The organism is Bradyrhizobium betae, assembly GCF_004123905.1.
Classification (GTDB): Bacteria; Pseudomonadota; Alphaproteobacteria; order Rhizobiales; family Xanthobacteraceae; genus Bradyrhizobium; species Bradyrhizobium betae_A.
Genome location: NZ_MZXW01000016.1, coordinates 957833 through 1135000, shown reverse-complemented (window position 1 = coordinate 1135000; position 177168 = coordinate 957833). Strand labels below are relative to the sequence as shown.

Here is a 177168-nt window from a genome sequence, read left to right as displayed (position 1 = left end):
CTTATCAAGCGCGCGCTCTAACCAACTGAGCTACAAGCCCCTAACGCATATCCAGTTAAGGACCGGGATCCTGCAACCATGCAGGCCCAGCGCGTGTTCGTCCGCGAAGAAAGAGAAACGTAGACGGCGAAATCCCGCCAATGCAGCTCAACGATCCTGACGACCGTTGGCCACTGATGTTTCTAAAACGATCCGATAGTGAGCCGAAGCTCGCTGAAGGATCATCCTTAGAAAGGAGGTGATCCAGCCGCAGGTTCCCCTACGGCTACCTTGTTACGACTTCACCCCAGTCGCTGACCCTACCGTGGCCGGCTGCCTCCATTGCTGGTTAGCGCACCGTCTTCAGGTAAAACCAACTCCCATGGTGTGACGGGCGGTGTGTACAAGGCCCGGGAACGTATTCACCGTGGCGTGCTGATCCACGATTACTAGCGATTCCAACTTCATGGGCTCGAGTTGCAGAGCCCAATCCGAACTGAGACGGCTTTTTGAGATTTGCGAAGGGTTGCCCCTTAGCGTCCCATTGTCACCGCCATTGTAGCACGTGTGTAGCCCAGCCCGTAAGGGCCATGAGGACTTGACGTCATCCCCACCTTCCTCGCGGCTTATCACCGGCAGTCTCCTTAGAGTGCTCAACTAAATGGTAGCAACTAAGGACGGGGGTTGCGCTCGTTGCGGGACTTAACCCAACATCTCACGACACGAGCTGACGACAGCCATGCAGCACCTGTGTTCCAGGCTCCGAAGAGAAGGTCACATCTCTGCGACCGGTCCTGGACATGTCAAGGGCTGGTAAGGTTCTGCGCGTTGCGTCGAATTAAACCACATGCTCCACCGCTTGTGCGGGCCCCCGTCAATTCCTTTGAGTTTTAATCTTGCGACCGTACTCCCCAGGCGGAATGCTTAAAGCGTTAGCTGCGCCACTAGTGAGTAAACCCACTAACGGCTGGCATTCATCGTTTACGGCGTGGACTACCAGGGTATCTAATCCTGTTTGCTCCCCACGCTTTCGTGCCTCAGCGTCAGTATCGGGCCAGTGAGCCGCCTTCGCCACTGGTGTTCTTGCGAATATCTACGAATTTCACCTCTACACTCGCAGTTCCACTCACCTCTCCCGAACTCAAGATCTTCAGTATCAAAGGCAGTTCTGGAGTTGAGCTCCAGGATTTCACCCCTGACTTAAAGACCCGCCTACGCACCCTTTACGCCCAGTGATTCCGAGCAACGCTAGCCCCCTTCGTATTACCGCGGCTGCTGGCACGAAGTTAGCCGGGGCTTATTCTTGCGGTACCGTCATTATCTTCCCGCACAAAAGAGCTTTACAACCCTAGGGCCTTCATCACTCACGCGGCATGGCTGGATCAGGGTTGCCCCCATTGTCCAATATTCCCCACTGCTGCCTCCCGTAGGAGTTTGGGCCGTGTCTCAGTCCCAATGTGGCTGATCATCCTCTCAGACCAGCTACTGATCGTCGCCTTGGTAGGCCGTTACCCTACCAACTAGCTAATCAGACGCGGGCCAATCTCTCGGCGATAAATCTTTCCCCGTAAGGGCTTATCCGGTATTAGCACAAGTTTCCCTGTGTTGTTCCGAACCAAGAGGTATGTTCCCACGCGTTACTCACCCGTCTGCCGCTGACGTATTGCTACGCCCGCTCGACTTGCATGTGTTAAGCCTGCCGCCAGCGTTCGCTCTGAGCCAGGATCAAACTCTCAAGTTGGACTTGAACTTTGAACCGGCTGATCACAACGTTTGACGAGGTCCCACCATTTTTTCATCGACCGAAGCCGATGTGCTGCCCGCGATTCACATCGCTGGCAACGATGGTGTACCTTTGAAACGTGTACCGCCGAAGTCTTTCGTCCGGTCCCGATCCAAAAAGCCGAAGCTCTTCAAATGCGAGACCCGCAAGGACTCCGCCGTCCACGTTTCTCTTTCTTCATCTTCACTTGTCAAACAGCCCGGGACCTAGGAGGCCCCACCCTTCCTGAGAGGAAGGGTTCCGACACCCTTACCGACGACGAATGAACTCCAACCGATTTGTGTCGGCTGTTGTGCACTCAACGAAGTGAGGAGCATCAGTGGCGCGTTCGCTCGCCTTGGTCAGTGACCCGGCGGCGCCGCGCTCAGTGGTCGGGTTATAGGCCCCCGCACTCGGGATTGTCAACGCCCATCGTCAACAAATCGTCGCACAGTGGATCATCGTAAAAATTCCAGTGATTCCAGTCGATTAGAGGGGCGGCCAGCGAGCGGATCGGACCCGACCCGCAAAAAATCTCAAAAAAAGTTCGCGCTCCAGGGGGCTCGGGAGGCGGCTTTTGGGGCCCCTCCAGACGCCGTCCCCCTTGCCCTTCCAGACGCGCCCCCTGCACCCAGGCAGGCGGAGCTCCGTCCTAAGCCAGACCGGGACCCACCCCAGGCCAGACCGGCCTCGCCCAAGCAAGGCCGAGCTCCTCCCCCGGCCAGACGGCCCCGAGCGCCCGGCCATTCAGGAAACTTTTCCATATTAGGCGCCGTACTTGAGCCACAATCCCGCGGCGTTCTGATAAGAGACAAGCTTGAATCGCGGGGATGCCAGTGGGGGCTGCCGGCGATTTGCGTGGGGTCAGTGGAAGGCGATCATAGCGATGAAGCGGCCTTCTTCAGACGTTCGAGAGACATCGAGAGATCTTTTTCCGCTTAGCTGTTCGTAATTTCGGCCGGCCCGACATCCGGGCCTTCTGACCGCGGACGCCTGTGCGGCTTGCCGTTTCCTGCGATGCCCCTCGAAGAGGGCGACCAGGAAGGGGCTCGAAACCGGGCTGTCATGGGCCTGGCTGTTATGGGCCTCTTGGGTCGTTGATTGGGGGACTTGGGTTGAACCACAGGACATCACGCGGCGCTTACGGGCGTGAGACCGGGATCATCGATCTCGGCCACGAGCCGCCGCTGTCCGTCGATGGTTCGGAAGCTGCCGTCATCGATCGCCGTCGCGTCTCGGTGCAATGGTTCAGCGGGACGATTCTGACCGGACTCTGCGGCGCAGCCCTGATCGGCGGCGCCGTTTTCGCCTCTCTCGACGGTGAGATGACCTTCGCCAAGGTGCCGGAGCGGGTCGAAGGCGCGCTGCGCGGCGCATTCGGCGCGGCCGATCGCGCCGCCACGCTGCACAAGAGCGACCGCCTGCCGCCGCCGAACGAATCCTCCGCTTCGCGCAACATCGTACGCGTCTCGACGGTCGCCCGCGTCGGCAACCGCGACGTGATGCGGGTGCGCCCGTTCGTCCGGATCGCCGGCAACCTGTCGATGACGACCAGCGATCTATCGGCGAAGATCCCGCCGTTCAACGCCCAGCGCCTTCTCACCGACGTCGGCTCCGATCCGAAGGCCGCATCGGAGGACCCGAACAATCCGGAAGCCGTCGAGCCCGACGCCGAAGTCTCCTTCGTCACCAAGGACCTGTCGCCGGTGCTGCCGAAGGCCAAGATTTCCGCCGTGGTGGCGCTCGACGACATCCTGATGCGGGTGCGCGATGCCGCCAACTGGCGCGGCAATGGCGGGGTGCGCTATGCCTCGCTCGCCAACGCCGCCGCTGACGTCTCCGGCGCGACCGGCCCGTCCGACATCAGAAGCGCCTACGCCCCCGAAGTGTCGCCGTCCGATCCCTATGCCGGATTCGAGACGCGCGTGGTGCCTGAAAACGTGACGCTGCTGCCGAAGACCAAGGAGCAGATCACCGGCGGCAATCCCAACGGCGAACGCGTCCATCCGGTCAAGAAGGGCGACTCGGTCGGCTCCGTCCTGCGCGATCTCGGCGCGACGGCCGAGGAGATCAAGGCGATCACCGCAACGCTCGGGCCCCGCGGCCGCGACGGCGGCCTGAAGGAAGGCGAAAAACTTCGCATCCTGATGGCGCCGGCAAGCCCGGGCGCCAGACTCCAGCCCTATCGCGTCGTGATTGCAAACGACACCATGGTCGAGGCGATCGCAGCGCTGTCCGATCTCGGCAAATACGTCGCGGTCGACGTCTCCAGCATGAACACCGTCGCCGACGCCACGGCCAACGCCAACAGCGACGACGATGACGACGATGACGGCACTGGCGTGCGGCTCTACCAGAGCATCTACGAGACCGCGATACGCAACAAAGTGCCGATGCCTGTCATCGACGACATGATCAAGATCTACTCCTATGACGTCGATTTCCAGCGCAAGGTGGCGCCGGGCGATTCCTTCGACGTGTTCTACGCCGGCGAAGACGAGGGCGTGACGTCGAGCGAAAAGAACGACGTATTGTTCGCTTCGCTCACCGTCGGCGGCGAAACCAAGAAATATTATCGCTACCAGAGCCCCGACGACGGCGTCGTCGACTACTACGACGAGACCGGCAAGAGCGCGAAGAAATTCCTGGTGCGCAAGCCCGTCAACAACGCGATCATGCGCTCCGGCTTCGGCGGCCGCCGCCACCCGATCCTGGGCTATGTGAAGATGCACACCGGCGTCGACTGGGCCACCGCCTACGGCACGCCGATCTTCGCCTCCGGCAACGGCGCGATCGAAAAGATCGGCACCGAGGGCGGCTACGGCAAGTATATCCGCATCAAGCACAACAACGGCTACGAGACCGCCTACGGCCACATGTCTGCCTTCGCCAAGGGCATGGAAGCCGGCAAGAAGGTCCGCCAGGGCCAGGTGATCGGCTTCGTCGGCTCGACCGGCGCATCGACCGGCCCTCACGTCCACTACGAGATCCTGGTCAACGGCCGCTTCGTGGATCCGCTGCGCGTGAAATTGCCGCGCGGCCGTTCGCTGGAAGGCCCGATGCTCGCCGGCTTCGAGAAGGAGCGCGACCGGCTCGACGGCATGATGACCGGCCGGGGCGGTGCCATCGCGAGGATGTCGGATGCGACCGGCGGGCCGTTGCAGGTCACCAACCGCTGATTTTGTGACCGGCCGAAATCAACCGGACATTTCCAGAAAATTTGGTTTGAAACCGGCGTCGTAACGCGACGTCATTTCACTGCGCCACAATTTCAAGTTTCGTTTGCCAAAATCGCATGACGGGCGAATACTTTCCAAAAAACGGGAGGTCTCGCCATGAAGAACAGGCTCGCCTGCGCGGCCCTGATTGCTGCTGTTTTCTCCATCACAAGCGCATCGGCTGAGACATTACCGAGGACTTGGGAGGTCACGAGACTCGTCCCCGGCTCGGCGTTCCATGGCGTGCACGGGCTCGCCATCGACAAGGCAGGCCATCTGTTTGCCGGCAGCGTCGCGGGCGCAATGCTCTACGAGGTCGACATTTCAGGCGGTACCGCCAAGGTTGCAATCCCCGCTCCGATCGGAATGGCCGACGACATCGCATTCGCGCCCGACGGTACCATGGCCTGGACCGGGTTCCTGGCTGGCGATCTCTATGCGCGCAAGGGCGACGGCCCGATCAAGAAGCTCGCCACCGGCCTTCCCGGCATCAATTCCCTCGCCTTCCGCAAGGACGGCAGGCTCTATGCCACGACCGTTTTCCTCGGCGACACGCTCTATGAGATCGATGTCGAGGGCGACAAACCACCTCGCCAGATCATGGAGAAGATGGGCGGCCTCAACGGCTTCGAGTTCGGTCCCGACGACAAGCTCTACGGTCCGCTCTGGTTCAAGGGACAGGTCGCAAAAGTCGACGTCGACAAGGCCGAGCTGACCGTGGTCGCCGACGGCTTCAAGGTCCCGGCCGCGGTGAACTTCGATTCCAAGGGTAATCTGTTCGTGGTCGACACGGCGCTCGGCCAGCTCGTCCGGGTCGATCCCAGGTCCGGCGGTAAGGCCGTCGTCGCGCAGCTAAAACCGTCGCTGGACAATCTCGCCATCGACGACAAGGACCGGATCTACGTCTCCAACATGGCCGACAACGGCATCCAGGAGGTCGATCCCGCGACCGGCCAGGCCAAACAGATCATCATCGGCAAGCTTGCCCTGCCCGGCGGCATCGGCGTCACCTCGGAGAATGGCAAGGATACGATCCACGTCGCCGACGTGTTCGCCTATCGCACGGTGGACGGCGCGAGCGGCGAGGTCACCGAGAAAGCACGCATGCACGCTGACGGCGTCACGCTCGAATACCCGATGAGCGCGACGGCGAAGGGCAACGACGTGATCCTGTCGAGCTGGTTCACCGGCACGGTACAGGTGATCGACGGCAAGACCGGCACCACGCGCGAGATGCTGCACGGCTTCAAGGCGCCGCATGACGCCATCGTGCTCGCGGACGGCAGCATTTTGGTGGCCGAGCTCGGCACCAAATCGCTGGTCCGCGTCAGCGGCGAGCACGGCAAGGATCGCACCACGGTGGTCGGAGGTCTTGAGGGCCCGGTCGGGCTCGTCGGTGGCTCCAGCGACGAGGTCTACGTCACCGAAGCCTTCGCCGGCACCGTCTCAAGGGTCGACAAAAACGGCGAAAAGACCGTGATCGCCAGGGACCTGAAAATGCCCGAGGGCCTCGCACGCGCCAGCGACGGCAAGCTGGTCGTGGCGGAAGTGGGCGCGAAGCGGCTGATCGAGATCGCGCAGGAGGACGGCAAGATCACCGAGATCGCGGCCAATCTTCCGATCGGACTTGTCGGCGCACCTGGCGGCCTGCCGACCCACATCCCGACAGGCGTGGCGATCGGCGCAACGGGCGTCATCTACCTCTCCTCCGACATCGAGAACGCGATCTACAAGGTGGTCAAGAAGTAGCGGCCGCCAACAGATCCAGCGCTGTCCTCGCAAAACAATTGCCCCGGAGAGATGAATCTCTCCGGGGCGGCTTGTTGTTTCAGGCAGCGCCTACGCTCAGTTCAGCTTGCGCTTCGACACCGGCGCCTCGAACTGGGCGATTTCCGCGGTCTGCGGCGCCTTGCCGTTGAAGGTCAGCACGTTGCCTTCGGACGAGATCACGACCGTATCCCCGTCCCTGATGTCGCCGGCCAGGATCATCTCGGCGAGCGGATCCTGGACGTAGCGCTGGACCACCCGCTTCAGCGGCCGTGCGCCGTAGGCGGGATCCCAGCCCTTGGCGGCGAGCCAGTCGCGGCCGGCAGCGTCGAGCGTCAGCGTGATCTTGCGATCGGCCAGCAGCTTCTGGAGCCGCGCGAACTGGATCTCGACGATCCGGCCCATCTCGCTCCGCTGCAAGCGGTGGAACAGGATGATCTCGTCGACACGGTTGAGGAATTCGGGGCGGAAATGTCCCCGCACCATTCCCATCACCTGCTCACGCACGGCTGAGGTGTCTTCGCCTTCGGGTTGATTCACCAAATACTCCGAACCGAGGTTCGAGGTCATGATGATCAGCGTATTGCGGAAATCGACGGTGCGGCCCTGACCATCGGTCAGGCGACCGTCGTCGAGCACCTGCAACAGGACGTTGAAGACGTCCGGATGCGCTTTTTCGATCTCGTCGAACAGCACCACCTGATAGGGCCGGCGCCGCACCGCTTCGGTGAGCGCGCCACCCTCGTCATAGCCGACATAGCCCGGAGGCGCGCCGATCAGCCGCGAGACCGAATGCTTCTCCATGTATTCGGACATGTCGAGGCGGACCATTGCGGTCTCGTCGTTGAACAGATATTCCGCGAGGGCCTTGGTCAGCTCGGTCTTGCCGACGCCGGTCGGCCCCAGGAACATGAACGAGCCGGTCGGCCGGTGCGGGTCCTGCAGACCCGCGCGTGATCGGCGCACGGCGGTCGCGACCGCACGCACGGCCTCGGCCTGGCCGACGACGCGCTGTCCGAGCTGCTCCTCCATCTTGAGGAGCTTTTCCTTCTCGCCCTCCAGCATCTTGTCCACGGGCACGCCGGTCCAGCGCGAGACCACCTGCGCGATGTGGTTGGCGGTCACGGCCTCCTCCATCATCTCGCCGGAGTTCTCTCGTGCTTCGATGTCGGCGAGCTGCTTCTCGAGCTGCGGGATCCGGCCATAGGCGAGCTCACCGGCCTTCTGGAATTCGCCGCGCCGCTGCGCATCGGCGAGGTCGACGCGCAGCGCGTCGAGCTCGGACTTCAGCTTCTGGGCGTCGGAGAGCTTGTTCTTCTCCGCGCTCCAGCGTGCCGTCAGCGCCGCAGATTTCTCCTCAAGCTCGGCCAGCTCCTTCTGGAGCGTCTCGAGACGAGACTTGGAGCCGAGATCGCTTTCCTTCTTGAGCGCTTCCTGCTCGATCTTGAGCCTGATGATCTCGCGGTCGAGCGAATCCAGCTCCTCCGGCTTGGAATCGACCTGCATCTTCAGCCGCGCAGCCGCTTCGTCCATGAGGTCGATCGCCTTGTCGGGCAGGAAGCGGTCGGTGATGTAGCGGTTGGACAGCGTCGTGGCGGCGACCAGCGCGGAATCGGTGATCCGCACGCCGTGGTGCTGCTCGTACTTGTCCTTCAGGCCGCGCAGGATCGAGATGGTGTCCTCGACCGTGGGCTCGCTGACGAAGATCGGCTGGAAGCGCCGCGCCAGCGCCGCATCCTTCTCGACGTGCTTGCGGTATTCATCGAGCGTGGTCGCGCCGATGCAGTGCAGCTCGCCGCGTGCCAGCGCGGGCTTGAGCAAATTGGACGCGTCCATCGCGCCGTCGCCCTTGCCGGCGCCGATCAGCGTGTGCATCTCGTCGATGAACAGGATGAAATTACCGTCGCTCCCGGTCACTTCCTGGAGCACGGCCTTCAACCGCTCCTCGAACTCGCCGCGGTATTTCGCACCCGCAATTAACGAGCCGAGGTCGAGCGACAGCAGCTTCTTGTCCTTGAGGCTCTCGGGCACGTCACCGTTGACGATGCGCAGCGCGAGGCCTTCGGCGATGGCGGTCTTGCCGACGCCGGGCTCACCGATCAGGACGGGATTGTTCTTGGTCCGGCGCGACAGCACCTGGATGGTGCGGCGGATCTCCTCGTCGCGGCCGATCACCGGGTCGAGCTTGCCGTCGCGCGCAGCCTGGGTCAGGTCGCGGGCATATTTCTTCAGCGCGTCATAGGCGTTCTCGGCGGTCGCGGAGTCCGCGGTGCGGCCCTTGCGCAGCGCCTCGATCGCGGCGTTCAGATTTTGCGGGGTGACGCCGCCCTTGGCGAGGATCGCGCCAGCCTCGCTGGTCTTCTCCAGCGTGAGGCCAAGCAGCAGCCGCTCGACGGTGACAAAGCTGTCGCCAGCCTTCTCGCCGGCCTTTTCGGCGGCGTCGAAGGTGCGGGCGAGTTCGGGTGCGAGATAGATCTGGCCTGCGCCGCCGCCACTGACCTTCGGCACCTTGTTGAGGGCCTCTTCGGTCGCCTTCAGAATTGCGCGAGAATTGCCGCCAGCGCGGTCGATCAGGCCGGCAGCCAGCCCCTCATTGTCGTCCAGCAGCACCTTCAGGACGTGCAGGGTCGAAAACTGCTGGTGCCCCTCGCGCACCGCAAGCGACTGCGCGGACTGGACGAAGCCCCTGGAGCGTTCGGTATATTTGTCGATGTTCATGTCTTTTCTTTCCCTCGGCCTGCCCCTCGAGCCCTCTAAGGCACTCCAAACGGCATCTTCATTGGGTTTCCGCTGGCTGCGTTGACGTTCCTCAAGCAGCAGCGGTCGTTATCAGCCGGCGCTGGCGCCGGCCTGATCCAGATGTGGGAAGCGAGCCCCTGGATCGGAAGAGGCGCGTTCACAATTTCGTGCGCGGAATGGCCGGCTTGGCGCGGGCCGGTCGAATCCCCTAAGTAGCGGCCATGACAGCCAGCCAGACCGCCGAGATCACCGGCCTTTACCGCTACCCGATCAAGGGCCTGACGCCGGAGCACCTCGCCCGCGTCCCCTTGCGAACCGGCCAGACCCTCCCCGCTGACCGCCGCTACGCCATCGAGAACGGCCCGAGCGGGTTCGATCCTGATGCGCCCGAGTGGAAACCGAAAATCCAGTTCCTGATGCTGGCGCGCAATGAGCGGCTGGCGTCCCTCGACAGCCGGTTCGAGGACGCGACCAATCACCTGACCATCCGCAAGGACGGCCAGATCGTCGCCAGCGGCGACCTCGAGACCGCCGCCGGGCGCGCCGCCATCGAAGGCTATTTCAGCGAAAACTTTCAGCCCGAGCTGAAGGGCCCGCCAAAAGTGCTGTCCGGCCGGGACCACAGCTTTTCCGATGTCGCCCGCAAGGTCGTGTCCATCATCAATCTCGACAGCGTCCGCGCCATCGAGACCATGCTCGGTGGCACCGCCGTGCATCCCCTGCGCTTCCGCGGCAATCTCTACGTGAAGGGATGGCCGGCCTGGTCGGAGCTCGACCTCGTCGGCAAGATCCTCGCGATCGGGCAGGCCCGGCTGAAAGTGGTCAAGCGCATCGTCCGCTGCCCGGCCACAAATGTCGATCCGGTGACGGCCGTGCGCGATCTCGATATACCGCCGACGCTCTCGCGCAATCTCGGCCACATGGATTGCGGTATCTATGCCGAGGTCATCGCCGACGGCGAGATCGGCGTGGGGGATGCGGTTGTGGTGGAAGAGCCGAGATTGGTGTGAGCCGACGCCGGCTCAACACACTCCGTCATTGCGAGCGCAGCGAAGCAATCCAGGAATGCATCCTCGGAAACAGTCTGGATTGCTTCGTCGCACCAGCGCAAAATTGCTACGCAATTTTGTCGCGGGCTCCTTGCCATGACGGATGTTAATTCGGCATCACATACGCATAGATCCGGCCGCGCGAGACCGGCGCCTCGCGGACGCGGTTGCCGTTGTTGCCGGAGATCATGATCGGATTGCCCTGCGCGTCGACGCCGGTGATGATGCCGACATGGCCGCCGCCGCGGCCTCGCGACATCACCGCGATGGCGCCGACCTGCGGACCGGAGACGCGCGTGCCGTAGCGCGCGAACGAGCTCGCCATGTCCGATCCGGAGCCCTTATGGCCGGTATGCTCCAGCACCATGTTCATAAAGCGCGCGCACCACAGGCTGCCGCGACCGGTCGGATTGCCGCCGACGTAACGACGCGCTTCGGACACGAGGCCCGATCCGCCACCGAAGCCACCGCTCATGCTCGCGCCGCCGGCGTTGGCGTTGGCGTTGGCGTTCGGATCGTAGCTGGCCTGGGTGTCGGAAAAACCGTTCGCCTGCAACTGCGCCGCGCTGCGCTCGAAGCGCGAGCTGCGTGCATGGTGGCGATAATGATGATGTCTGGCATGGTGCACGTAAGCGTGCCGCTCTGCGCTATGACGATGATGCGGCCGCGCTGAGGCCGGAGAAACGAACACGGCAACCGCCGCGAAGAAAACCGCCAGCGCGACAACACAACGCGACAGGCGAGACGCAAACAACTCAAACATTCTTCATCCTTCGTTGACACCCCACTTCCCGATCGGCCCGTGCGCGGCCGACATCGATCAGGCCGTTAAGCCGCCGGATGTGGCGAGAAAAAGACGCCGCGTCCGCGAATAGCTGCGATGATTTTGCGCCGATGCTCGCCTGATGCCGCCGCATTGCGGACAACAACATTAACTGCAATTCTGCAAAGGCGGCTTGAAGAGAGGGAAACAGTTAATGCCCCACGCCACGACCAGGGACGACGTCCGCATCTATTTCGAGGAAGCGGGCCAGGGAACGCCGATAATTTTCCTGCACGAGTTCGCGGCCGACTTCACCAATTGGGAGCCGCAGATGCGCTACTTCTCGCGCGGGCACCGCTGCATCACTTATTCCGCGCGCGGCTACACGCCGTCGGATGTGCCTGATGGCGAGGTCTACACCTACAAGCATTTCTACGCCGATTCGCTCGCGGTGCTCGATCATCTCAGGATCGAACGCGCGCATCTCGTGGGTCTCTCGATGGGCGCTTACTCGTCGCTCCAGATCGGATTGAATGCACCGCAGCGTGCGCTGTCGATGACGCTGGCCGGCGTCGGATCGGGCTCGGAGATCGAGAACCTCGACGACTGGCGCAAGCAGTGCCGCGCCAATGCCGAGCAGTTCGAGACCCTCGGCGCGGCTGAAGTCGCAAAAGTCACGCGCGAGGCGCCGAGCCGGATTCCGTTCCTGGTGAAAGACCCGCGCGGCCACGCCGATTTCTACGCCGCACTGGCGCGGCATGATGCCAAGGGCTCGGCCAACACGATGCGCGGTTTTCAGGGCGGGCGGCCCTCGATCTACACGCTGACGGATGCGATCGCGAAGGTGGCAACACCGGCGCTGATCATCTGCGGCGATGAGGATGATCCATGTATCGGGGCGAGCCTGTTTTTGAAGAAGCACCTGCCGGCTGCAGGGCTCGCGATGTTTCCGAAGTCAGGCCACGTGCTCAACCTCGAGGAGCCCGCGCTGTTCAACGAGAGCGTAGAGCGGTTCGTGACGCTGGTGGAGGCGGGGCGATGGCCGGCGCGGGATCCGCGCTCGCTGTCGGGACATTAGAACAAAGGCGCCGCCACACACTCCGTCATTGCGAGCGCAGCGAAGCAATCCAGGCTGCCGCCGCGGAAACAGTCTGGATTGCTTCGTCGCAAGAGCTCCTCGCAATGACGAGGGGCTATTTCTTGCCGCCGCGCGTGAGCAAAAACACGCCCTGCTCGCCGAACATATTCCACACCCACCATGGCAAGCGGAGCCGCAGCGGACGGCCATAGAGGTCGAGCGCTTCGGCGCGCTCCATCTTGACGCCGATGGCGTCGCAGAGCTCGACGAAATCCTTGATGGTGCAGAAATGGATGTTGGCGGTGTCGTACCAGGTCGCCGGCAGATTGTCGGTGCGCGGCATGTGGCCGCCGATCAGGAGCTGGAGCCGCATCCGCCAGAAGCCGAAATTCGGGAACGAGACGATGGCACGGCGGCCAATGCGTAAAAGATTCTCCAGCACCACCTTCGGCTGCCGCGTCGCCTGCAGCGTCTGCGACAGGATCACGTAGTCGAAGGCGTCATCGGGATAGTTGACGAGGTCGGTGTCGGCATCACCCTGCACCACAGCAAGGCCCTTGGCGACGCAGCGGTTGACGCCCTCGCGCGACAGCTCGATGCCGCGGCCGTCGACGCCGCGCGTCTCCAGTAGCTGGAGCAGATCGCCGTCGCCGCAGCCGACGTCGAGCACTTTTGAGCCCGGCTTGACCATCTCGGCGACCAGCAGATGGTCGGCGCGAAACGGGCCGGGCTGCTCCGCAGTGAGGCCACCCAGCGGCAGCACTTCCTGTACGGACATCGCTAGCCCTCCTTGCCGGTGAGCCCGCGCGCCTTGCCGGCCGATTGCAGGAAGGCGCGGGAGATGTCGAGGAATTCGGGCACGTCGAGCAGGAAGGCGTCGTGGCCGCGATCGGTCTCGATCTCGGCAAACGACACCCGTGCGCTCGACGCATTCAGCGCATGCACCAGCGCGCGCGATTCCGAGGTCGGGAACAGCCAGTCGCTGGTGAAGGAGACCACGCAGAAGCGGGTCTCAATGTCCGCGAACGCTTTCGCGAGTACGCCGCCATGGTCGCCGGCGATGTCGAAATAGTCCATCGCGCGGGTCAGATAGAGATAGGAATTGGCGTCGAACCGCTCGACGAAGGAGGAGCCCTGATAACGCAGATAGGACTCGACCTGGAAATCGGCGTCGAACGAGAAGGTCGGCAACTCGCGGTCCTGCATGCGCCGGCCGAACTTGCGATGCAGCGCCGCGTCCGACAGATAGGTGATGTGCGCGGCCATGCGCGCGACTGCGAGGCCGCGATGCGGATGGATGCCCTGATCGGCATAGGCGCCATTGTGCCAGTCGGGATCGGCCATCACGGCCTGGCGGCCGAGCTCGTGGAAGGCGATGTTCTGCGCCGAGTGCCGCGTCGAGCAGGCGATTGCGAGGGCGGAGTACACGCGCTTGGGATAGGCCGCGGTCCATTGCAGCACCTGCATGCCGCCCATCGAGCCGCCGACGACCGCGAACAGCGTGTCGATGCCGAGCCGGTCGATCAGCATCGCCTGCGCGCGGACCATGTCGGGGATGGTGATGACGGGGAAATCCAGGCCCCACACCTTGCCGGTGGCGGGATTGATCGACGCGGGCCCGGTCGAGCCCATGCAGCCGCCGATCACGTTGGAGCAGATGACGAAGTAGTGCCGGGGATCAAGCGGCCGGCCGGGGCCGACGAGGGTGTCCCACCAGCCGGACTTGCCGGTGACGGGATGCTCATTGGCGACGTGCTGGTCGCCGGTCAGCGCATGGCAGATCAGGATGGCGTTGGAGCGATCGGCGTTGAGCTCGCCATAGGTCTGATAGGCGATCTGGAACGGGGAGAGATCGACGCCGCAATCGAGCCGTAGCGGCTGGTCCGCGCCGAACTGCGCGACCTGCGAACTCGGATGATCCACCTCATGCGACCGGTCGTCGGCACTGATCGCGGGACTCGGCACAGACTTGACGCCAACCATCTGACCATCGACCTCATTTGCGATCGGACTTCAGATCGCAGTGACATCAGGCCATAAAAAACCCGGCCTGAACGATAGGTTCGGCCGGGATCGAAAACGTCCCCGGCCTGTTTAGCGAGTTTTTTAACGTGGCTGCAAGCCGGCCGGCTCAAATGACCACGGAACAGGCAAAACTTTACTATCTTGGGCGGTTTTCGTCAAGTCGCGGCCCGGATGAGCCAAATTCGTCCCTGTAACCTCGGCCTAAAAGGCCGTCATTTCTCTTTGCTTTCACCGCCCTGACTGCCTAATCAGGACATTCCCCGCAGCCTCTCAACCGACCAAGTCAGATATGTCCCAACGACCGCCCGCGCCACCATCGCTCCAGGAATTGCGCAAGGAGATCGACGCGATCGACGAGGGCATGCATCGCCTGTTGATGCAGCGCGGCGACATCATCGACCGCCTGATCCAGGTGAAGCAGACCCAGGAGGTCGGCTCGGCGTTCCGCCCGGCGCGCGAGGCCTCGATGATGCGCGACATCGTGCAGCGCCATCGCGGCATCCTGCCGCTCGACACGGTCGAGAGCATCTGGCGCGTCATCATCTCGACCTTCACCTATGTCCAGGCGCCGTTCTCCGTGCATGCCGACATCTCGGTGAGCGAGCCGGCGATGCGCGATTCCGCGCGCTTCCATTTTGGTTTCACCGTGCCTTACGTCGCGCATTTCAGCGCGCAGGCGGCGGTCGAGGCGGTGGCGAAATCCAAGGGCGATCTGGCGCTGGTCTCGGCGACCTCGAGCCGCACGCCGTGGTGGCTGGAGCTGGAAGCCGCCGGCGCGCCGAAAATCATCGCGCGGCTGCCCTTCGTCGAGCGTGCCGACCATCCGGCCGCGCTGCCCGTGTTCGCGGTCTCGCGCGTCGCCGACAGCGCGCTGGTGACGGAGGTCGAGACCTTCAGCGTGCGCGTGTCCGGGTGGAATGCCGAGATCGCGCGGGCGCTATCGCCACTCGCCGAGATCGTGGCGGTGCCCGATACCGCCTTCGACGGCGCGGCGCTGCTGGTCTCGGTCACGAGCGCGAGCAGCATCGACAAAATCAAGGCTGCCCTGATCGAAGCGGGGGCCTCGGTGCGCTCCACGGCCCTCGTCGGCAGCCACGCAACGCGCTATACGGTGCCCCCGACCGGGCCGAAATCGTAGATCGCGAACCACCTTAGCCTATCCGGAGTTGAAGATGTCCCGCCCCGTGCCGAACCCCGGCATTCTCGATATTGCGCCCTACACGCCCGGCAAGAGCCCGGTCGCCGAGCCCGGCCGCAAGGTGTTCAAGCTCTCGGCCAACGAGACGCCGTTCGGGCCCTCGCCCAAGGCGATCGAGGCCTTCAAGAACGTGGCGACGCATCTGGAAGATTATCCGGAAGGAACCTCGCGCGTGCTGCGCGAAGCGATCGGCCGCTCTTTCGGGCTCGATCCCAACCGCATCATCTGCGGCGCCGGCTCGGACGAGATCCTCAATCTGCTCGCCCACACCTATCTCAGCCATGGTGACGAAGCGATCTCCACCACCCACGGCTTCCTGGTCTACCCGATCGCGACCATGGCGGTGGGCGCGAAGAACGTGGTTGCCGCCGAGAAGGACCTGACCGCGGATGTCGACGCCATCCTGAAGGCGGTGACGCCGCGCACAAAGCTGGTCTGGCTCGCCAACCCCAACAACCCGACCGGCACCTATGTGCCGTTCGACGAGGTCAAGCGCCTGCGCGCCGGCCTGCCCTCGCACGTGCTGCTGGTGCTCGACGCCGCCTATGCCGACTACGTTTCGCGTAACGACTATGAAATGGGAATAGAGCTGGTCGCCACCACCGAGAATACCGTGGTGACGCACACCTTCTCCAAGATCCACGGCCTCGCCGCGCTGCGCATCGGCTGGATGTTCGGCCCCGAGCACATCATCGACGCCGTCAACCGCATCCGCGGTCCGTTCAACGTGTCGACACCGGCGATGTATGCCGCGGTCGCCGCGATCGAGGACACCGCGCATCAGGCGATGTCGAAGCAGTTCACCGAAACCTGGCGCAACTGGCTGATCGAGGAGATCACCAAGCTCGGCCTCAAGGTCACGCCGAGCGTCGGCAATTTCGTGCTGATCCATTTCCCGACCGACAAGGGCAAGACCTCGGACGATGCCGACGCGTTCCTCACCAGGCGCGGCCTAGTGCTGCGCGGCTTGAAGAACTACGGCCTGCCGCATTCGCTGCGCATGACCATCGGCACCGAGGAGGCCAATCGCCTCGTCGTCGAGGGCTTGCGCGACTTCGTGGCCGGCAAATGAGCGTGAACCCGCACTTCCAGCGCGTCGCGCTGATCGGCTTCGGCCTGATCGGCGGCTCGATCGCGCGCGCCGCGAAGCTCCAGGGCCTGGCCTCCGAGATCGTCACGACTGCGCGCTCGGAGAAGACCCGCGCGCGGGTGATGGAGCTCGGCATCGTCGACCAGGTCGTGGCGACCAATGCGGAAGCGGTGAAGGATGCCGACCTCGTCATCCTCTGCATTCCCGTCGGCGCTTGCGGACCGGTGGCACAAGAGATCGCGCCGCACTTGAAGCCCGGTGCAATCGTCTCCGACGTCGGCTCGGTCAAGGGCGCGATCGTCAGGGACATGGCGCCGCATCTGCCGAAGAATGTTCATTTCGTGCCGGCGCATCCGGTCGCAGGCACCGAGCATTCGGGACCTGATTCCGGCTTCGCCGAGCTCTTCATCAATCGCTGGTCCATCCTGACGCCGCCGGAAGGCGTCGATGCGGCCGCCACCGATCGCTTGCGCGCCTTCTGGGCAGCGATGGGCGCCAAGGTCGAGGTGATGACGCCGGATCATCATGATCTCGTGCTCGCGATCACCAGCCATCTGCCGCATCTGATCGCCTACACCATCGTCGGCACCGCCGACGAGCTGCAACAGGTGACGGAGTCCGAGGTGATCAAATTCTCCGCCGGCGGCTTTCGCGATTTCACCCGCATCGCGGCGTCCGACCCGACGATGTGGCGCGACGTCTTCCTCGCCAACAAGGAGGCCGTGCTGGAGATGCTCGGCACCTTCACCGAGGATCTGGCAAAGCTCACCCGCGCGATCCGCCGCGGCGATGGCGAGGCGCTGTTCGACCATTTCACCCGCACCCGCGCCATCCGTCGCGGCATCGTCGAGATCGGGCAGGATTCGGCGGCCGCCGATTTCGGCCGTCAGCATGGGCAGCTCGGCAACAAGCCGTAAGCCGACGACGTAGCCCGGACTGGGTTTCGCTCCATCCGGGCTACGATCCTCTCGCGAGTTAGAATGGATAGTAACGGACCTGGGTCATGACGATGTTGTCGTCCGTCTTCGGCGCACCGCCGACGCCGTCGAAGGCGAGCCGCTGCGTGTAGGAATACTGCACGCCGGCTTTGAGCGTGCCGTATTTGCCCTGGTAGATCGTGTCGTAGATTCCGGCCGTGACTTGCCGGACCTCCTTGGTATTGCCGTTGCAGGTCGCCGCCGGTGAGTTCTCGGTGAAGCAGCCGGTGTTGTTGTAGAGCGGATTGCCGTAGCCGAAGGGCACCGTCCCGACATTGGCAAACGCCGCCTTGGCCCTTTCCAGGCCTGCATAGGAGTAGACATCGAGGCTCGGCGTCGCGTGCCAGATCAGGCCGACCGCCGCCGCCGTCATCGTCAACGGCAGGATCGTGCCATCCTGCGCCACCGTGGCGTCGGGGAAAGGCGAGGCCGTGAAACGGCCGAGCACGCCGCGCGCGCCATAGAGCTGAAGATCGAGCGTCTTCGGAATCAGCTCGGCAAAAATGTGCCCGCCAAAGCTTCCGGTGTCGTAGCTGTGGTTGGCGTTGTTGAAGCGATCGAACAGCTGGCGATAGAGGCCCCACGCTTCGACGTGCAGCTTGTATGGCCCGAGCCGCGGGTCCCACGCCGCCTTCACCGTGACGTCGGGCACCTGGTTCAGGCTGACATTGTTGAGGTTGTTGAAGAAGCTGCCGCCCGGCCCGGTCAGATTGACCTGGAGGTTCGGGTTCAACACGCCCTGCGGCCCGACAGCGGGCGTGCCGACCGTCGGCACGTTGCCGCCGAAAAACGAGGTCTGCGCGTTCTCGACCGATGCAGCGAGCTTGAACTCGGATCCGATGTCCTGCCAGACACGAAGGCCCGGCTGCCGCGCGGCGAGGAATCCGGGAACGAGCTCGAAATCGATCACGCCCGGCGCATCGATGCCGCGCGGATCGATTCCGGCCTTCATCGGCGTGTTGAGCGACCACGACTGACCCGCGAGGAAGTGAAGGCCGAGATCGGTCCGGTCCACCTCCAGGCTGAGCTGCCGCATGCGTGGATTGAACGAATTGGTCGTGACCGAATTCGCGGTCTGCGCCGCGCCTTCGAAATCGATCTCGCCATAGCCGGCGAGATGCGTGTCGGCATCGACATTGCCCTCGGCCAGTACCGAGAACCGGCTCTGGCGCGCGGAGAACCGCGTCTCCGGAAAATAGTAATTCCGGCTCTGCGGGTAGGGGATGAAGTTGTAGATTGATCCGGTATCGGAAGCGAGATTGCGCGAGCGGTAGATGCCGGTGAGATCGACCCAGCCGCCGAATGTCAGCGTGATGCCTTTGTAGCAGACCTTGCCGACCGCGCAGGGATCGACAGGAAGAGCCTTGTAGGTTGCGGGCATCGGAGCCGCCTTCGCCTGCGCTTCAACCTGCCGTGTCTTGCGCGCCTCCTGGTCCACGCGCTGCTGCAGCTCCTTCAGCTTCGCCTTCAGCGACTGGATTTCGGTTGTGACATTGTCGTCGGCACGCGCCTGCCCTGAACAGGCAGCGAGCATGCCCAGCATCAGTCCGTAATTGATGATCCGCACTTGAATCTCCCTCCACTCGGGAAGCAGGTTCGATTCGTCGCGCCGACCCCGGCGCTTGCATGCTTCCCTGGTGTGGAGTGATTTGAATGCGGCTGCGGTTATTCGCGGCGAGGTGCATCTTCTGCATCACGTTTTCCTGACGATCCTGTTCGGAATATCTTTGCGGCTTTGCCGATCCGCGGGCGCGATTGGCGCCCTTGTCCAAGGTCACGCCAAGGCAACGCGCATTGGGCCCGGCCGGGGCATGACCGGGCCCAACTCCGCGGGCGCGCAAGCGGTGGACGGCGGTTATTTGCTCTTGGTCGCGCGCAGCACCGTGGAACGCGGTGATTTCGGCGAGGGGACCAACGCCATCGTGTCCCGCGTTGCGGCGCTTGCGAAGCTGCGATCGCCATTCGGATACATCGAGGCGTAAGCGGCTGGCTCCTGCATTTGCCACTGCCACTGCGCGAGCGCCGGCGTCGCGAACGCCGCCGAGACGGCGACGGCGGCAACGAACAGTTTCAACCTGGTCATGTTAACTCTCCTGCCTGGGCGGACCGCATCATCGTGCGGCCGACATGGAGAGAGAGCGGAGATCGTAGCTCCGCATTCCCGGCGGGCAATCACGATCCGGCGAAGGGCGCGTGAGTTCAGCTCGTACCCGGCATGGAGCGAGCTAGGACAGCCGAGGGTGACAAACGGAGAGAGGTGGCTTTGAATTCGCCCTACTGTTTCGCGCTGCGACCAATTTTGTCCGGCTTGAACAGATCGAGGTCGATTGCCTGTCCCATCGCCAGATATCCGGTGCGGTTGGGGTGAAGCTTGTCGCCGGCGCCGCCGGTGGTGCTTTCGGGGATGAACTCCGGCTTAAGGCCACCTGAGGTCGGATCGAGCGTCGCGCGATCGAAATCGATCACACCGTCGAATGTCCCCGAGGTACGGATGAATGCGTTGAGCGCCTTGCGCTTGTCATCCTGTTCGGGGAAACCGTGTGCCGCGCTGGTGCTGCCCAATGCCGAAACGACGGTGGCGCCAATGATTCGGGCTTGCGGCCATTTCGCACGTAGCCTCGCAACGCCGTCCTTCATCGCGGCGATGACCTGGTCGGCCGTGAAATTGCCGTTCTTGCTGAAATCGTTGATGCCTTCCAGCCAGATCAGGCTCGATATGCCGGATAGCGACAGCACGTCGCGATCGAGCCGCTGGCCTGAAGCGGGGCCGCCCGCGTACGGTTTGTCGGGACCGTATTCGGCGGGGCCTGCGATTTGGTTGCCACCGATGCCGCCATTCACGACAGCGACCTTGTTGCCGTAGACCGCCTTCAGGCGACGCGACAACACGTTGGGCCAGCGATCGTCGCCATTCATGGTCGAGGCGGTCCCGTCGGTAATCGAGTCCCCAAACGCCATGATGGCGAAGGCGTCGGCAGGCGCAGTCATCTCGATCGCATCGAGGAAGAACCACGACGCGGTCGCATAGGGGAAGGAAGCCTCGTCTTCGAGGGCGCCCTTGGCGCCTGCGTCGGGCGCACCGACATAGGAGGTGGTCAGCGCTTTGGCGTGCCAGGTCATCGGACCGCTCTGGCCGGCGACATGAAAACTGACCGCAAGCCGGCGGCCGGCGAGGTCGTCAGGCCGCTTTGCAAACGGCAGCGCGATCGCATCGCTCCAGACCGAATTCCCCGGCGACACCGTAACGGAAGCCGTACCGGCGAACGTAACCGGGGTGTTGGAGCCGTGGATCAACGCGGCACTGCCTGATTGCAGGCCGACGTAAACGCCGTCAAACGTGACGGGTTTGGTGCCGAAGGCGTTGCTGAGCCGGATGCGGGCCCGACGGCCCCAGATATCCGGCCGCACGATCAGGCGAAAGGTCTGGTCCCGCGCACCGGTCGCAGGCTCGGGAAACGCGAATTTCTGTTCGGGCTGGGCAGACGGATTGCCGACGGGGTACGGGCCCTGGACCGCGCCCGTCCAGGACACCACCCAATGTTCGCCATCCTTTGCAGTTGCGGTCTGAAGCGATGCGACGAGCAGCGACGCTGCAACGAGACAATTCAACGCGTGCATTGTTTCCCCCGAACCCCCAATAATTTGGGTGGCACCTTAGACCCGTCAGTCGGTCTTCAATAGGGCGGCAGAGCGCGACCTGTCCAGACGCCCGCCGACGTACTCCTCGCCCGACGCCGGAGAGGAACCTCGCAGGTTGCGAAACTGGCGCCAACAAGATGCGCTTCCAGAAGCGATCTGTTCACGGCTTCGAACGCGTCAGGCGAACCAAACCGTCCGCCCATTGGTTTACGAATACACGACCTAGTACAACGGCGGAATCTGCCCGACCTTGACCGGGCCGAGCAGCACGGCGCCATCAACAAACTTCAGCGGGAAGCTGCGGGCCTTCTTGCCTTCCAGCGTGCTCTCGGTGCCGATCGAATTGATGCCGGCGGCAACGCCGGCATTGGCGTTCTGCTTGATGACCTTGCCGAGGCCGGGGACGGCGCGATCGAGCGCGCCGAACAGATTGTTGAGGTCCTGCGACTTCACGCCGGGTGCGACACGATCGAGCGTTGCCTGCGGCACGCCCTCCTCCAGCATCTTCTCGATGCCGAGCGCCGGGATCACGCGCTCGAGCCCCGTCACCGTCATCTGCAATTCGCCGTCCAATCGGCCATTGGCCGAGAGGCCGAGCGTACCGGCCGCGACCGCGATCATCTCGCCCTGCTGAATGCGCGACTGCACGATCTCGATGTGACCGCCGGCGGCCTGGATCTCGCGGAAGCGCTGCGGCCAGGGTTTTGGCGTGAGGTCGGAGAGGCCGGTGATCTTGGCGCGCGTATCGGCTTCGAACGGCTCGGCGAGCAAGGGATGAACGCCCTGGATGCTGCCCTGCGCGATGTGGGCCACAGTCTCGATCACGGGATGATCGGCCGGCGATCCATCGGCGAGGCGGCCATGCAGCTCGACCTGCTTGGCGCGCGCGAGCGGCACCTGCACGCTGCCATCGAGACGGTTGATGACGGGATCGTCGAACACGATGGAAGCCCGATCCGGCACGGCCGGCAGCCCGACCACGCTGCTGCGACCCTTGCTCCACTTCACCACAAAAGTGTTTTGGGTGACGCCATCGGTCAGCGTCGCGGGCGCGGAGAATTCGGCGATGACGAGCTTGGGATCATAGACCTGCGCGACGACCAGGATGTTGTCGAGCTTGGCCGTGAACGGCGTCTTGCTGGCATTCTGCGACACCAGGGCAACACTGGCGCCGGAGCACTGGACCTCGAAGCGGAACGGGAAGCCGGCAATCGAGCGCTTGGCACAGTCATAGATGCGGCCGGATTTGGCCTCCTGCGCGCGCCAGGCATCGGCGGCCACTTCGGCCTGCGAGGCGGCATAGAACCAGAAACAGCTCCACGCGACCGCGAGGATCAGGAGGAGAACGGGTGCGATGAAAAGGCCCCAACGGGAGCGCCGGCCTGCGGCAACGGTCATATCGGACATGCGGCGACCCTTTGACCCCAGATTTTGTCAAATGTAAGCGAGGTTCGGCCGCGCCGAAAGGCGGAGAATTCGCTTCGCTTGGGGGCCCGGTTCTGGTAGCCGTGCCCGAAATGTCCGAAATCACCCTTCCTTCCGTCACCACAGCCAAGGGCGACCTCTGGGTGTTCGGCTACGGCTCGCTGATGTGGCGGCCGGGCTTCGAATTCAGCGAACGCGTCCCGGCGCGGCTGGTCGGCGAGCATCGCGCGCTCTGCGTCTATTCCTTCGTCCATCGCGGCACGCCGGAGAAGCCGGGCCTGGTGCTCGGGCTCGATCGAGGCGGTGCCTGCCGCGGCATCGCCTTCCGCGTCGCCGAGAAGGACCGCGCCGACGTCGTCGCCTATTTGCGCGCGCGCGAGCAGGTCACCTCGGTCTATCGCGAGGTGATGCGTTCCGTGTGGCTGGAGAACGATGCGCGACAGCGCGTCTCCGCGCTCGCCTATGTCGTCGACCGCGGCCACGTGCAATATGCCGGCCGGCTGTCGCTCGCCGACCAGCACCGCCATGTGCTCCAGGGGCACGGCCAGTCGGGCGCCAACCGCGACTACGTGACGGCTACGGTGAAGGCGATCGAAGCCGAAGGCTTTCGCGATACGCAACTGCATCAACTCGCGACCATGCTTCATGGTGATGCGCACGCGCCGGCTCCCGAAGAAGATCAAGAGAACCGCTAGCTCTCCGACGGCGCGTAGCTCGGCGACGAGCCGATCAGCTGCTCCTGCTGTTTCCGGCCCGCTTCGACGAGGCGGCCGGTCGCGTCTTCGATGGCGGTTTGCACACGAGAGAGAAACTCGTCCTTCGGCAGCCCCGATGGCAGCGGATCGAGGAATTCCACCACCAGCGTACCGGGATAGCGCATGAAGGTGCGGCGTGGCCAGAACAGCCCGGAATTGAGCGCGATCGGCAAGCACTGCGCGCCGCAGGTCGAATAAATCTGCGCAAAGCCGGTCTTGTAGTCGGGCTCGGCGCCCGGCGCCCGGCGCGTGCCTTCCGGAAAGATCACAAGCTGCTTTCCGCTGCGCACCGCCTCGCGCGCCCGTCGCGTCATGTCCAAGAGCGCCTTCACGCCGGCATTGCGGTCGATTGCGATCATCCCGGTCTTGACCAGGAACTGGCCGAACACAGGGATCTGCATCAGCTGACGCTTCAGGATGAAGATCGGGCGATTGAAGAAACCCGGCAGCACGAAGGTCTCCCAGAACGACTGGTGCTTTGCCACGATCACCAGCGGCCCCTGCGGAATCTTCTCGACACCGCGGAATTCCACCTTGATGTTGCAGACCACGCGCATCAGGACCAGCGTCGCCTTCGCCCACCATTGCGCGACCGTCAGCATCGCGCGCGGCGGCAATGCGAAGGTCGGCAACGCCACGATCGCAAGGCACACCAGCACGGTGTAGAACAGCACGTTGAACACAAGCGAGCGCAGGAAAATCAAGAACATCGACGATCCGATCAATTGGCCTGTGCGGTGGCGGGCCGCTTCGGCGTCAGGCCTGCAGGCTGCTCCGACATCTCGGGCGAAAGGTCAATCCCGAAATCCTCCAGCCGCACCCTGAGCTCGGCCGCGATGTACTTGACATATTCAGACAACAGCAAGCGCAAGGTGGAGGCCGAGGTCCACCACGGCTCCTCACGCCATTTGTCCCCGACCACGGCAAACGGGATCAGCGTCGTCTCCGGCATTGCGTGCGAGAATTCCACCAGCGCGCGCGGCATGTGATAGTTCGAGGTGACCACGATCAGCGACTTGAAGCCGCGGCCCCCGGCCCAGCGCCGCGCCTCCGCCGCATTGCCACGGGTCGAGAGCGCGGTGCGATCGAGGTCGACGCAGCACGTCATGAAGGTCTGGTTTTCCGGCAGGGTCCGGGAGATGTCGCTCGCCGTCGAGGTCGGATGCACGCCTGAGATCAGGAGCCGCCTGCCGTAGCCGGCCGCCAAAAGCTCCATCGCGTCCGACACCCGCGAGGAACCTCCGGTCAGGACCACGATGCCATCAGCCTTGCGGCTAGGTGCGATCTCGGCGCCGCGCAATTGCGTGAGGAACGCGATGAAGCCGGCCGCCGCACCGACGAAGGCGAGCGCGATCGTCGACACCAATGCCGCACGCAGCCAGCCGCGCGGCAGTTTCGGCGATCGATCGGCGGTCGGCGAGGTCATGTGATGTCGGTGATCCCTTCCCCGGATGATTTTAGGACGTTTTGAGGCGAAGTGGAGTCTGGTTTATCGGACCTAGTCGACATCATTCAGCGTCGCGAACAGTGTCTGGCGCGAGGCCACCGCGGTGATGGCGCCGATCAGCACCGCCTGCACCGCGAGCACGATGTAGCCGGACGGCCGCAGCGAGAAGGTGCCGAGCAAGGCTGCGAACTGGTCACCGACGGGCGTGCCGGAAAACCAGTCGGCGATCGACTCGGAGAAGCCGAACACCAGCATGGCAGCGCCGCCGCCGATCACGCCGCCTTCGAGACCCAATCGCAGGAAATGCCGCAGAAAGCGGTTGGCGATATAGCGGTCACCGGCGCCGACGAAGTGCAGGACCTCGACGATCGGACGGTTCGCCGCCATGGCGCCGCGCGTCGCGAACGAGACCGAGATGATAGTCGCGATGATGACGAGCGCGAGGATGCCGAGACCGGCAAGCACCGTGGCGTTCGTCATCGAGCGCATGCGCTCGATCCATGCGCGGTGATCGTCGACGCTGGCACTCGGCGCCGCTTGCGTCACGCGGGCGCGCAGGGCGCCGAGGTCGAGCGCCGTACCCGGCTGGACGCGCGCGATGATCATGCGCGGCACCGGCAGATCGTCCATCGACAATCCAGTGCCGAGCCAGGGCTCGAGCAGCTTGCCGCTCTCATCCTTGCTGAACGGCTTGACCTCGACAATGCCGGCCTGCGCGCGCATCGCTTCGGTCACCGCCACGGTGTCGCGGTCGAGATCGCGGCCGGTTTGCGGGCGGACCTGGATCGTGATTTCGCTGGCGACGTCCGACTGCCATTCCGCGGCGGACGCGCTGACCAGCAGCACCGTGCCCGTCGTCATCGACGCCAGGAAGGTCATGATGGCGACGACGGCGACCAGCGCGCGGCCGTGAATCGAGGCGCGCGGCACGATCGGCGACATGTTGCGCGCCCGCGCGGGGAGCTGCGGACGCTCCTGTCCGAGGTCGACCAGCACCCCGCGCTCGTCGGTCCTATTCATAGACGTGCAACCGTCCCTGATGCAGCACCAGCCGCCGCGCCTCGTACTGGTCCATCAGGCCGATGTCGTGGGTGGCGATGATGACGGCGGTGCCGGATTTGTTGAGCTCGATGAAGAGCCGCAGCAGGCGGCGGCCGAGCGTCGGATCGACGCTGCCGGTCGGCTCGTCCGCGAGCAGAAGCTGCGGCCGCGAGATCACCGCGCGCGCGATCGCGGCGCGCTGCTTCTCCCCGCCCGACAGGATCGGCGGCAGCGCGTCCATACGCTCGCCGAGCCCCACCCAGCGCAGGAGATCGATGACCTCCTTGCGGTAGCTCGACTCGCTGCGACCCATGACGCGGAACGGCAGCGCGACGTTCTCGTAGGTTGTCATGTGGTCGAGCAGGCGGAAATCCTGGAGCACGATGCCGATGCGCTTGCGCAAATCGGCGATCTCGTCCTTGCCGAGTTGCGAGATGTCGTGGCCGAACAGATTGACCAGACCGCGCGTCGGCCGGTGCGACAAGAACAACAGGCGCAGCAAGGAGGTCTTGCCGGCGCCGGACGGGCCGGTGAGGAACTGGAACGAATGCGCCGGGATCTGGAAATTGAGATCGCGCAAGATCTCCGGCCCCAGACCGTAACGCAATCCGACATTTTCGAACCGAACCAAGTTCAGCTCCGTTCGAGAGGGGGCCGCGCCGCGGCACCCCGCCACACGCGATCATCGGTTTTTGCGACCGTTATGGTTTCCGGTTCGTTAACGGTCGCCTTGTAGCATTCTGGACGCCCGGTTCTGCAGGGCATCGTCACGACTCGCCCAAAAATCGTTCAAGACCTTCGTTCATGCATCAAGGCTCGCCCATGCATATCGTCTGCCCCCATTGTACGACATCCTACGCCATCAAGCTTGCAAGCCTGGGGGCGAACGGCCGGACGGTCCGCTGCTCGCGCTGCAAGGAGACCTGGGTCGCCCATGCCGAGGATGCCATCGAAGAGGCATCCGTCCCGGCCATGGCCGCGGCCAGCCGGGGCGACGACCAATCCGATCTCGCCGCGGAGTGGAACTCCTACGCCAAGGACGACGGCGACGCCGACACACCGGTGGTGGACAGCCCCTCGATTGCCAGCGACTGGCCGGCTGAGGACGCCAAGGAGATCGAGGACGAGTGGTCAGCCGCCGCCCGGGAGGCCGAAGAGGAGGTCGTCGGCGCGCAGCACCAGTCCTGGTTCCGTGGCCTGTTCGGCAGCCGCCGCGGGGCACGAGTGAGACGTCAGGTCCCCACCCTGGCGCCGCGAAAATCCTATTTCGGCCTGCCGACCGCCTGCGCTGCCATGGGCGCGCTGGTGCTGGCCCTTGTCGTCTGGCGCGGCGACATGGTGCGGCTGCTGCCGCAGACGGCGGCGTTCTACAAAATGGTCGGCTTTGACGTGAATTTGCGCGGGCTGGCCTTCAAGGACGTCAAGCTCTCCAGCGAGACCGTGGACGGTAAGCAGGTGCTGGTCATCGAGGGCGTGATCGTCGGACAGGGCAAGAAGCCGCTCGATATCCCGCGCTTGCGCTTTGCCGTGCGCGACGCGCAAGGAGCCGAGATCTACGCTTGGAATTCCGTGCTGGAACAAACCGTGCTGCAACCCGGCGAGCGCGCCTTCTTCCGCTCGCGCCTGGCCTCACCGCCGCCTGAGGGCCGCAATATCGACGTTCGCTTCTTCAACCGGCGCGACATCGCCGGCGGCAGCGTATAATCAGCTTGTAGGGTCCCGCACGGGAAGGTTCGTCCCAAGGTTGCTCTCATGCCCAAAGTTCTGATCGCCGACGACGAGGATTCGATGCGCCAACTCGTGGCGCGCGCCATCGCCATGGATGGCCACGAGACCGTCACCGCGCAGGACGGCGCCGAGGCGCTGGAGATCCTGACCCGCGCGGACGGCGCGTTCGATCTCCTGCTCACCGACATCCAGATGCCCGTGATGGACGGCATCGCGCTGGCACTCTCCGCCGCGCGCGATTTCCCTGACCTCACCATTTTGCTGATGACCGGATTTGCCGACCAGCGCGAGCGCGCCTCGAACCTCAACGCGCTGGTGCACGACGTCGTGACAAAACCGTTCTCGGTTGCCGACATCCGCACCGCGGTGGCGGACGCGCTGGCGGCGAAGAAGAGCTGACGGCAGGGCGAACCAGACACTCCGCTGTCATGCCCCGGCTTGACCGGGGCATCCAGTACGCCGCGGCCTCTCGGTTCAATCGCTACTGTCTCTGGAATACTGGATCGCCCGCTGCGCGGGCGATGACACCGAGAGCGGCCTCAAAAGTCCTTCAGCAGCCGCTCGATATAATCGAGCTCGATCTGCGGGCGCGAGGGATCGCCGAGGCGGCGGCGGAGCTCTTCGAGGATGCGGCGGACGCGCTGGGCGTCGATCTCGCCGGGGATCTTGACCGTGTAATCGTCACTGAACTCGCGGCCGTGAAGCGGACGACCGAGCGGATCGGTCTGGTTGCCGCCGCTCTGCTGGCGACCGGCCCGGTTGCCGGGACCATCGCCCTGCCCGTCGCCATCGCCCTGCTGCATCGCCTCGGCCATCTTCTGCGCACCCTTGCGCAAGGCGTCGAGCGCCTTGCCCTGCGAGTCCACGGCGCCGTCCGCGTTGCCCTCGCCGAGCTTCGAGCCGGCATCGCCCATGGCGCCGTCGGCGGAGTCCAGACTGCCGTCGTCATCACCGTCGTCGCCGTCCTGATCGCCATTCTGGCCGGGCTGTCCCTGCTCGCCTTGCTGGCCCTTCTGCCCCTGCTGCTTCTGGCCCTTTTGCCCCTTCTGCGTCAGGCCGCGCTTGGCGAGTTCGTCCTGCAGCTTCTTCAGGCGGTCGCGCAGCGCCTGCTGGTCCTGCTGCAGGTCCGACATCGACTGGTCGCCCTGCTGCTTGCCGCGCGAGCGGTCACGCCGGGAATCCTGCCCCTGCTTGAAAGTCTTGTCGCGCAATTGCTGCTGCTTGCGGATCATGTCGCTGAGCTCGTTCAGCGCCTGCTCCATCTCGCTGTCGCCGGATTGACCCGGCTGCGCCATCTGGAGGTTTTCCATGATCTGCGCGAGCTGCTCAAGCATGCGTTGGGCGGCCTCTTTGTTGCCTTCGCGCGCCGCCTTCTCGATCTGCTTGAGGAGCTCGTCGAGATCGCGCTGCGTGATGACGGAGCGATCGCGGCTGGAGGACTGGCTGCGTTCCGTCGCCCGCTTGTACTCCTCCAGCTTCTGAATGGCATCGGATTGATTGTTCAGGCTCTTGCCGGATTCCTTCTGCCTGAGGCTGTCGCCGGAATCCTGCATCGCCTTTTCGGCGCTATCGAGCAGGGCATCGACATCCTGATCCTGCTGGGCAGCAACTGGCGAGACGCCTCCCAGCAGGAAGGCGAGGCAGGCGATCGATATCGCCTTCAAGACTGGCACGCGTGCTAGCTTCCGCATTTACGGTCTCGCGTCGACTGGTTGGCCCCGTCGTTGCCCGCCTTCGCCCGATTGTTCGCCGACTTGCGATAGGCCTGAAGCTGCTCGCGCAATGCGTCCTGCTGCTTCGCGAGCTCTTCGAGCTGCTCGGGCGTGGCGTTCTGGGTCTTTTGTTTCAGCTCGACGGACTTGTCGAGGATGAGCTGGACCTCGGCGGGGAATGGCTGCCGGGGTCCAAGCGGATTTTGCTCGGCGCGCCGGGCGAGATCACGCACCTTGCCGGCCATGGCCTCGCGCAGCTTCTGCGTCAAAACCCTGATCTCGTCCTCGCTAGCACCGCGCTCGAGCGCCCGCTTCAGCGCGTCCTGCGCCCCGCGGAGCGCCGCGTTGACGCTGCCAGCGACACCGTCGTCCTCGATGGTGACCGAGAACGCCCACATGCTCGCCACCACGTCGCGTAGCGCGTCATCGGTGCGCGCCGCCTCGAGCTGGGACGCCAGGTTGCGCAGGCCGAGATAACAGCCGGCATCCGGCGTGAACAATTCGGGCGCGATCATCAGCGCGTCGAGCGCGGCGTAGACGTCGGAATTCTTGTTGGCGTCGAGCGCGAGGATGCGGCGCTGCTCGATCAACGCGCGCGCGAGCGAGTTCGTGAACAGCCGCTCGGGCAGGCGCATGTTGAAGGGTTCGCTTTTGGCCTCGTTGCCGGCCTCGTCCTTGGCGGTGAGCGTCAGCGTGACGTCGGCGCCGGCATAGGGGTCTTCGCTGAGGTCCTTCACCGTCTGGCCGACGCCGTTGCGGGTGCGCGCATTCGGCAGCACCAGCGGGAATTGCGGCGGCGGGAACAGCGGCCGTGCGGCAGCCTTGGTATCGCCGTCCTTCGCGTCCTTGCCAGCATCGGCGGCGCGCAGGCCGATTTGCGCCTCGGCGCCAGTGACGCCGTAATCGTCCTCGATCTTATAGGAGAGCTGCAGCCCGCCGCGGGCCTGGCGCTCCGGATCCTTGGCGAGCGCGATCGTCGGCGGTCGGTCCGGCGTCGCCGCGAACGCCCATTGCGGCTGGCCGGAGGGCGCGCGGACATGCGCGGTGCCGTTACCGGTGATGGTAAAATGCTTCTCGTTGGTGCCCTTGGGCGTGGCTTCTGTGGGGGCGACCTCCTTAAGGCCGCCGGAAACGACGACATCAAGGCTGCCGCCGGAGGAGCGCACGATCAGGGTCGAGCCGGCGGGCACGGCGAGCGGGCCAGAGGCCGGCAGTGCCGCAGCCTCCTTGTTCGCCGCCGACAGGATCACCGGCGGTTTGCCGGTGTAGAGCGGCGGGGTGACCCAGGCATCGACGCGGATATTGGTCGGCGCCAGAACGCCGTTCCAGTCGAAGGCGGCACCGAGCCGCATCGCGCGCTCGTCGCCGGCAGCGAAGAAGGTCGCAACCAGCATCACCATCACCAGCGCGCGCAGCGCCCAGGGATCGTGCAGAGCCAGCCGCGGCTGCGGCAGACCGGCACGGATGCGCTTGAGCGAGGCCTGCGTGCGCTCGCGCTGCGCCTGCCACAGCGCCTTTGCGATCGGGTCCTGCGAGGTCAGCGTGTCCGTGAGCGTGGTGGCCGGGCGGTGACGGATGCCGGACCCGCGGTCGAGCCGGCCGAGAGCTTCCTCGCGGCTCGGCCAGCGGAAGCGAATCAACGGGAACAGCGCGGCAATCGCAACGCCGGCGAAAACGACGAGGCCGATGGCGCGGGCCAGGAACGGCAAGGCAAGCCAGAGCCCGGCCCAGGACACCACCAGGAACAGGCCGACGACGGTCAGAAGACGCGCGAGATTTGGCCAGGCACGCTCCCACGCGATGGCATAGATGGCCCGATCGAGGGCCTGCGCCAGCTTCAGCCGCGACAGAGCGTCGCCATCGCGGATCGGGTCTGACGGGCCGGGGGTGACGCCGTTCAATCAGCTCTCCAGGTTGCCGGGTAGAGCCAAGCGTACCACAACGGCAGCACTGAGGCATCCGTTCCTGTACGGGAGACACCCCTTTTCCCGCATAACACGAGGACGTGACTGCCCGGCCGCAACCCCGTAATTTCCGCGCGCCATCCCCAAGGAAACGTAGGGGAAATAGAGGAAACGCCATGGACAAGAAGATGCACGACAAGGGCCTGGAAGTCCGCAAAGCGGTGCTGGGCGAGGCCTATGTCAACAACGCCCTGAAGAACGTCGACGATTTCAACCGCCCGTTCCAGGAGATGCTCAACGAATATTGCTGGGGCACGGTGTGGGGCCGCGAGGAGCTGCCGCGCAAGACCCGCAGCATGCTCAACATCGCCATGATCGCGATTCTCAACCGCCAGCACGAGTTTCGCGCGCATCTCAAGGGTGCATTGACCAATGGCGTCAGCCGCGACGAGATCCGCGAGATCCTGATGCAGGTTGCGATCTATGGCGGCATGCCGGCCGCCGTCGACAGTTTTCGCATCGCGCGCGAGGTGTTCGCGGAGATCGACGGCAAGGCGTGAGCCCAAACAAAACAACAACGTTCAACGCATTGCTTCGTCATTGCGAGCGCACCGAAGCAATCCAGTATCGCTCCGCGGAGACAGCCTGGATTGCTTCGTCGCTTCGCTCCTCGCAATGAAGGTGGGAAGGAAACAGGATTATGGACATCGGATTCATCGGCCTCGGAAACATGGGTTTCCCGATGGCGCGGCGGCTGATCGAGGCGGGACACAAGCTCGTCGTGTTCGACACGCGCAACGAGGTCGTCGATAGACTGGTGGCGCGCGGCGCGACTGCTGCGTCATCACCGAAGGACGTCGCCGACCAGGTCGAGACTGTGATGGCGAGCCTGCCTTCGCTCCAGGCATCGCTTGCGGTCGCAACCGGCGCAAACGGCGTGATCGAGGGGAGCCGCGCCAAACGCTTCATCGATCTCTCCACCGTCGGCTCGGCGATGGCCGCGAAGATTCATGGCCTTCTGGCCAAGCGTGACATCGTGCAGATCGACTGCCCCGTTTCGGGGGGCGTCGGCGGCGCCGAGAAGGGCACGCTGGCGGTGATGGTGTCCGGGCCGAAGACTGAGTTCGAGCTGCTGAAGCCGGCGCTCGATGTGATCGGAAAAGTGTTCTTCATCGGCGAGAAGCCGGGCGCGGCGCAGACCATGAAGCTCGCCAACAATTTCCTGTCGGCCACCGCAATGGTGGCGACGTCGGAAGCCGTGGTGATGGGCGTGAAAGCGGGCCTCGATCCCGCCGTGATGATTGATGTGATCAATTCAGGCTCGGGCATGAACACCGCCAGCCGCGACAAGTTTCCGCGCGCGGTGCTGCCGCGCAGTTTTGACTTCGGCTTCGCGACGGGGCTGATGGTGAAGGATGTGCGGCTGGCGCTCGACGAGATGAAGCAGCTCGGCCTGTCGATGGAGGTCGCCGACGCGGTCGGGCGGCTATGGGAGACCGTCATCAGCGCGGAAGGCCCAGAGTCCGATTTCACCGCGGCGATCAAGCCGATCGAGAAGAAGGCGGGAGTCGTAGTCGGCGGGAAGACCGGCGGATTGGCGGGGAAGTAGCCGCACTCCGGGCTACGTCCTCGCAACCGGCGCGCGAGATCGCGGATCATTTCGCGACGCGACGATTCATCCTTGAGTTGCATTCGTTGTGGGCTATCCTGTCCTCTCTACAAGCCTGCAAAAATCAGGGAGGACGGAATGAAGCGTCATCGACACTTACTTGTCGGTGCGACCATGGCCCTGTTTGCCTGTGTCGCAATCACCTCGCCCGCCATGGCGACGGCGTGCACCAATCTTCGATCCTTGCAACTGCAGCACACGGTGATCAATTCGGCGGACGACAACACGACCGGCACCTTCGTCCCGCCTGGCTCGAGCCCGATCACCGGCCTACCCGCTTTCTGCCGTGTCACCGCAACCCTGGTCCCCAGTTCTGACTCCAGCATCAGGATCGAGGTCTGGTTGCCTGAAAGCACGTGGAACGGCAGATTCCTCGGCACCGGCGGTGGCGGCTTCCAGGGCGTGATCACCTACAATGAGCTCGCCATCGGCATCCAGGCCGGCTTTGCCGCGACCAACAGCGACCTCGGCACCGGATCTTCGGGATGCAACCCACTGTTCTGCGGCTCGGCCGGCAACATGGGCAATCCGCTCGCGATTCAATTCGGCGATCCCGCGAGCCCCTCGACCGGACTGTTCGGGCATCCTGAGCGCATCAAGGATTTCGGCTATCGCGCGATCCATCTGATGACCGTGCGAGGCAAGGAAATCGCCAACGCGTTTTACGGGCAGCGGCCGCAGAGGGCCTATTTCGCCGGCTGCTCAACCGGCGGCCAGAACGCACTGATGGAAGCGCAGCGCTTCCCCAACGACTATGACGGCATCCTTGCCGGCGCTCCCGCGTTTAACCGTACTCACCTCCACATGGCAGGGCTCTATGGCTGGCAGAACGCGCATGCGAGCCCGGGCCGCTTCATCCAGGCGGGCCAGATGACGCTGATCAACCAGGCCGTGCTCAAGCAATGCGTCGGCCAGGATGGCGGCGCCAAGACCGATCAGTTCCTCACCGATCCGCGCGATTGTCGTTTCGATCCGAAGGTCCTGCTCTGCAAAGGTGGCAGCGTGCCACCCGCATGCCTGACCTCCGATCAGGTCACGACCATGCAGCGCTATTACGGCGGCACGATCGACCCGGTGAACGGGCAGATCATCAATCCGGGCTCCCAGCGCGGCAACGAGACCGACGACATCCTCGCTCTTGGCCTCGCGTTCCAGGAGCGACTGCCCGAGCCAGCCTTCGACGGCCTGTTCTACTGGGTGTTCGGCCCGAGCTTCGGCTACCCCGCAAGCGCAACCAACTTTGCCAATTTCGATTTTCACCACGACATCGCCAAGGTGGATGACCAGCTTGCGGCGGTGCTCAACGCAACGAGCACTGATCTCGGCGAATTCAGGGGGCATGGTGGCAAGCTGCTGATGTACCACGGCTGGGCCGACCCGCTGATCCCGTCACAGAGCAGCATCAACTATTTCCTCGCGCTGGTTGGGAATGAAGGCCCAGGATTCCCGCAAGGGTTCCAACCGGTCGGCTTCTTCGATCATGGCAACGGCAATCCGGCGCTGCGACGGACCCAGAGCTACACTCGCCTGTTCATGGTGCCCGGGATGTACCATTGCGCCGGCGGGCCCGGTCCCAACACGTTCGATGCGCTCACACCGCTGGTCAAATGGGTCGAGGCCGGCGTCGCGCCGGACACGATCCTCGCCACGAAGTTCGTGGCCGATACGCCGCCCGCGGTTCAGATGACCCGGCCGCTTTGCGTCTTCCCCAAGGTCGCGAAGTACAACGGCAACGGCGACACCAACAATGCGGCGAACTTCAGCTGCGTCACCGACGAGAACGATTTCAATCAGAAGCCGGCCCCCAAATACGGGCCGTGACGAACAAGAAACGCCGGCGAGCATAGGCTCGCCGGCGTCTTGTCAGGTCCCGTAGGCCCGGATGGAGCGAAGCGCAATCCGGGCTACGGTCAATCAATCACAGCCAAGGCGCGGGCGTATCCATCGCGATGAGTTGCTCGACCTCGATGCGCGGGCGCACCACAGCATACTGATCGCCCTTCACCAGCACCTCGGGCACCAGCGGCCTTGTGTTGTAAGTGCCAGCCTGCACCGCGCCATAAGCGCCTGCGGTCATAATCGCGATGAGATCGCCCGGCTTCGGCGTCGGCAGCGTGCGGTCCAATGCGAGATAGTCGCCGGTCTCACAGACCGGGCCGACGACGTCGGCCGAGATCATCGCAGCGCCCTTGGCCGGCTGCGTCACTGGCAGGATGTCGTGATGGGCCTCGTACAGCGTCGGGCGAATGAGGTCGTTCATCGCGGCGTCGATGATGACGAAATTCTTGCCGTCGCCGTGCTTCACATAGATGACCTTGGCGACGAGAATACCGGCATTGCCGACGATCATGCGGCCCGGCTCGAACATCAGCGTGCAGCCGAGATTGTGGCTGACGCGCTTGACCATGGCGGCATAGACGTCGGGCGCCGGCGGCGCCTCGCGGTCCATGTAATAGGGAATGCCGAGGCCGCCGCCGAAATCGACATGCGAGATGTTGTGACCGTCGGAGCGGAGCGTCTGCACGAACTCGGAGAGGATGCGGAACGCAATCTCCATCTTGGAAAGATCGGTGATCTGGCTGCCGATATGCACGTCGGTGCCTGTCACCTCGATGCCCGGAAGCTTCGCGGCGCGGGCATAGACCTCGCGGGCATAGGCGATCGGGATGCCGAACTTGTTCTCGGACTTGCCGGTCGAGATTTTTGCGTGCGTGCCGGCATCGACATCCGGATTGACGCGGATCGAGATGCGCGCGGTCTTGCCCATCTCGGTCGCAAGGCGCGACAGCAGCTCAAGCTCGGGCTCGGATTCGACGTTGAGACAGAGGATGTCGGCAGCGAGCGCGGCGCGCAGCTCGTCTTCCGTCTTGCCGACGCCGGAGAACAGGATCTTGCTCGCGGGAATGCCGGCGGCCAGCGCGCGCTTCAATTCGCCACCGGACACGACGTCAGCACCTGCGCCCAGCTTGGCCAGCGTGCGCAGCACCGACTGGTTGGAGTTCGCCTTCATGGCGTAGCAGACCAGGACCTTCTCGCCGGCAAAGGCGTCGGCGAAGACGCGGTAGTGCCGTTCGAGCGTCGCCGTCGAATAGCAATAGAACGGCGTGCCGACGGCTGCGGCCAACTCGGACAGGTTCACAGCCTCGGCGTGCAGCACGCCGTTGCGATAGTCGAAATGGTTCATGGCGTTGGCTCAGTTGCCCCAGCTTACTTGCTGGGTCTTTCGTCCAGGAGCGGGTCGAGAATAAACGATTTCTTCCTGCCCTTGGCCGCCGCGGGAGCGGCGTCCGCACCATAGGTGGGATTGAACACGCTCGGCGTTTTCTGGGCTTCGGTTTCGGTATCGGTCGGTGCGGCGATGTTGGCCGTGGACGCGCTGGAGGCGGTCGGCGGCAGATCCAGCGGGCCCTTGCGGCCACAACCGGCCAGCGCGAGCGCCGTCAGGCTCAAGACAATGATGGCCCACCCCGAGCCGGCCGGGCGAAACTTTGACGTCACGACGAAATCCCCACTACGCGGGCCGCACCATACAGAGATTGGCACGCTCTGGCGAGAGCCGGATGACCATGAAACATCAGCGAAATTTTGCCCCTCAGCCCAATTTTCGCTCTTTTTCCAGCCGCTTCACCCAAGCCTTGGCCTGAGCCGCCACGTTCTTCGGCGCGGTACCGCCAAAGCTGGTCCGGCTCTTCACCGACGATTCGACCGAGAGCACGCCGAGCACGTCCTTGGTGATCTTGGGCTCGATCGCCTGCATCTCCTTCAGCGGCAGCTCGTGCAGCGCCAGGCCGCCTTCAGCGGCCTTGGCGACGATGCGGCCGGTGACATGGTGGGCGTCGCGGAACGGCATCTTCAGCGTCCGCACCAGCCAGTCGGCGAGATCGGTCGCGGTGGAATAGCCCTCGCCCGCGGCAGCCTTCATCTTGGCTTCGTCAGGCTCGAGGTCGCGGACCATGCCGGTCATGGCGCGGATCGCCAGCGACAGCGCGGCAAAGCCTTCCATGGCGCCCTGCTTGTCCTCCTGCATGTCCTTTTGATAGGCGAGCGGCAGGCCCTTCATCACGATCAAGAGGCCGTTGAGCGCGCCGATGACACGGCCGGTCTTGGCGCGCACGAGCTCGGCGGCATCCGGGTTGCGCTTCTGCGGCATGATCGAGGATCCCGTGGTGAACTTGTCGCTGAGGCGGATCATGCCGACCAGCGGCGAGGTCCAGATCACGATCTCCTCGGCAAGGCGCGACATGTGCACGGCGCAGATCGAGGCGGCCGACAAGGTCTCCAGCACGAAGTCGCGATCGGAGACCGCATCGAGCGAGTTCGCCATCGGACGATCGAAGCCGAGCTCCTTTGCGGTGGCGTGGCGATCGATCGGGAACGAGGTACCGGCTAGCGCGGCGGCGCCGAGCGGCGACTCGTTGAGCCGCTTGCGCGCATCCTGGAAACGGCCGCGGTCGCGCGCGGCCATCTCGACATAGGCGAGCAGATGGTGGCCGAAGGTGACGGGCTGCGCGGTCTGGAGATGCGTGAAGCCCGGCATCACGGTTGCCGCATGTTCGAGCGCGCGATTGACCAACGCGGCCTGGAAAGCGGCGAGCGCGGCATCGGTCTCATCGAGAACGTCGCGGACATAGAGACGGAAATCGGTCGCGACCTGGTCGTTGCGGGAACGCGCGGTGTGCAGGCGGCCGGCGGCGGGGCCGATCAGCTCCGACAGGCGGCTCTCGACATTCATATGGATATCTTCGAGCGCGCGCTTGAACGTGAAGCCGCCCTTGCCGATCTCTGACAAAATCGTGTCTAGACCCTTGCCGATATTTTTCGCATCAGAGGCCGTGATGATGCCTTGGCTGGCCAGCATCGCGGCGTGAGCCTTGGACGCGGCAATGTCCTGGGCAAACAGGTGACGATCGACGTCGATGGAGACGTTGATCTCTTCCATGATCTCATCGGGACGTTCCGAGAACCGGCCGCCCCACATCTTGTTGCTCATGATCCCCTGCTCACGCCTTGCCTTGCCGCACATTTGCTGGCCGCAGCCAGCCGTATTAAGAGGCCTCTGATAGCCATATCTGCGACCGGATGACAAACGATATGCTCGACCAGAAGCCCTCCGCCACGCGCCGGATCCCCCTTGTCATCGCCACAGTGGTGGTCGGCGGGCTGGCGGGCTTCGCCGCGCTGTACGGGCTGGGCCTGAGCCGGGCTCCCTCAGGCGATCCGACCTGCAAGCCGGCGGTGGCGACGGCCTCGAGGATCGGCCCGCTCGCCCATGGCGAGATGGCGGCGCTGACCATGGCGAGCGCCCCGCTGAAGCTGCCGGACCTCACTTTCGAGGATTCCGACGGCAAGCCGAAAAAGCTGTCGGACTTCCGCGGCAAGACGCTGCTGGTGAACCTCTGGGCCACCTGGTGCGTGCCGTGCCGGAAGGAGATGCCGGCGCTGGACGAGCTCCAGGGCAAGCTGTCGGGCCCGAATTTCGAGGTGGTGGCGATCAATATCGACACCCGGGACCCCGAGAAGCCCAAGACCTTCCTGAAAGAGGCCAATCTGACCCGGCTCGGCTATTTCAACGATCAGAAAGCCAAGGTTTTCCAGGATCTTAAGGCCATAGGCCGGGCCCTTGGCATGCCGACCTCGGTGCTGGTCGACCCGCAAGGGTGCGAGATCGCGACGATCGCGGGGCCGGCTGAATGGGCGAGCGAGGATGCGCTCAAGCTGATCCGGGCCGCGACAGGCAAGGCCGCCGCGTCGTTTTAGGCTGAGATATTGAGGTTGCCGCCGACGCCCGCGCCGACATTGGCGAGCGAGGGCTGACCGGCGCCGAGCAGGGTCAGGACGGTGGATTTCTCCGCGTCCGCGTTCTGCTTCATCAGCGTCGCCGAGATATTCGACTGCAGCGCGCCTTGCTGAGCGGCCAGCATGGTGCTGACCATCGCCATCATGTCCATTACGCAAACCCTCTTACCGGTCGCAACCTAGGGCGGATGGGTTAACGCGACATGAATTGTCACAGTGCCGGGGGGCCTTGTCCGTGTCCCGGACGCGGCGCGGCACGAAGTGACGCACCGCAGAGCCGGGACCCATGCTTCAGCGTGCACGCTGCTTCTGGGCCCCGGCTCTGCAGCGCATCGCTGACGCGCTGCGCAGCGTCCGGGGCACGAGACTACCCTACCGCGTCGGAACCGGCTTGGCGCCGCGGTAGTCGTAGAAGCCGCGCTGGGTCTTGCGGCCGAGCCAGCCGGCTTCGACGTATTTCACCAGCAGCGGGCACGGGCGGTATTTGGAGTCGGCGAGCCCTTCGTGCAGCACCTGCATGATCGACAGGCAGGTATCGAGACCGATGAAATCGGCGAGCTCGAGCGGGCCCATCGGATGGTGCGCACCCAGCTTCATCGCAGCGTCAATCGCCTCGACGTTGCCGACGCCTTCGTACAGAGTGTAGATCGCCTCGTTGATCATCGGCAGCAGAATGCGGTTGACGATGAAGGCCGGGAAATCCTCGGAGACCGCGACCTGCTTGCCGAGCTTGGCGACGAATTCCTTGGAGGCCTCGAAGGTGGAATCGTCGGTGGCGATGCCGCGGATCAGCTCGACCAACTCCATCAGCGGCACCGGATTCATGAAGTGAATGCCGATAAAGCGCTCGGGCCGGTCGGTGGCGGCGGCAAGCCGCGTGATCGAGATCGAGGAGGTATCGGAGGCGACGATCGCCTCAGGCTTCAGGACTGCACAGAGCTCGTGGAAAATCTTGCGCTTGACCTCTTCCTTCTCGACCGCGGTCTCGATCACGAGATCGCAATCGGCGAGGCCCTCGAGCTTTTCGGCGAGCGTGATGCGCGCCATCGCCTTGGCCTTGTCGTCCTCGGTCACGCCCTTCTTGGAGACCTGGCGCGCCAGATTGCCGTTGATGGTGGCCATGCCCGACTTGAGGCGGTCGGCCGAGACGTCGTTGAGCACCACGTCGAAGCCGGCCAGCGCCGCGACATGCGCGATGCCGTTGCCCATCTGCCCCGCGCCGATCACGCCGACCTTCTTGATCACTGCCGCCATAATGTCATCCACCGGAACGGCGCGCATGTCGCGCCTGCCTAATCCCCCGAGCCGGGAGATCTGATTTAACCAGAACCTTGGCTCGAAACCTAGATTGGATCGCTTCGAAGGCGTGCCCCACGCCAAAGAAAACGCCTCAAAAAAGAAACACCGGCCGGAGTGTAGCACTCCGGCCGGTGTTTTTACCGCGTTTTTACTTGCCGAGCTTGGCGAGCGCGTCGGTGAGCTCCGGAACCGCCTGATAGAGGTCGGCGACCAGCCCGTAATCGGCGACCTGGAAGATCGGCGCGTCCTCGTCCTTGTTGATCGCGACGATCACCTTGGAGTCTTTCATGCCGGCCAAATGCTGGATCGCGCCGGAAATGCCCACCGCGACATAGAGCTCGGGGGCCACGACCTTGCCGGTCTGGCCGACCTGCCAGTCGTTCGGCGCATAGCCGGCGTCCACCGCCGCGCGCGAGGCACCGACGCCGGCGCCGAGCTTGTCGGCGAGCGGCTCGATATATTTGGCAAAATTCTCGCGGCTCTGCATGGCGCGGCCACCGGAGACGATGATCTTGGCCGAGGTCAGCTCGGGACGATCGCTCTTGGCGACTTCCTCGCCGACGAAGGTCGACAGGCCCGGATCGGCGGCCGCAGCGATGCCCTCGACCGGCGCACTGCCGCCCTCGCCGGCTGCGGCGAAGGTGGAGGTACGGACGGTGATGACCTTCTTGGCGTCCTTCGACTTCACCGTCTGGATGGCGTTGCCGGCATAGATCGGACGCTCATAGGTGTCGGGCGCGACAACCTTGGTGATCTCCGAGACCTGCATGACATCGAGCAGCGCCGCGACACGCGGCATCACGTTCTTGAAACGCGAGGTCGCGGGGGCGACGATCGCGTTATAGGACGGCGCCAGCGAGACGATCAGGGCGGCCAGCGGCTCGGCGAGATCGTGCGCATAGGCATCGCCATTGGCGAGCAGCACCTTCTTCACGCCGGCGAGCTTGGCGGCGGCGTCCGCCGCGGAGCTTGCGTTCTGGCCAGCCACCAGCACCTCGACATCAGCGCCAAGTGCGGCGGCCGCAGTCAGGGCCTTGTTGGTCGCATCCTTCAACGACGCATTGTCGTGTTCAGCAATCAGCAGCGTCGGCATCAGAGCACCCCGGCTTCGTTCTTGAGTTTCGACACCAGCTCGGCGACGTCCTTGACCTTGACGCCGGCCTTGCGGCCCGCCGGCTCAGTCGTCTTGAGAACTTCGAGGCGCGCGGTAACATCGACGCCGTAATCGGCGACGGTCTTGTCCGCGATCGGCTTCTTCTTCGCCTTCATGATGTTGGGCAGCGACGCGTAGCGCGGCTCGTTGAGACGCAGGTCCGTAGTGACGATCGCCGGTCCCTTCAGCTTCACGGTCTGCAAGCCGCCGTCGACTTCGCGGATGACCTTGAAGTCGGAGCCTTCGACTTCGAGCTTCGAGGCGAAGGTCGCCTGCGACCAGCCGAGCAGCGCGGCCAGCATCTGGCCGGTCTGGTTCGAGTCGTCGTCGATTGCCTGCTTGCCCAGAATGATCAGGCCGGGCTGCTCTTCATCGGCGATCTTCTTCAGGATCTTGGCGACAGCGAGCGGCTCGACGATGCCATCCACCTTCACCAGGATGCCGCGATCGGCGCCCATGGCCAGACCAGTGCGGATCGTCTCCGACGCCTGGGCCGGTCCGATGGACACGACCACGACCTCGGTGGCCTTGCCGGCTTCCTTCAGGCGCAGCGCTTCCTCGACCGCGATCTCATCGAAAGGGTTCATGGACATTTTGACGTTGGCGAGTTCAACGCCCGATCCATCGCCCTTGACGCGGACCTTGACGTTGTAATCGACCACCCGCTTTACCGGCACCAAGACCTTCATCGATCCTCTTTCACTCAATTTGGGAAGGGGTTATTCAACTGGCGCGGAACCTAAAGGCCTGATCCGGCCCGGTCAACGCGCGACAGGGCCAAATTTTAGACCTTAGAAATACCGACCTCAATGGGTCAGCGATTCTGGCCCGGAACCCAGAGCACGTCGCCGGCGCCGTTGTGGTTAGCCGCGCGGCTGGCCACGAACAGGAAGTCCGACAGGCGGTTCATATACTGGATGCCAGCGCTACCAACGGTCTCGTTGGGCCGGGCCGCCAGTTCCACCATCACGCGTTCCGCCCTGCGGCAAATCGTACGGGCAACGTGGAGGTAGGCGGCAGCCGGCGTGCCGCCGGGCAGCACGAAGGAGGTCAGCGGGGCGAGCTTGTCGTTGAGCGCGTCGATGTCGCGCTCGAGTCGCTCGACCTGGCTTGTCACCACGCGCAGCCGTTCCGCTTTTCCCTCGCGCTCGGGCACGGCGAGATCGGCGCCGAGATCGAACAGATCGTTCTGGATTCGGCCGAGCATCGCATCGAACTCGGGCATATCGTGGGTGTGAAGCCTAACCACGCCGATCGCGGCGTTGGTCTCGTCGACGGTGCCATAGGCCTCGATGCGCAGATCGTATTTCGGACGGCGCTCGCCGGAGCCCAGCGCTGTCGTGCCGTCGTCACCGGTCTTGGTATAAATGCGATTGAGTACGACCATGTTAGCGCCCCATCGCCCAGACCGCGATCATGGCAATGACGATCGCCACGAATTGCAGCAGCACGCGCCAGCGCATCAGCTTCTGCGAGGTGTTGGGCGAGCCGCCGCGCATCATGTTGATGAGGCCGAGCAGCAGCACCAGCGCCACGGCGCCGGCTGCCACCGGCAGGATGAAAGTGCTCAGGAGAGATGCCATCGGGGGGTGATAACACCGTGAGCGCCGGTCCGCTATCACCTTCCCGATCTGGCTTTTAAGCCAATAATATCAGAAGCTAGTTGGATGATTTCCGATTTGCGTCCATCACCGTCCTTCTTCGTCTCTCCCTGCTTGCGGGGCGAGAGAGCAATACAGGGCGAGCAGTGAAGGCAATCCGCGCCATCTATAACGTCGTAGAGGACGCGTTCTACACGTTCCTCGCCGATGACGGCTGGGCGATCGCCAGCCACATCGCGCTGTCGACGCTGATGGCGCTGTTCCCGTTCCTGATCGTGCTGACCTCGCTGGCCGGCTTCTTCGGCTCCAAGGAACTCGCCGACCAGGCGGCAAGTCTGTTGCTTCAGGTTTGGCCTACGCAAGTGGCGGACGCGCTCTCCGGCGAGATCCACGACGTGCTGACCACCACCCGCACCGGCGTGCTGACGATCGGCGCGGTGCTGTCGGTCTATTTCGCCTCTAACGGCGTCGAGGCGCTCCGCGTCGCGCTCAACCGCGCCTACGCAGTCGTCGAGATGCGGCGCTGGTACTGGCTGCGGCTGGAATCGATCGCCTACACGCTGGTCGCGGCCATCACCGCACTCGCGATGGCGTTCCTGATCGTGCTCGGCCCACTCTTCATCGAGGCGGCGCGGCGCCACATCCCGCTGTTCGTCGAGTCCAACGAGAGCATCCTCACCTGGCTGCGCTACGGCATCACGGTCGCCGCGCTAGTCGTGGCACTGCTGATCCTGCACGCCTGGCTGCCGGCGGGACGGCGCGGCTTCCTCCAGATCCTGCCCGGCATCGTCTTCACCATCGTAGCGTCGCTGATCTCGGGCATCGTGTTTGGCCAATATCTGGCGCGCTTCGCCAACAATTACGTGACGATGTATGCGGGGCTCGCCTCGGTCATCATCGCGCTGGTGTTTCTGTATTTCATCGCCGCGATCTTCGTTTACGGCGGCGAGCTCAACGCCGCGATCATCAAGTCGCGGCTACCTCACGGCGTTTCGCTTCAAGCAGCGCAGTCGCTAAAGCCCGCGGAGACACAGGCTTGACCAGGAACGCGTCGGCGCCGGCCTCGCGCGAGGCCGCTTCGTCCTCGCCGCGGCCGGACACGCCGATGATGGGGATCTGAGCCAGCGGCGCCGGCATGGTGCGGATCCGCCTGATCGCCTCGACGCCGTCGATGCCGGGCAGCACCATGTCCATCAGCACCGCGTCGAACGCGCCCCGCTCCAGCCGGTTCACCGCATCCTCGCCGCGCCCGACGAACTCGGCATGATGGCCGAGCTCGGTCAGAATCGTGTTGAGCACGACGCGGCCGAACGGATTGTCCTCGACGCTGAGCACGCGCAGCGCGGCCACCGCATCCGCCTCGGCTTGGCCCTTCGATTTGCGGGACCTGGCCGGTCCGGTCGCGTCCAGCGACACCGTCAGTGTGAAGGTGGCGCCGCCGCCGCGGCGCAGTGCGACCGAGATATCGCCACCCATCGCGCGCGCCAATTGCTTCACCGAGGACAGCCCGAGCCCGGCGCCGCCGAAGCGCGAGGCGATGGTGACATTGGCCTGGGTGAACGGGCGGAACAGCCGCTTGATCTCGGCCATGCTCAGGCCGATGCCGCTGTCGGAGATCGAGAAGGCGACGCCCACCCTGCTCTTCTCCCTTGCCTTGCCCTTCGCCTTGTCCTTGCCTTTGGCCGGGCGCCAGGGCGCGACCGCGAGTGCCACGCCGCCGTGCTCGGTGAATTTGACGGCATTGTCGATCAGGTTCTCGAGCGCCGCACGCAAGCGGACGGGATCGCCGACCACGAGCCCCGGCAGCTTGTCGGATATCTCGACCTGGGCCTGGAGGCCCTTGGCCGCGGCGCGCCCGGCCAGCGAATCGCCGGCGCTGCGGGCGAGCGTGCGCAGGTCGAACAAGTCCTGCCGCAGCGTGCTGCCGCCCGTCCCCTTGCCGGTTCGGGCCGCGTCCACGAACAGGGTGGCAAGGCTCGCCAGATGCTCGGCGCCGGCCTTGATGGTGTCGGCCCAGCGCCGCTCCCGCTCGCCGAGATCGGAGGTCGCGAGCAGGTCGCTGATGGCCAAAATGCCGGTCAGGGGGGTGCGGACCTCATGGGCAAAGGCGGCGAGCGCGGCCTGGACCACGTCCGGCGCGACCGCCTTGGTGCTCCGCTTGCGCGCCTTCGCGGCTGGCCCGGACCGCTTCCGAGCCACTCGTTTGGACGTCCGCGTAGTGCGCGCTGCGCGCGTTTTCGCCGCCATAACTCCCTTCGAAGTATCCCCTTCGAACCCCGGGCTCTCGGGGCAAGCATGGCACGGCGGAACACCCGGAGTCACGGCGGTGTTTTGCTAACCCCCAGAGAAACTTAGCCTAATCCCACCAACCGGCGGATACCGGCGGGCGAAATACCGGCGTTGCGCAACTCCCGCAGACCGGTCGAGCGGCTCGATTTCGACAGCTTCCGCCCCTCGCCATCACGAATCAGGGCGTGGTGGCGATAGACGGGGTGCGGCAGGCCGAGCAGGACCTGCAGCAGGCAGTGGACCGAGGTCGCGTGAAACAGGTCCTGCCCCCGCACCACCTCGCTGACGCCCTGAAGCGCGTCGTCGACGACGACGGACAAATGGTAGCTGGTCGGCGTCTCCTTGCGCGCCACGATGACGTCGCCCCAGGCCTCGGGCCGCGCCGGGACGAGGCCGTGCTCGCCATCGGGCCCTTCGCCCAACTCGTTCCAGGTCAGGCCGGCGACGCGCTGGCAGGCGGCCGCCATGTCGAGCCGCAGCGCGTAAGGCACGCCGGTGTCAATCAGGCGCGCCCGCTCGTCCGCGGGCAACGATTTGGCGTCACCGGGATAGAGCGGCGCGCCATCGGGATCGCGCGGCCACAGCCCATCGGCCTCGCGCGCGTCCACCAGCCTTGCGATCTCAGCGCGGCTTTCGAAGGCGGGATAGACGAGGCCGAGCGCGGAGAGCCTTTCCAGCGCGGCACGATAATCGGAAAGATGTTCCGACTGCCGCCGCACCGGCGTCTCCCAGGCGATCCCGAGCCAGGCGAGGTCTTCGTCAATCGCCGTCTCGAACTCCGGCCGGCAGCGGGTCGCGTCGATGTCCTCGATCCGCAGCAACAGCCGCCCGCCCGTCTCGCGGGCGCGGTCGAAGTTCAGCAGCGCCGAATAAGCGTGGCCGAGATGCAAGAGGCCATTCGGGCTGGGGGCAAATCGGAAAACGGGTGGCGCCATGCGAAGGATCTCGTCATGGCCGGGCTTGTCCCGGCCATCCACGTTCTTCGTTGCCACATACCAACGATGTCAAGATCGCAGGACGAGCAGATGCGACGGCCGCCACTCATGCTAACAATGATGCGCGGTTAGAAGGACGTGGATGGCCGGGACAAGCCCGGCCATGACGCCGGAGAGAGTCTGCCAGGCCATCATGACCATCCACCTCGAAACCCAGTCCGATCTCGAAGAAGCCGTCCATGCGCTGGTCAAGCGCGATCCGCGGCTCAAGCCTGTGCTCGAAATCGCGGGCATGCCCGCCTTGCGGCGGCGCGAGCCCGGCTTTACGGGGCTGGCGCACATCGTTTGCGGGCAGCAGCTTTCGACCGCGAGCGCCGCGGCGATCTGGGGGCGGCTGTCGGCCGCGTTCGATCCGTTCGACCATGACGCGGTGCGCCGCGCCCGCACCGACCGACTGGGGCGGCTCGGCCTGTCCGCTGCCAAGATCAAGACGCTGAAGCATCTCGCCCGTGAGATCAATGCGCAGCGGCTGAACCTCGACGTGCTCGCTGAGGAAGACGCCGAGGCCGCGCACCATACGCTGATTACGCTGCCCGGCATCGGCCCGTGGACGGCCGATGTCTATCTGCTGTTCTGCCTCGGGCATGGCGATGCCTGGCCGGCCGGCGATATCGCCGTGCAGGAGGGGATCAAGGTTGGCCTGGGGCTCCAGGCGCGGCCGACGGAAAAGCAGATGGCGCCTCTGGCCGAGCCATGGCGACCGCTGCGCGGCGCAGCCGCGCATCTGTGGTGGAGCTATTATCGCGTGATCAAGAAGCGCGAAGGCGTCATCGGCAACCAGCCCTAACCCCGCAGCCGTTCGCGATCGGCGCGGGCGCATTCCGCCACGAAGTCGACCACGGCGCGCACCGCGGACAGCTCGACCAGATCAGGATGGGCGAGCAGCCAGAGGTCGGCGACGCTGGCGAGTTTCTGCGGCGCGACGCGTACCAGGTCCGGATAGCTTTCCGCGACGAAACAGGACAGCGCTGAGATTCCGATCCCGGCGCGCACCGCCGCCAGCATGTCGCCCTGCGACGAGCAGCGCATCACCATGGTGCCCTGACGGGTGATCGTATCGCTCCAGCGCGCCAGCTGCGCGTTGGAATCCTGGTCGGCAAAGCCGATGACGCTGTGCCCCTTCCACTCGCCGCTCCGTTCCGGCAAGGACCGGCCGGCGGCATAGTCGCGCGAGGCATAGAAGCCGGTGCCGAGACGGCCGACCTTGCGGCCGACCAGGTTTTCCTCACCGCTGTCGACCGGGCGCAGCACAACATCGGCCTCGCGGCGACGCACGCTGGCCGGGAACGGATGCGTGATGATCTCGAGCCGGATGTGATCATGCGCGCCCAGGAAGGATCGCAGCCGCGGCATCAGCCAGTGCGAGGCCAGCGTCGCGCCGATCGATAGCTTGACCGTGCCGCGCGCCTTGCGCCCGCCAGCGGCAACGGCGGCCTCGGCCCTGAGTGCTGCGACCGCCATCGCCTCCGCATGCTCGCGGAGCGTACGCCCATCGGCGGTGAGCACGAATCCATCCGCGGCGCGCACCAGCAGTTTTGTGCCGAGCTGCGCCTCCAGCGCCGCGATCTTGCGGCTGACGGTCGGATGGCTGGCGTGCAGCCGTCGCGCCGCGGCCGTGAAGCTGCCGGTGTCGGCGACCGCGACAAAGGTCTTGCAGAGGTCCCAGTCCACCGCCAGCTCCGTTCAAACTTGAGTACGCGCATGTTCAATATTGAACGATCCCCTGCCCGGCGTCCAACCCTATAGTGGGGTCAAAGCGCTGGGCGGCGGATACCCCCGCCGGCGCGACAATCGACATGGAAGCGCTCACAATCGGCCGGCAGGCCGTCGACGCGCGTCGTCAGGAGGATCGGATGGCACTGCCCGCCCTGCTCAAGAACACACTGGAGCTGCCCGTCGTCGGCTCGCCCCTCTTCATCGTCTCCGGACCGGAGCTGGTGATTGCGCAGTGCAAGGCCGGAATCGTCGGCTCGTTTCCCGCGCTCAATGCCCGTCCGGTCGAGAAGCTCGACGAGTGGCTGAGCCGCATCGAGGACGAGCTCGGGGAATACAAGTCGCGCAATCCCGGCAAGAAGGTCGCGCCCTACGCCGTCAACCAGATCTGCCATGCCTCCAACGACCGGCTGATGAAAGACATGGAGACCTGTGTAAAGCACAAGGCGCCCATCATCATCACCTCGCTGCGACCGCCGGCGGAGCTTGTCGAGGCCGCGCATTCCTATGGCGGGCTGGTGTTCCACGACGTCATCAACGTCAAGCATGCGCGCAAGGCCGCCGAGCAGGGCGTCGACGGCCTGATTCTGGTCTGCGCCGGCGCTGGCGGGCATGCCGGGACGCTGTCGCCCTTCGCGCTGGTGCGCGAGGTCAAGCAATGGTTCGACGGCGCGATCCTGCTGTCGGGCGCGATCAGCGACGGTTTTGGCATCGCCTCCGCGCTGACGCTGGGCGCCGACCTCGCCTATATGGGCACGCGCTTCATCGCGACGCAGGAAGCCAACGCCGATGAAGCCTACAAGTCCGCGCTGACGCAGCACGCCGCGCACGACATCGTGTACACTAACCTGTTCACCGGCGTGCACGGCAACTATCTCGGACCCTCGATCGCCGCGGCCGGACTTGATCCGGACAATCTCCCGGTCGCCGACAAATCGAAGATGAATTTCGGTTCTGGCGGCAACATGAAATCCAAGGCGTGGCGCGACATCTGGGGATCGGGCCAGGGCATTGGGCAGATTACCGACGCGCCGCCGGTCGCTGAGCTGGTCGACCGGATGAAAGCGGAATTCGATCAGGCCCGGCAGGATTTCCTGATGCGGGCCAGCGCCTGACGTTTCGGACAAACAAGAACAACGGGAGGACATCATGAAGCTGGCAGCCGCACTGATCGGCATGTCGTTGCTGACGCTTGCCTCCGGGGGCGCCCATGCCGACGACAGCAACGAGATCCGCATCGGGCAGACCCTGCCCTATAGCGGTCCGGCCTCCGGCTTCGGCGCGATCGGGCGGACGCAGGAAGCGTTCTTCGAGAAGGTCAATGCCGAAGGCGGCATCAACGGGCGCAAGGTCAAGTTCATCACATTGGACGACGCCTACTCGCCGCCGAAAACGGTCGAGCAGACCCGCAAGCTGGTGGAGCAGGACGAGGTGCTGATGATGTTCGGCTCGCTCGGCACCGCCACCAACAGCGCCGTGCAGCGCTACCTCAACGCCAAAAAGGTGCCGCAGCTGTTCGTGCTCTCGGGCGCGACCAAATGGGCCGATCCGCAGAAGAACCCGTGGACGATGCCGGGCATGGCAGCCTACGAATCCGAGGGTGTCGTCTATGCCAAGTACATCTTGCAGTCCAAGCCCGACGCCAGGATCGCAATCCTGTCCCAGAACGATGATTTCGGCCGCGACTATGTCGCCGGCTTCAAGCGCGCGCTCGGAGCCAAGGCCGCCAGCATGATCATCGCGGAGGCGAGCTACGAGACCAGCGCGCCGACGATCAGCTCGCAGCTCTCGACCCTGAAGGCCTCCGGTGCCAACGTGCTGTACGGCGTCGTGCTCGGAAAATTCACCTCGCAGCTGGTCAAGGGCGTGGCGGAAATCGGCTGGAAGCCGGACTTGGTCTTTGTGCCGACCTCGGCGTCGTCGATCTCGTTCCTCGAGCCGGCCGGGCTCGACAACGCGGTCGGCCTGATCTCGTCGAGCAATCAGAAGGACACGATGGACCCGCAATGGGCCGAAGACCCCGGCGTGAAGGCGTATTTTGCGTTCATGAAGCAATACATGCCGACCGCGGACCTCTCCAACTCCAACTACGCGGCCGGCTACCATTACGCGACGCTGCTGATGACGGTGCTCAAGGCCTGCAAGGACGATGTCAGCCGCGACAACATTATGCGCCAGGCCGCCTCGCTGAAGGAGATCAAGTTACCGCTACTGCTGCCGGGCATGTCTGTTACGACCGGCCCCGACGACTATCTGCCGTTCCAGCAGCTTCAGCTCCGCCGTTTCAACGGCAAGAGCTGGGTCGGGTTTGGCGACGTACTGGATGATCGCTAGGCTCAAGCGAAATAAGGACACGCCATGATCATCAGCGGCGAACGCCGGATCGGCTATGACGAGATCCATGCCCGCATCAGGCGGGCCGCCAGCGGACTTCGCGGGCTCGGCCTTGCCGAGGGCGCTCCGGTGGCCATGATGCTGCGTAACGATTTTGCGCTGTTCGAGGTGGTCGCGGCTTCCGCCGCGTTGGGCAGTCCGGTGGTGCCGATCAACTGGCATCTCAAGGCCGAGGAGGTCCGCTACATCCTGACCGACAGCGGCGCGAAGATCCTGGTTTGCCACGCCGATCTGCTGCCGCAAATCCGCGCCGGCCTGCCGGCCGATGTCCGCCTCCTCGTCGTCGCAACGCCGCCCGAACTCGCGACGACCTTCGAGATTACCCCTGATATGATCGAGGTTCCGGCCGGACTAAGCGACTGGGACAGCTGGCGCGACGGCCATCCGGAAATGCAGGAGCCACCCCGCCGGGCAGCAGCGATGATCTACACCTCGGGAACCACGGGCATGCCGAAGGGCGTGCGGCGCAGGCCGATGCAACCCGAGCAGGCGGCCGCCTCCGAACGGATGGGTGCGATCGCCTATGGCATCAAGCCGAACGACAATCAGGTCGTGCTGATCAACGGGCCGATGTATCACTCCGCACCGCATTCCTACGGCATGCTGGCGTTCCGCAGCGGCTGCACTATCGTCCTCCAGGCGCGGTTCGACGCCGAGGAGCTGCTGGCGCTGATCGAGCGCCACCGCGTCACCCATGTCCACATGGTGCCGACCATGTTCGTCCGGCTGCTGCGGCTGCCCGATGTCGTGAGACAGCGCTATGACCTCTCCTCACTGCGTTTCGTCGTGCATGGCGCCGCGCCCTGCCCGCCCGAGATCAAGCGCGCCATGATCGATTGGTGGGGACTGGTCATCAACGAATATTTCGGCTCGACCGAGACCGGCATCCCGGTGTGGCATTCGGCCGAGGAGGCATTGAACAAGCCGGGCACGGTCGGCCGCGCCATCGAGGGCGGCATCGTCAAAATCTTCCGCGAGGACGGCAGCCTCTGCGGTGCCAACGAGATCGGCGAAATCTACATGCGCCAGACGGCCGTGCCCGATTTCGATTATCACGGCAAGGCGCAGGCGCGTGCCGAGGCCGGGCGCGATGGTCTCGTCAGCGTCGGCGACGTCGGCTATCTCGACGAAGACGGCTATCTGTTCCTGTGCGACCGCAAGCGCGACATGGTGATATCGGGCGGCGTCAACATCTATCCCGCCGAGATCGAGAACGTGCTGATCGCGATGCCCGGCGTGCGCGATTGCGCGGTGTTCGGCATCCCCGACGCGGAATATGGCGAGCGGCTGTGCGCCTGCATCGAACCGGAGACAGACGCGCAGCTCTCCCCCGCCGCGGTGCAGGCCTGGCTGCGCGAGCGATTGGCCAACTTCAAGGTGCCGAAAGTCGTCCAGTTCATGGACGCGCTGCCCCGCGAAGCGACCGGAAAGATCTTCAAACGCAGGCTGCGCGACCCCTATTGGGCAAACCAACCCTAGCGGGACGCGACAAACAGCGTTTAAAACTATGTTGCCGTTGCAAACGCCTTGCGCATGACCGATGAGATCCCGGCGCGGACCAGAGCCGGGATCGACACCATGACAGCCATCGACTTCATCGTTGCGCGAGACGATTTCGAGAATTGCAAGACGATCGCCACCGAGCTGCCGGCGGCGAACGCGCTGCCACAGGATGCTCTATTGGTGAAGGTTGACCGCTTCGCCCTGACCGCCAACAACATCACCTATGCCGTGCTCGGCGACGAGCTGAAATACTGGCAGCTCTTTCCTGCACCACACGGCTTCGGCAACATTCCGGTATGGGGCTTTGGCGAGGTGATCGCCTCGAAACATCCGAACGTCCCGACGGGTGAACGCCTGTTCGGCTATTTCCCGATGGCGACGCATCTCGTGATCGAGGCCTCCGACGTCAGCAAGCGCGGTTTGCGTGACGGTGCTGCGCATCGGCAAGTCGCCGCGCCGGTCTACAACGCCTATGCGCGCGTCGGCGGCGATCCCGCCTATGCCGGCAAGCAAGGTGACTACCAGGCGCTGCTACGGCCGCTGTTCATGCTGTCATTCCTGGTCGACGACTTCCTTGCCGAGAACGACGACTTTGGCACAAGCACGGTTTTGCTCTCCAGCGCCTCGAGCAAGACTGCGTTCGGCCTTGCGCATCTGCTGCATGCGCGCGGCCGCAACGTCGTCGGCCTGACCTCATCAGGCAATGCCGGCTTCGTCACCTCGCTCGGATGTTACGACGAGGTCGTCACCTATGATCGCGTGACGTCGCTGCCAACGGACGTGACGGTCGCCTTCGTCGACATGGCCGGCAACAGCGCGCTGCGAACCGCGCTGCACCGACATTTCGGCGACCAGATGAAATGCTCGGTGCGCGTCGGATTGACGCATCGCGCCACCGAGCCCGACGAAGGCGCGCTGCCCGGTGCAAAGCCGCGCTGGTTCTTCGCGCCCGACCAGATCCGCAAGCGCGCCAAGGAGTGGGGCCCCGGCGGCATCGAGCAGCGCTTTGGCGCAGCGTGGTCTGGCTTTTCGCCGATGCTGGAGACATGCCTGACCGTGGTCGAGAGCCACGGCCCCGAGGCGGTGCGGCAGGTCTATCTCGACACGCTGAAGGGCCGCATTCCGCCGGAGCAGGGCCACATGCTCTCGCTGCTCGGGTAAAGCGCTTTTGACGCCAGCTGATCCGGTATAGCGTCGACCTCCTATGATTGGAGCATGATCTCTTCGGAAAACCGCCGCACACTTTTCCGGATCATGCTCGAGGAAACGCCGCGAAGACGGCCACGAGGTCGCGCATGCTGGACAAGACGAAGGATATTTCCGTCGCCGCGCAAGCCTGGCTCGACGGGTTCGAGCGCTCGCTGGGTAAGCCTGATCCGGCCGAACTCGGCCATCTCTTCCTCGCCGACAGCTTTTGGCGCGATGTGCTGGCGCTGAGCTGGAACCTGCAAACGCTTGCCGGGCGTGATGCGATTGCGGAGGAGCTCACAACGCGCGTGCCCGAAGCAGCGCCGAGCAATTTCAAGATTGCGCCGAACCGCGCCCCCCCGCGCTGGGTGACGCGCGCCGGCACCAACAATATTGAGACCATCTTCAATTTCGAGACCGCGCTCGGCCGCGGCAGCGGTATCGTGCGGCTTGTTTCCGATCCCGCCGACGGCGACCGCCTGAAGGCATGGACTTTGCTCACCGCGCTTGACGAGCTCAAAGGGTTCGAAGAACAACTCGGCCTATCGCGGCCACGCGGCCAGGCCTATTCGCGCGATTTCCGCGGACCGAACTGGCTCGATTTACGCAACGCCTCGGGTGACTATGCCGATCGTGACCCGACCGTGCTGGTGGTCGGCGGCGGCCAGGCCGGGCTCGCGACCGCGGCGCGGTTGAAGCAGTTGAAGGTCGACACGCTGATCGTCGATCGCGAGACGCGGATCGGCGACAATTGGCGCAAGCGCTATCATGCGCTGACCCTGCACAACCAGGTGCAGGTCAATCACATGCCCTACATGCCGTTTCCGCCGAGCTGGCCGACCTATATCCCCAAGGACAAGCTCGCCAACTGGTTCGAAGCTTACGTCGATGCCATGGAGCTGAACTTCTGGACCGGCACCGAGTTCGAGGGCGGCTCTTACGACGAGGCGAAAGGCAGCTGGACGGTGACACTGCGGCGCGCCGACGGCAGCGGGCGCACCATGCATCCGCGCCATGTGATCATGGCAACTGGCGTCAGCGGCATCGCCAACGTGCCCGATATTCCGACGCTGGACAATTTCAAGGGGACGCTGCTGCATTCCAGCCGCTATGAGGACGGCGAAAACTGGACCGGCAAGCGCGCGATCGTCATCGGCACCGGCAACAGCGGTCACGACATCGCGCAGGATCTCTGCTCCAGCGGCGCCGAGGTGACGCTGGTGCAGCGCTCGCCGACGCTGGTCACCAATATCGAGCCCTCGGCGCAGCTCGCTTATGCGACCTACAACGAGGGCACGCTCGAGGACAACGATCTGATCGCGACCTCGATGCCAACGCCGCTGGCGAAAAAAAACCATGTGATGCTGACCGAGCAATCGAAGGAGCTCGACAAGGAGCTGCTCGACGGCCTCGCCCGCGTCGGCTTCAAGCTCGATTTCGGCGAGGCCGGCACCGGCTGGCAGTTCAAATACCTCACCCGCGGCGGCGGCTATTATTTCAACGTCGGCTGCTCCAACCTCATCGTCGAGGGCGCGATCAAACTCAAGCAGTTTGCCGATATCGAGAGCTTCACGGCCGACGGCGCGCGGATGAAGGACGGCTCGACCATTTCGGCCGACCTGATCGTGCTCTCGACCGGCTACAAGCCTCAGGAATATCTGGTGCGAAAGCTGTTCGGCGACGGCGTCGCCGACCGCGTCGGCCCGGTCTGGGGCTTTGGCGACGGCTTTGAGCTGCGCAACATGTATGCGCGCACTGGGCAGCCCGGCCTGTGGTTCATCGCCGGCAGCCTCGCGCAGTGCCGCATCAATTCGAAATACCTCGCGCTCCAGATCAAGGCGATCGAGGAGGGGATTTTGGAGCGTGAGGTGGGCGCAACTTGAGCCACACCGTCATTGCGAGCGAAGCGAAGCAATCCAGACTGCCCCCGTGGAAAGATTCTGGATTGCTTCGCTTCGCTCGCAATGACGACGCGGATACAAACGAGTACGATAGAGACAGCTAAAGGAAGGGACACATGCCAGCCATTCTCGGCACCGGCGAGCACCGCTACCGCGTCGTCGAAAATTTTGCGAAATTGCCGGACGGCTGGACGCTGACCGACGTTGCGTCCGTCGCGGTCGACAGCAAGGACCGCGTCTACGTCTTCAACCGCGGCGCCCATCCGATGGTGGTGCTGGACCGCGAGGGCAATTTCCTCCGGAGCTTTGGCGAAGGCCTGTTCTCCCGCGCCCATGGCCTGCACATTGATGCCGACGACAATCTCTATTGCACCGACGACGGCGACCACACCGTGCGTAAATGCACCACCGACGGCAAGGTGCTGCTGACGATCGGCATCCCTGAGAAGCCCTCGCCGTTCATGAGCGGCGAGCCGTTCCACCGCTGCACGCACACCGCGCTGTCGCCGAAGGGCGAGATCTACGTCTCCGACGGTTATGGCAATGCGCGCGTGCACAAGTACACGCCGGACGGCAAGCTGATCAAAAGCTGGGGCGAGCCCGGCACCGATCCCGGCCAGTTCAACATCGTGCACAATATCGCCACCGATGCCGACGGCTGGGTCTATGTCGCCGACCGCGAGAACCATCGCGTGCAGGTGTTCAACGGCGAGGGCAAATACGAGACGCAGTGGAACAATCTGCACCGCCCCTGCGCGCTGTGCTGCTGTGGCGGGGCCAAGAACCCGACCTTCGTAATCGGTGAGCTCGGTCCGGGCCTCGATATCAACCGCAATGTGCCCAATCTCGGCCCGCGGCTGTCGATCGTCGATGCGCAAGGCAAACGCGTTGCCCGGCTCGGCGGCGAAGAGGGTCCGGGCGTTGCCAGCGGCAAATTCCTGGCGCCGCACGGCATCGCACTGGATTCGAGGGGCAACATCTATGTCGGCGAGGTCGGCGTCACCAACTGGACAACAAGCTTTCCGAACGAGGAGATGCCGGCCGTCGTGCGCGCGACGCGGTGCCTGCAGAAGCTGGAGCGGGTGCGGGAATGAGGCACCGGCAACGGCGTCGGGCAGTTCCGGGCCAGCCAGCTTCGCATGGACCCCTCCCAAATCGCGGCGTTTTTGAGCGTTTGCCACCCCGCCGCCGCATTGCATGCGCCTGAATAAGTCGCTCAACGGGCTTCACAATCCCGTCACGCTGCATGTAGTATGTCAATACATGCTGCTTCGCAGCGTATATTGGAGGCCGGGAGCGTTACTTGAACGCACATGTCTCGCAAGGCAGTTGGCCGGTGCTGGTCCTGAACGCGGACTTCCGGCCGCTGAGTTACTACCCACTGTCTCTGTGGTCGTGGCAGGACGCGATCAAGGCGGTGTTTCTCGATCGCGTCAACATCGTCGCGCATTACGACCAGGCGGTTCACAGCCCCACGCTGCAAATGCAGCTGCCGAGCGTCGTCTCGCTCAAGTCCTTCGTCAAGCCGACCACCCATCCGGCCTTCACCCGGTTCAACGTCTTCCTGCGCGATCGCTTCGCCTGCCAATATTGCGGCTCGCCCGAAGACCTCACTTTCGATCACATCATCCCGCGCAGCAAAGGCGGCCAGACCACCTGGGAGAACGTGGTCGCGGCGTGCTCGCCGTGTAACCTGCGCAAGGGCAATCTCACCCCGGTGCAGGCCAAGATGTTTCCGCGCCAGCACGCCTTCGCGCCGACCGTGCACCAGCTCCACCGCAACGGCCGCCTGTTTCCGCCGAACTACCTGCACGACAGCTGGCTGGATTATCTCTACTGGGACACGGAGCTGGATCCGTAGGGTCGATGCAGCGTCCACCGCTGCACGCCCGGCCATTCATGCGATTTGCTCACCGCAAACAAAAGGCCCGCCGGCTTGCCGACGGGTCTTCGTTTTATCGAACATCAGGCATTCTGCGCGAGGGAGTGGGCCTCGATCCGTCGCCGCATATCGGGCTCGTTGAGCAACTCGAACGGCTCCATGAGCTGCAGGACGTCCGAGAACGCCCTCTGAACCACCGGATCGGCCACGACCGCGCGGAATAGGGCAGCCTCGAACTGGCGGCTTTCCTCGTAGTGCTCCGGCCGTTCGCCCCTCGTGGTCGGATAGGCGAAATCGGCGTTCACGCCCATGTTCCATGGTGCTTGAAGGAACGCGCCCACTTCGGACATGAACGCGGCCTGGAGGGCCTCAATCGGGTCCGCTTCCCCGGCAACGCGATCCAGGATGCCGCGCAGCAGCTTTGCTTCGCGTGCCGCAACCGTCATGCCCTGTCCGTAGACCGGATTGAACCGGCACAGCGAGTCCGCAACTGGAAGAATCCCGCGCGGCAGCCGTTCGAGCCGTTCGAAATGCCGCCAGCGGCTCTCGTCCAGGACGAAATGCCGGAGGCCACCGGGTGGCAACAGCTTGTAGATCGCGTTGTAGATCGCGGGTGTCTTCAGTTGGCGCGCAACGGCAAGAAACTCTTCCCAGGTCTTCGGGCGGTCCGGCGCGCCGTGATGGGAGATCGATGTAATCCAGCGCCCACCTTCGAGAGGGATGATCAACCCGGATGTCGCCGACGTCGCCGGATCGGGCAACGTGACCAGAATTTTCCAATCGGACGAGACATTCCCGGGTCGAAGAACTGCGGTCGTGTAGCTGATGTCGACACCGACGGCGGTCTCCTGCGGCTTCTCCCAGCCGAGCACATCGAGCAAGCCGAGCGTCGGCGCACCGCGGCCGGACGCATCGACCACGAGATCCGCTTCGATCGCGGCACCAACACCGGCGTCGTTCTCGAACTTGACCAGCGGCCGGCTCGCCGCGGGCACGATCTCCGTCACACGGCTTTGCGTCTGCAATTTGATATTGGCGATCGCCATCACCTTCCGGCGCAAGGTGTGCTCGATCAACGGCCGCGAGGCACACAGCAGCGTCGTGCCGCAATCGCGTCGCGGCAGGGCGCCGACATCCGGCCGCTCGTATTGAATGTCCTTGAAGGCATTCACGGGAACTGCACCGGCGTCGGCAAGGTCGCGCTCGTATCCCGGGAACAGGGAGTCGAGTGCCTGCAATCCTCCGGCCAGCAGAAGATGTGGGTGTCGGTCCTGGGGAACGCCGGCACGGGACATGACTGAAGCCGGTAGCGCCTCGCGCTCTAGAATGATGACCTCCCTGAACGCAGAGGCAAGCGCCCCGGCCGCGGATAATCCACCCATCCCCGCCCCGATGACGACTGCGCGCTGCCCGAATTGACGGCTCATGTTCATTCCTTTGGTGGTTAGCTTCACCGCCTTTCTGTGCGTGGGCCGCGCTACGGGAATGTTTCTGATCGTGGGATCTTTGTTTCGATTGCAACGGAGCGGCCGGGAATGTGCGAGTGTCCCTCAAGAAATGACGAGCGGCGCCCTCGCGCGGCGTCTGCCGCCAATGATGCATGGATAGAGCGTAGTCCGGTTAGGACTTAGCCTCACACCCCGATCGCGTTCCGTGCCACCACGTCGCGATAGAACGCCGCGCTCAGTTTCGGCACCCTTGCCTGCGTCTCGAAGTCGACCCGGTACAGCCCGAAGCGTTTGCCGTAGCCAAAAATCCACTCGAAATTGTCCATCAGGCTCCAGAGGAAATAGCCGCGGATCGGCACGCCGTCGGCCACCGCGCGCTGCATCTGGGTGAGATAGTTGCGAAGGAACATGATGCGGTCGAGATCGTAGACCTGGCCGTCGGCGGAAATCCTGTCCTCGGACGAGGTGCCGTTCTCGCTGATGTAGATATTGTCGATGTTCCAGATCTTTGCGGCGAGGCGCGGCGCCCAGTAGATCACTTCAGGACCGACGCGGAGCCATTCCGAATTCATGTGCGGGAACGAGGTCGGGAACGGCAACACATGGAAGCCGGGCGCACGGTCGGAGGCGATGACGTAATATTGCGGCGCGTAGATGTTGAGGCCGACGAAATCGTTCGGCGTGCCGATGATCTTCAATTCCTCGGCCGTGAATTTTGGCGCGTCCGCGCCGGCATAGGCGAGGAAGCCGTCGGTGTATTTGCCCTCCAGCACCACGCCGAGGAAGCCGGCATTGAGCTCGCGCGTCGCGATCTCGGCAGCGCGGATGTTGTCCGGCGTTGCGATCGCCGGCACGCAAGCCGCGATATTCTCGGCCGCACCGACGCGGGTACCGGCCCGCCCGGAGGCGCGGATCGCCTGCACGGCAAGTCCGTGCGCGAGCGCGACATGATGGCGGGCCTGGTTGAGTTGGGCCGCCGGCAGCTTGAGGCCGGGTGCGTCGATACCCCAGCCATAGCCGAAGTTCACGAAGCGCCCGACCTCGTTCACGGTAAAGATGTTTTTGACACGATCGGTCAGGCGCGCGGCGACGTATGACGCGTAATCCGCAAAGGCTTTCGACGTATCACTCGATGACCATCCGCCAACACGATCCTGAAGCGCTTGCGGCAGGTCCCAGTGATAGAGCGTGGCGTAGGGGTCGATGCCGTTCGCGAGCAACTCGTCGACGAGGCGGTTGTAGAAGTCGAGCCCTTTCGGATTGGGCTGGCCCGCTCCTTCGGGGAACACCCGCGGCCATGCGATCGAGAAGCGGTAGGCCTTGACGCCGATCGCCTTGATCAGCGCGACGTCCTCCTTGTAGCGGTGATAGTGCTCGTTGGCGCGATCGCCGGTGGATCCATCCTCGATCTTGCCGGGCGTGTGGCTGAAAATGTCCCAGATCGACTTGCCGCGGCCGTCCTCGTTGACGGCACCTTCGATCTGGTAGGACGAGGTCGCCGTGCCCCACAAAAAATCCTTCGGGAAGGGCGCGTGGCGATCGGCCGCCGGCGTTTCATTCCCCGCAGCCCTGGCGCCCGCCGCCGTGCCCAGCGCGGCGAGGCCGGCGAGCTTTGTAAAATCGCGCCGCGAGACGTCCGCTGGCATCGCTATCTCCGCGCCCGCTCTATATCGATCTGATAGGCGGAAATCCGGTCGATCTCGAAAGCGACGCTCGGTGGCGATTCCGCATCGACAGGACTGACACCCGGAAAGAATTTCGATCCGATCGCGAGATTGACGATCATGTACATGGGATCGTCGAAGCCGATGGGGACCTTGATGTCGGAGACCGGTTTGCGGTCGATGAAATAGATCAGACGATCCTCCTCCCACAGCACACCGTAATTGTGGAAGGCGTTCGAAGCATCGCCGACCGCGAAGTCGAAGCCGCAGGACTGGATCTTCTGGGTCGACGGAATCCGCCAATGCGTCGTCATCACGAGATCGCCAGGCCGCTCGCCGCGGCCTTCGAGCACGTCGACCTCCGGCGGCCAGCCGCCATCATCCGCCAGCATCCAGAACGCCGGCCAGACCGCATGACCGACCGGCACCTTGGCACGGATTTCGAAATAGCCGTGCTTCTGCGCGAACGTGCCCTGCGTCGTCAGGATTCCCGAGATGTACTCATTGTTGAACAGCACCGGCTTCAATTCCGGCGGCGTGCGGCTGGCGATGATCGAGAGCACGCCGTCCTTGACCGTGAAGGGATCGAGCCCAAGCGCCGCCCCGGCACGTCCCGCGTAGCGCGGATCGACATAGATCTGCTGCTCGCCATTGGCGCTGGTCTTGCGCTTGAAGTCGGAGCCGTCGCCGCCCCAGTAGCGCGCCTCCGGCCACGCCGCGCCACCGGCATAGTGCGGCACCCAGCGTCCGTGCGACAGCGGATGCTCGTCGAAATCATCGTTGAAAGTCCGCCGCAACGGCAGGAACACGAGCGAGGCGGGATTGACGCTCTCCAGCCTGCGGCACGCGATCATGGAAGGATCGGTGGTGACTTGCAGCGACAGGCTGCGAGGCGCGTCATGAAGCTCGTCCTGCGCAGCAACAGGCGGCGACACGGCAGACAGGCCGATCGCAACCAGAGCGGCCTTCGCCCAACGGTCGATCATCACCGCACATCGAACATCTGAGGAACCTCGCCGAGGTTAGCTCGCCTGTCCCCGAACGGGCAAGCGAGCCCGCCCGGCGGCCGCGGGCGATTTCGAAAAGATACTCCTATGTCGAGCGGCCGAAAGTCGAGTCATCCCGGCGCAAGACCGGCGACGAACCGGGCCTGATTCCCGCGCCTCCATTCCGCAAGGGAGGCGCCGCCGCCAAAATCCTTCCGGATTCGTTACCGTCCCTTAAGCCCCCCAATGGCAGTTTGGCAGGGACCTGCGGACCTGCCCGCCCGGCCCCCATCCGTCAGGTTCGAGGTCGCCGCCCCATGCTCGCCGAAACACTGGAACAGGTTCAGCTCTCGCCGTCGAAGCGGACGACCTATGTGAGTTTCGTGCTGGCAGCGCTGGCGGTGATGGTGGCTTTCAAGACCTTCTGGTTCGCCCGCTGGGGCGGCTGGGCGGATCGCGATCTCGCCGATTTCGACGCCTTCCACATCGTCGCGCAGCGCGTCTGGCGCGGCGACCTCGACCAAGTCTATCACTTCGAGGCGCTGCTCAAGATGCAGACGGAGGCAGCCGGCGGCATGACCAGATTCATGCCCTGGACCTATCCGCCACAATACGGTCTCCTGCTCGCGCCGTTCGCGTTCCTGCCGGTCGGCGTCGGCTATCTCCTGTTCACCACCGCAACACTCGCGCTCTATCTCGTAACCCTGCGCGCGATCTCGGGCGTGAATTTCGCGCAAGTGCTGGTGATCCTGCTTCCGGCGCTCGCGATCAACATCGGATGCGGGCAGAATGGCTTTCTCACCGGCGCACTGATCGCACTCGTCTGCCTCAACGTCGAACGGCGGCAGCTATTGGCCGGCCTCGCACTTGGCGCCATGGTGATCAAGCCGCATCTTGCGATTGCCGCCGGCGTCTATCTGCTCGTGACACGGCGCTGGATTGCGCTCGGAACGGCTGCGGCCGTCGTATTGGCGAGCTCCCTGCTTTGCACATTCCTGTTCGGCTGGCAGATCTGGTTCGCATGGTTGGGGGCGATCAGGGTATCGGCGAGCTATCTCGAGCAGGGTTTTTATCCGCTCTTCCGCATGATCTCGACCTATGCGGCGCTGTACAAGGCCGGCTTTCCCGCAAGCGCCGCCTTCTGGGGACAAACGGCCGTTGCGGGGCTGGCCTTGTTCGCCGTCCTTCTCGGAACGGTGCGCGGCGCTTCGTCCAAATTCGCCCTCGGCGTCACCGTGATGGTATCGGTGATGATCAGTCCCTACGCTTATGATTATGACCTGCCGATGCTCGGGATCGGTCTCGCTTTGATCCTGCCCGATCTTCCCAAAGTGGCGAGCCCGCGCGAGCGCAACATCATTTGCGGGCTGATCCTGCTCGCGGGAGCCTATGGTCTGCTGCAATCGGCGCGGCTTGCAGTGCAGTTCGGGCAGAAGGCCGATCTCGATCAGCATTTCGCACCCGCCCTCGGCGGCTTCGCACTGATGGCATTGCTGGTTCTCTTGCTGACACTGCTGTGGCGCCGGACGCAGGCTGCACCTGCCTTGCCGCGAGCTGCACCACAGCGTCTCTAGACCCGCTGCAACGCCTGCGTCACGCCGCCGAGCGTGAGCGCCATCGCTGCCCATTCGCGCAGCCGAGCACCGTCACGCCGAGGCAAGGGAAGCCGATCGTCCTGTCGCGCCGCGCTGAATCCATGCCCAGCGCCTAGCCGCCAGATGCAGCCTGCTCCACCTCGGCTGGCGCACGCGACCTATCGCGGATGATGGAACCGGAAACGTTGGCGCTCGTTCAGATGAGGGCGCTGGCGGCAGCGGTGCCGCAGCGCAAACAAGGGGAGACGCGCCATGCCCACAGCCGAGAAGGATCACGTCTACAAGATCCTCGAACTCGTCGGCTCGTCCGACACGTCGATCGAGGATGCGATCAAGAACGCCGTCAGCCGCGCCTCCAAGACCATTCGCGACATGAAGTGGTTCGAGGTCGTGCAGACACGCGGCCACATCGAAAACGGCGCCGTACGCCACTACCAGGTGACGCTGCGGGTGGGCTTCACGCTGGAGGGATGAGGCAGGCGACGCCAGGTAAACCGGCCGCTGGGCCAGCGTGGTTAGCGTCCCACGACGATAACCCGTTGAAATAGTGCGGATTCCTCCTTCCGAAGACAGGTTCGGCACAATCAGCGCGGATCATGAAATAGGCCGTTAAGGCGAAAGTGAGAGGTTTGCACCGAATTGGAGCAAGCCTGATGGTCACGGGCCGCGAACTCGGCAAAACGCGCCTTCCGCTCTGGGCGGCGGGATTCGTCGTGCTGATCTGCGTCGCCATTCTCGGCTTGAGCGTCTGGCGCGAGTGGGAAGCGCGCAATGCCGAGCTCAGGAACGCCGAAGTCGACGTGGCCAATGTCGCGCATTCGCTGATCCAGCACGCGGACGACACGTTCGAGCTCGCCGATACGATCCTGGTCGGGCTGGCCCACCGGCTCGATCTCGACGGAATGGGCCCGGACACGATCGCGAAGCTCCAGGCCTATCTGCCGACCCGCAAGTCATCGGACCGCATCCGCGGCATCTTCGTCTATGACGAGACCGGCCGTTGGCTTGCCACCACCGAGCAGATCGACTTCTCCAAGCTCAACAACAGCGACCGCGAATATTTCCAACGCCATCGCAACTCGCCGGATCGCAGCACGCTGATCGGACGGCCCGTCAGGAGCCGCGCCGGCGGCCAGTGGATCATCACTGCGTCGCGCCGCGTGAACCACCCCGACGGCAGCTTCGCCGGCGTCGCCCTGCTTACGATCGACGTCGACTATTTCGTCAAGTTCTTCGAGCGGTTCGACGTCGGGTCGAACGGCTCGGCGTCGCTGCTGAACAATGACGGCATCATGCTGGCGCGCAGCCGCGACGAGAGCGGCGCCTTCATCGGACGCGACCTGTCCAATGCACCGTTGTTCAGGCAATGGGAAAGCCGGCCGGCCGCGGCGGTCTACTATTTCAAGTCACCGCTCGATAACGTGCAGCGGTTGAGCTACTACCAGCGCAGCAGCCGCTACCCCCTGATGGTGCTCGCAAGCAAGTCGCAGGATGAGGTGCTGGCCCCCTGGCAACGTGCAGCGGCCGTGCGCGTGGCCGTCGTTCTCGGCCTCGTCCTGCTGATCGCGATGATCGGCTTCTACCTGGTCCGCCAGCTCTCGCAGCGGCAGCGCATGGCACAGGCCCTGGTCGCCAACGAAGCCCATTTCCGCCTGCTCGCCGAGCAGTCCAGTGATATGGTGACCCGGATCGGGCTGGATGACCGGCTACTCTACGTCTCTCCATCGTGTCTGCGCATGATCGGCTGGTCTCCTGACGAACTCGTGGGCAAGTCGGCCGTGGCCGGCATCCACACGGAGGACATCGAACGGGTCGAACAGGCCGTTGCCGCGCTGAAGAACGGCGAGGCCGAGGAGGCGAGGTTCGTCTACCGCCAGCGCCATCGCGAGAAGGGCGATATCTGGGTCGAGGCGGCCCTGCACGTGACGCGGGCGTCCGACAGCGGCGAGATTGACGGCGTCGTCGCGGTCGTGCGCGACATGACCGAGCAGAAGGACTTGCAGGACAAGCTCACCTCACTCGCGGCGGCCGACGGGCTCACCGGGCTCGCCAACCGGCGCGCATTCGACGAACGCCTCGCGGACGAATGGGCGCGGGCCCGACGCGATGGCACGCAGCTCTCGCTACTCCTGATCGACGTCGATCATTTCAAGACGTTCAACGACCATTACGGACATTTGGCGGGCGACGGCTGCCTGCGCGCGCTGGGCCGGATCCTGTCCGCCCACGCCAGGCGCCCAGCCGACCTTGCGGCGCGCTACGGCGGCGAGGAATTCGCCATGCTGTTGCCAAATACCGTCGCGGACGGCTGCGCCGAACTCGGCGAAGAGATTCGCGAGGCGCTGCGCGAGCTCGCCATGCTGCATGCGCAAAACCTGCCCTCACGGCTCGTCACGGTGAGCGTGGGTGCGGCGACGAGCCTTCCGTCGCAGACCACCACGGATTGCAGCGCGCTGGTTGCGGCCGCCGACCGCGCACTCTACGCCGCCAAGGATGGCGGCCGCGACCGGCTGGTGATGTCGGGACAGGTCGTTCCCTGGCCGGCGAAACGCGCCTGACGCCTCTGGTGGGCACGCTTCGCTTTGCCCACCCTACGGGTTCATCGCATCAGGCCAGATGACACGCCACGAAGTGGCCGCCCGCCCCTTCCTTCAGCTCCGGCGCGCTTTCGGCGCAGCGCGGCTGGGCGATCGGACAGCGGGTGTGGAAATGGCAGCCGGACGGCGGCTTCATCGGGCTCGGCACGTCGCCCTTGAGGCGGATGCGTTCGCGCTTGAGCTTTGGATTGGGCACCGGCACCGCCGACAACAGCGCCCGGGTGTAGGGATGCTGCGGGTTGCGGTAGAGGTCGCTCGCCTTCGCCAGCTCGACGATGCGACCGAGATACATCACCGCGACGCGGTCGGAGATATGCTCGACCACCGACAGGTCATGCGCGACGAAGAGATAGGTGAGGTTCAGCTCGGCCTGGAGATCTTCCAGCAGATTGATCACCTGCGCCTGGATCGAGACGTCGAGCGCGGAGACCGGCTCGTCGCAGACGATCAGCTTCGGTTCGACCGCGAGCGCACGCGCGATTACGATGCGCTGGCGCTGGCCGCCGGAGAATTCGTGCGGGTAGCGGCGCATGTGCTCGGCCTTGAGGCCGACCTTCACGAGCAGGCTGGCGACGCGCTCCTCGCGCTCCTTCGCCGACGATCCGAGATTATGGATGATCAGGGCCTCTCCGAGGATGGCGCCGACCGTCATACGCGGGTTGAGCGAGGCGAACGGGTCCTGGAACACGAGCTGCATGTTCCGCCGCATCGCGCGCAAATCAGTGCCGCCGAGCTTGCGCACGTCCTGGCCGTCGAAAGTGACCTCGCCGTCGGTCGGCTCGATCAGGCGCAGCACGCAGCGCCCCGTCGTCGACTTGCCGCAGCCGGATTCGCCGACGAGACCGAGCGTCTCGCCACGATTGACCGAGAACGAGACGCCGTCGACCGCATAGACGCTGCCGACCTGGCGCGACAGCAGGCCACCGAGCACGGGGAAATGTTTCTTCAGGCCGCTGACGCGGAGCAAAGGTTCGCTCATGACGCGGCTCCCAGATTCGTATCTCCCAGGTGACAGGCCATGCGGTGGCCGGGCGAGATCTCGCGGAGCAGCGGCTCCTTCTCGGTGCAGACGCTCATGGCATGACGGCAACGTGGAGCAAAACGGCAGCCGACCGGCGGATTAATCAGGATCGGCACCGAGCCGCCGATCGCCTCCAGCCGCGTCTTGTGCTCGCTGTCGAGATCGATGCGCGGGATCGAGCGGATCAGGCCTTGGGTATAGGGATGGCCTGGATTGCCGAACAGATCGTCGACATGCGCCTCCTCCACCACCTTGCCGGCATACATCACGACGACCCGCTGCGCGGTCTCGGCGACGACGCCCATGGCATGGGTGATCAGCATCACCGCCATACCGAAGCGTTCCTTCATGTCCTGCAAGAGGTCGAGGATCTGGGCCTGGATGGTGACGTCGAGCGCCGTGGTGGGCTCGTCGGCGATGATCAGCTTCGGCTTGCAGGCGAGCGCCATCGCGATCATCACGCGCTGGCGCATGCCGCCGGAGAACTGGTGCGGATAATTGTGCACGCGGCCTTCGGCGTTGGGGATCTGCACCAGCTTCAGCATCTCGATGGTGCGTTCCATCGCCTGCTTCCTGGTCACCGCCTCGTGGCGGCGCAGGCTCTCGGCGATCTGCTCGCCGACGGTGAGCACGGGATTGAGCGAGGTCATCGGCTCCTGGAAGATGAAGCCGATCTCCTTGGCGCGGATCTCGTCCAGCTGATTGCTGGTCAGCGGCACCAGATCGCGGCCTTCGAAGATGATCTGGCCGGCTGCGATGCGGCCGGGCGGCATCGCGATCAGCTTCAGGATCGACATCGCCGTCACGGTCTTGCCGCAGCCGGATTCGCCGACGACGCAGAGCGTCTCGCCCTTGTTGATGGAGATGTCGACGCCGTCGACGGCCTGCAAAATGCCGTCGTCGGTGGAGAAATGGGTTTTCAGCCCTTTGATTTCGAGCAGCGGCGCCATCAAATCACCCGTCGCGCATCGAGCGCGTCACGCAAGCCGTCGCCGATGAAGTTGATGGCGACCACCGCGATGAAGATCGCGCCGCCCGGAAACAGCGCCCAGTGCGGGCCGATGTCGAGAAAATCCTTGGCGTCGAACAGGAGCCGGCCCCAGGTCGGCGTATCCGGCGGGAAGCCGAGGCCGAGAAAGGACAGCGTGGACTCGGCGATGATCGCGGCCGCAACGTCGATGGTGCCGGCGATGATCACTGGCCCCAGTGCATTGGGCAGGATGTGCCGCACCACCTGCCGCACCGGGCTTGCGCCGAGCGCGCGGGCGGCCTCCACGAACTCCTTCTCGCGGATCGACAGGAATTGCGCGCGCACCAGGCGTGCCACCGGCATCCAGCGCAAGCCGCCGATGACGAGCACGATCAGAACGAAGATGCCGCCTTCTGGACCAAACGCCTGCTTCAGCCCGTCGCGGAACAGATAGATCAGCAACAGCAGCAGCGGCAGTTGCGGTAGCGACAGGAACAAATCAGTGAGCCACATCAGGCCGTGGCCGAGCGCGCCCCGCGACATCCCGGCAAGCGAGCCGATCAACGTACCGACGAACACCGAGACCAGCATCGCGGCAAGCCCGACCGCGAGCGAGATGCGCCCGCCATAGATCATGCGCGCCAGGATGTCCTGGCCGAGATCGTCGGTGCCGAAGGGATGGGCGAGCGAGGGCCCCTGCAGGCCCGCGACGATGTCGATCTCGTTGATCTTCACGCGCCACACGAAGGGGCCGACCACCACGGCCAGCACCAGGATCAGCAGCAGGAAGGCGCTGACCACGGCGAGCTTGTGGCGGCTGTAACGCCGCCATGTCTCGCGCCAGGGCGAGTAGGTGCGCCGCTCAGCGGAGGGAGATGCGAGGGTCAAGCCAGCCATACAGGACGTCCGCGATGAGATTGAACAGCACGACCAGGCACGCAAACACGAAGGTCACGGCCATCACGACCGGCGTGTCATTGGACAGGATCGAGGAGATCAGCAGCGAGCCGATCCCGGGGATACGGAAGATCTGCTCGGTGACGATGGCGCCGCCGAACACCGCCGGCATCTGCAACGCGATCAGCGTGACGACCGGGATCATCGCGTTGCGCATCACGTGCTTGACGATGACCGTGGCCTGCCCGAGGCCCTTGGCGCGCGCCGTGGTGACGTAGTCGAGCCGGATCACGTCCAGCATCGCCGAGCGCACGAAGCGCGTCATCGACGCCGCCTGGAACAGGCCGAGCACCGCCACCGGCATGATCGCCTGCCGGATCATCTCGAGCACCCAGCGGATGCCGGTGCCCTTGATATCGGTGGTATAGACGAAGGGCAGCCAGTCCAGCGTCACCGAGAAGATGAGGATGAACAGCAGGCCGGTGAAGAAGGTCGGCAGCGAGAAACCGATGAAGGCGAGCGTGTTCGCGACCTGGTCGAACAGCGAATAGGGCTTGGTGGCCGCATAGACGCCGACGGGAATCGCGATCAGCAGCGCCAGGATCTGCGCCGAGCCGATCACGTAGAGTGTCGCCGGCAGACGCTGAAGGATCAGCGTGTCGACGTTCATCCGGCTGACGAAGGAGAAACCCCAGTCACCGTGCAACATGGCGTTGAGCCAGTGCAGGTAACGGAGGTAGATCGGATCGTCGAGGCCGAACTTGGCCCGGAGGGCGGCCTGCACTTCGGGCGGGACGTTCGGGTTCGTCGCCAGTTCCGAGAACGGATCGCCTGGCGCAAGCGCCAGCACGACGAACAGCACGACCGAGATTCCGAGCAAACTCGGAATCGCGATCATCAGACGACGCAGGATATACTGACTCATAGGGAAAGACCCCGGCTAGAATTGGGGGATCATTCCTCGCGGTACCAGTCGAAGATGTTGTCGGTTTCGTTGGCCCAGCCCGAGATCACCGGACGTAGCGTGTTCGCGGCGGCCTCCACCTTCAGGCGATGCATCGCCGGGATGAAGACGGTCTCTTCCCACAGCAGGTCGTTGCATTTGATGTACAGGGCGGCGCGCTTGATCGGATCCATTTCCTTGTCCGCCGCATTGATCGCGGCGTCATAGTCCTTGTTGACCCAGCGCGGGAAGTTGGTGCCCTGCCACTTGTTCTCTTTGGTTGCGACGCTGGTCGAGAGGTAGCGACGCATGTGCTGCGACGGATCCGGCTGGCTCAGCGGGATCTGGAACATCTCGAGGTCGGCGTAGAACTTGGGATAAGTGTCGGGATTGGCGACGTCGGAGGAGAAGAACACCGAGGCCACGACCGACTTCAGCTCGACGTCGATGCCGGCCTTCTGGCACGCCTGCTTGACGATCGCCTGGGTCTTCTGACGCGGACCGTTGATCGAGGTCTGGTACAAGAGCTTCAGCCTCTTGCCGTCCTTCTCGCGGATACCGTCGGCGCCGGCCTTCCAGCCGGCGTCATCGAGCAGCTTCGAGGCCTTCTCGATGCTGAACTCCCAGGTGGTGTTCTTGGAGACGAACTTTTCCGGACCATTGAGGAAGTTGGCGGTGGTGCGGCCGGCGCGGCCGTAAATCGCCTTCTTGATGGACTCGCGGTCGACCAGCATCGACAGTGCTTTGCGCACCGCCGGATCGGAGAACAGCGGATGCTTGGTCTTCATCGAGGAGCGCTCGCCGTCGACCTCGACATTCGGATCGGTGAAGTTGAGCGCGATGAACTCGGTGTCGCCGCCCACGGCGTAAATGGTCTTGCCCTTGCCGCCCTTCTCCAGGCGCAGCAGCACATCGTCCTCGACCTGGATGTTCCATCCGAAGTCATATTCGCCGGTCTGGATCACCGCGCGCGCCGCCGAGACGGCGTCGCCGCCACCCTTCATCTCGATCGTATCGAAATAGGGACGGTTCGCCATGTGATAGTCGGGATTGATCACGCCGCGGATGAGATCGCCGGGCTTGAACTCGACGAACTTGTAGGGACCGGTGCCCACCGGCGCGAGGTTGGCCGGGGCTTCTCGGGATTTCGAGCCGATATACTCGGCGAACAGATGCTTCGGCAGGATCTGGCCAGCACCGGCGCCGACGAAGGCATCGGCCCAGAACGGCGTCGGCTGCGCGAAGGTGATCTTGACGGTGAGATCGTCGATTTTCTCAACCTTGAGGTCGCGATAGGTCGCGATCGTCACGGTCGCAGTGGCCGGATCCTTAACGTATTCCCAGGTAAAGACGACGTCGTCGGCCGAGAACGGATTGCCGTCGTGCCATTTCACGCCGGGCTTCAGCTTCCAGGTCACCGACGTTCCGTCAGCCGCGAGGAGTCCGTTCTGGACCGAGGGGATCTCGGCCGCCAGAACCAGCTTCATATTGCCGTCCGGATCCCAGCAGGCGAGCGGTTCATAGAACAGGCGCGAGCCGTCCTGGTCCTTGGTGCCGGTGGCGAAATGCGGATTGAGCAGGGTCGGGCCCTGCCACCACAGCAGCTTCAGCGCACCGCCGCCGCCGCGCTTGGTCGGCTTGTAGGTCTGGACACCTTCCGCCATGGCGACGCCGCCAAGCGCGAGGATCTGGTTGGCGAGGGGTGCGGTGAGACCGACGGCAGCCAGACGCTGGATGAAGGCACGGCGATCCATCCGCCCGCCCTTCACGTCACCGATCATCGAACGCAGTTCTTTATCCAGCATGGTTGTCCCCGTCTGGTTCCCGTATGGATGCAGGCGGCCGCGAGGCGGCCACCGGGTTTTGTTCGGCAGTAGATGGCACACTGAATAGGCCGCCCGTCAACTGCGACCGTGTGTATGCAAACGGTGTTCTGGCTGTCCGTTGGGCAAAACCGCGTTCCGCAGCCCAAGCGTTCGGCAATCCGGCGTCAAAATGCGCCGAAACCCACGTTGCACTGCGGAAAATTTGTTCGCCGGATCAGACGAAGTATCGAGACGGAATTCTACGCCACGGACATATTCAATGGCGGCGCGACGTGGTCCGGCAGCGGACAGACATACGGTGTCTTGGCCGTCCGTCGCGCGAGGTCCGCCTTCGCGGCCTTGATCAGCTCCGGATCCGTCAACGCCTTGATGCCGATACCGGCCATCGCCTTGGCTGCCTGCACCATCGCCTTGTGGGCGTGTGGGCTCTTGCCCTGCGCCACCACCTGCCAGGTGTGGAAGGGCGTGCCGATTGCAACCGTCGGTGCGTGAACCTGCACGGTCGGCACCACCCAGCTCACGTCACCGACGTCGGTCGAGCCGACCAGCGGGTTGCGCTTGGCATCGAGAGGCACCAGGAAGTCGGCCAGCGGCCGATCGGTCGGCTCCATGCCGATGGCATAGTAGATCGACGCGATGTCCTTATCGGTCAGGGTCGCGCGGATCTGGCTCGCGAAGCTCTTGTCAGCATCGTCGAAATGCGGCGGTCCGAGCTCTTCCATGACCCGATGCAGCGCCTGCTCCAGCGGCGTATTCGGCAGGATGTTGGAGACCGCCGAGATGATCTTCATCTCGACCTTGGTCTCGGTCATCAAGGCCGCGCCCTCTGCGATCTTGCTGACACGCCCGACCAGCTCGTTCATGCCGGGAAGGTCACGGGCGCGGATCGAATAGCGCACGCGCGCATGGGCCTGCACCACGTTGGGGGCGATGCCGCCGGTATCGAGCAGCGCGTAGTGCACGCGGGCATCGCTCGGCATGTGCTCGCGCATGTAGTTCACGCCGACATTCATCAACTCCACCGCATCCAGCGCGGAGCGGCCGAGATGCGGCGAGGCCGCGGCATGCGAAGTTCGGCCGGTGAAGATGAAGTCGGCGCGCGTATTGGCGAGCGATGGCGTCACCGCCACTTCCCAAAAACTGTGCGGATGCCAGGTGATGGCGATGTCGGTATCTTCGAATGCACCCGAGCGCACCATGAAGGCCTTTGCCGCGCCGCCTTCTTCCGCGGGGCAGCCGTAATAACGCACACGGCCCGGCACCTTGTTCTCGGCGAGCCAGTCCTTCATCGCGGTTGCGGCAAGCAGCGCGGCAGAGCCAAGCAGGTTGTGACCGCAGCCATGACCATGGCCGCCGGTCTCGACCGGCCGGTGCTCGGCGACGCCCGCCTCCTGGCTGAGGCCCGGCAGCGCGTCATATTCACCCATGAAGGCGATGACCGGTCCGCCCTCGCCCCATTCGCCCATCACAGCAGTCGGAATGCCCGCCACCTTCTCGGTGATGCGGAAACCCTGGTGGCGCAATTCGGCGAGATGCTCGGCGGCGGAGCGCGCCTCAGTGTAGCACACTTCGGGCATGCCCCAGACCTTGTCGCTGAGGTCGATGAAACGTGCCTTGATCGTGTCGACGCCACGCCAGATGTCGCTGCGGTTGTCCATGCTTCGGTCCGTGATCCCTTGGTCAAACGAAGCGGCAATGGTTAGCAGCTTCATTGCAGCCCGCCTAGCACCTCGCCGGACAGCAGCCATGCGGTGGGGCCCGCCGAATTCAGCGGCAGCTTGCCGCCTATGCAGGCGTTCCCATGCCTTTCCAGGATTTCACACGCCGCTCTCTGGAATAGTTGGGAACGAGGCTTTCAAGACGGCCTCCTACGGCCTAAATTATGCGTGCTTCGCGCGTCGTTCCGCTAGCCACGGCAGGGCGTTGCACTCAGCCAGGAGAACTCCATGCCCGCCTTGACCGAATGGAGAGTGCCGCCGGCCAATCAGCCGCGTGCGAGCGATTACGGTTTCGATCTCGACCGCGCGCTCGCATCCGTGGTCGGCCTGCACGCCATCATCCCGCCGGACGCCTTCAGCGCCGAGACGCTGGGCACCGAACGCGCCGGCAACGGCGTCGTGATCGACGACGGGCTGGTGCTCACCATCGGCTATCTCATCACCGAAGCGGAATCCGTATGGCTGCACCTCGCCGACGGGCGCGTCGTCGAGGGGCATGCCCTCGGCTTCGATTCCGTCACCGGTTTTGGCCTGGTGCAGGCGCTCGGTCATCTCGACGTCGAGCCCTTGCCGCTCGGCAATTCGGCGAACACCGGGATCGGCGACCGCGTCGTGGTCGGCGGTGCCGGCGGTCGCACGCGCTCGGTCGCGAGCCAGATCGTGGCCAAGCAGGAATTCGCCGGCTATTGGGAGTACCTGCTGGACGAGGCCGTCTTCACCTATCCCGCGCATCCGAACTGGGGCGGAACGGCGCTACTCAACGCGCGCGGCGAGCTGATCGGCATCGGCTCGCTCCAGCTGGAGCGCGAACGCGACGACAAGGCCGAGCACGTCAACATGATCGTGCCGATCGACCTGTTGAAGCCGATCCTCGACGATCTGCGCAAGTTCGGCCGCGTCAACAAGCCCTCCCGACCTTGGCTCGGGCTCTATTCGACGGAGATCGACAACCGCGTGGTGGTGATCGGGATCTCCGCCAACGGCCCGGCCGCCCGCGCCGAGCTCAAGACCGGTGACGTCATCCTCGCGGTCGACGGCGAGAAAGTCACGAGCCAGACCGGCTTCTACAAGAAGATGTGGGGGCTCGGCGCTGCCGGCGTCGACGTGCCGCTCACCGTGCATCATGAAGGCGTCACCTTCGACGTCACGGTGACCTCGACCGATCGCTTCAAGCTGCTCAAGGCGCCGAAGCTGCACTGACGCCACCGAACTGACGCTAAGGAAGCGGCGATGACCGAGGCCGTCGTTGACGACATCGTGACCGTGCTGCCGCCGTTGCTGAACGCGCTTGAAGCGCTCGGCTTCTTCGTCCGCCATCTGCATCCGCCGGCCTTCGCGTCGGTGATGAATACGATCGATGCGCCGGACGAGGCGCTGCAAGCGGCATACACAGCGATTGGACAGTGGCCGGAGCAGTTCGCGGGCCTACGCGAGCGGCTCGACCGCGCCTGCACTGAAACCCTCGCCGCCTTTGCCGGCATGCGCGAGGTCGAGCGCGGCAACGGCGATCTCGTCGCCGTCTTCCGCGCGCTGCGCCACGTACCGCGCGCGCAGGAGGCACTTTATCCGCTGGCGCTGCAGTTTCCGCCGGTGAGCAATTTCTTTCTCAACGCCGCCAATCGCGGGAATGACGATCTGCTGTCGCGGCTGGAGGTCGGCGCGAGCGAAAATACCGGCATCTTCCACGACCACAACGAGCCCGGCAGCCGCGGCGGCTTCTCGGTCTACGTCCCCGAATATTATTCGCCCGATCGGACTTGGCCGCTGGTGATGGCGCTGCATGGCGGCAGCGGCAACGGACGCGGCTTCCTGTGGAGCTGGCTGCGCGATGCCCGCAGCCTCGGCGCGATCCTGGTGGCGCCGACGGCGACCGGACCCACCTGGGCACTGATGGGCGATGACGCGGACACGCCGAACCTGATGCGCATCCTCGAGACCGTGCGCAGCCGCTGGACCATCGACGCCTCGCGCATGCTGCTGACGGGCATGAGCGATGGCGGCACCTTCAGCTACGTCTCCGGCCTCGATGGCGCCTCGCCCTTCACGCATCTCGCACCGGTGTCAGCGACCTTCCATCCACTGATGGCCGAGATGGCGGACGCCGCGCGCCTGCAGGACCTGCCCATCTTCATCACTCACGGCAAGCTCGACTGGATGTTTCCGGTGCAGACCGCGCGGCAGACGCAAGCTGCGCTCTCCGCCGCCGGCGCAAACGTCACCTATCGCGAGATCGACGATCTCAGCCACACCTATCCGCGCGAGATCAATGCGGAGCTGTTGCAATGGCTGAATGGAGAATGAACAAGCTCTCCTTAGATGCGCCGCATGGCCGCGGAACCATCGCTTCGGGCCGACGTTATCGCCCGTCACCGGAGGTTCGCCATGCAGACTTTTTTCGGAATGATTTTGGGTGCGCTGCTGCTCGGCTGCGGCGTCTATGTCTATGACTCCATGCAGACGTCGTCGGTCGCCAATGGCGAGGTCGCGGCCGCCAATCGCACCATCGTGAACTGGGATGTCGCGAAGGCCGACTGGAATGCGCTGCAAGATCGCGCGCACAAGGACTGGGTCCGGATTTCGTCGAAGTAATTTTCGACCGGCCAGACATGAACAAGGCGCCGTCGCGGGTCCGCGGCGGCGCCTTTGCGCTGGCTGTGATAGCGCAGCTGCGCGTCTCAGTTCATCTTGGCCTTGCGGGCGTCCGCGATGACCTGCTCGAATTCGGCCATGCTGAGAACGCCGGGCACGCGGTACTTGCCGACGATGAAGGACGGCGTGCCGCGGAAGCCGAAGGCTTCGGCCTGCTCGTTGTTGCGCTTGAGGACCGCGTCGATGTCCTTGGCATGGTCGGTGAGATCGCGCTTCAACCGGTCCATGTCGACGCCGGCAGCCGCGAGCAACTCGTCGATACGCGGCTCGGTCAGGCGCGAGCTTACGCCCATCATGGCGTCATGGGCCTTGTGGTACTTGTCCTGATATTTCGCCGCGAGGGCGATCCGGGCGGCGGTAACCGAAACCGGCCCGAGGACCGGCCAGTCCTTCATCACCAGCCGCACCTTGCCGTCATCCTGGATGACCTGGCGCAGCTCAGGCTCGAGCTTGCGGCAATAGGGACAATTGTAGTCGGACCATTCGATGATGCTGATGTTGCCGTCGGGATTGCCGGCGACGGGAACGTCGGGGTCTCGCAGCACCTTGGCTTCGGTCAGCACTTCGTCATCGTCGGTGGCGGCCCGCGCCAGGGTGATCCCGCCCGCGGCGAGGGCACCCGCCCCGATCAGCGTCAGTGCGGCGCGGCGCGTCGGCACAAGGCCCTTCTTCAGAAATGTAGCCATATCTCGTCCCGTTTCGGTCCCATCTCCCGCCAATACGGGTCGGGACCGCGAATTGTTACGGATCGTATAGAGCGTCGCAGCGGCAATGTCATCGCACCAGCAGCGTGACCGCCAGGGGGACCAGGAACGACGTCACCAAAGCATTCAGGCTCATGGCGATACCGGAAAAGACCCCGGCGATCTCGTCGACCTGGAACGCCCGGGCAGTGCCGATGCCGTGCGCGGCAAGGCCGGCCGCAAAGCCGCGCGCGCGGTAATCCGTGACGCCGGTCCGGTTCATCAGCGGCGTCACGATGATGGCGCCCATGATGCCGGTGAGGATGACCGCGACCGCCGCCAGCGAAGGATCGGCGTGCAGGGATTCGGCGATGCCCATGGCAACACCTGCCGTGACCGATTTCGGCGCCAGCGACAGCACCACGTCGCGCGGAAGCCCGGCGAGCTCGGCCAGCAGCACCACCGACACCACAGCAGTGACCGATCCGGCGACCAGCGCCACCAGCATGGGCACGACGGAGGCAACCACGCGCTTGCGATTCTCGTAGAGCGGCACGGCCAGCGCGACAGTGGCGGGCCCCAACAGGAAATGCACGAACTGCGCGCCGGCGAAATAGGTCGTGTAGGAGGTGCCGGTCAGAAGCAGGAACGCGCCGATGATCCACATCGCATGCAGCACGGGATTGGCGAATGGATGCCGCCGCGTCGCCAGCGACACCGCATCCGTGCCGGCATAGACCAGCAGCGTGACGGTCAGCCAGAGCAGCGGCGACTGCGAGAGATAGACCCAGAGCGAGAACGGGTTGTCCTTCATTACGCGTCCTGTTGCTTCAACAGGCGGCTGACGAGGCGGAAGGTGAGCACGGTCGCGAGCAGGGTGACGACCACCGAGAGCGCGAGCACCAGGATGATGGCAATGCCGTGGGATGCGAGCAGGTCGAGCTTCTGCACGACGCCGACGCCGGCCGGCACGAACAGCAGCGACAGATGCGCGAGCAGGCCCCTGCTCGCCGTCTCGACGCCGTCGTTGCACAAGGGGCCGCGCGCGAGCAGCGAAAAACGGTCGCGGGCAAGCAGCAGGATCAGGAGCAACAGCAGGCCGAGCACGGGACCCGGCAGCGGCAGGCCGAGACCGTGCACGACCACTTCGCCGATCAACTGGCAGAGCAGAATGAGACCGAGACTTGCAAGCATGACCGCCGCATCAAGGAATGCGACGGCAGGCTTGTCAATCGCCGCGCATCGCAGGGGACGTGCGCGGCGTCTGCGGTGCCCCGCGTGGCAGCATCGCCATCAACGTTCCGGTCATGGTGGCGATCAGCCTGGTCTTGCCCTCGTGCTCGGCAAAGGCCTTGGCCTCGCAGAAGGTCAGCGTACGGCCGGGCTTGACCACCTCGGCCTTGAAGACGAAGCGCTCGCCTTGGGCGGGTGCGAGCAGCGTGGTCTTGAACTCGACGGTGAGGATGTCAGCCTCGCGCGGCATCAGGGTGAAGGCGGCAACGCCGCAGGCATTGTCCAGCCCCGCAGTGATGATGCCGGCATGAACAAAACCGTTTTGCTGCGTGAAAGCTGGCGAATGCAGCATCGCCAGCTCGGCCTCGCCCGGCGCCAGGCGGACGATCACGACGCCGAGCGTGTGCATCGCCGGCTGTCCCTCGAACATGGCGATGGCCGACGCACGATAGCCCGGATTCTTCGGCTCGAACGCGGTCATGGCTCAGGCCTCGGCCGGCTCGGTGAGATACCTCAAAGCGGTTTGGCGGATTGCGTCCGCGAACGGCGCTGATTTCCGCAACTCGCGGTCCATGTGCACGCCGATGATCTCGCAAATCGCGGCCATCTCGCCGGTCTCGGCATTCGTCATGTCGTGGCGGAAGCGGATCGATTTGTCGCGGATCTCGAGCAGATGGCTACGGATCTCGACGATGTCGCCTGCGAGCAGCTCGCGCTTGTAGCTGATGTTCTGCTGCACGGCGGCCATGCCTCGGCCGGAGGAGCGCAGATAGCTCGGCGTCAGCCCGAGGCGGGCGAACAGATTCCAGTTGGCCTCATCGAACTTGCCGACATACCACATGATGTTCATGTGGCCGACGTGATCGCACTGCCACGGATACACCGTGCCGCGATAGGTCGCCTCCTGGTCCATCGCCGTTTCTCCCTGCCCTTTTTGCGTATTGATACGGTAGCGTATCAGGGCCTCGCCGCGCTAGCAATACGGCACCGTATCAAGAACCGGTGAGGCTTCCTTCATGAGCGACGGCAAGGGCGATGCCTGGGTCGAGGCGGGGTTTACCGAGCTTGCCCGCTCGGGGGTCGAAGGGGTGCGGGTCGAGGTGCTGGCCAAGAATCTCGGCGTCACCAAGGGCGGCTTCTACCGCCGCTTCGCCGACCGCGCCGCGCTGCTCGAGGCCATGCTGGAACGCTGGCGCGAGGGGCGCGCAGCGTCGATCGCGCAGCAGACGAGCCTCGACGGCGAGGCGCCCCGCGAGCGGCTGAAGGCTATGATCCAGCTCTATTCCGAGCGGCTCAATCCAGAGGGCATGGCGATCGAGCTCGCCATCCGGCAATGGGCCCGCTCGGACGAGAACGCGGCGGCGGCGGTGGCAAGCGTGGATGCGGCGCGGCTCAGGCACGTCGCCGAGCTCTATCGCGCGACCGGCCTCGAGGCCGAGGAGGCCGACGCGCAGGCCTTCCTGTTCTATTGCTTCATCTTCGGCCAGAGCCTGCTGTTCGTCGAGCGCGGTCCACGCAAGCGATCACAGCTCGTGGCGAAATCGGCCGAGAAGCTGCTGGGCTAAAGCAAGAGGCCGGAGCCTTGCTCCGGCCATCGCATCATGTCGAAGCTCAGGCGGCGCCCTTCAGCTTCTTGTTGCATTCGCTGTAGTAGCCGCCGCCCTTCTCGATCCACTTCATGCCGCCATTGCCGTTGGTGGTCTTGTTGGCGTTGTACTGGTCGACGCAGGTGTGGAGGCGGGCCTTGCCGGCGGTCTCCTTGGCGTATTTCGGATCGACCGCGTTCGGGAAGACCGCGTTGCCCATGGGCATGGTCGGCGCGGGCGCAGCCGCAGGGGCAGCCTCCTTCTTCGCAGCCGCCTTCGGCTCGGCGGGAGCGGCGGGCGCCGCCGGAGCGGCCGCGGTCGGCGCAGCAGCGGGCGTGGCATCCGCACCGCACTGGGCCTTACGGAAGTCATTCCACTTCGTGGTACCGAGCGAGCCGTCCTTCTTGGCGGCCTGATATTTCGCGCTGCACTCCTGCGAGGTCAAAGCCTGCGCCGGCGCGGCCGCCACCAGTGCGGCAAATCCCGACACCGCAACTGCACACAACAATTTTGATTGAATGGTCATCCTTGTCTCCTCCTTGGTCTTCCCCCGGGGGAAGGTGAACCGAGGACTGCTATCCTAGCGTGCCGGCGAGTTGCGACAAGGAAGCGATGGCACCCGCCTCCAAAATATAGTGATCCCCCCTGTTCAGATTATTCATGTCGCGTTCAGCAACACGAGCCGACGTTCCCAACCCTCCGCCATTCTCTCAAGAAGAGTGCAACACCATGACCTTCACCTCTCGCCTCGCCGCCGTCGCTCTCGCCTCCCTGCTCGCAACCGGCACCGCCTTCGCGCAGACCGCTGCGCCGGCGGCCAAGACCGACGCCAAGACCACGACAGCCGCCCCCACCGACAAGAAGGCGCCGAAGGAGCACTCGGCCGAGTCGCTCGAATGCTCCAAGCAAGCCGACGCCAAGGGCCTGCACGGCAAGGAGCGCAAGAAATTCCGCTCGGAGTGCATCAAGAGCGCGAAGGCCGGCACCGCCGCGCCGGCCGCCGCCGACAAGAAGTAAATCCGTCACACTACGGTTCGCGATAGTGAGGGGCGCGCGCATTGCGGCATGACGAGCCTGCAATTGTGCGCCTCTTGCTGATTTGCAATAAGGTGGTGTGAAGCAAATCACCGCCTCCCTGCCGTTCGAATTGCCAAGCCGTGCCAATATCTTGAGCACGGTGGAGACACTCGTCATCGGCACCGCGGGCGGCCTGGCATTTCTGCTTGCGGGCCTTCCCGGCGGGCTGATCTCGGGCTCGATGATCGCGGTCGGGATCGCCGCGATCGCCGGGCGCAAATTGATGTTGCCGCCGATCCTGACCCAGACCGTACTGGTGCTGCTCGGCATCTCGCTGGGCTCGGTCGTCTCGCGCCATCTGCTTCAACAGGTCAGCGCCTATCCCCTCACCATCGGGCTGCTCGCGCTCGCGACCTTCTGCTCGACCTTCGGCTCGAGCTACTACCTCCAGCGCATCCATGGCTGGGACCGCACCTCGGCTTTCCTTGCCGGCAGCCCCGGCGCGCTGTCGCAGATCACGATTTTGGCGGTCGAGCGCGGCGCCGACCTGCCGGGCATCGCCGTGGTGCAGACCATGCGCGTCATCATCCTCACTGCGGCACTGCCGATGGTGCTGGCCATCGCGGGCGTGGCGCCTTCCGTGGCACCGTCGTTGACAACAGCGATCGCCTCGCCGCTCGACCTCGTCGAGCTGGTTGCCGCCTCGCTCGCTGCGGCGCTCGTGCTGCGGCTCATAAAATTTCCGGCAAGCTGGATGTTCGGCGCGATGATCGGCTCCAGCGTGCTGCATGGGGCGGGCTGGGTCGATGGCGGCCTGCCGAACTGGGTGCGCGGCGTGGCACTGATCGGCATCGGCGCCCTGATCGGCAGCCGCTTTGCGCGGATGCGGATCAAGACGCTCGCGGGCCACATCAATGCGGCACTGGGCTCGTTTGCCGTGGCGATTGCCGTCTCGGCCATCTTCGTCGGCATCGTCGCGCTCACCACGCAGGTGAAGTTTTCAGACGTCGTCGTCGCCTTCGCGCCGGGCGCGATGGACGCGATGCTGGCCCTCGCGCTCACGCTGCACATCGACCCGATCTTCGTCGGCGCTCATCACCTGTCGCGCTTCGTGTTCGTGACGATCGCGACGCCGGGCATCGTGCACCTGTTCGGGCGCACGCAGGACGATGTGGACGATTGACCGTTAGCGCTTCGCCGTCGCCACAAATCCCCACGCGGCGATCGCGGCCATCAACAGCGAGATCAGCACGTTGTAGCCGGCGAGCGAAAGGCCGAGGAAGCGCCATTGCACCTCGTCGCAGCGCACCACCTTCACGGTATCGAGCTTCGATAGCAGATCAGCGGCGCTGCCGAGATTGATGACGGGGCCGGAGCAGTCGGTCGGTCCCTTCCAGAACCCCCATTCGACGCCGGAGTGATAAGTGCCGAGGCCGGCATTGGCGAGCGTCGCCAGCGCGAGGATCGCAAGGCCGGCGAGCAGCAGCGGCCGCGGCGCGCCGCTCTTGGCGGCAAGCGCGATAAGCAAGCCGAGCGGGATCGCGAGATAATAGGCGTAGCGCTGCTCGAGGCAGAGCGGACACGGCACGATCCCCAGCACGAGTTGGAAGAACCAGGCGCCCGCGATCGTGGCCACCGCAATCAGTGTGACGAGAAGCGCGGCGGTCAGAGCGGGGCTCGGGCTGGCCTGCTTGAACGCAGGTATTGCGGCACTCTGGGTGGTCACGGCAGCCTCGTCTGGATGGGTCGCGCTGTAAGGCTCTAACCCCCGCCCATGCGGCTGTCGAGAACGGCCGGGATCACTTTGGCGCGGGTTGACCTCGCTTTGTCCATGGCTATAGTCCGCCGGCTTCGCGAGGCCCCTGTTCTGGGACCGACCGAGGGCCCCTGTGGCGGAACTGGTAGACGCGCTCGACTCAAAATCGAGTTCCGCAAGGAGTGCTGGTTCGATTCCGGCCAGGGGCACCAGAACGAAAAGATAAACAATAACTTACGCAGCCGGCGTGGCGCCGAATTTTCAGGGAAACTTTCGCACCGCGCTGAAAACACACGCAAAAATTCACTGCAGCCGCTCAGTTTGTTGGCATTCTTGTTGGGATCGGGAGTTCGCTATTCCGAAAAACGGAATTGTGCAGATGGCCCGCCACAGCGATGACGCGTGCCCAACCCAACCTGATCAGGACCAACGTCGCCTGCCGCGCCGCTTGGTCGCCCATAGAGGCGATTCAGCGATGATCTTTTCAGACTGAAGGACCGACGTTTCGGCATGCGTTGAGCAGTCTCGCAGATAAAGCGAAGCCCTCAGAAACCGAAAGCGGTTCAAAAATTACCGGCGACCAAATCGTAAGAGCCCCTACTGCCGCGGACGTACACCTTGGCAGCGGCGGCGCATATCAAGTCGCGATTGCAATCGAACACGCGGAGAAAGCCCGTTTCATCGTAACCGGCATCTGGTTGAATTCGCTTCAGCGCATCTTCGTCGATGAAAAACGATGCCTCGATAGCGCTGTCGTGTCCCCAGAATCGTACGGCACGCCGCGTGCGGTCGTATGAACGGCTATGGTTTGGAAACTCGATCATATGGTCGGGGCCGATCAGTTGTCGGTGAAGGAGACTTCCTTGCCGACTTATTCGATTTTGCGCCGGTCGATGGCCGATGGCCGATCTGCATCGACGCTCGCAACGGCCAAGCATGGCGCGGGGGAAAGAGCGTTAAGGCGATTGCGCCAACCCCTAAGTGGCTACGTTGAAAGCGAACTACAACCCTGCTCGCCCCTGTCACAGCAAATAGTTCTGCTTGACCTCGTTATTCCGCGGATGGGCATTATATCTCGAATATCACCGCGAGTTCACGGCTGTTATCGGTGACTGAGAGCATCGTGCTCCCGCCGCGACCAAGAGGCGGTCAATATGTCGAACATCTCCAAATTCGGACTCCGCGAGTGGCTGGTACCGCCGGTCCTGCTGCCGATCTTCTTCGCGCTTGTGATCGCTGGTGCGGTGCTCATTCAGTGGTAGTTGCTCGCCTGCGCGGGCCCGCGCCGCCAGCGCCAAAAGTCTCTGCATGATGGACCATTTCAGCAGCACGAGGGATACCCCAGCGAGGCAGCCATCGGGGGACGAGATACCTAGTATCAACTCGCACCCGCATTGCGGAGAGTTACCGATGACGTTCGGTCCGTCACGCAGTCCAGCCATCGTTCTCGTCGTAGAAGACGAGATGGTGCTCCGCATGCGCGCAATTGGCATGGTGGAAGACGCCGGCTACACGCCGTTGGAAGCGCTGGATACCGACGAAGCCCTCGCAATCCTGAGCTCCAGATCCGACATCGCGCTCGTTTGCGCCGACATCCAGCTGCCGGGCAGCATGGACGGCATAGGCCTTGCGCATACCGTGCGTAGACGGTGGCCGGCAATCGACGTCATCCTGATGTCCGAGAAATTGAACCCGCCGAGCATCGATCTTCCCCCTTGCAGCGAGTTCTATGGTAAGCCGCTCCAGGCTTGGCAGATCAAAGCTGGTATTCGTAGGATGATGGGCCACGCCCGAGGCGTGAGAGGACCCACCATCGTCCGGCTCTCCCCGTCAAGCGGCCAGCGAGCGAGCCCCCACCTACTCGTCGATCGGCGATATCATGGCGATCTTCCTCGTCCGGCATGTCACAACATATCGGTACCGGCGTGCGGTCAGGCTGGGCCGACATCAATTGATGGCGCGCCCGCGCGACAGTTTCGACCAGCGACTGATTGATTTCTCGCTCGATGTGACGCCCGCGCCCTCGGAGGTGAGGTGGCTGCACGACGTCTTCGGGAATTGTGTTGCGCAGGTCGAGTTTGGCTGTGACCGCGACTACTTGCGATTCGAGTGTATCATCAAGGTCGACCACACGCCGGAGAATGCGCCCGACTTCAGAATTGAGGACCACGCGAAAGACCATCCATTTGCGTATCAGGATGATGAGGCGCCGGACTTGGCACCCTATGTTCAAAGATGGTTCTCGGACCCGGAAGATCATCTCGGTCGATGGCTGGACACGTTTCTCGTGCGCGGGACCAGACGCCGTACGGGCCAGGTCCTGATGACCCTCAATGAAGCAATCTCGGATGGCTTTGCATATGACCGCCGCACGGCGCCAGGAACGCAAAGTCCCTCCACGACACTTGAACGCAGGAAGGGCAGCTGTCGGGACTTTGCCGTCTTGATGATTGAAGCCGCGCGAAGCCTGGGTTTCGCCGCACGCTTTATCACCGGCTATATCTACGTACCGGATCGCGATGGTCCTGCCTGGCTGGGCGGGGGAGCCACTCATGCCTGGTGTCAGATTTACGTCCCCGGCTCCGGCTGGGTCGAGTTCGATCCGACCAATGGGATCGTCGGAAACCGAGATCTGATCCGCGTGGCGGTGGCCAGGGTCCCGAGCCAAGCTATTCCCCTGTTTGGTAGTTATTGGGGAACTCGCGAGGATGAGCTTGGGATGGACGTGGACGTGAACGTCAAAACGACGTCAGCTCTGTCTTAATGCTGCTCAATGAACTGACAGGAACACGCCGTCTGCCAACGCGTTGGAACTTTTCCAGCGCCGCGCTGTATCGACACTTGCGATCGAAGTAGCCGCCGCAGGTTGGTCGACTATGGAGGACGCCGAGTGAAGATCCGGGTTGGCTATGAGATGATCTACGACTTTCCGCAGCCGACACCCATGATCATGGTCCTGGGCGTTCATTTTTCCCGGGCATCGGACGTTATCGTCCCCGATTATCTGGCCACCACGCCCTCAGTTGCGATCGTCCCCTATCGTGACGGCTTCGGTAACTGGTGCAGCCGCATCGTTGCGCCAGCGGGTCGAATGCGCCTGGCGGCTGACGGGATCGTTCGCGACACCGGCTTGCCGGACGTCGTTGTGCCCTCGGCTTCCCAACACGCGATCGAGGACTTGCCGGCAGAGACGATCGTGTATCTGCTCGGCAGCCGCTATTGCGAAACCGACCAGCTGTCCGATGTCGCGTGGAAACTCTTCGAGAAGGTCTCGCCCGGATGGGCTCGTGTTCAGGCGATCTGTGATTTCGTTCACAATCACATTGAATTCGGCTATGAGCACGCGCACGCAACCAAGACGGCCCGGGACGTCTTCAACGAGCGCAAGGGCGTGTGCCGGGACTTCGCGCATCTGGCCGTCACGTTCTGTCGCTGCATGAACATTCCCGCCAGATACTGCACCGGCTATCTCGGCGACATTGGTATGCCTCCCCCTTATGCCCCAGGGGACTTCGCGGGATGGTTCGAAGCCTATATCGGCGGGCGTTGGTACACATTCGATCCACGCAACAACGTCCCCCGGATTGGACGTGTGCTGATTTCTCAAGGACGTGACGCTGCCGACGTGCCGATTACCCAGACGTTTGGCCCCAACACCTTGGTCAGCTTCAAAGTGTGGACCGACGAGATCCCTTCTTCCTGAGCACAGGATACAGCGAGTCTGAACCCTGAATCGCCTGGAGAAATGATCGCGGACTTGCGACGGGATTTGTCAGTACGAAACCGAGTTGGGCCTCTGCCGGAACGAATGTCGGTGGCGCAACTTGGTAAGCACGACCGGATGCAAACGCCCCCCAAAGCATCCGAGGAAATGACGGCCTCATTGCGCCCCCACGCTCTGGGGCCGTCGCTTGGGACGGTCCCTCTAGTCGCGCTCTCTCAGCACAGGCTTCTCGTGCAACACCGCACTCAACAACGAGTTGTGGACTTCGATGTGGCCGTTATAACTGATGAGCCCCAATCTTCGAAACTTGTTCATGAAATAGCTGACCCGCGATCGTGTCGTTCCGATCATTTCAGCCAATGTCTCCTGATTGATGCTCGCGCTGATCGGCTGCGGACTGCCTTCCTTGCCGAAATTGGCGAGGAGCAACAGCAGACGAGCAAGCCGCCGTTCGCTGGAATTGAATAGCTGGTCGATCAGGTCCTCCTCGATCCGGCTAGTTCGGGTCAAGAGATACGAAATGAACAGCTGGGAGAATTTCGGCTCGTCACGAATAGCCGACATCATCGATTCTCTGGTTATCGATGTGATGACGCAATCTTCCATCGCCGTTGTCGTCGATATCCGCAGAGGGTGACCATTCATGCACCCCTCGCCGAAGAACTGACCGGGCTCGAGAATGGCGACGACTGCTTCTTTGCCCTGCTCCGAAACGACCGTCAGCTTGACCTTGCCGCTTTGAATGTAGAACACTGAGTCAGCAGGGTCGCCTTGCTGAAACACAAGCTGGTTCTTGCGAAACGTCAGAATGGCTTTACCGGTGCCCACCTTGGCGAGAAATTTCTGGGGGTCGAACATGTCCTTGGTCGACTTCGCCACGCGTGGACTCCCTTGGATCGACGAGACTTGCCCGCTTCGATCGATTCCCAAGCGAACGACTTTCTCGACCAAGCGACGAACAGCCGCTTCTTGCCGGCTGGAACTTGCGGGAGCGGACCCGTTGGGCAGACTTTACTCCTTGATTGTTCGCAATTCTAGGGAAGAGCCACTTTCCAAGCGGCGCGGCTCACTGTGCGCCCATCAGCGGGCGTTTTCGGTCATCTCAGACGAGGAGGCGCTGGCCCTGTGCGCGGCACGATCTTAAGGTGGAGCATAGAAGCCCGGCGGCGCGACGCGCTGGTCAATATAGCTCACCATGGAGAGGTTGACGGGATTATTGTAGAAGGCAGCAGCGACACGACTCTTTACTGAGTCTGCTTTGCATCCCTCGTTATTCGACCCTCCCATACCCATATCCTATACTGTGTCTCTGATCGTGCCAGCCGGCAGGAGAGTGGCGCCAGCTGCAGATATGAACAGTGGTCGACAATAGGAGGATGCCATGTCACTTGCGCAACTTCGGATCGATGACGGACCGCACACCATGGACGGGCTCCGGCTCATTGCGCGGGACGGCAACAAACAGGTCGAGGCGTTCATGAGTCGGAAAGTGATGGACATCTGGGCGGAATCTGTCGAGCATCGCGGAGGACGCCAAAGTCTTTTCCGAGGTCAATACAACGCGCTCGGAAGACTGAACCTGCCCGCACTGCAACGGATTGTGCGCGCGAAATACGAGCGAGGTATCGCGTTCAACCGGCAACATCCCTTCGTCGAGGTTCTGTTCTCTGACATCGCCGAAAGTGGCGAGACTTTGAATCTAAGTGAACTGGTTCGAGAGACACTGCCGCCGGCATTTCACAGGCTGACCTAGGATCCTGAACGCTGTGACCGAAGCGTACGCTCCCGGCTGTCCTAGATGGGTTCAGGACAATTACTTGCAAGTTGAGCAATATTGACCAGCGGGGGCATCAAGCCAGGTTCCATTATGGCTTCCGTAGCTCTTCAGTGAAGGAGAGCCAGCACGCCGCCTATCCATGGTTGATGTCATGCGGTCACTTCTGCGCAAGCGAACAGACAAACAAATCGGCTACAGCATCTCGCAACTTGTTCAATTGCGCCATCAGATGCTCCGGTTTGCTCGGACGCTCCCGCCGGGACCTGACCGGAATCAGCGGCGGCAAATCGCATCTTCCTTGCGAAGCCTTGCCAGACGCAAGCGGTGAACCGGCTGTCTCCAGCCAGCAAAGTCAAACATTGCAAGGCAAGACACGTTCCTCATGGCCTTTCTGATCCCGGGAGCGCACCGGGGTATCCCGCTGAGAACTCGAACGTCCAAACAGGTCCGTTTCCCCTCTAGGGCTCGCAAACCGGATTGCGCCCCGGCAACTGCGGAAAGCTTGCAAGAATGATGCATGATTCAAAGGGGTCGGATGGCAAATGTAATCGAACGGAATAACGTCCAGGTTCGTGGCGCGGGCGACAGGGCGATGGTCTTCGCCCACGGCTTCGGGTGCGATCAGAACATGTGGCGGTTCGTGGCTCCGGCGTTCGAAAAGGACTTCATGACCGTTGTGTTCGACCACGTCGGCGCCGGCGGATCCGATCTGTCGGCCTACGAGAGGGCCAAGTATTCGACCTTGTCGGGTTACGCCGACGACGTGGTCGAAATCGGCACCGAACTTGGTTTGAAGGATTCCGTCTTCGTCGGACATTCCGTCAGCAGCATGATCGGCGTGCTGGCCGCGCGACAAGCGCCAGGCACGTTCGGCAAGCTCGTGCTCATCGGCCCTTCAGCCCGCTACATCGACGACGAAGGATATGTCGGCGGGTTCAGTGCCAAGCAGATCGATGAATTGCTCGAATTTCTCGAATCCAACCACATGGGTTGGTCGGCGCAGATGGCACCTATGATCATGGGCAATTCCGACCGGCCGGATCTCGGTCAGGAGCTCACGAATAGCTTCTGCCGCACGGATCCCGATATTGCCAAAGCGTTCGCCCGAGTGACTTTCACCTCCGACAACCGTAAGGATCTCGCGGAGGTCTCCGTTCCGACCCTCGTCCTCCAATGCAGCGAAGACATCATCGCCTCCCAGGAGGTCGGCGAGTTCGTTGCCCGTAGTATCCCCGGCGGTCGAATGATCGTCCTGAACGCGACCGGGCATTGCCCGAACCTCAGTGCGCCCGACGAGGTCATCGCGGCGATTCGAGCCTTCGTCTCGTGAGCGTCTCCGGTCCAGACTTCGAGGACATGGTCAACAACGCCCCGTGCGGGTACGTCACCCTGCACCCGAACGGCCGCATTGAGCATGTCAACGCGACCTTGCTGGCGTGGAGCGGGCACCCGGCAGACCAGATGGTCGGCAAGCGTTTCACCGATTTCCTGACCATGCCAGGCCGCATCTACTACGAAACTCATATCGCGCCGCTGCTGCGGATGCAGGGCTTCTTCAACGAATTCGCTATCGACATGGTGACCGCTGCCGGTGAGCCGCTCCACATGATCGCCAACGCGAACGAGCGCCGCGATGCGGATGGAAAGCTGCTGCTGATCCGTCTGGCGTTGATCAAGGCGACCGACCGACGGCGCTACGAACAGGAGCTCCTCGCCGGCCGAGAATTGGCCATTGCTGCCGAAAGGGCGACGCAAGAAGTGCTGCTGCTCGAGCACGAAACCTCCGAACTGCGGGAACAGTTCATCGCCGTACTTGGTCACGATCTTCGCAATCCTCTCGCCTCCATCAGCGCCGGCGCGAGACTTCTCGGCCGTGCCGTGCAGAATGAGAAGGAGCAGCAGATCGTCGCCATGATGCAGACGACGGTCATGCGCATGGCCTCGATGATCGACAACGTCCTCGACTTTGCACGCGGTCGTCTGGGCGGCGGCATTACCCTGGAATACGATGCGAACGGACCGCTGGAGCCCGTCCTTGCCCAGGTGATCGACGAACTGAGGCTGGCTTCGCCCGGTCGCGTCATCGAATTCGAGTTTGCTGTCGACGGGCCGGTAAACTGCGATCGCATCCGCATCGGCCAGCTCCTTTCCAACCTGCTCGGCAACGCCGTGACGCATGGCACGGCCCACAAGCCCATCGCCGTTCACGCCGAGACGCGAAATGGATTGTTCGAGCTCTGGGTCGCCAATGCCGGTGAGGCTATTCCGCAAACGGTGATGGACAAGCTGTTCGAACCGTTCTTCCGCGGCAAGGCCCGAGCGAGCAAGCAAGGGCTTGGACTTGGGCTGTACATCGCCTCTCAGATCGCAAAGGCGCATGGGGGCGCATTGACCGTCGCATCGACACCCGCGGAGACCCGCTTTAGTTTCTCAATGCCGCTGGCGTAACCTGCATGCTGCAATGGCCGCCTTCCGATGGCGCGGTCCTCAATCTTCTCCCAAAAGCGACACCGGACTAGCCTTCGAGGACGTGCCCCAAAGCTCTTAGCGGACGCACGCGATCGCTGACGATCTTGAGGATGGCCAGCATTGGAACAGCCAGGATCGCGCCAGGCACGCCCCACATCCAGAACCAGAACACCAGCGACAGGATGACCAGCACCGGGTTCAGCGTGAAGCGTCGGGCAAGCAACATGGGTGTCAGGGTTTCGCCTTCGGCGAGGTGGATGCAGAAGTAGAGGGCCGGCGGCAGCAAGGCCCACCACAAGCTGTCGAAGCTCAACATTCCGGCCAGGAGGAAGATGACGGTGCCTAACAGTGGGCCCAGAATTGGAACGTAGTTGAGCAGGAAGGCCGCGGCTCCCCACAACAAGGGGTCTCCAAGCCCGCAGAAATACATCGCAACCGCCGTTGCAGCTCCCACCGCAGCGTTCATGGTAGTGATTGTGAGCAGATAGGCAGATATGTCCGCTTCGATCTGCTGGGAGATGTCCACCGCCTGCCTCTTGTCGCGAAAACTTGGGAGGACCTCGACGATACGTCGCAGAAAAACGTCGCCTGCGACCAGGAGAAAGTAGAGCACCAGAACCGTGGTAAACAGGCCGTCGATGACAGCCCGCGTTCCAGCGAAGAGCGCGCCGGTCAGGCCGAGATCGCTGCGGACCGAAACCGTGGCTCCCTTTTTCTCGGGAGCGTCAGCGACGTGCTCGGCCTGCTGGATGACTTTCTGCAGCGCTTCGATCGGGCGCTTTAGAACGACCAGATGAGTTTCGAGGCGAGGCAGGCCCTCCGGCAATTTCTCCGCCCAAGACGCTGCCGGTAGCGACAAGGCTGCCACGAAGCCCACGAGCGCTCCGACGACCACCAGGATCGCCAAGAGTGCTCCTATGGCACGCGGAAGACCTATACGCTCGAGCAGATGCACGACGGGGTGCAGAATGAGTTGCAGCACGAAGGCGAGCACCACGGGCAATATGATCGAGCTTGCCACATGGATGGCTGCGAGCACGGCCAGTGTTAGCAGGCTACCGAGAAAGAATGTCTGCGGGCTGGACGGCAGCGGCATTTCGATATCGTCGGCCGCCTGCGGTGGCGAGGCAGCCGGTTCCGGTACGCCGACATTCTGCCCTGGGGACCAGGGGGGCTCATGCGGCAACTTTGACAGCGAGACCACGACGCTTTTCTCCATCCCGATCCAGGGGCCTGCCCCAACCCGCTGAGTCAGCTTCGCACCGGTCGGAAGGGCGCGATGCGGCTGCAGGAGCCTCTAGCCGGATAAGCAGTCGGTCCGGCTGGACGGTTCGGCCGCGGCGGGCCTCTTCGCCAACTGAAGAATAAGGAGAACACGTGGCCCCGCCGGAGCGTTCCTAGGCGCTCGCGAACCGATGCGGCGCATTCCCGCCAATCTCGGTCTCGGCAGCGGCTTCATCGACGGCCGCCAGCAACCGAGCCGTGGCAGACTGTTGTATCATGTGCCCTGCCCCAGCGACGCGGTGCAGCTTGCTGTGAGTGACTTCGCCGTGAAGTCTGACCGATTGTTTGTTGATGTCGATGAGGCGATCCTCATCGCCGGCGATGATGATGATGGGCATCCTAAGTTGGTCATAGGTCTTGGACGAGGCGAATGCGGCGGGGATCATCAACGTTGCCTCCGCCGCGCTGGCACGCATCTGTGACGGTCGCAACGCCAACTCCTTGGGGAAGCCGACGAACTTGTCAGGGACTGGCCGCGGACCGAACATCTTGCGCAACATGGAAGGCCACAAGAGGCGGCTGACGATCGGCGAGATGGTGTGACTGATGGCATCGCCGATGCCGGGTATCGCTGACATCGAAGATGCCGCCGCGTCAGCACGAACGGTTGGAAAATAGTATCCCGACGCCAGCACCAAGGCTTCGACAAATGACGAATGTCTTGTCGCCAACGCAAGAGCGACCGCCGCACCCCATGAATGTCCAAGCACGATCGCCCGCTGAACGCTCAGACGATCAAGCGCCTTTCTGAACAGGTCTGCCTGTGCTTCCGGGGTCCAGATCACGTTTCGTGGCCGCGAGCTGTGTCCAAATCCGGGGCGGTCGAATACGATCACCCGAAACCTGTTGGCCGCGAGATCGATCAGGCCGCTTGATTCAAAATCCTGGATCATGCTGCCGTTGCCGTGCAGGAGCACAAGCGGACGCCCATTGCCACGTTCCACGTAGTGCAGTCGGACGCCATCGATCTCCAGGAACTGCCCACGAGGCGGGTTATCGCGTTCCGCTTTCTTGGCGACTAGCCCATTTACGATCGCTATGGCGCCGAGAAGCGAAGCCGCCCCAGCAAATGCCATAAGCGCGGGATGTCGCCGCAAGGCCGTGGTGTAGTCGGACCGGAGCGAGAGGGAGCGTGTTCGCGGGGATGCCATGTGCAGTACCTCAGGTGGCATGCACGATGACTCAGGCAAATTGAGAAATGTTGCAGGCTCATCCTCAACGGTCGTCGCCGAGTCTTCGTTCCAAACGCAACTTAGAGCGCCTCGTTGTCGCTCTCGCCGGTTCAAGAATACTCCGACTGACCAGCCCAGCGCTGAAGGCAAGAAATGATGGCATGGAACATGTCGACGTTGGTCTTGTTCAACATTGTTACTCTTACCGAGAAAGCGACTGGATCGATGGCAAACAACAAAAACCCGGATGAGAAGCAGCCCGGTGAAAATCCGAAAGGTAAGTACCACTACAATCCGGGAAATATGGCGGGAAAAACGCCCGGTGACGCGGAGCAGACTGACGAAAATCGGGGCGCTCCGTCTCGGCACAAAGAGAAGCCCGCCGAATAGGCCCGCGACTTTGCCCTCTTCGTAGCGCTCGCGGAATGAACCTGAAAGACCAACTCAGGCACCCTTCCGAGAACCGGCTCATCGCAAGACGCGCGTCCGACGATGAGCCATCCCGGGTGGATGGCGCAAGCTGAGGGGTCAGCTATCGCGCCATAGACCAATATGACAATCCCACGATGGGAGAGTTGTTCCTGTCAGAACGTGGCGAGGGCAAGCTCGTCCCGCCTCTGCCTGCGCTCCGAGACACAACTTGGCTGCCAGCGCCTAATGCCGCGATAGGTTCTTTTGCTGGCATGCGGTCGGTCTTTGAGGAGCCGCCTGCCACGCTTTCGCTGCACAATGGGAGTTCATATGAAAATGCCTGTTCACTCATCTGAAGAGCCCGAGCCGAGAGCACCACGCGCTGATAGACTGCCGATGGAAGGATTTGCGATCGTTGTCGACGGGCACTTCAAGTCAAGGTTTGATACCGCGGAAGCCGCCGAGTCGTCGGGTCGCGCACTTAAATCGACCTACCCGATGCTCCGGATCGAAATTTATGACGCCGTGACAAGGGCCCGAACCTTATTGGGCTGAGAAATCAACTCTCCGAGGATGCTCATCAGGAGCGGAAAGGGCCTCGCTCGGCAAAGAGCCGCATCGTCGAGCAAACGGTGACGAGTTGCCTTCGCTACGGAGCGAAAGCCGGCGCACTCGGAGACATGCAGTGGGGGCGCAATCGAAGACGGCCGCTGGACACAGCGAACTATCTAACGCAGGCGCCACGCTGCCGCTCACCGCGAGCCGTTGCTCGGAATCACAATTCAGGAAAAACAGTTGGCTGCGCCAGCCGAAATTAGAGCCATCGGTCTACGATGACTATCCAAGCCTAATCGGCGCAAGCCGCTGCCCATTGCCCTCACGTCTTACGACGGGCTTTGGTCGCAAGTCCGCTCCGGTATTACGAACCGCATCTGTCAGCATCTGACGGAGTTCAGCCTTCGTCTTGTGCGGTTGCCGCGTTGTCGATTTTTGCCAGTTTGTCATTCATTTTATATGGGGACGCCGGCGGAAATTGCCACTTTTCGTTCAAGCTGGATTTCGACGGCGACGAGAGCGGAAGGAAACCGGCATAGCGCGAAGCGCCATCTTCCTTGCGTTCTAAAAACAAACCCGCGGCCGTTAAACCGGTCGCGGGTTGCGAAGCCAGGGGCCCTGCCAGTACATCCGTGGTCAAAGCAGCATGGCATCCTATGCGCGCTTACGCGACGCGCAGATTCTCTGCTGCGGACTTGCCGGTCCGGCGGTCAGCAACGACGTCGAAGGACACCTTTTGTCCTTCATCGAGACCGCTCATGCCGGCGCGTTCAACCGCGCTGATATGAACGAAGACGTCTTGGCTTCCTTGGTCTGGTTGAATGAAGCCGAAGCCTTTTTGGCCGTTAAACCACTTCACAGTTCCCGTATTCATGGGTGATCTTCCTTTGGGATAGATGTTCGGAGCCGCGCTCGAGCGCGCAGCAAGCTAAGCGAGATCTGGAGGGAGGTCGTCAGTCAGGCGCGCTTCAAGCGGCAAGGCCAAGTCGTTCGGCCGAAACTCGATAATTGTCATATGGCTATTGCTTGTTCACTCCGCAAGTGGCCGTGGTGAGGGAGAGCCCGCGTCATTGCAAACACAAGGGGAGCTGGCAGTGGCCCCTTGCGGGTCAAGCACACGCGCCGTCCGCCGATGCTGCTGACAGCCGCACTCTCGAAGGGAACAAAGGGTGAGAAGGCGGTTTGAATCTGGCGGCAGAACCAGGAGACTGGGAGCCGCGAAGAAAAGCCGTTCGGTGTAACGCCCGGCGGCTTTTGTTTGATGGGCATCTCTCGATGCCTGTGACGTGTCGTCCCCCCGCCTCAAGCGAGGGCACCGAGTTGAGAAAGCACCTCACTGGGTTCTGCATGTCCAAGCGACCTCGCCGCACTTTTCCTCTGTGCGCAACTAGGACGAAGGAACACTCCGCCCCCAGTCGGTTTGGCTCCCCAAGCAGCATTTTTGTGATGCGGTGCTTTAACACTCGCGCGAATCGGAATTGGCATGGTTTCCGGCATAGTGGGGCTGAACAGATACTTCGCATTGATCGAGCGTCGAGTGCCCACGAAAGTGGGGACTTTCATTCGCTGGCTGCGAGGGCCATCCAAATTCTGGATCCGTGTCATTGTCGCGGGGATATTAATTCTCGGGGGCGTCTTCAGCTTCTTGCCCCTCTTCGGCCTCTGGATGCTCCCCCTTGGGCTTCTTCTCATCGCGCAGGACATGCCGATCCTGCAAAAGCCTCTCCTCGCCATGTTGCGATGGATTGAGCTGAAGTGGAAGTGGCTGAGGCGACGGTTCAGAGCGTCATAACGGCGACGGCCAATTGCGGAAGCAACCAAATGCGACCGTCCCACCCGCGGCGTCGGGGCAATCCCCCTATTTGGAACGTTGTGGCTAAGCTAGGCTTGGTCCAGCAGGAGGTCACCATGACCAAAACATCAGACCACGGCATCATGCGCGTACGCGGAGAAGACCAGCCGGCGGACAAGGAGCGTGCCCAACTGGCTGAAAAAATTGAACTTGGCCACACGCCCCCTGTGACTAAGGAAGAGGCGAACGACCGGGACTGAACGGCAAATATCGTGCGCAAGCGCGAGCGCTCGCCAGCAGGATCCCGCCAAATATCAGGCTGCTTTCTGCGGTCATAATGGCGGAACGTCCCGGATGCCCTCCCGTTCCTTCATTCCGGGGCCGGTAATCCGGGTGTGGACAGCCATTCGCTGATTTGGGCCCCGGTCTCCGCCTGCCGAGCTTTGCGGATTGTGTGTTCCCGCTCGATACCTGGCGGGAGCGATTTTGCCTTTTGACGAAGGGCTAGCCCGTGTTCGGCAAGGCGTTCTTCAAAGGCGGTGGTCTGCTTGAGACGGCGTCGCTGCATAGCGTGCTCCTTTTCCCAGGGAAGGCGGGAGCGCGACAGCGTTCTCGTCACCGACAGATGCCGAGGGCCGCGCGGTGATGCATCGACAGTAGCAATTTACTGTCCGACGCGCTGGTCAATACTGATCAGTTCGTGACAGTTGCTGGGACCAGCGCTCAACGCCCGCAAAAATGCCCGAAGCGAGTACAAACCGCGCGAGCGGATGGCCGTCGGATCGCTACAAAGGCCCCTTCAGCAACCTGTTGCGCCGGACAAGCAACGCTCTTCACGGTCAGGCAGCAAGCTCTCGGAGCGCCGAGATGATCGCCTCCGACGGGTACGGCTTGTGGAAGAACCTTGCCCCATCGGGCAGCTCAGAACCTTTGACGAGATGGCCCGAGACGATCAGGAGCCTGATCGGTGGCCATCTTTCGCGAACGGCTTCCGCGAGCCCAACGCCGTCCATCGAACCAGGCATCCTGACATCTGTGAAGACAACGCAGACATCCTGTCGGGCTTCGAGTATTCTGATGGCCTCATCGGCATTGCCGGCAAGCAGCGGATGCAGTCCCGCATCCTCGACGAGGTCGTTCGCCATCAAGAGGAGCATTGGTTCATCCTCGACGACCAAGACGCAACTGCCACGAGGAGAGCTTTGCTCTGGCATATTAGTCCTTTCTAATGCAGGAGACGTCACCGGCCGGGATATCCCGCAGTCACGCCTTTAAGCCATCGCAGCAGCCGGCGTTCCGAATGGCCGCTTCTTTTCTGATCAGTCTTTCTGGCGGACCCAATGCGGCTAACGGTTAGCGAGAGGTTTCGCCGTGCGCCGCCACGACTTCCGCCGAATGACCGCAGAACTCGCCTCGCTCGGCAATGTGCGTCCAGCGGCCTTGCCCGATCATCGCCGCGAGGTTAGCGCGTCGACGCCGCAAGCCCTTTCCATAAGGAAGCATGACTGGTCATTTGCGCGGCAGTCGGATTGAAAAGCGCGTGCCCGTTTGTTCGTTGGATACCACAGAGATCTCGCCGCCATGGGCTTCGACGATCAATTTCGCGATGTGGAGGCCAAGGCCAAGGTGGGTACTGTGCTCCGACGGGTCACCGACTTCCTGGCCTCGCGTCCAGGATTGGAAGATTGATTTTTGCGCATCAAGCGGGATCGAGGTTCCGAGATTGTGCACGTCGATGGCCATAGCATCGGGATCGTTACCTGCGACAGTCACCGTGATGGGCGACGCTGCGTCGCCATAATGGACTGCGTTGCCCATCAGGTTGGACAGCACCTGTCCAAGGCGGGCGGGGTCGCAGGAAACCAACGGATCGCCCTCCTTCGTGACCTCAAGTTTCCGATCTGGGTTGACGGCGCGAAACTCATCCGCGATTTCCTGGCACAAAGCCGCAACGTCGTTGTTGGTCTTTGTGACGGGGATTTGAGTGCCGAAGGACGAGCGGGTGAGATCGAGCAGATCGTTCAGAATTTGTGTCGCCCGCCCGGCCGCCAGCCTGATCTCGGAAACTACCCTGGCCTGCTTTGCGTCGGTTGTCCCAGATCGCTCCATCCACTGAGCGCCCATTGAAACGGCGCCGAGAGGATTGCGCAGGTCGTGGCCGAGGACGCCCAGAAACAGGTTACGCGACTCATTTATCGTCTTGGTATAGTGGGCCACCGACTCCGTCACGGCCTGATCGATCGCTTCGTTGAACCGCGTCAAGTCCTCGATATCGGTGTCCGCAAGGCTCCGATGGCGAGCAACCCACTGCTTGACGACGCTTGCGCGAAGCGCCCTGTATTCCGACACCATCTGATCGATGTCAAAGCCGTCGGCCAGACGCAGAGCGGCATGGAGTTCAGCCGCGCTTTGAGAAAAGGTGCTATCATTCGCGCCGTCGCCTCGCGATTTATCAAATTGCTCCCGCGGGGTTTGTGCGGCTTCGAGGTCGTCCGCCACGAACCCGAGAAGATCGACGATATGATCTTCCAGAGCCAACTTCGTCATCCGGTCGCTGGCCGGTGATAGAGTTCGAGCGAACTCCGTCCATTCCTTCACGATCGGAGCCTGGTTCTTTCGAATGAAGTCAGCCAGGCGTTCATATTTTGGCCGCTCAGTGGAATTGCTCAAAGCCACCCCCAACTAGATGACGCGAGACCAGATCCAGCGAACACCTCTGCTCGCTTCAATGCTTGGTGCTCGAGTTCCGATAGACTATCGAAACGCAGAACAGCCGTTCAGTGCCCGAGCGCACTTCTACGGCCAAATCCGGCCGTTGGCTTAGGAAGACGGATTCCTTGGCGATTCCAGTCAAGGTCTGCATTGCTTCGACTTCGGCGGCTTTCAGATTGGGAAGGGGAGACCTTCTTCGTCTGCAAAGAAATCGCGCCCACTTTGGATGTCAAAGAAATACCGATTCATGGAGCGCTCCACAAAATTGATCACATATTAGCCCGAACCTACCGGCGTCGTCGTTTGCCCGGAGGACTCCGACGCTGATGCGGCCCGTCGTCCTGTCCTCAGTATCGTTTTGACCCCCCATCTGAGGACCACCTCGTGCACGTCTTTGCAGAGGACCAACGGGTAGAAACCCCGGCGAGGCCCACATTGACAAGGCCTCAACCGTTCGATCTGTCCCGCCGCACGTTGCGGAATTCTTCGGGGCCCTTCATTAGCTTCCCCTTCCGGCTTGCCCTGTCTTCAGATGTCGCATCCGCATCGCCCATCCCGTCGATTGCGTCAGAGGCCAGCTCCTTTGCTCGGATCCGAGAGCTCTCATGCTTCGACTTCGGAGCTTGGCGGATAGACCGATCACGCAGGCCGTCCAGCGCCGTCTTCACCAGCAGCTGTATCGCTTCTGATCGGTTGGGCCTTCGCTTCTGCCTGAGTGCCCAAGCGTCAACCTGATCGAGAAGCTCACGCGTCAGCCTAACCGCCCGGCCTTGCTCACCTGTCGCCGCTGACGACTTCTGCGGAACTGCTTTTGACCTGGACATCTCTGACATCATTTGATTGGAGGGCGGTAACGGCGATGCCGCGGGCATGAGAGGCGGGAATCTGGCCATTTTTGCTCCCGTCTCGAGCTAATTAGCGCGGCCGCTTAGGGTTCCAGTGAACTCCTGCCACGACCGCCTGCTCATTGCACAGCTCCTTGCGCTGGTCTCAAACACGGCGAGGGAGCGACGGAGAGCAGTTGCCTTCCGGACCATTGCGACGGCAGCGCGTCTGACAGATCGACCGCTTGATATCAACTCTGCCCGAAAGACAGCGTGCACCTCCGGAGCTGCAATAGCTACAACTTTCTCGACCTCGCAGGGAGCGGACAGACCTTCGATTTAATCTCGCGAGCCCGATTTCACTGGCTATTGCCTGCTACGAAGTGCAGCGTTGTCCGAACAAGGAGGCTGGCCTTGAACGGATGCGCGTTCGGCAGCGAAACCGGTTTTGCAGAAGGGCGCCGTATGACGGATATCACCAAGGAAGCCCTGGATGGTGCCGCCGCGCGGCATCTCTCTGCTGGCTTCAACTTCCGTGCCTATACGCCGGACAAGATCGCGTACGATCTTATCCGTTGGGATGAAGAGTTCAGACGCGCCAATTACTCTCAACTGGTCGTAGCCGTGACGCTCTGGCAAAGCAGTTCGTCTGACTAGCACGAAGCCAAGAAGGCTCGTCGCGCGGCCTGAATGTGCAGTCGCGCGGAACGTCATTTCCACGGTCAATCTGAAGACATAAGGTTTGGCTAGAGGTTGGCAGATGCTGACCTTGAAGCTGCCCAGGAAGCAGCGACTTCCGAAGTCGTTGCGCATCGCCGTAATAGCAGCTCACGTGCCATCGGAAGGCGCAATCATAAAACTGGATTTTACCAACGTGCGTCAGCGGCGCCGGTGCACTCATGCGCTCACGAAAGGCAATATCACAAGGCGAAGCGCGGACCCGCTTCCTTCAAGGAATCGTTTTCGGCGCGGTGGCGACCATGGCGATTGGATTTGCCTGGGGCGGTTGGGTCACCGGGGATTCAGCTAGAGTCATGCGCGCCTCGGCGGAGACCAGCGGCCGGATGTCCGTTCTGGTACCGCTGTGCGTCGCTCAGTTTACAGCCGCGGACGGCGCTCTCGCGAAGTTCAAGGCGACCGGCCCTTATTCCCGGGAAAACGTCGTTGGCGAATTTGTGAAGAGTGTGGCGTCCACAAACATGGACTACTCATTCGCCAAGGCTTGCGCCACCGGCATCGAGACGGAGATTGGCAAGACGGCGACAAAGACCTGACGAGCCCATTCGGAAGCATGTGGTGAATTCTGGTGGTGCGGTGGGGTCGCTCGCACCCAATGACGGGCTAGGACACCTGTGGTCGCCGGACCTCTCCCGGCTGCATGTTGCGAGGACAAGACGTCTCCCGGTTTCGTGCGGTGTCGGTGAGGTTGAGCCGCTTGTTCGGCGATGCTTGCGAGTCCCGTCCGAATGGACATGAAGAGGCCGCCAACGGAGGCGCCTTGCATGTCCTGGCGTCACGACTAGCTGTGGGGCTTATCGCTGTTCTTCTTTACAGCGCTAGGGCTCGGGTTGAGCTTGCTCCAGTAGTGATTCAGAGTGGCGGTGATCGCCCTGTCACTCTTGTTTGCCCATTTCGTGCGAAAATCGACTATTCTCTTCACACTGATACGCACGCGAGCTGGACGTCGTCCCATCATGTTGGAGCTCGCAGACCCGGCGACCGCAGCCATTCGCTAATGTGCGAGCCAGTCTCCGCTTGCCGGGCTTTGCGGATCAATCGTTCGCGCTCAATTCCTGGTGGCAGCGATCTGGCCTCATCGCGCAGGCGAAAAGCTTCATACGCAAGGCGTTCTTCGGGGGACGTCGTTTGCTTGATGCGGTATCGTTGCTGCATGGCGCTGGCTCCAGTCCAAAGGAAGGAGGTGGAGCGCCTGGTGGCGTTCTCATCACCGATAAATACCTAGGACCTCGCGGTGACGAGTTTTGTTAACACGTGTGGCAGATCGAGGCTGAGCAAATTTGACCATCCGCCCTCGCCGAACAGCCACATCCATTTTGACTGGGAGGCGATACGGAGACAACGAAATCAGTTCAGGCAATAATTATCTCGGAACTAAGCGGCTGGAGCGGGGAACAGGCCGCGCCCGGCGTGTTGAGGCGGCCACTACTTCATTCTCCTGGATCCAACATGGATAAAGAAGATCGGCTTCCTCGTTTCGTTCACGACCTCCAGAGACCACTCCTGGCCAGGGCGAAACCTTCCATCGATGTCTTTGAAAAGCGCGCCCGCGTAGCTCGTTGCCTCGCGCCACGCTGCCTCGTCGTCCGGCAATTCTTCGCCCTGGGTGTCGATACTGGGTTCAACGTTGTGGACGTGAAAGAAGTATCTCGGCATGGGGGACAAGCCTGCACAGCCCAACCGAGTTCCAGGCAACTGCCGAATTCAAACGGGGCGACTGAATACAGGCACAGGCCAGTGCCATGGGTCGTATCAGAATCCTGATCCAGGATATGCGAGCGGCGCCGCGAGTCTCGTGTCCTGATTCCCTTTGAAAATTCCAGATGGTCGAGCCGTGCGCGCAGTGGTCATACCGGGCCAGTATCGTAGCCCATGGTCCGCGTCGCCTTGCAGCGCGTTCACGGAAATTGACACGCCATCGTCATTGGCCGTCCAGCAGATCGCGGATCGGCGCGCGATCAGTGCTTTCAGGATCGGTCTCGCGCCAGATGCAACCGCGTCGCCCCCCGAAGTCGTCCACACAAGGTAAGTGTCTGCTCGGTGCCGCGGAGCACATGGATTCGCATGCTAAGGCCCTGCCTTGACCTGGCGATATCGTGTCAGGTCGACCCCGCCAGGATTCGGGTCAGAGCCGGGTTCGATTTCGGTCGGGGCGATGTGGAGAGACCAGAACGGCTTGCTGTATTATTTTTTGCGAGCAAATACCCCGCGTCATCTTGTTGGTATTTGTGTTGGTATTGGCCGCAATCGGTAGCAAAAACTTTTATAAATTCAAATGGTTGTAATATTAGACGATTGCCGGCCAGGGGCACCAGCCTTCGCTGCTTCGCAGCTATGGCTGGGCGAGCCAGGCGCAACTCCGTCCATGCGAAGCTGCGAAGGCTGTCCCGCCGGAGCCTTGGCGAAGGCGGACTATCGCAGCAAAGCTCGGTCCCCCTCCCCTTCCAATCATCACATCTCCACTGTATAAACCGGTAGCTTCTTCCGTAACTCGAAGGAGCTCACATGAACGACCTGCACGCGTGGCTTTCGCAACAGCACCACGGCCTGCGCACCTTCCGGACATTCCAGCAAAAGCTCGAGACGCTCGGCCGGGACGATCCCGCCCAGCGTGGCCTGTGCCGTCTGCTCAGCGGTCTCGTCGGCAGCTATGTCGAGGCCTTTGACGAGGCCCCGCTGCCGGTCGAAATCGCCGACGGCGCCTATCACCGCCTGCTGACGCTGGTTGAGAGCATCGACCTTCATGGCGATTCCAGCCGGCGTCTCCAAGATATCAACCGCGTGGCGGAAAGCGAACTTTGGTGGTGAAAGGCAGCACGACCGTCGCCCCGGCTTGATCACGAGAAACGCGTGTAGGTCGTGTTCATCGTGTAGTCCTTGCCTGGACCCGACGCCACATGACGAACGACGAACGTGCCATCCGGCAGGAACATGTAGGCCGACTGATATTCGTCGCGCCTGCAAAGATGGCGCGCACGTCCGCTCAGCTCTCCTCCGGAAGATACGGACAGTGAGACCTCGTGAAAGAGCCGCGGCGGATCTTCCTTGAAGAAGACGTTGAAGCCTTCGTCGCTGTTGGTGAAGACATATTCGCGTTCGGCCTGCATAATGGTGCCGTTCGCAAGCTTCAGATACCCCTGCTCGCGATAGGCCAACTGCCCCCTGTCCAGTGGCGCGAAGATCGCGATACCCTGCATCGTAGCCTGGCCCTCGATGACCCGGTCGAGGGACCATGAGCCGATCAGCTTTTTCATGACTTCCGAGGCGTCACCCCAGCTATCGATCGTGGCTTCGTTCATATCTTCAGGCCTGCGCATTAACCGCCCGGTCCAGCCTTACGGACCGGCAGCTGAGAGTTCGACTTCGGCGAGCTCATACCTATATCCTCCACCAAAGCGTATGGATGCAGTGAGCAGCTTTGATGGCCAGGAGACGCACGACGGACGCGGGTGCCGACCTCCCCCGCTATTTCGTCTGGGTCCGGGGCCTCGAAGGTCCCGAGCCGCAGAAATGGACGGCGATGGATTTCGGCATCGGCGACTGGAAGCGGCCGCTCGTGCTGGCCTTTCTCGAATTGCCGGATGGCGAGCGGCATCTGCCGCTGTCAGCGCTGGCGCGGCGTTATCCGCCGCCGCGGGTTGACGTTCTGTAGGGCATGTCGAGGACGATCCAGAGCCTAGCCCGGCACCGCAGGCCATAGCATCTGCCGGACGGTCGATGCCCCCATGATTATGGGTGTCACGACGTTCGCCCTGCGGTTAAACTTGGCCTCGCGCCGCGGGGGACACGCGGTGCGGGACGATGATCATGAGTGAACAGGGCGAGACGGGTGAAGCCATCACCATCCTCCTCGTCGAGGACGACGCACCGACCTGCTGGCGTCTCCAGGATGCGCTGGTCAAGGCCGGCTACGAGGTGCGCAGCGCCGGTACGCTTGGCGAGGCGCGTCAGGCCCTGAACAGTGGCGCGCCGCGCGTGCTGCTCACGGATCTCAGGCTTCCTGACGGCCACGGCATCGAGCTGATCCGCGAGATGAGGCAGCGTTGTCCCGACACCGAGATCATGGTGATCTCGGCGCTCGGCGACGAGGAGAGCGTGATCTCGGCGATCACGGTCGGCGCCACCGGCTATCTCCTCAAGGACGCGTTCCCCACCGATATCGCCACCACTGTGCGCGATCTGGTCGCCGGCCATTCGCCGATCTCGGCCTCGATCGCCCGCTTCATCGTGCGCAGAACGCAAGGTGCCGCGCAGACTTCGGCCGAGCCGCCCCCTGGCCCCGTGCTCAACACCGCAAAACTCACCCCGCGCGAGATCGACATCCTCTGGGGCATCGCAAAAGGTTTCAGCTATGCCGAGATCGCGAGCCATCTCGGCCTGTCCAGGCAGACCGTGCCCGGCCACATCAAGAACATCTATCGCAAGCTCGAGGTCCATACCCGCGGCGAAGCGGTGTTCGAGGCGGTGCAACAAGGCCTGATCAAGCTGTGAACGAGATCGCGGCGAAGGCGACCATACGCCCGCGACGCCGGCTGATTGCTTCACGCCTCGCGCCGTATCTGCTGCTCCAGGTCTTGATCGCGCTCGCCACCATCCTCGGGCTGCGGCTGCTTCAGCCGAGCGACCCCGAAGACTTTGCGTTAGGCGGAATTTCTCTGCGGGAGGACGGCGCAGCCCATCCCGTCACGCTACCGCATTTCACCTCGTCGCGCTATTCGCTCGCCAATCCTCCGCTCTACACCGGCGCCTTCACTTTCAGAAACAGCGGTGCTGGATGGTCCGTATACCTGCCGCGCTTCAGCAATGCGGTGGAGGTCGCCGTCAACGGCATCGTCGTGCTCGACTCCCGGCGCGATTCCAACGCCAACCGGCCCGATCGCAACACGCCGCAGATCGCAGCTGTCCCCGCCTCGCTTCTGCATGACGGCAGCAACGAGATCTCGGTCCGGCTGTTCGTCTGGGGTCCGCTGAAGGGCTTTCTCGATACCGTCTATGTCGGGCCGGATGCGGCCCTCCGCCCGGCCTTCGAGACGCGCACGCTGCTGTTCGTCACGCTGCCCGTGGTGTTCTCGGCGTGGCAGTCGATCCTCGCCGTCATCCTCGCGATCATGTGGCTGATGCGGCGCCACGAGCCGGTCTATGGCGTGCTGGCGGTGGCGATGGTGCTCGGCGTGGTGCAAGCTTTCGTGCCGCCGCCGGTGCCGCCGGTCACCACGTCGCGGCTCGCCGCGGTGCTGCTGGCGTCGGCTCCGATCGAGAGCGCCCTGATCGTCGTATTTGCCCTGCTGTTCTTCGGTCGGAGCTGGCCGCGCTACGGCACGCTGCTGTTCCTGCCGGGTGTCGTGGTGTTCGTGGCGGGACTGCTGGGCGGCCCGCCGCTGCCACGCATTCTTTTTCTGGTCCTTGGAATTCCCATGGTCGGCATCTGCCTGCTGGTGATGGCCGGGATCACGGCGGCGCAGGTGGTGCGGCGGCTGGATGCAGCAAGCTTCACGCTCGGCTGCGCCGTGACCATCGTGCTGATCTGCTGGATCCACGACATGCTCTCGGTTTTCGAGATCATGTCCAACGAACGCATCTTCGTGTCGCGGCTGTCCTATTCGGCGATGCTGGTCGCGATCGGCGCCGGGCTGACCTGGCGCTTCGCCCGCGCACTGAACCAGGTCGACGGCTTTGCAAGCCAGCTCGTGACGCGCGTACGCGAGGCCGAGGAGCGGCTAAAGGCGAGCTTTGCCCGCGAGGAGGAGCGCGCGCGGGCCGCCGCGCTCGCCAACGAGCGTACGCGGCTGATGCGTGACCTGCATGACGGCCTCGGCGGCCAGCTCGTCAGCATCGTCGCGCTCTCCGAGCGTGGCCACGAAGGCGCGACCATCACGGACGCCGCCCGCGCGGCGCTGAAGGATCTCCGTCTCGTCATCGATTCCATGGACGATATCGGCGGTGACCTCATGCTCGCACTCGGGTCCTGGCGCGAGCGCGCGGCGATGCAATTGCGGCCGCACGACATCGCGCTCGACTGGCGCGTGGCGACGCCGCAGGGGCTACCGCTGCATCCGGAGCTGCGGCCCTGGCATGTGATCCAGATCGTGCGCATCCTCGACGAGGCCGTGACCAATGCCGTCAAGCACGCGCAGGCCCGCAACGTCGCGGTCACCATCGAGACGCTCGATGGAGGCGAGGGGCCGTATGGCGTGATCAGCATTGCGGACGACGGCAAGGGATTTGCGCTCGCCGGCGAGGGCACGAGCCAGACCGCGCGTGGCCTGCGCAACATGAGAAGCCGCGCCGCGCGCTGCGGGGTTACGTTCGAGCTGAACTCGGATTCCTCGGGCACGCGCGTGCGGCTGCAATTGCCGCAGGTCTTTCCCGACAGCGACGCGGCCGCGGGCTGAAAAGCCCCCTCCCCGAACGTGTGGGACGCGCGGAGAGAGGGAACGGGCCGGATTATTCTCATGCGGAGGACGGGGGGTTCGTCCGCAGGATTCCTTCGCCCGAAGCGATGCAATCGACTCAATCAAACGAAATCGTCAGCGCACGCCGACACGGTTGACCGGACCGCCGCGATTCATCGGCGTACCGGCCCGCACGCCAACACCGGGCGCCCCGACGCCGGGCGTCGCCACCGCCACAGCGGCGGCCGGCGCAACCACCACTGCCCCGGTCGGCCGCACCACGCAGCCCCTGGGCACGCCGACCGTCTTGCAATAGACCACCGCCTGTGCCGGGCTCGTGCCCAGCGACACCATCGCCGCACCCGCCAGCACCATGATCGTCAGCCCGGCGCTCAGCGCTCCCGCTTTTTTCGACATCTTGCTCTCCTGCTTCCCGTTCGGCGTCCCGGTGCAATCACCGGGTTTCGCAGCCGACGTGCAGCCTGAATGGCAAAAGACGGCGCGCGGATACATGCCATGAAGATGGGGGTGCAGCGGCGAGAAGCGCGAACCGATGCCATGAACATGGCATGGACCGGCACCAGGCCTCGCGAGATGGTCCGGCCCGCCTGATCCCAACCGGGATCACCGACAATCCCAGAGAGGTGCTTTATGAAGATTTCGGTTCTTGCCGCGCTGCTGCTCGCCGCCACCGCCCTGCCCGCCGCAGCGCAATCCGGTCCGACGCCGCAGGAACAGATGGCCTGTCGCAGCGACGCCGGCAAATTCTGCGCCGAACACATCGGCAAGCCGCCGCAGATGAACGCCTGCCTGCGCGACAACAAGTCAAAACTCTCGGACGCCTGCCGCAAGGTCGTGGAGTCGCACGGGGGCTGATCCAGCTGTCATTCCGGGGCGCGCCAACGGCGCGAGCCCGGAATGACGGGATCCGCTCCAAAGCACAAATCTTGCAAGCGCTCCGCAGCACAAGTTTCTGCGCGGAGTGCTCTTCAATGTACGACACGATCATCGTGGGCGCCGGCTCGGCCGGCTGTGTGCTGGCCAACCGGCTGTCGGCCGATCTGCACCGCAAGGTGCTGGTGCTGGAGGCGGGCCGGGCCGCACCGCTTGCTTCCGACATTCCGTCGGATTGGCCGACGATGTTCAACACGGCGGTCGACTGGGGCTACTACACCGAGCCGCAAGCCGGCTGCCGCGGCCGGCGGATCTTCTGGCCGCGCGGCAAGATGATCGGCGGCTCCGGCGCGATCAATGCGATGATCTATATCCGCGGACTGCCCTCCGATTACGACGGCTGGGAGAAGGCGGGATGCGCCGGCTGGGCTTGGTGCGACGTGCTGCCGAAATTCATCGCATTCGAAAACAATGCGCGCTTCACCGACGATCCCTTGCACGGCACCAGCGGCCCGCTGCACGTCGCCGACGTACCCCATATCGACCCGAATGAGCTTAAATGGCTGGAGGCGGCGCAGGCTGCCGGGCTGCCGCACAATCCCGATTTCAACGGCGCCACCCAGGAGGGCGCGGGCTTCTTCCAGTTCGTCATCAAGGACGGCGAGCGTTTCGGCACCGGCAAGGCTTATTTGCGCCCGGCGCTGACGCGCGCCAATCTCACGCTGAAGACTGGCGTGCGCGTCACCCGCATCATCATCGAGCGCGGCCGCGCGATCGGCGTCGAATATCTCGAGAACGGGCAGCCGAAGAGCGCCTTCGCCACGAGCGAGGTGGTGCTTGCCTCCGGCGCCATCGGCTCGGCGCAGCAGCTCTTGCTTTCCGGCGTCGGGCCGGCCGACGAATTGAACGCGATCGGCGTCAATGTCGCGCACGATCTGCCCGGCGTCGGCAAAAATCTGCAGGACCACATCAACATCCCCATCACCTTCTATACGAAGGAAAAGATCGGCGTCGGCGCCTGGACCGAGGAGAGTCTCGCCGCAAGCCTTGCCGAGTGGGAGACCAGCCGCAGCGGTCCGCGCACCTCGCCCTGGGTCACGGCCGGCGCGCATGTGAGGAGCCGCCCCGGCGTTGAGCCGGACCTCCAGCTCTATGGCGCAATCAGCCCGCACCGCGACTATGCCCGCTTCCTGTCGTCGAAATCCGGCATCACGCTGCATGCGACCTTGCAGCGGCCGAACAGTCGCGGCCGGATCGCGCTGCGCTCGGCCGATCCGATCGAGCATCCCGCCATCGACCCCGGCTATTTCGCGTCGGATGCGAGCGGCAGCGACATCGCGACCATGATCGAGGGCGTGCGCATCAACCGCCGCATCGCCGCGCAATCGCCTCTGAAGGAGTTGATCGAGGGCGAGATCACGCCGAGCGCGGAGGCGGTGAGTGATGCCGAGATCGCCGACTACATACGCGGCCATTGCACCACGCTCTACCACGCGGCCTCGACCTGCCGGATGGGCACGGGCGATCTGGCCGTCGTCGATCCGCAACGCTTGCAGGTACGCGGCATCGACGGCTTGCATGTCGCCGACGCTTCAGTGATCCCGATCATGATTTCCGGCAACATCCAGACGCCGACGATCCTCATCGCCGAATCCGCGGCGACCGCGATCCTGGGCTAGGCGCTAGTCGTCGTCCGGGCCGAACAGCCTGATTTGCGGAAAGCCGCCACGCGGACGGCCTGCATAATTGCGCGTCTCGGAATCTTCGCGCACGTTCCGCGCAACGTCGTCCCAATCGGTCCGATCACGCATGTCACGCGGATCACGGGAATCGTAGCGATGACGCTCGGCCCACCGCTCACGACGATCCATCCGGCGCCGTTCGGGCGCTGCACGCTTCACGTCGGAATCCCTCGCCTTGGCATAAGCATTGTCGGGTGACGGCGACGGCTCTGTCGAAGCCTGCTGCTCGATGGGTTTTGCTTGTTGTGGTGGCGATGGGGGGGCGGGCTTCGGCGGCTCGACAGCGGCGGCCTGCGAGGGCGGTGGCGTTGGCGGTTCAGCGTTCGCTTGGGTGGCCTGTGCATCGGCCTTTGCCTCAGGCCTGGCTTCGCCCTGCGCCTGCGCGGGGGCCGCGACGACCATGCCGAAGGCTTGCGAGCCGGTGAGATATTGCACGCGCTCCGAGGGCGCATTGGTCTGGGCCGGCGCGGTGGCGGCTTCAGCGCGCTGTGCCATCTTGCCGGTGTCCGGGCCCTGCTTGGGCGCAACCGGATTCATGATGTTGCCGGCAACGATGCCGCCGCCGAGACCGATCGCGATGGCTGCGACGATCGTTCCGGCGCCGACGAAATAGGCTGTCGAGGCGCGCATTGGTCCACTCCCTTTTCGGAGCGGGCAACGCTTGTCGATTGCCGGATGTTCCTGATGCGAGCGCAGTTCCCGGAGGAACTTGTGGGTCAGATCTGCTGCGCGACCTTTTCCAGCCCGATGAGGCGGGCGAGCTTGCGCACTTCTTCCTTCTGATCGTCACGCAGCTGGAACAACAGCGGCATCGCGGCCGACTTCAGCTGCTGCACCTCGTCGCAATTCGGATCGATCTGCGAGCCGGGCGGTGCGTTCGGATTTGACAGCTTGTTCGCCTGGAGCTTGCGGGCAACGTTGCGCAGCGCGCTCTCCACCGAGGGCCAGTAATATTCCTGCGACGACGACAGCTTCAGGCGATCCTTGATGCCTGAGATCTGAACGTCGGACAGCAGGGAATAGGATTTCTGGGGCTGCGGCTTGGCGACGATCTTCGGCTTGGCCGGGACTTCGACGGCGGGAGCTTGCGCCGCGACGGGCGCCTCATTCACGCTAGTCTTGGGCATCGGGAAATCGGCAGACGTCGCGGCGGCAAAGGCCTGACGCAGCGGCTCGGTCAGCACCGGCGCCTGCGAAAGGCTGTCGGCGGGCACCTGCACCGGATCGATCGCGGCCGAAGCCAGTGCCAGCGTCGGAACCAGGCGGTCGGCCTTGGCGGCGCGGTTGGTCGCGAGCGGCTTCGCTGGGGTGGCTTCGGAGATCATATCGGCACTGACGCTGGGCACGCTGTCACGGCCGAGAATAGCGGTGGTGGCGGCGCCGAGGACGAGGAAACAGGTCAACACGACGATGGTGATGGCTTTGGACAAACGTCTCTCCGCGCCCAACTTCAAGTCCACGTGATCACTGCCCGGAAACTGGGCGGTAAATAAGGCTTAACCGTGCCATCGCGGCGGCAATCGCGCGGACTGCAGCGACAGCGCCGAAAACTCCAGCAAAATCAGGCGGCTACCGCCAGATCGTAGGCGTCCTGGATATCGGCGACGATCTCCGAGGCCTCCCAGACCGCGCGCGTCTCGACCGACTGCAGCGTCACCGTCCAGTTGCCGCCCCGGCGGGTGCGCGGGACGCTGACGATGTCGAAGCGCACGTTGCGGCACAGCGGATGGCGGGCGAGCGCGTGGGCCACGCGCACGCGGATTTCGTCCAGCGACGCTGCCGTCTTGGCATTGAGAAAATCGAAGTCCATCGCCTGTCCCTCTCGGTCCGTGTCGGCGGCCGTGAGGGGGATTCTTGGCTGGGGTTGGTTAATCTGCCGTTAAGTGAGGGGTCGTGGAGCTATGCGGGATTAACCGTGCTGAGGGCGCAGAGCGCTCCCCTTGCGGTACTCGGCGGCCGTTCGGGCAACGAGATCCTCCACCCCGAGCACATCGGTCACACCCGATGTCGAATGCCCGCCGCTCCAGATATCGCGCCAGCGTTTTGGCCGCTTCTCGCGCGCGGCGACGTCGATATCCCCAGCGATGTCGATCGCCCCGCGCGCCGGCAGATCGTCGGGATCGAGCCCCGCCGCGATGATCGACGGCTTCAGCATGCTGGTCTGAAGCCCCGTGAACGCGGTGGTCAGCAGGATGTCGTCGGCGCTGCTGTCGACCAGCATCCGCTTGTAGCGGTCATCCGCCATGCTCTCGTGCGTCGCAATGAACTTCGTGCCCATGTAGCCGAGATCGCAGCCGAGCACTTCGGCCGCATGCAGCGCGCGGCCATCGCTGATGCCGCCCGCGAGCACGATGATGCCGTCGTAGAACGCGCGCACCGCGCGGACGAAGGCGAATGGGTTGAGCCAGCCGGTCTGCCCGCCCGCACCCGCCGTGAGCAGCACGAGCCCATCGGCTCCTGCTTCCGCGGCACGCTCGGCGTGGCGGATCGAGGCGACGTCCGCCAGCACCAGCGCACCGGCATCATGCAGCGGCTTCAACACTGCCGCGGGCGAGCCGACCGAGGTGATGACGATTTCAGGCTTGTGCCGCAGCAGCACGGCGAGATCCTGCTCGAGCCGCGCATTGGAGCGGTGCACGATCAGGTTCGGACAGAGCGGCGCTGCCTTGCGGCCAGCCTGATCTTCGTGCCGCCGCAGCCGCGTTTCGATCTCCGCGAACCATTCGTCGAGCTGTCCCGTGCTCCGGCAATTCGCGGTGGGGAAACTGCCGATCACGCCGCTTCCGCATGCCGCGACCATGAGTTCGACGCCCGACACCAGAAACATTGGCGCAGCGATCAGCGGCAGCGCGAGACGATCACGGAAACGTTGCAGTCGATCTGTCGTCACACATGCCTCCCTCGATCGGGCTTTGTCGTTCCATCCCGCAGTCCCTGTGCTAGCGTCAGGGCAAACATTGGCACGCCAGAAGCCGGTGACAAAGCAACGAGGAAACATATGTCCGATCCGCTCCACGCATCGTCCCCGACTTGCGCGCAGACGCTACGGGCACTGTCGCGCTATCCCGGCCGCACGGCTTTCGCCTGGCCCGGGGGGATCGCTGAGCTATCAGGGCACCATCGACCTGATCGGACGTATCCAGGGCGTCTTCATGCGGCTGGGATTGCAGCCCGGCGCGCGCGTCGCCTTCCTCACCGCGAACCGCGCTGACACCTGGTGCGCCGGTGTCGCCGCGCAACTGTCGCGGCTCTGCGTCACCTGGCTGCATCCACTGGGATCGCAGGCAGACCAGCTCTTCCAGCTCGAGGATTCCGAAGCCGAAATGCTGGTGGTCGATGCCGCCGCCTTCCGCGATCGCGGCGGCGAACTCGCCGCAAAGGCACCGTGGCTCAAAGCAGTTTTCACCATGGGACCGGCCGACTATGGCGTCGATCTGTTGCAGGCCATCGAGATCGAAGGCCACGCCAGCCCGCTGTGCCTCGCCGGCCCTGACGATCTCTCCACGCTGAATTACACCGGCGGCACGACCGGCAAATCCAAAGGCGCGCTGCGCTATCATCGCGAAAATGCCGGAGCCCCTGCCGCGATCCTCGCCGACTTCGAGATTCCCGACGCCGCGCGCTTTCTCGCCGTCGCCCCGATCAGCCATGTCGCGGGCACGAAGGTGCTGCCGACCCTGATGCGCGGCGGCACCGTGCACATGCTGAAGGGCTTTGATCCGGAAGCCGTGCTGGCGACGATCGCGCGCGAGCGCATCAATTTCACGCTGTTCGTGCCGACCATGATCTACGTGCTGCTCGATCATCCCGCGCTCAGCAGGACCGATCTCTCCTCGCTCGAACTCGTGCTCTACGGGGCGTCGGCGATGTCGCCGAGCCGGCTGGTCGAGGGCATCGAACGCATCGGTCCGGTCTTTTCACAGCTCTACGGCCAGACCGAATGCTATCCGGTCTCGGTGCTGCGCAAGGCGGACCACGATCCCAAAACGCCGGAGCTGTTCCTGTCCTGCGGCTTCCCGATCGCGGCCTGCGAGGTCAAAATCCTCGACGACAACGACCAGGAGGTGAAGACGGGCGACGCCGGCGAGATCTGCGTGCGCGCGCCGCATGTGATGGCAGAATACTGGAAGCGGCCTGATATCACCGCCGAGACGTTGAAGAACGGCTGGGTCCACACCGGCGACATCGCGCGCAAGGACGAGCGCGGCTACATGTTCATCCTCGACCGCAAGAAGGACATGATCGTCACCGGCGGCTTCAACATCTTTCCGCGCGAGGTGGAGGATGTGCTGTCGCAGCATGCGGATGTTGCGATGGTCGCCGTCGTCGGCATCCCCGACGAGAAATGGGGCGAAGCCGTCACCGCCATCGTCGCGCCGCGCGAGGGCGCCAAGCCCAATCCGGACGAGCTGATCAACTTGGTGAGGACGCGAAAGGGCTCGGCACATGCGCCGAAGCAGATCCAGTTCGTCAAGCAGCTGCCGATGACCGGCGTCGGCAAGGTCGACAAGAAGGTGCTGCGCGCAGGCTTCTGGAGCGGGCGGGACCGGATGGTGGGGTGACTACCCCGGGATTTTACGGTGTCGTTGTGGCCCGGGCACCACAGCGCGCAACAGAGTGCGCTCCCGCGCCGGCCGACCGATTGCGGGCGAATCAGGGAATCAACTAGACCGCTGATGGGGCTGGGAAGCGGAGTAAGAAATGAGAGTCGCTTCCCTGGAAAGTGCAGTTGCTGCGGTCACGTTGATCACGGCCATTATCGTGGTGCTGTGGGAGATCAAGATCTTCTACGGAATATGAACTGGCAGGATGCCCTGGTCGAACACGACCTTGCATCCCTTCCGCGGCGGCGGAAGCCTGCCGTTCAATCGATCCAAGGCGCAATCACGGTGCTTGCCACCACACTCACCGCTTCTCGATCACCAGGCTCTGAACCGCGCGGCCGAAGTATCCTCGCCGATCGGCCAACCGTGACATCGCGAGGCCCGCACCGTCGGGGCCGATCCAGGATTCGCCGTCGAGCAGGATCCACTCGCCGACCGGCTGGCGCGCAAAGCTCACGGTGAGGTCGGCGTTGATGTAGGTCCAGGCACGGAAGTCCAGCGTCGAGGCGGTGCCGTTGGAGAAATCGGCGGCGACGAGCGCACGCATCGCCTGCGAGATCGGCTCGCCCTCGATCAGGGGATGGTCGACGCGAAACCAGATCGCACCGGCACCGGCCTGGCCGAAGCGGCCGCGCGCGGCGCGCATCGAGACGGTTCGCACGAACGGGCTGGTGGCGGCGTGACCGTCCTCGGCCAGCGAGTCCTCAGGCAAAGGCAGCGTGACCGGCAGCTCCTTGACGTCATCCGGCAGCGGCAGCACCTGCTGTTTGATCTTGAGCACGGTGGCGCCGACGACCTGCACGCCGTCGGCCAGCAGCTTGATTTCGCAGAGCTGGATCTTGCGGCCCTCCCGCAGGACCTCGCTCTCAATCGTGAGCGGCGCGACCGGCACGGGGCGCATCAGGTCGATGGTGACGCGCGCAATGTTCATCGGCACCGGCGTCGGAATGCGCTCGGCCGCCCACGTCACCAGCGAGGCCGGCGCCGAGCCGTGCTGCATGCGCCGGTCCCAGGGACCGGCCGCATCAGGGGTGGTGACGACGCTGTTGCCGTCGACGCGGTAGATGGCGGTCATTGCGAGAGCCATCACAACGGCGGATCGATCGCCTCGTCGTATTCCTTCTTGAAGCGCGCGATCATCTCGGCGGCGGGCACGATTCCCTCGACGCTGCCGATGCCCTGGCCGGAGCCCCAGATCTCCTTCCAGGCCTTCGGCTTGGCGCGCTCGCCGGAGGCGTCAGTGCCGAAATTCATCTTGGAGGGATCGGAGGTCGGCAGGTTTTCCGGATCCATGCCGGCGGCGAGGATCGAGGGCTTCAGATAATTGCCGTGCACGCCGGTGAAGAGGTTGGAGTAGACGATGTCGTCGGCCGTCGAGCCTGCGATCATCTCCTTGTACGTCTCAACCGCGTTGGCTTCCTTGGTCGCGATGAAGGCCGAGCCGATATAGGCGAAGTCGGCACCGAGGATGCGCGCAGCCCGGATCGCCTTGCCGTTGCCGATGGCTCCCGACAGCGCGATCGGACCGTCGAACCATTTTCGCGTCTCGGCGACGAACGCCAACGGCGAGATCGTGCCGGCATGACCGCCGGCGCCGGCCGCGACCAGGATCAGGCCGTCGGCGCCCTTCTCGATCGCCTTGTGGGCGAATTTCTGGTTGATCACGTCGTGGAAGACGATGCCGCCCCAGCCGTGCACCGCCTGGTTCAGCTCCTCGCGCGCACCGAGCGAGGAGATCACCATCGGCACCTTGTACTTGGCGCAAAGCTGCATGTCGTGGTCGAGCCGGTTGTTCGACTTGTGCACGATCTGGTTGACGGCAAACGGCGCCGACGGCTTGTCGGGATGGGCGCGATCATAGGCCGCGAGCTCTTCGGTGATCCGCGCCAGCCATTCGTCGAGCAGCTCCGGCGGCCGCGCGTTCAGCGACGGAAACGAGCCGACCACACCCGCCTTGCACTGCGCGATCACAAGATCGGGCACCGAGATGATGAAGAGCGGCGAACCGATCACGGGGATCGACAGGCGCCCTTTGAACAAGGCAGGCATGGACATTGCGGAACGATCCTCTAATGGCGGTCAAACTGAAGTTGGGAGCCATACCAACAAGGCAATCTTTCCACTGTCAAGTATTGCGTTTTGCCGCCGCAGCGGATGGCGTTACTGCAATTCCAAGCAGCGGAATTCCGAGGCGCTCCGTCATTGCGAGCGAAGCGAAGCAATCCAGGCTGTCTCCGCGGAAGGGTCCTGGATTGCTTCGTCGCAAGGGCTCCTCGCAATGACGAGGAGCAGTCACCCAATCAGATCCGGATTGATCAGCCGCTCGAACGAGAACATCTCGTCCCATTTCTCCTGCGTCAGCAGCTTGCGCTCGACCACTACGATCTGGTGCAGCGACTTGCCGCTCTTGTAGCCCTCGCGCGCGATTTCGGCGCATTGCTTGTAGCCGAGCAGCGGCTTCAGCACGGTGACGATGCCGAGCGAGTTCAGCACCATGTTGCGGGTGTGCTCATCGTTGGCGGTGATGCCGAGCACGCAGTTCTCGCGCAGACTGTTGACGGCGCGCTCCATGGTGCGGATCGAGAAGAACAGCGCGAACGAGATCACCGGCTCCATCACATTGAGCTGGAGCTGGCCGGCGCTTGCTGCCAGCGTCACCGTGGTGTCGAGGCCGATGACGAGGAAGCTGGTCTGGTTGACGACTTCAGGGATGACCGGATTGACCTTGCCGGGCATGATCGAGGAGCCCGGCTGCAATTGCGGCAAATTGATCTCGTTGAAGCCGGCCCGCGGGCCCGAGGCGAGCAAGCGGATGTCGTTGCAGATCTTGGTGAGCTTGCTCGCGGTGCGCTTCAGCACGCCCGAGAGTTGCACATAGGCGCCGGTATCCGAGGTTGCTTCAACGAGATCGCCGGCGAGGATGAAATCGACGCCGGTCAACGCGCTCAAGTGCCGGACCGCGAGCTTTGGATAGCCGACCGCCGCGGTGACCGACGTGCCGATCGCAGTGGCGCCGAGATTGATCTCGCGCAGCAGCGCGCGGGCCTCGGAGATGCGATCGACCTCCTCACCGATGGTGGTGCCCCATCCCCGGAATTCGGCGCCGAGCGACATCGGCACGGCATCCTGCAAATGGGTGCGGCCCATCTTCAGCACGCGCTCGAATTCGCGGCCCTTGGTGAAGAAGGCCTCCTGGAGCTGGCGCAGCGCCGTCATGTAGCTTTCGAGCCGCAGGATCAGCGCGAGACGAAAGGCCGTCGGATAGGTGTCATTGGTCGACTGCCCATAGTTGACGTGATCGTTGGGGCTGACGTGCTGGTAGTCGCCCTTGGCGAAGCCGAGCGATTCCAGCGCGAGATTGGCGATCACCTCGTTGGCGTTCATGTTGGTCGAAGTGCCAGCGCCGCCCTGGATGAAGTCGGTGACGAACTGATCCATCATGTCGCCGGCGATGACGCGGTCGCAGCCGAGGATGATGGCCTCCGCGACCTTGGTGTCGACCGCGCCGAGATCACGGTTGGCCATCGCTGCGGCCTTCTTCACGTAACCAAGCGCCTTCACGAAGTAAGGCTCCTGGTTCATGGGAATGCCGGTGATGTGGAAGTTCTCCTTCCCCCGGATGGTCTGGACGCCGTAATAGATGTCGTCGGCGATCTCACGCTGTCCGAGGAAGTCCTGCTCCGTGCGGCTCATGGGCGCTCCTTTGTTGCTCGCGCACAGGCCATCACGTCAGTTCTGGCACAGCGCGCTGGTCACGAAAGTATCGGTGCGGCAGTCGTCCGGTTTGCGTTGCCTGCCCGGAATCAAAACCTTGGCCGAGCATTTCTCGGCAGAGTCAGCGTTCAGGCTCTTGCCTTCCTTGTAGCCCTTGCTCTGGCAGAGCTGGTCGGCGGCCTGCTTGCAGTCGGGCGCACCGTTGGACGAGACCGGACAGGCCACCCGGCCCGAGGCCATGGTGGCGGGCTTGGCCAGCCGCGACAGGTCGTTCATGGTCTCGCTGGGACTTTTGATCGGCGGCAGGATCGAGGGCAGCTTATCGAACAGCTTGCCCATTTCGTTGATCAGCCCGGGATTGTCCTCACGCGCGGGCGCGGGCGTCGAGGGCGGCGGCGTAGCCTGCGGCCCCTGCTCCTGCAAGCCGAGCGTTGGCGGCGCGGATTGCGGCCATCCGGTCCCGCCAGCACCGAGCAGGAGCGAAATCGTCGCGAAAATCAGCGTCCCCAGCCGCATCGCCGGATTGCCGGATCGAACCATCATGACGGCAACCGTAGCCGAAGCCGGCGCGGCGGCAAAGCGCCGTGGCTTAAATGAGTTTGATGGCGACTACGAAGCCAAGCACCAGTACGGCAGCACCGACCGCCACCACGAGGCCGAGATGCTTCTCGATCCGGACGCGGATCCAGTCGCCGTAGCGGTTGAGCAGGATGGCCACGATGAAGAAACGTCCGCCGCGCGCAACGATCGAGCACAGGATGAACAGGACGAGGTTGTAGCCGGCGAAGCCCGAGGTGATGGTGACGAGCTTGTAGGGGATCGGCGTCAGGCCCTTGAGCAGGATGATCACCGCGCCCCACTCGGCGTAAGAGGCGCGGAAGGCATCAACCTTGTCGCCGAGGCCATAGGCCTGGATCAGCCAGTGACCAACCGAGTCGAACAGCAGCGCGCCGATGGCGTAGCCGAGCAGGCCGCCAATCACTGAGGTCGCGGTGCAGACCGCCGCATAGAGCCAGGCGCGCTGCGGGCGCGCCAGCGACATCGGGATCAGCATCACATCCGGCGGGACCGGAAAAAAGGAGCTTTCTGCGAAAGCCACGGCTCCCATGATCCAGAGCGCGTAGGGCTTGTGGGCGGCGTCGATGCACCAGTCGTAGATACGTTTCAGCATGGCGCCGCGATGAAGCACCATGGGACGGATTTGTCCATCGTGAGTTTTGTGACGTTCCGGTGGCACTTGAATTAGTGGCGCTTGCGCGCGACGCGGCCCTCGAGCGCGGCAATTGGCCGCCTGGCGGCAACGCGGGGTGACGCGACTTTAGGCAGCTTCATCGGCGATTTCGGCAACTTCTCGGCGATGCCGAGCATGTCTTCCCGCCGCGCCATCTCGCGCCAGACATCCTCGGGGCGCACGCCGGCCGAGGCCCAGAGCACGGTGAGATTGTAGAGCAGGTCGGCGCTTTCCCGGATCACGGCTTCGCTGTCGCCATTGACCGCGTCGATGACGACCTCAATGGCTTCTTCGGCCAGCTTCTTCGCCATTTTGGATGGCCCACGCTGAAACAGCCGGGCGGTGCGCGATGTTGCCGGATCAAGGTCTCTGGCCGCGAGCACAGCCAGATATAGCCGCTCAAGCGAATCACTCATGGTACTGAAACTACTCTAAACCAATGGCGAGCGCGTTAACGCGCGACAGTAAAGGCAAGAAACCGGCCGCCGCAGCAAGCGCGACGGCCGGTTATGGTCAAGACTTGCTCGCCAAAGCTAGTAGCAGTTCGTGTGGTAGCCCTGACCGCAGAGCTCAGACGGGGCCGTGCCACCGTAGCGCTGATACTGGTAGTTCGGGCCCGGGCCGTAATAGGGACCGTAGGCGGGGCCGCTGTAATAGGCAGGACCGCCGTAATAACCATAGCCCGGCCCCGGACCGTCATCATAGGCGTAGGCGTTGCGGGTCGCGGCGATCGCAAGACCGGTGCCGACAATACCCGCAAAGGCCGCGGCAGCCGCTGCGCCGCCACCGCCGCCATGCCAGTGGCGGCCGCCGGCGTAGGAGGCCGTCGGGGCGACCGCGGTCAGCGCCAGCACCGCTGCGGTGGCGAGAACGGTCTTGCGGCCGGCAAACTTCGAAAATCTGTCAAACATGTCCTGGACCCTCCTTGGGACCTCGATTGGTGCCTGACGACAGGCTCATGTCTTTCAAACACCCGCATCCCATGTTGGGTTCCCGAACCCCAACAGAAGCTGAACGGGGTTGCGTGATCATGCCGCAACCGCCGCTCATCCGCCGTTCATGTTGGCGCGCGCAGGCTCGCTGCCGGCCGGCGCTGCGAGCGTCACGAAACCACAACAATGCGGGACCGGCGCGACTGATGTCAGGACTCAAGACGATCGCCTTTCGTGGCCTGCTGGCCCTTGCAATCGCGCTTGCCGCGTTGACGTCGCGCGATGTCGCAGCGGCCGAGACCACCGCGCCCTCCGCTGCGATCCACTTCACCTTCGATCGTCCGATCGATGCGAGCATGGCCTCGTTCTTCCTTGCCGCAAAGGACGGCGCGTTCGGCGCCGAACGTCTCAACGTCTCTTTCAACAGTGCCGCCGGATCGCCGGAGGCGCTTGCGCGCGTCGCCAGGGGCGACAGCGAGCTTGCGCTCGTCGACATCAACGAGCTGATCCGGTTTCGCGACAAGGACGATGCGGCGCCGGTGAAGGCGGTGTTCGTGCTGTTCAACCGCGCGCCCTACGCGATTGTCGCGCGCAGGAGCCGCGGCATTCACTTGCTACCTGATCTCGACGGCAAGACCGTCGGCATCGCCGACAGCGATCTGTCGATGCGGCTGTGGCCGGCGCTGGCACAGCAGAACGGCATCAACGCCTCGCGCGTGAAATTCCACAAGATCAGCGCTGCGGTGCGCGAGCCGATCCTGTCCGCAGGGCAAGTCGATGCCGTCGCCGGCTTCAGCCACCTCTCCGCGGTGAACCTGCGCGACCGCGGCGTGCCCGGCGGCGATCTCGTCGTGCTGCGCTATGCCGATTACGGCTGCGAAGCCTATGGCTTTGCCGTGGTCGCCAACCCCGCTTTCGCCGCGGCCAAGCCGGACGCCGTGAAGGGCTTCGTCCGCGCGCTGATCGCCGGCATCAATGCGACAGTCAAAGAGCCGGCGCGGGCGGCAGACGAAGCCGCAAGCCGCATCGACGATGGCGACCGCGACCTCGAGCTGGAGCGCCTGCGCACCGTGCTCGTCGACAACATCCTGACCGACGAGGTCAAACGCAACGGCCTCGGCGGCATTGAGCCTGCGCGCCTGGCGCGCTCGATCGACCAGATCGCTCAGGACTTCAAATTCCGCAAGAAGCCGGCTGTGGGTGATATCTTCGACAGCGGGTTCCTGCCGCCGGTCGAAAGCCGGCTGATCAACTGAGCAAAACCGAAAGCTTCCGCTGTATCTCGCGGGCAATCCCTGCTTAGAATATGGGCTCACTTGTTGACCTATGAGCCTGAGTTCGTCGCCCGCATGCCCATCCTCCGCCTCTACACCCGCGTTCTCGAGCTGCTCGGCAAGGAGGCGCGGCTCGGCTGGCTGCTCGCTGTCGCCAATTTGCTGCTGGCGGCCTCGCAGTTCGCGGAACCCGTGCTGTTCGGCCGGATCGTCGACGTGCTCTCCGGCAAGACGGTGGCCGGATCGAGTTCGGCCTGGCCGTTCCTGATAGCCTGGGTGGCGTTCGGACTATTCACGATCGGCTGTAGCGCCATCGTGGCTTTGCAGGCCGACCGGCTCTCCCACCGCCAGCGCCAGGCGGTGCTGACCGACTATTTCGAACACATTTTGCAACTGCCGCTGACCTTCCACTCCGGCACCCATTCGGGCCGGCTGATGAAAGTGATGCTCAACGGCACCGACGCGTTGTGGCGGTTGTGGCTGGGGTTCTTCCGTGAGCATTTTGCGGCGATCCTCTCGGTCATCGTGCTGCTGCCGCTGTCGCTCTATCTGAACTGGCGGCTCGCGATCCTGCTGTTCGTGCTCTGCGTCGTCTTCACGGCGCTGACCACCTTCGTCGTGCGCAAGACTTTTGGCATGCAGATGGAGGTCGAGGAGCATTACAGCGAGCTCTCCGCACGCGCCTCCGACGCACTCGGCAACGTCGCGCTGGTGCAGAGTTTCGTCCGCGTCGAATCCGAGGTGAAGGGCCTGCGCTCCGTCGCCGACGATCTGCTGGCGGCGCAGATGCCGGTGCTGTCATGGTGGGCGCTCGTCACCGTCATCACGCGCGCCTCCACCACCATCACGGTGCTCGCGATCTTCTCGCTCGGCATCGCGCTGCACGACCAGGGGCTCACCTCCGTCGGCGAGATCGTGATGTTCGTGAGCTTCGCGACGATGCTGATCCAGAAGCTCGAGCAGGTCGTGAGCTTCATCAACAACGTGTTCATGGAAGCGCCGCGCCTGCGCGAATTCTTCAACGTGCTCGATGCCGTGCCCGCAGTGCACGACCGGCCCGACGCGATCGATGCGGGGCGGCTCTCCGGCCTCGTCGAGTTCAACGACGTCACCTTCTCCTATGACGGCAAGCGACCGGCGATCGAGGACCTCTCCTTCACCGCACTGCCCGGCCAGACCATCGCGCTGGTCGGCCCTACCGGCGCCGGCAAATCCACCGCGATCGCGCTCCTGCATCGCGCCTTCGACCCGCAATCCGGCTTCATCAGGATCGACGGCATGGACGTGCGCGGCGTGACGCTGACATCGCTGCGACGAAACATCGGCGTCGTGTTCCAGGAAGCACTGCTGTTCAACCGCTCGATCGAGGAGAATCTACGCGTCGGCAAGCCCGATGCGACCGAGGCCGAGATGCGCAAGGCCGCCGAGCGGGCGCAGGCGCTCGACTTCATCGAGCGCAGCGGCGGCTTCAGTACCAATGCCGGCGAGCGTGGCCGCATGCTGTCCGGCGGCGAGCGCCAACGGCTGTCGATTGCCCGCGCGCTGCTCAAGGATCCGCCGCTCCTGATCCTGGACGAAGCGACCAGCGCACTCGACGCGGTCACCGAGGCCAAGGTGAATGCCGCTCTCGATGAAGTGATGAAGGGCCGCACCACCTTCGTGATCGCCCACCGCCTCTCGACCATCCGCAATGCCACGCGGATCCTGGTGTTCGAGAATGGCCGCGTGATCGAAAGCGGAACTTTCGATGAACTCGTGGCCAAAGGCGGCCATTTTGCCGAGCTCGCCAAGGCCCAGTTCATGGTTCAGGAGACGACACGGGCCAGGGTGACGGCTGCCGAGACTGCGGCGACTGCGGTCAAGTCCCCGTAGCACCGTCGAAATTCGGCCTATTTCATTGCGGAATACCGAGCCGATGCCCCTATTCTCGACGCAAGAGCCGGTATAGGTTTGCGACGCCGCAAGCGGCGGCGCCGGATTTCAGAACCGAACATCAGATCACGAGAACCGACCGGAACTGGCGGATCTCCAAGGACCGGAATCGGATAGTGCACGCCCTTCGCCCGCTGCTTCGCAAATCGCTGTTCAACCTGTTCGCTGCGACAATCGCATGCGCCGCGCTGCTCGCGCCGCGCGCGGCGAGTGCCGAAGCGTTGCTCCTGATCGAAGCCGACAGCGGCAAGGTGTTGCAGGCGGAGAACGCGACCATCCCGTGGTACCCGGCGTCCGTCACCAAGATCATGACCGCCTATGTGACGCTGAAGGCGGTGAAGGATGGCAAGCTCACGCTCGACACGCTGATCACGGTGTCGCCGACCGCCGCCTCGCAATCGCCGTCGAAGATGGGGTTCCGTCCCGGAACTCAGCTCACCGTCGACAACGCGCTGAAGATGATGATGGTCAAGTCGGCGAACGACATGGCCGTGGTGCTTGCCGAGGGCGTCGGTGGCTCGATCGACGGCTTCTCCGCGATGATGAACGACACCGCGCAGCGGCTCGGCATGACGCAGACGAGCTACGTCAATCCGAACGGCCTGCCCGCTGACGGCCAGATCACGTCGGCGCGCGATCTCGGCATTCTCGCGCGGTCGTTCCTGCGCGACCTGCCGGAATACGAATATTTCGTGCACATTCCGGCAATCCGCTTCGGCAAGCGCGTCACCGGCAATTTCAACAAGCTGATCGGCCGCTATCCCGGCGCCGACGGTTTCAAGACCGGCTTCATCTGCGCCTCCGGCTACAATCTCGTCGCATCGGCGACGCGCAATGGCCGCAGGCTGATCGCCGTCGTGCTCGGCGCCAACTCCGGCACCGCGCGCGCGGTGAAGGCTGCGCAGCTGCTCGAGCGCGGCTTCGCCCAAGACAATCTCACCTGGCTCCGCCCTTCGCTCGGCACCGTCGACAAGCTGGTGCCGGTCGATGCCTCGCCGCCGAATTTGCGCGAGGACATGTGCGGCGGCCATCGCAAGCGGCCGGCCAGCGACGATGACGATGCGCTGATCGCCACCAATGGCGGCACGTCCGGATCGGCCTCCGCCACCGGTGGCGAAGCCCAGGTCACCTTCTTCACCGCCGGCCTGCAGCCGCCGCTGATGAAGGCCTCCGAGCTGATGGCCACGGCGCCTGCGGCGGCCGAACCCGTGCTGGTCTATACCGGCCCGACCCGCACCGGCACCGCCCTGATCGCGGCGGTCGCGGCCGACGCCGACCAGCAGGCGACGCCAAAGCCGCGTGGCAAGAAGTCGCGCGTTGCCAAGAAGCCTGACGCGGCCGACAAGCCGAAAGACGCAGGCAAGGACGCCAAGACGGCGGCGGCGAAGCCGGATGCGAAACCCGACGCCAAGACGGCAGCGAAGCCAGCCGGGACCAAGCATGCAGCGGCCAAGCCTGACGCGGCGGCGAAACCTGCTGCAACGGCCGATCAGCCTGCCAAGCCGGCCAAGCCCAAGGCCGCTACCACGCCTGCGACCAAGCCCGCCGCAACCAAGCCGGCCAACAACAGTTAACGGCTCCCTCGCGGCAAGACTTCGCACCCGCGCTTCGCACTTGCGGCAATGCGGTTTGCGACGATTCCAGTAGCCACTCTCCGACCTTTGCCCTAAGCCTCAACGACTTGCCACCCGTTCCGGCAGGCTCGATACTGGCCGCAATGAGGCAAGCCCGAGACACAACGGGCTCTGGTAAATGAGGGGAGTTTTCCATGGAGCGCATCTGGCTCAAGCAATATCCGCCCGGCGTGCCTGCCGATATCGAGCCGACCCAATACGCATCGCTGGTCGACCTCTTGGAGGAGAGCTTCTCCAAGTTCGCTGACCGCAAGGCGTTCATCTGCATGGACAAGTCGATCAGCTATCGCGACCTCGACCAGATGTCGTTGGCGCTTGCCTCCTACCTGCAAGGCCGCGGCCTGCAACGCGGCGCCCGCGTCGCGATCATGATGCCGAACGTGCTGCAATATCCGGTTGCAACCGCCGCCGTGCTGCGCGCCGGCTTTGCGGTGGTCAACGTCAACCCGCTCTACACCCCACGGGAGCTCGAGCATCAGCTTAAGGATTCCGGCGCTGAAGCCATCATCGTGCTGGAGAACTTTGCCCACACCGTCGAGCAGGTGATCGCGAAGACGCAAGTGAAGCATGTCATCGTCGGCAGCATGGGCGACCTGCTCGGCTTCAAGGGCGTGATCGTCAACCTCGTCGTCCGCCGCGTCAAGAAGATGGTGCCGGCCTGGTCGCTGCCAGGCGCAGTGTCCTTCAACGACGCGATATCGGCGGGCCGCAGCCTGACGTTCAACAAGCCGAAGCTCTCACCCGGCGACGTCGCCTTCCTGCAATATACCGGCGGCACCACCGGCGTCTCCAAGGGCGCCACGCTGCTTCACCGCAACATCGTCGCCAATGTGTTGCAGAACGACGCCTGGCTTCAGCCTGCGATGGCAGCACCTCCGCATATCGACCAGCTCATGATCGTCTGCGCGCTGCCGCTCTATCACATCTTCGCGCTGACGGCCTGCTACCTGCTCGCGGTACGCGCCGGCGGCTGCAATCTGTTGATCCCCAATCCGCGCGACATCGCGGGCTTCGTCAAGGAGCTTGCAAAATACCAGGTCAACAGCTTCCCGGCCGTCAACACGCTCTACAACGGGTTGATGCACCATCCTGACTTCAAGAAGCTCGACTTCTCCAAGCTGAAGATCTCGAACGGCGGCGGCATGGCCGTGCAGCGCCCTGTGGCCGATCAATGGAAGGCAATTACCGGCTGCTTCATCGCCGAGGGGTACGGCCTGTCGGAGACTTCGCCGACGCTGACCTGCAATCCGGCAACGGCAACCGAGTTCACGGGTACGATCGGTATCCCAGTGCCCTCGACCTGGATCTCGATCCGTGACGACGACGGCAACGAGTTGCCGCTCGGCCAGCCGGGCGAGATCTGCGCCAAGGGCCCGCAGGTGATGTCGGGCTATTGGAACAGGCCGGAAGAGACCGCGAAGGTGATGACCGCGGACGGCTATTTCCGAACCGGCGACATCGGCATCATGGACGAGACCGGCTATACCAAGATCGTCGACCGCAAGAAGGACATGATCCTGGTCTCCGGCTTCAACGTCTATCCGAACGAGATCGAGGAAGTGATCGCGAGCCATCCGGGCGTGCTCGAATGCGCCGTGATCGGCGTTCCCGACAGCGGGTCCGGCGAGGCGGTGAAGGCGTTCGTGGTGAAGAAGGACCCGAACCTCGCAGCGGATGACGTGGTCAAGTTCTGCCGCGAGCAGCTCACCGGCTACAAGGTGCCCAAGCAGATCGAATTCCGCACCGACCTGCCCAAGACCAATGTCGGCAAGATCCTGCGCCGCGAGCTGCGCGACGAGAAGAAGGCTCAGGCGGCGTAAGCTCGCCTTGATCCATGACTGAAATCGGCGACATCACACCGGCCGGCATTCTCGCCTTCTGGCGCGAGGCCGGCCGCGACCACTGGTACAAGCGCAACGACGCGTTCGACGCAGAGGTCCGACACCGCTTTCTCGCGCTGTGGCAAAAGGCTGTCGCCGGCGAGCTGGCGTCCTGGGAGGCCAGCGACGACGGCGCATTGGCGCTCGTCATCGTGCTCGACCAGTTTCCCCGCAACATGTTTCGCGGCACACGCGAAGCCTTTGCCAGCGATGCACTGGCGCGCGACGTCGCCCGCCGCGCCATCGCGCGGGGTGTCGACAAGAGGATCGACCCGATCCTGCTCGAATTCCTCTACATGCCCTTCATGCATTCCGAGCACCTGCCCGACCAGCTGCATTGCGTTGCCTTGTTTCAAAGCACCGACAATACGGAAAACCTGAAATACGCCCGGGAGCATGCCGACATCATCCAGCGGTTCGGCCGCTTCCCCCACCGCAACCGCCTGCTCGGCCGGGACAGCACCGCAGATGAGCAGGCCTTCCTCGACAGTGGCGGTTTTGCGGGCTGATGACATCACGGTGAAGGGTCCCCGCCCCCACCGCAACCCCTTCAGGCAATATTGTGCAGCGCCGCCACACGGTCTAAAAAGCGGGACCGATTTTCAGGGAGACTGACGATGGCGATCCAGACTGGCGACAAGCTGCCCGAGGCGAAATTCCGCGTGATGACGGCGGAAGGCCCGCAGGTGAAGACCACCGACGATATCTTCAAGGGCAAGAAGGTGGCGCTGTTCGCCGTGCCCGGCGCCTACACCGGCACCTGCCACAAGATGCATCTGCCGAGCATCTTCCTCAACGCCTATGCCATGAAGGACAAGGGCGTCGACACCATCGCGATCGTCTCCGTCAACGACGCCTTCGTCATGAACGCCTGGAAGCGCGACACCGACCAGCGCGACGAGGCGATCTTCCTCGCCGACGGCAATGCCGACTTCGCCAAGGCGATCGGCATGGAGTTGGACGCCTCCGGCAACGGTCTCGGTATCCGCTCCAAGCGCTATTCGATGCTGGTCGAGGACGGCGTGGTCAAGAAACTGAACCTCGAAGCGATGCCCGGCAAGGTCGAAGTTTCCGGCGGCGATACGCTGCTCGGACAGCTCTGAGCTTTAGGCGCGGTATCTTCCAAGCACGACGTCATGCCCGGGCTTGTCCCGGGCATCCACGTTCTTGAGCGGAAAGGCGTCGATGGCCGGGTCGAGACCGGCCCTGACGATAGCCGCGGCGGCAGTTCCGTAGGGTGGGCAAAGGCGCGTTAGCGCCGTGCCCACCATCTTTCCTCGATTGAAAAGAAACGGTGGGCACGCTTCGCTTTGCCCACCCTACGAAACCGGGCTGCGCCGATAGCGCGTCGCCTACTCCGCCACCCGCTGCTGCAACCTCGCCTTGACGATCCCGTCGCGCGCGAGCTGATCGGCGCGTTCGTTCTCGGGATGGCCGGCGTGGCCTTTCACCCAGTGCCAGCGGACCTCGTGCGCCTTCAGCGCGGCATCCAGGCGCTGCCATAGCTCGACATTCTTGACCGGCTTCTTGTCGGCGGTGCGCCAGCCGTTGCGCTTCCAGCCGTGGATCCAGCCGGTGATGCCTTGCCGGACATACTGGCTGTCGGTGTAGAGATCGACGGTGCACGGTTTCTTCAGCGCTTCGAGCGCGGAGATCGCCGCCGTCAACTCCATCTGGTTGTTGGTGGTGTGACGCTCGCCGCCGTTCAGCTCTTTTTCCTTGTCGCCGAACTTCAGGATCGCGCCCCAGCCGCCCGGCCCGGGATTTCCCGAGCACGCGCCGTCGGTATAGATCGTGACGACGGGAAGCTCGCTCACGCGACCAGCCCTGACGGCATCAGCCCGTAATCGCGCACGCTGGAAACGCTCTGGTGGAAGCGCAGCTTGCGGACATATTCCAGGGGGTCTTTCGGCTTCACCAGCGCGCCCTCGGGCACGTTGAGCCAGTCGACCAGCCGCGTCAGCAGGAAGCGGATCGCAGCACCACGCGCCAGCAGTGGCAGCGCGGCCTCTTCCGCCTCGCTCAGCTTGCGCACCCGGCCATAGGCATTGAGGAAGGCACGCGCCTTGGTGACGTTGAAGGAGTGGTCCGGCTCAAAACACCAGGCGTTCAGGCAGATCGCGACGTCATAGGCCAGCATGTCGTCGCAGGCGAAGGTGAAGTCGATGATCCCCGACAGCTTGTCGCCGAGGAAGAAGACGTTGTCGTTGAAGAGATCGGCGTGGATCACGCCTTCGGGCAGATTGCTCGGCCAAACGCCGCCCGAGAGATAGTCGAGCTCGGCTGCGAGGAATGCGCGCAAGCCCGGCTGCACCTCGTCGGCCCGTGCCGACGCAGCATCGAACAGCGGCCGCCAGCCCGCAACCGAAAGCGCGTTCGCACGCTTGATCGCAAAATTGGCGCCGGCCAGATGCATCCTGGCCAGTCCCTCGCCGACGCCGGCACAATGAGCCGCATTCGGCTTGCGCGGCCAGACGCCTTCGAGAAAGGTGATGATCGCGGCGGGGCGTTCCGACAGCTCGCGCAGCGCCTCGCCGTCACGTCCCCTCACCGGCAACGGGCAATTGATGCCGTGCTCGGCAAGATGCGTCATCAGCGCCAGGAAGAACGGCAAATCGTTCTTCGCCACGCGCTTCTCGTAGAGCGTGAGGATGAACGACCCTTTGCTGGTGTGCAGCAGGAAGTTGGTGTTCTCGACGCCCTCGGCGATCCCCTTGTAGGAGAGCAGTTCGCCGATATCGTATTGCTTCAGGAAATCCGCAAGCTCGTCGGCGGCAACGTCGGTGTAGACCGCCATAAAAGTCTACTCGGCGGCGGCTTCGGGGCGCACCTGGCGCGGCAGCGGGAAGAACTCGTTCTCTTCCGCGGCCGAGACCGTCTCGACATGCAGCGTGAAGCGCTCGGCGAAGGCGTCCATGATCTCTTCGACGATCACCTCCGGCGCCGAGGCGCCCGCAGTGATGCCCAGGCTGGTGATTTTTTCGAACCGCTTCCAGTCGATTTCGGCGGCACGCTGCGCCAGCACCGCGATCGGGCAGCCCTCGCGCTCGGCGACCTCGCGCAGACGCTGCGAGTTCGAGGAGTTCGGCGCGCCGACCACGATCAGGGCGTCGACCACCGGCGCCACTTTCTTCACCGCGAGCTGGCGGTTGGTGGTGGCGTAGCAGATGTCTTCCTTGTGCGGCCCGTTGATGTTCGGGAAGCGCTCCTTCAGAAGCGCCACGATCTCCGCGGTGTCGTCGATCGACAGCGTGGTCTGGGTCACGAAGGCGAGGTTGTTCGGATCCTTCGGCGCGATGGTCTTGGCGTCGTCGGCGGTCTCGATCAGGGTGACGGCGCCGACCGGCAACTGGCCGAGCGTGCCGACCACTTCGGGATGATGCGAATGGCCGATCAGGAAAATCTCGCGGCCGCGCTTGAAATGGATCGCGGCCTCGCGATGCACCTTGGTCACCAGCGGACAGGTCGCGTCCAGCGAAAACAGATTGCGGGACGTGGCGTCGGCCGGAACCGATTTCGGCACGCCATGGGCCGAGAACACCACCGGCGCGGTGGTGTTTTCCGGGATTTCGGCGAGCTCCTCGACGAAGATCGCGCCCTTCTTTTTCAACCCGTCGACGACATACTTGTTGTGCACAATCTCATGGCGAACATAGACGGGGGCACCGTATTTATCGAGCGCCCGCTCGACGGTGTCGATCGCGCGGACCACCCCGGCGCAGAAGCCACGGGGAGAACAAAGCACGATCTTGAGGTCTGGTTTGGCTGACATTGAGCGATCTCGGGACCGAATCACCCGTTTCGCCTTCTGGCGGGGGCGGTCGATGAATGGAAAGGGCTAAGGTACGAGCTTACAGGGACTTTAGAGGGAATTGGGCCCCCTTTCGGGCGCTGTCAAGGCACTATCTATAGCAGAACCATTGCGTGGCTACCCCCTCCCGGCTTATATAGCGCGAATTCCCTGTCATCGCTGATGACCACCGGCTTCGCCCCCAAAGGGTGGGCGAAGCACAAAGGAGATTTGCCATGAGCAACGCACCGCTGATGCCCAAGGCGACCGCCGTTTGGCTGCTCGACAACACCGCGCTGACCTTCGACCAGGTCGCCGATTTCACCAAGATGCATCCCCTCGAGGTGCGCGCGATCGCCGACGGCGACGCCGCCCAGGGTATCAAGGGCATGGACCCCCTCTCCAACGGCCAGCTGACCCGCGAAGAGATCGAGAAGGGTGAGAAGAACCCGGACTACCGGCTCCGTCTTCAGGAGAGCAAGGTGGTGCTGCCGCCCCAGCCCAAGCGCAAGGGCCCGCGCTACACCCCCGTCTCACGCCGCCACGAACGCCCGAGCGCCATCCTCTGGCTGCTGCGCAGCCATCCGGAGCTCAAGGACGCCCAGGTCATGCGTCTGGTCGGCACCACCAAGAGCACCATCGCCAGCGTTCGCGACCGCACCCACTGGAACACCTCCCAGCTGACCCCGATCGACCCTGTGACCCTGGGCCTCTGCTCGCAGATCGAGCTCGATTTCGAAGTGGCGCGCGCGGCCAAGGAAAAGCCGATCGACACAGCCTATGGCGGCGCCACCCTGCTGCCGGCCTCCGAGACCACCAAGAAGGACGAATTCGAGCCGGCCGAACGCTCGAGCGACGACCTCAACGTCGACGCCGTGTTCGCCAAGCTCAAGACGCTCGGCGGCAAGAAGCAGGACGAAGAGGAGGAGTAATCCTCTCGACGCTTGCCATCGAACGCAGTCAAAACGCGGCGGGCCAACCCGCCGCGTTTTTGTTTTTGCGCGGACCGCGATTGGCCACGCGGTTACCACGCACTGCATTCCCTCCAGCAGAAAGGGGATAGCGAAGGATTTGATGCCGATCAAATCAGGACGAGCGCGACACGATTTGGCCGCGGCGTTGCAGCTGTGTCACGAGAAGCGCGACACAGCGGCGCGGCAAGATAATGCCGCATCTCACATCAGGGCCGATCGGGATGGTTCAGCATGTACTCGCCGAGATCGCGTTGGCGGCGGTCGGAACGGGCGACCGCGGCATTGCGCTGGACGTCGCGATCCTTGCGGCAGGCCACGTATTCGGGCGAGCCCTGCGCATAACCGCGGCTCTGACACACCGCGTCGTCATCGTCGCCGCCCATCGCCACCGGCGTCTGGTAGCGCGCGGAGCAGGCGGAGAGAGCGATGGCGAGAGCTACGGCTGCAAGCAGGCGCGGCGCGGTGACAAGTGGCATACGAGGTCCCCTGTTGGCCGGCCTTGTTTAGCGCGGAATGAGGAGATTGTAAGTCCCTGGACGTCGTCCCCGTTAGCTGTCATTCCCCGCGAAGGCGGGGAATCCAGTACGCTGTGACCGTCGTTGGTCACGCAACTGCCGCCGCGGAGTACTGGATCACCCGCTTTCGCGGGTGATGACAGCGGAATGCTATGAGAGGGCGTCGCGCCTCGCTGAGATCACATCTCTCGTCTCACACCCGCCCCTTCAGGGCCTCCCCGATCTCGTCCAGCACCTTGGGGTCCTCGATCGTCGCCGGCATGGTCCAGGCCTCGCCGTCGGCGATCTTCTTGATGGTGCCGCGCAAGATCTTGCCGGAGCGCGTCTTGGGCAGGCGGCCGACGGTGATGGCGAGCTTGAAGGCGGCGACGGGGCCGAGCTTGTCGCGCACCAGCGCAACGATCTCCCTCTCGATCTCGGCGGGCGGCCGCTTCACGCCGGCCTTGAGCACCAGGAAGCCGCAGGGCACCTCGCCCTTGATCGCGTCCTTGACGCCGAGCACGGCGCATTCGGCGACGTCGGGATGCGAGGCGAGTATCTCCTCCATGCCGCCGGTGGACAATCGATGGCCGGCGACGTTGATGATGTCGTCGGTGCGGCCCATGACGAAGACATAGCCGTCCTCGTCCTTGTAGCCGGCGTCCGAGGTTTTGTAGTAGCCGGGGAATTCGGTGAGATAGGCTTCCTTGAAACGCGCATCCTGATTCCACAGCGTCGGCAGGCAACCCGGCGGCATCGGCAATTTTATCACGATCGAGCCCATGGTGTTCGCAGGCACCGACTTCGCTGCCTCATCCACCACGTCGACCTGGTAGCCCGGCATCGGCACCGTCGGCGAGCCGTGCTTTACCGGGAGCATGCCGAGCCCCACCGGATTTCCCGCGATGCACCAGCCGGTCTCGGTCTGCCACCAATGATCGATGACAGGCACCTTCAGCTGCTGCTCAGCCCATTCCACCGTCGGCGGATCGGCGCGTTCGCCCGCCAGGAACAGCGTGCGGAATTTCGACAAGTCGTATTGCCGGATGAACTTTCCTTCCGGATCCTCTTTCCGGATGGCACGGAACGCGGTCGGCGCTGTGAAGAACGCGACCGCCTTGTGCTCGCTGATCACACGCCAGAACGCGCCTGCATCGGGCGTGCCGATCGGCTTGCCCTCATACATGATCGAGGTCGCACCGTGCAGCAGCGGGCCGTAGATGATGTAGCTGTGGCCCACCACCCAGCCGATGTCGGAGCCGCACCACCAGACCTCGCCCGGCTTGAGGCCATAGAGGTTGAACATCGACCATTTCACCGCAACCAGATGCCCGCCATTGTCGCGCACCACGCCCTTGGGAATGCCGGTCGTGCCTGAGGTATAGAGGATATAAAGCGGATCGGTGGCGGCGATCGGCACGCAAGCAGCCTTCTTGCCGTCGTTCATCGCCTTGCGGCGCAGGCCCGCCCAATCATAGTCGCGGCCGGGCATGAGGTCGCAGATGAGCTGCGGACGTTGCAGCACGATGCAGGCCTTCGGCTTCACGCTCGCAAGCTTGATCGCTTCATCGAGCAACGGCTTGTAGTGCACGATCCGGCCGGGCTCGATGCCGCAGCTCGCAGACAGAATCAGCTTTGGCTGCGCATCGTCGATGCGGGTCGCGAGCTCCTTGGCGGCAAAGCCGCCGAACACCACCGAGTGCACCGCGCCGATGCGCGCGCAGGCGAGCATCGCGACCACCGCCTCCGGCACCATCGGCATATAGAGAATGACGCGGTCGCCCTTGGCGACGCCAAAGTCCTGCATGATGGCGGCAAGCGCCTGCACCTCGTTCAGGAGCTCGGCATAGGTGAACTTGGTGACGCTGTTCGTCAGCGGCGAATCATGAATCAGCGCGACCTGATTGGCGCGGCCGCGTTCGACATGACGATCCAGCGCGTTGTAGCAGGTGTTGACGACGCCGCCGGTGAACCAGCGGCCGTAGACGCCTTGCGAGCCATCGAAGATCTTTTTCGGCGGCTCGATCCAGTCGATCTCCCTGGCCGCCTCGGCCCAGAAGCCCTCGGGGTCCGCCAGCGAGCGCGCATGGACCTCGCGATAGAGACTCTTATCCCGGACGTTCATTCCCGCGCTCCCGTTCCCTGTATTGGCCTGGCCCTGAACTGACCGACGGGACGAGCGTCCCGCCATGACAGGGATCAAGGACCGGCCTTGTTTGACGGCTATTTTCCCGGGAACGGGCCGCGGTTCAAGCTGAAAAGAACGGTGCTCAGCTCTCCATCGCATTCAGCCGCTGCAAACGATCCTGCATGACCTTCCTCAGATCATAGCCGGGACGGCCGAAACTCGCGTTCCGCGTGGTGAGAAAATCGCGCTGGGTCTTGCGCAAATCCCCGGCCGACCGCTTGTTCACCACTTTCAGCACCCGCGCGTAAGTCTCGGCGATCTGGCGATCGAGCACGCCCAACTGCGGATCGGCGCAGATCGCCTTCTCGACCTCGCGCTTCGCCGTGGCGCAATCAAAGGACGGACCGTTGCCGGAATTCGCCGCCAGCGGACGCCGCGGCTCATCGCCGAATTTCGCGATCTCGGCGATCATGGTGCGGCGGCCCGCCGCCGCGTTATCGTTGCCGGGGTCGAGCTTCAGCGCCGTCTCGTAGTCGGCCAGCGCCTTCTTGCGCTGGCCCATCTTCTTGTAGAGCACGGCGCGGTTGTTGTAGGTCTGCGCGAAATTCGGGTCGAGCTTCAGCGCGGCTTCGTAGTCGCTCAGGGCCGCCCCGAGCTCGCCCTTGAGCTGGTAGGAATCGCCGCGGTTGGTGAAGAAGTTCGGCTTCGGCGCCAGCCGCAGCGCCTGGTCGTAGTCGGCGATCGCCTCGTCGTATTTGCCCATCGCGGCCAGCGACAGGCCGCGATTGTCGTAATATTCCGGGACCTTCGGATCGAGCCTGATCGCCTCGCCATCATCGGCGACGGACTTGTCGAGCTGGCCGAGCTTCTTGTAGGCGGCGCCGCGATTGGTGTAGCTGCGCGGCCGGTTCGGATCGAGCCGCAGCGCCTCGCTGAGATCGCGGATCGCCTTCTCGTTGTCGCCGCTGAGATAATAGGTCACGCCGCGGTCGGACCAGGCCTGCGCATAATCGCTCTTGAGCTTGATCGCCTGGTCGTAATCGGCCAGCGCCCGGTCGAGCCGACGCTGGTTGGTGTAGACGACGCCGCGTAGCTCGTAGGCTTCCGCATCCTGCGGATCGAGCTCGATCGCCTTGCTGAGATCGGCCGCCGCGCGGCTGAGATCGCCGCCGGCCTCGCGCAAGAGGTCGCCGCGCAGGCGCCATGCTTTTGCGTTCTTGCCGTCGAGCGCGATGGCGCGGTCGATATCGCGCAGCGCCTGCGTGAGACCGCCCGAGGTCCGCGCATTGGCGTCGGCGCGCACCAGCAGTGCGGCGGCGCGGTCGGAGGAGGAATTTGCGGCCTGATCGATGATGGCGCTGCATGCCGTGATCAGCTCAGCGGGACCGGCCTTGCTGGTGGGCACACAATCAACGGCAGCCGAGGCCGGCGCGGCGAGGACAAGGCTCATCGCCGCGCTGAGCAGAAGAACGCGCAGCGAGATTTTCGCGAAAAGGGATGGTCGCGCGGGGTGCATGCCGCACATTGCTTAGGGCTCCGTGACATCGGGTTCTCATGATTGTCGCGGCGGGGAAGGGATGGGTTCAATTCGCGGGCTTGTCCCGGCCATCCACGTCTTGCTAAGCGGCACCGAGAACGTGGATGCCCGGGACAAGGCCGGGCATGACGACTTCTCGCGAGGCGAAGAAAGCCCTCAATACCCGTCCACCCCGTTGATCCGCAGCAAGCGCTCCTGCATCGCCTTCTTCAGGTCATACCCCGGCCGACCAAACCCGGCATTGCGGCGAGCAATGAACTCATCCTGCTCGCGCCGGAGCGCCTTCGCTTCGGCCGCATTGCGCGCTTCCCGGGTCACGCGAGCATTCGACGCAAAAATCTCGCGGTCGAGATCGGCGAGTTCGCGATTTCCGCAGATCGCCTTCTCCACGGCACGGCCTGCGCTCCTGCAATTGAAGCTGGGCTTGCCGGCGACGGCCATCTGCGCGCCGATCCGTTCGAGCTCGCGCGCCATCACTTTGTGATTGGCCTTGGCCTTCTCGTGGTTCGGATCGATCTTCAGCGCCGCGCCGAAATCCTGCACCGCCTTGGGCTTGTCGCCCTTTTTCAGCCAGAGCTCGCCACGGGCGTTGAAAACATCCGCGAGCGTGGGATCGAGCAAAAGAGCACGGCTGTCGTCGGCGATCGCACGATCAACCTGGTCGTGCCGCGCATAAAGCGCGCCGCGCGCGATCAGCGCCTTGACCAGGTCCGCCTTCGCCGTTTTCTCATTGTCGATGACGGCGGCGCAGGCAGTGGCCGCCTTGTCCATGTCATCGGCCGTGCTGGCGGCGAGGCACGATGCGATATCGACCTGCGTGACGACAGCGGGCTCGCCGCCGGTCGCGGCATGGGCCGCACCAAGCGAAAGCGCTGAGAGCACCACGGCTCCCGATAATTGAACGAGTTTTTGAAAACGCATGCTGGTTGCAGTCGGAAACTCTTCTTCAGTCTTGCCTTGAGGCCGTACTATCCATCATACGGCCGGATTGGTGCTAGCTTGTGGCACAGCTCAAATCGGTTTCGGGGACACGCGTGTCAACATTCGAATGGATCATCGCGCTTCTGCTCGGCGCCGTTGCATTATCGGCGCTGGCGCGGCGGATCAAGGTCCCCTACCCGACCTTTCTCGCCATTGGCGGCGCGCTGATCGCTTTCGTGCCGTCGAGCCCGACCTGGGCGCTGGAGCCGGACCTGGCATTGGCGCTTTTTGTCGCACCGGTGCTGCTGGATGCCGCATTCGACACCTCGCTGCGTGATCTGCGCAACAACTGGGTTCCGGTCGCAACCCTGGTGGTGGCCGCGGTCGGCCTGACCACCGTGGGCGTGGCCTATGTCGCGCACCGGCTGATGCCCGATATGCCCTGGGCCGCCGCGATCGCGCTCGGCGCCATCGTGGCACCGCCGGATGCGGCGGCCGCGGTCGCGATCCTCAGCCAGGTCAAGCTGCCCTATCGCATGGTGAAGGTGCTGGAGGGCGAGAGCCTGCTCAACGATGCCAGTGCGCTCCTGATCTATCGTATCGCCGTCGGCGCGGTCGTCACAGAGCACCTGAGCTGGAGCCAGGTCGCACCGACCATGGCGCTGGCGCTGGCCGGCAGCGTCATCGCCGGCCTGGTTGCAGCCCGCCTCATCCCGCCGATCATGGAGCGCGTGACGGAAGCGCCGAGCGCGATCATCGTTCAGTTCGCCACCACCTTCATGATCTGGATCGCCGCCGAGCATCTCGGCCTCTCCGGTATCCTCACCATCGTGGTCTACGCCATCGCCATCGCGCGTACCGCGGGCGAACGCATGCCGGCGCGGCTGCGCGTGCCGTCCTATGCGGTCTGGGAGACGATGGTGTTCGTGCTCAACGTGCTCGCCTTCATGCTGATCGGCATGCAGATGCGGCCGATCTGGACGCGGCTCGATGCCGAGGTGCGCTGGGAGTATTGCGTGGCCGCGGCCTGGATCCTGCTCACGGTCGTCCTGGTGCGGCTGCTGTGGATCACATTCTATCGCACCACGCTACGCGTGCTGATCGCGCGCGGCATCTATCACCCGAAAGATCCGAAGGCCGTCGCCTCGCCGAAGGGCGGCCTGATCATCTCCTGGTGCGGCATGCGCGGCCTCGTCACGCTCGCAACCGCCTTCGCGCTGCCGGAGAACTTTCCCTATCGCGACTTCATCGTCTTCATCGCCTTTGCGGTGGTGCTGGGCTCGCTGGTCATCCAGGGCCTGACCCTGCGACCGCTGATCCTGGCCTTCGGTCTCAAGGACGACGACCCCGTCGGCATCGAGGTCGCGCGCGCCCGCGCGGTCGCCTATCGCGCGGCGCTCGATGCGATCGAGGACGATCCGTCGGAGGAGGCGGAGATCCTGCGGCTCGAATATCGCGCCCTCCTGATGCAGGCCGACGACGATCCCCACGGCGGCATCCCCAGTGGCGAGCTTCCCGCCGATCCCCTGCGCCGCCGCGCGATCGAAGCCGCGCGCAAATCGATCTTCCATCTCCGCGCCACCGAAGTCATCGGCGACGACGCCTTCCACCGCATCGAGGGCGAGTTGGATCTCGCGGAATTGAGCGCGGGGGGATGAGTTACGTGCGCTAGGTCACACAATGCTGTCCAGAGGGTGAACCGGATCGCCTCCTCACAGACTCACTCGTGATGACAACCTTGATCGACGACCGTCGTGTACGCGCGCGTGATGCGTCGCCTGCACGATATTTTTATCTCCACATGGCCCTGGCGTGCGCGGCCACCGCATTTCTCGGCTTCGTACCGACCTATTTTGTGCCGCTCGCCAACCGGACATTTTCCGCAAGCCCGGTGGTTCATTTTCACGGACTCTTGTTCTTCACCTGGACACTTTATTTCGTGCTCCAGACCTGGCTCGCGGCCTCGGGCCGCGTGGTCAACCACCGCGCGCTCGGCATCGCCGGCGTCTCGCTCGCGACCGCGATGACGATCTTCGGCTTCCTTGCCTCGGTGCATGTGATGCAGCATTCCGCCGCGCTCGGGCAAACCGATGCCGGCATCGCCTTCTCGATCGTGCCGATGAGCGGCATTGCGTTCTTTGCAGTCGTATTCGTGCTCGCGATCATGAACACGCGGAAGCCCGAGATTCACAAACGCCTGATGCTGCTCGCCGCGGTTTCGATCCTCGACGCCGCGATCGCGCGCTGGTTTCTGACCTTCCTCGCACCACCAGGGCCGCCCGGCCCGCCGCCGGTGCCGGTAACGATCGCACCAGCCGTGGTCGCCTCGCTCCTGCTCGTCGTCGCCATGGTGCGCGACTGGCGCACCGAAGGCCGCGTGCACCCGGTCTACATCACCGGCACGCTCGCGCTGCTGGCGGTGAAGGTCTTGAACTGGCCGATCAGCGAGACCGCGACGTGGCATTCGTTCGCCGGAGGGATTCTGGCGCTGGCGCAGTAGTTCACCGTCGTCCCGGACAAGCGCAGCGAAGCGGAGCGCCGATCCCGGGCCCATAACCACAGGGAGATGTGGTTACGGGGACTCGGAGTTACCTTATCAGCAAAACAACCTCTCCCTGTGGTTATGGGTCCCGGGTTCGCGCTGCGCGCGCCCCGGGACGACAGCGGAGATTGGCGTCAAGCCCCTGCCTTGCACGTGATCCCGCCATCCACCACCAGCTCGATCCCCGTCACATATCTCGACTCGTCCGACGCCAAAAACAGCGCGGCATTGGCGACGTCCCAGGCCTCGCCCATGTGCCCCATCGGCACCTGCGCATCACGCGCGCGCCACATCGCTTCGACGTCACCCTTGGCGTAGCTGTTCGCAAGGCCTGCGGAATGCTCCACCATCGGCGTCTTCATCAGGCCCGGCAGGATCGCGTTCACCCGCACATGGCTCTTCGCGAACTCGACCGCGGTGGAGCGCGTCAACTGGTTCATCGCCGCTTTGCTGGCGTTGTAGCTGACATAGGAAATCCCGACATGGCGGATCGAGGCGATCGAGGAGATGTTGATGATCGAGCCGCCGCCCTGCTTCACCATCACCGGAATGACGTGCTTCATGGCGAGATAGGCACTCTTGAGGTTGACGGTGAAGACGCGGTCCCAGCTCTCCTCGGCCACCTCGACCACGCTTCCCATCTCCGCGATGCCGACATTGTTGTCGAGCACGTCGATGCGGCCATAGGCATTGAGGCACGCCGCGACCATCGCCTCGATCTCGGCTGCTCGCGACACATCAGCGGTGAACGCCGTCGCCTTGCCGCCTTCGCCGGTGATGATCTTCGCGGTCTCCTCGGCGGCAGCTCCGTTGCGATCGACGCAAAACACCTGCGCGCCCTCGCGCGCGAAGGTCACCGCGGTGGCCTTGCCGTTGCCCCAGCCGGGTCCGATCGAGCCTGCGCCCACCACCATTGCAACCTTGCCCTTGAGCCGATCCATCGCGTGTCTCCCGTGTTGTTGTTCTTCTTGTAGCCCGGATGGAGCGCAGCGCAATCCGGGCGACTGTTCCGGATTACGCTTCGCTCCATCCGGGCTACGGATCTTTGCAGGCGCTCATTTTTGTAACGTTAGCACCAATGGGATGCCCGACAATCTCCGACAATGTCCCGCACTGCCCGTCATGACACAGCCGCCATTCGCCAGCCGCGCCCGAATTACCCAGCACCACCTCCGGCATCGGCGCACGCTGCGGCTGCCACTGAAACCAGCCGTCGACCAGCCGCGCCTCGGGCGGCGGCTCCATGCCGGGGCCGGTGCCCTTGACGCGGGCCTGCACCAGTTCGAGACCCGCGGGGGTGACGCGCCAGTCTTCCTGCCAGTCGACCTTGGCGATCGAATGCGTCCACACCAGCGTGAACGCGGACAGCGCCAGCGCCTTCACGCCGACCGCCGTTGCGAGACAGAGGCTCACACCGCCTCGACCGTTACAGACGGACGCTGCCGCCATTGCCACAGCAGAAGCGCGGCGGAGAGCACGAAGCCGGCGGTGTCGCTGAACGGGAAGTCGCCGAGCAGGCAGAGCGCCGCACCGAGCGCGACGACACGTTCGAGCAGCGTCAGCCGCGTGAACAGGAAGCCGATCGCGACCATGCCGAACAGGGCGATCGCCACCAGTGCCTTGAACGTCGCGAGCGCCACGGCGCCGTAGAAGCCGAGCTTGGCCGCCATGGGATCGCCGGCCTGCAGCATCAACGCCGGCGAATAGACGAAGATGAAGGGGATGACATAGCCGGCGAGCGCGATGCGCATCGCCTCCCAGCCGATCTTGTCCGGATTCTCCTTCGCGATCGGCGCCGCCGCAAGGGCCGCAAGCGCGACCGGCGGCGAGAGGTCGGCCATGATGCCGTAATAGAACGCGAACATGTGGCTCGCGATCAGCGGCACGCCGAGTTTTGCCAGCGCGGGTGCTGCCAGCGCGGCGGTGATGATGTAGGTCGGGATGGTCGGGATGCCCGTGCCGAGCAGGATCGACAGCAGCATGGTCATGATCAGCGCCAGGAACAGGCTCTTCTCGCCGAGCCCGATCACCCAGCCACCAAAAATGGTGCCGACGCCGGTCTGCGACATCATGCCGATGATGACGCCGACGATGGCGCAGGCCATGCCGACGGTGATCGCGGATTTGGCGCTCTCGGCCAGCGCATCGCGGCACTCACGCAAGGCCTTGAAGCCGCCACGGATGAACGCAGTGATCACGATCAGCCCGACGACGACACTCGCGACCGGAACGATCTGCAGACCGTCGCGCGACAGCGCGCCAACGACGAGCGCAAGGCCGATCCAGAAGATGGAGCGGATCAGCATCGAGGGCGCCCCGGCCGTGATGGCGGCGCCTAGGATCAACGTCACCGTCAACGCCAGGCCCATGCTGCCGGCATAGAGCGGCGTAAAACCTTCGAACAGCATGTAGACGAGGGCAGCCAGCGGCAGCACGAGATACCAGCGCGTCACCAGCGCCCGCCAGGCGCTCGGGATTTCCGAGCGCTTCATGCCGACGAGGCCGTGCTTGCCGGCTTCAAGGTGCACCATCCAGAACGCGGAAGCGAAATAGAGGATCGCGGGAATGGCCGCCGCCTTGACAATTTCCGAGTACTGGACGCCGAGCGTCTCCGCCATGATGAAGGCGACCGCGCCCATCACCGGCGGCATGATCTGGCCGCCCATCGAGGCCGTGGCCTCGACGCCCGCGGCAAACGCGCGGCGATAGCCGAACCTGATCATCAGCGGAATCGTGAACTGGCCGACGGTGACGACGTTGGCGACGCCCGAGCCGGAGATCGTGCCCATCATGCCCGAGGCAAACACCGCGACCTTGGCAGGTCCGCCGCGGGTGCGGCCGAACAGGCCCAGCGAAACGTCGGTGAAGAGCTGGATCATGCCGGCGCGCTCCAGGAACGAGCCGAACAGGATGAACAGGAAGATATAGGTCGCCGAGACGTAGATCGGCACGCCGTAAAAGCCTTCGGTGCCGAACGACAGATGCGTGACGATCTGGTCGAAGCCATAGCCGCGATGATTCAGCGGCGACGGCAGATACTGTCCGAAGAACCAGTAGAGCAGGCACGCCCCGCACATCAGCGGCAGCGCCGCACCCATCAGGCGCCGCGTGCCTTCGAAAATCAGCACCGCAAGCAGCGTGCCGACCGCAAGATCGACGTTGGTCGGATCGCCGTCGCGCGCGATCAGATCGGCATAGAATATCCACTGATAGAGCCCGCAGAAGAAACCGGCGGCGCCGATCACCCAGCCGAGCGCCCGGCCGGCATTGCTCTTCGCGGTGAAGTTGGCGATCAGGCCGAAGGTGAGCAGCACCAGGAAGCCGACATGCACGCCGCGCACCACTTGGCTCGGCAGATAGTTGAAGGCCGCGACATAGAGCTGGAAAGTGGCGAACGCGATGCCGATCCAGTAGGCCAGCGTGCCCCACCAGCCCGGACCAAAGCCTTCCGGGAAACCGTGCTCGAAATTGTCGAATTCAACCTTGATGGGCGCCGCGGCGCCCTCTGCCTTTTCCAGCATCTTAATCCGTCCCCAGCCGTCCATCGCTTATAGCATTGGCACGGTCCATCCGCGCCGTCATGCCCGGGCTTGTCCCGGGCATCCACGATCTTTCTCGCCCGCCCTCGAACGTGGATGGCCGGAACGTCTGCGCGAAGACGCGCTTCGCGCATTTGCCCCGGCCATGCCGTCCGATACCGAGAGCCGACCCTACTTGATCAGCCCTTTTTCCTTGTAATAGCGGATCGCACCGGGGTGCAGCGGAACCGGGCTGCCGGTGGCGGCGGTCTCAAGCTTGATCTCCTTGCCGGCCGCATGCGCATTCTGCAATTCCGGCAGCGACTCGAACACCAGCTTGGTCATCTGGTAGGCGAGATCATCCGACACCGCCGAACTCGTCACGAGATAGTTGACCACGGCCGCGGTCGGCACGTCCTTGTCCTGTCCGGTATAGGTGTTGGCCGGAATGGTCGCCGAGATGAAGGGCGGGCCGATCTTGTCGACGGTCTCCTTCGGCACCGACACCACCGTGATCGGGCTCGAGGTCGAGAGATCCTTCAGCGAGGCCACGCCAAGGCCGGCCGACTGAAGCGTCGCACCCAACTGGCGGTTCTTCATGAGGTCGACGGATTCGGCGAACGGCAGATATTCCACCTTGCCGAGATCCTTGTAGGTCATGCCGGCGGCGGCCAGGATCGCGCGGGAATTCAGCTCGGTGCCCGACTTCGGCGCGCCGACCGACAGGCTCTTGCCCTTGAGGTCGGCGAGCGTCTTGATGCCGGACTCAGCAGTCGCAACGATCTGGATGTAGTTCGGATAGATCGCGCCGATGGTCCTGAGCTTGTCGAGCTTGGTCTTGAAACCGGCTTCCTCATCGCCATCCCAAGCGGCTTTGAGCGAGTCGCCCAGCGTGAAGGCGATTTCGCCCCGGCCCTGCTGGAGCAGGATCAAATTCTCGACCGACGCCTTGGTGGCCTGCACCTGCGTCTTCACGTTCGGAATCTTGTCGCCGTAGATCTTCCCGATCGCGACCCCGAGCGGATAGTAGACGCCGGAGGTGCCCCCGGTCAGCACGTTGATGAAGGATTGCGCATGCGCGCAAGGTGCCGACGCCGCCAAGGCAAGAGCCGCGGCCGCGCCGAAAATCGTCCGTTTCATGGTTGTTTTTACTCCCCAAACCGGCCGGGAAATTGGCCGGATGAGGAGAGCGGGTCAACCCGTCCAATAGTCAAAACAGGACTGCGGTGAACGGCTGTCCCGGCTCGACTTTTGGGAACCGGGGGTGCGGCGAGGTGGCGCAGGCAAGCGCTGGCTTGTCGCCTTACTGGAACGTCATGTCCAGGCACTTGGAGATGTCGGAGCCGAGGCCGGACGAGATGGTGATGCAGCCGCGGATCTTCTGCGCGGCCATGTCGGCAGCCCAGATCGAGTAGCCGCCGGGGCCGAAGAACGAATTGGTGTTCGGCGGCTCGGTCTCGGTGGCGTCGAAATCATAATGCCCGTCGGTCTCGAAGATGCGCGGCTTCTTGGTGCAGCCACCGTCAGTCTGGACGTTGATGACTTCCTTGTTGTCGCGGGTCAGCGCCAACGAGACCTGGCAGCGGAAATATTCCGAGGTCCTGGTGTTGAACAGGTAGGTGTAGGATTTGCAGGTCGCCGTGTTCAGCTTGCCCGGGGCAAGGCCGCGACTACACGAAATCCGCTGGTTGTGGCTGAGCTGGTAATCATCGGCCCAAGCAGCCGGCGCCAGCGCCGCGACCAACAGCGCGGCAGCCGAGCAGGCTTTAATGACATGGTTCATTCGAATCATCCCCACGAATATTTTTGTCGAATTGCGTTCTAGACTGAAAGCGGAACATAGTCGCGGGTGGGTGAAGGGAAAATCACAAACTACTGGGCAAGACGTGATGCGCTGCGGCGTTTTGCGAATTGACCCGGAAATATCGTTCGTGATTTGTTCAAACAGGGTGCCCGAATGGCGGGGAGGATGGATGATGGCATTTTCAACGAAGACATTTGCACTCGTAACGATGCTGGGCGCGTTCGCGGCACCTGCATTGGCGCAAACCGCGGCGACGCCGTGGGAGCTCAAGCCAGACACGGGCTATGCCTATGACAAGGAAGGCAAGACCTTTTCCTACAAGATGGGCACCAGCAATGCCGGCGAGCTCTTGAAGGGCGCCAAGAAGGTGCCGAAAGGCACGCTGTTCTTCATCGGCCATAATGGCCAGCTCTACATGCGCAGCGGCCCGTATCTCGAAGGCGACGGCAAGTTCAAGTTCGGGTCGGATCAGTAACGCCGGAGCCGGCGGGCAACAGCGCCGCCTCACACTCGCTGTCATCGTCCGCGAAGGCGGACGATCCAGTATTCCAGGGGCCGTTGTGATTGAATCGAGAGGCCGCGGCGTACTGGATGCCCCGGTCAAGCCGGGCCATGACAGCGGAGGATGTGGCGGGACAAAGGGTTAAAACGCCGCCGCCAATTCCCTCGCACCGGCATTGTTGCTGTTGCTGTCCATCCGCGTATCCGTCACCGCGAGCAGCTTCGCCACCGTGTTGTGGCGGATCGCGACCGGGTTGCGTTCGTAACCGCCGCGCTGGAAGAAGTTCGAGGTCGGCACCTGCTCGCGCATCGCCTGCGGCATCGTCACCATGTCGAGGCCAGTGCCGTCTCCTGTGAGGTTCATCATCTCGAGCTCGGCCGCGGTAAGCGGGCGGGTGTAACCCTTGGTGCGGGCGAACAGCACGGACGTCAGCAGCTTGTGGGTCTGCAACATCGGGCCGATATCGACGTCAAGCACCATCGCATGCATGGCCCAGCCCTGCGCGGTATTGCCGATCTTCTCGTGCTCCGACCAGGTGTCGGGCACCGACTTCGCCTGTGCCACCATCTTTTTCAAAACAGTGAGCTTGTGCTCGAGCGCCTGCCGCGCCGGCCCTGAGGTCTTCGCCACCTTCTCGGAGAGCGCGCGGATGAATTCATGGCCCTGCTCGGCCAGCAGCTCGACGCTGTTGGTGGTCAGCAACTGGTTGTAGCCCATCGCGGTCGAGATCGCGCGCTTGCCGCCATGCTCGATGCCCGCCTGCACGTCGTAACTGCCGGTGCCGCCGGTCTCGAACGAATAGACCCGCACCGCTTGCTCGCGCGTCAGGCCGGATGCGAGCGCGTAGCGCGCATAGGCCCGCTTGAACTCGACCTCGCTGGACGGGCGCTGCGGCGTGAACTGATAGAGATCCTGCGCCGCGCGCAGGAGATCGGCGACCACCGGGATGGGCTTTCGCTCGGGGCGATCCGGGGTCTGCTCCGGTTCCGGATTCACCGGCCGCTTCGGTCCGTTATAGAGCGGCGGATGCTCCAGCACGTAGTCGTCGAGCGTGACCTGCTGCCCGCTACGCCGCTTGGCATTGCGACCTTTCCGCTTCTCGGAGATCTGGCTCCAATAGGCGCCGGCTTCCTCATCGAAGGCGCCGCGGATCCGCTGATACTCTGCGAGCTTGCGGCGATATTCGAGCACGGCCGGCGAGGCCCCGCCTTGCGCAAAAAACTGCGATAGCAGCTGGGCTTTGGCATCGCGGACGGCGGGAGGCAGCGCATCGGCCTCGCCGCCATGCGCGACAGGCGCAAGCAGGATGAGCGCAAGTGGAACCAGCGCAAGTGGTTTTCGAATCGAATGATGCATGCTGCCCTCTTAGCAGGCATCCGGTAACCGTCACGTTAACGTGCCGTTTACCATCGTCACTTCCAGGCGAACACCGGCTGTTCCAGGTCGGTGACGCGGGTGTGCCGCCCCGCCAGCACCTCGCGGAACTGATAGATCAGGGCCGCCGTCGGCGCGTGGATCAGGCTCATCTGGTGATGGAAGCGGATCACGCGGCGGGTGCTTTCGGCGATCGCGGTGAAGTCGAAGGCGTCGTCCTGCTCGATCGTCGCGAGCGCGATGCGATGGACGGAGGCGACCTCATCCGGGTTCGGCACGATCGCTGCGCTATCGGCGGCCCAGACCACGACCGGCGTGATCAGATAGCCGGAGCGGGTCGGATAGTCATCGAGCAGGCCAAGCACCGCGTCGACCGAAAGCTTGAGCGCGAGCTCCTCGTCGAGCTCGCGCAGCGCCGCAGCGACAGGCGTCTCGCCGGCATCACAGCGTCCACCCGGCAACGCCCACTGCCCGCGATGGGCACGCAGGTGTGAAGCACGCTTGGTGAGCAGAAACGCAGTGTCGTCACCGTCACTGGATGCGGTCAGCGCCAGCACCACCGCGGCGCGCTTCAGCGCCGGCGGCTCGGCGTCGTCAGGCAGCCGCGCGAACGACGCGCAGGCCTCTGCGATATTCCGTCTGGTGGCATCGTCGAAAGTTCTCATGATGCTTGACTACACCAGGACCGCATCTGATGAAACGAGGAGAGACAGTGTTGCAAGGATGGACGGAGAGATGATCGACAAGACCGCCGCAAAGCTCAAATCCGACGGCTGGACGATCGTCGACACCAGCGGCTTCATCCATCTGATCGGCCCGCTCTGGGAACGCAAAGTCGATGGCCACTTCGAATTTGCACTGGCCACCGAGGACAAGCACCACAATCGCCGCGGTATGGTCCAGGGCGGCGTGATGATGACCTTCGCCGACCGCACCTGCGGCATGACCGCCCGCTACGAGACCGGCAAGCAATTCATGGCGACGGTGCAGCTCGACACCCATTTCGTCGAAGCAGGCCAAATCGGCGACATCCTGATCTCCCGCCCCCGCGTGGTGCGCTCGACCCGCAGCCTGATCTTCATGAGCACGGAGGTGCTGGTGGAAGACCGCTGCGTGGTGATGGCGAATGGCGTGTTCAAGATTTTGAAGGGGCCGGAGTAGGCGCGAAGTCAGGCTGCCACTGCGGCCAACGACACCCACCGCTGTCATTCCCCGCGAAGGCGGGGAATCCAGTACGCCGCGGCTTCTCGGCTCTATCACTGCTGCCTCTGGAATACTGGATCGTCCGCCTTCGCGTACGATGACAGCGGAGGACGCATCTCTGGATTGCTTCGCTGCGCTCGCAATGACGGAACTGGGCGGCTATGCTGCCTCCGCAAAAAGCAGCAAGGACATCGCCCATGCAATATCGCCAGCTCGGCCGCACCGGCCTGAAAGTTTCGCCGATCTGTCTGGGCACCATGATGTTCGGCGGGCCGACCGATGAGGCCGCATCGAAGCGGATCATCGACAAGGCGCACGGGGCAGGAATCAACTTCATCGACACGGCGGATGCCTACTCGAAAGGCGCATCCGAAGAGGTCGTGGGACGCGCGATCGGCAACAACCGCAACGCCTGGGTGCTCGCCACAAAACTCGCCAACCCCATGGGCGATGATCCCAATCGTGTCGGCCTGTCGCGCCGCTGGGTGTTGCAGGCGGCGGACGAGAGCCTGGCACGGCTCGGCACCGACCACATCGACATCTATTATCTGCACAAGGAAGACCACGCGACGCCGCTGGAAGAGACCGTGCGCGCGATGGGCGATCTGATCCGCGCCGGCAAGGTGCGCTATTTCGGCGTCTCGAACTATCGCGCCTGGCGCGTCGCGGAGATCTGCAACATCTGCGACCGGCTCGGCATCGACCGCCCAGCGGTGAGCCAGCCTTATTACAACGCGATGAACCGCATGCCCGAGGTCGAGCATTTTCCGGCCTGCTCCTATTACGGCCTCGGCATCGTGCCCTACAGCCCGCTGGCGCGCGGCGTGCTCACCGGCAAGTACAAGCCTGACGCCGCGCCTGACAAGGAGACACGCGCGGGACGCAACGACACCCGCATGATGCAGACGGAATGGCGGCCGGAATCGCTTCAGCTCGCGCAGGAGATCAAGAGCCACGCCGAGAAGAAGGGCATCACCGCCGGCCAGTTCGCGGTCAGCTGGGTGTTGAACTCGGCTTTCGTCTCGTCGATCGTCGCAGGTCCCCGCACCGAGGAGCAATGGGACGGCTACATCAGCGCGCTCGACTATCGTTTCACCGGAGATGACGAAGCGCTGATCGACCGGCTGGTCGTGCCGGGCCATCCCTCGACGCCGGGCTACAACGACCCGGCCTACCCGATCGAGGGCCGTCGCGCGCGGACGGCTTAACAACGGGGGACGACGATGGCGCACGAAGACCGTTACGGCCTTCCACTCTCCACCTCCTCGCACGAGGCGGCATCCGCCTATCGCGAGGGCGTCGACCTCATGCTGGCGGGGTGGACCGGCACGGCGGAGGCGCTGGAGCGCGCGATTGCGGCCGATCCGGATTTCGCACTGGCCCACATCGCGCGCGCCCGCGTGCACGCCTTCTACCAGCAGGGCGATCTCGCACGGCAGAAGGCGGCACTCGCGCGTGAGTGCGCTGCCAAACGCGGCACGATGCGTGAGCGCTCGCATGTCGAGACACTCGCGCTCGCGATCGAGGGCCGGTTGCCCGAAGCGATCGCAGCGACGCTGAAGCATGTCGAGGCATGGCCGCGCGATGCATTGGTGCTATCGCTGCCGCTCGGCGCCTTCGGCCTGTTCGCCTTCTCCGGCATGGCCGATCACGACCGCGCGCGGCATGAGTTGTGCGAGCGCGTCGCGCAGCACTATGGCGAGGACTGGTGGTTCCTCACCATGTCCGGCTGGGCGATGACGGAGAACGGCGACGTCACCCGCGGCCGCGGCGTCACCGAGCGCGGTTTTGACCTACGCCGAGCGAATGCCCACGCCGCACATGCGATGCTGCACGCGATGTTCGAGGACGGCTCGATCGAGGCGGCCGACCGCCTCGTCGACGAATGGCTCCCCTCCTACGACCGCGCCGGAATTCTGCACGGCCATATCCGCTGGCATCAGGCGCTCGGCGCGCTCGAGCATGGCGATGCGGCACGTGCGCTCAGAATCTATGCCGACGTACTTCAGCCCTCGGCCACGCAGGCGCCGCCGCTCAACGTCGTCACCGACGGCGCCTCGCTGCTCTGGCGCCTGTCGGCCTACGGCCACGCCGTGCCGAAAACACTCTGGCTTGATGCCGACGCCACCGCACAAAAACTGTTTCCGAAGTCGGGCCTGCCGTTCGCCGACGTCCATATGGCACTGTTCGCTGCGGCCACGCAAAATCGCGAGGCGCTCGCCGCGCGCCTTGCCGTGATCGAGCAGCGGCTCGATGAAGGCAAGCTGCCGGCCGGTCCCGTGGTGCCCGCGATCTGCCGTGCGCTCGGGGCCTTTGCCGACGAGGACTATGCGGCTTGCGCGCAAGCGCTCGCGCCCGTGCTGGGCGAGGTCGTCCGCATCGGCGGCAGCCACGCCCAGCGCGAGCTGATCGAGGACACCTTCATCGTGGCGCTGATGCGGAGCGGCGACCTCCCCCGCGCCCGCAGCCTGCTCGATGCCCGCCTGCACCGCCGCCCGTCCTTGCGCGATACGCGCTGGCAGGCGGCGATGGCTTGAGGCAAGATAAGGAAAACAAGATCGGAGGACGCCCATGACCGAGATCGTTGCGCTGGAGGCGCTGGCTGCGCGCGTCACGTCGGGACAATCGCTGGCCATTCCCGTCGACGGCTCCGGCGTGGCGATGGCGGCGACTGCGGCGCTGTTAGAGGCCGGCATCCACGATCTCAAGTTGATCTGCGTTCCGATCTCCGGCCTGCAGGCCGATCTCCTGATCGGCGCCGGTGCCATCGCCGCGCTAGAGACCAGCGCGGTCTCGCTCGGCGAGGCCGGCGCCGCACCGCGCTTCACCGCCGGCGTCAAGAGCGGCGCGTTTGCATTGCGCGATTCCACCTGCCCCGCGATCTTCGCCGGCCTGCTCGCCGCGCAGAAGGGTGTGCCGTTCATGCCAATCGCCGGCATCATCGGCAGCGACCTGCTCGAGGTGCGGCCCGACTGGCAGGTGATCGACAGTCCCGTCGGCGAGGCCCGCAAGGTGGTCGTGGTGCCCGCGATCTGTCCCGATGTCGCGCTGTTTCATGCGCCCGAAGCCGACCGCGCCGGCAATGTCCGCATCGGCCGCCACCGCGAGCTCGCCAACCTCGCTTATGCCGCCAGGCGCACGCTGGTCACCGTCGAGCGCATCGTCGACCGCAATCTGCTGGAGACGGAAGATTCAGCCGCCGGCGTGCTGCCCTCGCTCTATGTCGAGGCCATCGCGGTCGCCGCGCGCGGCGCCTGGCCGCTGGCGCTGTGGGACGAATATCCGGCCGACGAGGCCGAGATCGCACGCTACGCGGCGATGGCGCGCAGCGAGGACGGCTTTCGCGCCTATCTCTCGACCTTCCTGTCGCATCGCAAGCAGGTGGCCTGATGTCGGCTGAGCGCGAACGGCGCGAGATCCTGATCGCTGCCATCGCCGATCTGCTCGACGGGATCAGTCACGTCGCGGTCGGTGCGTCATCGCCGATCCCCGCGGCCGGCGCGATGCTGCTGCGCGCGCGCAACCAACGCGACGGCAAGCCGCCGGTGCGCATCTCGATCCTGGGATCGCAGGCGCATAATTTCTTCACCAATGGCGGCATCGAGCTGTTCGACTGCGCGGCGCAAGGCCGCGTCGACGCCTTCTTCCTCGGCGGCGGCCAGATCGACAGCCAGGGCAACATCAATCTGGTCGGCACCGGCGACTATCCGAAGACCGACGTGCGCTGGCCCGGCTCGTTCGGCTCGGCCTATCTCTATCACCTCATTCCGCGCGTGATCCTGTTTCGCGAGGAGCACACCCCGCGCGTGTTGGTGCCGAAGGTCGATTTCGTCAGCGCGCGGGCGATCACGCCGGAGGTCCGTCGCCGCGGCGGGCCATACGCGCTCCTGACCAACATGGCGCTGTTCGACTTCGACCGCGACGCGGGCGGGTTCGCGCTGCGCTCGGTGCACCCGCCCTTCACGCCGGCGGATATCAGGGAGAATACCGGCTTTATCTATGAAGAGCCGGCGGTCGTGCGGCAAACGCCGCGGCCCGATCCCGCGACCCTGGCGCTGCTACGCGGGACAATTCTCGACGAACTCGCCGAAACCTATCCGGCCTTTGCGCGGGCCATGAAGCAGGCGGCTTGACCCTTCGTCTCCGCCACGAAAAAAACATCGGCCTGACGGCAAGTGCCTGCCGGGACGGACGGGGCGATTTGAACGAATCGCCGGTGGGTGGCGCGGTGGTATTCCAGTCAGGTTTTGCAGCACAAACGGGATCGCAACCAATTTCGGGTTCGATGGTTGTTGGACGGGATTTGACCGTGGCCTCTGGCACGCGAGCCTGACGATGCGCCTTTGCAAACCGGTTCTGGCCGCAACCCTTGTCAGCTTGGCGAGTTCTTGGGCAGGTCCTTGGGCAAGTCCTTGTTTCGCCGAGTCTTCCGCGCCGATTCCCGTCAACAGTGCGCCGGCGCAGCCGAACGCCCTCATCGACCTGCTGGCGCTGATGTCCGGCCACTGCAAGACGCTGAAGGTCGCGGGCCGTACCTTCGCCTGCAAGACGGTCGCCTACGCCCATGGCGATAAGGGCCGGGTCAATTTCGCGGTCGCCGTCGACGATCCCGCCGACGAGAACCACGTCGTGTCGTTCTCCGGCGAGAACGGCAAGCGAGCCGACGACAATTCCTACGAGCTGCCGATCGACCGTATGCTGCTCAATTCCAAGAGCCGGCCCAAGGTCGACGGCCTGCCGGTGCCCGCGGAGCAGGCCTCAACCGGAGTCTGCCGCCAGACCGGCAATTTCGCCGCCAAAAAGGTGAACGACGTCACCTGCTCGGCGACCGACAGCGAAGGCCGCCGCTACGAGTTGCTGTTCGTCTCCGACGGCACGCCGGTCAGCGTGCGCCGCATCAGGCAATCGTCGCCGTCGATCCAGGACCCTTTCAAGTAGCTCGTCCTCGAATGTCGTCAGCGTGTATGATCGCGGCCGTGCTTCGGAGCGACCCATGATTCGCGACCGCCTGTTTCTGCTGCGCCCCGGTTTCCAGGACCCGGCCTATCCAGGGCAGCGCTTCTATTGCTGGCATTGCGCGCTGATCGAGGGCCTGCTCGCCTCGTTTCCGGCGCTCGCCGAAAAGTTCGATGTCGAGCGCATCGCCTGGCCGCGCCCGCGGCAGGACGTGATCGCGCTGGTCGGCGAGGAGAACCAGTGGCTGCCGCTGCTCGTATTGGCGGATGGCGCGACCTCGCCGCACCAGACCGGCAGCCACCACGGCCGCGCCTTCATCGCCGACAAGGACGCGATCCTCGCCGCGCTCTCCGAACGCCACGGGTTTCCCGGCCCGCATCCGTAGGGATTCTCGCAACCTGCGTAACCCACCCCTCGTGTCCCGGACGCGGTGCAGCGCGTAGCGCTGCTCCGCAGAGCCGGGACCCATGCAACGCAGACACGCATGGAAACATGGGCCCCGGCTCTGCAGCGCACCGTCGAAGAGACGCTGCGCTGCGTCCGGGGCACGAGAGACGTCGCGAAACGAGGGAAGATTGGCATTGCGCTTGCCCGATCGCCTCGCATAGTCGGCCCAACACGCCGTCTGAAAGGTTCGATCATGCCCCACCCCTTCCCCGCCCTCATCGTTGTCGACGTCCAGCGCGCATTCGACGAATGGGAGGCGGTGGGCAAGCGCCGCAACAATCCGGATGCGGTGGCGCGCATCGCCAATCTGCTCAAGGCGTTCAGGACCAATCGCGCGCCGATCTTTCACATCCGCCACGAAGGCACCAAGCCGAACTCGACATTTCTGCCGTCGCGCTCCGGCTACGCCGTCAAGGACGAGGCGCGCGAGGAGGCAGGCGAGCCTGTCATCGTCAAGCGCGTCAACAGCGCCTTCATCGGCACCGACCTCGAGACGCGCCTGCGTGCAGCCGGTATCACCACGCTCGTCATCTGCGGCGCGACCACCAATCATTGCGTCGAGACCACGACGCGGATGGCCGGCAATCTCGGCTTCGATGCGCGCCTGGTGCGCGATGCGACCTGGACGTTCGACCGGGTCGGGCCCGATGGCGATACGCATTCTGCCGAGGAGATCCATGCGATGACGCTCTCGAATCTCAACGGCGAATTCGCGCGCATCGTCACGAGCGATGACGTGAACGCATCATTCGCGGCGAGATAATGGCAGCGGCGCGTCGCGCGCCGGTGATGCGACAATACATCTCACGACATCAGATCATTCGCGCGGAATCGAACATCGCGCACTGCGTCGTTTCGACGCCCGCACTGGCCGGAACGCAGCCAGGCCCCATCTGTTGTCACACGACATTCAACTGGAGTGATGACATGAAATATCTCTTTGTCGCGATGGCCGTCGGTGCTGCGGCGCTGGCCGGCAGCTCGGCGGCGAACGCGGCCAACACAGGCGCGAAGCAGAACGCGCCGACGGACATCAGCGCACAGCACCGGCACCATCATCATGGCCAGCGCCATCATCACTGGCGTCCTCACCACCACGGCCACTATCGTCCGCACCACTATCGCAGCTACGGCTATTACCCGCGGCACCACGGCTATTATGGCGGCGGACCGTACGGCTATTACGGCGGCGGCGGTCCGAACGTGACCTTCGGCTTCGGTGGCAGCCGCTGGTGAGCGGACTGACACGGATGAACGAAAGGCCCGCGAATGCGCGGGCCTTTTTTCATCTGCGCAGGATCATCCCCGCCGTCTCCAGCCCGCTCGCCAGCGCGGCCTCGACCGTACCCATGTCGCGGCCGCGATAGAGCGCCTCACCGGAAAACAACACGGGGCCATCGGCGCGCCCGAGGATCGTTTGCGCCTCGCGCGTCGCCGGCGTCGCCCAGGAATAGGCGCCGCGGGCGAAGGGATCGTGCATCCAGTTCGTCGCCTCCGCTGCGACGAGGTCGCGCGCGATGTCCTCGCGCGGCAGCGCGAAGATGGCGGCGAGCGACTCGAGCCCGGCATCGATCAGCCCTTGCGGATCGAGATGCGCCAGCTCCGCCGTCCGCGGGCCGCCGAACCAGCCGGTGAGCACAGGATGCTGCTCGGGATAGCGCGTCCACCACACCGGGATGGTCTGCTCCGACAGCAGAAACGTCATATCCGCGAGATCCGGCTTCGCCTCGCGCCACCATGGTAGCGTGAAACGCAGCAGGATTTTGATCACGCTGCCGAAGCCGATGTCGCAGACCACAGCGGCCTTCGCGCGCGCGGTCGCAGGCAGAGCGATGTCGCGCAGCAACGGCAGCGGGACAGTGACGATCACGCGATTACAGCCATGCACCTCGCCATTGGTGCAGCGAACCGCTACCGCGCCGTCCTTCTCATCGACGGCCGACATCACGCAGCCAAAGCTGATCGCCGCGCCATGCCTGCGGCACTCGGCCGCCAGAAAATCGATCAGCGCGCCGTAGCCGCCGACGACGCGGGCCTGGGTGTGATGCCCGCCGTCCATCCATTCCTCGCGCAGCGCCAGAATGGAGGCGAGCTCGGGATCGGCGGCGTCGTAGCCTTCGACCATGCGCGCGATGGAAGTACGCAGCCGGCCGTATTCAGGTCCGGCAAAATGCCCGCGCAGGAAATCAGCGACGGTGAGGTCATCCTTCAAGTCGCTCAGCACGGCATGCAGCTCCGCCTCGTGCGGATCGTGACGGCTTTCGCGCGAGAGTTTTGTGCCGTCAAAGCTCCATTGCGTGCCTTCGATCTCCCGAAGCGAGAGCCCCGCCTCGCGCAACAGAACGCGCGTGACCGGCGCCTCGCCATGGACGAATTCGGCGCCGCCGTCGGCGGGGTAGCCGAACTCCGAGGCCAGCAGCGGGCGAATGCGCCCGCCGCAGCGCTGGCGTGCCTCCAGGATCGTCACCCTCTTCCCGGCACGCGCAAGTTCGCGCGCCGCCATCAGGCCCGCCGCGCCGGCACCGACGACGATGATGTGCTCAGACGTATCAGACATGCCCGCGCGTTACCCGGCCAGGCCTTGCGGATCGTTCTTGATCAGGTAGCGCAGCAGCAGGACGCCGCCGCCGAGCTCCCGCACATTCTCCAGCGTCATCGCGGTCAGCGGCGCGCGCCTGTCGCTGTCCGCATCCGTCGAATCGAATACGAAGGGTGCGCCGTTGGCGCCATCGATCGCGGGGCTGAGGATCAGATTGAACTCGTCGATGAGACCAGCGCGCAGGAACGCGCCGTTGGCGACGCCGCCGCCCTCCACCAGCAACCGCTTCACCCCAAGCTCGCGGTTGAGGATGTCCAGCGTCAGCGCCAGGTCGATCTCCGACTTGCCGGCAAAGATGTAGGACACGCCCTCGCTGCGAAGCCCTGCGAGATGCGAATCCGGCACGCTCTCGGTCAACACGACGATAACAGGGTCACCGCCGATGTCGGAGCGGCCCCAGCCGATCTTGCCCTGCGCGTCGAGCACCACGCCCCAGGTCTTGTCGTCAGAAGTTTTCGCATCGCGCCGCACGAACCAGTTTTCGCGGGGCAATTTCGCACTCGTATCGGGATAAGGCTTGCCCTTGGCGAACTCCGAGCCGGTGACGCGGCCGATCACCCAGGCATCGCCGCCGAGCTCGTCATGGATTGTCTCGAACCACTCCGTGCCCGCGCCCTTCGGACGCCAGCGGCTGGGATGGGTGCGGCCGTCAAGGCTCGAATGCATCAGGCAGATGACATAGGGCTTCATCGATATTCTCCGGGCTTGGCCTCAGGCTGGCCCATGATTCTTGGCGCGATCCTTCACGATGACAGCGAGCGGGTTGAGTTTTGGCGGCGCGACCAGCTCGAGCGTGTTGCTGTCGTGATGATTGAACGGCGCGCCGCGCACGAACAACTCGGTCTGAATGAGATAGCTCCAGCTACCGTCATCGTTGAAGGTGATCTCGCAACGGTAACTATCGGTGCGGAAGGCTTGTTCCAGGAGGTCCGTCGAGCAGATTCCATACGCCGTGTCACCGCGCTTCGCCGTCACCGCGATTGTCCTGTCATCCGGTCCGGCCTTGCCCGAGGCGAGCAGCACCTGCCCGCGCGGGATCGCCAGCGTCTGCATGATCAGCCCGGTCGCCGGCTCCCACAGCCAGTAGCCGACCTGGTCGTGGAAGGTGATGTCTTCCTCGGGCGTATTGATGTGGATGTGATAGCGCAGCCCATAGAGGAGCTGCGGCCCGTTGGCCTGCGGATCGATCGGGTCCATCCGGATATGCTCGATAAAAGTCCGCCGCTCCGGCCCTTCCGCCTTCGGATTGAGATCGATGCCCTTGTCGGCCTGCCAGGTGCCGGCGAGCCGGCGGAGCGGGCCGAGATTGGCGAGACTGTCGGGCGAGACGTCCTCTTGTTCGGTGAAGATATCGGCGGGAATGGGGAGCATGGCTGGCCTCGCGTCGTTGCGGGGAGCAGCCATAGCATGGCGGAGGGAAGCTGGCGCGTGCCCAAGTCTCACAATCGCGAATGGACATAGGCGCCACGCGCAGACGAACGTCGGGCTCAAGGGCGCGAAGCGAAGCGGAGCCGAACCTATCCAGATCGGCTCCGTCGCCGGCACGCCTAGTGGCGGTGATCACGAACCTCGGGTTGAGTGCGGTGGTCGCGGACTATGGTCTGATTGCGATGATCGCGCACGATGGGCGGATCGCGATGATCGCGGACGATGGTCGTCGCATTCGAGGGCGTCGCCACGTTTGCCAGAGCGATCGCTGCGAGAGCCACGAGGATGTAATTGCGCATCAGTCTTTCCTTTGCCTGGTGGATCACTGCGAGCCACCTGATGGCAAGCTAGATCGAGCAGCCGGAATGATATGTGCCGACGATCACGCGATGAGGATCGATGCGCCGGCGCCCGCGTCTCGTGCGATCGGAGGAGCACCGGCACCTTCGGTGTGAAACATTTCACAATCTGTAGCTGCATTCCATGCTAAAAGCGCGGGCGCAAGGTCACCATTGCTGCCCGCTGCAAATGAGACATTCGCAACGGCTCCAGCGGATAACAGGGAGGTGTTGCCATGTCAGTTGTCTTGAAAGCTGGGAAGATCAGCGCCCTGACCGCCATTACCAAGATCGTTCCCGGTCACGCCGAAGTGCTACGGAAGACGCTTCAGGGGCTGACCGCTGCAAACGGCGGCAAGATCTCTTCTCTCGGCACGATTCATATCGTGCGCTGGGTCATTTTCGACAACGACACGCGTTTATTCTTTGCAACGAATTTCGACGGCGACGTCGAAGACTATATGCGCGATTTTGCCGAGCGGGCCCCGGATGGAATCGACGCGATCTGGGGTCATTGCGAAGGGTATCCGGGCGCGCGAGATTATCCAAAGCTGCGTGATTACATTCTCGGAAGCGCCATCGAAACCGATGGTTATTATTGCGCCTACCCGAATTCGACCGTCGCTGACATCAACAAGGCGCTGGACTGGAAGGGCAAGCTCGACACATTCCTCGACCAGCTCGGTTGACGGGAATGGCTGCCCCATCCGCAGCCGGCGACCTGGATCGGAACGATATCCAGGGGATGGCGATGCGGCCGTATCGCTTCCCGTTTGCACACTATCATGTGCTGAACGTGAGCGATTCAGCGAAAGCTCGGCGATGGTTCAGCGGTGTCGCCGGGCGATGCACCACTGTAGCGGGCCTGGACGCATCGCCTTCGCAGGCCTTCAACGTCGCCCTCTCGTGGCAAGGACTATCGGCGATCGGTGTGCCGGAAGCCACCCTGTCGAGCTTTTCGCAGGAATTCCAGCAGGGAATGGCTGCGCGCGCCGATCGGCTTGGCGACGTCGGCGACAGCGCTCCGGCGCGGTGGGACCCACCGTTCAACGAGCGCGTGCACGTGCTCGTCGCGGTGAGTGCGATGACGGCAGCGGATCGCGATACCGCTTCGACTGCATTGCTGTCTGATTTGCGCGATAATGGCTTGACCGCAACAGGCGCCATCGATGCGAAATTGTTGGCCGGTCCAGATGGCAAGCTCGCTCCAATCGAGCACTTTGGCTACCGTGACGGAATTACCGAACCCACCATCGAAGGCAGTGGGGAGCCCGCCTTGCCCGGCGCGGGCGTTCCGGACGCAGCTGGTTGGCGGGCCCTCAGGGCTGGTGAGTTCGTCCTCGGGCAGCCCGATGAGACGGGTGCCGTCCCTGACTTGCCCATCCCGGCAAGTTTCAGTGGCAACGGCAGCTTCGTGGTGTTGCGCAAGCTGCACCAGCATGTCTGGGCCTTCCGCAATTATCTGCGGAGCCACGCCACCGATGACGCCGACGTCGCGCTGCTGGCGGCGAAGATGATGGGACGCTGGCAGAGCGGCGCACCGCTGGCTTTGACAGCAAAGCAGGACGATCCGGCGCTCGCCGCTGATCCGAAGCGAAATAATGATTTTACATATCTCGACGATTTGCAGGGAACGAGCTGCCCGGTGGGGGCACACGTGCGGCGCCTCAATCCGCGCTCGGGGCTGACAGGCCCGAATGGTGCATCGGTTCATCGGCATCGGCTGCTGCGGCAGGGTTTGCCCTATGGGTCGCGGCTGCCTGCGGATGCGACCGCCGATGACGGTGCCGAGCGCGGCGCCGTCATGTTGCTGGTGAACGCCGACATCGCGCGTCAATTCGAATTCGTTCAGAAGGTCTGGATCAATGATGGCGGCTTCGCCGGACTGGAGAATGAGAAGGATCCGATGATCGGCAGCAACGACGGGAGCGGGACCTTTACGATCCCGCGTGTCGACCCGCCGCGGCGTCGATTGAAAAGTCTGCCGGCGTTCGTGAGCACACGTGGCGGAGAGTACTTCTTCCTGCCGGGCATCACTGCGTTGCGATCCTTTGCCGGCTCCCCGGCGGACACGGCCTCATGATGGATTCAGGCTGAGTTCTTCGACAGCCAGCCAAGGAGAGCAAAATGGCGTGGAAACCGAATTCAGGCGTCGCCTCATTGGCCCTGCTCTTCTCAGTCATTGTTGCCGCACTCGTCGTGATCGCGGGCGTGATTGGCTACCCCTATGTCGCCAAGGTCTATGACGGGATCAGGGTGAAGTTGCCGGAATATCCAACCGCCCAGAAGACCCGCTGGCTCGACCAGAACTGGACCGACAAGCGCGACTGGTTTCACCACGCCGATCAGGGGACGGCGACCTTCCACATCCCCTACGAATGGTTCATGGCCCTCGAACAGCCGGTGTTGTCGCTGACATCGGTGGGACTATTGAGCGACCCGGCTTATCTCGATCGTTTCGGATTCATTCCAGATCCGACCGATCCCAAGCTCGGATTGCCTGTTGGCATGGCGCGCGGCAAGGCCATGGTGGATGCCACCGCGCAGCCCTGGAAAAATCCACGGGCGCCGTACAATGACATGACGCGGATCGGGCTGACCTGCGCGGCCTGCCACACCGGACGCTTCACCTACCAGGGCACGGAGTTCCTGGTCGACGGCGGCCCGGCACTCACGGATCTCGGCAAGTTCCGGACCGCGCTTGGCCTCTCGCTGGCGTTCACGCGCTTCGTGCCCTACCGCTTCGACCGGTTCGCCGAAAAGGTGATCGGAGCAGACCCGAGCGAGGTGGAAAAGAGCCAGTTGCTTGCGCAGCTCGACAAGATCCTGGCGCAAGGCAAGGGACTCGCCGATCTCGACACCATGGTTGCTCCGCAGAGCGTGGTCGAAGGGTTCGGCAGGCTCGACGCGTTGAACCGCATCGGCAACGAGGTCTTTGCGGTCGATCTCAAGATTCCCGCCAACTATGCCGCCACATCGGCGCCCGTGCATTTCCCGCGCATCTGGGATTCCTCGTGGTTCGATTGGGTCCAGTACAACGCATCGATCGAACAGCCCATGGTGCGGAATGCCGGTGAAGCCATGGGCGTATCCGCGATGATCAACCTGACAAGCGCGAAGGGTGGGCTTTACAACTCAGGCATCGAAATCATGAACCTGGACAGGATCGAGAAATCGCTGGCCGGGAAGCAGCCGAATGAAAGCACGGGCTTCAGCGGATTGAAGTCACCGCAGTGGCCTTCCGAGCTTCCTCCTGTCAACAAGACGCTCGCCGACCAAGGTGCGGCCCTCTACAAGGAGCATTGCCAGGGGTGCCATATGCCGCCCGTGAGCAGTGCCGAATTCTGGATGTCCGATCGCTGGTCGCTGCCGGACAAGCGCACGGTAGAGCGTTATCCAGGCGAGCGCTATCTCCGCCTCAAGGTCGTCCCCTTCACGGAGATCGGCACCGATCCCGCGCAGGCCCAGGACATGGCCGACCGCAAGGTCACGATTCCCAGGGAGCTCGATATTTCCTCCGACAGTTTCGGCTTCGCGCTCGGTGAGGTCACCGCAAAGACCCTCAAGCATTGGTATGACGGCCAGACACCACCGGTTACGCCGGCGAAGCGCGACGAGATGAACGGATACCGGGACAACGGCATCCAGGCGCCACTGGGCTACAAGGCGCGTCCGCTCAACGGGATTTGGGCCACGCCGCCGTATTTGCACAACGGCTCGGTGCCCAACCTTTATGCCCTGTTGTCGCCGGTCGGCGAGCGGCCGTCGAAGTTTTACCTGGGCAACCGCGAATATGACGCGGTCAATGTCGGATATCGCACTGACAAATTGGAAAACGGATTCGAGCTCGATACGAGGCTCCGGGGCAACCACAACACCGGGCACGAGTTTAATAATGGAAAGGACGGCGTGATCGGACGCCTCTTGACGCCGCAGGAACGGCGGGCGCTGGTCGAATTTCTGAAGACGATGTGAAAACCAAACGCGCCCGCCACGCTACTGGTTTCGCCGGAGCGTCTGCCACAGTTTTAATCAGGCCTCAGACGCCCGCGCCATTCGCGAAAATCATGACAGCCGTGCAACAGGCACCACAAGCGTTTGTGTCCGGCGTTCCCGTTTGCACCGCGGAATCGCGGTGATAAGACCTTGGGGTGAGAGTTGTGAAATCCGCCATAAGCGATGAAGCCACTCCCGATTTGATTTCAAGTGACGGCGCGATTTTTCAAGTGAGTAGTTTGGAATGCAGCAGGCTTCGGTCGAGAAATTCTCGGATCTCATCGGCGATATCTATGATTGTGTGATCGCACCGGAACGCTGGACCGAGGTTCTGGACGGGATATGCGCCGAGTTCGGCTTCGCCACCGGCGCGCTCTCGGTCGCCAGCCTCTCGAACATGAAGGCCGTCGTCAATGCGGTCTCCGGGACCAGCGATCTCGCCCAGATGTCTCAGAACGCGATCGGATACGGGGCTGACATCATCGAGCTCTGGGGCGGCGCCGAGCGCATTCAGCAATATCCGCTCGGGGAGCCGATCGTTCAATCCCAGGCGGTCCGGCAGGACGTCATTTCCGCCAATCGCTATTATCGCGAATGGGCCCTGCCCAAGGGCCTATTCGACGCCGTTGCCGTCGGCCTCGTTCGCGACAAGACCATGGTTGGAAACGCGATTTTCAGCCAGCATGAGTCGGCCGGCCCCATCGACGATGCGCAGATCGGCGGATTGCGCCTTCTGGCGCCTCACATCCGCCGCGCCGTGACGATCAGCAATCTGTTCGACATGAAGGCGGTCGAAGCCGCGACATTCGCCGCGACCGTCGAGGCTCTGACGGTCGGCGTCGTGCTGGCGGACGAGGATTCGAAGATCGTTCACACCAACGCCACAGCGAACGCCATGCTCGCGTCGGGTGATCCGATCGTGGTTCAACATGGCCGGATCGCCGTTCAATCCGCGACGACCACCAGCACATTGCAATCGGCCATCGCACAGGCCGCGAAGGACGAGGCGACGCTCGGCCAGAAAGGCATCGGCATCCCGATCCCTCGCCCCGACGGTGACCCTCTCGTCATCCACGTTCTGCCGCTGCGACGTGGCCATATGCGATCCGGTCTGATCCAGAGGGCCGCCGCCGCCTTGTTCGTGACGTCGGCCTCCGGGCCGCCGCGATTGCCTCACGATGCTCTCATCCAGCTCTACGACCTGACGCCGGCAGAGATTCGTATCTTCGAGCTCATCTGCGAAGGACAGACACGCGCCGACATCTCGGCGTCGCTCGGCGTTTCCGTCGCCACCGTGAAAAGTCACCTCGTTCACGTCTTCCAGAAGACAGGATGCCGTCGCCAGGTCGATCTGGTCAGGCTGGCGAAGTCGTTGACGTTTCCGGTGTGAGGCGGAGACCGATCTCGTTGGCAATTGCGCGGGCGCTCCACCGGCCATCGATCTTGCGGCTGGCTCTCAATCTTGTGCGTCCCGGTAATGCTGCGCGTAATGACTGCGCAGCTCCATCTTCTGCACCTTGCCCGTGGGCCCATACGCGAGCGCTTCGACGAAGACGATGTCGTCGGGCATCCACCATTTCGCAATCTTGCCTTCGAGAAACCTGTAGATCGACTGCGCTGTCGCTGGATTGGTCGCGTCAGGGACGATCACGAGCAACGGCCGCTCTTCCCATCGCGGATGACGAATCCCGATGACGGCGGCGTCCGCGACCCCTGGGCAACCCGATGCGAGGTTCTCCAGATCGATGGAGCTGATCCATTCGCCACCCGACTTGATGACGTCCTTGGCCCGGTCAGTGAGGCGAATGTGATTGTCCTCGTCCATGACGGCGAAATCCCCGCTATCGAACCATCCGTCCTCCAACAGCGGCTTCTCATCGCGGAAATAGCTGCGCGCGACCCAGGGGCCTCGGAGCATGAGCCGTCCGCTCGACACGCCGTCACGCGGCAATTCATGTCCGTTCGCATCCGCGATCTTGACGTCCACCCCGTAGATCGGATGTCCCTGTCCCGTCTTGCGCCGCAATTGAACATTAGCAGCAGATCGCGCGGTTTTGCGCGAGGGCCCCGGAATTGTCCCTGTCGGACTGGTCTCGGTCATGCCCCACACATGCTTGACTGAAACGCCCATGCGTTCGAAGCCCTCGATCATGACCGGGGTCGGTGCGGAACCGGCGACAATGATTCGCTGCAGCGAGCCGGCGCCGCGTCCTTCCGTCTCGAGATGTTGAAGCAGCCTTGTATACAGAAGCGGCACGCCGGCCGTCACGGTGACTTCTTCCGCTTCGATCAGCCCGGCGATGCTCGCAGCATCCATCTTCGGGCCTGGCAGCACCAGCTTGGCGCCGACCATCGGTGCCGCGTGCGTAGAGCCCCATGCGCCATTGGCGTGGAACATGGGGGTCATTGGAAGGATGGTATCCAGCGCGGTAAATGCGCCGGATGAAGCGCCGCATATCGAAAGGCAATGGAGAACATCCGATCGATGCGTATAGAGCACGCCCTTTGGATGGCCGGTGGTGCCCGACGTGTAGAAGAGCGACGACGCGGACAATTCGTCGAACGACGGCCACACGAAATCTTCCTCGCCCTCATCGAGGAGATCCTCGTAGTTGCGGACGTTCGGAAGGGTCGTCGACGGCATCGACGCCCGGTCGACCAGCAGGACAAACAGGCTCACCACCGTCAGTTCGCCCGCCAGCTTTTCTATCAGGGGAACGAACGAGCTTTCGATGAAGAGAACTTTATCCTCGGCGTGTCTGGCGATGTAGGCGATCTGGGCTGGTACCAGCCGCGGATTTATGGCGTGCCACACTGCGCCCATTCCGGTGACGGCATATTCGATTTCAAAATGACGATGATTGTTCCAGGCGAGGCTGCCGACCCGGTCGCCCTGGCCGACGCCGAATTGTCGAAGCGCGTCCGCGAGTTTTCGCGCGCGGCGCGCGGCGGCGCCGTAGGTCGCGCGATGGATGGGTCCCTCGGTCGTGACCGAGACGATCTCGGTGTCACCATGGAACCGCTCGGCATGCCGCAACAAAGACGACAGCAACAGCGGTTGATTTTGCATGAGACCGTTCATAGACCGACTCGCTTGGAGAGGTTGGCGTGTTGTGCTTCGGCCGACATTCTCGGCGCGTCGGCGCAGTCCCCTTGATTGGAGGCCGGTGAACCTGGCGGCCAGACACGTTTCGAACGCGCGTTCTCATCCCGTTGTGATCCGCCCACGATGAAATCGTACCGCGACTTGAGGTTTGCGCGGAGGCGTTGCTGGTTGCGCGTACGCTCCCGAAGAATTCTGCTGAGTCATCACTCATATCGTTCTTTCAGTGCATAAATCGGCGGCAGGGATGTCGCCGAACGCAGCGCTTTCATATGATGATCATAATTCAAGTAATACGACGTTCTCGTTTCAGGAATACGCGACTCGGTTACCGTTGACACATGGAGTTGGGACATACGTGGGATCGAGAAGGCAGCACGGCTGCCGTGACTTTAATCAGAGCGCGGCCGAAGCAGAGGCCGCCATCGAGCCGATCGGACAGTTTGCCGAGCCAAGTCACATGGACGGGCAGAGAGGCAGCGCATAATGCTGCTCGAGCCCGACGAACCAGCCGAGCTCCGGAAGCGCGCCGACGTCGGTCACATGGCCCAACAAGAACCGGTCGCCGGGAAATTTGCGCTCCTCGTCCACCGTCTGGGCATCGCAGACCGCCCGAAGCCCCGCCAGATCTTCCTGCGTCAAGACATCGTCGATGACGCAATATCCGTCGACGAAAAGCTTATGCGCCCGGCTGCGGAGATCCCGTGACCTGGTCGAAGCGCCGGCCAATGTCTCAATACGAGTGCGCGGCGCGCGCCGGTGCCATGGGCACACTCCCCGAGAGAGTGACGAACCATAGCTAGACGAATATTTTAACGCAACTTAAAGTTAAGGCGGGCTTTCAAGCGGGATCTGGATGGATCGCTCCAGCGACGCGCAGGTCCGCCATGATCATGGGCGAGGCCCATGTCCGGATCGAAGGTTTCAAGTTCGTTTTGGTGGGATGGCGCGCCACTCAGGACAAAGTTGCGAACTCTTATATAATTGAAATTGCTATACAAATTCAAGTTGCGAGGTTGGATCGAGTCACTGAAGGTTGCCATGTCTCCCAACGGTTTCCGTCGCGCTTATGATGGACGTGGTTTAGCGACCCGCGCAACGGCCGCGCTCTCGTCTGCCCGGCACCAGAGCCAACCTGGGTCAGAGACCGAGTTCGAGACTGGCGTACGCCCCACGGGCGGCTCGTTGGCCGACCGCTGTGACTGGGATAATGATCGTTGCCGGCCGCCTTAGCTTCTTTGGCGACCACGCCCATCTCGCCCAATTCCCAATGCTTCGCAGCTTTCTGGCACCACTGCGCAAGGCAAGTGGGTTGTCTACGCAAAGCGGCCGTTCGTGGGGACGAGTTGTCGGGCAATCTCACCAGATTTGATAACTTGCTTATGATACCCCGAGATAGTTTGTTCGCAGCTGTCCGCTTTTCTGGGAGAAGCGAAAGCGGACGACGTAGCTCTGCTGGTTTATGTTGGGTAGGCTTTGTGCAATGAAAAATGACACCGCTCGAACGAACGCCGACGCCTTGACCGAGAGAAGCCTCGCTCAAACAAAGCCTCACGACGGCCCGCCACGTACCGATGTCGGGACGATAACGCTCCATTGGGCGACTGCGCTCGCGTTCGTCGTAAGCCTCGTTACGGGCCTACGCATCGCAGCGGACGCGCTGCACGCCCCCTTCTCGAAATGGCTCGCTCCCGTCCTGCCGCAAGGCGAGATCTTTTCCTGGCATTTGCTCGCGGGGCTCGCCGTCTTCTTCTGCGTGGCGGCCTACGTCGCCTACCTCGCGCGCAGCGGCCTGGTCGAGCGCAACAGCCCCAAGAAGACGCGGATCCTCGCGATGCGCGCTCCGGCTCGCCTCAAATGGGGAGCCGTCAACGTCATCCTGCACTGGTTCGTCTATGCACTCGTGATCTTCCTCACGGTGACGGGCGTCATGATGTATCTCGGCTATGGCGGCTGGTGGGCTTATCTCCACTCGACCGCCGCCTTCGTCGGGCTCGTCTATATCTTCGCGCATATCGCCGCGCATTTTCTCTATGGCGGCTGGCTGCAGATCTTCCGCTTGTTTCGGCCGGAGCCGCTCGCGATCACGAAGGCCGTGCGGCCGAGGCCTCTTCTCGTCGCCGCCGCAATCGGGGTGGCAGTCGCGTGCGGCGTCGCCGGGCTCGACTGGGCGACGCGCGATACGCTCGTCATCGCGCGGGTGAGCGACGCGCCCAAGCTGGACGGCGCCATGGGCGATCCCGCCTGGTCGCGCGCGCGGCCCGTCGTCATCCGCACGCAGCAGGGTGCCAATCTCGACGGATCGGGCGAATCGCGCGTGGAAGTGCGCGCCCTGCACGACGGGCAGAAGATCTATTTCGCCTTCCGCTGGGACGATCCCACGCGCTCCCTGCGCCGCATTCCGATCATCAAGAAAGAGGATGGCTGGCACGTCCTCGACGAGCGTACGGGCCTGCAAGACGCCGTCGACTTCTACGAGGATAAGCTGTCGGTCATTTTCTCGGATAATCCATCGCTCGGCGGCGCGGGCGCGACGAGTCTCGGCGTCAACCCTCTGCCCGGCAAACCGATGCCGCTCAACGGCCGGGGCTTCCACTTCACGACCGATGGCAGCTACATAGACATGTGGCAGTGGAAGGCATCGCGCGGGGGCATGCTCGGGCGTGTCGACAGCCAATATATCGGCCCGCCCTACGCCCCGACCCTGGACGAGCAAAATTACGATGCCCGCTACCAGGGTGGCTATTGGAACAAGCCCGGTCGCACGCTTTATTCGTATAACTTCAAGTTCATCCACAAGAACGACAAAGGGCCCGTCGCGGTTCAGCGGCTTCCCAAGGACTGGAAGGCGCAGGTCGCAGCCCTCGGCAAATTCGATCTCGATCCCAACAGCAGCGACGACGAGAACGGCCGCTGGTACATGTTCGACCGGGAGAGCGAACCCTACACGCCAGAGGCCGACGCGAGGATTCCCGTCGGCACGATCCTGCCCGGCGTGATTATTGCCGGCGACAACGACGGAGAGCGGGCCAATGTCACCGGCGTTTCAAAATGGAGCAACGGACATTGGACGCTCGAGCTGACGCGCAACATGAAAAGCGATGGCAGATATGACAAAGCCTTCGTGCCGGGCCGCGATCTCTACATGTGGGTCGCTGTCTTCGACCATACACAGACGCGGCATGCGAGCCATAACCGCCCGGTGCTTGTCGTCACGCAGAAATAGGCATCCCATGGGGGGCGACCTGCTCGACCGGAGACCACTGCGGCGCGGCTGCGCTGAAGCAGGGCTTCGCCCTCATCCGCGCATCGCGTTCTGGCGCGGCAAGCAGCACTCAGCTCGCAGAAATTCGCAGCGCCCAGAGGCCTCGCGATGAAGAGTCAGTGTCGGCTCGTCCTCAACGGCAAGCTCGTCGAAGCCCGCGCCGGCGAAAGCCTGATCGACGCGGCGCTCGGCGGCTCGATCCTCATTCCGCACGACTGCAGATCGGGACAATGTCAGAGCTGCCGGGTGACGGTCGTTTCGGGCTCGGTTGATGACGGCGGCTCGGGCCATGGCCGCACTGTGCTCGCCTGCCAGGCCGCGGTCGCAGGCGATGCGGAGATCGAGTTCGAAGAATTGCCGCTGCCGACGAAGCGCGCGTGCGCCGTTACCGAGATCAACGAGCTCTCGCCAGAGATCGCCGAAGTCGTGCTGACGACCTCAGCGCCGCTCGACTTTCGGCCGGGCCAATATGTGCGCGTGAAGTTTTCCGGCTATCCTGCGCGCGAGTTCAGCCCGACCTTCAGGCTCGATGGTTCCTTCAGGCAAGTCGAACTCGTCTTCCATATCCGGCGCCTGCCTGACGGCACCGTGTCGGGGCAGATCGGCAAGGCCATCAGGCCCGGCCATGCGGCGCATGTGCAAGGCCCCTTCGGACAAGCCTATCTACGACAGGGCCAGGGGCCGCTGGTGCTGGTCGCCGGCGGAGCAGGCTGGGCCCCGATCTGGGCGCTGGCACGTTCGGCGCGCTCAAGCCAGCGCAACCGCGAAATGGTGGTTGTCGCCGGCAGCCGGGATGCCGATAACCTCTATATGCTTCCCTCGTTGCAGTGGCTGATCGACGACGGTGTCCGCGACGTCATTGCGACGACAGAGGTCGGATCTACCCTGCCGATCAGGCCCGGGCGCCCATCGCACTACCTGCCCCTGCTCGGACTGGAGGATACGGTCTACGTCGCCGGCCCCGTTGGTCTCGTCGATATCGTGACGAACAAGGCACGCTCGGCCAATGCGCAATGCTACGCCGATCCTTTCCTGCCGAGCTCTCAGACCCCATCGCTGATGGACAAGATCACCCGTCTATGGCGGAGTCGGGAGCAGCCTGATCGCCCCGGTCTGTGAGCCGATGCCGAGCTCAGCGCGCCGGCGGCCAGCGAGCCTTGGCGGCTCACGGCTTGACGGGCAGACTACCGAGGCTGGTAATGACGTCGGCTGCCTTCTGCGTATCGGCAAAGCGTAAAAAGGCCAAGGCGTCCGGATCTTGCAACGTCTTTAGATAGATTAGCGCCAGCACCACGCTCGAGGGATAATCCGCGTCGGTCGGGTAGTGACCGTCCACGCGAAGCACTGTGAACCCCTGTTCCAACGGCCGCGAGAAGGGACCGAAGCCGATCGCGCCTTGAACATCGCGAACCGTCTCGATCGCTTCCTGTGTGGTCGTTGCCGTCTTCGATTTCTCGGTGATCTCGAGATCACGCCAGCCGGGCATGCTGGCCCGTAGCACAGTGAGAGTGCTGTCCTGGTCCTCGCGCCGCACGACACGGATGCGCATATCGGAGCCGCCCAGCTCCTTCCAATTCGCAAGGCGGCCCGAATAGATGCCAACGAGCTGATCGCTCGTGACGGCACTCACTCCACAGCCGGGATGGACGATGAAAGCCGAGGGCAGCCGGGCGATCGCCTTATAGACGATGCCCGAAGCCGCCTCGGCGTCGGTCAGGCGGCGCGCGACGCGCCCTAAGATCGCTTTGCCGGACCCCACGGCCGCGATGCCTCCGCCAGAACCGATGCTCGGCGGGATCTCGATCTGTGGCGATCCTTCCTGCTGCATGAAGCTCGCGGCGATGACGCGCAGGACATCGATGCCGTCTCCGGTCCCGACGATGTCGAGCCTGCGTGTTTCGGCGCCAGCGGCATTCACCCCCGCAAGGCAGAGGCCCAAAATTGCCGCCGCTATCCTCGAAAATGCCATGGCAAACCCCTTCGAACCACGAGGTGCGCAATCTGGCAAAGAAACCTAAACCTTCTGTTGTCGCAATACCGTGTCTTTTGGACTCATCAGCGTGCCGGACAGCAGGTAAAAGCACAAAATCTGATGGTTTCGAAAAACCGTTTGTTAATTATCCAGCCACAAATAGCCGATCAAATAGACGATTTTGGATATTTCACTCCCCTAAGGTTGGCGCCTGGAAGGGGCCTGAGCGACATTGACCGGCCCCCGTAAGTTCAAGGTGCTGGCGGTGGTGGCGACTGACGCGGATTTGGCACAGGCATCGAGGGCGCCGCCCCGCTGGCGTCGTTGGGCCGTTGCGTCCGGGGTTCCGAGTTTCCCCTCGTCTATCGCCATGCGCCTTGTTGCCGTCGTGCTCGCGACCGGCGTCCTCGGGCTTGGCGTCATTGGCGGCTTGACGGCGCTACGCCTGCAGCAGCAACTGAGGCATCAGGCTGCGGCACTGGGTGAACTCTCAGAAGACCAGCTCGCTCATCGCCTCGACGGCGAGGCGCAGTTGGCGCGAGCGCGAATCGAGGTCCTGGGCGCAGAAACCGCATCTCGCCTGCGTCAAATCGCTCAGCGCGCCGATGTCGGCAAGGCGGTCGCCTCGAACAACGATGTAACTATCCGCGAGCTGCTCAGCATCGTTGCTTCGACCTCCGGCTTCGAAAGGCTGATCGCCTTCGACGAAACCGGTCGCGTGATCGGCGCCAACACGCCTCTCGATCTCCTCGCGCTGAACCGGGCGCTCGAGGGGACCGCCCTCTCTGTCAATCTCAGCGCGATCCTCGGGGACAATAGCCGCTCGCACCCGCAGGGTGAGGAAGGCACTTATGAGCTTAAATTGCGTGAATTGTCAGCGCTCGGCCTGCCGCCGCGCCACACCATAGCGCATACCGCAATCGAGCCCGTGTTCGACGACTTCGGCGACCTCATCGGCGCGCTTGCCGCCATCCGGCCGCTCGGGCGCACGGAGCGGACTCTCGAGAACTTCACTTCGCTGGCCAATGCCGGCGTGGTCATCATCACGGGTGACAACGAGATCGTGTCTTCCGCGGGGCCTGAAGGGGTGAGATTCAGCAGCGCCAAGACGCGTTTGGCCGGGCTGCAGCGCTCGGATGACGGTAACTACGTCGCGCGCTGTGTCGATTACGAGGCGACGCTCAAGGTGTGTACGTTCGCGAGCGCATCGCTCGTGACGACGACACGCGATCAGATGTTCCAGATCGGCGCAGCCCATACGCGTTCGCTGATGTGGCAGTTCCTGGCAACGGCGGCGCTGGCGCTCGGTGCCTTGGTCGTCGCGCTGTTGGCCGTCGTGAGGCACCTCACGAAAGGACTTTCGGCGCTCGCCAAGGCCGCCCAGGAAATCGCGGGTGGCAATATGGACGTTCCGTTCCGCGCAACGGGCATCGGCGAGGTCCGCGGCCTCGGCCTCGCATTCGAGCGAATGCTGACGCATTTGCGGGCCAGCACTCGGAGAATTCGTCAGCTCGCTTTCTACGACACGGTGAGCCACATTCCCAATCGGGAGAAGATGCGCGTCGATGCGCCGACGTTCATCGGCGCAGAAGAGGGCGCAGCGCTGTTCTTCCTCGACCTCGATGGCTTCAAATCCATCAACGACACTTTCGGGCACAAGGCTGGCGACGAGCTGCTCAGGATGGTAGCCGAGCGCTTGAGTATTTTGCTGACGTCCAGGGGTACTGCTTGCAAATCTCTGCTCGCCCGGGTCGGGGGCGACGAGTTCGTCGCCATCATCGCTGGGGTAAAGACCACCGACGCCGCGAGCCTCTGGGCCCGCGAGATGATCGAGACGCTGCAAGTTCCCGTCAAGCTTCAGAGCAACCATGCAACCATCGGCGTCAGCATCGGCATCGCGATCTGTCCCACCCACGGCACAACCTATGACGATCTCCTGATCCACGCAGACCTTGCGATGTACGTCGCGAAGAGTTCGGGACGCAATACCTACGCATTCTTCACTCCGGATCTCGCAGAGGGCGCCCGTGCCCGCCATGCGCTCGAAATCGATCTCGCCCTGGCGATCCGCAATGAAGAACTCGTCGTCCATTACCAGCCCAAGGTGTCCTGCGTGAATGGCCGCATCGTAGGGGTGGAGGCGCTGGCGCGCTGGCATCACCCGAAGGAAGGTAACATTCCTCCTCAGCGCTTCATCAAGATCGCGGAGGAGATCGGCCTCATCATGGAGATCGACCGCTTCGTACTCAGGCGCGCACTCGCCGAAATCGGGGGCTTGATCCGGGCCGGCTCGGACCTCGTGCTCGCCGTGAATGTTGCGGCGACGGAAATCGAGGACCCGCTGTTCATCAAGGATATCGTCACGGCCGTTCGCGAGGCCGACTTCCCGCCGTCACGCCTCGAGATCGAGATCACAGAGTCGGTCGCGATGCGCAATCCTGATGTCGTGCGCGAGCGAATAAGCCTGCTCAGGCAATTGGGCATACGTTTCGCAATGGACGATTTCGGAGCCGGCTATTCGAATCTTTCGACGATGGCGAGGCTCCCCTTCGACGCCGTAAAGCTCGATCGCACGCTGGTGGCGGGTGTTGCGGAAGACCGCGAAAAGCAAACGATCCTACGCCTTGCGCTCGGACTTGCGGACGAATTGGGGTTCGAAACGGTCGTGGAAGGCGTCGAAACGGCCGAAGACCTTCGGTTCGCGGCCGAAAATGGCGCGACCATGGCGCAAGGTTATCTTTTTTCTCGCCCTATATCGCTCGAAGAGTTCGCCGTCCTGCTTCAGCCCAGCCTTTTGGCTGCGGCGGTCGAAGTCGTGCCCAGGCGACGCGGCGCAGAGCGGCAGGCTGTGATCCGCTGACCCGTCGGCGACGACATCAACCTTGGATGCCGATGGGGATCGCGGTTTTGTGCCGAACGGTGGGAATGGTGCCTAGGGAGGGAATCATACGCGACCACCGACAGGACGAACTGGTGTTTGTCCTTAGCATGGTGGCGTGAGCGCTTGGCACGGTGGTGGAGTTTTGCTCGCCGAGAAAGGTAGGACCGAGCCCGTTTGCCGAAGAAAGCTGGCCTTGGTCCAGATTGAGGCATGGTCGGCCGAGATCGGCAGCATGAATCAGGCTCGTTGCCGGCCCCCATCCGGCTCGCCGGATACAATCCGCAACAACCCAAGGATCTCGATCGCTGGAAGCAGTGTTTCTGCCCAACCTCCCTTCAGATCCCAGAGGATGCCGAATTGGTGAAGCCGCGCCGTAAGGTGCGAGAACTGCCGGAACTGAGCGAGGCCGCCATGGGCCTCGATCACGTGCTGCTGAGATTGCGCATCTGTTTCTTCACCTCACTCGTCCAGGAAGGTTCGGCAATGGGCGACGAACCTCGCCGGATATTGGAACAGCGCGCCGTGGCCCGAGTCGGGATAGATGATGAGCTGCGCGTCCTTCGTCGCTTTGAACATGTTGTAGGCGTTAATGCTCGGAAACATGGTATCGTCGCTGCCGTGCACGATGAGCGCCGGCTGCCCGATGGCGCGTAGCGTTGCGTCGTCTTCATCCTTGCGCGCGCACCAGCCGATGATTGCCTTCGCCTGAGACTCGCTGACAGCGTCGCCGCTGTCCGGATCACGACCTTCAGAGCGGGCCGTTGCGCGGGCAACGAAGGCACGGCCGGCGCGCTGGCTTGCTTCGGAAGCCGTGAAGAACAAGGGCAGACGCACATCCGGCGCACCTCGGGAGAAGGCGTCGTCGACCACTTCGAGAAGGTGTTCTTCGCCACCCCGTGGTGCCGCGCCGGCGATGATGACCTTGCCGATCAGGTCGGGGTGCTGCACGGCGAGGACTTGGGCGAGCATACCGCCGAGGGAGAAGCCGAGAAGATCAATCTTCGACAGACCAAGGCCCCGCACGAATGACTCGGCGTCGGCCGCCATCTGTTCCACCGTGTCGGGCGTCCGGCCAGTCGAAGTGCCGATGCCGAGGTTGTTGAACGCAATGACCGGCCGCGTTTCGGCAAGGCTGTTCACCACTTCCGGATCCCAGGAATCCATCGTCCCGGTGAAGTGCTGCAGCAGGATGAGCGGTGTCCCGACCGTCGGGCCAAGCCGCCTGAAGGCAAAGCGGATGTCGCCGACGTTCAAGTATTCTGTTCTTGCGGTTTCGAGTGACATGATTGTTCCTCTGTGAGCTGCCTCGCCCGAGGCAAGGTCGATCCGGATGATTGGCGGCGCATCTACATGGTGAGGACGATGCGGAAGCGGGCTTTCCCCGCCATCATCTTGCGATAGGCTTCCGGCGCGCGTTCCAGCGGCATCGTCTCGATCATGGCAGTGACGCCGGCGAGCGAGCTGAAACGCAAGGTGGCGTCGGCGGTGGCCGGGTCACCGGTCAAGGCGCCCTCGACAGAGCGCCCACCGAACAGAAGGTCCGAGGTTGCGATCTCTACGGGTTCGGGCGAGGCACCGAGTGCGATGATCCGACCGCGCGGCCTAAGCCCCTTCACCGCGTCGGCCACGGCCTTGCCGCCCGACGCGGTGACGACGACAAGATGGGCGCCGCCCAGATCCTGCAACGCCGAAGCAACCGGGGCGGTCGAGCTGTCGATATAATGATGGGCGCCGAGCTTTCCTGCGAGGCCATCCTTGTCCGGCCCGCGTCCGATTGCCACGACCTCGAAGCCCATGCGCCGCGCGAACTGCACGGCCAGATGTCCCAAGCCGCCAATGCCGATCACTGCCACGAGATCGCCGGCGCGTGCGGGAGAATTGCGGAGCGCGCTGAAGGTCGTCAGCCCCGCGCAGAGCAGCGGAGCAGCGTCTTCCGAGGCGAGGCCATCGGGGATCGACACGAGGCCGCTGGCGGGCGTGAGCATGTATTGCGCGTAGCCCCCATCATGATGAATGCCGGTGAACTCCTGGTTCCGGCAGTTGACGAGATCGCCGCCGCGGCACTCTGCACAATGTCCGCAACTGCCTCCGAGGAAGCCAACGCCGACACGCTGCCCGAGCGTCCAGCCTTCGACGTTGCTGCCGACGGCATCAATCACACCTACCGCCTCGTGGCCCGGCACGCGCGGCCATTGGATCGGGAAGGCCCCTTCGACCGTCGCCGCGTCGGAGTGGCAGACGCCGCAGGCCTCGACGCGAAGGCGGACCTGCCCGGGGGCGGGATCGACAAGCGGCTTTTGCGTCAGTTCGAGTTGTCCCGGCCCGACGGCCTGGACGGCGGTGTATGTTGTCGGATGGTGCGACATGAAAGCTCCAGCGTCTGAAAAGCTATCAGAGCGCTACCAGCGGCCTCCCGAAGCCGACAGGACGTAGATGCCGTCATTCCGGCCATGAACATGGCGAAACGTCGCCGGAACAACCATCTAGGCGGGTAGCAACCGTCGCGGAGAAAGCATGAAGATTGGCCTTGTCCTTTGCCCGAATTTCCAACCCATCTGCTTCGGGGCCGTTGCGGCGTTCGACGTGGCCAACAAGCAAGCCGGCGAGACGCTCTACGACGTGCGCGTCCTCTCGGAGGAAGGAGGGCTGGTCGCCTCGTGGGCCGGCATGCAGGTCATGACGGACCCATTCGACGACGCGCCTTATGACACGCTGATCGTCGCCGCGGGCCTTGAGATACCGACGTCGTCGCCGGGATTGGTCCGGCTGCTTCGCGCCGCCGCCCGGGACGCGCGGCGGGTTGCCGCCATCTGCCTGGGCTCGTTCGTCCTGGGAGATTCCGGGTTGCTGAACGGCCGGCGCGCCACGACCCATTGGCGTTACGCGCAGGCGCTGCAGGACCGTTTCCCTAGCTGCCAGGTCGATATGGACAAGATCTTCATCGCGGATGGGCCGATTTGGACGTCAGCCGGCATGACGGCGGGAACGGACCTCGTCGTGGGCATGATCGAGCGCGACCACGGGTCCGACATTGCCCGTTCAGTCGCAAAGGGCATGGTCATGTATCATCGCCGCTCCGGCGGACAATCCCAACACTCCACCTTGCTGGATCTCGGCGCGAATGAAGACAGGGTTCAGCGCGCCTTGAATTACGCGCGTCAGAACCTTGCCGAGAGCCTGACGATTGATGACCTTGCTGAGGCCGCGAGCCTCAGCCCCCGGCAGTTCGCGCGACTCTTCCGGTCGGAAACCGGCACGACGCCGGCCAAGGCCGTTGAAGCACTGCGGCTTGAAGCCGCGAAATTGATGCTGGAACAGAGCCGGTTACCAATCGAGGTCATCGCCCGTGAGGTAGGGTTCGCGAACCGGGAGCGGATGCGCCTGGCGTTCGTCCGTGTGCACGGGGAGGTACCGAGAGCCATCCGCAATGACGCCGGACCGCTCGCCATACTCTAGCCGGTTGTGCGAAGAAGCACCCTTCCAGTTCTCGGTCCGAGGTAAAGGCCGACTTCCGGACGCGGTCGTCGCCGAACTGCAAAAGCGACGAGGGGCGATCGTACTCGAAGACCACCTCTTCGCTTTCGGTCCGAACAGGGTGACCCGCAGTGGGTGCTAGTCTAGCCAAGGCGGATGTTGGAGAGATCGATCGAAACGACGAGCGGCTCGGTGCTGAAGCTGCCGTCCGGCTGACGGGCATAGATCCGGCGCTTCGTCGGGAATTTGATGCCCGAGACTTCCGCGTAGTCTTCGATAATGTGCGCGCCGGGCGTGTTGCCCGCGATCTCGACGTCGTAGTCGTGGCGCTTCAGCAACCCCTCGCCGTCGAAATAGAGCGTCTGTACGGTGCTGTGCGTCGCGATCCCGTCGGGAAACCGTACGGCGAGGCGGCGCCAGTCGCCGCTATCGGTCGGCCAAGGCTCCAGTTCCTCCGTCTCGACTCTTGGCCAGGCGAGCAGGAACGGCATGTTCAGATAGGTCCACATGGCGCAGCCGGCGAAGTAGGCGAGCTGCAGCTCCGTCCATGGCGTTTGCAGCGTGTGGCCGGCGAAGCTGGCGCGCGGCTCGAGCAGTTCTTCGAGAACTGTTCCGTTCTCAGCTTCCAGAGCGACGCGGCCTGGCTCGAAGCGGGAGCGTCGATTGCCGGCGCCGAACGGAGCGTGCGAAGCCCACTCTTTCTTGAGACCCACCGTGACGTTGGTTTGCGCGAGGGTGCGCGCCTGCCCCTTCAAGGACCACAGGGCGCCCCCCTGCACGAGATCGGCCGACACCTGCTCGAACTGCCGCCACCGATCGAGGCCTCCATGAGCTTCGATGGCAAGATCCTTGAGTTGCTTCATTGTTGCGCTCCTGCGGGAGCCACGCGGGATCGCGCGGCCTTTGTGGCGGGAGCCTAGATGCTCGGCCAAGCCTGCCGAACGACTTAGATGCCTTGATTCCAGACGCGACCGCGAGCCGGGCTTTCCAAACGCCTCTGCAAGCCGAGTGCGCTACTTTAGACGCTGGTACGATGCCGTTTCGACCCGGTCGACCGTTAACACCTCGTGCCGACTGTTGAACGGTCGGATAGCCGTGGCACTGGGTAACCGGCGCTGATGAGGCTGAGGCCGGCGTGGAAAGGCGTGTGGAAGTGTGGTTGCGAGGGCTGGATTTGAACGTAGGTAAACTTAGCGAGCCCTAGGGAGAGATATCCGCGAGCGCCCTTCGCGCCGATCATCCAGCGAACGCAATCCTGCAAGATCGTGCTTCAGCGTGGAAAAACGTAGCTTTGGTGCGCCATTCAGAACAAAATTGCGAACTCGTATGTCGTTGAAATAGCTTTGTAATTTTTTCCACAGGCGAGCGCATGCCTATTGAGAACTCCTCGCACTGGGTCAAGTCGCGGAAACGATCAGCCGTAGAGCCCAGCGACAATCGGCATCCGGGCGGCGCGGAGTGCCGGAAACAGTCCGCCGAACAGGCCGACCACGAGTGCGAGCAACAGGCCCTGGCCGATCAGGCGCGGGCTGAGCTGGAAATTGAACACCACCTGACTGAAACTTGCGCCCATGGTCGAGGCGGTGAAGCCGTCAAAGACCAGATAGGTGGCTGCGGCCCCGATCACGCCACCGGCCGCGGCCAGGATCAGCGACTCGACCAGCGTGCCGACGAAAGTCGAAAAGCCGCCGAACCCGATGGCGCGCAAGGTCGCGATCTCGGTCGCCCGCGCCGCGACCGAGGAGTACATCGTGTTGAGCGCGCCCGCCAGCGAGCCAAATGCCATCGCGATCGCCAGGGGCCAGCCGAGCTTCTGGATCAGGTCCGACGTATTCGACGCCTGCTGGGCGAAATAGGCGGCTTCGGACGTCACGTCGAGCTTGAGACGAGGATCGCTGTCGCTGTACGCGCGCAACGCCTCGATCGCTGCCGGATTGGTCAGCCGCGCGCGCACGGTCTGGACGGCGCCGGCGCGCTTGAACAGGCTCTGCACCACCGGAAGATCGGCCCAGATCTCCGACTCGAACACGCTCCCGTCGGCAGCGAAGATTCCGACCACCGTCCACCGCGTGCTGTTGAAGGTCACCGTCCCACCGAGATCGAAGCCCTCGAATTCCTTGCCCATCGCCTTGCCGACGATGATCTCGTTGCTACCCGGATTGAACATGCGGCCGGCGGTGATGACGATGCCGCGGCGTAGCGCGGGGCCCTGGGGGCCGAGACCGCGCAGCGGCAGGCTCGCCTTGGTCCGGGTGCTGCGTTTGATCCCATCGACTGTTAGGTAGAGTTCGCCCGATATCTGCGGCTTGCCGTCCGCGCCCTTGGCGATCCCCGGACCATCCTCGATCAGCCGAACCTGGTCGCGCAAGACCACGCTGTTGATCTCCGACAGCGAGCCGCTGCGCAACACAACAGCGATGTCCTCTGCGCCGGAGTCTGCGATGGTGCGCTGGAATCCATTGGCCATGGCAAGGAATGCCAGCAGCACCGTAACGACGAGACCGACCGCGATGACCGTCGCCAGCGACAGCCACAGGCGCTGCGGCAAGCTCTTGAGGTTGATGGTCGTGACGGCCAGCACCTGCAGGAAAATCGAGCGCATCGAATTAGCTCCGACCCAGCGCGGTGACGATATTGAGGCGCATCGCATTGAGCGCCGGCACCAGGCCAGTGATGATGCCGAACACGACCATCAGTCCGACCGCCGCCGCCGCGATGTCAGGGTATAGCGACAGCGTCGGAACGAAGCTCATCAGGCTGTCTCGCACTCTCGTGATCAGAAGAAGCGCGACGCCGAGGCCGGGCAGGCCGCCGAGCAGCGCCAGCAGGATCGATTCGCCGAGCACCATGCGCAGGATGCGACCACCGGAAAAGCCCAGCGTCTTCAGCACGCCGATCTCGCGCGTGCGCTCGCGCACCGTCATCACCATGGTGTTGCCGACAATCATCAGGATCGTCACGAAGGCC

The 177168-nt window shown here is 63.7% G+C and carries 166 protein-coding genes, 2 tRNA genes, 1 rRNA gene, 2 pseudogenes and 1 riboswitch (2 of these 172 only partly in view); of the genes and pseudogenes, 78 read left to right on the top strand and 93 right to left on the bottom strand.

Annotated features, from left to right (window positions below):
- Both B5V03_RS15675 and B5V03_RS15670 read right to left on the bottom strand, forming a co-directional pair.
- Positions 1-40 (bottom strand) — tRNA-Ile (locus tag B5V03_RS15675); it reaches 37 nt to the left of the window's first position.
- A gap of 191 nt (positions 41-231) precedes the next feature.
- Positions 232-1720: ribosomal RNA gene (locus B5V03_RS15670) — 16S ribosomal RNA — on the bottom strand.
- A gap of 1136 nt (positions 1721-2856) precedes the next feature.
- Here B5V03_RS15670 and B5V03_RS15665 point away from each other — a divergent pair.
- The gene (locus B5V03_RS15665) at positions 2857-4920 is read left to right on the top strand and encodes a M23 family metallopeptidase (RefSeq protein ID WP_164988019.1); all 2064 of its coding nucleotides are present in this window, start codon (positions 2857-2859) and stop codon (positions 4918-4920) included.
- 156 nt (positions 4921-5076) lie between these two features.
- Positions 5077-6708 carry an SMP-30/gluconolactonase/LRE family protein gene (locus B5V03_RS15660; protein WP_129271162.1) on the top strand — a complete coding sequence of 544 codons (1632 nt, stop codon included), beginning with the start codon at positions 5077-5079 and terminating at the stop codon, positions 6706-6708.
- 96 nt (positions 6709-6804) lie between these two features.
- Here the strand turns inward: B5V03_RS15660 and clpB are convergent, their stop codons facing one another.
- On the bottom strand, positions 6805-9444 hold the full coding sequence (clpB, locus tag B5V03_RS15655) for an ATP-dependent chaperone ClpB (protein ID WP_129271161.1): 2640 nt from the start codon (positions 9442-9444) through the stop codon (positions 6805-6807).
- Positions 9445-9686: 242 nt separating this feature from the next.
- Here clpB and B5V03_RS15650 point away from each other — a divergent pair, with 242 nt between their 5' ends.
- A complete protein-coding gene (locus tag B5V03_RS15650) occupies positions 9687-10475 on the top strand; it encodes an MOSC domain-containing protein (RefSeq protein ID WP_129271160.1) in 789 nt (262 codons plus the stop codon).
- Positions 10476-10620: 145 nt separating this feature from the next.
- On the opposite strand, the gene B5V03_RS15645 is transcribed toward B5V03_RS15650, so the two are convergent.
- Positions 10621-11277, bottom strand: a complete 657-nt coding sequence (locus B5V03_RS15645) for a TIGR02594 family protein (protein WP_129271159.1) — start codon at positions 11275-11277, stop codon at positions 10621-10623.
- A 214-nt stretch (positions 11278-11491) separates the two neighbouring features.
- Between B5V03_RS15645 and B5V03_RS15640 the strand changes: the two genes are divergently transcribed.
- On the top strand, positions 11492-12355 hold the full coding sequence (locus B5V03_RS15640; RefSeq protein WP_129271158.1) for an alpha/beta fold hydrolase: 864 nt from the start codon (positions 11492-11494) through the stop codon (positions 12353-12355).
- A 115-nt stretch (positions 12356-12470) separates the two neighbouring features.
- On the opposite strand, the gene metW is transcribed toward B5V03_RS15640, so the two are convergent.
- Together metW and metX are read right to left on the bottom strand one after the other, a co-directional pair.
- Entirely contained in the window at positions 12471-13133 is a 663-nt protein-coding gene (gene metW / locus B5V03_RS15630; protein ID WP_129271156.1) for a methionine biosynthesis protein MetW, read from the bottom strand.
- A 2-nt stretch (positions 13134-13135) separates the two neighbouring features.
- A complete protein-coding gene (gene metX / locus B5V03_RS15625) occupies positions 13136-14338 on the bottom strand; it encodes a homoserine O-acetyltransferase MetX (protein WP_129271155.1) in 1203 nt (400 codons plus the stop codon).
- Between the two features lie 90 nt (positions 14339-14428).
- A riboswitch (SAM riboswitch) is annotated at positions 14429-14508 on the bottom strand.
- A 161-nt stretch (positions 14509-14669) separates the two neighbouring features.
- Here metX and B5V03_RS15620 point away from each other — a divergent pair.
- From B5V03_RS15620 to B5V03_RS15610, 3 genes are read left to right on the top strand one after another with little or no spacing between them, the layout of a single operon-like run.
- On the top strand, positions 14670-15518 hold the full coding sequence (locus B5V03_RS15620; RefSeq protein WP_129271154.1) for a chorismate mutase: 849 nt from the start codon (positions 14670-14672) through the stop codon (positions 15516-15518).
- Positions 15519-15552: 34 nt separating this feature from the next.
- Positions 15553-16650, top strand: a complete 1098-nt coding sequence (hisC, locus tag B5V03_RS15615) for a histidinol-phosphate transaminase (protein WP_129271153.1) — start codon at positions 15553-15555, stop codon at positions 16648-16650.
- Positions 16647-17585: a prephenate/arogenate dehydrogenase family protein gene (locus tag B5V03_RS15610; RefSeq protein WP_129271152.1), complete on the top strand. Its 939-nt coding sequence runs from the start codon at positions 16647-16649 to the stop codon at positions 17583-17585. Before hisC ends, B5V03_RS15610 begins: the two co-directional genes overlap by 4 nt.
- Positions 17586-17643: 58 nt before the next feature.
- On the opposite strand, the gene B5V03_RS15605 is transcribed toward B5V03_RS15610, so the two are convergent.
- The 4 genes from B5V03_RS15605 to B5V03_RS15590 form a co-directional block, all read right to left on the bottom strand.
- Entirely contained in the window at positions 17644-19212 is a 1569-nt protein-coding gene (locus B5V03_RS15605; RefSeq protein ID WP_206736149.1) for a hypothetical protein, read from the bottom strand.
- Positions 19213-19500: 288 nt separating this feature from the next.
- The gene (locus tag B5V03_RS15600) at positions 19501-19728 is read right to left on the bottom strand and encodes a hypothetical protein (RefSeq protein ID WP_129271151.1); all 228 of its coding nucleotides are present in this window, start codon (positions 19726-19728) and stop codon (positions 19501-19503) included.
- Between the two features lie 191 nt (positions 19729-19919).
- A complete protein-coding gene (locus B5V03_RS15595) occupies positions 19920-21263 on the bottom strand; it encodes a GDSL-type esterase/lipase family protein (RefSeq protein ID WP_129271150.1) in 1344 nt (447 codons plus the stop codon).
- 243 nt (positions 21264-21506) lie between these two features.
- Positions 21507-22691 carry a DUF2125 domain-containing protein gene (locus B5V03_RS15590; protein ID WP_129271149.1) on the bottom strand — a complete coding sequence of 395 codons (1185 nt, stop codon included), beginning with the start codon at positions 22689-22691 and terminating at the stop codon, positions 21507-21509.
- Between the two features lie 110 nt (positions 22692-22801).
- Here B5V03_RS15590 and B5V03_RS15585 point away from each other — a divergent pair, with 110 nt between their 5' ends.
- On the top strand, positions 22802-23404 hold the full coding sequence (locus B5V03_RS15585) for a gamma-glutamylcyclotransferase (protein WP_164988018.1): 603 nt from the start codon (positions 22802-22804) through the stop codon (positions 23402-23404).
- Here the strand turns inward: B5V03_RS15585 and B5V03_RS15580 are convergent.
- The 4 genes from B5V03_RS15580 to ftsE form a co-directional block, all read right to left on the bottom strand.
- Positions 23401-24174: a lysophospholipid acyltransferase family protein gene (locus B5V03_RS15580; RefSeq protein ID WP_129271147.1), complete on the bottom strand. Its 774-nt coding sequence runs from the start codon at positions 24172-24174 to the stop codon at positions 23401-23403. The two genes, B5V03_RS15585 and B5V03_RS15580, sit on opposite strands and share 4 nt — an antisense overlap.
- Positions 24175-24185: 11 nt before the next feature.
- Positions 24186-24890, bottom strand: a complete 705-nt coding sequence (locus tag B5V03_RS15575; RefSeq protein ID WP_129271146.1) for a YdcF family protein — start codon at positions 24888-24890, stop codon at positions 24186-24188.
- 72 nt (positions 24891-24962) lie between these two features.
- Positions 24963-25931 (bottom strand): cell division protein FtsX, encoded by a 969-nt coding sequence (locus B5V03_RS15570; protein WP_129271145.1) that lies wholly within the window; start codon positions 25929-25931, stop codon positions 24963-24965.
- On the bottom strand, positions 25924-26583 hold the full coding sequence (ftsE, locus tag B5V03_RS15565) for a cell division ATP-binding protein FtsE (RefSeq protein WP_027544305.1): 660 nt from the start codon (positions 26581-26583) through the stop codon (positions 25924-25926). Before ftsE ends, B5V03_RS15570 begins: the two co-directional genes overlap by 8 nt.
- Positions 26584-26774: 191 nt before the next feature.
- Between ftsE and B5V03_RS15560 the strand changes: the two genes are divergently transcribed.
- Complete coding sequence (locus B5V03_RS15560; RefSeq protein ID WP_164988017.1) at positions 26775-27656, top strand: MJ0042-type zinc finger domain-containing protein; 882 nt, start codon at positions 26775-26777, stop codon at positions 27654-27656.
- A gap of 48 nt (positions 27657-27704) precedes the next feature.
- Positions 27705-28079, top strand: a complete 375-nt coding sequence (locus B5V03_RS15555; protein WP_129271143.1) for a response regulator — start codon at positions 27705-27707, stop codon at positions 28077-28079.
- Positions 28080-28219: 140 nt separating this feature from the next.
- Here the strand turns inward: B5V03_RS15555 and B5V03_RS15550 are convergent, their stop codons facing one another.
- Both B5V03_RS15550 and B5V03_RS15545 read right to left on the bottom strand, forming a co-directional pair.
- Positions 28220-29371, bottom strand: a complete 1152-nt coding sequence (locus B5V03_RS15550; protein WP_129271142.1) for a DUF4175 family protein — start codon at positions 29369-29371, stop codon at positions 28220-28222.
- Positions 29359-31293, bottom strand: coding sequence for a TIGR02302 family protein (locus B5V03_RS15545; RefSeq protein WP_129271141.1), 1935 nt, complete (start codon positions 31291-31293; stop codon positions 29359-29361). The genes B5V03_RS15550 and B5V03_RS15545 overlap by 13 nt, the downstream gene beginning before the upstream one ends.
- 179 nt (positions 31294-31472) lie before the next feature.
- Here B5V03_RS15545 and B5V03_RS15540 point away from each other — a divergent pair, with 179 nt between their 5' ends.
- From B5V03_RS15540 to B5V03_RS15525, 3 genes are all read left to right on the top strand, one after another.
- Positions 31473-31856, top strand: a complete 384-nt coding sequence (locus tag B5V03_RS15540) for a carboxymuconolactone decarboxylase family protein (RefSeq protein ID WP_014491654.1) — start codon at positions 31473-31475, stop codon at positions 31854-31856.
- A gap of 140 nt (positions 31857-31996) precedes the next feature.
- Positions 31997-32905: an NAD(P)-dependent oxidoreductase gene (locus tag B5V03_RS15530; RefSeq protein WP_129271139.1), complete on the top strand. Its 909-nt coding sequence runs from the start codon at positions 31997-31999 to the stop codon at positions 32903-32905.
- A gap of 138 nt (positions 32906-33043) precedes the next feature.
- Positions 33044-34786, top strand: a complete 1743-nt coding sequence (locus B5V03_RS15525; protein WP_129271138.1) for a tannase/feruloyl esterase family alpha/beta hydrolase — start codon at positions 33044-33046, stop codon at positions 34784-34786.
- Positions 34787-34883: 97 nt separating this feature from the next.
- On the opposite strand, the gene lysA is transcribed toward B5V03_RS15525, so the two are convergent.
- From lysA to argH, 3 genes are all read right to left on the bottom strand, one after another.
- On the bottom strand, positions 34884-36149 hold the full coding sequence (gene lysA / locus B5V03_RS15520; protein ID WP_129271137.1) for a diaminopimelate decarboxylase: 1266 nt from the start codon (positions 36147-36149) through the stop codon (positions 34884-34886).
- Positions 36150-36172: 23 nt separating this feature from the next.
- Positions 36173-36463 carry an LPS translocon maturation chaperone LptM gene (gene lptM, locus B5V03_RS15515; RefSeq protein WP_129271136.1) on the bottom strand — a complete coding sequence of 97 codons (291 nt, stop codon included), beginning with the start codon at positions 36461-36463 and terminating at the stop codon, positions 36173-36175.
- 94 nt (positions 36464-36557) lie between these two features.
- Positions 36558-37955 (bottom strand): argininosuccinate lyase, encoded by a 1398-nt coding sequence (argH, locus tag B5V03_RS15510; protein ID WP_129271135.1) that lies wholly within the window; start codon positions 37953-37955, stop codon positions 36558-36560.
- A gap of 101 nt (positions 37956-38056) precedes the next feature.
- Here argH and tlpA point away from each other — a divergent pair, with 101 nt between their 5' ends.
- Entirely contained in the window at positions 38057-38722 is a 666-nt protein-coding gene (gene tlpA / locus B5V03_RS15505; RefSeq protein ID WP_129271134.1) for a thiol:disulfide interchange protein TlpA, read from the top strand.
- On the opposite strand, the gene B5V03_RS15500 is transcribed toward tlpA, so the two are convergent.
- The 6 genes from B5V03_RS15500 to B5V03_RS15475 all read right to left on the bottom strand — a co-directional run bounded on the left by B5V03_RS15500 (position 38719) and on the right by B5V03_RS15475 (position 42796).
- A complete protein-coding gene (locus B5V03_RS15500) occupies positions 38719-38913 on the bottom strand; it encodes a hypothetical protein (protein WP_129271133.1) in 195 nt (64 codons plus the stop codon). The genes tlpA and B5V03_RS15500 overlap by 4 nt on opposite strands.
- 220 nt (positions 38914-39133) lie before the next feature.
- Complete coding sequence (locus B5V03_RS15495; RefSeq protein ID WP_129271132.1) at positions 39134-40015, bottom strand: 3-hydroxybutyryl-CoA dehydrogenase; 882 nt, start codon at positions 40013-40015, stop codon at positions 39134-39136.
- A 193-nt stretch (positions 40016-40208) separates the two neighbouring features.
- Positions 40209-41153 (bottom strand): electron transfer flavoprotein subunit alpha/FixB family protein, encoded by a 945-nt coding sequence (locus B5V03_RS15490; RefSeq protein ID WP_129271131.1) that lies wholly within the window; start codon positions 41151-41153, stop codon positions 40209-40211.
- On the bottom strand, positions 41153-41902 hold the full coding sequence (locus tag B5V03_RS15485) for an electron transfer flavoprotein subunit beta/FixA family protein (RefSeq protein WP_129271130.1): 750 nt from the start codon (positions 41900-41902) through the stop codon (positions 41153-41155). The genes B5V03_RS15490 and B5V03_RS15485 overlap by 1 nt, the downstream gene beginning before the upstream one ends.
- A gap of 125 nt (positions 41903-42027) precedes the next feature.
- The gene (locus tag B5V03_RS15480; RefSeq protein WP_129271129.1) at positions 42028-42600 is read right to left on the bottom strand and encodes a cob(I)yrinic acid a,c-diamide adenosyltransferase; all 573 of its coding nucleotides are present in this window, start codon (positions 42598-42600) and stop codon (positions 42028-42030) included.
- Position 42601: 1 nt separating this feature from the next.
- Positions 42602-42796 (bottom strand): twin transmembrane helix small protein, encoded by a 195-nt coding sequence (locus B5V03_RS15475; protein WP_129271128.1) that lies wholly within the window; start codon positions 42794-42796, stop codon positions 42602-42604.
- A gap of 164 nt (positions 42797-42960) precedes the next feature.
- Between B5V03_RS15475 and B5V03_RS15470 the strand changes: the two genes are divergently transcribed.
- A complete protein-coding gene (locus B5V03_RS15470; RefSeq protein WP_129271127.1) occupies positions 42961-43854 on the top strand; it encodes a YihY/virulence factor BrkB family protein in 894 nt (297 codons plus the stop codon).
- On the opposite strand, the gene B5V03_RS15465 is transcribed toward B5V03_RS15470, so the two are convergent.
- Both B5V03_RS15465 and gluQRS read right to left on the bottom strand, forming a co-directional pair.
- Entirely contained in the window at positions 43781-45061 is a 1281-nt protein-coding gene (locus B5V03_RS15465) for an ATP-binding protein (protein WP_129271126.1), read from the bottom strand. The genes B5V03_RS15470 and B5V03_RS15465 overlap by 74 nt on opposite strands.
- 104 nt (positions 45062-45165) lie before the next feature.
- Positions 45166-46038 carry a tRNA glutamyl-Q(34) synthetase GluQRS gene (gene gluQRS, locus B5V03_RS15460; RefSeq protein WP_129271125.1) on the bottom strand — a complete coding sequence of 291 codons (873 nt, stop codon included), beginning with the start codon at positions 46036-46038 and terminating at the stop codon, positions 45166-45168.
- 193 nt (positions 46039-46231) lie between these two features.
- On the opposite strand from gluQRS, the gene B5V03_RS15455 reads away from it, so the two are divergent.
- Positions 46232-46885, top strand: a complete 654-nt coding sequence (locus tag B5V03_RS15455; protein WP_129271233.1) for a DNA-3-methyladenine glycosylase family protein — start codon at positions 46232-46234, stop codon at positions 46883-46885.
- On the opposite strand, the gene B5V03_RS15450 is transcribed toward B5V03_RS15455, so the two are convergent.
- Complete coding sequence (locus B5V03_RS15450; RefSeq protein ID WP_129271124.1) at positions 46882-47769, bottom strand: LysR family transcriptional regulator; 888 nt, start codon at positions 47767-47769, stop codon at positions 46882-46884. The genes B5V03_RS15455 and B5V03_RS15450 overlap by 4 nt on opposite strands.
- 182 nt (positions 47770-47951) lie before the next feature.
- On the opposite strand from B5V03_RS15450, the gene B5V03_RS15445 reads away from it, so the two are divergent.
- From B5V03_RS15445 to B5V03_RS15415, 7 genes are all read left to right on the top strand, one after another.
- Positions 47952-48926, top strand: coding sequence for an NAD(P)H-dependent flavin oxidoreductase (locus B5V03_RS15445; protein ID WP_129271123.1), 975 nt, complete (start codon positions 47952-47954; stop codon positions 48924-48926).
- A gap of 34 nt (positions 48927-48960) precedes the next feature.
- Positions 48961-50145, top strand: a complete 1185-nt coding sequence (locus B5V03_RS15440; protein WP_129271122.1) for an ABC transporter substrate-binding protein — start codon at positions 48961-48963, stop codon at positions 50143-50145.
- Positions 50146-50169: 24 nt separating this feature from the next.
- Complete coding sequence (locus B5V03_RS15435) at positions 50170-51684, top strand: acyl-CoA synthetase (RefSeq protein WP_129271121.1); 1515 nt, start codon at positions 50170-50172, stop codon at positions 51682-51684.
- A gap of 99 nt (positions 51685-51783) precedes the next feature.
- Positions 51784-52869: a DUF2855 family protein gene (locus B5V03_RS15430; RefSeq protein ID WP_129271120.1), complete on the top strand. Its 1086-nt coding sequence runs from the start codon at positions 51784-51786 to the stop codon at positions 52867-52869.
- A gap of 134 nt (positions 52870-53003) precedes the next feature.
- Positions 53004-54779, top strand: coding sequence for a flavin-containing monooxygenase (locus tag B5V03_RS15425; protein ID WP_129271119.1), 1776 nt, complete (start codon positions 53004-53006; stop codon positions 54777-54779).
- Between the two features lie 134 nt (positions 54780-54913).
- Positions 54914-55891 carry a peptidyl-alpha-hydroxyglycine alpha-amidating lyase family protein gene (locus B5V03_RS15420; RefSeq protein ID WP_129271118.1) on the top strand — a complete coding sequence of 326 codons (978 nt, stop codon included), beginning with the start codon at positions 54914-54916 and terminating at the stop codon, positions 55889-55891.
- A gap of 209 nt (positions 55892-56100) precedes the next feature.
- Positions 56101-56658: an HNH endonuclease gene (locus tag B5V03_RS15415; protein WP_018316280.1), complete on the top strand. Its 558-nt coding sequence runs from the start codon at positions 56101-56103 to the stop codon at positions 56656-56658.
- Between the two features lie 104 nt (positions 56659-56762).
- Here B5V03_RS15415 and B5V03_RS15410 read toward each other — a convergent pair whose 3' ends face one another.
- From B5V03_RS15410 to B5V03_RS15400, 3 genes are all read right to left on the bottom strand, one after another.
- Positions 56763-58106: a squalene monooxygenase gene (locus B5V03_RS15410; RefSeq protein ID WP_129271117.1), complete on the bottom strand. Its 1344-nt coding sequence runs from the start codon at positions 58104-58106 to the stop codon at positions 56763-56765.
- 206 nt (positions 58107-58312) lie between these two features.
- Positions 58313-59773: a GH1 family beta-glucosidase gene (locus B5V03_RS15405; protein ID WP_129271116.1), complete on the bottom strand. Its 1461-nt coding sequence runs from the start codon at positions 59771-59773 to the stop codon at positions 58313-58315.
- Positions 59774-59775: 2 nt separating this feature from the next.
- Complete coding sequence (locus B5V03_RS15400; protein WP_129271115.1) at positions 59776-60777, bottom strand: glycoside hydrolase family 16 protein; 1002 nt, start codon at positions 60775-60777, stop codon at positions 59776-59778.
- Between the two features lie 317 nt (positions 60778-61094).
- Between B5V03_RS15400 and B5V03_RS15395 the strand changes: the two genes are divergently transcribed.
- The 3 genes from B5V03_RS15395 to B5V03_RS15385 all read left to right on the top strand — a co-directional run bounded on the left by B5V03_RS15395 (position 61095) and on the right by B5V03_RS15385 (position 64930).
- Positions 61095-62351, top strand: a complete 1257-nt coding sequence (locus tag B5V03_RS15395) for a glycosyltransferase family 87 protein (protein WP_129271114.1) — start codon at positions 61095-61097, stop codon at positions 62349-62351.
- A 273-nt stretch (positions 62352-62624) separates the two neighbouring features.
- Positions 62625-62846 carry a dodecin gene (locus tag B5V03_RS15390; protein ID WP_129271113.1) on the top strand — a complete coding sequence of 74 codons (222 nt, stop codon included), beginning with the start codon at positions 62625-62627 and terminating at the stop codon, positions 62844-62846.
- A 179-nt stretch (positions 62847-63025) separates the two neighbouring features.
- On the top strand, positions 63026-64930 hold the full coding sequence (locus B5V03_RS15385; RefSeq protein ID WP_129271112.1) for a sensor domain-containing diguanylate cyclase: 1905 nt from the start codon (positions 63026-63028) through the stop codon (positions 64928-64930).
- Between the two features lie 49 nt (positions 64931-64979).
- Here the strand turns inward: B5V03_RS15385 and B5V03_RS15380 are convergent, their stop codons facing one another.
- From B5V03_RS15380 to B5V03_RS15355, 6 genes are all read right to left on the bottom strand, one after another.
- Positions 64980-65948 carry an ABC transporter ATP-binding protein gene (locus B5V03_RS15380; protein ID WP_129271111.1) on the bottom strand — a complete coding sequence of 323 codons (969 nt, stop codon included), beginning with the start codon at positions 65946-65948 and terminating at the stop codon, positions 64980-64982.
- Positions 65945-66940: an ABC transporter ATP-binding protein gene (locus B5V03_RS15375; protein WP_129271110.1), complete on the bottom strand. Its 996-nt coding sequence runs from the start codon at positions 66938-66940 to the stop codon at positions 65945-65947. The genes B5V03_RS15380 and B5V03_RS15375 overlap by 4 nt, the downstream gene beginning before the upstream one ends.
- The gene (locus tag B5V03_RS15370; protein WP_129271109.1) at positions 66940-67857 is read right to left on the bottom strand and encodes an ABC transporter permease; all 918 of its coding nucleotides are present in this window, start codon (positions 67855-67857) and stop codon (positions 66940-66942) included. The genes B5V03_RS15375 and B5V03_RS15370 overlap by 1 nt, the downstream gene beginning before the upstream one ends.
- Positions 67823-68782: an ABC transporter permease gene (locus B5V03_RS15365; protein ID WP_129271108.1), complete on the bottom strand. Its 960-nt coding sequence runs from the start codon at positions 68780-68782 to the stop codon at positions 67823-67825. Before B5V03_RS15365 ends, B5V03_RS15370 begins: the two co-directional genes overlap by 35 nt.
- Positions 68783-68811: 29 nt before the next feature.
- On the bottom strand, positions 68812-70605 hold the full coding sequence (locus B5V03_RS15360; RefSeq protein WP_129271107.1) for a peptide ABC transporter substrate-binding protein: 1794 nt from the start codon (positions 70603-70605) through the stop codon (positions 68812-68814).
- A 260-nt stretch (positions 70606-70865) separates the two neighbouring features.
- Entirely contained in the window at positions 70866-72284 is a 1419-nt protein-coding gene (locus B5V03_RS15355) for a M20 family metallopeptidase (protein ID WP_164988016.1), read from the bottom strand.
- 288 nt (positions 72285-72572) lie between these two features.
- Here B5V03_RS15355 and B5V03_RS15350 point away from each other — a divergent pair, with 288 nt between their 5' ends.
- The 3 genes from B5V03_RS15350 (at position 72573) to B5V03_RS15340 (ending at position 74933) form a co-directional block, all read left to right on the top strand.
- Complete coding sequence (locus B5V03_RS15350) at positions 72573-73544, top strand: S1C family serine protease (protein WP_129271105.1); 972 nt, start codon at positions 72573-72575, stop codon at positions 73542-73544.
- 30 nt (positions 73545-73574) lie between these two features.
- A complete protein-coding gene (locus B5V03_RS15345; RefSeq protein WP_129271104.1) occupies positions 73575-74645 on the top strand; it encodes a phospholipase in 1071 nt (356 codons plus the stop codon).
- An 81-nt stretch (positions 74646-74726) separates the two neighbouring features.
- On the top strand, positions 74727-74933 hold the full coding sequence (locus B5V03_RS15340) for a hypothetical protein (RefSeq protein WP_129271103.1): 207 nt from the start codon (positions 74727-74729) through the stop codon (positions 74931-74933).
- Positions 74934-75019: 86 nt separating this feature from the next.
- On the opposite strand, the gene B5V03_RS15335 is transcribed toward B5V03_RS15340, so the two are convergent.
- From B5V03_RS15335 to B5V03_RS15315, 5 genes are all read right to left on the bottom strand, one after another.
- Complete coding sequence (locus B5V03_RS15335; protein ID WP_164988015.1) at positions 75020-75679, bottom strand: DsbA family protein; 660 nt, start codon at positions 75677-75679, stop codon at positions 75020-75022.
- Between the two features lie 88 nt (positions 75680-75767).
- Positions 75768-76490, bottom strand: coding sequence for an LrgB family protein (locus B5V03_RS15330; protein WP_129271101.1), 723 nt, complete (start codon positions 76488-76490; stop codon positions 75768-75770).
- The gene (locus B5V03_RS15325) at positions 76490-76870 is read right to left on the bottom strand and encodes a CidA/LrgA family protein (RefSeq protein ID WP_129271100.1); all 381 of its coding nucleotides are present in this window, start codon (positions 76868-76870) and stop codon (positions 76490-76492) included. The genes B5V03_RS15330 and B5V03_RS15325 overlap by 1 nt, the downstream gene beginning before the upstream one ends.
- A gap of 34 nt (positions 76871-76904) precedes the next feature.
- Positions 76905-77390: a PaaI family thioesterase gene (locus B5V03_RS15320; RefSeq protein ID WP_129271099.1), complete on the bottom strand. Its 486-nt coding sequence runs from the start codon at positions 77388-77390 to the stop codon at positions 76905-76907.
- A gap of 3 nt (positions 77391-77393) precedes the next feature.
- Positions 77394-77822, bottom strand: a complete 429-nt coding sequence (locus B5V03_RS15315; protein ID WP_129271098.1) for an acyl-CoA thioesterase — start codon at positions 77820-77822, stop codon at positions 77394-77396.
- Positions 77823-77925: 103 nt separating this feature from the next.
- Between B5V03_RS15315 and B5V03_RS15310 the strand changes: the two genes are divergently transcribed.
- A complete protein-coding gene (locus tag B5V03_RS15310; protein ID WP_129271097.1) occupies positions 77926-78474 on the top strand; it encodes a TetR/AcrR family transcriptional regulator in 549 nt (182 codons plus the stop codon).
- Between the two features lie 46 nt (positions 78475-78520).
- Here the strand turns inward: B5V03_RS15310 and B5V03_RS15305 are convergent, their stop codons facing one another.
- Positions 78521-79021 carry a hypothetical protein gene (locus tag B5V03_RS15305; RefSeq protein WP_129271096.1) on the bottom strand — a complete coding sequence of 167 codons (501 nt, stop codon included), beginning with the start codon at positions 79019-79021 and terminating at the stop codon, positions 78521-78523.
- 203 nt (positions 79022-79224) lie between these two features.
- On the opposite strand from B5V03_RS15305, the gene B5V03_RS15300 reads away from it, so the two are divergent.
- Positions 79225-79512: a PsiF family protein gene (locus tag B5V03_RS15300; RefSeq protein WP_129271095.1), complete on the top strand. Its 288-nt coding sequence runs from the start codon at positions 79225-79227 to the stop codon at positions 79510-79512.
- 97 nt (positions 79513-79609) lie between these two features.
- A complete protein-coding gene (locus tag B5V03_RS15295) occupies positions 79610-80695 on the top strand; it encodes an AbrB family transcriptional regulator (protein ID WP_129271094.1) in 1086 nt (361 codons plus the stop codon).
- A gap of 3 nt (positions 80696-80698) precedes the next feature.
- Here B5V03_RS15295 and B5V03_RS15290 read toward each other — a convergent pair whose 3' ends face one another.
- Entirely contained in the window at positions 80699-81238 is a 540-nt protein-coding gene (locus tag B5V03_RS15290; protein WP_129271093.1) for a disulfide bond formation protein B, read from the bottom strand.
- Positions 81239-81395: 157 nt separating this feature from the next.
- On the opposite strand from B5V03_RS15290, the gene B5V03_RS15285 reads away from it, so the two are divergent.
- Positions 81396-81480: transfer RNA gene (locus B5V03_RS15285), tRNA-Leu, on the top strand.
- Positions 81481-81831: 351 nt separating this feature from the next.
- Here the strand turns inward: B5V03_RS15285 and B5V03_RS15280 are convergent.
- Positions 81832-82092 (bottom strand): DUF1488 domain-containing protein, encoded by a 261-nt coding sequence (locus B5V03_RS15280; RefSeq protein ID WP_028140608.1) that lies wholly within the window; start codon positions 82090-82092, stop codon positions 81832-81834.
- 484 nt (positions 82093-82576) lie between these two features.
- Here B5V03_RS15280 and B5V03_RS42315 point away from each other — a divergent pair, with 484 nt between their 5' ends.
- From B5V03_RS42315 to B5V03_RS15265, 3 genes are all read left to right on the top strand, one after another.
- Positions 82577-83263, top strand: coding sequence for a response regulator (locus B5V03_RS42315; protein WP_349643392.1), 687 nt, complete (start codon positions 82577-82579; stop codon positions 83261-83263).
- Positions 83148-84032, top strand: a complete 885-nt coding sequence (locus tag B5V03_RS15270) for a transglutaminase family protein (RefSeq protein WP_129271092.1) — start codon at positions 83148-83150, stop codon at positions 84030-84032. Before B5V03_RS42315 ends, B5V03_RS15270 begins: the two co-directional genes overlap by 116 nt.
- A 126-nt stretch (positions 84033-84158) precedes the next feature.
- Positions 84159-84971 carry a transglutaminase-like domain-containing protein gene (locus B5V03_RS15265; RefSeq protein ID WP_129271091.1) on the top strand — a complete coding sequence of 271 codons (813 nt, stop codon included), beginning with the start codon at positions 84159-84161 and terminating at the stop codon, positions 84969-84971.
- Between the two features lie 222 nt (positions 84972-85193).
- On the opposite strand, the gene B5V03_RS15260 is transcribed toward B5V03_RS15265, so the two are convergent.
- A complete protein-coding gene (locus B5V03_RS15260) occupies positions 85194-85871 on the bottom strand; it encodes a Crp/Fnr family transcriptional regulator (protein WP_129271090.1) in 678 nt (225 codons plus the stop codon).
- Between the two features lie 502 nt (positions 85872-86373).
- Between B5V03_RS15260 and B5V03_RS15255 the strand changes: the two genes are divergently transcribed.
- From B5V03_RS15255 to B5V03_RS15245, 3 genes are all read left to right on the top strand, one after another.
- Complete coding sequence (locus B5V03_RS15255) at positions 86374-86745, top strand: signal transduction histidine kinase (RefSeq protein ID WP_129271089.1); 372 nt, start codon at positions 86374-86376, stop codon at positions 86743-86745.
- Positions 86746-87304: 559 nt separating this feature from the next.
- Positions 87305-88099: an alpha/beta fold hydrolase gene (locus B5V03_RS15250; protein WP_129271088.1), complete on the top strand. Its 795-nt coding sequence runs from the start codon at positions 87305-87307 to the stop codon at positions 88097-88099.
- Positions 88096-89217, top strand: a complete 1122-nt coding sequence (locus tag B5V03_RS15245) for a PAS domain-containing sensor histidine kinase (RefSeq protein ID WP_129271087.1) — start codon at positions 88096-88098, stop codon at positions 89215-89217. The genes B5V03_RS15250 and B5V03_RS15245 overlap by 4 nt, the downstream gene beginning before the upstream one ends.
- A 67-nt stretch (positions 89218-89284) precedes the next feature.
- Here B5V03_RS15245 and B5V03_RS15240 read toward each other — a convergent pair whose 3' ends face one another.
- Positions 89285-90457: an AI-2E family transporter gene (locus tag B5V03_RS15240; RefSeq protein ID WP_028140616.1), complete on the bottom strand. Its 1173-nt coding sequence runs from the start codon at positions 90455-90457 to the stop codon at positions 89285-89287.
- Positions 90458-90635: 178 nt separating this feature from the next.
- The gene (locus tag B5V03_RS15235) at positions 90636-91673 is read right to left on the bottom strand and encodes an alpha/beta fold hydrolase (protein ID WP_129271086.1); all 1038 of its coding nucleotides are present in this window, start codon (positions 91671-91673) and stop codon (positions 90636-90638) included.
- Between the two features lie 174 nt (positions 91674-91847).
- On the opposite strand from B5V03_RS15235, the gene B5V03_RS15230 reads away from it, so the two are divergent.
- The gene (locus B5V03_RS15230) at positions 91848-92084 is read left to right on the top strand and encodes a hypothetical protein (protein WP_164987917.1); all 237 of its coding nucleotides are present in this window, start codon (positions 91848-91850) and stop codon (positions 92082-92084) included.
- A gap of 973 nt (positions 92085-93057) precedes the next feature.
- On the opposite strand, the gene B5V03_RS15220 is transcribed toward B5V03_RS15230, so the two are convergent.
- Together B5V03_RS15220 and B5V03_RS15215 are read right to left on the bottom strand one after the other, a co-directional pair.
- On the bottom strand, positions 93058-93300 hold the full coding sequence (locus B5V03_RS15220; protein WP_129271083.1) for a hypothetical protein: 243 nt from the start codon (positions 93298-93300) through the stop codon (positions 93058-93060).
- 24 nt (positions 93301-93324) lie between these two features.
- Complete coding sequence (locus B5V03_RS15215; protein WP_014493181.1) at positions 93325-93534, bottom strand: cold-shock protein; 210 nt, start codon at positions 93532-93534, stop codon at positions 93325-93327.
- Between the two features lie 1034 nt (positions 93535-94568).
- Here B5V03_RS15215 and B5V03_RS15205 point away from each other — a divergent pair.
- Positions 94569-94712 carry a hypothetical protein gene (locus B5V03_RS15205; protein WP_245502223.1) on the top strand — a complete coding sequence of 48 codons (144 nt, stop codon included), beginning with the start codon at positions 94569-94571 and terminating at the stop codon, positions 94710-94712.
- Positions 94713-94822: 110 nt separating this feature from the next.
- On the opposite strand, the gene B5V03_RS42305 is transcribed toward B5V03_RS15205, so the two are convergent.
- From B5V03_RS42305 to B5V03_RS15190, 3 genes are all read right to left on the bottom strand, one after another.
- Entirely contained in the window at positions 94823-95020 is a 198-nt protein-coding gene (locus B5V03_RS42305; RefSeq protein WP_129271080.1) for a hypothetical protein, read from the bottom strand.
- A 271-nt stretch (positions 95021-95291) separates the two neighbouring features.
- On the bottom strand, positions 95292-95666 hold the full coding sequence (locus tag B5V03_RS15195; RefSeq protein WP_028149233.1) for a response regulator: 375 nt from the start codon (positions 95664-95666) through the stop codon (positions 95292-95294).
- A gap of 295 nt (positions 95667-95961) precedes the next feature.
- Complete coding sequence (locus B5V03_RS15190; protein ID WP_433995335.1) at positions 95962-97128, bottom strand: ATP-binding protein; 1167 nt, start codon at positions 97126-97128, stop codon at positions 95962-95964.
- 1274 nt (positions 97129-98402) lie between these two features.
- Here B5V03_RS15190 and B5V03_RS15175 point away from each other — a divergent pair.
- Positions 98403-98645, top strand: coding sequence for a hypothetical protein (locus B5V03_RS15175; RefSeq protein ID WP_245502222.1), 243 nt, complete (start codon positions 98403-98405; stop codon positions 98643-98645).
- A gap of 242 nt (positions 98646-98887) precedes the next feature.
- On the top strand, positions 98888-99262 hold the full coding sequence (locus B5V03_RS15170) for a hypothetical protein (RefSeq protein ID WP_129271078.1): 375 nt from the start codon (positions 98888-98890) through the stop codon (positions 99260-99262).
- An 889-nt stretch (positions 99263-100151) separates the two neighbouring features.
- Here the strand turns inward: B5V03_RS15170 and B5V03_RS43030 are convergent.
- Entirely contained in the window at positions 100152-100382 is a 231-nt protein-coding gene (locus tag B5V03_RS43030) for a DUF6894 family protein (protein ID WP_433995334.1), read from the bottom strand.
- 849 nt (positions 100383-101231) lie between these two features.
- On the opposite strand from B5V03_RS43030, the gene B5V03_RS15160 reads away from it, so the two are divergent.
- Positions 101232-101534 (top strand): hypothetical protein, encoded by a 303-nt coding sequence (locus B5V03_RS15160; protein ID WP_129271076.1) that lies wholly within the window; start codon positions 101232-101234, stop codon positions 101532-101534.
- Between the two features lie 29 nt (positions 101535-101563).
- Here the strand turns inward: B5V03_RS15160 and B5V03_RS15155 are convergent, their stop codons facing one another.
- A complete protein-coding gene (locus B5V03_RS15155; RefSeq protein ID WP_129271075.1) occupies positions 101564-102025 on the bottom strand; it encodes a DUF6314 family protein in 462 nt (153 codons plus the stop codon).
- Positions 102026-102147: 122 nt separating this feature from the next.
- On the opposite strand from B5V03_RS15155, the gene B5V03_RS15150 reads away from it, so the two are divergent.
- The 3 genes from B5V03_RS15150 to B5V03_RS15140 all read left to right on the top strand — a co-directional run bounded on the left by B5V03_RS15150 (position 102148) and on the right by B5V03_RS15140 (position 105118).
- Entirely contained in the window at positions 102148-102378 is a 231-nt protein-coding gene (locus tag B5V03_RS15150; RefSeq protein ID WP_129271074.1) for a hypothetical protein, read from the top strand.
- Positions 102379-102533: 155 nt separating this feature from the next.
- Positions 102534-103217 carry a response regulator gene (locus tag B5V03_RS15145; protein ID WP_164988013.1) on the top strand — a complete coding sequence of 228 codons (684 nt, stop codon included), beginning with the start codon at positions 102534-102536 and terminating at the stop codon, positions 103215-103217.
- A complete protein-coding gene (locus B5V03_RS15140; protein ID WP_129271072.1) occupies positions 103214-105118 on the top strand; it encodes a sensor histidine kinase in 1905 nt (634 codons plus the stop codon). Before B5V03_RS15145 ends, B5V03_RS15140 begins: the two co-directional genes overlap by 4 nt.
- A 135-nt stretch (positions 105119-105253) precedes the next feature.
- Here B5V03_RS15140 and B5V03_RS15135 read toward each other — a convergent pair whose 3' ends face one another.
- Positions 105254-105535, bottom strand: a complete 282-nt coding sequence (locus B5V03_RS15135) for a hypothetical protein (RefSeq protein WP_129271071.1) — start codon at positions 105533-105535, stop codon at positions 105254-105256.
- 234 nt (positions 105536-105769) lie between these two features.
- Between B5V03_RS15135 and B5V03_RS15130 the strand changes: the two genes are divergently transcribed.
- Together B5V03_RS15130 and B5V03_RS15125 are read left to right on the top strand one after the other, a co-directional pair.
- Positions 105770-105994 carry a cysteine rich repeat-containing protein gene (locus B5V03_RS15130; protein WP_129271070.1) on the top strand — a complete coding sequence of 75 codons (225 nt, stop codon included), beginning with the start codon at positions 105770-105772 and terminating at the stop codon, positions 105992-105994.
- Positions 105995-106110: 116 nt separating this feature from the next.
- The gene (locus B5V03_RS15125) at positions 106111-107691 is read left to right on the top strand and encodes a GMC family oxidoreductase (RefSeq protein WP_129271069.1); all 1581 of its coding nucleotides are present in this window, start codon (positions 106111-106113) and stop codon (positions 107689-107691) included.
- 3 nt (positions 107692-107694) lie between these two features.
- Here the strand turns inward: B5V03_RS15125 and B5V03_RS15120 are convergent, their stop codons facing one another.
- From B5V03_RS15120 to B5V03_RS15105, 4 genes are all read right to left on the bottom strand, one after another.
- The gene (locus B5V03_RS15120) at positions 107695-108384 is read right to left on the bottom strand and encodes a hypothetical protein (protein ID WP_129271068.1); all 690 of its coding nucleotides are present in this window, start codon (positions 108382-108384) and stop codon (positions 107695-107697) included.
- An 86-nt stretch (positions 108385-108470) separates the two neighbouring features.
- A complete protein-coding gene (locus B5V03_RS15115; protein ID WP_164988012.1) occupies positions 108471-109184 on the bottom strand; it encodes a hypothetical protein in 714 nt (237 codons plus the stop codon).
- 131 nt (positions 109185-109315) lie between these two features.
- On the bottom strand, positions 109316-109564 hold the full coding sequence (locus tag B5V03_RS15110; RefSeq protein ID WP_129271067.1) for a hypothetical protein: 249 nt from the start codon (positions 109562-109564) through the stop codon (positions 109316-109318).
- Positions 109565-109663: 99 nt separating this feature from the next.
- A complete protein-coding gene (locus B5V03_RS15105) occupies positions 109664-110644 on the bottom strand; it encodes an NAD(P)H-dependent flavin oxidoreductase (RefSeq protein WP_164988011.1) in 981 nt (326 codons plus the stop codon).
- Between the two features lie 108 nt (positions 110645-110752).
- Here B5V03_RS15105 and B5V03_RS15100 point away from each other — a divergent pair.
- Positions 110753-112316, top strand: a pseudogene (locus B5V03_RS15100) (AMP-binding protein).
- Positions 112317-112659: 343 nt separating this feature from the next.
- Here the strand turns inward: B5V03_RS15100 and B5V03_RS15095 are convergent.
- The 7 genes from B5V03_RS15095 to B5V03_RS15065 form a co-directional block, all read right to left on the bottom strand.
- Positions 112660-113433 carry a thioesterase family protein gene (locus tag B5V03_RS15095; protein WP_129271065.1) on the bottom strand — a complete coding sequence of 258 codons (774 nt, stop codon included), beginning with the start codon at positions 113431-113433 and terminating at the stop codon, positions 112660-112662.
- 11 nt (positions 113434-113444) lie between these two features.
- Positions 113445-114413 carry an NAD(P)H-dependent flavin oxidoreductase gene (locus B5V03_RS15090; protein ID WP_129271064.1) on the bottom strand — a complete coding sequence of 323 codons (969 nt, stop codon included), beginning with the start codon at positions 114411-114413 and terminating at the stop codon, positions 113445-113447.
- 237 nt (positions 114414-114650) lie between these two features.
- The gene (locus B5V03_RS15085) at positions 114651-116051 is read right to left on the bottom strand and encodes an aspartate ammonia-lyase (RefSeq protein WP_129271063.1); all 1401 of its coding nucleotides are present in this window, start codon (positions 116049-116051) and stop codon (positions 114651-114653) included.
- A gap of 36 nt (positions 116052-116087) precedes the next feature.
- Complete coding sequence (locus B5V03_RS15080) at positions 116088-116615, bottom strand: hypothetical protein (protein WP_129271062.1); 528 nt, start codon at positions 116613-116615, stop codon at positions 116088-116090.
- Between the two features lie 46 nt (positions 116616-116661).
- Positions 116662-117264 carry a YqaA family protein gene (locus tag B5V03_RS15075; RefSeq protein WP_206736148.1) on the bottom strand — a complete coding sequence of 201 codons (603 nt, stop codon included), beginning with the start codon at positions 117262-117264 and terminating at the stop codon, positions 116662-116664.
- A 50-nt stretch (positions 117265-117314) separates the two neighbouring features.
- Complete coding sequence (gene hisE, locus B5V03_RS15070; RefSeq protein ID WP_129271061.1) at positions 117315-117719, bottom strand: phosphoribosyl-ATP diphosphatase; 405 nt, start codon at positions 117717-117719, stop codon at positions 117315-117317.
- 117 nt (positions 117720-117836) lie between these two features.
- Positions 117837-118214, bottom strand: a complete 378-nt coding sequence (locus tag B5V03_RS15065) for a hypothetical protein (RefSeq protein WP_129271060.1) — start codon at positions 118212-118214, stop codon at positions 117837-117839.
- A gap of 227 nt (positions 118215-118441) precedes the next feature.
- Here B5V03_RS15065 and B5V03_RS15060 point away from each other — a divergent pair, with 227 nt between their 5' ends.
- The 6 genes from B5V03_RS15060 (at position 118442) to B5V03_RS15035 (ending at position 126058) form a co-directional block, all read left to right on the top strand.
- Positions 118442-119491 carry an ABC transporter substrate-binding protein gene (locus B5V03_RS15060; RefSeq protein ID WP_164988010.1) on the top strand — a complete coding sequence of 350 codons (1050 nt, stop codon included), beginning with the start codon at positions 118442-118444 and terminating at the stop codon, positions 119489-119491.
- 93 nt (positions 119492-119584) lie between these two features.
- Positions 119585-121381: a glucan ABC transporter ATP-binding protein/ permease gene (locus B5V03_RS15055; RefSeq protein WP_129271058.1), complete on the top strand. Its 1797-nt coding sequence runs from the start codon at positions 119585-119587 to the stop codon at positions 121379-121381.
- Between the two features lie 176 nt (positions 121382-121557).
- Complete coding sequence (locus B5V03_RS15050; RefSeq protein ID WP_129271057.1) at positions 121558-123015, top strand: D-alanyl-D-alanine carboxypeptidase family protein; 1458 nt, start codon at positions 121558-121560, stop codon at positions 123013-123015.
- Between the two features lie 194 nt (positions 123016-123209).
- Positions 123210-124895: a long-chain fatty acid--CoA ligase gene (locus tag B5V03_RS15045; protein ID WP_129271056.1), complete on the top strand. Its 1686-nt coding sequence runs from the start codon at positions 123210-123212 to the stop codon at positions 124893-124895.
- 14 nt (positions 124896-124909) lie between these two features.
- Positions 124910-125464: a DUF924 family protein gene (locus B5V03_RS15040; RefSeq protein WP_129271055.1), complete on the top strand. Its 555-nt coding sequence runs from the start codon at positions 124910-124912 to the stop codon at positions 125462-125464.
- A gap of 108 nt (positions 125465-125572) precedes the next feature.
- Positions 125573-126058: a peroxiredoxin gene (locus B5V03_RS15035; protein WP_007597501.1), complete on the top strand. Its 486-nt coding sequence runs from the start codon at positions 125573-125575 to the stop codon at positions 126056-126058.
- Positions 126059-126307: 249 nt separating this feature from the next.
- Here the strand turns inward: B5V03_RS15035 and rnhA are convergent, their stop codons facing one another.
- From rnhA to ispH, 3 genes are read right to left on the bottom strand one after another with little or no spacing between them, the layout of a single operon-like run.
- The gene (gene rnhA, locus B5V03_RS15030; protein ID WP_129271054.1) at positions 126308-126772 is read right to left on the bottom strand and encodes a ribonuclease HI; all 465 of its coding nucleotides are present in this window, start codon (positions 126770-126772) and stop codon (positions 126308-126310) included.
- Positions 126769-127752: a homoserine kinase gene (locus tag B5V03_RS15025; RefSeq protein ID WP_129271053.1), complete on the bottom strand. Its 984-nt coding sequence runs from the start codon at positions 127750-127752 to the stop codon at positions 126769-126771. Before B5V03_RS15025 ends, rnhA begins: the two co-directional genes overlap by 4 nt.
- Before the next feature lie 6 nt (positions 127753-127758).
- A complete protein-coding gene (gene ispH, locus B5V03_RS15020) occupies positions 127759-128727 on the bottom strand; it encodes a 4-hydroxy-3-methylbut-2-enyl diphosphate reductase (protein ID WP_129271052.1) in 969 nt (322 codons plus the stop codon).
- A 254-nt stretch (positions 128728-128981) separates the two neighbouring features.
- Here ispH and B5V03_RS15015 point away from each other — a divergent pair, with 254 nt between their 5' ends.
- Positions 128982-129677, top strand: a complete 696-nt coding sequence (locus tag B5V03_RS15015; RefSeq protein ID WP_129271051.1) for a DUF1013 domain-containing protein — start codon at positions 128982-128984, stop codon at positions 129675-129677.
- A 248-nt stretch (positions 129678-129925) separates the two neighbouring features.
- Here B5V03_RS15015 and B5V03_RS15010 read toward each other — a convergent pair whose 3' ends face one another.
- The 4 genes from B5V03_RS15010 to B5V03_RS14995 all read right to left on the bottom strand — a co-directional run bounded on the left by B5V03_RS15010 (position 129926) and on the right by B5V03_RS14995 (position 134799).
- Positions 129926-130195, bottom strand: a complete 270-nt coding sequence (locus tag B5V03_RS15010) for a hypothetical protein (RefSeq protein ID WP_129271050.1) — start codon at positions 130193-130195, stop codon at positions 129926-129928.
- Positions 130196-130427: 232 nt separating this feature from the next.
- Entirely contained in the window at positions 130428-132338 is a 1911-nt protein-coding gene (locus tag B5V03_RS15005) for a propionyl-CoA synthetase (protein ID WP_129271049.1), read from the bottom strand.
- 145 nt (positions 132339-132483) lie between these two features.
- Positions 132484-133866, bottom strand: a complete 1383-nt coding sequence (locus B5V03_RS15000; protein WP_129271048.1) for a tetratricopeptide repeat protein — start codon at positions 133864-133866, stop codon at positions 132484-132486.
- A gap of 168 nt (positions 133867-134034) precedes the next feature.
- Positions 134035-134799, bottom strand: coding sequence for a tetratricopeptide repeat protein (locus B5V03_RS14995; RefSeq protein ID WP_129271047.1), 765 nt, complete (start codon positions 134797-134799; stop codon positions 134035-134037).
- 80 nt (positions 134800-134879) lie between these two features.
- Between B5V03_RS14995 and B5V03_RS14990 the strand changes: the two genes are divergently transcribed.
- Positions 134880-136457, top strand: coding sequence for a cation:proton antiporter (locus B5V03_RS14990; protein ID WP_129271046.1), 1578 nt, complete (start codon positions 134880-134882; stop codon positions 136455-136457).
- 71 nt (positions 136458-136528) lie between these two features.
- Positions 136529-137299: a hypothetical protein gene (locus tag B5V03_RS14985; protein WP_129271045.1), complete on the top strand. Its 771-nt coding sequence runs from the start codon at positions 136529-136531 to the stop codon at positions 137297-137299.
- A 176-nt stretch (positions 137300-137475) separates the two neighbouring features.
- On the opposite strand, the gene B5V03_RS14980 is transcribed toward B5V03_RS14985, so the two are convergent.
- The 5 genes from B5V03_RS14980 to B5V03_RS14960 all read right to left on the bottom strand — a co-directional run bounded on the left by B5V03_RS14980 (position 137476) and on the right by B5V03_RS14960 (position 142642).
- Positions 137476-138282, bottom strand: a complete 807-nt coding sequence (locus tag B5V03_RS14980) for an SDR family NAD(P)-dependent oxidoreductase (protein ID WP_129271044.1) — start codon at positions 138280-138282, stop codon at positions 137476-137478.
- A gap of 94 nt (positions 138283-138376) precedes the next feature.
- Positions 138377-138790, bottom strand: a complete 414-nt coding sequence (locus B5V03_RS14975) for a DUF1850 domain-containing protein (RefSeq protein ID WP_129271043.1) — start codon at positions 138788-138790, stop codon at positions 138377-138379.
- Positions 138751-140862, bottom strand: coding sequence for a TRAP transporter permease (locus B5V03_RS14970; RefSeq protein ID WP_164988008.1), 2112 nt, complete (start codon positions 140860-140862; stop codon positions 138751-138753). The genes B5V03_RS14975 and B5V03_RS14970 overlap by 40 nt, the downstream gene beginning before the upstream one ends.
- 189 nt (positions 140863-141051) lie before the next feature.
- A complete protein-coding gene (locus B5V03_RS14965; RefSeq protein ID WP_129271042.1) occupies positions 141052-141999 on the bottom strand; it encodes a TAXI family TRAP transporter solute-binding subunit in 948 nt (315 codons plus the stop codon).
- 163 nt (positions 142000-142162) lie between these two features.
- Positions 142163-142642, bottom strand: a complete 480-nt coding sequence (locus B5V03_RS14960) for a hypothetical protein (protein WP_129271041.1) — start codon at positions 142640-142642, stop codon at positions 142163-142165.
- A 193-nt stretch (positions 142643-142835) separates the two neighbouring features.
- Here B5V03_RS14960 and B5V03_RS14955 point away from each other — a divergent pair, with 193 nt between their 5' ends.
- Positions 142836-143138, top strand: coding sequence for a hypothetical protein (locus tag B5V03_RS14955; protein WP_129271227.1), 303 nt, complete (start codon positions 142836-142838; stop codon positions 143136-143138).
- Between the two features lie 168 nt (positions 143139-143306).
- Here the strand turns inward: B5V03_RS14955 and B5V03_RS14950 are convergent, their stop codons facing one another.
- Both B5V03_RS14950 and B5V03_RS14945 read right to left on the bottom strand, forming a co-directional pair.
- Complete coding sequence (locus B5V03_RS14950; RefSeq protein WP_129271040.1) at positions 143307-144521, bottom strand: hypothetical protein; 1215 nt, start codon at positions 144519-144521, stop codon at positions 143307-143309.
- A gap of 56 nt (positions 144522-144577) precedes the next feature.
- Positions 144578-145207: an NUDIX hydrolase gene (locus B5V03_RS14945; protein ID WP_129271039.1), complete on the bottom strand. Its 630-nt coding sequence runs from the start codon at positions 145205-145207 to the stop codon at positions 144578-144580.
- Between the two features lie 67 nt (positions 145208-145274).
- Here B5V03_RS14945 and B5V03_RS14940 point away from each other — a divergent pair, with 67 nt between their 5' ends.
- The 9 genes from B5V03_RS14940 to B5V03_RS14900 all read left to right on the top strand — a co-directional run bounded on the left by B5V03_RS14940 (position 145275) and on the right by B5V03_RS14900 (position 152381).
- The gene (locus B5V03_RS14940; RefSeq protein WP_164988006.1) at positions 145275-145700 is read left to right on the top strand and encodes a PaaI family thioesterase; all 426 of its coding nucleotides are present in this window, start codon (positions 145275-145277) and stop codon (positions 145698-145700) included.
- Positions 145701-145939: 239 nt separating this feature from the next.
- Entirely contained in the window at positions 145940-146950 is a 1011-nt protein-coding gene (locus B5V03_RS14935; protein ID WP_129271037.1) for an aldo/keto reductase, read from the top strand.
- Between the two features lie 15 nt (positions 146951-146965).
- Positions 146966-148279 (top strand): tetratricopeptide repeat protein, encoded by a 1314-nt coding sequence (locus tag B5V03_RS14930; protein WP_129271036.1) that lies wholly within the window; start codon positions 146966-146968, stop codon positions 148277-148279.
- A 34-nt stretch (positions 148280-148313) separates the two neighbouring features.
- Positions 148314-149132, top strand: a complete 819-nt coding sequence (locus B5V03_RS14925) for a CoA transferase subunit A (protein WP_129271035.1) — start codon at positions 148314-148316, stop codon at positions 149130-149132.
- Positions 149132-149875 (top strand): CoA transferase, encoded by a 744-nt coding sequence (locus B5V03_RS14920; protein ID WP_129271034.1) that lies wholly within the window; start codon positions 149132-149134, stop codon positions 149873-149875. The genes B5V03_RS14925 and B5V03_RS14920 overlap by 1 nt, the downstream gene beginning before the upstream one ends.
- A gap of 202 nt (positions 149876-150077) precedes the next feature.
- Positions 150078-150680, top strand: a complete 603-nt coding sequence (locus tag B5V03_RS14915; protein WP_129271033.1) for a hypothetical protein — start codon at positions 150078-150080, stop codon at positions 150678-150680.
- A 55-nt stretch (positions 150681-150735) separates the two neighbouring features.
- Entirely contained in the window at positions 150736-151083 is a 348-nt protein-coding gene (locus B5V03_RS14910; RefSeq protein ID WP_129271032.1) for a DUF3088 domain-containing protein, read from the top strand.
- A 255-nt stretch (positions 151084-151338) separates the two neighbouring features.
- Entirely contained in the window at positions 151339-151908 is a 570-nt protein-coding gene (locus B5V03_RS14905; RefSeq protein WP_129271031.1) for a cysteine hydrolase family protein, read from the top strand.
- A gap of 164 nt (positions 151909-152072) precedes the next feature.
- Positions 152073-152381: a hypothetical protein gene (locus B5V03_RS14900; protein ID WP_164988005.1), complete on the top strand. Its 309-nt coding sequence runs from the start codon at positions 152073-152075 to the stop codon at positions 152379-152381.
- Positions 152382-152430: 49 nt separating this feature from the next.
- Here the strand turns inward: B5V03_RS14900 and B5V03_RS14895 are convergent, their stop codons facing one another.
- From B5V03_RS14895 to B5V03_RS14880, 4 genes are all read right to left on the bottom strand, one after another.
- Entirely contained in the window at positions 152431-153702 is a 1272-nt protein-coding gene (locus B5V03_RS14895; protein ID WP_129271030.1) for a flavin monoamine oxidase family protein, read from the bottom strand.
- A 9-nt stretch (positions 153703-153711) separates the two neighbouring features.
- The gene (locus tag B5V03_RS14890) at positions 153712-154434 is read right to left on the bottom strand and encodes a RibD family protein (protein WP_129271029.1); all 723 of its coding nucleotides are present in this window, start codon (positions 154432-154434) and stop codon (positions 153712-153714) included.
- A 21-nt stretch (positions 154435-154455) separates the two neighbouring features.
- Complete coding sequence (locus B5V03_RS14885) at positions 154456-155115, bottom strand: FABP family protein (RefSeq protein WP_129271028.1); 660 nt, start codon at positions 155113-155115, stop codon at positions 154456-154458.
- 176 nt (positions 155116-155291) lie between these two features.
- Positions 155292-155471, bottom strand: coding sequence for a hypothetical protein (locus B5V03_RS14880; RefSeq protein ID WP_129271027.1), 180 nt, complete (start codon positions 155469-155471; stop codon positions 155292-155294).
- 275 nt (positions 155472-155746) lie between these two features.
- Between B5V03_RS14880 and B5V03_RS14875 the strand changes: the two genes are divergently transcribed.
- From B5V03_RS14875 to B5V03_RS14860, 4 genes are all read left to right on the top strand, one after another.
- A complete protein-coding gene (locus tag B5V03_RS14875; RefSeq protein ID WP_129271026.1) occupies positions 155747-156199 on the top strand; it encodes a hypothetical protein in 453 nt (150 codons plus the stop codon).
- Positions 156200-156204: 5 nt separating this feature from the next.
- Positions 156205-157593: a Dyp-type peroxidase gene (locus B5V03_RS14870; RefSeq protein ID WP_206736147.1), complete on the top strand. Its 1389-nt coding sequence runs from the start codon at positions 156205-156207 to the stop codon at positions 157591-157593.
- Positions 157594-157637: 44 nt separating this feature from the next.
- Complete coding sequence (locus B5V03_RS14865; protein ID WP_129271025.1) at positions 157638-159485, top strand: di-heme-cytochrome C peroxidase; 1848 nt, start codon at positions 157638-157640, stop codon at positions 159483-159485.
- Positions 159486-159750: 265 nt separating this feature from the next.
- Positions 159751-160896 (top strand): helix-turn-helix transcriptional regulator, encoded by a 1146-nt coding sequence (locus B5V03_RS14860; RefSeq protein WP_129271024.1) that lies wholly within the window; start codon positions 159751-159753, stop codon positions 160894-160896.
- 66 nt (positions 160897-160962) lie between these two features.
- Here B5V03_RS14860 and B5V03_RS14855 read toward each other — a convergent pair whose 3' ends face one another.
- Positions 160963-162588, bottom strand: a complete 1626-nt coding sequence (locus B5V03_RS14855) for a long-chain fatty acid--CoA ligase (RefSeq protein ID WP_245502221.1) — start codon at positions 162586-162588, stop codon at positions 160963-160965.
- Between the two features lie 477 nt (positions 162589-163065).
- On the bottom strand, positions 163066-163251 hold the full coding sequence (locus B5V03_RS14850; protein ID WP_129271023.1) for a hypothetical protein: 186 nt from the start codon (positions 163249-163251) through the stop codon (positions 163066-163068).
- A gap of 577 nt (positions 163252-163828) precedes the next feature.
- Here B5V03_RS14850 and B5V03_RS43025 point away from each other — a divergent pair.
- The 3 genes and pseudogenes from B5V03_RS43025 to B5V03_RS14840 all read left to right on the top strand — a co-directional run.
- A pseudogene (locus tag B5V03_RS43025) lies at positions 163829-163950 on the top strand (IS91 family transposase); the annotation flags it as partial.
- A gap of 142 nt (positions 163951-164092) precedes the next feature.
- The gene (locus tag B5V03_RS14845) at positions 164093-165835 is read left to right on the top strand and encodes an ethylbenzene dehydrogenase-related protein (protein WP_129271022.1); all 1743 of its coding nucleotides are present in this window, start codon (positions 164093-164095) and stop codon (positions 165833-165835) included.
- 147 nt (positions 165836-165982) lie between these two features.
- On the top strand, positions 165983-166993 hold the full coding sequence (locus tag B5V03_RS14840; protein WP_129271021.1) for a 2Fe-2S iron-sulfur cluster-binding protein: 1011 nt from the start codon (positions 165983-165985) through the stop codon (positions 166991-166993).
- 46 nt (positions 166994-167039) lie between these two features.
- Here the strand turns inward: B5V03_RS14840 and B5V03_RS14835 are convergent, their stop codons facing one another.
- Entirely contained in the window at positions 167040-167843 is an 804-nt protein-coding gene (locus B5V03_RS14835) for a PstS family phosphate ABC transporter substrate-binding protein (protein ID WP_129271223.1), read from the bottom strand.
- A 235-nt stretch (positions 167844-168078) separates the two neighbouring features.
- Between B5V03_RS14835 and B5V03_RS14830 the strand changes: the two genes are divergently transcribed.
- Positions 168079-170706, top strand: a complete 2628-nt coding sequence (locus B5V03_RS14830) for a putative bifunctional diguanylate cyclase/phosphodiesterase (RefSeq protein WP_245502219.1) — start codon at positions 168079-168081, stop codon at positions 170704-170706.
- 480 nt (positions 170707-171186) lie between these two features.
- On the opposite strand, the gene B5V03_RS14820 is transcribed toward B5V03_RS14830, so the two are convergent.
- Both B5V03_RS14820 and B5V03_RS14815 read right to left on the bottom strand, forming a co-directional pair.
- Positions 171187-172011, bottom strand: a complete 825-nt coding sequence (locus tag B5V03_RS14820; RefSeq protein WP_129271019.1) for an alpha/beta fold hydrolase — start codon at positions 172009-172011, stop codon at positions 171187-171189.
- Positions 172012-172073: 62 nt separating this feature from the next.
- Positions 172074-173093 carry an alcohol dehydrogenase gene (locus B5V03_RS14815; protein ID WP_129271018.1) on the bottom strand — a complete coding sequence of 340 codons (1020 nt, stop codon included), beginning with the start codon at positions 173091-173093 and terminating at the stop codon, positions 172074-172076.
- Positions 173094-173241: 148 nt separating this feature from the next.
- Between B5V03_RS14815 and B5V03_RS14810 the strand changes: the two genes are divergently transcribed.
- Positions 173242-174183, top strand: a complete 942-nt coding sequence (locus tag B5V03_RS14810; RefSeq protein WP_129271017.1) for a GlxA family transcriptional regulator — start codon at positions 173242-173244, stop codon at positions 174181-174183.
- A gap of 161 nt (positions 174184-174344) precedes the next feature.
- Here B5V03_RS14810 and B5V03_RS14800 read toward each other — a convergent pair whose 3' ends face one another.
- The 3 genes from B5V03_RS14800 to B5V03_RS14790 all read right to left on the bottom strand — a co-directional run.
- Positions 174345-175064 carry a hypothetical protein gene (locus tag B5V03_RS14800; protein WP_129271016.1) on the bottom strand — a complete coding sequence of 240 codons (720 nt, stop codon included), beginning with the start codon at positions 175062-175064 and terminating at the stop codon, positions 174345-174347.
- A 551-nt stretch (positions 175065-175615) separates the two neighbouring features.
- Positions 175616-176803 carry an ABC transporter permease gene (locus B5V03_RS14795; RefSeq protein WP_129271015.1) on the bottom strand — a complete coding sequence of 396 codons (1188 nt, stop codon included), beginning with the start codon at positions 176801-176803 and terminating at the stop codon, positions 175616-175618.
- A 4-nt stretch (positions 176804-176807) separates the two neighbouring features.
- Positions 176808-177168, bottom strand: the 3' end of a protein-coding gene (locus B5V03_RS14790) for an ABC transporter permease (RefSeq protein ID WP_129271014.1). Its footprint extends 800 nt past the window's final position; only the last 361 of its 1161 coding nucleotides appear in the window; its start codon lies beyond the right edge, outside the window; it ends in the stop codon at positions 176808-176810.

Coding starts and splice junctions, on each gene's coding strand:
- B5V03_RS15660 (WP_129271162.1), top strand. CDS start 5,077: ATGAAGAACAGGCTCGCCTGCGCGGCCCTGATTGCTGCTGTTTTCTCC.
- clpB (WP_129271161.1), bottom strand. CDS start 9,444: ATGAACATCGACAAATATACCGAACGCTCCAGGGGCTTCGTCCAGTCC.
- B5V03_RS15650 (WP_129271160.1), top strand. CDS start 9,687: ATGACAGCCAGCCAGACCGCCGAGATCACCGGCCTTTACCGCTACCCG.
- B5V03_RS15645 (WP_129271159.1), bottom strand. CDS start 11,277: ATGTTTGAGTTGTTTGCGTCTCGCCTGTCGCGTTGTGTTGTCGCGCTG.
- B5V03_RS15640 (WP_129271158.1), top strand. CDS start 11,492: ATGCCCCACGCCACGACCAGGGACGACGTCCGCATCTATTTCGAGGAA.
- metW (WP_129271156.1), bottom strand. CDS start 13,133: ATGTCCGTACAGGAAGTGCTGCCGCTGGGTGGCCTCACTGCGGAGCAG.
- metX (WP_129271155.1), bottom strand. CDS start 14,338: ATGGTTGGCGTCAAGTCTGTGCCGAGTCCCGCGATCAGTGCCGACGAC.
- B5V03_RS15620 (WP_129271154.1), top strand. CDS start 14,670: ATGTCCCAACGACCGCCCGCGCCACCATCGCTCCAGGAATTGCGCAAG.
- hisC (WP_129271153.1), top strand. CDS start 15,553: ATGTCCCGCCCCGTGCCGAACCCCGGCATTCTCGATATTGCGCCCTAC.
- B5V03_RS15610 (WP_129271152.1), top strand. CDS start 16,647: ATGAGCGTGAACCCGCACTTCCAGCGCGTCGCGCTGATCGGCTTCGGC.
- B5V03_RS15600 (WP_129271151.1), bottom strand. CDS start 19,728: ATGACCAGGTTGAAACTGTTCGTTGCCGCCGTCGCCGTCTCGGCGGCG.
- B5V03_RS15595 (WP_129271150.1), bottom strand. CDS start 21,263: ATGCACGCGTTGAATTGTCTCGTTGCAGCGTCGCTGCTCGTCGCATCG.
- B5V03_RS15590 (WP_129271149.1), bottom strand. CDS start 22,691: ATGTCCGATATGACCGTTGCCGCAGGCCGGCGCTCCCGTTGGGGCCTT.
- B5V03_RS15585 (WP_164988018.1), top strand. CDS start 22,802: ATGTCCGAAATCACCCTTCCTTCCGTCACCACAGCCAAGGGCGACCTC.
- B5V03_RS15580 (WP_129271147.1), bottom strand. CDS start 24,174: ATGTTCTTGATTTTCCTGCGCTCGCTTGTGTTCAACGTGCTGTTCTAC.
- B5V03_RS15575 (WP_129271146.1), bottom strand. CDS start 24,890: ATGACCTCGCCGACCGCCGATCGATCGCCGAAACTGCCGCGCGGCTGG.
- B5V03_RS15570 (WP_129271145.1), bottom strand. CDS start 25,931: ATGAATAGGACCGACGAGCGCGGGGTGCTGGTCGACCTCGGACAGGAG.
- B5V03_RS15560 (WP_164988017.1), top strand. CDS start 26,775: ATGCATATCGTCTGCCCCCATTGTACGACATCCTACGCCATCAAGCTT.
- B5V03_RS15555 (WP_129271143.1), top strand. CDS start 27,705: ATGCCCAAAGTTCTGATCGCCGACGACGAGGATTCGATGCGCCAACTC.
- B5V03_RS15550 (WP_129271142.1), bottom strand. CDS start 29,371: ATGCGGAAGCTAGCACGCGTGCCAGTCTTGAAGGCGATATCGATCGCC.
- B5V03_RS15540 (WP_014491654.1), top strand. CDS start 31,473: ATGGACAAGAAGATGCACGACAAGGGCCTGGAAGTCCGCAAAGCGGTG.
- B5V03_RS15530 (WP_129271139.1), top strand. CDS start 31,997: ATGGACATCGGATTCATCGGCCTCGGAAACATGGGTTTCCCGATGGCG.
- B5V03_RS15525 (WP_129271138.1), top strand. CDS start 33,044: ATGAAGCGTCATCGACACTTACTTGTCGGTGCGACCATGGCCCTGTTT.
- lysA (WP_129271137.1), bottom strand. CDS start 36,149: ATGAACCATTTCGACTATCGCAACGGCGTGCTGCACGCCGAGGCTGTG.
- argH (WP_129271135.1), bottom strand. CDS start 37,955: ATGAGCAACAAGATGTGGGGCGGCCGGTTCTCGGAACGTCCCGATGAG.
- tlpA (WP_129271134.1), top strand. CDS start 38,057: ATGCTCGACCAGAAGCCCTCCGCCACGCGCCGGATCCCCCTTGTCATC.
- B5V03_RS15500 (WP_129271133.1), bottom strand. CDS start 38,913: ATGGACATGATGGCGATGGTCAGCACCATGCTGGCCGCTCAGCAAGGC.
- B5V03_RS15495 (WP_129271132.1), bottom strand. CDS start 40,015: ATGGCGGCAGTGATCAAGAAGGTCGGCGTGATCGGCGCGGGGCAGATG.
- B5V03_RS15490 (WP_129271131.1), bottom strand. CDS start 41,153: ATGCCGACGCTGCTGATTGCTGAACACGACAATGCGTCGTTGAAGGAT.
- B5V03_RS15485 (WP_129271130.1), bottom strand. CDS start 41,902: ATGAAGGTCTTGGTGCCGGTAAAGCGGGTGGTCGATTACAACGTCAAG.
- B5V03_RS15480 (WP_129271129.1), bottom strand. CDS start 42,600: ATGGTCGTACTCAATCGCATTTATACCAAGACCGGTGACGACGGCACG.
- B5V03_RS15475 (WP_129271128.1), bottom strand. CDS start 42,796: ATGGCATCTCTCCTGAGCACTTTCATCCTGCCGGTGGCAGCCGGCGCC.
- B5V03_RS15465 (WP_129271126.1), bottom strand. CDS start 45,061: ATGGCGGCGAAAACGCGCGCAGCGCGCACTACGCGGACGTCCAAACGA.
- gluQRS (WP_129271125.1), bottom strand. CDS start 46,038: ATGGCGCCACCCGTTTTCCGATTTGCCCCCAGCCCGAATGGCCTCTTG.
- B5V03_RS15455 (WP_129271233.1), top strand. CDS start 46,232: ATGACCATCCACCTCGAAACCCAGTCCGATCTCGAAGAAGCCGTCCAT.
- B5V03_RS15445 (WP_129271123.1), top strand. CDS start 47,952: ATGGCACTGCCCGCCCTGCTCAAGAACACACTGGAGCTGCCCGTCGTC.
- B5V03_RS15440 (WP_129271122.1), top strand. CDS start 48,961: ATGAAGCTGGCAGCCGCACTGATCGGCATGTCGTTGCTGACGCTTGCC.
- B5V03_RS15435 (WP_129271121.1), top strand. CDS start 50,170: ATGATCATCAGCGGCGAACGCCGGATCGGCTATGACGAGATCCATGCC.
- B5V03_RS15430 (WP_129271120.1), top strand. CDS start 51,784: ATGACAGCCATCGACTTCATCGTTGCGCGAGACGATTTCGAGAATTGC.
- B5V03_RS15425 (WP_129271119.1), top strand. CDS start 53,004: ATGCTGGACAAGACGAAGGATATTTCCGTCGCCGCGCAAGCCTGGCTC.
- B5V03_RS15420 (WP_129271118.1), top strand. CDS start 54,914: ATGCCAGCCATTCTCGGCACCGGCGAGCACCGCTACCGCGTCGTCGAA.
- B5V03_RS15410 (WP_129271117.1), bottom strand. CDS start 58,106: ATGAGCCGTCAATTCGGGCAGCGCGCAGTCGTCATCGGGGCGGGGATG.
- B5V03_RS15405 (WP_129271116.1), bottom strand. CDS start 59,773: ATGCCAGCGGACGTCTCGCGGCGCGATTTTACAAAGCTCGCCGGCCTC.
- B5V03_RS15400 (WP_129271115.1), bottom strand. CDS start 60,777: ATGATCGACCGTTGGGCGAAGGCCGCTCTGGTTGCGATCGGCCTGTCT.
- B5V03_RS15395 (WP_129271114.1), top strand. CDS start 61,095: ATGCTCGCCGAAACACTGGAACAGGTTCAGCTCTCGCCGTCGAAGCGG.
- B5V03_RS15390 (WP_129271113.1), top strand. CDS start 62,625: ATGCCCACAGCCGAGAAGGATCACGTCTACAAGATCCTCGAACTCGTC.
- B5V03_RS15385 (WP_129271112.1), top strand. CDS start 63,026: ATGGTCACGGGCCGCGAACTCGGCAAAACGCGCCTTCCGCTCTGGGCG.
- B5V03_RS15380 (WP_129271111.1), bottom strand. CDS start 65,948: ATGAGCGAACCTTTGCTCCGCGTCAGCGGCCTGAAGAAACATTTCCCC.
- B5V03_RS15375 (WP_129271110.1), bottom strand. CDS start 66,940: ATGGCGCCGCTGCTCGAAATCAAAGGGCTGAAAACCCATTTCTCCACC.
- B5V03_RS15370 (WP_129271109.1), bottom strand. CDS start 67,857: ATGGCTGGCTTGACCCTCGCATCTCCCTCCGCTGAGCGGCGCACCTAC.
- B5V03_RS15365 (WP_129271108.1), bottom strand. CDS start 68,782: ATGAGTCAGTATATCCTGCGTCGTCTGATGATCGCGATTCCGAGTTTG.
- B5V03_RS15360 (WP_129271107.1), bottom strand. CDS start 70,605: ATGCTGGATAAAGAACTGCGTTCGATGATCGGTGACGTGAAGGGCGGG.
- B5V03_RS15355 (WP_164988016.1), bottom strand. CDS start 72,284: ATGGACAACCGCAGCGACATCTGGCGTGGCGTCGACACGATCAAGGCA.
- B5V03_RS15350 (WP_129271105.1), top strand. CDS start 72,573: ATGCCCGCCTTGACCGAATGGAGAGTGCCGCCGGCCAATCAGCCGCGT.
- B5V03_RS15345 (WP_129271104.1), top strand. CDS start 73,575: ATGACCGAGGCCGTCGTTGACGACATCGTGACCGTGCTGCCGCCGTTG.
- B5V03_RS15340 (WP_129271103.1), top strand. CDS start 74,727: ATGCAGACTTTTTTCGGAATGATTTTGGGTGCGCTGCTGCTCGGCTGC.
- B5V03_RS15335 (WP_164988015.1), bottom strand. CDS start 75,679: ATGGCTACATTTCTGAAGAAGGGCCTTGTGCCGACGCGCCGCGCCGCA.
- B5V03_RS15330 (WP_129271101.1), bottom strand. CDS start 76,490: ATGAAGGACAACCCGTTCTCGCTCTGGGTCTATCTCTCGCAGTCGCCG.
- B5V03_RS15325 (WP_129271100.1), bottom strand. CDS start 76,870: ATGCTTGCAAGTCTCGGTCTCATTCTGCTCTGCCAGTTGATCGGCGAA.
- B5V03_RS15320 (WP_129271099.1), bottom strand. CDS start 77,390: ATGACCGCGTTCGAGCCGAAGAATCCGGGCTATCGTGCGTCGGCCATC.
- B5V03_RS15315 (WP_129271098.1), bottom strand. CDS start 77,822: ATGGACCAGGAGGCGACCTATCGCGGCACGGTGTATCCGTGGCAGTGC.
- B5V03_RS15310 (WP_129271097.1), top strand. CDS start 77,926: ATGAGCGACGGCAAGGGCGATGCCTGGGTCGAGGCGGGGTTTACCGAG.
- B5V03_RS15305 (WP_129271096.1), bottom strand. CDS start 79,021: ATGACCATTCAATCAAAATTGTTGTGTGCAGTTGCGGTGTCGGGATTT.
- B5V03_RS15300 (WP_129271095.1), top strand. CDS start 79,225: ATGACCTTCACCTCTCGCCTCGCCGCCGTCGCTCTCGCCTCCCTGCTC.
- B5V03_RS15280 (WP_028140608.1), bottom strand. CDS start 82,092: ATGATCGAGTTTCCAAACCATAGCCGTTCATACGACCGCACGCGGCGT.
- B5V03_RS42315 (WP_349643392.1), top strand. CDS start 82,577: ATGATGGACCATTTCAGCAGCACGAGGGATACCCCAGCGAGGCAGCCA.
- B5V03_RS15270 (WP_129271092.1), top strand. CDS start 83,148: ATGGCGATCTTCCTCGTCCGGCATGTCACAACATATCGGTACCGGCGT.
- B5V03_RS15255 (WP_129271089.1), top strand. CDS start 86,374: ATGTCACTTGCGCAACTTCGGATCGATGACGGACCGCACACCATGGAC.
- B5V03_RS15250 (WP_129271088.1), top strand. CDS start 87,305: ATGGCAAATGTAATCGAACGGAATAACGTCCAGGTTCGTGGCGCGGGC.
- B5V03_RS15240 (WP_028140616.1), bottom strand. CDS start 90,457: ATGGAGAAAAGCGTCGTGGTCTCGCTGTCAAAGTTGCCGCATGAGCCC.
- B5V03_RS15235 (WP_129271086.1), bottom strand. CDS start 91,673: ATGGCATCCCCGCGAACACGCTCCCTCTCGCTCCGGTCCGACTACACC.
- B5V03_RS15230 (WP_164987917.1), top strand. CDS start 91,848: ATGATGGCATGGAACATGTCGACGTTGGTCTTGTTCAACATTGTTACT.
- B5V03_RS15215 (WP_014493181.1), bottom strand. CDS start 93,534: ATGAATACGGGAACTGTGAAGTGGTTTAACGGCCAAAAAGGCTTCGGC.
- B5V03_RS15205 (WP_245502223.1), top strand. CDS start 94,569: ATGACCAAAACATCAGACCACGGCATCATGCGCGTACGCGGAGAAGAC.
- B5V03_RS42305 (WP_129271080.1), bottom strand. CDS start 95,020: ATGCAGCGACGCCGTCTCAAGCAGACCACCGCCTTTGAAGAACGCCTT.
- B5V03_RS15195 (WP_028149233.1), bottom strand. CDS start 95,666: ATGCCAGAGCAAAGCTCTCCTCGTGGCAGTTGCGTCTTGGTCGTCGAG.
- B5V03_RS15170 (WP_129271078.1), top strand. CDS start 98,888: ATGCGCTCACGAAAGGCAATATCACAAGGCGAAGCGCGGACCCGCTTC.
- B5V03_RS43030 (WP_433995334.1), bottom strand. CDS start 100,382: ATGCCGAGATACTTCTTTCACGTCCACAACGTTGAACCCAGTATCGAC.
- B5V03_RS15160 (WP_129271076.1), top strand. CDS start 101,232: ATGAACGACCTGCACGCGTGGCTTTCGCAACAGCACCACGGCCTGCGC.
- B5V03_RS15155 (WP_129271075.1), bottom strand. CDS start 102,025: ATGAACGAAGCCACGATCGATAGCTGGGGTGACGCCTCGGAAGTCATG.
- B5V03_RS15150 (WP_129271074.1), top strand. CDS start 102,148: ATGGCCAGGAGACGCACGACGGACGCGGGTGCCGACCTCCCCCGCTAT.
- B5V03_RS15145 (WP_164988013.1), top strand. CDS start 102,534: ATGAGTGAACAGGGCGAGACGGGTGAAGCCATCACCATCCTCCTCGTC.
- B5V03_RS15135 (WP_129271071.1), bottom strand. CDS start 105,535: ATGTCGAAAAAAGCGGGAGCGCTGAGCGCCGGGCTGACGATCATGGTG.
- B5V03_RS15130 (WP_129271070.1), top strand. CDS start 105,770: ATGAAGATTTCGGTTCTTGCCGCGCTGCTGCTCGCCGCCACCGCCCTG.
- B5V03_RS15125 (WP_129271069.1), top strand. CDS start 106,111: ATGTACGACACGATCATCGTGGGCGCCGGCTCGGCCGGCTGTGTGCTG.
- B5V03_RS15120 (WP_129271068.1), bottom strand. CDS start 108,384: ATGCGCGCCTCGACAGCCTATTTCGTCGGCGCCGGAACGATCGTCGCA.
- B5V03_RS15110 (WP_129271067.1), bottom strand. CDS start 109,564: ATGGACTTCGATTTTCTCAATGCCAAGACGGCAGCGTCGCTGGACGAA.
- B5V03_RS15095 (WP_129271065.1), bottom strand. CDS start 113,433: ATGACCGCCATCTACCGCGTCGACGGCAACAGCGTCGTCACCACCCCT.
- B5V03_RS15090 (WP_129271064.1), bottom strand. CDS start 114,413: ATGTCCATGCCTGCCTTGTTCAAAGGGCGCCTGTCGATCCCCGTGATC.
- B5V03_RS15085 (WP_129271063.1), bottom strand. CDS start 116,051: ATGAGCCGCACGGAGCAGGACTTCCTCGGACAGCGTGAGATCGCCGAC.
- B5V03_RS15080 (WP_129271062.1), bottom strand. CDS start 116,615: ATGATGGTTCGATCCGGCAATCCGGCGATGCGGCTGGGGACGCTGATT.
- B5V03_RS15075 (WP_206736148.1), bottom strand. CDS start 117,264: ATGGTGCTTCATCGCGGCGCCATGCTGAAACGTATCTACGACTGGTGC.
- hisE (WP_129271061.1), bottom strand. CDS start 117,719: ATGAGTGATTCGCTTGAGCGGCTATATCTGGCTGTGCTCGCGGCCAGA.
- B5V03_RS15065 (WP_129271060.1), bottom strand. CDS start 118,214: ATGTTTGACAGATTTTCGAAGTTTGCCGGCCGCAAGACCGTTCTCGCC.
- B5V03_RS15060 (WP_164988010.1), top strand. CDS start 118,442: ATGTCAGGACTCAAGACGATCGCCTTTCGTGGCCTGCTGGCCCTTGCA.
- B5V03_RS15055 (WP_129271058.1), top strand. CDS start 119,585: ATGCCCATCCTCCGCCTCTACACCCGCGTTCTCGAGCTGCTCGGCAAG.
- B5V03_RS15045 (WP_129271056.1), top strand. CDS start 123,210: ATGGAGCGCATCTGGCTCAAGCAATATCCGCCCGGCGTGCCTGCCGAT.
- B5V03_RS15040 (WP_129271055.1), top strand. CDS start 124,910: ATGACTGAAATCGGCGACATCACACCGGCCGGCATTCTCGCCTTCTGG.
- B5V03_RS15035 (WP_007597501.1), top strand. CDS start 125,573: ATGGCGATCCAGACTGGCGACAAGCTGCCCGAGGCGAAATTCCGCGTG.
- B5V03_RS15025 (WP_129271053.1), bottom strand. CDS start 127,752: ATGGCGGTCTACACCGACGTTGCCGCCGACGAGCTTGCGGATTTCCTG.
- ispH (WP_129271052.1), bottom strand. CDS start 128,727: ATGTCAGCCAAACCAGACCTCAAGATCGTGCTTTGTTCTCCCCGTGGC.
- B5V03_RS15015 (WP_129271051.1), top strand. CDS start 128,982: ATGAGCAACGCACCGCTGATGCCCAAGGCGACCGCCGTTTGGCTGCTC.
- B5V03_RS15010 (WP_129271050.1), bottom strand. CDS start 130,195: ATGCCACTTGTCACCGCGCCGCGCCTGCTTGCAGCCGTAGCTCTCGCC.
- B5V03_RS15005 (WP_129271049.1), bottom strand. CDS start 132,338: ATGAACGTCCGGGATAAGAGTCTCTATCGCGAGGTCCATGCGCGCTCG.
- B5V03_RS15000 (WP_129271048.1), bottom strand. CDS start 133,866: ATGTGCGGCATGCACCCCGCGCGACCATCCCTTTTCGCGAAAATCTCG.
- B5V03_RS14995 (WP_129271047.1), bottom strand. CDS start 134,799: ATGCGTTTTCAAAAACTCGTTCAATTATCGGGAGCCGTGGTGCTCTCA.
- B5V03_RS14985 (WP_129271045.1), top strand. CDS start 136,529: ATGACAACCTTGATCGACGACCGTCGTGTACGCGCGCGTGATGCGTCG.
- B5V03_RS14980 (WP_129271044.1), bottom strand. CDS start 138,282: ATGGATCGGCTCAAGGGCAAGGTTGCAATGGTGGTGGGCGCAGGCTCG.
- B5V03_RS14975 (WP_129271043.1), bottom strand. CDS start 138,790: ATGGCGGCAGCGTCCGTCTGTAACGGTCGAGGCGGTGTGAGCCTCTGT.
- B5V03_RS14970 (WP_164988008.1), bottom strand. CDS start 140,862: ATGCTGGAAAAGGCAGAGGGCGCCGCGGCGCCCATCAAGGTTGAATTC.
- B5V03_RS14965 (WP_129271042.1), bottom strand. CDS start 141,999: ATGAAACGGACGATTTTCGGCGCGGCCGCGGCTCTTGCCTTGGCGGCG.
- B5V03_RS14960 (WP_129271041.1), bottom strand. CDS start 142,642: ATGAACCATGTCATTAAAGCCTGCTCGGCTGCCGCGCTGTTGGTCGCG.
- B5V03_RS14955 (WP_129271227.1), top strand. CDS start 142,836: ATGGCATTTTCAACGAAGACATTTGCACTCGTAACGATGCTGGGCGCG.
- B5V03_RS14950 (WP_129271040.1), bottom strand. CDS start 144,521: ATGCATCATTCGATTCGAAAACCACTTGCGCTGGTTCCACTTGCGCTC.
- B5V03_RS14940 (WP_164988006.1), top strand. CDS start 145,275: ATGATCGACAAGACCGCCGCAAAGCTCAAATCCGACGGCTGGACGATC.
- B5V03_RS14935 (WP_129271037.1), top strand. CDS start 145,940: ATGCAATATCGCCAGCTCGGCCGCACCGGCCTGAAAGTTTCGCCGATC.
- B5V03_RS14930 (WP_129271036.1), top strand. CDS start 146,966: ATGGCGCACGAAGACCGTTACGGCCTTCCACTCTCCACCTCCTCGCAC.
- B5V03_RS14925 (WP_129271035.1), top strand. CDS start 148,314: ATGACCGAGATCGTTGCGCTGGAGGCGCTGGCTGCGCGCGTCACGTCG.
- B5V03_RS14920 (WP_129271034.1), top strand. CDS start 149,132: ATGTCGGCTGAGCGCGAACGGCGCGAGATCCTGATCGCTGCCATCGCC.
- B5V03_RS14915 (WP_129271033.1), top strand. CDS start 150,078: ATGCGCCTTTGCAAACCGGTTCTGGCCGCAACCCTTGTCAGCTTGGCG.
- B5V03_RS14910 (WP_129271032.1), top strand. CDS start 150,736: ATGATTCGCGACCGCCTGTTTCTGCTGCGCCCCGGTTTCCAGGACCCG.
- B5V03_RS14905 (WP_129271031.1), top strand. CDS start 151,339: ATGCCCCACCCCTTCCCCGCCCTCATCGTTGTCGACGTCCAGCGCGCA.
- B5V03_RS14900 (WP_164988005.1), top strand. CDS start 152,073: ATGAAATATCTCTTTGTCGCGATGGCCGTCGGTGCTGCGGCGCTGGCC.
- B5V03_RS14895 (WP_129271030.1), bottom strand. CDS start 153,702: ATGTCTGATACGTCTGAGCACATCATCGTCGTCGGTGCCGGCGCGGCG.
- B5V03_RS14890 (WP_129271029.1), bottom strand. CDS start 154,434: ATGAAGCCCTATGTCATCTGCCTGATGCATTCGAGCCTTGACGGCCGC.
- B5V03_RS14885 (WP_129271028.1), bottom strand. CDS start 155,115: ATGCTCCCCATTCCCGCCGATATCTTCACCGAACAAGAGGACGTCTCG.
- B5V03_RS14880 (WP_129271027.1), bottom strand. CDS start 155,471: ATGCGCAATTACATCCTCGTGGCTCTCGCAGCGATCGCTCTGGCAAAC.
- B5V03_RS14875 (WP_129271026.1), top strand. CDS start 155,747: ATGTCAGTTGTCTTGAAAGCTGGGAAGATCAGCGCCCTGACCGCCATT.
- B5V03_RS14870 (WP_206736147.1), top strand. CDS start 156,205: ATGGCTGCCCCATCCGCAGCCGGCGACCTGGATCGGAACGATATCCAG.
- B5V03_RS14865 (WP_129271025.1), top strand. CDS start 157,638: ATGGCGTGGAAACCGAATTCAGGCGTCGCCTCATTGGCCCTGCTCTTC.
- B5V03_RS14860 (WP_129271024.1), top strand. CDS start 159,751: ATGCAGCAGGCTTCGGTCGAGAAATTCTCGGATCTCATCGGCGATATC.
- B5V03_RS14855 (WP_245502221.1), bottom strand. CDS start 162,588: ATGAACGGTCTCATGCAAAATCAACCGCTGTTGCTGTCGTCTTTGTTG.
- B5V03_RS14845 (WP_129271022.1), top strand. CDS start 164,093: ATGAAAAATGACACCGCTCGAACGAACGCCGACGCCTTGACCGAGAGA.
- B5V03_RS14840 (WP_129271021.1), top strand. CDS start 165,983: ATGAAGAGTCAGTGTCGGCTCGTCCTCAACGGCAAGCTCGTCGAAGCC.
- B5V03_RS14835 (WP_129271223.1), bottom strand. CDS start 167,843: ATGGCATTTTCGAGGATAGCGGCGGCAATTTTGGGCCTCTGCCTTGCG.
- B5V03_RS14820 (WP_129271019.1), bottom strand. CDS start 172,011: ATGTCACTCGAAACCGCAAGAACAGAATACTTGAACGTCGGCGACATC.
- B5V03_RS14815 (WP_129271018.1), bottom strand. CDS start 173,093: ATGTCGCACCATCCGACAACATACACCGCCGTCCAGGCCGTCGGGCCG.
- B5V03_RS14810 (WP_129271017.1), top strand. CDS start 173,242: ATGAAGATTGGCCTTGTCCTTTGCCCGAATTTCCAACCCATCTGCTTC.
- B5V03_RS14800 (WP_129271016.1), bottom strand. CDS start 175,064: ATGAAGCAACTCAAGGATCTTGCCATCGAAGCTCATGGAGGCCTCGAT.
- B5V03_RS14795 (WP_129271015.1), bottom strand. CDS start 176,803: ATGCGCTCGATTTTCCTGCAGGTGCTGGCCGTCACGACCATCAACCTC.